The organism is Brucella daejeonensis, assembly GCF_014199265.1.
GTDB lineage: Bacteria > Pseudomonadota > Alphaproteobacteria > Rhizobiales > Rhizobiaceae > Brucella > Brucella daejeonensis.
The window spans coordinates 56,255-286,940 of the sequence record NZ_JACIJG010000001.1 but is presented as its reverse complement, the minus strand read 5'-3'; the positions used below and the strand labels follow the sequence as shown (position 1 = coordinate 286,940).

The following is a 230,686-nucleotide window of genomic DNA, read 5'->3' as shown; positions in this document are numbered from 1 at the left end:
TCGCGCTTCACCTCGCGCTTGATATGGTCCGCGACCCGGCGCGGCAGATGGGCCGGATCGCCGTGCACCAGCAAAATGTTGCCTTCGAGACATTCGGTCGTGCCGCGTCCCGGCTGGTGGACGATCTTGTGGGGAATCCCGCGCAGGGGAATCCTGATGCCTGCCCGCACCCCCGGCTGGTCGGGCAGTCTGGCGATACGGCTTTCGATCCAGCCCGAGTGACGCGTGAGGAAGCTCTGCACCTCGCGCTCGGGCAGTCCCGGCGGTATGGTGATCCGCAATCCCCTGCCGCCTGCTTCGATGCGCAATGTGAGTCGTTTCGCGCGCGGATTCTCGAAAACGCGCAAAGGAAGTTCCCGTCCGGCGATCGCATGAATGCGCTCGCTGCGGACTGTCGTGGTGCCAGCGGATGCCCCTTTACCGCTGATTTGCCGAAGAAAGGAAAAACCCATCCGATAAGAATAAGCGATTCGTTCGAGAGCGCATCCAGAAAAGTGAGAAGGGCTTTTCAGGCAAAACGGACTATATAAGTCTTTGTAAGTTATGGAATTTTGGTGATCTGTAACGAAAACGGCGCGACCGGGGCCGCGCCGTCTCAAGCATTTGCGGGCAATTATGCCGATCAAAGATCGGTGATATCGTCCTTGCCGCCCTTGGTGCGCGTGGCAGGTGTCTTTTTCGCTGCGTTGCGGCGTTCGGCCATGAAGCGGTCGAACTCTTGCTTGTCACGTGCGCGGCGAAGTTCTGCGGCATAGGCCTCGAATTCGGCGCGAGCCTCATCGAGCTTGCGGCGTTCTTCGGCCAGTCGCTCCAGTTCGGCGCGGCGCCAGTCATCGAAGGCCGCATTGCCGGTTGCGTTGAAGCCGAAGCTTTCGCTCTTGTGGCAATTGCGGAACGAACCGAACACGGAATCTCTCTTCTCGTTGACGCCGCGCTTGAAACCTTCGAGGCGGTCTCCCCACAGGATATAGGCCAGCATGGCGAGGCCAAGCGGCCAGAACAGGAAAAAGCCGAGCACCATCAGCGCAATCGTGGCTGGCGTCCATGCCGGGCGGATCAATGCGGTATTGGTCATGGTCTACTCCATCAGAATAGGGCCGACCTCGCTTCTGCCGGATGCAGAGGATTCAATCTGGTGGCTTGATTCGGAATTGGTGAAGCAAAGGCGGCATTTCAAGAATGCAACCGGAGGATTCGGATCGCGCCTGACCTAACCAATGCGATTAATTCGAAATTTTTTTGCGAAAATGTTCGAGAAACGTGACGCAAAGTCCCGCGATCAGCGCCCAGAAGGCCGAGCCGATCCCGAAGAACGCCATGCCGGAGGCCGTCACCGCAAAGGTTATGGTCGCTGCGAGGCGCTCCTGCTCGTCCTTCAGGGCCAGCGCCATGGCGTTGATGAAGGGGCCGGTCAGCGCCAGTCCGGCGACGAGCGCGATCAGCGTTACCGGCAATACGGCGAAGATGGCGACCAGCGATGCGCCGAAGAGCGCGAAGGCCACATAGATCGCGGCATAGACCGGCCCGGTCAGCCAGCGCTTTGCATGGTCCGGGTGCGCGTCGGGATTCGTGCACAGCGCCGCGGAAATCGCGGCGAGGTTGGTGGTGGAAGCGCCGAAGGGCGCGGTCAGCAATGAAAACAGGCCGGTCACGCGCAGGCAGGCGCTGGTCGGCGGCTCATAGCCCGAGGCGCGCAGTACGGCAAAACCCGGCAGGTTCTGCGAGGCCATGGTCACGAGATAAAGCGGTATGGCGAGGCCGACCGTCGCCCCCATGTTGAATTCGGGCCAGACGAGCGTCAAAGTCGAAATTTCCGGCGCGGGCAGGGCAGGCGAACGGCCGGTCAGGAGCGCGAAGACCATGCCGGTCACCAGAACGGCGATGACCGCAAGCGACGGGTTGAACAGGCGGATCAGGAAGAACAGCCCCACCAGCGGCAAGACGAAGACCGGATCGCCGGGCACGGTCCTGGCGGCGGCGATGACGAAACTGAGCAGGACGCCGGCGAGCATACCCGAAGCAACCGAGGCGGGGATGCGGGAAACAAGCACCGACAATTGACGGATCAGCCCGGTGGCGACCAGCGCCACTGCGGTCACGATGAATGCGCCGACCGCTTCCGGCATGGTGAAGCCGGCGCTTGCACCTATCAGCGCCAGTCCCGGCGTGGACCACGCCGCGATGATCGGCATCCTGTAGCGAATGCTGAGCCAGGCGGAGGAGGCCGCGATGGCCAGGCAGATGGCCGTGACCCAGCTTGCGGTTTCCGCCTGCGACGCACCCAGTACCTGTGCGGCGGCAATGATGAGCGCCAATGTGCCGCCGAAGCCGACAATGGCTGCGACCGCCGAAGAAGCGAAGACCGAAAAGCGCATCTTATCCGCCTATGCCGGTTCGCCGACACGTTCCGCGAGGGCGGAGACGGTGCGGATCAGGAGGTCGAGATCCTGCGGCCGCGACAGACGATGGTCGCCGTCACGCACCAGCGTCAGCGTGACGTCATCGACCGGCAGATGTTCCACAAGGCCGAGCGCGTGCCTGTACGGCACGTCAGGGTCCTGCATTCCCTGCAATATATGCACCGGGCAGCCGGTCTCGATAATGCCCTTGAGAACGAGATTCCTGCGCCCGTCTTCGATCAGGGCGCGGGTGTAGACATAGGGATTGGGTGAGTATTCCGAAGGTTCCTCGAAATACCCCTTCTGTTCCAGATCTTGCTTTTGCGCTTCGGTCAGGGACGGCTCGACGAGCGCCGCCGTGAAATCGGGCGCGGGCGCGATCAGCACCATTCCCGCAGGCGGCCTGCCTTCCTTTTTCAGTTCCTGCGCCATGCGCAGCGCGATCCACCCGCCCATGGATGAGCCGACGAGGATTTGCGGTCCCCTGGTATAATGGCGATAGACGGCGAGACTTTCGCCAAGCCAGCGCGAAATGGTGCCCTGATTGAAGTCGCCGCCGGATTCTCCATGGCCGGAATAATCGTGTCGGAGCGCGCTGTGACCGGTTTGTCCGGCCCATTCATCGAGAATGACGGCCTTGGTGCCCAGCATGTCGGATCGGTAGCCGCCCAGCCAGACGACGCCCGGCGATTTGTCGCCGGCCCTGCACCGCACGGCAATTCTCGCTCCGTCCACGTCGATGAATTCCGGCCCCGCAACGCTCATAACAAGTCTCCTCGTTTTCCGAACGTGTTTTGGCATGTTCGCAGGAGAGAGAAAACCCGCCATGTGGAGCGAGGCCCTTGAAATGACGGCAAATGTGACCGATATGCCGCTTGTCTCCCGTGAAATGATAACAAAAAGAAGGTTTATCACGCGGGGGTGATTTTTCCTGTCAAAGATGCTATTGACTTCGCCGCGCGCTTGACGACATTTCCGCGATCAACTGCGGTTTGATCGGAGACATGCCGTCTGGCAGCAGGCATCCTACCGCTTGAGACATAACAATTCAGGAGATAACGACCATTCGCCGACCCTTCAGAGCGACGCCGGTCCAGAAAGACGGACCGCGCTCCAACCGTGATATCCGGGTTCCCCGGGTTCAGCTTATCGATGCAGAAGGCCAGAACCATGGCAGCGTTTCCATTCAGGAAGCACTGGCTATGGCTGAAGAAGCGGGCCTTGATCTGGTTGAGATCGTGCCGAACGCCGAACCGCCGGTTTGCAAGATCGTAGACCTCGGCAAGCTGAAATATCAGAATCAGAAAAAGGCCGCCGAAGCGCGAAAGAAGCAGAAAACGGTTGAAATCAAAGAAATAAAGATGCGACCGAATATCGACACCCATGACTATGAGGTGAAGATGAAGGCTGCGCTGCGTTTCTTTGAGGAAGGCGACAAGGTCAAAGTCACCTTGCGTTTCCGTGGACGCGAAATGGCGCATCAGGAGCTTGGAATGAAGCTTCTGCAGCGCGTCAAGGAAGACACCGTCGAAATCGCCAAGGTCGAATCCGAGCCGAAGCTCGAAGGCCGTCAGATGATGATGGTGTTGGCTCCGCGCTGAGCCTTGCATATTGTCCGGAAAAACCGCCTTCGGGCGGTTTTTCTTTTCGGCAATCGAAAGAGACATTCTCGGGGCCATCATGAAGACAATTGGTGAATTGGGAAAATATCAGCACCGCCGTCGTCTAGCGATTGGCGCAGTCATCGCCCTTCTGGTGGTCGCGCTGCTTTTCGTGCGCTCGGCCTGGCCGGAGCAGACACATGAATATATCGAGGCGATCGGCCTCAGCTTTATTGTCGCTGCGATTCTGGGGCGTCTGTGGTGCACGCTTTATATCGGCGGACGCAAAAGCGCGGAAATCGTGCGCAGCGGTCCTTATTCGGTGACGCGCAACCCGCTTTACGTGTTCAGCACTGTCGGTGCGATGGGAATCGGCGCGCAGACCGGCAGTCTCATCATAACGCTGGGATTCGGGGTTCTGTGCTATCTGGCCTTCTCCATCGTCATTGGCACGGAAGAAAAGTTTCTGGAGCAGAATTTCGGCGAACCCTACCGCGCTTATTGCCGGGATGTTCCCCGCTTCTTTCCAAAGCTTTCCCTTTATCGGGACGACGAGACGGTGATCGTGAAGCCTGACCGGCTTTATAGCACCTTCACGGATGGTCTGGTGTTCTTTGTCGCCTATCCGTTTTTCGAGGTAGTGGAATATCTGCAAGGCATTCATGTCCTGCCGATACTGTTGCGGTTTTATTGATGCTTTGCCGTCGATTCAGCCATTGCCTTTTCAGGGCTTTCAACCTATAAGGCCCTGCCGAACCGCCCGGCAGGGCATGCCGTGGCGGTTTCGTATGCTTTTCAGGCTTGGTCGGCCTGAGAGTGAAAACAAGATTTCGGTCGGTTGCAGGCACGGACGCCTCTCAACACAAGAGGCATGGAGTGCCGCAGGCACGACGGGGATCGTAAACAAGAGGCGTCGAGTACCCTTGGGTACGAGAGGGATGCCAAGAAGGAGTAGCAAAATGCCCAAGATGAAGACCAAATCGGCCGCCAAGAAGCGGTTCAAGATCACCGGCTCCGGCAAAGTCAAGGCTGCGGCTGCCGGTAAGCGTCATGGCATGATCAAGCGTTCGAACAAGTTCATTCGCGATGCACGCGGCACCATGGTTCTCGCCGATGCCGATGCAAAGATCGTGAAGCAGTTCCTGCCGAACGGCCTCTAAGATTAGTCTGAGAAGGAGATCATAACATGGCACGTGTAAAACGCGGCGTTACCGCACACGCAAAGCACAAGAAAGTTCTGGATCAGGCTTCCGGTTTCCGTGGCCGTCGCAAGAACACCATCCGCACCGCCAAGGCGGCTGTCGATCGTTCGAAGCAGTATGCTTACCGCGACCGCAAGAATCGTAAGCGTTCGTTCCGCGCTCTGTGGATCCAGCGCATCAATGCAGCTGTCCGCGAACAGGGTCTGACCTACGGCCGTTTCATCGACGGTCTGGCCAAGGCTGGCATCGAAGTTGACCGCAAGGTTCTCTCCGACATCGCAATCCATGAACCGGAAGCATTCGCTGCGCTGGTTGCATCGGCCAAGAAGGCTCTTGAATATCTCAAGAACACCTCGGTGCCGAACGCTTTTGAAGGCGCTGTTCGCTAAGCCAGCAGCCTTCCCGAAGCATCGTGATAATTTGGGAACCCGCGCTGGCTCGGCTGGCGCGGGTTTTCTCATAAAAATTCTGTCAATGTCATCGGCAAGGCTGGCGCAGGAAAGCAAAACAAGAGGCGTGGAGTGCCGCAGGCACGACAGGGAAATAGACAATGAGCGATCTTGAACAACTCGAACAAACGATCTTAAGCGAAATTGCCGCTGCCGGCGATGAGCAGGCGATTGAAGCGGTGCGCGTCGCTGCCCTTGGCAAGAAGGGGTCCGTTTCCGAGAAGCTGAAATCTCTGGGCGCCATGACGCCGGAAGAACGCCAGCTTCAGGGGCCGGTCATCAACGGCCTGAAGAACCGCGTTGCCGAGGCGCTGACCGAGCGCAAGACAAGCCTGCGCAAAGCTGCCGTCGCTGCCCGTCTGGAGCGCGAAAAGGTCGACGTGACGCTTCCCGTTCGCGAAAGTGCGGCCTCGCGTGGCCGTATCCATCCGATTTCTCAGGTTATCGATGAAATCACGGCGATCTTTGCCGATATGGGTTTCTCGATTGCCGAAGGCCCGGATATCGAAACCGATTATTACAATTTCACGGCGCTGAACTTCCCTGAAGGTCATCCGGCGCGTGAAATGCATGACACCTTCTTCTTCAACCCGGATGAGAAGGGCGAGCGCAAGCTTCTGCGCACACATACTTCACCGGTGCAGGTGCATACCATGGAGAAGTTCGCCGCCATCCGTGACAAGGAAGGCCGCGACGAACCGATCCGCATCGTCATTCCGGGCAAGACCTATCGCATGGATTCCGACGCCACCCATTCGCCGATGTTCCATCAGGTCGAAGGTCTGGTTGTCGATAAGTCGGCTAATGTCGCCAATATGAAATGGGTGCTGGAAGAGTTCTGCAAGGCCTTCTTCGAAGTGCCGTCGGTGACGATGCGCATGCGCCCGAGCTTCTTCCCCTTCACCGAGCCATCCGTCGAAGTGGATATCCAGTGTGACCGCTCCGGCCCGCATGTGAAGTTCGGCGAGGGCAATGACTGGCTGGAAATCCTGGGCTGCGGCATGGTGCATCCGAATGTCCTGCGCGCTTCCGGCTATGACCCGGACGTCTATCAGGGCTTTGCCTGGGGCATGGGTATCGACCGCATCGCCATGCTGAAATATGGCATGCCGGATCTGCGCGCCTTCTTCGACGCCGATGTGCGCTGGCTCAACCATTACGGTTTCCGTCCGCTCGACATTCCGACGCTGTTCGGCGGTCTGAGCGCTTAAAGAGACGGAAAGGAAGATAAAATGAAATTCACGCTTTCCTGGCTCAAGGATCATCTCGATACCGACGCCACGCTGGATGAGATCGTTGAAAAACTGACCGATATCGGTCTGGAAGTGGATGGGGTCGATGACCGCGCTGCTTTCAAGGCATTCAAGATCGCCAAGGTTTTGACCGCCGTGCCGCATCCGGATGCCGATAAACTCCGCGTGCTCTCCGTCGATACGGGTGAAGGCAAGCCGGTGCAGGTTGTTTGCGGCGCACCCAATGCGCGCGCCGGTCTGGTCGGTGTTCTGGGCCGTCCGGGCGATTATGTGCCCGGCCTTGATGTCACGCTGTCGGTCGGCAAGATTCGCGGTGTCGAGAGCTTTGGCATGATGTGCTCGGAGCGCGAGCTGGAACTTTCCGACGAGCACAATGGCATTATCGATCTGCCGGACGATGTGCCGGTCGGCACGAGCTTCGCCGCCTATATGGGGCTGGACGATCCGATCATCGAAATCGGCCTGACGCCGAACCGCGCCGATTGCGCAGGCATTCGCGGCATTGCGCGCGATCTTGCCGCCGCCGGTCTTGGTACGCTCAAAAATACGTTGCCAGACCCCGTCAAGGGCGAAGGCGAAACGCCGGTCAAGGTTATCCTCGATCAGGATGCGGAAAATCCGTTCTGCACCGGCTTTGCGCTGCGCATGGTCAAGGGCGTCAAGAACGGCCCCAGCCCGAAATGGATGCAGCAGCGTCTGAAGGCCATCGGTCTGCGCCCGATCAACGCGTTGGTGGATATCACCAACTACGTGACCTTCGATCAGGGCCGCCCGTTGCATGTTTTCGATGCGGCCAAGGTCAAGGGCAATCTGACGGTACGCGCTGCGAAAGAGGACGAAACCATTCTCGGCCTCGACCAGCGTGAATACAAGTTCAAGCCGGGCATGTATGTGATCGCCGATGAAAACGGCGCGGAATCGATTGCCGGTATCATGGGCGGCGAACATTCCGGCTGCGACGAGAACACGGTCGATGTGCTGATCGAATCGGCACTTTGGGACCCGCGCATGATTGCGCGCACAGGCCGTGAACTCGGCATCGTCACCGATGCGCGCTATCGTTTTGAGCGTGGTGTAGACCCGGAAATGATGATTCCGGGTGCGGAAATCGCAACCAGGCTGGTTCTGGACCTCTGCGGCGGTCAGCCGACGGTTCTGGACGTGGTGGGCTATACGAAGCCGCAGCCACGCGTGATCGATTTCCCGGTTTCGGAAGTCAAGCGCCTCACCGGCATCGAAGTGTCTTACGAGGAATCCTTCGATATTCTGCAGCGACTGGGTTTTGGCGTCGAAGGCGACGGCAAGGTGATCAAGACAACCGTGCCGACATGGCGCGGCGATGTGGAAGGCAAGGCCGATCTTGTTGAAGAGGTCATGCGCATTCACGGCATCAACCAGATCGCGCCGCAGCCATTGCCGAGCCATGGAGCGGTCAATGGCCGCATTCTGACGACGTTGCAGATTCGCACCCGCCATGCGCGACGCACGCTGGCATCGCGCGGCATGATGGAAGCCGTGACCTATTCCTTCATCTCGGAAGCGCAGGCCAAGGCTTTTGGCGGTGGTCAGCCGGAACTGAAACTGGCTAACCCGATTGCAGCCGACATGTCGGATATGCGCCCGTCGCTCCTGCCGGGCCTGCTTGCCGCGGCACAGCGCAATGCGGATCGCGGTTTTGGCGATACGGCGCTGTTCGAGGTGTCGGGCATTTATGAAGGCGACACACCGGACAGGCAACGTCGCGTCGCGGGCGGTATCCGTCGCGGCACGGCAGGCGTTGAAGGTTCGGGCCGTTTCTGGTCGGGCAATGCTGCACCCGTTGGCGTGTTCGACGCCAAGGCCGATGCGCTGGCCGCATTGGAAGCTGCCGGTGCGCCGGTTGACCGCGTCCAGATCGAAGCCGGTGGACCGGAATGGTTGCATCCGGGTCGTTCCGGCACGTTGAAGCTCGGCCCCAAGGTCGTGCTCGGTTATTTCGGCGAGTTCCACCCGGATACGCTGGAAGCACTGGACGTTTCGGGCGCTCTTTGCGGTTTCGAGGTCTATCTGGACGCAATTCCTGAGCCAAAGGCCAAGGCAACGCGCACCAGGCCCGCGCTTTCCCTCTCGCAGTTCCAGAGCCTCAAGCGCGACTACGCCTTTGTGGTGGATGCGAACATCGAGGCCAGCAATCTGGTCAAGGCGGTTTCCTCTGCCGACAAGAAGCTGATTGCGGGCGTTCAGGTGTTCGACATCTTTACAGGCGCTTCGCTTGGCGAAGGCAAGAAGTCGATTGCGGTCGAAGTGCTGCTCCAGCCGCAGGACCGCACGCTGACCGATGAGGATCTGGAAGCCTTGTCGAAGCAGATCGTGGCCAGCGTCGCCAAACAGACCGGCGGCAGCTTGCGCGGCTAAGCTCCAAAACGAAAAGCCCGCCGATCGGCGGGCTTTTCCGTATCTGTCACTCGGCTGCCTGCCGAATTTTTGCGGGCAGGGCCAGCAAGGCCATGTCGATGATCTTTTGCACCGCTGCGCGGGAATTGCCGTCGCGGGCCTCAAAAGAAATGCTCTGCTGGATCACGTGATAAAATTCCGTCATCTGCGCGGTGTCGGCATCGGCAGGCAGATCGCCCGCCGCAGCCGCGCGCTGAAGCCGTGCGGAAAGCCGTTCGTGGTTGGCGCGGCGGATAGCCTGCAGAAATTCCTTCACCGGCACATTTTCCGGTTTGCACTGGATGGAGCTGACGCTGATCATGCAGCCGCCGGCCGGACAGGCAAAGGCACTATCGGCGCTTTTCTCCAGCCATTGGCGCAAGCCGTCCCGAATGGTGGGCGCATTTTCAAGCGCGTCGAAAGGAACGGCACCGATGGTGCGCAGATAATAATCCACCGCTTCGCGAAACGCCTGCTCCTTATTGCCGAAGGCGGCATAGAAGCTGGGCGGCGTAATACCGATGGCAGTCGTGAAATCGTTGATCTGGGCGCATTCATAGCCTTTTGCCCAGAAAACCTTCATCACCGTTTCCAGCGCGGCATCTCGGTCGAAACTGCGCGGGCGTCCGCGTGGAACCATTTTTCTCCCTTTCTATAGTCTTTCTTATATAATTCTCTTGACCGTTCCGGGCAAGATGATAATAAATTATATAGTCTGTGCTACATAATTAGGATTCGTCCCCATGAACGATATGTGCGAATCTGCCCTCGCGGCGGAAGGGGTTGCTGCGTCTGCAAAAAAGGCGCGAGCGATCCCGCTGGTTGTCTATTGCCTCAGTCTTGGTGTTTTCGCGCTCACGACTTCGGAACTGATGATTTCCGGCATGTTACCTTCGCTTCAGCAGGCATTCGACCGCTCCATTGCTGATATCGGCAATCTGATCTCGCTCTATGCCCTCGGCATGATGATCGGCGGACCGCTGGTGACCGTCCTGTTTCTGGCGCTGAAGATCGAAAACAAGCGCGGGTTGCTTCTGCTGCTGATCTTTTATGCGGCGGCGCAAAGCGTGGCGGCATCCACCAGCAATTTCCATGTTCTGCTCGTCGCGCGCGTCCTGACCGGCATGGCGGCGGCAACAAGCTTCGGGCTGATGCTGGCCATAACGGCGCAGCTCGTCGGACCGGAACTGCGCGGCCGCGCTTCGTCGCTGGTTTTCGCGGGTCTCATGCTCTGCACCGTGCTGGGGGTGCCCATCGCAACCGCGATCACCAATGCCTTTGGCTGGCGGGCAAGCTTCTGGGCCATTGTCGTTCTCATCCTGCTTTGCGCTCTGGTGATCGCGGTCAAGATCGAATCTTCGCCCGACGCGCCGCAGGCCGATCTGCGTTCGGAACTGAAGGAAATGCGCAAGCCGAAACTTTGGGCCGCTTATGCCACCAGCGCGCTCGTTATCGGCTCGTCCTTCGCCGTCTACAGCTATCTGTCACCGATCACGACGCAACTGGCGGGCTTTTCGGCGATGCAGGTGCCGTTGCTGCTGGCCGTCTATGGTGGCGCCAACATCATTGGAAACTATGTTGCCGGGCGTTTCGCCGACCGCCACACGATTCCGACAATTGCCGTCGGTATCCTGTTCATGCTGTCGGCCATGCTGATCTTTGCGCTTTTCGCCGAATTGAAACCTGCCGCGATCCTCGCCATCGTGATGATCGGCCTGACAGGCATCGCGCTCAATCCGGCTTTCATTGCGCGGGTGATGCGGATCGCCCATCCCGGCGCGCTGGTAAACGCGATGCACGCATCGGTCATCAATATCGGCCTCGGCCTGGGTCCATGGGTTGGCGGTCAGGCGATAGATGCCGGATATGGCCTTCATGCGCCGCTCTGGGTCGGCTTCGTCATGACGCTTGGCGGGCTTCTGACCCTTGTCCCGCCCGCCCTGCGCCGGATGTAGAAAAAGGGGAGCCGAGCGGCTCCCCTTTTTCATGAGTATCGATCAAAGCCCGGTCAGCGCGAGCTGATGCTCATTATAACGCTTGCCTGCGATCAGGTCGGGCGAGGAGACTTCGTCCAGGCGCGCCAGATCCTCCGGCGTCAGCACGACATCGACGGCTTTCACATTGTCCTCCAGATGGCGGATTTTGCGCACACCGGGGATAGGAACGATGAAGTCGCCCTGGTTCAGCACCCAAGCCAGCGCCAGTTGGGCTGGCGTGACCCGTTTTTCCCCGGCAATCTCGACGATACGGTCCACCTGCCGGTTATTGGCTTCCAGATTGTCCGGCTGGAAGCGCGGCAGCGTCTTGCGGAAATCGTTTTCTGCGAGGTCCTCCTGCGAGCGGACGGTGCCGGTCAGCATTCCGCGTCCGAGCGGACTATAGGGCACGAAACCGATGCCGAGTTCGCGGCAGACCGCCAGGACGCTTTCTTCGGGATCGCGGGCCCATAGAGAATATTCGCTTTGCAGGGCCGCGACGGGATGGACGGCGTGGGCGCGCCGTAGGGTGGAGGCTCCCGCTTCCGAAAGGCCGATGGCGCGTATCTTTCCCTCGTCGATCAGGTCTTTCAATGTGCCGACCACGTCTTCGATGGGAACGGTCGGATCGACGCGGTGCTGGTAGAACAGGTCTATGACATCGATGCCAAGCCGCTTCAGTGAGGCTTCGGCCACGTCGCGGATATGGTCGGGGCGGCTGTCGACGCCAGCCATCTGTCCATCTTCGATCTTGAAGCCGAACTTCGTCGCGATGGTCACGCGGTCGCGAAACGGCTTGAGCGCCTTGCCGACAAGCTTCTCGTTCTCGAACGGGCCATAGACTTCCGCCGTATCGAAGAAGGTGATGCCGAGATCGACGGCGCGGTGCAGTGTGCGGATGGCGTCCTGCTCATCCTGTCCGCCATAGGCATAGGTCATTCCCATACAGCCGAAACCGAGGGTGGAAACGCTCAATTGCTGGCCGAGTTTGCGTTGTTGCATGGTAGTCCCTTTCAAATGGCTGATTGAAAATCTGAACTGGCGGGAAATTTCCGGCACAATGCGGTTTCACGGAGCTAGGATTGATGCCGGGGATCACGACACGGACCATAAAACGCGGTGGTTCGTTCGATAATACCGATTTATTTTCACAGCTTGTTCTGTAATTTATATCAATGAACCGAAGTCAACTGTCCCAGCTTGCCGTTCTCGCCGCCGTTGCTGCCCATGGGAGTTTCCGGGGCGCTGCGCGGGAACTCGCCATTGCGCCTTCCGCCGTCAGCCATGCCGTGGCGGCGCTAGAAGAAGGGCTCGGCGTCCGTCTCCTCGCCCGCACCACGCGCAGCGTCGCGCCGACGGAGGCCGGCCGGCATCTGCTGGAAAGGCTGGCGCCTGCCCTTGAGGAAATCGACGCCGCTCTGGGCGCCGTCATCGATACGCGCGACCGGCCGTCGGGTGTGCTGCGGATCACGGCGCCTTATGTGGCGGCTCAACTGGTCATCGCGCCGCGCCTTGGCGCATTTGCCACGGCCTATCCGGACATCACCCTCGACCTGCGGGTGGAAAATGGCTTTACCGACATTGTAGCGGCGGGGTTCGATGCAGGCGTCCGCCTCGGTGAGAGTCTGGAAGCGGACATGATCGCAGCGCGGCTCACCGGCAATATCCGGGCGGCCATCGTCGCCTCGCCGGATTATTTTGAAACCCGGCCCATCCCGCATGAGCCGCGCGATCTTCTCCGGCACGCCTGTATCCGCCACCGTTTTCCGAGCGGACGCACCTATCGCTGGGAGTTTGAAAAGGCCGGTGAAGTGCAGGAAATCGCCATCGAGGGGCCGCTCATCGTCAATGACGACCGGGTCATACTGGAAGCCGTATCGAACGGGGTCGGGCTTGCCTATCTTTTCGAGGCCTATGTTCGCGATGCTGTGGCGGAGGGACGGCTCGTCCGGGTTCTCGAAGACTGGTGCCAGCCTTTTGCCGGGCTTTATCTTTATTATCCAAGCCGCCGTCAGATGCGCCCGGCGCTGCGCGCTTTCATCGATTTTTATCGCCATCCGCCGGGAGAGGGGCAATGAACGGAACGCCGGATCACCTGCGCCATGCCGGTTTGCCGGAGGGCGAGCAACGGGATATTTTCTCGCGGATCATACTGGAAAACGCGATGCTGGCCGACGCCTTGCACCGGCTGGATGCCCTGGCCGGAGGGAAAAGCGGGTTCTGGCTGGTCTCGGGTGCACTCTATAACAGCGTCTGGAATCGGCTGAGCGGGCGGTCGCAATTGCACGGGATAAAGGACCTCGACGTCGTCTATTTCGATGATGGCGATCTGTCATGGGAGGCGGAAGATACGGTCATCCGGCGGGGACGAGATGTTTTCCGCGACTTTCCGCTCCCGGTGGAAATTCGCAATCAGGCACGGGTGCATCTTTGGTTTGAAAAACGGTTCGGCCAGCCCTATGCGCCGCTTCGCTCCGCGACGGAATCGATCGAGCGCTATTCCACGATTGCCCATTGCGTGGGCGTGAGGCTTGCAGATGGGGACGAGGCGGCGGTCGGCGGACTGGTCATCCACGCCCCTTTCGGCCTCGATGATATTTTTTCGTTTCGCCTTCGCCCCAATCGTGCCATCGATAACCGCGAAACCCATGACACCAAAGCCGCCCGCGCACTGCAATTCTGGCCCGAACTGACTGTCCAGAGCTGGGATTTGCGGAAATGAACTTTTATCTATGAGGGAATAGCATGTTTCGTTGGGGTATTCTTTCGACCGCCAGGATCGGCGTCACCCAGGTGATTCCAGCGCTTTGCGCGTCCGATAACGGTGTCGTCCACGCCATTGCGAGCCGCGATCGATCGCGTGCCCGCGCCGTCGCCGACCGTTTCGGCGCGCCGCTGGCCTTCGGTTCCTATGAGGAACTTCTCGCCAGCGATGAAGTGGATGGCGTTTATATTCCGCTGCCGACTTCGCAGCATATTGAATGGAGCCTCAAGGCGGCTGAAGCAGGCAAGCACGTCTTGTGCGAAAAGCCGATTGCGCTGAAGGCGGATGAAATTGACCGGCTGATCGCGGCGCGTGACAGGCATAAGGTCGCAATCGCCGAAGCTTTCATGGTCTATTACCATCCGCAATGGATCAAGGCAGCCGAACTTCTGGCCGAAGGCGCCATCGGCAGGCTGCGCCATGTGCAGGGCGTGTTTTCCTATTTCAATGTCGATCCGGCCAATATGCGCAACCAGCCGGAACTGGGCGGCGGGGCATTGCCCGATATCGGCGTCTATCCGACGGTGGTGACGCGCATGGTGACGGGCCGCGAGCCTGTTTCGGTTCAGGCTTCGGTTGAATATGATCCGGCTTTCGGCACCGACCGCTATGCCAATGTGTCGGCGCGCTTCGACGGTTTTGACCTGACATTCTATGTCGCGACGCAGCTCGCGGGCCGTCAGATGATGGTTTTCCACGGCGACAAGGGCTTCATCGAAGTTTATGCGCCCTTCAATACCGGCAAATACGGCCATGGCAGGATCGCGCTTTTCGATGCCGGCCACACCCGGGCGAGCGAATGGTCCTTCGGCGATGCCAGTCACTACCAGCTTCAGGCCGAGAACTTCGTGCGCGCCGTGCGCGGCGATGAAAACGCCCGACTCTTCTCGCTTGAAGATTCGAAAGCGAACCAGAAATTCATCGACGCCATCTACCGTGCGGGCAAGAGCGGGGCAAGCGAGGCCGTCTGATGAGCCTGTAAGGACTGCCGGGCAAGGAATCTGTCTTTGTCCGGCTGTTGTGACTTGCAGTGAAAAACCGCCTTTCTTATATACGCCACGCACAGGGCATTGACGATAGGCCAGTAGACGGGTTCGGAATCTGGACATGCACCTTGAAGCAAGCATTGTGAAACCGATAGGAACCGCTCACGGAACGCTCGGTAGAGGTCTTGGCGGTTTGCTGAATGGAGAGAAATATGGCTAAAGTTATTGGTATCGATCTGGGAACGACCAACTCCTGCGTCGCCGTCATGGACGGCAAAAGCGCGAAGGTCATTGAGAATGCCGAGGGCGCGCGCACCACGCCTTCCATTATTGCTTTTTCTGAAGGTGACGAACGTCTCGCTGGCCAGCCTGCGAAGCGTCAGGCCGTCACCAACCCGGAAGGCACGCTTTTCGCAGTGAAGCGCCTGATCGGTCGCCGCTTCGACGACCCGATGGTCGCCAAGGACAAGGACCTCGTTCCTTACAAGATCGTCAAGGGCGACAATGGCGATGCATGGGTTGAAACCCATGGCAAGAAATATTCCCCGTCGCAGGTTTCCGCGATGATCCTTCAGAAGATGAAGGAAACGGCTGAATCCTATCTCGGCGAAACCGTTACGCAGGCCGTCATCACGGTTCCGGCCTACTTCAACGACGCCCAGCGTCAGGCCACCAAGGATGCCGGCAAGATCGCCGGTCTTGAAGTGCTGCGCATCATCAACGAGCCGACCGCTGCCGCGCTCGCTTATGGTCTCGACAAGAGCGAAGGCAAGACCATCGCCGTTTATGACCTTGGCGGCGGCACCTTCGACGTGTCGGTTCTCGAAATCGGCGACGGCGTGTTCGAAGTGAAGTCCACCAATGGCGACACCTTCCTCGGCGGTGAAGATTTCGACATGCGTCTGGTCGAATATCTGGTTGCCGAATTCAAGAAGGAAAGCGGCATCGATCTGAAGAACGACAAGCTCGCTTTGCAGCGCCTCAAGGAAGCTGCCGAAAAGGCCAAGATCGAGCTGTCGTCCTCGCAGCAGACCGAAGTGAACCTGCCGTTCATCACCGCCGATGCGACTGGCCCGAAGCATCTGGCCATCAAGCTGTCGCGCGCCAAGTTCGAAAGCCTGGTCGACGATCTCGTCCAGCGCACCGTCGAGCCGTGCAAGGCCGCTCTCAAGGATGCCGGTCTCAAGGCTGGTGAAATCGACGAAGTGGTTCTGGTCGGCGGCATGACCCGCATGCCGAAGATTCAGGAAGTCGTGAAGGCGTTCTTCGGCAAGGAACCGCACAAGGGCGTCAACCCGGATGAAGTCGTCGCCATGGGCGCGGCCATTCAGGGCGGCGTGTTGCAGGGCGACGTCAAGGACGTGCTGCTGCTCGACGTGACCCCGCTTTCGCTCGGCATCGAGACGCTGGGCGGCGTGTTCACGCGCCTGATCGACCGCAACACCACGATCCCGACCAAGAAGTCGCAGACCTTCTCGACGGCTGAGGACAATCAGTCGGCCGTGACGATCCGCGTCTTCCAGGGCGAGCGCGAAATGGCTGCCGACAACAAGATCCTCGGCCAGTTCGACCTCGTTGGCATTCCGCCCGCACCGCGCGGCGTGCCGCAGATCGAAGTGACCTTCGACATCGACGCCAACGGCATTGTCAACGTCTCGGCCAAGGACAAGGGCACCGGCAAGGAACACCAGATCCGCATTCAGGCATCTGGCGGTCTTTCCGACGCCGACATCGAAAAGATGGTCAAGGACGCCGAGGCCAATGCCGACGCCGACAAGAAGCGCCGTGATGCTGTCGAAGCCAAGAATCAGGCTGAAAGCCTCATTCATTCGAGCGAGAAGTCGCTCGCCGAACATGGTGACAAGGTTTCGGCCGACGACAAGAAGGCTATCGAGGACGCAGTCGCAAGCCTCAAGACCGCACTTGAAGGCGACGACGCGGAAGACATCAAGGCAAAGACGCAGGCTCTTGCCGAAGCTTCCATGAAGCTTGGTCAGGCCATGTATGAGGCCGCTCAAGCCGCCGAAGCGGGTGCTGCCGATGGCAGCGAAGAGGCCACGTCGAAGGACGACGTTGTCGACGCCGATTACGAAGAAATCGACGACGACAAGAAAAAGTCGTAAGCCTTGTCCGTGAAGCGTGGGCCCGGGACGTCTCGTCCCGGGCTTTCGCGAATTTTCGGGACGGTTGCACCGGACGGACAGAAACAGCAGGAACAGTCCAGCAAACATGCCGCTTGATCGCAGGCGTGATATGCGGGAAGCAGGACCGTGGAAACGCTACCGTAAAGACGGATGCGATCCGGCCGTCAGGATAACGAACTGATGAAGATCGACTATTACGAAGCTCTGGGTGTTGAAAGAACGGCAGACGAGAAGACGCTGAAATCGGCGTTTCGCAAGCTCGCCATGGAATACCACCCGGACCGCAACCCGGATAATCCGGAAGCTGAACGCAAGTTCAAGGAAATCGGCGAAGCCTATGAAACGCTGAAAGACCCGCAGAAGCGCGCGGCTTACGACCGCTTCGGCCATGCAGCCTTTGAAAATGGCGGCATGGGCAACGGTTTCGGCGGTGGTGGCTTTGGCGGCGCTGGCGGTTTTGCCGATATTTTCGAAGATATTTTCGGCGAGATGATGGGCGGCGGTCGCCGCCGTTCCAATGGCGGTCGCGAACGCGGCGCCGATCTCCGCTACAATATGGAAGTGACGCTGGAAGAGGCTTATGCAGGCAAGACGGCGCAGATTCGCGTGCCGACTTCCATCACCTGCGATGAGTGTTCCGGTTCCGGCGCCAAGGCCGGTTCACAGCCCGTCACCTGCACCATGTGCTCCGGTTCGGGCCGTGTGCGTGCCGCCCAGGGCTTTTTCTCGGTGGAGCGCACCTGCCCGACCTGTAACGGTCGCGGCCAGATCATCAAGGACCCGTGCGGCAAGTGCCATGGCCAGGGCCGCGTGACGCAGGAACGCGCACTGTCGGTCAACATTCCGGCCGGTATTGAAGACGGTACCCGTATCCGTCTTGCCGGAGAAGGCGAAGCCGGTCTGCGCGGCGGTCCATCGGGCGATCTTTATATCTTCCTTTCGGTCAAGCCGCACGAATTTTTCCAGCGTGACGGGGCCGACCTTTACTGCAAGGTGCCGATCTCGATGACGACGGCGGCTCTTGGCGGCCAGTTCGAGGTTTCGACACTCGACGGCACGCAGACGCGGGTAAAGGTTCCCGAAGGTACGCAGAACGCCAAGCAGTTCCGGCTCAAGGGCAAGGGTATGCCGGTCCTGCGCCAGACTGCTATCGGCGATCTTTATATCCAGATCGATATCGAAACGCCGCAGAACCTGTCCAAGCGCCAGCGGGAACTGCTCGAGGAATTCGAAAAACTTTCATCCCAGGAGAACAGTCCGAAATCGGCAGGGTTCTTTTCAAGGATGAAGGAATTTTTTGAAGGTATCGCTGAGTAATAAAGGGAGTCTTTTGGCTCCCTTTTTTGTTCTTTTCCTTATTCACGCCTTGCTTAGGGAATTCAAAGCGTCATAAACTTGTCAGATAACGACGATGGGAGCAACGCGAATGGCAGGACAGCTCGGCAGGAAACTGGCCGCGAAGTTCGATGAGGAAATCCGTTTTTTCAAAGGATGGATGGACGGACCCAAAGCGGTCGGCGCCATTTTGCCCACGAGTTCCATTACTGCCCGCCGCATGGCAAGTGTCATTGATACCGGTTCCGGCCTTCCGGTTCTGGAGCTTGGGCCGGGCACCGGCGTCATCACCAAGGCGATCCTGAATCAGGGCGTGAAGCCTGCCGACCTTTATTCCATCGAATATTCCCACGATTTCGTGGATCACCTCCGCAAGAATTTTCCGGACGTCAATATCATTCAGGGCGATGCCTTCGATCTCGACAGCGCGCTGGGCGATAAGAAGGACCAGAAATTCGATTGCATCATCTCGGCGGTACCATTGCTGAATTTCCCGATGGATCGGCGGGTTCAACTGATGGAAAGCCTGCTTTCGTATATTCCGCGCGGACGGCCGCTGATGCAGATCACCTACGGGCCTCTGCCGCCCGTTCCCGCCGGACGCGGCAATTATGTCGTCCAGCACTATGATTTTGTGGTGCGCAACGTTCCGCCGGCGCAGCTCTGGGTGTATCGCAGCCCGCTCGTTTAGAGCGGGTCGCCTGAGTATGATTGAATGCGACACGCTTTAGATATGCTCGGATTTCCGGCGTGATTGCTCTTTCGCACGGCGTGTTGTTGTGCGAAGAGAGTAAAAATCATCACGGAGACTTTCATGACAACGACAGATTTGCGCGATGAAGCGTCCGGGCGCCTGATCGTGGGCCTCGACGTGCCGACCGTTGCCGAGGCGGAAAAGGTGGTCGAAGAGCTGGGTGATGCCGTTTCATTCTACAAGATCGGGTATCAGCTCGTATTTGCGGGCGGTCTCGACTTCGCAAAAAGCCTTGTGGCCGCGAAGAAGAAGGTTTTCCTCGACATGAAGCTGCTCGATATCGACAACACCATCGCCAAGGGTGTCGAGAATGTCGCCGGAATGGGCGTTTCCATGCTCACTTTGCACGCATATCCAAAGGCGATGCGGGCTGCGGTCGAGGCGGTGCGTGGATCGGACCTCTGTCTTCTGGGCGTCACCGTTCTGACCTCGATGGACGATGCCGATCTGCGCGAGGCCGGTTATTCCGACGATGCGGAAACGCTGGTGCTCAAAAGGGCGCGGCAGGCGCGCGAGGCCGGCATGGGCGGAATCGTTGCCTCCGCTGTGGAAGCGTCTTCCATTCGCGCAGCCATCGGACAGGACATGGCCATCGTGACGCCCGGCATCCGTCCGGCAGGCGCGGAACGCGGCGACCAGAAGCGGGTGATGACTCCGGCCGACGCGTTGAAGGCCGGAGCGAGCCATCTTGTCGTTGCACGCCCGATCGTCGGCGCTTCCGATCGGAAAGCTGCGGCTCTTGCCATTCTGGAAGAAATGCGCTCGGTTGCGTAAGCTGGATTTATAAGGAGGAGAGAAATGCCGAAAGCCTATTGGATCGCCCGCGTGGATGCTTGGGACACTGAGCGCTACAAGGATTATGTTTCCACGGCCAAGCCCGCATTCGAGCGCTATGGCGCGAAGTTTATCGCCCGCGGCGGCAAGGCTGAAGCAGTCGAAGGTCCGGGCCGTGCGCGCAATGTGATCATCGAATTCGAAACGATGCAACATGCGCTCGATTGCTATAATTCACCGGAATATCAGGCGGCGAAGGCGATCCGCCAGACGGTGGCTGACGGCGAAATCATCATTGTCGAAGGTGTTTGAAAACGGGTCCGCGAGGACCCTTTTCATTATGGAGCATTTCCAGAAAAAGTGGAAACCGACTTTGCGTCCGGAAATGCGTAAGACAAAAACTCAAAGCCGGACAGGCGGATCGTGCCGTCCGGACAGCGTCAGATCGAGAAGCAGAACCTTCCCTGCATGGGGATCGGCGCAACGTGCTTCATCGCTAAGCCCTTCGTGAGCGCTGGTGACGACCATCGCCGCAGCCTCCGGTCCAACGAAGGCCGGACAGGATGGTTGCCTGACCGGCAGCGTAATGGAGCGGATCAGGCGCCCCTGCGGTGAGTAGACGTTAAGCGCGCTGCCGCCCCAGCAGGCATTCCACAACAGGCCGTCCGCGTCCACCACCGATCCGTCCATGCCGCCTTCTTCGGTACGATGGTGAAAGACGCTTTTTTCCGAAACAGGCAGGCCGGTTTCCGGGTCGGTATCGACCCGCCAGACGATATTGCAGTCCGTATCGGCGAAATAGGCGATCTTGCCATCCGGCGAAAAGCAGATGGAATTGGTGATGGTAATGCCGGAGAAGAGTTTCTTCACCTGACCTTCGCGATACCACCAGATAGACCCGGCATCCTTCTCTGCCTTTTTGCCCATGGTGCCGATCCAGAACGAGCCGGAAGGGTGTACGCGGGCATCGTTGGAACGGGTGACTTCATTATCCGCCTCCAGCGGATGATGCAGGGTGAGCCGTCCATTGGCGCGTTCGCGGACGAACAGCCCATGCTCGCTGACGATCAATTGTCGTTCTCTGTCGATGACGGCAAGCGCACTGGCCTTCATGCCAAGTTCGTGCACATGGAGTTCGCCGGTGTCCCAGTTCTTTTCCATGAACTTCCGGCCCAGAATATCGAACCACCAGACGGTTCCGCTCAGCGGGTCGTAGCCGGGGCCTTCCCCCAGCACAGCCACGTGGTCGGCAAACAGGGTAGCTTTAACGTCAGTCACCTTATCCTCCCGAAAGCGATTGCACCGAGCATAGACAACAGGCTAAAGCCGATCCAGTTCAACTTGCGCAAATTCGGACAGTCCTGCGGCATGTGGATGGCGAGAAAGGACTATATTGCCCGTTCATTCCGTTTTAGATTTCCAGCAACTTCGAATCGCGAGGAAATCATGGCTCTCAAAGTCGCGGTCCAGATGGACCATATCAGCACGGTGAACATAACGGGCGATACCACTTTCGCCCTCTCGCTTGAAGCGCAGAAGCGCGGTCATGAGCTTTATCATTATACGCCCGACCGGCTGTCCATGCGTGATGGCGTGGTTTCGGCCCGTCTGGAAAAGATGGAAGTGCGCGACGTCAAGGGCGATCATTATACGCTCGGCGAGGCGATCCGCCGCGACCTGTCGGAAATGGATGTGGTTCTGCTGCGTCAGGATCCGCCTTTCGACATGAACTACATCACAACGACCCATCTCCTTGAGCGGATTCACCCGAAAACGCTGGTGGTCAACGATCCGGCCTGGGTGCGCAACAGCCCCGAAAAGATTTTCGTCACTGAATTTCCTGACCTGATGCCGGAAACGCTCATCACCAAGGACCCGCAGGAAGTCCTCGATTTCCGCCGCGAATTCGGTGACATCATCCTGAAGCCGCTTTACGGCAATGGCGGTGCGGGCGTCTTCCATCTGGCGGACGGCGACCGTAATCTGACCTCGCTGCTGGAAATGTTCAGCCAGCTCTTCAGGGAGCCTTTCATCGCCCAGCGTTATCTGAAGGATGTGCGCGCGGGCGACAAGCGCATCATCCTGATCGACGGCGAGCCGGTCGGCGCGATCAATCGCGTGCCTTCGGAAACCGATGCGCGTTCCAACATGCATGTCGGAGGGCGTGCCGAGCAGAGCAAGCTGACGCCGCGTGAACGCGAGATTTGCGAACGCATCGGCCCCTCGCTGAAAGAACGCGGCTTCATTCTGGTCGGCATCGACGTGATCGGCGATTACATGACCGAGATCAATGTCACTTCGCCGACCGGCATCCGTGAAATCCAGCGCTTCGACGGTACCGATATCGCCGCCCTTTTCTGGGACGCCGTGGAAGCCAAGCGATAATTCGTTCCTGTAACGTTCTTGCAGTTGCGTCTCGCATATGCTTAACTCCGTAAGTTGTGTGTGAGCTTGTGCTCACTTAATAGCTGTAAAGCGTGGCGAGCGGGGGCATATGGTCGCGCGGGTTGGAACGGTCGCATTTCAGGGCATAGAGGCGGTAGCCGTCGACGTCCAGGTCATGGTCGCGCCGGGCAAGATGGGCATGTCCATTGTCGGCTTGCCGGACAAGGCCGTTGCCGAAAGCCGGGAGCGTGTGCAGGCGGCATTGCACGCGTCCGGCCTTTCCATGCCGACCAAGCGTGTAACGGTCAATCTTGCTCCGGCTGATCTGCCGAAGGAGGGGTCGCATTACGATCTCCCCATTGCCCTAGGCCTGATGGCCGCCATCGGCGCCATTCCGGCGGATGCGATCCGGTCCTATCTCGTTTTGGGCGAATTGTCGCTCGATGGTTCGATAACCTCCGTAGCGGGGGTGCTCCCGGCTGCCATTGGCGCGAACCGTGAAGAAAAAGGGCTTATCTGTCCACATGCCTGCGGGCCGGAAGCGGCCTGGGCGGGCGCCGACATAGACATATTGGCGCCGCGCAGCCTGATTGCCCTTGCCAATCATTTTCGCGGAACGCAGGTCCTGACCCGGCCGGAACCGTCCATGCGCGTTACCGGCGAAGCGGAACTGGACATCGCGGATATCAAGGGGCAGGAGACGGCCAAACGTGCGCTCGAAATCGCTGCGGCCGGAAATCACAATCTGCTTTTGGTTGGGCCGCCTGGATCGGGCAAGTCCATGCTGGCGTCACGCTTGTCGTCCATTCTGCCGCGTCTTTCTCCGCGTGAATTGCTCGACGTTTCCATGATTGCCTCGATTGCCGGCGAGCTCTCGGGTGGAAAATTGTCGGATCGCAGGCCGTTTCGCGCCCCGCATCACTCCGCGTCCATGGCGGCAATGGTTGGCGGCGGATTGCGCGCGCGTCCCGGCGAGGTTTCCCTTGCTCATAATGGTGTGCTTTTTCTGGACGAGTTTCCGGAATTTTCGCCGCAAGTGCTGGATTCCTTGCGTCAACCGCTCGAAACCGGCGAATGCCTGATCGCCCGCGTCAATCACCGCACCAGCTATCCGGCGCGTTTCCAGTTGGTCGCTGCCATGAACCCCTGCCGCTGCGGCATGGCGGGCGAGCCGGGGCATGTCTGTGCGCGCGGTCCTCGCTGCCAGACCGACTATCAGGCCCGCATTTCCGGCCCGCTTCTCGACCGTATCGATCTGCGTGTGGACATGCCGGCCGTTTCCGCTTTCGACCTTATCAAGCCGTCCCGATCGGAAACGAGCGAGACGGTTGCCTTGCGCATTGCCCGTGCGCGAGCTATCCAGGCCGCACGCTATGCGGCGCTTGGTTTCGAACCGTCGCTGACCAATGCCTATTGTTCGGCAAAACTGATCGAGGAAGTCGCGGCACCAGATGCGGCTGGCCTGAAGCTTTTGCGCGATGCGAGTGAACAGATGCGTTTTTCCGCCCGCGCCTATCATCGGATATTGAAGGTAGCACGCACGCTGGCCGATCTGGAGGCAAGCGACAAGGTAGGCCGTATTCATCTGGCCAGCGCTATTTCCTATCGCATGGGTGCGGACAGGCTGGTCTCCGCAGCCTGACCGCAGTTGCGATGGTTCATCAGGATTGGAAAGGTTCCTGTTTCAATCATTGGAACCACTTTAGATAGCGATGCGCAAAGCCCCACCATCTATATAATACGTGTCTCCCGAAAGTCGGACCGCCTACATGGGGAAATCAGCCCACTGGACTGATCCCCAGTCCCGCTTAGATGGGGTAAAGACATCCGTTCATATCCCGAAAGTAACCAAGCCGTTCTCATCGATGGCCCAGGCGGGGTTCCAGGCAATTTCCCATGCGTGATCGTCTGGATCGGCGACATAGCCGCGGAAACCGCCATGGATCGGCGCATCCGCCGGGCGCAAAATCCGGCCTCCTGCCTCAACCAGTCGCTCCATCAGCGGCACCACATCCGCTTTCCGTTCCACATTATGCGCAAGCGAAAAAGCGCCCGGCTGCAAAAGACCGGAGCGGTTCATATCGGTTTCAAGCGAGGATTTCAGGAATGTGCCGAGGACGAAGCCGTTCATCTGGTAGAAGATGATTTCCTCGTTCTGGAAAACCGGCGTCCAGCCGAAACCCTCGACATAGAAGCGACGCGAACGTTCCAGATCGCTAATGCCGAGCGTGATGACGGAGATTTGCTGTTTCATGACCAAGACCTCTTGTTCTCCGCTGCACCATTGCACCGGAGTAAAGGCCAAGGGACTCGACGCATTGCCGAAAGGCAGTCGCTGCGAAGGCCAGGACCCGCTTTGAAGCGGGGATCGGGCTAACCGCACCGATCTCTCCTTTTTAGACCGGGAATGAATAGCACATTCCAGACCGGGGTTCAAAAGCTGATTGGAGAAAATCCGGCGTTTGGGCAGCTCCTGTTTCGACGGAAAGGTCGGAAGCGCTAAAACGCCTTGATCCTACTGCACGGAGCCGACCAGAAGATTGTCCGGAGCCTCGATCGTGACCCATCGACCGGTATCATTGGCCGCCTGACGCTTCAGATAGGTGTAATCTGTTTCGTTCCAGCGCATGACTTCATCGGTCAGGTTGTCGAGAACAAAATCGCCGCGGTCGGTGCGAACAGTCAGGACTGCATGGCCTTCGCCATCCGGCTTGCGCACGACAGTGATCAGAAGATCGGTGAGTGGAATACCGGCGCGCTGCAATTCGCGTTGCTTCAAAAGCACGTAATCTTCACAGTCGCCAACCGTGGTCGGGTAGGCCCAATATTCCTCGACGCCGTAGATTTCCATATCGGTCATCGGCTTGATGCTTTCATTGACCAGAAGGTTGATCTGCACAATGTTTTGCCAGTTGGCCTGGTTGAGGTGCAATGCACGTGTGCTGCGGCTGACGGTTCCGCATTCCTTCGGTTCGCGCTTGCAGAATTCATAATGCCCGATCGGCTGCGAGGTCAGCCTGCCAGTCTGCATGAAGTCATCTGAAGCGGCTTCAGCACCGAAGCTTGCCATCAGCAGCGACGCCATGAAGGCGGCGGCTGCCATAATCTTTGTGGTCGAGCGGACAACGCAAAACATACTCAACGCCCTTTGACTCTCACCGTAATCATTTATTAACGAAACGTTAAAATCTGAAACAGTCCGGAGTCAATTCGGTTCGCCGCGCAGCCGCCCGACTTCTTAATTAATGGTTAATGCGTGCGGTGCGGGAATATGCAATTTTAGGTTGATTTCGATCATTGTGAAGCGGTACTTCGGACGACAAGCTACTGCCGTCCGTCGGTATAAGGTGGTCAAGACTTACGGCAGGTTGTCAAAGCGCGATATGGGCAAGATACAAAACCTTGGCCAGACCTGGAGCTTGGGCGGGATGAGTCGCAATTGGCCTTACAGGTTTACAGCCGCGTGAAGCAGACTTTCGTGTGACCGGCGCCGATAAAGCCGAGGCGCCTTGCAGCCCCCTTCGACAGGTCAAGCACACGTCCCTTGATGAATGGGCCGCGGTCATTGATGCGCACAACGAGCGACTTGCCGTTCCGCTGATTGGTGACTTTGACCCTGCTGCCGAGCGGCAGGGTACGGTGCGCTGCGGTCAGTCCAGCGGGATTCATGCGTTCGCCCGAAGCCGTGCGGGAAGTGAGGGCGTACCAGGAGGCACCGCCGCATTGCTGTGCTGAAGCCTCGATTGCGGTGGCCGCGAGAAGGCCGGTTGCCGCAACGGCAAGCATAGCCATACGGGTCTTGAAGTTCATGCCATATCCAATAGTTGTTGACGGGGTGTCCTGCAATGTTCACTGAGAATTACAACCGCGAACTGGAATCTAAATATGGCGATGGCGTGGTCGGAATGAGAATAATATGCGATTGTTGAATTTGACTAGTTTAAGGAAAATCATCCTATACTAATAGTTGTTTACTTTATGGTGAAGGAATGAGGGAGTAATATTTTGAAAAGTTCCATTATGTTTCTGTGGATTCGGTTGCGATTCGTTAGGATTCCGTGAAAGGCTTTTTTCGCCCGGTATTTTTCTCCGTATCGACATGAAAATTGTTTGCGGAGCCGGGAGCGGCTGGTGCTGCCGCTGCAATTTTCATTTGTAGGGCAAGTTTTTACGCATGGTGGCAAAGTTGACAAAATGGGGCCATTTTGCGGCGGATATGCAATCAAAGGGTGTATTTCCCGCTTTCTGCTCCGACGCAAAACTTGTCCGCAGGCCCGATTGGCCGTGCGTTGACATTTCTTTGACTGCGGCAAGCCTCCACGAAAGCCAGAAAACCCTGCTATAAACGTGCGGATCGGACCACGGAAAACCAATGCAGAACCAGCCGGAAACAGACAGGAGCGAGAGCGCCATGCCCGCAATTTCGGTGGGCAGGCGGGCGCTTTACCTGTGTCTTGGTTTTCTTATGCTGGGCCTCGGTATTGTCGGCGCCTTTCTGCCGGTCATGCCGACTACGATCTTCATCATATTTGCGGCATGGTTCTTTGCGCGGTCTTCACCCAGACTGGAGGCACGCCTTCTCTCCGACAGGCGTTTCGGCCCGCTGGTCGTGAAATGGCGCGAGCGGGGCGCCATCCCGCCCAATGCCAAGCTTTATGCCTGTCTTGGCATGGTTGTAGGCTATGGCCTGTTCTGGTGGGGGGCAAACCCCGGCTGGCCGCTGGCGGCTGCGGTGACGCTCTTCATGGTTGGGTCCGCCGTTTATGTACTGTCGCGCCCGAGCGAATGAGGGGCGCCTTGGCATCACGGATTCTCAAGATGAATCCTTCGCCGGTTCGGCGAGCGGCAAAACCCCACAAAATTACTGACGGGCCGCTCTGTTACAGAGCTGTAAAATTACTGTCATATGACTGTAATATAGAGCGCGTAGAGGGCTAGTGACGCCACTTCGTCCTATGTCTTCATACAACAGGAGCCGCAGCTCATGAACAAGATGATTTCCTCAACCGCAGCGCTTGCCATCGCTGCCGTTTTGTCGGTTTCCGCCGCCCAGGCGCGCGATCAGATTCAGGTTGCCGGTTCCTCGACCGTTCTGCCTTATGCAAAGATCGTTGCCGAGACCTTCGGTGAAACCTATCCGAACTTCAAGACGCCAGTCGTCGAATCGGGCGGTTCGGGCGCTGGCATCAAGGAATTCTGCAAGGGCGTCGGTGAAAACACCATCGATATCGCCAACGCATCGCGCGCCATGAAGGGCTCCGAACTGAAGTCCTGCATCGACGCCGGCGTCAAGGACGTTCAGGAAGTGCGCTTCGGCTATGACGGCATCGTCTTCGCCACCGACGCAAAGGGTCCGGACTGGAAGCTGAAGCCGGAAGACGTCTACAAGGCGCTCGCTGCCAAGCTCGTTGTGGACGGCAAGCTCGTCGACAATCCGAACGCCAAGTGGAACCAGGTCAATCCGAACCTGCCGGATTGGGACATTGCTGCCTATATTCCGGGCGAAAAGCACGGCACCCGTGAAGTTTTCGAAGAGAAGGTTCTGGCCGACGGCTGCGAGCATTCGGGCGCCCTCGAAGAACTCAAGAAGACCGGCCTTGACGACAAGGCTGCCGCTTCCGCCTGTATCGCAGTGCGCAAGGACGGCAAGGCCGTCGATATCGACGGTGACTATGCCGAAACCCTCGCTCGCATCGACTCCAACAAGACCGGCGTTGGCGTTTTCGGCCTCTACTTCTTCGAAAACAACGCCGACAAGCTGAAGGTCGCCACAGTCAACGACGTGACGCCGTCGGCTGCGACCGTCGCTTCGGGCGAATATCCGGTTTCGCGTCCGCTGTTCTTCTACGTGAAGAAAGCTCACCTCGGCGTTATTCCGGGTCTGAAGGAATATGTCGAATTCTTCCTCAACGACCAGATGATCGGTCCTGACGGCCCGCTCGCCGAATACGGTCTGGTTCCGGCTCCCGATGCCGAACGTGAAGCACAGCGTGCTGCCTTCACCGAAGGCAAGACGATGGCTGCGAAGTAAATTTTAATCTGTGGAACGCGGGGATGACCAATCTCCGCGTTCTTCTCCTTTCGCGCTGCTGTATTAAGACAGACGTAATCGCGCGGGACGGCCGGGATGAAACTGCATCTTGAAACCGATCCGCATTCATTCGTTACTACAGTACAGCCTATGGCAACCGGGGAAATTGAATGTCGTTCTTTCTGGTTCTCGTCAGCATCGTTGCAATCGGGCTGATCGGATTCTTCATAGGCAGGCAGCGCGCCATTGCATTGGACAAGGCGCAATCTGCTTCCGTGCAAGGCTCACCGACCGAAAAAATGCATTCCCGCCCGCATTATCATGGCTGGTGGGTTTTCCTCGTTTCCGCGTTGCCTGCCATTCTGTTTCTGGCCGTATGGGCCGTTGGGGCTTCGGTTTATCTCGATCACGGCGCGGCTGCTCGCTTGCCCGGTAACGTCGAGGGTGGCTCCTACACCAATCGCAGTCTCCAGCTTGGCATGATTCGCGGCCTTGCCGGTGGGCTTGAGCGCCTGACGCCGACCGAGCTGGAGAACTTCCCGTCGAACTATCAGGATGCCCGCTCGCTTCTGGCAGGCAAGGGGGTGGCCCTTGCGACCGAGGGCCAGGATTACATGGTGCCGATCGCACTGTATCTGAAGAACGGGGCCGATCTGACCCATACGATCGGTTCCGTGGTCGCTCTGGTGATCGCCATTGCAGGCCTGGTCTTCGGTTTGTCGACGATCAGCCGCCGTATGCGCGCGCGCAACAACGTCGAGCGTATCGTTCTTTGGGGTCTGATCGCTGCGTCCGGCATCGCCATTCTGACCACCGTCGGCATCATCTTGTCGATGCTGTTCCAGACCATCAGCTTCTTCCAGTCCGTTTCGCCTTGGGATTTCTTCTTCGGCACCGTCTGGGACCCGCGTTTTGCCGCTGCCGGTTCCGGCGGCGAAACGGGTCAGTTCGGCCTGATCCCGCTTCTGGCAGGCACGCTCTACATCGCCCTCGTGGCCATGCTGTTCGCCGTACCGGTCGGGCTGTTCTCGGCAATCTATATGTCGGAATATGCATCGCCGGGCGTTCGTACCGTCGTCAAGCCGGTTCTGGAGCTGCTCGCCGGCATCCCGAGTATCGTTTACGGCTTCTTCGCCCTTGTGACCGTCGGTCCCTTCCTCCGCGATCTCTCGATGGCGATCGGAGGCGGGCAGGGTTTCATCATGGCGCAAAGCGTGCTGACGGCCGGTCTCGTCATGGGCGTGATGCTGATCCCCTTCGTTTCCTCGCTGTCCGATGATATCATCACTGCCGTTCCGCGCTCGCTGCGCGACGGTTCGCTGGGCCTTGGCGCGACGCGTTCCGAGACGATCAAGCGCGTCGTCCTTCCGGCTGCACTGCCGGGCATCGTCGGCGCGCTTCTCATGACCGCATCGCGTGCCATCGGGGAAACCATGATCGTGGTTCTCGCCGCTGGCGTGGCGGCCCGCATCAACATCAATCCGTTCGAGGCGATGACCACCATCACGGTGAAGATCGTCAACCAGCTCACGGGCGACCTTGAATTCAACTCGCCCCAAACGCTGGTGGCCTTTGCGCTCGGCATCACGCTTTTCGTCCTGACGCTGATCATGAATATCTTTGCGCTGCACATCGTGCGCAAGTACCGGGAGCAGTACGAATAATGACCGATACGACCTTCAACGCCAGCGGGGCGGCCATACAGCCGAAACGCCGCGATATCGGGCTGAAACGCCGCTATGCCGCCGAACGTCGCTTCCGTTATTACGGTATCGCCGCGATTGCCATCGGTGTGTTCTTCCTCTGCGCGCTTCTGTTCGCGGTCTTTTCCAAGGGCTATACCGCCTTCTGGCAGACCACGCTTTATCTGCCGGTCAAGCTTGACCAGCAGGTTATCGATCCGGGCAACAAGCGCGCGACCGACCCCAATGTTTTGATCACGGCCAACTATCCGCTGTTGGTGCGCAATGCGCTTGCCGAAAAGCTCGGTGTCGCAAAGACGGACCGTCCGGCAATGCGCGATCTCGGGCGTTTCTATTCGGACAGCGTGCGGGTCCAGTTGCGTCGGATGATCATGGACGATCCCGCGATCGTCGGGACCACACAGACGGTTCCGGTTCTGACGGGCGCGGATATCGATTCCGCCTTCAAGGGACAGATCGATCTTTCTGTTCCCGAAACAAGCCGCAAGGTTTCCGACCGTCAGGTCGGCTGGATGAAGACGCTCTCTGAAGAAGGCGTCATGAAGGAAGCCTTCAACACTGGCCTGTTCAGCTTCGGCGCATCCAGCCGTCCTGAAACCTCGGGTCTCGGCGTGGCGCTGGCCGGTTCGCTCTATATGATGCTGATCGTTCTCGGCCTGTCCCTGCCGATTGGTGTGGCGGCCTCGATCTATCTGGAGGAGTTCGCCAGGAAAAACCGGTTTACGGACATGATCGAGGTGAACATCAACAACCTCGCGGCCGTTCCCTCCATCGTGTTCGGTCTTCTCGGTCTGGCGGTGTTCATCAACTTCTTCGGCCTGCCGCGTTCGGCTTCACTGGTTGGCGGTCTGGTTCTCACGCTTATGACGCTGCCCACGATCATCATCGCAACGCGAGCAGCCCTTCGCGCCGTGCCGCCGTCGATCCGCGCCGCAGCACTTGGGCTCGGTGCCTCCAAGACGCAGATGGTATTCCACCATGTCCTGCCGCTCGCCGCACCCGGCATCCTGACCGGAACGATCATCGGTCTTGCCCAGGCGCTGGGCGAAACCGCGCCGCTCCTGCTGATCGGCATGGTCGCCTTCGTTGCCGATGTGCCGTCCACGCCGATGGACCCGGCGACGGCGCTGCCGGTACAGATTTATATGTGGGCCAATGAAGCGGAACGCGCCTTTGTGGAACGCACATCCGGCGCTATCATTGTCCTGCTTCTGTTCCTGGCCGTGATGAATATTGCAGCAATTATTCTGCGCCGCCGCTTCGAGCGCCGCTGGTAAAACGGGAGTCGAACGCTATGAATCTGATGACTGAACGATCTCTCGAGAAAGCCGTAGGAGAAAAAATGAACGCCAACGCCAATTCCATAAAGATGCGCGGCGACAAGGTCTGCGTTTTTTATGGCGAGAAGCAGGCCCTGTTCGACGTCGACCTGGACATTCAGGAAAAACAGGTCACGGCGCTGATCGGCCCTTCCGGTTGTGGCAAATCCACCTTCCTGCGTTCGCTCAACCGCATGAACGACACCATCGAGGGCTGCCGCGTGGGCGGCAGGATCACGCTCGACAGTGAAGATATCTACGACCCGAAGATCGATGTCGTTGAACTGCGCGCACGGGTCGGCATGGTGTTCCAGAAGCCGAATCCGTTTCCGAAGTCGATTTATGAAAACGTCGCTTACGGCCCTCGCATTCACGGTCTGGCCCGCACCAGGGCCGATCTTGAGGAAATCGTGGTGACGAGCCTCCAGAAGGCTAGCCTCTTCGAGGAAGTGAAGGACCGTCTGCACGATGCGGGCACGGGTCTTTCCGGTGGTCAGCAGCAGCGCCTTTGCATTGCGCGTGCCATTGCCGTCAGCCCGGAAGTCATCCTGATGGATGAGCCTTGTTCGGCGCTCGATCCGATTGCGACCGCCAAGGTGGAGGAGCTGATCGACGAACTGCGGCAGAACTACACGATCGTGATCGTAACGCACTCCATGCAGCAGGCCGCGCGTGTTTCGCAGCGTACCGCCATGTTCCACCTCGGCAATCTGGTCGAAGTAGGCGAGACGGAAACGATCTTCACCGCTCCGACAGAGAAACGTACGCAGGACTATATCACGGGACGCTTCGGCTGATCCGGTTCAGCGCCCAAACAGATAGACAGTGCGGCTTCCCCGCAATTTATATTACGAGGTCTACTATGCCGTCTCAGCATACCGTTCGCTCCTACGATGAGGAATTGAAGTTTCTCACCCATAAGATCGCCGAAATGGGCGGACATGCGGAACGTATGGTCGAACAATCGGTCGCCGCTATCGTCAATGCGGACAACGCGCTCGCGCAGCGCGTCATCTCCGACGATCTCATTCTCGACGCAAGCGAGCGCGAGATCGACGACAAGGCCGTCATGATCATCGCCAAGCGCCAGCCCATGGCCGTGGACCTGCGCGAGATCATCGGTTCGATCCGCATCTCCGCCGATCTGGAACGCGTGGGCGATCTGGGCAAGAACATTGCCAAGCGCGTTGCCGCGGTTTCGGAATCGCGCCAGCCCGTAAAGCTCTATCGCGGCCTGGAGACGCTGGCGGAACTGGCGCTGACCCAGCTCAAGGAAGTGCTCGACGCCTATGCGTCGCGTTCAGTGCAGCAGATCAATGTCGTCCGCGACCGCGACGACGAGATCGATGCGATGTACACGTCGCTGTTCCGCGAATTGCTGACTTACATGATGGAAGATCCGCGCAATATTTCCGCGTGCACGCATCTTCTGTTCTGCGCCAAGAACATCGAACGTATCGGCGATCATGCAACCAATATTGCAGAGACCGTTTACTACATCGTCACCGGCCTGCAGATGGCGGCCGAGCGACCGAAGGAAGACCTGAGCCATGGCATTATCGTGGATGAGGCGCGCAAACCCTGAACCAGACCGTTTCGACGGCTGAGAAAGAGTGACTGGTGCGGCGGTGCGTGGCCGATTGAGGGGGGATTGTATCCGCTGCTCGCCAAATTTGGATAGGGAAATACTGGATGTCACAGGCACCCAAAATCGCTGTGGTCGAAGACGAGGAAGCGCTCAGCGTCCTGCTTCGCTATAACCTTGAGGCGGAGGGCTATCAGGTCGATACGATGCTGCGCGGCGATGAAGCCGAAGTCGCCTTGCGGGAGAACGTGCCCGACCTGCTTATTCTGGACTGGATGCTTCCGGGCGTATCCGGCATCGAGCTTTGCCGCCGCCTGCGTCAGTGGTCCGAAACCGAGCGCCTTCCCATCATCATGCTGACGGCGCGCGGGGAGGAAAGCGAACGCGTCCGGGGATTGAGTGTCGGTGCGGACGATTATGTGGTGAAGCCCTTCTCGACGCCGGAGCTTCTGGCTCGCGTCAAGGCGATGCTTCGCCGCTCCAATCCGAGCATTCTGTCCCATGTTCTGAAGGTGGGCGATCTGGTCCTCGACCGCCAGCAGCATCGCGTCTATCGCAAGGACAAGGAGGTTCGTCTTGGACCGACGGAATTCCGCCTGCTGGAATATTTCATGATGTCTCCCGGCCGCGTTTTCTCGCGTAGCCAGCTTCTGGACAGTGTCTGGGGACCGGATATTTATGTCGATGACCGCACCGTGGATGTCCATGTCGGGCGACTGCGCAAGGCGATCAATGTCGGTCGTGCGCTCGATCCGATCCGCACTGTTCGCGGCGCCGGTTATTCCTTCGGCTGATTTATTCGCCAGTCGGAAAAAGACGATCGTTTGTCTGCCCGCCGCGGTCTCCGCGGCGGGTTTTTTCGTCGGTGAACGATATCGTGCGTGAGAATCGGTTCGGTGAAGTTTTCCCCTTCAGCCTTCGAAACTGCCGCTGAATGTGCATTCTCACGCGATGTTACGCTCGTGTCTCCAAAGTTGAAATCGAGCAACGGAACCCATGGCCCGGTAGAATTTTTGCAGTTTATTCCGGGAGCGCATACGAAGCGGCCCAGCATTGGCAAGAAAAAGCGAATTAAGGCGATGATGTGATTGGTATTGCGAAATTTTGAATGCTGACAAATCAAGAGCTTACAGGAAATGATGATTATCGTTAAGAAATTGTTAATATATTTAAAGGGTTTGTGTGCAAGATCGCGATTACGATTCGCAGTTGTTTCTGGATTTTTTGACGGACCCTGGCATAGTCGGGATTTGACCCTTCGCCTTTTTTTGGCCTAAAAATTCCAAAACCTTGAATTCGATTGAGCGACAGTAAGACGGTTGATTTGGACTTCGTCCTCTTTGACTTGTACGGCAGCCGGTATTCGCTGGGTGTCCGGCTGTATCAGTTAAGGGTCCTGACATGAGATTGAGCCATTGACGCGCGCCGCTAAGTGGAAATTGCCCGTTCTTGTCGGGCTGGTGGTTGCGCCTTTCGTGGTGACCGGTTGCACGACGACCGGAAGCACGGGCAAAGCCAATGTGGAGAAGACGGCGGCTAGCCACGTCAAGACCCTCAATGGCGTGAAAACCTACACATATACACCGCGCGACAGGGAATGCCTTGAACGCGCGATGTTCTTCGAATCCAACCGTTCGAGTTCCGACGGCCTGGTGGCTGTCGGCACGGTTGTCATGAATCGTCTCGCTTCAGGTCGTTATCCGGATACGATTTGCGGTGTCGTCGGTCAGAAGAACCAGTTTGCGCCGGGCGTTCTCAGCCGGAAAATGAATTCCAGGGCGCTGCCGGACGTGCAGGCGGCGGCCGATGCGGTGCTGAAGGGCAAGCGTCATCCAAAGCTCAGGAACGCCATGTTCTTCCACACGGCGGGCCTGAAATTCCCCTACAGGAATATGCACTATGTGCTCGTTGCCGGCGGCAATTCCTTCTACGAGAAGCGCAATCGCGACGGCTCGTTGCAAAATCCGGTGCCGCAGGAACCGTATAACCTTGCCCTTGCCTATTCGCCGCAGTCCCCTTCCATGCCGCAGGACCCGTCCTATGATGTGACCCTGCCGCAGGTCGGACCCGTTCCGGGAACGGAGCCGACCGTTCAGATGGCGCTGGCCGAAGCCGCGAAAACCGGGAGCCTGCAGCAGAACGACGGTTCCGGTCCGCAGGCGCGCGGCGACCGTCTGGCGCGTCATCGCGATGTTTCCGCCGGTCGTTCGTCGGAACAGCATGTGCAGGTCGCATCCTATCAGCCGAATTTCGATACATCCGCACCGCAGGCCGCGTCGCTCGGCTATGCTCCCGCCAGCCAGAAGCAGGTCGATGCCATCGGCGCGCTTCTTCTGTCGCAGAATCGTCCCGAAGCGCCGCTATAAGCTGCTTGGCGATGATGAAATGAAATTGGAACGCCGGTCCGGTTTAGTCGGACCGGCGTTTTCTTTGCCGGTCATGCGGCGGGAAAGCCCATCGGCGTGGCGTTTGGCAGCGCGTTTCAGGGGCGATAGACCGGCCGATAGATCACCATCGGTCGATCATAAAAATCCATCTGGTTTTGCCACGCCCGGCGGTCGGCTCTACGATCCAGGTCGAGCCGCATGAGGCAGTTGGCGAACGCGTCGGTTCTGGCCTTGAAGCCATAGCTTCGGCAGGTCTGTTCGTCGGCGGCACGACGCTGCTCGGGCGTCATGGTCGTGCAGCCTGCGAAAAAGCCCATAGCGCCAAGCAAGATAAGCATTTTCCTGTTCATCGATATTGCTTTCTTCATGCAGATGACCGCGCAGTTACTATAGCACGATGCGCAGACTCAACAGGTTCGGAAAAAAGATGGTGAAATCGTGCCATCTGGTAAACTGCTGGTGATTCTGTCCCGAAAAGGTTTCCGCCCATGGCCCATGAAAAGCTCCCTCCCGTCATCGACCCGGTAAAACTCGAACGTCTGGCGGAAGTCGCCGTTCGCGTCGGTCTGCAATTGCGGGAAGGGCAGGACCTGGTCATCACCGCGCCGGTCGTGGCTCTGCCGTTGGTTCGCCTTATAGCCAAACATGCCTATAAGGCGGGAGCCGGTCTGGTGACGCCGTTCTTCGCTGATGACGACATCACGCTTGCGCGATACGAAAATGCGCCGGATGCGAGCTTCGACCGCGCGGCGGGCTGGCTCTATGAAGGCATGGCGGAAGCCTATCGCAATGGCGCGGCCCGCCTTGCGATAGCCGGGGACAATCCGATGCTGCTTTCGACGCAGGACGCGGCCAGGGTTTCGCGCGCCAACCGCGCCAATTCAAGGGCCTACCAGCCTGCGCTTGAGAAAATCGCCGGTTTCGACATCAACTGGAACATTGTGTCCTACCCAAATCCGGCCTGGGCGAAGCTCATGTTCCCCAACGAGCCGGACGATATCGCGACCCGCAAGCTTGCCGACGCCATTTTTGCGGCTTCGCGTGTCGATGTCGAAGATCCGGTTGGCGCCTGGGCGGCGCATAATGCTGCGCTTCGCACCCGCACCCGTTTTCTGAACGGCAAGACCTACAGCGCCCTGCACTTCAAGGGGCCGAATACCGACCTGACCGTCGGGCTGGCTGATGGCCATGAGTGGCACGGCGGCGCTTCGACGGCCAAGAACGGCATTACCTGCAATCCGAATATTCCGACGGAGGAAGTGTTCACCACGCCTCATGCGTTGCGTGTCGATGGCTATGTGACGAGCACCAAGCCGCTTTCGCATCAGGGTACGCTGATCGAGAATATCGCGGTGCGTTTTGAAGATGGACGTATTGTCGAGGCAAAGGCAAGTCGCGGCGAGGAAGTGCTTTCCAAGGTACTCGACACGGACGAAGGAGCGCGCAGGCTGGGCGAAGTGGCGCTGGTGCCGCATTCCTCGCCGATCTCGCAGAGCGGTCTGCTGTTCTACAACACGCTGTTCGATGAAAACGCGGCAAGCCATATCGCGCTCGGCCAGTGCTATTCGAAATGCTTCATCGACGGGGCCAGGCTGACGCCGGAACAGATAAAGGCGCAGGGCGGAAATTCGAGCCTCATCCATATCGACTGGATGATCGGGTCGGGTGAGATCGATGTCGATGGCGTCAACGCCGATGGCAGCCGCGAACCGGTGATGCGCGGCGGCGAATGGGCGAACTGATAAGCATGGATAACACCCGATGGATTATCTTCGTCGGGTTTTGCTTGTCGCGGCATGATTTCTGATTTACCCGGTTGCGCATGAAGATACTTGCGCTTGATACCGCCGCTTCCTGGTGCGCCGCCGCCGTTTACGATACCGCTCGCAATGTCGTCATTGCCGATGTGAGCGAGAATATCGGCAAGGGCCATGCCGAAGTGCTGATGGAATATGTCGAGCGGGCCATGAACGAGGCGAAGCTTTCGCTGCGCGACATGGACCGGGTGGCGGTCAATATCGGGCCGGGATCATTTACCGGCGTGCGCATCGGCGTCTCCGCCGCGCGCGGCTTCGCCCTGGCGCTCGGCGTTCCTGTAATCGGGATCACCGCCTTCGAGGCGCTGGCTGCGGAAACGTCTATCGCCTTGCCGGAACGGCCCGTGCTTGTCCTTCTCGACGCCCATCGCGGCGAGATTTACGCGCAAGGGTTCGACGCGCAGGGCCTGCCGCAATCGAAGCCTGCGGTCCTGTCGCGGGAAGAAGCGGAGGCGCTGGTCGCGTCTTTGGCCGAGGGCACTGTTCTTGCGGGTTCCGCTGCCAGTGCTATCAATGAAGCTGCTGGCGGAAAGTTCGCTTTGGGCTCACCGGAGCCGACAGCAAAAGCCGGAACCTATGCGCGTCTGGCGGGAATAGGAGAGCCGGGCGAGGCACCGAAGCCGCTATACATGCGCGGCCCCGACGCCAAGCCACAGCTCGGTTTTGCCCTGCCGCGCAAGCCTGCCGGAGAATAGCGGATGATTGGCTTGGCGTTCGGCCGCTTCGGTCGCAGACAGGTGTCGGTGGAGCCGCTCGGCGTGCAGGATAGCCAGGCGATCCAGCGCATTCACGCCACCGCTTTTCATCATGGCTGGAGTTCCGACGATTTCCGGTCTCTGATCGGGCAGAATACGGTTTTCGGCTTTGTCGCCCGTCCCGAAGGCAAGCCGAATGAAGCTTGCGGTTTCGTGCTGGCGCGGCTGGTGGCGGGCGAGGCGGAAATTCTCACCATCGCCGTCGCCCGCGATGCGCAACGACAGGGCATCGGGCGTATGCTTATGGATGCGGTGTTGCGCCACCTCTATCAGGAGCGGGCCGAGACGCTTTTTCTGGAAGTGGACGAGGCGAATATTGCCGCGCAGACACTTTACCGCCGCCTCGGCTTCCAGAAAGTCGGCGACCGCCCTGCCTATTATGAAACGGCGAACGGGCGTTCGGCGGCCCTGATCCTGCGGCGTGATTTGAAGAGGGCGCAATGATCGGCGCCATCAGAATATTTCTGGTCGTGGCGGCCATGGTCGCGCTCAGCCTGTCGCTGATTCCCGTTCAATATCTGTTTCTGAAACTGAAGAATGGCTGGAAGCGCCGCCTGCCGAACTTCTTCCATCGCGTTGTGGCGCGCTTGTTCGGTTTCCGCATCAGGACCGTTGGCCAGATGCATGAAGGGCGTCCGCTCCTTCTCGTCGCCAATCACACGTCATGGAGCGACATCGTCGTTCTGTCGGCTGTGGGGCAGGTGTCCTTCATTGCCAAGTCTGAAGTGCGCGATTGGCCAGTCTTCGGCATGTTCGCCGTTTTGCAGCGCACCGTTTTCGTGGAGCGCGAGCGGCGCGGCAAGACAGGTGAGCAAACCTCCGAGATCGCAAGGCGTCTCGCCACGGACGACGCGATGGTGCTGTTTCCCGAAGGCACGACTTCGGACGGCAATCGGGTGCTGCCGTTCAAGACCGCGCTTTTCGGCGCGGCCCATGCGGCGATCCGGGAAGCAGGTGTGCCGGAGGTCGCGGTGCAGCCGGTGGCGATTGCCTATACCGGCGTGCATGGCATGGCCATGGGTCGCTATCACCGCCCCATAGCGTCCTGGCCGGGCGATGTCGAACTGATGCCGCATCTGAAGGGAATCCTGCGTGAAGGCGCCGTCGATGTGGAGGTACGCTTCGGTGAGCCGGTCGTGGTTACCGCTGCAACCGACCGCAAGATGCTCGCCCGCACCATGGAAAGCCGGGTGCGTGCGCTTCTGCAAAGCGCGCTTCTCGGGCGGGAGATTCCGGAAGCTTGAACAGCCGGGAATATTGCTGCCTTCCAAAATGGCGGCAAAAGCTGTAGATAGCCCCGCATGAGCGACACGATCCCCGATACCGAACCGCAGGCAGAGCGTCCAAACACCCGTAAGGTTTTCGTCAAAACCTATGGCTGCCAGATGAACGTTTACGACAGCCAGCGCATGGCCGACAGCCTTGCCGCGGAAGGCTATGTCGCGACCGACACGCCGGACGATGCCGATCTGGTTCTGCTCAACACTTGCCATATTCGCGAAAAAGCATCGGAAAAGCTCTATTCCGCGCTGGGTCGCCTGCGCAAGATGAAGCACAAGCGGGCTGAGAACGGCAAGGAACTGACCATCGGGGTTGCGGGCTGCGTCGCACAGGCCGAGGGTCAGGAAATCCTGCGCCGCGCGCCCAATGTCGATCTGGTCATCGGGCCGCAGACCTATCATCGTCTGCCCAATGCGCTGGCGCGGGTGCGCGGTGGCGAGAAGGTCGTTGAAACCGAATATGCTCTTGAAGACAAATTCGAGCATCTGCCGTCGCCGAAGCGCGAAGAAACCCGCAGGCGCGGCGTTTCGGCTTTCCTGACGGTGCAAGAAGGCTGCGACAAGTTCTGCACCTTCTGCGTGGTGCCCTATACGCGCGGTTCGGAAGTCTCGCGCAGCGTGAAGCAGATCGTTGCGGAAGCCGAAAAGCTTGCCGATGGCGGCGTGCGCGAACTGACGCTGCTCGGCCAGAACGTCAATGGCTGGCACGGCGAGGGCGAGGACGGTCGCGAATGGGGGCTGGGCGAGCTTCTGTTCCGCCTTGCGCGCATTCCCGGTATTGCGCGCCTGCGTTACACCACCAGCCATCCGCGCGACATGGATGACAGCCTGATTGCCGCGCATCGCGATCTGCGGCAACTGATGCCCTATCTGCACTTGCCCGTGCAGTCCGGTTCCGACCGGATTCTCAAGGCCATGAACCGCCGCCACAAGGCGGACGAATATCTGCGCCTGATCGAACGTATTCGGGTCGTTCGCCCGGACATGGCGCTGTCTGGCGATTTCATCGTTGGTTTTCCCGGCGAGACCGACCAGGATTTCGAGGATACGATGAAACTGGTCCGTGAGGTCAATTACGCGCAGGCCTATTCGTTCAAATATTCGCCGCGTCCGGGCACGCCGGGCGCCGATCTGCCCGACCATGTGGAGGAAGCCGTAAAGGACGAGCGCCTCCAGCGCCTTCAGGCACTCCTGTCCGAACAGCAATATGCCTTCCAGGATTCCATGATCGGGCGCGAGATGGATGTGCTGCTCGAAAAGCCGGGTCGTGAGGCTGGCCAGATGGTGGGGCGTTCGCCGTGGCTTCTGCCGGTGATCGTCGATGACAATGCGGATCAGGTCGGTGACATCATTTCTGTTAAAATTACATCGACCGGCACCAATAGTCTTGTTGCGCAAAAACTTGGGTGAAGGCATGATGAACGCAGGGCAGATGTTTCGGCGCGTTGATCTTTTGCCGATAATCCTGCCGGTCTTGTGATTGCAATGCGTGAACTCTCAAGGAGATGCGGTTGAGCGCCACGGAAAAGCTGAAACCTGCCAAGCCAACCAATCAAACGCAAAAAAGCCCGACGACCGGGGCCTCGGATATGGCCCATATCGTGCTCACATTCGACAATAATCGCCTTGCCAGCGCGCTTTACGGTCAGTTCGACGAAAATCTCGCCCGCATCGAACAGAAGCTCGGCGTGGATGTCCGCTCCAAGGGCAACCAGCTTTCGATCCGCGGCGAACCGACGGCGACCGAACAGGCGCGGCGCGCCCTCGATCACCTCTATGAAACGCTGCAGAAAGGCCATGAGCTGACGACGTCGGATGTCGACGGAGCGCTGCGCATGGCGATCGCCGCCGACGATCAGCTGACGCTGCCGACCATGGAAAACAAGGGCAAGCTTTCCGCTGCGCAGATTTCGACGCGCAAGAAGACTATTTTCGCCCGCACGCCGACGCAGGACGCCTATATGCGCGCGCTCGACCGCTCCGAACTGGTGTTCGGCGTCGGGCCTGCCGGTACGGGCAAGACCTATCTGGCCGTCGCCCATGCCGCCATGCTTCTCGAACGCGGGCTTGTGGAACGCATCATCCTGTCGCGCCCGGCTGTCGAGGCAGGCGAGCGTCTCGGCTTCCTGCCGGGCGACATGAAGGAAAAGGTCGATCCCTATCTGCGACCGCTTTACGACGCGCTTTATGACATGATGCCGGCGGAAAAGGTCGAGCGCGCCATTACCGCGGGCGTGATCGAGATCGCGCCTCTCGCCTTCATGCGCGGGCGCACGCTGGCCCATTCGGCGGTGATCCTCGATGAAGCGCAGAATACGACGTCGATGCAGATGAAGATGTTTCTGACCCGCCTTGGCGAAGGTTCGCGCATGATCGTCACCGGCGACCCGAGCCAGATCGATCTGCCGCCGGGCCAGAAATCCGGTCTGGTGGAGGCGCTGCGCGTACTGGACGATGTGGAAGGCGTCATCAAGGTGCGCTTCACCGAAAAGGACGTGGTGCGCCATCCGCTGGTGGCAGCTATCGTCACGGCCTATGATCGCGACGGCAAGAAGCACGCGCGTTCGGAATAGGCACGCCTGCGGCCTTGCAATTCTTCGCCGGAGTGACGATCTAAAAAGATGCTGTCTGCCTTTCGGGGCAGGCGGCTTTCGTACAACTGAAAGGACGAAGCGGCTGGCCATTGCGGAGAGCCGCCACAAAACGTGTCAGACAACGCGATCCATATCGATATCATGGTCGAGGCCGGCAACTGGTCCGACGAACCTACGCTTGAAGCGCTTGTCAGAAAGTCGGTCGAGGCTGGATGGGAAGTTCTCGGGCTGAAAAGCGCGGAAAGCGAGCTCAGCGTCGTTTTCACCGACGATGCCTCCATTCAGGTTTTGAACGCGGAATGGCGCGGCAAGGACAAGCCGACCAATGTGCTGTCGTTCCCGGCCTTTCCGGTCAAGGCCGGTTCGCAGCCGGGGCCGATGCTGGGCGACATCGTCATTGCGCGCCAAACCGTCGAGCGTGAGGCCCTCGAAGAGCGAAAGCCGCTCGAAAACCACCTCACTCACCTCGTCGTGCATGGGTTTCTGCACCTTTTGGGTTACGATCATGAGACGGATGAGGAAGCCGAAGTGATGGAAGGCAAGGAGCGCGAAATCCTTCATGCTCTTGCCATCCCGGACCCTTATGCTGTATCCGAATAGAACATTAACAACGATAGACCATGGCTGATCAAACATCGCACCCTCCGTCCGCTGGCGAAAATCGCAGCGAGACACAAGACGCCGAAGGGCAAAGTACGCAGCGGCCCGTAGCGGCCGAGAAGCGTTCCCTTCTGTCGAATATTTTTCCGTTCATGCGCTCGCGCCAGTCGTCTTCCCTGCGCGAGGATCTGGCCGATGCCCTGTCCAGCACGACAAGCGAACAGGATTCAGCATTTTCGCCTGAAGAAAAGGCGATGCTGCACAATATCCTGCGTCTGCGTGAAATGCGCGTCGAAGACGTCATGATTCCCCGCGCCGATGTCGAGGCGGTCGAAATCACCGCGCCGCTATGGGAGGTGCTGGAGCTTTTCGAAAAATCCGGCCATTCGCGTATGCCGGTCTATGCCGAGACGCTGGACGATCCGCGCGGCATGATCCATATCCGCGACGTCCTCAATTACATCACGCGTCAGGCGCGGCAGAAATCGACGCGCCGCACCACGCGCAAGGCCACGGCGGAAGACAATGCCGTCAATACCGCCAAGGCCGCCAAGGCCGCCAAATTCGATATGGGCCGTATCGATCTCACCAAGACGATCGGCGACCTCAATCTCATGCGCAAGGTCCTGTTCGTGCCGCCGTCCATGATGGCGAGCGGCCTGATGGCGCGTATGCAGGCGACCCATATCCAGATGGCGCTGGTCATCGACGAATATGGCGGAACGGACGGCCTGGTCTCGCTGGAAGACATTGTCGAGATGGTCGTCGGCGATATCGAAGACGAGCATGACGACGAAGAAATCATGATCGCCGAGGAAGCCGATGGCGTTTTCGTGGTCGATGCCCGCGCCGATCTGGAGGAACTGGCCGAGAAGATCGGCCCGACATTCGAAGTCGGTGAGCATGGCGAGGACGTCGATACGGTCGGAGGCCTTATCTTCTCCGTCTTGGGACGCATTCCGGTGCGTGGCGAAGTGGTGCAGGCCATACCGGGCTATGAATTCCATGTGCTGGAAGTCGATCCGCGCCGCGTGAAGAAGGTGCGCATCGTGCCGCTTTCCGCTGCCGACCGTCGTCGCCAGCAGCGCGCCGTGGTTTCCACCAAACCCGGCGACAATGCTGACGAGGCTATGGAAGCCGCGGGCAGCTCCAAAGAGGCCTGATGATCGAAAGGCTTGCGGGAAGAATCATTGTTTCGAGCGGCTGGCGTCGTGCGCTGGCCGCTTTTTTGAGCGGCGCCTTCGCCACGCTGACACAGCCGCCTTTCGACATTTTTATCGCCGGTTTCGTTTCCTTTCCTATCCTTGTCTGGCTGATCGACGGTGCAATCCCCAGGGAGGATGCCGGTCCGGTCCGGCGTTTCCTTCCCGCAGCCATGGTCGGCTGGTGGTTCGGCTTCGGCTACTTCGTTTCGGGCCTGTGGTGGATCGGTGCCGCGCTTCTGGTCGATGCGGACCAGTTCGCATGGGCGTTACCGCTGGCAGTTCTGGGATTGCCGGCCTTTCTGGCGCTCTTCTACGCATTGGCGACGATGGTCGCGCGCTTTTTCTGGTCGGACGGACTGGGGCGCATTTTTGCGCTGGCATTTGGTTTTGCGCTGGCCGAATGGCTGCGCCTTTTCCTCTTTACCGGCTTTCCGTGGAACGCCATCGGCTATGCAGTCATGCCGACGCCGCTGCTCATGCAGTCGGTTGCCGTTCTGGGCCTTGTGGGCATGAGCGCATTCGCGGTGTTCGTGTTTTCCGCGCCAGCTTTGCTGACCGGCGGCCGATTGGCAGGAAGCGGTATCGCGTTTGCCGTGCTGCTCGTCGCAGCCCATGTCGGCTTCGGTGCCTGGACGCTTTCGCGCGCTCCAGCGATTGCCGACGAGAAAGGCGCGTTTGCGGTCCGCATCGTGCAGCCTTCCATCCCCCAGACCATGAAATGGGACAATGCCGAGCGCCGGGCGATCTTCGACAAGCTGGTGGCTCTCAGCGAAACGGCTCCGACCGGGGGGAAACCGAAGCCCGACGTGATCGTGTGGCCGGAAACGGCGGTTCCCTACATTCTGACCTCAACGCCCGAGGCAATGTCGCGCATTGGCGGGGCCTTGCAAAACGGGCAGGTGCTGCTCACCGGAGCGGTTCGGGAGGAACTGTCGGCGGACGGGGGCGAGCCGCGCTACTATAATTCCATCTTTACGATCGATGAACGGGGTGAGATCGTCGATACCGCCGACAAGGTGCATCTGGTGCCCTTTGGCGAATATCTTCCATATGAACATCTTCTGCGCGGTCTGGGGCTTCAGGAAGTGGTGGAAATGCCGGGCGGGTTCACCGCTGGCGCGTCGCGCCGCGCATTGAAGGTGAAAGACGGCCGCACCTTTCTGCCGCTCATCTGCTACGAAGCCATTTTCCCTGACGAACTCGGTTACACGGGCGAAAAGGCCGGAGCCATCATCAATGTCACCAATGACGGCTGGTATGGCGATACGCCGGGACCGTATCAGCATTTCCGTCAGGCGCAGGTGCGCGCGGTCGAACAGGGGCTGCCGCTCATTCGTGCAGCCAATAATGGTCTTTCCGGTGTCATTGATGCTTATGGTCGAATCACCGCCGGACTGGCGCTCGATGATGTCGGTGTCATCGACGCTTCCCTACCGTCACCTCGTGCACCATTTTGGGGCATTCCGCCGGGTCGATGGCAAACAGTTGCTGTGCTATTAACCTTACTCGTTATGAGCATGGCTTTCCGGCTGTCAAATGGCAGGCGTTTTCATTGACAGACTAATATAGTTAAGATGTTATGGCCCCTGCGGCGACGGTTTTGCGGAAAACCGTCAGACTACCTCCCAAAACGTAATGTTACCCCCGTTCTGATGAACGGGGCATGAATGAAAGCTCGCAGTTGCGAGGAGTGACAGTTGTATGATTGAGAATAAAAAGAAGCCCAATCCGATTGACGTACATGTCGGCAGCCGCATCCGTCTTCGCCGTAATATGCTGGGCCTCAGTCAGGAAAAACTCGGTGAAAGCCTCGGAATAACATTTCAGCAGATTCAGAAGTACGAGAAAGGCACCAATCGCGTCGGTGCAAGCCGCCTTCAGGCGATCTCGTCCATCCTGAATGTACCGGTTTCCTTCTTTTTTGAAGATGCACCGGGTTCCGGCACCACAACGGCTGGTTTTTCCGAGGATAATGAAGCGACCTATGTGGTCGATTTCCTGAATTCCAATGAAGGCGTGCAGCTTACCCGCGCATTCACGAAAATTTCAGACCCGAAAGTACGCCGCAAGATCATTGATCTCGTGAAATCGCTCGCCGCGGATGCGGACTGAGCGAACGTCCGATCGGGGCGGAAAGCGGGGCCGTGACCTGCCCCGCCGGTTTTTGCGACTTTGAATATCCGGGATGACATGACGGCAGTCGGGGAATGAAATTTTCCGCCCGCGCAGTGTCGCAACAAGAATATGCATTGACGGTTTGTTCCCAACTTCGCTAACACATGAATGTGCCCGGAAACGAAAATGTTCCGGGCGCTACTGTGTTTCCGTGGCGGAGATTTTCTCCGTTGGATTTTCAAGAGGGGTTACCCGTGTCGCGCAGTTCTTATCTCTTCACCAGCGAATCCGTGTCTGAAGGACATCCGGACAAGGTTTGCGATCGTATTTCCGATGAAATCGTCGACATGATCTACAAGGAAGCGCGCCGCACCGGCGTCGATCCGTGGTCGGTTCGTGTTGCCTGTGAAACGCTTGCCACCACCAACCGCGTGGTGATTGCCGGTGAAGTACGTGTGCCGGAAACTTTGCTGAAGAAGAATAAGGACGGTTCCGTCGCGCATGATGCGGCCGGTCATCCGCTTATCAATCCTTCGCGTTTCCGTTCGGCGGCGCGCAAGGCGATCCGCGAAATCGGCTACGAACAGGACGGCTTCCACTGGAAGACGGTGAAGATCGACGTGCTGTTGCATCCCCAATCCGCCGATATCGCGCAGGGCGTGGACAATGCAGCCGACCGTCAGGGTGAAGAAGGTGCTGGCGATCAGGGCATCATGTTCGGCTATGCCTGCCGCGAGACCCCGGACCTGATGCCGGCGCCGATCTATTATTCGCACAAGATTCTCGAAAAGCTGGCCGAAGCCCGCCACAAGGGTGAAGGCGATGCCGGTAAGCTCGGCCCTGACGCCAAAAGCCAGGTGACGGTGCGCTATGAAAACGGCAAGGCTGCGGAAGTCACCCAGATCGTGCTGTCGACGCAGCACATGGATGCAAGTTGGGATTCGAAGAAGGTGCGTTCGGTCGTCGAACCCTATATCCGCGAAGCGCTGGGCGATCTGCCGATTGCCGCCAACTGCAACTGGTACATCAACCCGACCGGCAAGTTCGTCATTGGCGGACCGGATGGCGATGCGGGCCTGACGGGCCGCAAGATCATCGTGGACACCTATGGCGGTGCGGCCCCGCATGGCGGCGGCGCGTTCTCCGGCAAGGACACGACCAAGGTCGACCGTTCGGCAGCCTATGCGGCGCGCTATCTGGCCAAGAATGTGGTTGCCGCCGGTCTTGCCGACCGCTGCACGATCCAGCTTTCCTATGCCATTGGCGTGGCGCAGCCGCTTTCTGTCTATGTCGACCTGCACGGAACCGGCAAGGTCGCAGAATCCGCCGTCGAAGAAGCTTTGCGCCATGTCATGGACCTGTCGCCGACCGGCATCCGCAAGCATCTCGATCTCAACAAGCCGATCTATGCCAAGACCTCGTCCTACGGCCATTTTGGCCGCAAGCCGGGTCGCGACGGTTCCTTCTCCTGGGAGAAGACCGATCTCACCAAGGCATTGAAGGCTGCTCTCGCTGCCTGATTGACAAGAATGAGCGATGAATCCCATCCAGTACGCGCGGCCGGAAATTTTTTCGGCCGCCGTCACGGCAAGCCGCTTCGCCAGCATCAGAACGATCTTTTCGAAGAGCTTCTGCCGCGCCTGAAGCTCGATCTTGGTGCGCCCGCGCCATCGGACCTGCGCGCGCTTTTTGCCGTGCCTGTCGAGGCGGTGCGCATGGAAATCGGTTTTGGCGGCGGCGAGCATCTTTATCACGAAAGCGGGCGCTATCCGCAGACCGGCTTTATCGGCGTCGAACCCTTCGTCAATGGCATGGCCAAGATGCTGGCGGCGCTCGATGAAGAAGCGCGTCCGAACTTGCGTCTCTATGACGAGGATGCGACGGCGGTTCTCGACTGGCTGCCGGAGGCATCGCTGTCCGGCATAGATCTTTTCTATCCCGATCCATGGCACAAGCGCCGCCACTGGAAGCGCCGTTTCGTCAGTGATGCCAATCTCGACCGTTTTGCGCGTGTTTTGAAGCCTGGCGCAAAATTCCGCTTTGCCTCCGATATCGAACATTACGTGAATTGGACCTTGCAGCATTGCCGCCGTCACGATGCATTCGACTGGCAGGCGGAAGGCCCGTCCGACTGGAACGATGCCTATGAAGGCTGGCCGGGCACACGCTATGAAGCCAAGGCGTTTCGCGAAGGCCGCGTAGCTGCCTATCTGACCTTCATCCGGCGCTGATAACGGCCTCGAATTGCACCTTGAAAAAAACAGCTTCCGCTGGTATATAGGTTTCAAATTCTTGGTCGAACGAACAAGAGTGGGTCCGTCCGGTCCCGCTCTTTTTTGTTACCTGGAGCATATTTGAAGAGGTCTATCAGGTTGACGGAACAGGTTCAGGCAAGCGAAACCGACATGCCGGCAGTGGAAGCGCCAGTGGTTGCGGTGGACGAGCGCATCGTCCGCGAGACGGGCATCGATGCGAAAGTGGCGGCTATTGTCGAGCCGATCATCAATACGCTGGGCTTTCGTCTGGTGCGCGTGCGCCTTTCGGGTTTGAACGGCCAGACCTTGCAGGTCATGGCCGAGCGGCCCGACGGCACGATGACCGTTGACGATTGCGAACTGCTCAGCCGCACGATAGCGCCGGTTCTCGATGTCGAAGACCCGATCAGCGGCAAGTATCATCTTGAAATCTCATCGCCGGGCATCGATCGTCCGATGGTGCGCAAGTCGGATTTCGCCGACTGGGCCGGTCATATCGCCCGCGTCGAGACGTCCATCGTGCATGAGGGCCGCAAGAAATTTCGTGGCCGCATCGTGCTGGGCGATGCGGAATCGGTGGTGCTCGAAAGCGATCAGGTCTCCTATGGCAGCGAGCCGGTCGTGCGCATTCCCTTCGATCTGATTTCGGATGCGCGTCTGGTCCTGACCGACGATCTGATCCGCGACGCGCTGCGCAAGGACAAGGCGATCCGCGAAGGCCGCATCCCCGGTGACGATCTGGGCGGCGATGAAGCGGACGAGCAGTCCGGTGAAGCGGCGTCGGGCGAAACCGAAAAGTAACGAACTGAGTTTCAGGCATCCGCGCGAGGAGACGCCGGGTGCGACACCAAGGAGATACCGATGGCAGTCAGTGCTAACAGGCTGGAACTTCTGCAGATCGCCGATGCGGTCGCACGCGAGAAGTCGATTGACCGCGAGATCGTTCTTGCGGCCATGGCCGATGCGATCCAGAAGGCGGCGCGTTCGCGTTACGGTCAGGAAAGCAATATCCGCGCCGACATCAATGCGAAATCCGGCGAGATCAAGCTTCAGCGCCTGCTGGAAGTCGTGGAGACTGTTGAGGATTACGCCACGCAGATTTCGCTGTTCACGGCCCGTGACCGCAATCCGGATGCGCAGATTGGCGACTTCATTGCCGACCAGCTTCCGCCGATGGATTTTGGCCGTATCGCTGCCCAGTCGGCAAAGCAGGTCATCGTGCAGAAGGTGCGTGAAGCCGAGCGCGACCGCCAGTATGACGAATTCAAGGATCGTGTCGGCGAGATCGTCAACGGCACCGTCAAGCGCGTCGAATATGGCAATGTGATCGTCGATCTGGGGCGTGGCGAAGCCATCGTGCGCCGCGACGAACTGATCCCGCGCGAAGCGTTCCGTTATGGCGACCGTATCCGCGCCTATGTCTATGACGTGCGTCGCGAACAGCGCGGCCCGCAGATTTTCCTGTCGCGTACCCATCCGCAGTTCATGGCGAAGCTTTTCACCATGGAAGTGCCGGAAATCTATGACGGCATCATCGAGATCAAGTCGGTTGCCCGCGATCCGGGTTCCCGCGCCAAGATCGCCGTCGTGTCGCGTGATGCGTCCATCGATCCGGTCGGCGCCTGCGTCGGTATGCGCGGCTCCCGCGTTCAGGCCGTTGTCGGCGAATTGCAGGGTGAAAAGATCGATATCATTCCGTGGTCGCCGGATGCGGCTTCCTTCATCGTCAACGCGCTCCAGCCTGCTGAAGTGGCCAAGGTTGTTCTCGATGAAGATGCGGAACGTATTGAAGTTGTCGTCCCGAATGACCAACTATCACTTGCGATCGGTCGTCGCGGCCAGAATGTCCGCCTCGCTTCGCAGCTCACCGGCTGGGACATCGATATTCTGACGGAAGACGAGGAATCCGAACGCCGCCAGAAGGAATTCACCGAGCGTTCGAACCTCTTCATGGAAGCCCTCGACGTCGACGAGATGGTTGGTCAGGTTCTGGCTTCCGAAGGTTTTGCCTCGATTGAGGAACTGGCCTATGTCGAGCCGGGCGAAATCGCATCCATCGATGGTTTCGATGAGGATACGGCTGGCGAAATCCAGGACCGTGCCCGCGAATATCTGGACCGGATCGAAGGCGAACAGGATGCCCGCCGCAAGGAGCTCGGCGTCGAGGACGCGCTTCGCGAACTGCCGGGCATGACGACGGCCATGCTGGTCGCGGTCGGCGAAGACGGCGTGAAGACCATCGAGGATTTTGCCGGTTATGCTGCTGACGATCTCGTCGGCTGGCGTGAACGCAAGGACGGCGATACGACGACCCATAGCGGCATTTTCTCGGCTTTCGACGTTTCGCGCGTCGATGCGGAGCAGATGGTTCTGGCGGCTCGCCTGAAGGCCGGCTGGATCACGGAAGAAGAACTGGCATCGGCTCAGGAAGAAGTGGCCGAGGAAGCCGGCGAGGAAGAAGCCGCTTCGTAAGCCTTGTAAATTGCCGGAGCCGCGCGGTTTTCAGGTCGTGCAGCTCTGGCAATTGAAATGTTGAAATGACCCGTATTACCAGATTTGATTTTTGGTATCGGGTTTCTGGTTGTGAATTTGAGTGCAAGTCCGTATAGGGCGGGGCAGGAATGCGCGTGGAGCCCGAAATGAACGACAGAACCTGTATCGTCACGCGCGAAAGCGGTTCTGCCGATGAAATGATCCGTTTTGTGGCAGGCCCCGACGGTTCCGTCGTGCCGGACCTGAAACGGAATCTGCCGGGCCGGGGATGCTGGGTGAAAGCCGAGCGCCGGCTGGTGGACGAGGCGGTCAAGCGCAAGCTGTTTGCGCGGGCGCTGAAGGAAGGCGTGACGCCGCAGGCGGATCTTGGCGCGCTGGTCGATCAGCTGCTGACGAAATCCGCGCTGGGCAGTCTGGCCTTGGCGCGCAAGGCCGGCGCCGTGGTGTCGGGTTCGACCAAGGTGGATCAGGCGATCCGCACCGGGACGGCCGCCATGGTGCTCCATGCGAGCGAAGCCGCCGCTGACGGTGTGCGCAAGCTCGATCAGGCTCGCCGCGCCGTGGTGCATCTGGATGGCCCGGAAATCCCGTCCTTCACTCTTTTTTCGGGTGAAGAAATGGATTTGGCATTTGGGGGCGGAAATGTGATACATGCAGCCGTGCTTGAAGGAAAGGCGGCAGCCGGGTTCGTAAAGCGGGCGCTTTTGCTGCATCGCTATCGCGGTGAAAGCGCATCGAATCTGGATTAGAGCGTAGTCCCGGAGAGGTTCTGGCAGGCCTCGTAGCGGATTATGCGTTGAAGCGGATGACTCGAGCATTATCCAACATGACCCGGTCGCGTTGGATAATGCTCGAGGAGAGCGGCCGGAGCCGCGAAGGAAACGGAAACGTAATGAGCGATAAAACGAACGACGACAAGACGCTGAGCGTCAACACCAAGAAGACGCTGACCCTGAAACGGCCAGGCGTCGAACAGAGCACCGTGCGCCAGAATTTCAGCCACGGCCGCACGAAGGCTGTCGTCGTTGAAACCAAGAAGCGCAAGTTCTCGCGGCCTGACGAGAAACCGGAAACCGAAGCAGCGGCACCGAAGCCCGCAGCGCCGGCTCCTGCTGCCCCGGCAGCACCTGCCGCGCCGCAGGCAGCGCCCGCGCCCGCTGCGAAGGCTCCGGCAGCACCCGCCGCACCGGTAACCAGGCCGCATGTCGCCCAGCAGCAACGCCCCGTGCAGCAGCGCCCCGGCGGGCAGCAGGCGCAGCGCCCGCGTCCGTCCGATCGCTCCGGCATGGTGCTGAACACGCTGTCGCGCTCCGAGATGGATGCACGCCGCCGTGCGCTCGAAGGCGCGCAGGCGCGTGAAATAGAAGAACGTGCACGCGCGGTTGAAGAAGCCAAGCGCCGCGCCGAGGAAGATGCGCGTCGCGCCAAGGAACGCGAAGAATCCGCCCGCCGTCAGGCGGAAGAAGACGCGCGTCTCAAGGCTGAGGCCGACGCGCGCCGCAAGGCGGAAGAAGAAGCCGCAAAGCGTATGCCGCAGCCCGAAGCTCGCGCCGATGCGCGTCCTGCTCCGCAGGGCGCCCGCCCGCAGCAGGCCGGTCGCCCGCAGGGCGGTCGTCCACAGCAGGGTGGTCCGCGTCCCGCAGCGCCGTCGCTGGCGGATGCCGCTCCGATTCCGGGCAAGCCGTTGCCGCAGAGCCAGCTCCGCAAGCCCGGCCAGCCTAATGATGACGACGACCGTCGTGGCGGCGTACGTCGCGGTACGCCTGCCAAGCCGGAAGTACGTGCGCCGAAGGCCACCAAGGGTGACGACGATCGTCGTCGCGGCAAGTTGACACTGTCGAGCAATCTTGAGGAAGAGGGCGGTCGTTCGCGTTCGCTTTCGGCCATGCGTCGCCGTCAGGAAAAATTCAAACGCTCGCAGATGCAGGAAACGCGCGAAAAGATTTCGCGTGAAGTCGTTATCCCTGAAACCATCACGCTTCAGGAACTGGCGCAGCGCATGACCGAGCGTTCGGTCGACATCATCAAGTACCTGATGAAGCAGGGCCAGATGATGAAGCCGGGCGACGTGATCGACGCCGATACCGCGCAGCTCATCGCCGAGGAATTCGGCCACACCGTCAAGCGCGTTGCTGAATCGGACGTGGAAGAGGGCATCTTCGACGTTGCCGACAATGAGGCTGCGCTGGTTTCGCGTCCGCCGGTCGTGACCATCATGGGCCATGTCGATCACGGCAAGACCTCGCTGCTCGACGCCATCCGCCACGCCAATGTGGTGTCCGGAGAAGCCGGTGGCATCACCCAGCATATCGGCGCTTATCAGGTCGAACAGAAGGGTCAGAAGATCACCTTCATCGATACGCCGGGCCACGCTGCCTTCACGGCAATGCGCGCCCGTGGTGCGCAGGCGACCGACATTGCCATCCTCGTGGTGGCTGCCGATGACAGCGTGATGCCGCAGACGATTGAATCGATCAACCATGCCAAGGCGGCAGGGGTTCCGATCATCGTGGCCATCAACAAGATCGACAAGCCCGCCGCCGATCCGCAGAAGGTTCGCACGGCCCTGTTGCAGCACGAGGTCTTCGTGGAATCGATGGGCGGTGAAGTCCTCGACGTCGAAGTTTCGGCCAAGAACAATATCAATCTCGACAAGCTGCTCGATGCGATCCTGCTTCAGTCCGAAATGCTCGATCTCAGGGCTGACCCGGACCGCACGGCGGAAGGTGTGGTCATCGAAGCGCAGCTCGATCGCGGTCGCGGTTCGGTTGCAACCGTTCTCGTGCAGAAGGGTACGCTCAATCCCGGCGACATTCTGGTTGCGGGTAGCGAATGGGGCCGCGTGCGCGCTCTGGTCAATGACCGTGGCGAGCACGTCAAGGAAGCCGGTCCGGCCATGCCGGTCGAAATCCTCGGCCTTCAGGGCACGCCGCAGGCGGGCGACCGTTTTGCCGTTGTCGCCAATGAAGCCAAGGCGCGTGAAATCGCCGAATATCGTCAGCGTCTGGCCCGCGACAAGGCCGTGGCTCGCCAGTCCGGCGCACGCGGCTCGCTCGAACAGATGATGAATCAGCTGACGGTGTCGGGCACGAAGGAATTCCCGCTCGTCATCAAGGGCGACGTGCAGGGTTCCATCGAAGCGATCACCAATGCGCTCGACAAGCTCGGCACCGACGAAGTGCGTGCGCGTATCGTCCATTCGGGCGCGGGCGGCATCACGGAAAGCGACGTGTCGCTGGCCGAAGCCTCCAATGCCGCGATCATCGGCTTCAACGTTCGCGCCAACAAGCAGGCGCGTGACTCGGCCGAACAGCAGGGCATCGAAATCCGCTACTACAACATCATCTATGATCTCATCGATGACGTGAAGGCGGCCATGTCGGGTCTTCTGTCGCCGGAACGCCGCGAAACCTTCCTCGGCAATGCCGAGATTCTTGAGGTCTTCAACATCACCAAGGTTGGCAAGGTTGCTGGCTGCCGTGTCACTGAAGGCAAGGTCGAGCGCGGTGCGGGCGTGCGCCTCATCCGCGACAACGTGGTTATCCACGAAGGCAAGCTCAAGACGCTCAAGCGCTTCAAGGACGAAGTGGCGGAAGTGCCGAGCGGCCAGGAATGCGGTATGGCCTTCGAGAATTACGACGACATCCGCGCAGGCGACATCATCGAAGCCTTCCGCGTCGAGCATGTTTCGCGCACGCTGTAAGCGTGAGCAGCATGAAAAACATACCCGCCTGCAATGAAGCAGGCGGGTATGAGCGTATCCTGAAAAGCGTGAAACGGTTTTCGGACAGGATGCGCGTTCAAGAGAACTTGTACCCGGTTCCGAGGGTCTGACTCCCGTCTGGATCGTGGTAGACTGTAATTTTCAATTTGGGCTCTATTTCCGGGTGTTGTCAAAACGCCCGGTTCTGGTGTCGCCTATCGGGATATGATCATGGCACGTTCACATGACACGAAAGGCTCAGGCGGCCTTTCCCAACGCCAGCTTCGCGTCGGCGAACAGGTGCGTCACGCTTTGGCGCAGTTGCTCCAGCGCGGCGAAATCCGCGACGATCTGCTGACGCACACCGTCATTTCCGTTTCGGAAGTGCGCATGTCGCCGGATCTGAAGATCGCGACCTGCTTCATCGCTCCGCTTGGCGACACGGATCCGCAAGCCGTGGTCAAGGCCCTGGCGGCAAACGCGAAATTCATTCGCGGTCGCATGGCACCGGTTCTCGGCCAGATGAAATATATGCCGGAGTTCCGTTTCCGCTCCGACACAAGCTTTGACAATTTTTCCAGGATCGACGCTCTCCTGCGTTCGCCGGAAGTGGCGCGCGATCTCGTGCATGATGATGACAAGGACGGTGAGGATGAAACCTCCCGCAATGGAGACGAATAAAGCATGGCAAGACGAGGCAAGAAAAAAGGTCGTCCGGTATCCGGCTGGGTCATTTTCGACAAGCCGAAGGGGATGGGTTCGACCGAAGCGGTCTCGAAGATCAAGTGGCTGTTCAATGCCGAAAAGGCGGGACATGCCGGTACGCTCGATCCGCTGGCTTCCGGCATGTTGCCGATCGCGCTCGGTGAAGCCACCAAGACCGTGCCTTATGTGATGGACGGCACCAAGGTCTACCGTTTCACGGTGACCTGGGGCGAGGAACGTTCCACCGACGATCTGGAAGGCCAGCCGACAAAGACTTCCGACAAGCGCCCGTCGCAGGCCGATGTCGAGGCGCTTTTGCCCAATTATACCGGCGTGATTTCGCAGATTCCGCCGCAGTTTTCGGCGATCAAGATCGACGGCGAGCGCGCCTACGATCTGGCGCGTGAAGGCGAGGTCGTGGAAATCCCGGCGCGTGAAGTCGAGATCGACCGTCTGGAGATCGTGGCTTTCCCGGACGAGAATCGCACGGAATTCGAGGTCGAATGCTCCAAGGGCACCTATGTGCGCTCGCTCGCCCGCGATATGGGGCGCGATCTTGGCTGTTTCGGCCATATTTCGGAACTGCGCCGTATTGAGGTTGCCCCGTTCACCGAGGAAGATTTCGTGACGCTTGCCGAGATGGAAGCCGTGTGGCCGCCGCTTCCGCCCAAGGACGAAGACGGCAATATCGTCGAACCCGCGTCACGCCGCGATTTTTCCGGGCTTGATGCGCTGGTGATCGATACGGGCGCCGCGCTTGATTGCCTGCCACAGGTGCCCTTGAGCGAGGATCAGGCCCAGCGTGTCCGTCTGGGCAATCCGGTGATCCTGCGCGGTCGCGATGCGCCGCTTGAGGCGGATGAGGCTTGTGCGACGTCTCGCGGCAAGCTGCTTGCCATCGGCTATGTCGAGCACGGGCAGTTCAAGCCGAAACGGGTTTTCACGGCGGGTTGAGCGGAGCTGAAACAGGGCCGGATCATTTCGCGCTGGTATTTGGGCCATTTTTGCACTATATGGCCCAGCAGCGATCATGCAGATATGCAGGTTCGATCGTTGAAATGGCCCGCGCTGGACGACATCCCGGCCCGGGCGTCTGGTTTTCCTCTCATCTAGAAAGGGTGTTACGATGTCGATTACTGCTGAGCGCAAGCAAGCACTTATCAAGGAATACGCCACCAAGGAAGGCGACACCGGTTCTCCTGAAGTACAGGTTGCCGTTCTTTCCGAGCGTATCGCCAACCTCACCGAACACTTCAAGGGCCACAAGAATGACAATCATTCGCGTCGCGGCCTTCTGAAGCTGGTTTCGCAGCGTCGTCGTCTGCTTGACTATGTCAAGGGCATCGACCATGCGCGTTACCAGGCGCTGATCAGCCGTCTCGGCCTGCGCCGCTAAGGTTTGATCGGGCGACGCCTCAAAACGTCGCCCGTTTGGTTTTTGAATAGGGCTTTTGCCCTTTGTCTCGTTCCGGCAGGAAAAGCCGGATCGGGTGCCAGGGAGCCGAAGAGGCTCATGATATGGACCCGTCATGGGGCAGGATTGCAGGCAGTTCGTGCCAGGGCATGATCCGGAAAAGTTGCAGACTTTTCGGATAAGATCGTGCCCAGGAAAAGCGAACTTCCCGTTGTCTTGCCCGTGGCCAGTTCGCCAACCAGGATACCGCCCGAGCGCATTTGCGCGGCGGCTCCTTATGAGGACAAGATATGTTCAATACCCACAAAGTGGAAATCGAATGGGGCGGACGTCCGCTCACGCTCGAAACCGGCAAGATCGCGCGTCAGGCTGACGGCGCGGTTCTGGCAACCTATGGCGAAACCATCGTTCTGGCGACTGTCGTTTCTGCCAAGGAACCCAAGCCCGGTCAGGATTTCTTTCCGCTGACCGTCAACTACCAGGAAAAGACCTATGCCGCCGGCAAGATTCCCGGTGGTTACTTCAAGCGTGAAGGCCGTCCGAGCGAAAACGAAACGCTGGTTTCGCGCCTGATCGACCGTCCGATCCGTCCGCTCTTCGTCGATGGCTACAAGAACGACACGCAGGTCGTGATCACTGTCGTCCAGCACGATCTGGAAAACGACCCCGACGTTCTGTCGATGGTTGCCGCTTCCGCAGCGCTTACCATTTCGGGCGTTCCCTTCATGGGGCCGATCGGCGGCGCGCGCGTCGGCTACATCGACGGCGAATATGTGCTGAACCCGAATATCGACGAAATGCCGGAATCGAAGCTCGACCTGGTTGTCGCCGGTACGTCGGAAGCCGTGCTGATGGTTGAATCCGAAGCACAGGAACTGCCGGAAGACGTCATGCTCGGCGCTGTCATGTTCGGCCATAAGGGCTTCCAGCCGGTGATCGACGCGATCATCAAGCTCGCGGAAGTTGCTGCCAAGGAGCCGCGCGACTTCCTGCCGGAAGACCTGTCGGACCTCGAAGCCAAGATGCTGGCCGTTGTCGAAGGCGACCTGCGCGACGCTTACAAGATCACCGAAAAGCAGGCCCGTTATGCCGCCGTTGACGCCGCCAAGGCGAAGGCCAAGGCGCATTTCTTCCCCGAAGGTGTGGAAGAGCCTGAGTTTTCGGGCGAGCAGTTCGGCACCGTCTTCAAGCATCTGCAGGCCAAGATCGTTCGCTGGAACATTCTCGACACCGGCAACCGCATCGACGGTCGCGATCTGAAGACCGTTCGTCCGATCGTTTCGGAAGTCGGCCTTCTGCCGCGCACCCACGGCTCGGCCCTGTTCACCCGCGGTGAAACGCAGGCCATCGTCGTCGCCACGCTCGGCACCGGCGAAGACGAACAGATGATTGACGCGCTGACGGGCACCTACAAGCAGCCCTTCATGCTGCACTACAACTTCCCGCCCTATTCGGTTGGTGAAACGGGCCGCATGGGTTCGCCGGGCCGTCGTGAAATCGGTCACGGCAAGCTGGCATGGCGCGCCATCCATCCGATGCTGCCTGCCGCCGAGCAGTTCCCCTACACGATCCGCGCCGTATCCGAGATCACCGAATCGAACGGTTCGTCCTCGATGGCAACCGTCTGCGGCACTTCGCTGGCGCTGATGGATGCAGGCGTTCCGCTGGCACGTCCCGTTGCCGGTATCGCCATGGGCCTGATCAAGGAAGGCGAGCGTTTCGCCGTTCTGTCCGACATTCTTGGCGACGAGGATCACCTCGGCGACATGGATTTCAAGGTGGCCGGTACGGAAAACGGCATCACCTCGTTGCAGATGGACATCAAGATCGACGGTATCACCGAAGAGATCATGAAGGTCGCTCTGGAGCAGGCCAAGGGCGGACGCATCCATATCCTCGGCGAAATGGCCCAGGCCCTTTCTTCGTCGCGTGACGAGCTGGGCGAATTCGCTCCGCGCATCGAAGTCATGAACATTCCGACCGACAAGATCCGCGACGTGATCGGTTCCGGCGGCAAGGTTATCCGCGAAATCGTGGAAAAGACCGGCGCCAAGATCAACATCGAGGACGATGGCACGGTGAAGATCGCTTCGTCCAACGGCAAGGAAATCGAAGCCGCCAAGAAGTGGATCCATTCCATCGTGGCTGAGCCGGAAGTCGGCGAAATCTACGAAGGCACGGTCGTCAAGACTGCCGACTTCGGCGCTTTCGTGAACTTCTTCGGCCCGCGTGACGGTCTGGTTCACATCTCGCAGCTCGCCGCCGACCGCGTTGCCAAGACCACCGATGTGGTCAAGGAAGGCCAGAAGGTCTGGGTCAAGCTGATGGGCTTCGATGAACGCGGCAAGGTTCGCCTGTCGATGAAAGTCGTCGATCAGGAAACCGGCAAGGAAATCGTTGCCGAAAAGAAGAAGGAAGAAGCTGACGCTGAATAAGCTCGGTTCCTTCGGACTTATGGGAAAGCGCGCCTTCATGGCGCGCTTTTTTGTTGCGCATGGAAGGTTTCGGGACCATGGATGGTGCCCATGATGACACCGGCGCAAAAAACTCTTTTTCTCCCCTTCGATCAGGGCATTCTGGATATGCCCGAAGAAGGACAATCTTTCCTCGCCTGCGGCCTTTCCGCTGACCGGCTTCTGGAGCCGGAATGGAAGCAGGCACTGACCTGCCTGCAACCGTGGCGTCCCGACTGGCTGGCGCTTGAAAAGGAAGGTTTCCGCACCGTGCCGAGATTGGCCGCAGACGGCCGTTTCTCCGGCGGGCTACTGGTGCTCGGAAAACATCGCGGACGCAACGAGGCATGGTTTTCCGAGCTTCTGGCGCGGGTTGAGCCGGGTGGGTGGATCGTCGTGTCGGGCGACAAGAAGCTCGGCGTCGATAGTTTCCGCAAATGGGTCGCCAATATTACCGAAATCAGCGATCGCATGTCGAAGAACCACGCGGTAGCCTTCTGGCTGCAACGCCCCGCCGATCTGGACGATGCCTTCATTGCGGGCTTACGTCCGGGCGAAAGCGCGATTGACGATGTGTTCCGCACCGAGCCCGGCATGTTTTCGCATGGAGCCATCGACAAGGGATCGGCGCTTCTGGCGGAACATATGGAAAAGATCGTGTTCGGTCATGTCGCCGATCTTGGCGCGGGCTGGGGCTATCTGGCGGCGCAATGCCTCAAATATGCCGACCGCATCAAGGCAATCGATCTTTTCGAGGCCGATTACGAAGCGCTGGAAGCCGCGCGCGGCAATCTGGAGCGCCTTGGCGCATCCGTGCCGCTTGGCTTCAACTGGTTCGATGTGACGAGCGAAAAACTGCCGGGCATTTATGACACGGTCATCATGAACCCGCCATTCCATGAGGGCCGCGTGACGGATGTGTCGCTGGGCCAAAGCTTTATCGCGGCTGCCGCTTCACGCCTCAAACCGGGCGGACGGCTGTTGATGGTCGCCAATCGGCAATTGCCTTACGAGACGACGCTGAAAGGTCTGTTCAAGACGGTGACGCCTCTGGCGGAAGCCGACGGTTTCAAGGTTTTCGACGCCAAGAAGTGAAACAAAAAAGCCGCCTCTGAGGGCGGCTTTTTTATATGTCGTTCGGCTTATTCGCCGCGTTCTGCATCCGAGCTTTTCAACTCGTCCAGCGTCGGCATGGAGACGATGTTGTAGCCCGAATCCACATAATGGATTTCGCCGGTCACACCGCTCGACAGATCGGACAGAAGATAGACGGCCGATTTGCCGACATCATCGATATCGACGGTGCGGCGCAGCGGCGAATTGCGGCGCTGATAGCTGAAGATGGCGCGTGCATCGCCAATGCCGGCGCCGGCCAGCGTGCGCACGGGACCAGCCGAGATCGCGTTGACGCGGATGTTCTGCGGGCCGTAATCGGCGGCCAGATAACGCACCATGGCCTCAAGAGCCGCTTTGGCGACGCCCATGACATTGTAGTTCGGAATCGTGCGGGTCGAGCCGCCATAGGTCAGCGTCAGGATCGAGCCGCCGTCCTTCATGAGCTTTTCGGCGCGCTGCGCGACTTCCGTGAAGGAATAGGCGGAGATCACCATGGTGCGGCTGAAATTTTCCCGCGTGGTGACATCGGCGTAACGGCCCTTCAGTTCCGTCTTGTCGGAAAAGCCGATGGCGTGAACGATGAAATCGAGCTTGCCCCACTTTTTCTCGATTTCCGCAAAAACCGCATCGACGGTGGCGATGTCTTCCACATCGCAGGGCAGCACGAAGTCCGAGCCGACCTGTTCGGCGAGCGGCTTCACGCGCTTGCCGAGTGCATCGCCCTGATAGGTGAAGGCCAGTTCCGCGCCCTGCGCTGCAAGTTGTTTTGAAATTCCCCAGGCGAGAGAATGATTATTCGCGACCCCCATGATCAGGCCGCGTTTTCCCTTCATCAAACCTTCCATATGTCCCTCTCCGTCAGCTCTGGTAACGCTGGAACACCAGCGTCGCATTGGTGCCGCCAAACCCGAAGGAATTGGAGAGCACGGTGTTGAGCTGAGCATTGTCGATGCGCTTGCGCACGATTGGCATGTCCGCGAAGGCGGGGTCCAGTTCTTCGATATGCGCGCTTTCGCAGATGAAATTGTTGTGCATCATCAGGAGCGAATAGATCGCCTCCTGTACGCCGGTTGCACCCAGCGAATGGCCGGTCAGCGACTTGGTGGCGGCAATCGGCGGGCAGGCGTCGCCGGATCCGAAAATCTGGCGGATGGCCTCGATTTCCGGCGCATCACCGGCAGGTGTCGATGTAGCGTGCGGGTTGATGTAGTCGATCTTGGTCTTGACGGTCGAAAGCGCCATCTTCATGCAGCGGATCGCGCCTTCGCCGGAAGGAGCAACCATGTCGTAGCCGTCCGAAGTCGCGCCGTAACCGACGATTTCACCATAGATCTTGGCGCCGCGCGCGAGCGCGGTTTCGAGGTCTTCCAGCACCAGAACGCCGGCGCCGCCCGCGATCACAAAGCCGTCGCGGTTCTTGTCATAGGCGCGCGAAGCGGTGGAGGGCGTGTCGTTATATTTGGAGGACATAGCTCCCATGGCGTCGAAGAGCACCGAAAGCGTCCAGTCGAGGTCCTCGCAGCCGCCCGCGAACATGCGGTCCTGCTTGCCGTACTGGATCATCTCGAAGGCATTGCCGATGCAATGGTTCGAGGTCGCGCAGGCCGACGAGATCGAATAGTTGATGCCCTTGATCTTGAAGAAGGTGGCAAGCGTCGCCGAAGCGGTCGAACTCATGGCTTTCGGAACGGCGAAGGGGCCGACGCGCTTGGGGCCTTTCTCACGGGTGATATCGGCGGAATCGGCGATGGTGCGGGTCGAAGGCCCGCCCGATCCCATGATGATGCCGGTGCGGTCGTTGGAGACTTCCTCTTCCGAAAGTCCCGCATCCGCAATCGCCTGGTCCATGGCGACGTGGTTCCACGCCGTCCCGCGACCATGGAAACGCATGGCGCGACGGTCTACCAGCGCTTCAACGTCGATTTTCGGCGCACCGTGCACCTGACAACGGAAACCCAGTTCCGCATACTCCTCGGCGCGGGAAATACCGGATCTGGCCTCGCGCAGCGAAGTCGTGACTTCTTCGGTGTTGTTACCAATCGAGGATACGATCCCCATACCCGTTACGACCACACGCCGCATCGCGTTCTCCTTTACACCTGTGCCGTGAGCGGCGCGCTCATGCTGCAAGCTGCCGCCCGTTCACGGTTACATAGGTGCGATCTTCGCATGTTTTGAGCGCGGCGGCATGAAAACTGTTCATTTTTCCGCAGCCGCGCCCTTCGAAACTGTCAGCTATCCGCTGATAATGGTGGCTTTCCGACTTACTTGGATTCGCTGTCCTTGGACAGGCCGACGCGCAGGTCGGTTGCCCGGTAGATTTCTTCGCCGTCCGCCTTCAGCCAGCCATCCGCCGTACCGAGCACGAGGCGGCCGCGCATGACGCGCTTGAAGTCGATGCCATATTGCAGAAGCTTGGTATGCGGACGCACCATGCCCTTGAACTTCACTTCGCCGGTCGAGAGAGCCATGCCGCGGCCCGGTTCACCGAGCCAGCCGAGGAAAAAGCCCGTCAATTGCCACATGCCGTCGAGACCGAGACAGCCGGGCATGATCGGATTGCCCAGGAAATGGCAGGGAAAATACCAGTCGTCGGGCTTCACGTCATATTCGGCGCGGATATAGCCTTTGTCGAAAGCACCGCCGGTTTCCGAAATCTCGGTAATGCGGTGGACCATCAGCATGGGCGGCAGGGGAAGCTGAGCATTGCCCGGACCGAACATCTCGCCACGCCCGCAGGCCAGGAGTTCTTCATACCCGTAGCTCGATTTCTGTTCTGCCATTTCGCCTCCCTTGAGGTTTATTCTCTATCGACCGGCAACCGGCCCGTTGTAGGTTTCACCGGAACATCCCTACCACAGACTGTTTCCGGCAGTAAAATCATGTAATGGGTTTAGCTGGGGTTTACCCGAAAAAGCGGGCAATTCCCAAGGCTATTGATAGTTATTTCGCAACGGCATATATCAATGTCAGTATGCAATGGGCAACAGCCCGTTTGACGTTTGATGATTTTGCTACGAGCTTGTGACGGAACCAACGGTGAATATGCAGTCTTCACATACCCACTCGACGGTCTCGCTGGAAGAGCAGCTTCGCCATGCGGGCCTGCGCCCCACGCGCCAGCGCGTTGCGCTTGCGAGCCTGATCTTCGCCCAGGGGGATCGCCATCTGTCGGCCGAAGACCTCCACGAAGAAGCTGTCATGGCCAACGTGCCGGTATCGCTCGCCACCGTGTACAACACGCTGCACCAGTTCACGGAAGCCGGAATGCTGCGCATCATCGCGGTTGAAGGCTCCAAGACCTATTTCGACACGAATATTTCGGATCACCAGCATTTCTTCCTCGAAGGGGAAAATGTGGTGTTCGACATTCCGCATGGCGAACATGGCCAGCCGACGGTCGCCAACATGCCGGACGCGCCGGAAGGCATGGAGATCGTCAACGTGGACATCATCGTCCGCTTGCGCCGCAAGGGGCGCTAAAGTCTCCCGAAAGTGTGCCGCCTGAATATGCCTGAATATGATTGAACGCGACACGCTTAGAGCCAATCGGAAAGAAAGCGGCTATGGCCGCTTTTTTTTGTGCCTGTCACAGCACGCGAACGTGGTGAAGCCGAAATTTGTGTCGCTTTGGAACAGGTTGCGAACTGGCTTCCGATTTTGAACTTGTGCCGCAAGGGAAGTGTTTTCTGCATTTCCGGCTGAATAGAGCATTTCGGCCAATAGTGTCCGGCTGTTTTGCGTGAAATAATGTTTAAAACGGATGGATTGGTTCCGGTGATTCCATATCGGCTGGAACAGCTTCGGGGCATCTCGCCAGATTGCCGGGGCAGACTTCAAAGGAGATATCATGCGTAAACTACTTGTCGCCGCGACCATTTTCGCGCTTTGCACCGCCGGCAGCGCCCTTGCGAAAACGGTCCGGGTCGGCGTCACGCCGGGGCCGCACGCCCAGATCATGGAGAAGGTGAAGGAAGTCGCCGCGAAAAATGGTCTTGAGATCGATATTCAGGAATTTTCGGACTATGTCATTCCGAACATGGCGCTTGCCGATGGCGCGCTTGAGGCGAATTCCTTCCAGCACAAGCCCTATCTCGACAATCAGGTCGCAGACCGGAAATTCGATATTATAAGCGTTGCGGAAACGGTCAACTTCCCGATGGGAATCTATTCGAAGAAGCTGAAGGACATTTCCGAGTTGGCCGATGGCACGACCATTGCCATCCCCAACGATCCGACCAATGGCGGACGCGCCCTGCTCGTCCTCGCCGAGAACGGCATTATCAAGGTCGATCCGTCCAAGGGGCTGAAGGTCAGCGCGCTCGACATCGTTGAAAATCCGAAGAACCTCAAATTCGTCGAGCTTGACGCCGCGCAGCTTCCGCGTTCGATGGAAGATGTCGATGCTGCCGTCATCAACACCAACTACGCGATGGAAGCCGGGCTCAATCCGGCAACGGACCCGCTGGCGCGCGAGGGCGAAAAGGCACCCTATATCAATATTCTCGCCGTGCGCACCGCCGACAAGGACGCCGATTGGGTGAAGACGCTGATCTCGTCCTATCACAGCGCCGAAGTGAAGGAATTCATCGATGCCACTTTCAAGGGATCGGTGATCTCCGCCTGGTAAACGGCGCATTCCAATTCGTTAATACGACCCAACATGCAGAAAGCGGGGCAATTTCGCCCCGCTTTCCTCATCGTTTTCATAGTTTCATCGAGATGCAATAAATAAATATCCGGGCCAAAGTCGAGCTTCAGCCATCGGTCAGTCGAAGACCTCGCCGGGATAGACGCCCCACAATTCCGATTGCTTTATCCAGCCGCGTGCGCCGCCCATATCCATCCGGCACCACTGGCCATTGCATTCGCGCACCGTGCCGACGACACCCGGTTCGACTTCGGCGACGAGCCCCGCCGTATCGCTGGCGTCGCTGCGCATATTGATCATTGCGCCCTGATTGTCCTTCAACCACGGAGCGGTGATTGCGGTCCGCTTGCCGGAAAGGAGCGATTGGTAGACCCAGCCTTCCGTGCCGTCCGCATCGCGTATGCGGCGCCAGTTGTCATATTCCTGGATGATCTCGACCGGCAAGCCGGCCTTCATGAACAGCCACGACACCGCATAGTCGCGGCCAGGACCGATGCGCAGATTGACGCGCGCCGGTTTGAGGCTGACGAAACGCGGCACCGGTAGTCCGCTTGCGCCGATCGTGGTCCCCGCGGGAGCGGCGGCCTTCGCGGCATGTCGGCCGGAAGCGCCAAGCGGCGCCAGAAGAAGAAAAAATGCCAGAAAGCCGAAAACGGCGATCAAAAAGCGTTGCGAAAGCACTCTGTACAAACTGCGACCTCTCGCCGTCCTGTCGTTTCGGTACGTTGGCGCCTGCAGCCGCCGGAAGGGCTGTGAAGCGCCGTGGCCGTCCTGAACCTAACTGTCTGATTTAAAATGCACCTTTCGGGAAAACCCATCCGGTCTTTCCACGACGCATTTCAGGGGGCCTGTTTTTCTTTGTCTTTGCCGCCCCGCCTTGATACAGATGGGCTGCCGAAGCAATATCCCATATTGCACCGCCTTGGTTAAGGAGGTCTCAACATGGGCCTCGGTTGGAACGCATCTCGAAAAGCGTGAAACGGTTTTCGGCTAAGATGCGCCTAAAAACACATAGCTGGAGCGCTGCTCACCGCTTGGTTACAATGCGGGCTGCCGGTCCAACGGCTTTGCTCAACGATGGGGTGGAGATGTCGAACAAGAAAAAACCGCTGGTCGTTCTTACGCGAAAATTGCCGGACCCAGTGGAAACCCGGATGCGGGAACTGTTTGATGCACGTCTGAACATAGACGACCACCGTATGAGCCAGCCCGAGATCATCGCCGCGATGAAAGAGGCTGACGTTCTGGTGCCCTGCATCACGGACGTCATCGATGCGGCCGCAATCGAGCAGGCCGGTCCCAACCTGAAGCTCATCGCGAATTTCGGCAACGGTGTGGACAATATCGATGTCGCCGCCGCCGCGAAGAGCGGCATCACCGTCACCAATACGCCGAATGTCCTGACCGAGGACACCGCTGACATGACGCTGGCGCTCCTGCTTTCGGTGCCGAGACGTCTGGTCGAGGGCGCCAATATTCTCAATGCACGCGGCGGGCAATGGCCGGGCTGGTCGCCGACCTGGATGCTGGGCCGCCGCATCTGGGGCAAGCGCCTCGGCATTGTCGGCATGGGGCGCATCGGAACGGCTGTCGCCTGCCGGGCCAAGGCCTTCGGCCTTTCGATCCACTATCACAATCGCAACCGCGTCAACCCGCAGGTCGAGGAAGAACTGGAAGCGACCTATTGGGACAGCCTCGACCAGATGCTTGCCCGCATGGACATCATCTCGGTCAACTGTCCCTCGACGCCCGCAACGTTTCATCTTCTGTCGGCGCGCCGCATCGCGCTGATGCAGCCCACGGCCTATCTGGTCAACACGGCCCGCGGGCAGATCATCGATGAAAACGCGCTGGTCGAGCTGATCGAACAGGGCAAGCTGGCAGGCGCCGGGCTGGACGTGTTCGAGAACGAACCGGCGGTCGATCCGCGTCTTCTTTCGCTGGCTGAAAAGGGCAAGGTCGTCCTGTTGCCGCATATGGGGTCGGCGACGATGGAAGGCCGCATCGACATGGGTGACAAGGTCATCATCAATATCAAGGCTTTTGTCGACGGGCATCGCCCGCCCGACCGGGTGCTGCCGAACCGGGTCTAAAGCATGTCGCGGAAAAGTGAGAACCGGTTTTCCGCTCAAGACATGCGTAAAAACAAAGACTTAAAGCGTATTGCCTGAGTGCGATTGAATGCAACACGCTTTAGGCGTTGATTTTAATCAGGCCACTTTTGAGGTCCATTTTCGATGATCATGGAGCAATGCATTTGCGATCATGATGCATTCATGGCCTGCGTATGAGTGTCGGCAGATCGTAAAGATAGGCAATTCGCTTGATGGCCTCCCGAAGCGGCTCCAGCGTCACCGTCATCGTATGCCCACTGGCATGGATCAGCATGTCGGGCGAGGCGCAGATCGCGACATGCCCCTTCCAGAAGATGAGATCGCCGCGTTTCAGGTTCGAATAACCGGCATCCGGCTCGATGATTTCGCCAAGCGTGTTCTGCTGCATGTCGGAATCGCGCAGCACCTTACGTCCAGCCACCCACATGGCAAGCTGGACCAGCCCGGAGCAGTCGATGCCGAAGCCAGACGTGCCGCCCCACAGATAGGGGGTGTGAAGCAGGGTTTCCGCGACGCTCACATAGTCGGAAGCATGTTCGCCGAGCGGCGAAAGGTGGCTTGCGATCAGTGCCTCCCCATTTTCCAGAAGCGCATATTTCGTGCCGCGCGTCTCTGCCGCGCCGACGACGCGCACACGCGAACCGAGCGACAGCGCCATCGTATGTGGAAAGCGGAGATCGGGGCCGGGATAAATGAAGGTGCGTGGCACGACGATGAGATGCGTCGCCTCGCCCGCCGGGCGTTGCAGCGCGGAAGCGGAGACATAACCCGTGTAGCCGTCGCGCTCGGCCTGAACCCAGGACCAGCCGTCCATTTCCTCGAAAACGCGCACGGGGTCGCCGAAGATGATCTGGGTCTGCGGACCGCTGTCCATGCGCGGTTCGGCGCGCAGATCGAGAACGGACGCTGAAACCCGCATCGGCGTTCCGGCAGTGAAACGCGCCGCTTCCACCTTTCCGCTCAGCCTTTCATCGGCGAGGTCGGGACGATAGGCGTTGAGGCGGCGGTCGAGCATGGTCAAAGTGGTAACTCCCTGGCTTTGGCGATCACCAGATCGCCCAGTCTCTCGACATAAAGCGCACCGGCGACCGTTCTCTTTACTAACACATTTCGCCGGTCTTTTTCATCACGATGCCGGGAGACGAAGTCGAGCGCGCCCATCGTGTCGAGCGCGCGGGTGATCACGGGCTTGGTGACGTTCAGTTTGGCTGCAAGTCCCCGCACGGTATGCGGCGGGGGCTCCAGGTAAATGGTCAGGAGAATGGCTGTCTGTCGCGTGGTGAGATCGGGCATCTCGTCGCGCACCTGCTCCAGCGACAGGGTTCTCAGCAATGTCAGCGCCTGCAACGGCTTCAGATCGATCGGCATCCGGTTCCACCAAAATAAGGATTGTTTCGGAGCCGTTTTATTCAATCCGCTTTCGGCGTTTCAGGCAAGCGGATTCGGGCGGATTCAGCGCGCCGGATAGCGTTTCTTCAAAAGCTGGTAAAGGGCGCGAATGGCCTGCGCTTCCCCGCCGACCGGCGAGGCAGGCTTTTCGGCCGGCACCCAGCCGAAAATGTCGAAATGCGCCCATGCCTTTGCCTTTTCGACGAACTTCTGGAGAAAGAGCGCCGCCGTTACCGATCCGGCAAAACCGTCGGTGGTGACATTGTTGATGTCGGCCACGCGTGAAGAGAGCTTCTGCGCGTAGGGCTTCCAGAGGGGCATACGCCACAGCGGGTCGGCGTTTGCTTCCGCTGCCTGCGAAATAGCGGCGGCAAGCGGGTCGTCATGCGTATAGAAGGGAGGCAGATCGGGGCCGAGCGCCACGCGCGCGGCTCCCGTCAGCGTCGCCATGTCGATGAGCAGTTCCGGCTCTTCCTCGTCGGCCAGCGCCAGCGCGTCTGCAAGGACCAGGCGTCCTTCCGCATCGGTATTGCCGATCTCGACGGTCAGCCCCTTGCGGCTTTTCAGGATATCGCCGGGACGGAAGGCATTTCCGGCAATGGCGTTCTCGACCGCCGGAATGAGAACGCGCAGCCGGACCGGCAGTTTCGCATCCATGATCATGGAGGCGAGGCCCAGCACATTCGCCGCGCCGCCCATATCCTTTTTCATCAGCAGCATACCGCTTGCGGGCTTGATATCGAGGCCGCCCGTGTCGAAGCAGACGCCCTTGCCGACAAGGCTTATCTTCGGATCGTTTTCCTTGCCCCAATTGATGTCGATCAGGCGCGGCGCAATCGCGCCTGCGCGCCCCACGGCATGGATCATGGGGAAATTCTTCTGCAACAGCGCGTCGCCTTCGGTGACGCCGATCACGGCATCGTGGCGCGATGCCAGGTCGCGAGCGGCCTTTTCGAGCGCGTCCGGTCCCATATCGTTGGCGGGCGTATTGATGAGATCGCGGGTGAGCGTCACCGCGGCGGCGATGCGACGGGTTTCCGCTTCATCCACGCCGTCCGGCAGGGCCAGACGCAGAGCCTTGCCATTGGCCTTGCGGTAGCGTGTGAAGGCGTAGCCGCCCATCAGGAACCCCAGGGCGGCAAGTGTGGCATTGCCGGTTGCGCCTTCGATGTGCCAGTCGCCCTCTGGCAGATCGCGGGCAAGCTTGCCCGCGAGAAGCTGTGACTGGGTGCCCGTTTCCTCCTCGCCGGTTCCAAAAAGCGCGCCCGAAACCGTTCCGCCGGAACCCGGGAGAACCAGAATGCGCCCGGCCTCGCCGTCGAACCCGTTGGCTTTCGCCCAGGCGACAGCCTCGGCCGGGAGGCCGCATGTGCTGAGCTTTCCCTTCGGCGTGAACCAGATCGGACGGCTTTGTTCGGATTTTCGGGAGAGAAGTTCGACAGACATGATGCTCTTTCTGACCGGCAGGCTTCCGGCCTTGATTTCGCCGGAGGCTCATAAAACAAGCGGATGGTGCGATTATTGCCGCTCGGAAACAAACTGCAATCGCTTTATGAGACAACCGTCTCCGTTGACGGATTATTGATCGGACGGAGGCTTTCTGCGGGTCAGCGGTTGGCTGTCTGCTCGTATCGTGCCGTCACGTCGCCGAACCGGTCGCCGACGCCTCCGGCCAGAAGGGCGACGCCGCTGATGATCGCGATGGATACGAGCGTCCCGATCAGGGCAAATTCGATGGCGGTCGAACCGGCTCTGTTCTTCATGAAGCGCGTCATCAATGTCGGCATTGGATTTCCTCACGGTCCCGATGGCACCGTTTCTTGCGATGCTCTCAATTCGGATGCGCCTGATTATAGGGGGGAGGGATTGTGGCCCCCTTAACAATCAGGGTTAATGAAGCGTTTCGCGGTTTACCGGACATCTTGGCATCTTGGGCAAAACTGGACATATAAGGACCTATTCCAAACAGCCGACGAGCGGCTCGTGTTCAGGATTTGCTTTCAATGCCCGAATTACCAGAGGTCGAAACGGTTCGCCGCGGTCTGCAGCCCGTCATGGAAGGTGCGACCGTCGAACGGGTCGAACAGCGTCGTCCCGATCTGCGCTTTCCCTTTCCCGACCGTTTTGCGGAGCGTCTCGCCGGGCGGCGCATTTCGGCGCTCGGACGCCGTGCGAAATATCTGACGATTCATCTGGACAACGAATTGACGGTCATCGGCCACCTTGGCATGTCGGGCTCCTTCCGCATCGAAGCGGAAGCGGGCGAGGGCGCGCCGGGCGTCTTCCACCATGAACGTTCCAAGCTCACCGCGCACGATCATGTCGTGTTTCATCTCCAGCGAGCGGACGGATCGCCGGCACGCGTCATCTATAATGATCCGCGCCGCTTCGGCTTCATGCTCTTCGCGGAAGAGGGCGAACTCGACAGCCACCCGCTGCTGGCGGGACTTGGGATCGAGCCGACCGGCAATATGCTTTCCGGTTCCGTCCTGGCGGAACTCTTCGAGGGACGCCGCACGCCGCTCAAGGCAGCGCTGCTCGATCAGCGCCTGATCGCCGGGCTTGGCAATATATATGTATGCGAGGCGCTGTGGCGGGCCGGACTTTCGCCGATGCGCGCCGCCGGTTCGATTGCGACGGACGGCGAGAAGCTGGAGCTTCTGGCCACCGCGATCCGTACGGTGATCGCGGAAGCCATCGCCGCCGGCGGCTCCAGCCTGAAGGACTACATTCAGGCGGATGGCGCGCTCGGTTATTTCCAGCATTCCTTTTCCGCTTATGGGCGCGAGGGCGAGCCATGCCGCAATCCCGCCTGCGGCGGCACGATCGAACGCGTCGTCCAGTCGGGGCGTTCGACTTTTTACTGTGCCTCATGCCAGCGATGAGACCTTGCAAAAGCATGGCTGGCGGTCCAACTTGCCGCTCGGAAAAGTGAAGCGGCTATATCCCGGCCGCCGCATCGTCTGATGAAGGAGGAACGAAATCCATGGCCTATGAAACGATCATCGTCGAAACGCGCGGCGGCGTTGGCCTTGTCCGTCTCAATCGCCCTCAGGCGCTCAATGCCCTGAACCGCAAGGTTCTCGACGAGCTGACGGAAGCCCTTGCCGTATTTGACGCGGACGGCAAGATCGGGGCCGTGGTGCTCACCGGCTCGGAAAAGGCTTTTGCCGCCGGTGCCGACATCAAGGAAATGCAGTCGGTCGATTTCGTCGACGCCTATCTGCAGGACATGTTCGCCGACTGGCAGAAGGTGGATCGCATCCGCAAGCCGATCATCGCCGCCGTGTCCGGCTACGCGCTCGGTGGCGGTTGCGAGCTTGCCATGATGTGCGATTTCATCATTGCGGCGAGCAGCGCGAAGTTCGGCCAGCCGGAAATCACGCTCGGCGTCATGCCGGGCATGGGCGGTTCGCAGCGCCTGACGCGCTATGTCGGCAAGTCGAAGGCCATGGATATGTGCCTGACGGGTCGCATGATGGATGCCGAGGAAGCCGAACGCAGCGGTCTGGTGTCGCGCATCGTGGCGCCGGAAGAGCTTCTGGAAGAAGCCCTCAAGGTGGCCGAGCGCATTGCTTCCTTCTCGCGGCCATCGGTCCTGATGGTCAAGGAGGCGGTCAACCGCTCCTACGAAATGACGCTGGGCGAAGGGCTCCGCTTCGAGCGCCGTGAGTTCCATTCGCTTTTCGCGACCGAGGACCAGAAGGAAGGCATGTCCGCCTTCATCGACAAGCGCACGCCTTCCTTCAAGAATCGCTGAGGCTTTCAGCGCCGGCCGGTTACGGCTTCACCGGTTGGCGAGCGGCCGAAAGCCCCGCCATACCGGGCTGCAAGATGCAATAAATGCCGGAACCGGACCACTGGCAGTACAGAATCCACGTTGACGCCGGGGCAAAGCTGCTCTATAAGCCCGCCACGGATCGGCGGCCCCAGGGATTTCAAGGAATTTTCTCGGCTGCCCTAGAGGTTTTGTGCCGGCGGTTTGCGCCCTGGCTAGCTGACAGAAAAAAGAGAGGCATTTATGGCCAATACTCCTTCGGCCAAGAAGGCAGTGCGCAAGATCGCTGCCCGCACCGAAATCAACAAGTCCCGCCGTTCGCGCGTTCGTACCTTCGTGCGCAAGCTGGAAGAAGCTCTCACGAGCGGCGACAAGCAGGCTGCGGAAGTCGCGTTCAAGGCCGCTGAGCCTGAACTGATGCGCGCTGCCACCAAGGGCGTGATGCACAAGAACACCGCTTCCCGCAAGGTTTCGCGCCTTGCCAAGCGCGTTAAGGCTCTCGGCGCCTGATAGCCGTTCCATTTTTGGATCAGTTTTGAAACCCGGCTCATTGTTAGCCGGGTTTTCTGTTTTTGCGCTTTTCCGAAAGGCCGATTTTCCCGGTTTCATCCCTGAATTGTAAGGATTTTTCAATGCCCTGGAGGGATGTTATGGGAAGATGAAATTCCGGGCCGTTTCGATTTGATTACTCTTTTCAAACGGTTACGGAGCTTTATCCACTGTTATCCACAGGGCGGTTTAGGGACTCGGAAGGGGAATTGAGTCAAGGAATTTTTTTAAATTTATTTTCAAGCAGAACATATCAGGACCACCTAAAAATTGCGGTATGAAAACACATTGAATCCAAAGGTGTTATTTCGTTGGCATCCGATTCCCTGCTTGGCGCAAGGACCCATGCAAGAGGCTTTGGCAGAAAAATGTGGCTTTCCGAGGCTTGCTCTTTGCGGCGAGGCTTCGCTAAAGTCAGGGCATAAGAGGGGTGGGCCACTGGCCCGGAGTTAGCATCAATTGGCGAAACTGTTGACGTGGGTATCACTGCCCGCGAGTGCTATATTCTGGTCGTAAGGTCCGCGGTTCCTCATGGTTGATTGCTTACCATTCATTAACCGGAATGCCGTTTTTGGCATCTCCCCGACAATTGAATGGTTGTGACAGGTTTCGTTCCGGGCAATCAGCCTCCGGTAAAAGTGTTGTGAGTCGTAAAAGGGTCGCCGGGAAGGAGTATCCGGGTGTGGTCCTGACGGGACCGTTTGAGTTTGTGTTCAGCTTCCGCGCCGTGCGCCGGAGCTAGTGTGAGTGAGTACCTATCGGACTGAACGGGTCACGATCCGCGGTTCCGGGCAGGAAAAAATGACAAGCGCCAAAAATGGCGCGTTCGAATGTGAAGGCAGGCGAGACGATGGCAATGATGACCGGCAAATCGACGGCAACGATGGGTGATGATGCGCATGCGAACCGTGTCCACGGGTCTTCTGCTGGCGGCAATGACAAGCGCCCGGTCGAGCTGGATGCCGGTGCGAGGGATGATGTTTTCGAGCGCCTCACGGCAAAGCTGAAGGCGCGCGTTGGAACCGAAATCTATTCGAGCTGGTTCGGCCGGTTGAAGCTCGATGATATTTCCAAGAGCATCGTGCGCCTGTCGGTTCCGACCGCATTTTTGCGTTCCTGGATCAATAATCATTATTCCGAACTCCTGACCGAGCTGTGGCAGGAAGAAAATCCGCAGATTCTCAAGGTCGAGATCGTGGTCCGTGGCGTCAGCCGCGTGGTGCGCAGCGCGGCGCCTGCCGAAAACAGCGAGGCTTCCGAAGCCAAGCCTGCGGTTGCCATGCGCGAAAAGACGGTATTTCCGGTCGGCCAGTCCGTTGGCAGCCAGTCCTTTGGCAATATGGCGGGCGGTGAAAAGCGCGGTTCGGCCGTTGTCGCGGAATCGGCCGCCGCTTCCGGCTCCGTCCTCGGCTCGCCGCTCGATCCGCGCTATACGTTCGACACCTTTGTCGATGGCGCCTCGAACCGGGTCGCTCTTGCGGCAGCCCGCACGATTGCGGAAGCCAGTTCCAGCGCCGTTCGCTTCAATCCGCTTTTCATCCACGCCTCCGTCGGCCTCGGCAAGACGCATCTTCTGCAGGCTATTGCCGCCGCCGCGCTCCAGCGCCAGGAAAAGGCCCGCGTCGTCTATCTGACGGCGGAATATTTCATGTGGCGTTTTGCAACCGCCATTCGCGACAACAATGCGCTGTCGTTCAAGGAACAGCTGCGCGACATCGATCTTCTGGTCATCGACGACATGCAGTTCCTGCAGGGCAAGTCGATCCAGCATGAGTTCTGCCATCTCCTGAACACGCTGCTCGACAGCGCCAAGCAGGTCGTGGTCGCCGCCGACCGCGCGCCGTCGGAACTGGAATCGCTCGACGTTCGTGTCCGCTCGCGCCTTCAGGGTGGCGTTGCGCTCGAAGTGGCCGCTCCCGATTACGATATGCGCGTCGAAATGCTGCGTCGCCGGCTGAGCGTTGCGCAGCATGAGGACCCGAGCCTCGATATTGGTGAAGAGATTCTCTCCCACGTCGCCCGCACGGTCACCGGATCGGGCCGCGAGCTGGAAGGCGCCTTCAACCAGCTTCTGTTCCGCCAGTCCTTCGAGCCGAACATCTCCATCGATCGCGTCGACGAACTGCTCGGCCATCTGACCCGGGTCGGCGAGCCGAAGCGCATCCGCATCGAGGAAATCCAGCGCATCGTGGCGCGCCATTACAACGTTTCGAAGCAGGACCTCCTCTCGAATCGCCGCACGCGCACCATCGTCAAGCCGCGTCAGGTTGCGATGTATCTCGCCAAGATGATGACGCCGCGTTCCCTGCCGGAAATCGGTCGCCGTTTCGGCGGTCGCGATCACACCACGGTTCTCCATGCCGTGCGCAAGATCGAGGATCTGGTCGGCGCCGACACCAAGCTCGCGCAGGAACTGGAACTTTTGAAGCGCCTCATCAACGATCAGGCCGCCTGACCGGCGAAGCTTCCCCGCTATCAACGGCGGTTATCAACAAAAAGCCCTCGCCATGACACCATGCGGCACGGCGCGGGCTTGCTTTTCCCATTAAAAATCTGCCACTTTAGCGGACCTTCCGGCGCCTCCGGCGCCCTATCGACTAGGGCCGTCTGCCCCTCGGATGCAGTCGCCCTGTCCCAGCGAGCGAGTGCGTTTGAACATGCGTGTTACCCTAGAGCGATCGAACCTTCTCAAATCTCTCAACCACGTCCATCGCGTCGTGGAACGCCGCAACACCATACCGATTCTGTCGAACGTGCTTCTCCAGGCCGAAGGCGGAAGCCTGGCGCTCAAGGCGACCGACCTCGACCTCGAAGTCAATGAAGCGACCGCCGCGATGGTGGAGCAGGCAGGTGCCACGACGGTCCCGGCCCATCTCCTTTATGACATCGTGCGCAAGCTGCCGGACGGTGCGGAAATCATGCTGTCCACCAACCCGGACGGCGGCTCCATGTCGGTCATTTCCGGCAAATCCTCGTTCCGTTTGCAATGTCTGCCGCAGTCCGATTTCCCGGAACTGACGGCGGGCAGCTTCACTCATTCCTTCCGCATCGATGCGCAGGCGCTGAAGCGCCTCATCGACCGCACGCAATTTGCGATTTCGACGGAAGAAACCCGCTATTATCTGAACGGTATTTTCTTCCATGCCATCGAAAGCGACGGCGCCCTGAAGCTACGCGCGGTCGCGACCGATGGTCACCGTCTGGCCCGCGCCGAACTGGAAGCGCCGGCGGGCACGGAAGGTATGCCGGGCATCATCATTCCGCGAAAGACGGTCGCCGAATTGCAGAAACTGGTCGATGTGCCGGATGTGGTCGTGACGGTCGAGCTTTCGGACGCCAAGATTCGCTTCACGGTCGGCTCGGTCGTGCTCACGTCCAAGCTGATCGACGGCACTTTCCCGGATTATCAGCGCGTCATCCCGTCTGGCAATGACAAGAAGCTCACCATCGACCGCCAGAGCTTTGCCGCTTCCGTGGATCGCGTCTCGACCATTTCGAGCGAGCGCGGCCGTGCAGTCAAGCTCTCGATTGCCGACGGTCAGCTCATGCTCACCGTCAACAATCCCGATTCGGGCAGCGCAACCGATGAACTGGCGGCGGATTACGATGCCGACCCGCTGGATATCGGTTTCAACTCCAAATATCTGCTCGACATCACCAGCCAGCTTTCAGGCTCCGATGCCGTCTTCATGCTGGCCGATGCCGGTTCGCCGACGCTGGTGCGCGACACGGGCGATGAAGATGTGCTCTACGTCCTCATGCCGATGCGCGTCTAGTGGGGCTGGGATATTTCGGTTCTGACGGCCTGCAAATGGCGCGGTTTTTCGCTTCCGGTGCTCATGTACCCAAAAGTACATTCCGCTCCGGTTCTCAAACCCCACCATTTTCGGCTCGTCATAACCAAAATCTCGACAGCCCCCGGTGTCTCGCTGGAAAAGCCCCGCAAAGAACCCGATTGTGGATATAAAAGACGATATAACAAGCCGCCCCGACCGGGTTTCGGTCCGGCGGCTTAAGCTTGTCAATTTCCGCAATTATGCCGAATTGTCGCTGCCGCTTGGCCCCGGCCACGTGGTGCTGACCGGTGAAAATGGCTCCGGCAAGACCAATCTCATCGAGGCGGTTTCCTTTCTGTCACCGGGGCGCGGGCTTCGTCGCGCAGCCTATGACGATGTGGCGCGCAACGGCGCCGAAGATGGTTTTGTCATCCATGCAACCCTCGATTGCATGATCTATGGTGAGGCCGAGATTGGCACCGGAACCGCAGGCGGCGGCGAAGGCGGGCGCAAGGTGCGTATCAACGCAATCGCAGCATCCGGCGACGAGCTTCTCGATTATGCGCGCATTCTCTGGGTCGTGCCGTCCATGGACGGGCTTTTTACCGGTGGCGCATCCGACCGGCGGCGCTTTCTAGACCGCATGGTTCTGGCCATCGACACTGCGCATGGCAAGCGCGTGCTCGATTATGAAAAAGCCATGCGCAGCCGCAACCGTCTCCTCAATGACGGCAATATGGACGACCGCTGGCTGGATGCCATCGAAAGACAGATGGCGGAATTGGGCACCGCGATCGCGGCGGCGCGCGCCGAAGCCATGCGGTTGATCGCAGCCATGATCGAGCGGCTTCCCACCGAAGGTCCATTTCCGAAAGCCGACTGTTTTCTGGAAGGCGCGCTGGAACAGCGCATCGGTGTGGAGGCGGCACTCGATCTGGAGGAGGATTTCCGCCGTACATTGCGTGACGGCCGTGCGCGTGACCGTTCTGCCGGGCGCACACTGGAAGGTCCGCACCGCACCGATCTCGTCGTGCAGCATAGGCCGAAATCCATGCCCGCAGCACTTTGCTCGACGGGCGAACAGAAGGCGCTTTTGATCGGTCTGGTGCTGGCCCATGCGCGGCTGACCGGCGAACTGTCCGGCATGGCGCCGATCCTGCTTCTGGACGAGATTGCCGCGCATCTCGATACGGGACGCAGAGCCGCGCTCTTCGGCATTCTTGACGATCTGGGCGGGCAGGCTTTCATGACCGGCACGGATCGCGCGCTGTTCGACGCGCTTGGCGGCGATGCGCAGTTTTTCAACGTGTCTGCCGGCCAACTGACACGGATGTGAGGCAAAATATCCGCTGACAGCGCTCTGTGATCGGCCTATGTTCGGCCATCATGAACGCACTATCGAAGCCTTTTTCATCCGAAGAACTTGAGCGCTATGCGCGCCATATCGTGCTGCCGGAAATCGGTGGGCCGGGCCAGCAGAAGCTGAAAGCCGCCCGCGTACTGGTTGTCGGTGCTGGCGGGCTTGGCGCGCCCGTGCTGCAATATCTCGCGGCGGCGGGTATCGGCACACTTGGCATTGTCGATGACGACACGGTTTCGCTGTCGAACCTGCAACGGCAGGTGATCCACGACACGGGAAATGTCGGTCAGGCGAAGGTCGAGAGCGCTCTTGGCGCAGTTGTGCGCATCAATCCGCATGTGAAGGTTGAAGGCCATCAGCTCCGGCTTGATGCGGAGAATGCGGAGGCGCTGATCGCAGGTTTCGACGTGGTGGTGGACGGATCGGATAATTTTGCCACGCGCTATATTGTGGCCGATACGGCGGCAAAGGTGGGCCGTCCGCTTGTCACAGGCGCGATGGGGCGTTTCGACGGCACCGTCACCGTGCTGATGCCCTATGCAACCGGCCCGGATGGCGCGCCGAACCCGTCCTATCGTGATCTGTTCCCGGAAGCACCGCCGCCCGGAACCGTGCCGTCCTGTGCCGAAGCCGGCGTTTTGGGCGTATTGCCGGGCGTGATCGGCAGCTTGCAGGCGATGGAAGTCATCAAACTGGTGGCCGGCATTGGCGAACCGCTGGTGGGACGACTGCTCCTCTATAATGCGCTGAATGTCCGTTTTGAAACCGTCCGCTATAAAGCGCGCAAAAAGGGCTGATCAGGTTGCTGACGCTTGACGATGAAGAACGGTCGATAGCCGCAGGCGATCAGGGGGAGGGCGCGGCGATGGCCATGCGCATTGTCGCTGATACCGCGCATCTGATGGGCGCGACCCGTCTTTTGCCGATTGCTTCCGCCCATATCGATGGCGCGCTCTATCACGGTGACAGCGGTACGCTTTTTGCCGAGAAGCTGGTAGAGGGCGGCGCGAAGGTCAAAATCCGCTCGACGCTCAATGTCGGTTCCATCGATCTTACTGGCTGTTCGCGCAATCATTTGCCGGCTCATGAAGCCGAAATGGCCAAGCGCATGATGCGCGCCTATATCAAGCTCGGCTGCGAGCCGACATGGACCTGCGCGCCCTATCAGGCGGGGCATCGCCCGGAAAAAGGCACGGATGTGGCTTGGGGCGAATCCAATGCTGTCGTGTTTTGCAATTCGGTGCTTGGTGCCCGTACCAACCGCTATGGCGATTTTCTCGATATTGCCTGTGCCATTGCGGGGCGCGCACCTGATTACGGCCTGCACCGCACGGAAAACCGTCGCGCCACAGTGGTGCTCGACATTTCGGCTATCGATCCGGCCTTTTTGCGTACGGAAGTGGCATGGCCCATTTTGGGCAATCTGTTCGGGCGCAGTGTTGGCACGAATATCGGTGTTGTCACGGGCGGTGCTGTGCATCCGAGCGAAGACGATCTGAAGGCCTTTGGTGCAGCCAGCGCTTCGGTCGGTTCGGTCGGGCTGTTCCATATCGCAGGCGTGACGCCGGAGGCCCCTGATCTTGCCACCGCGCTTCAGCATCAAAAGCCGGAAGGCGTGATCCATGTCACACAAGCCATGATCGATGCAACGCGCAAGCGCCTGTCCACGGTCGAGTATGTTGATCATATCGATGCGGTTGCCATCGGCAGCCCGCATCTTTCCGTTGCCGAGTTCGATCGACTGGAACGCGCCATCGCCGGGCGCAGGCTCGCCGTACCGCTCTATGCCTGTACGGGGCGTCATGCATTGGCGGAGCTTGAAAAGGATGGACGCAGGCAGGCATTGGAAAAAGCTGGTGTTGTCATCGTGGCGGATACCTGTGTGGTCGTTACGCCTATTTTGCCAGCTAAGGATAATGCGGTTCTAATGACGAATTCTGGCAAGTTTGCCCATTATGCGCCGGGCAATACAGGTTATGGCGTGCTTTACGGCTCGCTGGAGGAATGCGTGGAAAGCGCCGTCGCGGGCAGTCCTGTTTTTGAGGAGCAAGCGGCATGAGCAGGCTCGAAGCCACGATCCTTGTTGCGGGAAAAGGCGCCGAGGCTGAGGCGCTGGTTTTGTCCGCGCCGATCAGTTTCTGGGGCGGTGTCGATCCGAAAAGCGGACGTATCGCCGATGTGCGCCATCCTGAACACGGGACCAGCATCGCCGGTCGCGTTCTATGTCTGCCGGGGACTATCGGCTCGTCTTCGGCTGCCGCCGTGCTTCTGGAACTGGTTCACGCCGGGCACGCGCCTGCGGCTATCGTTTTGCACGAGCCTGATGCGATCCTGCTTCTCGGCCTGATCGTCGCGCGTGAAATGAGGCTTGATGTGCCGATTGCCGTCGAACTCGACCGCGAGACACAAAAGCAACTCGCCGACCATCGGGTGACGGTCGGCGAGGATGGAGGAATCGAGATCGCTGCCTAATACTGGGTATTGCGGTCGACAACGTGCTCCAGCGTACCGTCGCGTTCAAAGGCTTCAATCTGCCGGATGATCTGCGGCACCAGCGCGGTCGCCGAAGAACTGGCTGCCGCGTGCGGCGTGATCGTCACGCGCGGATGGTCCCAGAAGGGGCTATCGGATGGCAACGGCTCCTGATTGAACACGTCGAGCGTTGCGGCGGAAAGCAGTCCGCGATCCAGTGCTGCCAGAATATCGGCTTCATTCTGCAAGCCGCCGCGTCCGGCATTGATCAGCACCGGCGCGCCAAGCGGGCCGTCGCTTTTCATCTGTGCAAACATTGACATGGAGAGAATGCCCTTCGTGTCGGGCGTCAGTGGCAGCAAGCAGACAAAAATATCGGCGGTTTTCAGGAATGAAGCAAAACCGTCCTTGCCGTGATAGGTTATTCCACCATCGATTTCCTGTGGGCGGCGGCTCCAGCCGGTGACATTGAAGCCGAGGTTTTTGAGCTTTTCCGCCGCATCGCGACCCAATACGCCAAGCCCCATGATGCCGACAGTCACTTCATGGGCGGCGGGCTGGCGGCGATCTTCATGCCAGACATGATTGCGCTGCTGCTTGCGATAGCGATAGCCGAGGCGGTGATGGTCGAGCACCTGCCAGACGACATATTCAGTCATGCGCATGGTCAGGTCGCCGGAGATGATACGCACCAGCGGTACATCGGGGATGCGGTCATCGCGGAAGACATGATCGACGCCCGCGCCAAGCGAGAAAATCACTTTCAGATTGGGCAGATTGGCCAGCGACCCGGGCTTTTGTTTCCACACCAGCGCATATTTGATCGACGGATCGTTTTCAGTGCGGTCCGTTACGATTGCACGGTCGGGCGCGTGCTCCTTGAATGTTTTGAGCCAGATTTCCGGGTCCCAGTCGGTAATCGCCAGAAGGATATTGCCCTTGGTTTCGCTCATTGTTTTACCCCTCCTTCGGTTGCCTCCATATGGAAGGCCGCAGCCATCAGCGCCTTGGTATAGTCGGTCTGCGGATTGGCGAACACATCCATTGCCGCGCCATATTCGACCGCCTTGCCATTGCGCATCACCAGCAGGTCATTGGCCAGCGCCCGCACCACTTTCAGATCGTGACTGATGAAAAGATAGGCGAGATCGTGCTTCTTCTGCAAGGCACGCAAGAGATCGACCACCTGCGCCTGCACGCTCATGTCGAGCGCCGAGGTCGGCTCATCCAACATGACGAATTTGGGATTCAAAACCATGGCGCGCGCAATCGCGATTCGCTGGCGCTGGCCGCCGGAAAATTCATGCGGATAGCGGAAGCGGGTTTCGGGGTCGAGGTTCACTTCCCGTAGAGCCGCCACGACACGTTCGTCGCGCTCATCGGGGATAAGTTTCGGCTCATGCACCAGAAGCCCTTCGGCGATGATGTCGGCAATGGTCATGCGCGGCGAGAGCGAGCCGAACGGGTCCTGAAACACGATCTGCATTTCGCGGCGCAGCGGGCGCATGTCCTTGAAGCTGAATTTTGCAATGTCGCGTCCGTCGAAACTGATCTCGCCCTTGGACGAAATCATGCGCGACAGCGCCAGCCCCAGCGTCGTCTTGCCGGAACCCGATTCGCCTACCACGCCCAATGTCTGTCCGGCGCGCAAATTGATATCGATGCCGTCCACCGCCTTCACATGATCGACGGTCTTGCGCATGAAACCCTTCTTGATCGGGAACCAGACGCGAATGTCCCTGCCTTCCATCACGGTCTTTGCCGCCGGATTGGCTGCGGGCGGTTCGCCCTTCGGTTCGGCGGCAAGCAGGTGTTTGGTGTAATCGTGCTGCGGATTCTCGAAGATTTCCCTTGTCGGGCCGGCTTCGACAATTTTGCCCTTGCTCATCACGCAAACCCGGTCGGCGATCTTGCGCACGATGCCCAGATCATGCGTGATGAACAGCATCGACATGCCTTGTGCGGCTTTCAACTCGGCCAGAAGTTTTAGAATCTGCGCCTGCACGGTCACGTCGAGCGCCGTTGTCGGCTCGTCTGCAATCAGCAGTTTCGGCTTGTTGGCCAGCGCCATGGCGATCATCACGCGCTGGCGCTGCCCACCGGACAATTGATGCGGAAAGGCGGACAGGCGCTTTTCCGGTTCGCGAATGCCGACTTCGTTCAGAAGCTCCAGCGTGCGCGCCCGCGATGCCTGATCGCCCATGCCCTGATGCACGCGCAGGATTTCGCCGACCTGCCGCTCGACGCTATGCAACGGGTTGAGCGATGTCATAGGCTCCTGAAAGATCATCGCGACATCGTTGCCGCGCACACGCCGCAATTCCGGCTCTTGAGCCTGCATCAGATCGCGGCCGTTGAAGTGTATTTCGCCGGAAGGATGGCTCGCTGCCGGATAGGGCAGGAGTTTCAGCACCGAAAGTGCGGAAACGGATTTGCCCGATCCCGATTCGCCGACAAGCGCCACCGTTTCGCCTTCGGCAATGTCGAAGGACACGCGGTCAACGGCAATGCGCTCTTCGCCATTCTGGCGGAAGGCGACCGACAGATCGCGGACGGAAAGCAGAACTTCGTTCCCTGATTTGTTCATCGATCCGTTGTTCATTGAAATGCCTTTCGCGGATCGAAAGCGTCGCGTGTCGCCTCGCCGATGAAGATCAGCAGCGACAGCATCAGCGAGATGACCACAAAGCCGGTCATGCCGAGCCATGGCGCTTGCAGATTGTTTTTGCCCTGCGCCAGCAACTCACCAAGCGAGGCGGAGCCGGGCGGCAGGCCGAAGCCCAAAAAGTCGAGCGAGGTCAGCGTGGTGATCGAGCCATTGAGGATGAAGGGCAGGAAGGTCAGCGTCGCCACCATGGCATTGGGCAGAAGATGCCGCCACATGATGGTGCCGTTTTTCACGCCGAGCGCGCGCGCCGCATTTACATATTCAAAGTTTCTGGCACGCAGGAATTCGGCGCGCACCACGCCCACAAAGGCTACCCATGAGAACAGCAGCATGATGCCGAGCAGCACCCAGAAGCCCGGCGGCAAAATAGCCGCGATAATGAGCAGCAGATAGAGAACGGGGATGGAGGACCAGATTTCGATGAAGCGCTGGAACAGAAGATCGACCCAGCCGCCAAAATAGCCCTGCACCGCGCCTGCGCTCACGCCGATAATGGCGGAGAAGAAAGTCAGAATCAGGCCGAACAGCACCGAAATGCGAAACCCATAAAGGGCGCGAGCAAAGACGTCGCGCGCCTGATCGTCAGTGCCGAGCAGGTTGAAATTGCCGAAGCGGCAATTCGGGTCGTTCACGCCTTGCGGATAGCGTTGGCAGCGTTCTTCCGCCGAATAAAGCCAGAAGGGTTTTGAGGGCGCGGCTTCCGGGATCTCATTGTTCACGGTGTTGTAGGAATAGCGGATCGGTGGCCAGATCGCCCAGCCGTTTTGGGCAATCTCATCCTGTATCACTGGATCGCGATAATCGGTGACGGCATAAAAGCCGCCGAATTTTTCCTCCGGATAATCGACGAAGACCGGGGCCAGCAACTCGCCCTTGTAGGAGACGAGAATGGGTCGGTCATTGGCGATGAATTCGGAACAAAGGGCGGCAATGAGCAGGAACAGAAAGATCCACAGCGACCAGTAACCGCGCTTGTTGGATTTGAAATTCTGCCAGCGGCGGCGGTTGAGCGGCGACAGCCCCCGGCGCTTTTGAGGCCGCTTCACAGGCTTTGCGGTCGGGGAGAGGGCGGTATCGGTCATCACACGTCCCTCCGTTCAAAATCGATGCGCGGATCGATCCATGTATAGATCAGATCGGAGAGAAGCCCGACCAGAAGGCCGATCAGCGAGAAAATGAAAAGATTGGCGAACACGACCGGATAATCACGGTTGATGACCGACTGGTAGCCGAGCAGCCCCAGCCCGTCGAGGGAGAAAATGGTTTCGATCAGAAGCGAACCCGTAAAGAAAGCCGAAATGAAAGCGCCGGGAAAACCGGCGATCACGATGAGCATGGCGTTGCGGAAGACATGGCGATAGAGCACCTGATTCTCGGTCAGGCCCTTGGCGCGCGCGGTGGTTACATATTGCTTGCGGATTTCTTCCAGAAACGAATTCTTGGTCAGAAGCGTCGTGGTGGCGAAGGCCGAAAGCACGAGTGCGGTCACAGGCAGCACCATGTGCCAGAGATAATCGCCGATCTTGCCCCAGAACGACATCTGCGCAAAATCCGGCGAGGTGAGACCGCGCAGCGGGAACCAGTCGAAGAAGGAGCCGCCGGCAAAAAGCACGATCAGCAGGATCGCGAACAGGAAGCTTGGAATGGCATAGCCGACAATGATGACGGCGCTGGTCCATGTATCGAAGCGCGTACCTTCTTTTATCGCCTTGCGGATGCCGAGCGGGATCGAGATCGCATAGGACAGGAAGGTCAGCCACAGGCCGAGCGAAATCGAGACCGGCATTTTTTCCTTGATGAGGTCGATCACGCTGATGTCGCGGAAATAGCTGCGCCCGAAATCGAAGCGCGCATAGTTCCAAAGCATGAGGCCGAAGCGTTCCAGCGGCGGCTTGTCGAAGCCGAACTGCTTTTCAAGATCGGCTATGAATTGCGGGTCCAGCCCCTGCGCGCCGCGATATTTGGAATTGACCGAGCCGCTGTCCATGCCGTTCTGCTGGCCGAAATCGCCGCCACCGCCGGAAAGACGGTCAAGCGCATCGCCGCCCTGGCCGGAAAGCTGCGCGATCACGCGCTCGACCGGACCGCCGGGAGCGAACTGAACGACAGCGAAGGAAATAGCCATGATGCCCAGAATTGTCGGGATCATCAGGAGCAGTCGCCGGAGAATGTAAGCGCCCATCAGCCGCGCTCTCTCTGGAGATCGTTTTTCTCGTTATGGCTTATCAATCGCTTTTGCCTTTTCTTCATCCAACCACCACAGCGTCTCGACCGGAAAACCGTAATCTGGCTTCGGTTCCTTGAAACCGAAGCGGTCCCAATAGGCTACGTTGTGATTCGCTGCTGTCCAATTTGGAATCCAGTCGCGCCGGATACGCAAGTACCGATCCAGCACGCGCATGGCGGCGACCAGTTCCTCACGTGTCGAAACCTTGCCTATATCGGCGATCAGCGCATCGATCAGCGGGTCCTCGGTCCCTGGAAGATTATAGCTGCCCGGTTGTTTGGCCGATTGCGAGCCGAACATGCCGGCAAGCGATTCCTGCGTCGGCGTGGCGCTGAACTGAAGCGCCATTCCCACCATGTCGAACTGGAAGTCCTGCACCCGCGCCTGATACTGGCTCGTATCGACGAGCCGGTGGCTTGCATCGATGCCGATGGCGCGCAGCTTCTGCACGAAGGGATTGTAAACGCGGGAGAAACCTTCCGAATTGCTCAGGATTTCGAGCGTGAATTTTGCCCCGTCACGATCGTGGAACTGACCGTTCCTGCGCTCGAAACCGGCTTCCTGCATCAGCTTGATGGCCTGCGCGAACTGTTTCCGGTCGCGTCCCGTCCCGTCCGAAACGGGCATCAGCGGCGCTTCGCCGAAAACCGCTTCCGGCAGTTTGTCGCGATAGTGCTCCAGAACCTTTATTTCGTCCGGCGTCGGCAAGCCGTTTGCCTGAAAATCCGATCCGTTGAAGCAGGATTGCGAACGGGTATAGACCTTGTAGAACAGGTTCTGGTTGGTCCATTCGAAATCGAAGCAGAGCGAGATTGCTTCCCGCACACGCGGATCGCGAAAACGCTCGCGGCGCTGGTTCAGCGCCCAGGCTTGCATGAGCGCCAGCTTCTCGCGCGGAAAAGTGCGCTTGACGACCTTTTTCTGCCGAATGGCCGGGAAGTCGTATCCGGTCGCCCAGTTCTTGGCGACACTCTCCTCGCGAAAATCGATGCTGCCTTTCTTGAAGGCCTCGAATTGCGGCTGGCGATCGCGAAAGAACTCTATGCGGATGCGGTCGAAATGGTTGGAGCCCTTCTGGACCGGCAGGTCTTTCGCCCAGTAATCCCCGACGCGATCATACTCGACAAACTGCCCTGCGGAAAAATTTCCGACCCTGTAGGGCCCGGAAGCCAGCACCGGCTCCATCGTGGTCGCTTCGAAATCGCGATCCTTGAACCAGGCTTCCGACAGGATTGGCAGGATCACGGCATCGAGAAGCGCTTTCGGTCCGCGCCCGGCGAGAATGTGGATGCGCACCGCGTGTTTGCCGGTCGCTTCCACCTTTTCAACCCCGGCCAGATACTGGCGCAGGATTGGATGCCCCTTCTCCCTGATCGTCCTGTAGGTGAAAGCGACGTCTTTCGCCTCAATGGGGGAACCGTCGTGAAAGCGCGCCTCTTCACGCAGTTCGAAAGTACAACTGCGATGGTCCTTCGAAAAGGTCGCGCTTTTTGCGATCAGTCCGTAGACGGAATCCGGCTCGTCCAGCGCCGGGGCCATCAGCGTATCGAAGGTCAGTTCCATGCGCGGCGGCGCGTCGCCCTTGAAGGTGAAGGTGTTGAGCGTGTTGAAAGTGTCGGTGTTCTGGTTCCAGTACCAGCTCGCCGGTGCAAAGTTGAATGTGCCGCCCTTTGGCGCTTCCGGGCTGGCATAGTCGAAATGGGTGAAATCGGGCCCGTATTTCAATTCTCCGAAAGCCGAAAGGCCATGCAGCGGCTTTTCGGCCGGGATGTCGGCAAAGGCCCTCGGCTGAAACAGCGCCGCCATGGCTGCGCTGCCGGAAAGCCCCAGAAAGGAGCGGCGGTTCAGGCAAAGGATCGTCATTCTCGTTCGGCCCTCATTCGCCGCCGGTTTTGAGTCTGGCTTCCTTCGCAGGGTCTATCCACCAGGAGAACGGGTCAATACCCAAATAATCAGGCTGCTTTTCGGGCATTCCGAACTTGTTCCAATAGGCGATATTGATCTTGTCGTCATACCATTGCGGGATGATGTAATAGTTCCACAGCAGCGCCCGGTCGAGCGCATGGGTGGCGGCGACCAGCTCGTCGCGGTCCCCGGCATAGACCACGCGGTCGATCAGCTTGTCGATGGCCGGGTTCTTGATACCCGCATAATTGCGGCTGCCTTTGAAATCGGCGGCTTTCGAACCCCACATGTCGCGCTGTTCGTTGCCGGGCGAGCCCGACTGTCCGATGACGCTCGTGATGACATCATAGTCGAAGTCATTCACGCGTGCCTGATACTGCGCGGCATCGACGATTCGCACCGTGGCGTTAATTCCGATTTTTCGAAGATTCTGGGCAAACGGGTTGTAGATGCGCTCATCCGTTGGGTCCCGGCCCAGAAATTCGATAGTGAACGGGTTGCCCTTTGCATCGACGAGCTTGTTGCCCTGCAATTTCCATCCGGCTTCGGAGAAAAGCTTCAGCGCGGTACGCAGGTTCTCGCGCGTTGCCTGCGGCGTGTCATAGACCGGCAGTTTGAATTCTTTCGTCAGCGCGTCGGCTGGCAACTGATCCTTGACCGTTTCGAGGATCGCCTGCTCTGCCGGCGTCGGCGGGCCGCTCAGTTCCAGCTCATTGCCGGCGAAATAGCTCTCGATGCGCTTGTACTGATTGAAGAACAGCAGCCGGTTCATCGATTCGAAGTCGAAGGCATAGGTCAGCGCCTCGCGCACCTTCGGGTCCTTGAACTTGTCGCGCCGCGTATTGAGGAAATAGCCCTGCATACGCCCCACTGCATGGTAGGGGAAAGATGCCTTCACCACATCGCCGCGCTTCACGGCGGGGAAGTTGTACTGTTCGGCCCAGCGCTGGGCGCGATTCTCCAGCCGGTAATCGTATTGGCCGCCTTTCTTGAAGGCTTCCCAGGTCGCATCTTCGTTGAAATAATATTCGTAACGCAGATGATCGAAATTGTTGCGCCCGACATTGACGGGCAAATCCTTGCCCCAGTAATCGTCCACACGGGCCCAGATGATGGAACGCCCCGGTGTCGCACTCTCGATCCTGTAGGCGGCGGAGCCGAGCGGGATTTCCAGCGTCGGGCGGCTGATATCCCGCAGCCTGCCTTGCGCATCCTTGCCCGTCCACCAATGTTTCGGCAGCACGGCAAGCTGCCCCAGAATCTGCGGCAGCTCGCGATTGCCCTTCTGCGAGAAGGTGAATTTGACCTCGTGTTCGCCGGTCTTTTCCACCTTTTCCACATCGCCGTAATATTTGTTGTACATGGGCGACTGCTTCTTCAGGGTTTCGAACGACCAGATCACGTCATCGACGGTGATCGGCTGGCCGTCATGCCACCTGGCCGTGGGATTGAGCCTGAATTTCACCCAGGAATAATCCTCGGGATACTGAAGCGCCTCGGCAATGAGCGGATATTGCGTCGATCCCTGATCGAGCGAATCCGTCATCAGCGTATCGTAGAGCAGGCCACCGCCGAAATCGGACAGGCCCGCCGCTGCGACCCCCTGCACCACAAAGGGATTGAGGCTGTCGAAAGTGCCGACCGCCACCTGATTGAGCGTGCCGCCCTTCGGCGCATTCGGGTTCACATAGTCGTAATGCTTGAAGTCTGCCGGATATTTGGGCTCTCCGATGAGACTGGAAGAATATCGCCATTGGGGCTCTGCATTGTCTGCGCGACCGATAGACACCGTAGTCGCGAGCATGGCCACCGCGAACGCACCCGCCCAAAAAGCTCTCATCCAGCCTCTCCGTTCCTGCTTCGGATTCTTGGAGGCAAAGTTTTATGGGTTTTTGCGGAGGAAGAAAGGCATGGGGACAATAAATTTCATCTGGGCAAGAAAAAAGCCCGGCGAACCGGGCTTTTTGAGAATAGCGGCTTCGTCAGCTCAATTGGCGGGCGCTTCCGCCGGCTTGGCATCGCCGCCTTCGGCGGGCGCCGCATCGGCGGTAGGGAGCGGAACCGGATTGTCGGACAATGTGTGCAGATAGGCGATCAGATCGGCGCGCTGATCATCTTTCTTATTGCCGGCATAGCCCATCGCCGTACCCTTGACCAAGCCCTTCGGGGAGGTCAGGAACTTGTTGAGATGCTCAAAATCCCACTTGTTGCCGCCTGAGGCGAATTCCTTCATGGGGGCCGAGTAGCTGAAGCCTTCGTGGGAGGCCACGGGGCGATCGACGATACCCCAGAGATTGGGGCCAATCTTGTTGGCGCCGCCCTTGTCAGCCGTATGACAAGCTGCACAGACCTTGAAGACCTTTTCGCCGCGCGCCGGATCGGCCGACTGCAACAGCGTCGCAATGGAAACTTCTTCCTTCGCCGGTGCTGCTCCTCCTTCGCCAGTCGAGGCTTCCGCAGCTTCGATGGCAAAGCCCGGCTTTTCGGGCACAGGCGAGTGGAACAGCGAATCGGACAGTATCCCTGTCGTCATGACAACGAAAACCGTTGCCAGAAATGCCATGATAAACTTGTTAGTCCGGGTTGAATTCATCGCCGGTCAGCGCTCCCTCTACCAAAACGCTCTCCCAGAGAACGCTCTCCTAGCCGGCATGTAAACCTCTAATCGAGGTCACAATTCTCTCCCCGGCATCGGGCGGAAACTAGGTCTTTTGCCAAGGCGATGCAACACCTATAAGAGGGACGGGACCCGTGACTTTTTGACACTTTTGCTGCATTTCCAGCACAGTCAAACCGCGTTACAAGGCGTCCGTGACCATATCGATCTCAAGAGGCGATCATGCTTCATACCTTAAAGACCCTCACGTTGATTCCCGCCCGGATGGCCTCCACGCGCCTGCCGAACAAGCCGCTCGCCGATATTTGCGGCAAGCCCATGATCGTGCATGTCGCTGATCGCGCGGCCGCTGCAGGGCTTGGCCGCACCGTGGTCGCGACCGATAGCGAGGAGGTTTTCGCAATCGTCACGGCCAGCGGGCACGAGGTCGTCATGACGCGCGGCGATCACGAATCCGGCTCCGACCGCATCCATGAGGCGCTGCTGAAGATTGACCCGGCGGGTGAGATCGACGCCATTGTCAATGTGCAGGGCGACCTGCCGACCATCGATCCCGACATCATCCGCCGCGCGCTTCTGCCGCTGGAGGATGGCCCGGCGGATATTGCGACGCTCGGCGTCGAAATCGAGGAAGAATCGGAAAAGACCAATCCGAGCGTGGTGAAGATCGTGGGGTCACCGCAGGGCGCGAGCACGCGCCTGCGCGCGCTTTATTTCACCCGCGCCACCGCACCCTACGGCGAAGGCCCGCTTTACCATCACATCGGGCTTTACGCCTATCGCCGTGCGGCGCTTGAACGCTTCGTGAAGCTTGGACCGTCGCCGCTCGAAAAGCGCGAGAAGCTCGAACAGTTGCGGGCTCTCGAAGCCGGAATGCGTATCGATGTGGAGCTTGTGAAGACGGTGCCGCTCGGCGTCGACACGCAGGCCGATCTTGACCGCGCCCGGCTTCTTGTCGCAAAGGGTCTATAGCAAGCAGAAAGTCCCCGGCAGGATGGGGCGCGTTTGAGAAAGCATGGACACGATGAAAACCAATCGGATTTCCTTTCAGGGTGAAGCGGGCGCCAATTCCGATACGGCCTGCCGCAACATGTTTCCCGATATGGAGCCTTTGCCGTGCCCGACTTTCGAGGACGCCTTCAATGCGGTTGAAACCGGTGCCGCCGACCTGGCGATGATCCCGATCGAAAACACGCTCGCCGGGCGCGTGGCCGATATTCACTATCTGCTGCCGCTCGCCGACATGCATATCGTGGGCGAATATTTCCTGCCGATCCATTTCCAGCTCATGGTGCTTCCGGGCGTCAAGCGTGAGGAAATCAGGACCGTTCACAGCCACGTCCATGCGCTCGGCCAATGCCGCAATGTCATTCGCCAGAATGGCTGGAAGGGCGTCATCGCCGGCGATACGGCAGGGGCCGCCCGCCTCGTCGCCGACATGAAGGACCGCTCCATGGCAGCGCTTGCGCCGCGTCTCGCCGCCGATCTCTACGGGCTGGAAATCCTGGAAGAAAATGTCGAGGATTCGGAAGACAACGTCACCCGTTTCGTGGTGCTTTCGAAGGAAAAGCAGTGGGCATCGCGGCCCGAAAACGGCGAGCGCATCGTGACCACTTTCGTGTTTCGCGTACGCAACGTCCCGGCAGCGCTCTACAAGGCGCTGGGCGGCTTCGCTACCAACGGCATCAATATGACGAAGCTTGAAAGCTACCAGATCGGCGGGCGTTTCATCGCCACGCAGTTCTATGCCGACATCGAAGGCCACCCGGAAGACCATAATGTGCAGCTTGCGCTGGAGGAACTGCGCTTCTTCACCAAGGAAGTGCGCATTCTGGGCGTCTATAAGGGCAGCGAATCGCGCGACACCCATCTGCTCGCGGCCGAGTAAGGCATTCGGGCCGGGCGGGCCGGGGCGGGATCAGCTTTCCGCCCACGCCCTTATGAGATGGGCCGCGATAGCTCCCGATGGCGGTACGCGCAACCCGTTTTCATGGGTTCCGGCCAGCATGGCGCGCACTTCGACCTTATCAAACCAGCGTCCATCCTCAAGTTCCGAGCGGTCGATGAGGAAATCGTCGCTCAGAACTTCCGCGTGGCAGCCGATCATCAGCGAATAGGGGAAGGGCCAGGGTTGGCTCGCATGATAGGCGACGCGCCCGATGGCAAGGCCCATTTCCTCAAAACTTTCACGGCGCACGGCCGCTTCAATTGTCTCGCCATGTTCGATGAAACCGGCAAGGCTGGAATAGGAACCGGGCGCAAAATGCGGCCCTCTCGCCAATATGCATTTCTCACCACGGACCGGCAGCATGATCGCCACCGGGTCGGTGCGCGGAAAATGCTCCGCACCGCAATTCGGACATTGACGCTTGGCGCCGCCCCCGCGCATTTCGGTTTTGGTGCCGCAGCGTCCGCAGAAACGATGGTTGCCGTGCCATGCGGTGAGGGCTGCGGCCTGCGCCAGCGCGCCGACGAGATCGGTGGATAACAGCCCTTCGGTATAGATGCTGCGATAATCCTGCGCCCGGAGAGGGGCTTCCAGCGCCTCCGGGTCCAGCGGTGTCATCAGGGCGACGATTGGCGCACCGTCCTGAATACCGAGCAGGATCGGTTCGTTCAGATCTGGCGCAAAAGCCTTTGCCTCGTCGAGGCGGAAGAGCGCACGGGGGGATTTTTCCTGCGCATAGTCGAGGAGCATCCTGTTGCCGCCCAGAAGCATGAGCCGCGTTTCGGGAAGCTCCAGCGCGCTGAAGGCGGAATCGTCCCGCCGCTTTTCGGACAGGCGGTCGATACGGTTACCGGCAAAGCCGACATATCGGCTTGGCTCGATTTCCGGCAGGTCATAGAGACGGAAAGCCATGATTATCTCGGATCATTTATGGGACTAAAGCGCCGCGCGAATGTCGGCGATGAATTTGTGGGCGTCGTTTTCGTCATAGGCTTCGCGGGTGCCGTGACCCCAGACGGGACCGGGCCAGCCCGCATCGCCTTCGTTGCGGGCGATCACATGCAGATGCAATTGCCGCACGATGTTGCCCAATGCGCCGGTGTTGATCTTCTCGCACTCGGTTACGGTCTTGAGCGCCTGCGCCACGATGCCCGTCTCGAAGGTCAGCAATGTCTGGTCGAGCGGTGTCAGATCGTGAATTTCGGCGAGGCCGGGTCTGCGCGGTACGAGGATCAGCCAGGGCCAGCGGCGATCGTTCATCAGCCGCAACTCGCAAAGGCCGAGTTCGGCGACGAAAAACGTATCGGCATCGAGCCGTTTGTCGAGTTCAAATCGTTCCATGTGCCGATTCTTATCAGTTTTTTTCGTTGAGCGCTTGCTTTTTGCTCGGTGCCCTCCTTGCATTTTGCTTCACAATTGACGATATGCAGACCGGGAGGTTGGTGGTGGACGAGCCACTCGCCAACCGGGTCAGGTCCGGAAGGAAGCAGCCCTAACGAGCAAGGCACGGGTCGCCGTGCCAGCCTCCCACCCTTTTCTCTATTGTTAGCGGCTGTTGATGGGATGTGTCTCGTGTTGACGCGGCAGTCACGTCCGGTCCAAACTGGCGATGAGAGAAAAAGCGTGAACGAAGAACGGAAGGGCCGCTATGGACACGAAATCCGCCGATGGCGCCTATCGCGTTCTCGCCCGCAAATATCGTCCGCAGAATTTCAATGATCTCATCGGCCAGGAGCCGATGGTTCGCACGCTGAAAAATGCGTTCGAGACGGGTCGCATCGCGCAAGCCTGGATGCTGACCGGTGTGCGCGGCGTGGGCAAGACCACGACGGCGCGCATTCTGGCGCGCGCGCTCAATTACAAGACCGATACGATCGACCAGCCGACCATCGACCTCACCGTGCCGGGCGAGCATTGCCAGGCGATCATGGAAGGCCGTCATGTCGATGTGATCGAGATGGACGCCGCCTCGCATACCGGCATCGACGATATTCGCGAGATCATCGAACAGGTGCGTTATCGCCCGGTTTCGGCGCGTTACAAGGTCTATATCATCGACGAAGTGCACATGCTCTCCAATCAGGCTTTCAACGGCCTTTTGAAGACGCTGGAAGAGCCGCCGCCGCATGTAAAATTCATCTTCGCCACCACTGAAATCCGCAAGGTTCCGATCACGGTTCTGTCGCGTTGCCAGCGTTTCGACCTGCGCCGCATCGAATCGGGTACGCTGGCGCAGCATCTGCGCCGGATCGCGGAAGCCGAACAGATCGATGTGGATGACGCCTCGCTGGCGATGATTGCACGCGCTGGTGAGGGATCGGCGCGTGATTCGCTGTCGATCTTCGATCAGGCCATTGCGCATGGCGCTGGTCATGTGTCGGCGGAAGCCGTGCGCTCCATGCTGGGGCTTGCCGACCGCGCCCGCATCATCGACCTGTTCGAGATGCTGATGCGTGGTGATGTGGCAGGCGCTTTGAGAGAATTTCGCGCCCAATATGATGTTGGGGCCGATCCGTCGGTGGTGCTGACCGATCTTGCTGATTTCAACCATCTGGTAACGCGACTGCGCTTTACGCCGGATGTGGCGGAAGACATGACGCTATCGGAAGACGAGCGCGTGCGCGGACGTGATTTCGCGCAGAAGCTTTCGGTGCGCGTGCTGTCGCGCACATGGCAAATGCTGCTCAAGGGCATTGCGGAAGTGGATACGGCGACGCGGCCTGTGCAGGCGGCGGAAATGCTGCTGATTCGCCTTGCCCATGCGAGCGACCTGCCGACGCTGGACGAAGCGCTGCGCGGACTTGAAAACGGTACCGCCTCCGCCCCGTCGCCGCGCCCGCAGCCTTCGGGACGGCCGAATGGCGGCAGCGCGCCGGAAGCGCGTTTTGCCGCCGATGCGATTGGCGCTTCTTCGACCTCTCCGTCTGCTGGCGGACCGGCTACGGCCATGCGCATTGTTGAAACGCCGCCGGTTCAGGCCCCCGCACCGAAGCCGGCTGAAGCTGCGCCGCAGCCTTCCGTGCCGGTCAACAGCCTGCATGACATTGTTGCGCTGGCTGACAAGCATCGCGACATGCAGTTCAAGATATTGGTCAAGAACTGCGTGCGTCTGGCGGCGGTTGCGCCGGGACGGCTGGAAATCGGCCTGACCGACGATGCGCCGAAATCGCTGCCGAGCGACATTTCGCAACACCTCCTGAACTGGACCGGCATCCGCTGGGTGGTAACGGTTGCGCGCGACGTGACCGGCCAGACCGTCGCCGAGGCGGAAAACGAGCGCCGCGACAATCTGGTGACCGATGCGCGCGCCGATCCCGATGTTGCGGCCATTCTCGCAGCCTTTCCCGGCGCGAAAATAACCGATGTGCGCATTGCCGTGCCGGAACAGAATGACGACGAGGACATCGATCTCGACGCCATGCCGGAAACGCCGGGCGCACCGTCTGAAGACGACTGATTTACGGAATGATGGAGTAATCCCATGCGTGACATGATGGGCATGATGAAACAGGCGAAGGAATTGCAGGCCAAGATGAAGGCCATGCAGGATGAAATCGCCAATATGGAAGCTTCGGCCTCTTCGGGCGGCGGGCTGGTGACGATCACGCTTTCCGGCAAGGGCACCCTGTCGGCGCTGAAGATCGACCCGTCGCTGATGAAGGAGGAAGAGGTGGAAATCCTCGAAGACCTCATCATCGCGGCACATAACGACGCCAAGGCGAAGCTCGAAGCCGCCATGGCCGAAAAGACGCAGTCGCTGACCGCAGGTCTGCCGATCCCTCCAGGATTCAAACTGCCGTTTTAAGTGAGTAGGGGAATAAGGGAGTAGGGGAGTATGTGGTCGGTTGTTTGCCGCCAGTCGCATATTCCCGGCTTCCCGCTCCCTACTCCCTTATTCCCCTATTCCCTTACTCCCTTAAGCAAATGTCCAAACGTATAGCCGGTCCTGAAATCGAACGTCTGATCCAGCTTCTGGCCCGTGTGCCGGGGTTGGGGCCGCGTTCGGCGCGCCGTGCGGCGCTGCATCTCATCAAGAAGAAGGAAGCGCTGCTGGTGCCGCTCGGCGGCGCCATGCAGGAGGCTGCCGAAAAGGTGCGCATCTGCTCGTGCTGCGGCAATGTCGATACATCGGACCCATGCACCATCTGCACCGACGAGCGCCGCGACCCCGCGACCCTGATCGTGGTCGAGGACGTATCCGACCTGTGGGCGCTGGAGCGGGCGGGCACGATGAATGTGCGCTACCATGTTCTGGGCGGGCGTCTGTCGCCGCTCGATGGCATTGGCCCGGACGATCTCAACATCAAGGGGCTGGTGGAGCGCGTTGCGACGGGCGAAATCAGGGAAGTGATTCTTGCGGTCAACGCTACCGTCGAAGGCCAGACGACGGCGCATTACATCACCGATCAATTGTCGAATTTCGAGATTCGCGTCACGCGGCTTGCGCATGGCGTGCCGGTGGGCGGCGAACTCGATTATCTGGACGAAGGCACGCTGGCGGCAGCGCTCAGGGCGCGAACCACACTCTAATTGGGGAGACAGGCGAATGACAGCAATGCGTTGGAAATTCGTTTTTGGACTTCTTGCCGCTCTCGCTGTTTCACCTGTTGCCGCTGCGCCATCGAAGGCTCAGATTGAAAGCCAGTATCGCAACTGGCTGGAAGGCGATCTTTGGCCCGAAGCGAAAGCCGCCGGTGTGTCTCGTGCCGTCTTCGATCAGGCTTTCGCGGGTGTGTCGATCAACTGGAAACTGCCCGCTCTCGTTATTCCCGGCGAAAAGCCCTCCACGCCGAAAGAGCAGAAACAGGCTGAATTCGGTGCGCCATCCAAATATTTCAACGCGAAGACAATGAACACCGTCACCAGCGGCGGGCAGGCGCGTTATGCGCAATATGCCGGGCTGTTGAGGCGTATCGAGCAGAAATACGGTGTTCCGGGACAAGTTCTGTTGGCTGTCTGGGGCCGCGAATCCGGCTTCGGCACGGTCAAGATTCCCTATAATGCCTTTGAGGTGCTTGGCACCAAGGCCTTCATGGCGACCCGCAAGGACATGTTCCGGGCCGAACTGATTGCTGCGCTCGAAATCGCCGCAAAAGGCTATATCGATGAAACCGCCATGAAAAGCTCATGGGCCGGTGCGCTCGGCCAGCCGCAATTCATGCCGAGTTCCTATCTGAAACACGCCGTCGATTTCGACGGCGACGGCAGGCGCGACATCTGGAATTCCGTGCCGGATACGCTTGGCTCCATCGCCAATTACCTGAAATTGCATGGCTGGCAAAAGGGACGCGACTGGGGTTTCGAGGTCAATGTACCGCAGAACGTCTCCTGTTCGCTTGAAGGCCCGGATCAGGGCAAGCCTGTGGCCGAATGGGCGAGGCTCGGCATCACGCGCACCAACGGCAAGGCGTTTCCGGCCAATGAAATGAAAGGCGAGGGCTTTCTGCTCATGCCTGCCGGACGCTATGGCCCGGCCTTCGTCGTGACGCCCAATTTTTACGTGCTCAAAGACTATAATATGAGCGACCTTTATGCGCTGTTTATCGGCCATGTCGGCGATCGCATCGCTTATGGCGCTGGCGATTTTCGCCAGTCATGGGGCAATGTTGGCACCATGTATCGCTCCGATATCGGCGCGATGCAGAAGCGCTTGCAGGCGTATGGCTACGATGTCGGCAAGCCGGACGGATTGCCGGGCTTCAAGACGCGCCGCTCCATCGGCATCTGGCAGGCGAAAAACGGCATGGCGTCGACCTGTTTCCCGCAACCCGATCTGTTGCGTCAGATACGCTGAAGCATATTGGCAAAGCCTTGCAGCGCCTTGGTCCGATAGCGGTCATTGTGCAACAGCATGAGAAACTGGCGTTGCGGCAGGGCGAAATCGGCCTTCACAAGCGTTCCGGCGGCAAGATGCGGCGCGGCCACCAGTTCCGATATGGCGGTGACATAGTCGCCAGAACGCACTGCCGAACAGATTGCCTCGTTGGAAGGCAGTTCCAGCGCTACCTTGAGCCGCGCCGGATCATAGCCTGAGACCCGCATAGCATCCTCGAAAACGCTGCGCGTTCCCGATCCCTGTTCGCGCAGGATCCACTGGCCTTCAAAGAGCCGATCCCATGAAAGGCTTTTGGCGCCGCTCCACGCATGATCCGGGCGCGTCACCAGAATGAGCTGATCGCTTGCCACTCTGGTTGTGGAGAGGGATGCCGCCTGTACCGCGCCTTCCACGAGACCGATATCGGCCTCGCCCTCCTGCGTCGCTTCGGTCACGCTTTCGGTGTTTCCCAGCGTCAGTTGCACGTCGATCATCGGAAAAGCGGCATGGAACCGCGCCAGAAAGGATGGCAGCCAGTAGCTTGCAATGGTCTGGCTGGCGTGGATGGCGAGAATGCCGCGCTTGCCGCCGCCCAGTTCCGACAACATGCGCTCGGCGGCGCGGGCGCGGGCAAGCGCGGCCCGGGCCTCGTCCAGAAACAGGCGTCCGTCGCCGGTCAGCTCGATTCGCCGTCCGATGCGGTTGAAAAGCGTCGCGCCATAGCGTTCTTCCAGCGTGCGAATGGCCGAACTCACCGCCGAAGGGGTGAGATGCAGCGCTTCGGAAGCGCGGGTGAGATGCTCGCGTTCGGCTACTTCGATGAAAATCCTGAGTTGTTCCAGTGTCATGGCGTCAATCGTTCGATTGTATCGAATGATTTATGTCATATAATGAGATGGATTGAACAGACGGATTCGGGCATCTGAAACGAAAATATTTCCTGAGAGTCCAGAATTCCGAAAATGACATACTCAAAAATCCAGAACACCCTCCCGGGACTTGCACTCAGCACCGCCGTCGCAGCGGCGGCGATGGGGCTTGAGCGAATAGAGGAACATTATGCGGGACGGGCCTGGCTCGAAGCGCTGGTGATTGCCATCCTGCTCGGCACGGCTGTGCGGACTTTCCTGCGTCCGGGCGTGCGGTTCAACAAGGGGATAGGCTTTTCGGCCAAGCTTCTTCTGGAAATCGCGGTGGTGCTTCTGGGTGCCTCGATCAGCGCCAGCGCGGTCGTGGCGGCGGGGTCCGGCCTCATTTTCGGCATTGCCGGGGTCGTGGCCGTGGCCATTACGCTGAGCTACGGGATCGGCCGTCTGTTGAAGCTGCCGCACCGGATGGCGGCGCTGGTCGCCTGCGGCAATTCCATCTGCGGCAATTCGGCGATTGCCGCCACCGCGCCGGTCATCGGCGCGGAAAGCGAGGACGTGGCCGCGTCCATCGCATTTACGGCGATCCTCGGCGTGGTCGTGGTGCTGACCCTGCCGCTGCTGGTGCCATTGCTGGGCCTGTCGCATACGCAATACGGCGTTCTGGCGGGATTGACCGTCTATGCCGTACCGCAGGTTTTGGCCGCAACCGCGCCCGTTGCCACCATCAGCGTGCAGCTTGGCACATTGGTCAAGCTGGTGCGCGTGCTGATGCTGGGGCCGGTCATTCTTGCGCTTGCGCTGCTTGCCGGCAACAGGAGCGCCAATGTGAAGCCCGGCTTTTTCCAACTCGTGCCATGGTTCATCCTCGGCTTCCTGGGCATGATGGCGCTGCATTCGCTGCATCTGATACCCGACGCGCTTCTGCCCGGCATCCAGTATGCCTCCACCATCCTGACCATCGTTTCCATGGCGGCGCTGGGGCTTGGGGTCGATGTGCGTTCGGTGGCCGCCGCCGGTGGCCGTGTGACGTTGACGGCCATTCTCTCGCTTCTGGCGCTCGGCCTCATCAGCCTCGGGCTTATCCATGTGCTGAACATTGCCTGATGGCACGACCGAACCCGAAAAAATTGCGATTGTTGCGGGTTTGAGAACATGGTGGGATGCGGCAAGCCAAAATATGAGAGGTTGCCATGGCCCTGTTGCCGCTTACCATGATCCCCGACCCGCTTCTGCGGAAAGTATCCCTGCCCGTCGAAACCATCGATGACGGCATCCGCCAGCTTGCGCGCGATATGCTTGAAACGATGTATGAGGCGTCCGGCGCGGGCCTTGCCGCCGTGCAGGTCGGGCGGCTTCTGCGCATGACCACCGTCGATGTCGAATATCGCAATGGCGAGCGCAAGCCCATCATCGCCATCAATCCCGAAATCATCGCCGCCTCCGGGGAAAGAAGCAGTTACGACGAGGGCTGTCTGTCGGTCGGCGCTTCCTATCGTGGGTCCGTCTCACGTCCCGCGCGGGTCACGATTGCCTATACGGATATTGAGGGAGAAAAGTGCAGGCTCGACGCCGATGGCATTCTGGCTACCTGCTTCCAGCACGAGATCGATCATATGAACGGTGTGCTTTTTCTCGATCACCTGACGCCGGAACAGCGCGAGGACATACTGGAGAAGGTAGAGACGCAGTCACCGCCGGATACCTGAGAGCCTGTGGCGGGAAACATTCAGCCCTGGACAATTGCAATCAAAGAAAAAGCCCGCCGGATGGCGGGCTTTTCCATGTTCGGTCGAAACCGGAAAAGATTAGTTCTTTTCCTGCTTCTTCAGAGCGGCGCCGAGGATGTCGCCGAGCGAAGCGCCCGAGTCGGTCGAACCGTACTGGGCAACAGCTTCCTTTTCTTCGGCGATTTCGAGCGCCTTGATCGAGACCTGAAGCTTGCGGGTCTTCTTGTCGAAGGCGATGACGCGGGCGTCGACCTTCTGACCGACCGTGAAGCGTTCCGGACGCTGCTCTTCGCGATCGCGCGACAGATCCGAGCGACGGATGAAGCTGTCGAGGTCGTGATCGATCAGACGAACTTCCAGGCCGCCATCGGTAACCGCGGTCACTTCGACGGTGACAACGGCGTTCTTGCGCAGTTCGCCGGAAGCGGCTGCTTCGCCAACCTTGTCGCCGGAAAGCTGCTTGATGCCGAGCGAGATGCGTTCCTTGTCGATATCGACATCGAGAACGACAGCCTTGACGACTTCACCCTTGTTGTACTCTTCGATGACCTGTTCGCCCGGACGGTTCCAGTCGAGGTCGGAGAGGTGAACCATGCCGTCAACGTCGCCGTCGAGGCCGATGAACAGGCCGAATTCGGTCTTGTTCTTGACTTCACCTTCAACAACGGTGCCCTGCGGATACTTCTGGGCAAACGTCGTCCACGGATTGTCGAGGGTCTGCTTGAGGCCGAGCGAGATACGGCGCTTGACCGGATCAACTTCGAGCACAACGACTTCGACTTCCTGCGTGGTGGAAAGAATCTTGCCCGGATGGACATTCTTCTTGGTCCACGACATTTCGGAAACGTGGATGAGGCCTTCGATGCCCGGCTCGATTTCGACGAACGCACCGTAATCGGTGATGTTCGTGACGGTGCCGGCGATCTTTTTGCCGATCGGGTACTTCGCGCCGATGCCATCCCACGGATCGCTCTCGAGCTGCTTCATGCCGAGCGAGATACGATGGGTTTCCTGGTTGATGCGGATGATCTGCACCTTGACCGTCTGGCCGATGGAGAGGATTTCCGACGGATGGTTCACGCGACGCCATGCCATGTCGGTGACGTGCAGCAGACCGTCGATGCCGCCGAGGTCGACGAACGCACCGTAATCGGTGATGTTCTTGACGACGCCTTCAACGACCTGACCCTCTTCGAGGTTCTGGACGATTTCCGAACGCTGTTCCGCACGGCTCTCTTCAAGAACGGTACGACGCGAGACAACGATGTTGCCGCGGCGCTTGTCCATCTTGAGGATTTCGAAGGGTTGCGGGACGTGCATGAGCGGGGTGACGTCGCGGATCGGACGGATGTCGACCTGCGAACGCGGCAGGAAGGCAACGGCACCGTCCAGATCGACGGTGAAACCACCCTTGACCTGGTTGAAGATGACGCCGTCGACGCGCTCGCCATTGGCGAACTTCTGTTCCAGCTTGACCCAGCTTTCTTCACGGCGGGCTTTTTCGCGCGACAGGACGGCTTCGCCGAGAGCGTTTTCGATGCGCTCGACATAAACTTCCACTTCATCGCCCGGCTTCAGCGTGCCGTCTTTGCCCTTGGCGCCGAATTCCTTCAGCGGCACGCGGCCTTCGACCTTCAGACCGGCGTCGATGATCGCCATGTCCTTTTCAATGGCCACGATGCGGCCCTTGACGACATAGCCTTCAGCGAGATCGTTCTGGGCAAAGGATTCTGCCAGCAGAGATTCGAAATCTGCGCGGGATGGGTTGAGTTCTGACATGAATGCTCCTGAATGCATCCGGAAAATTCATCGGATGCGGCGCCGGGGGTTAGTGTTGCGTTATGCCCGACCTCGGCCCCGTCTTTGCAGACAACCGGCGCGTGGAACGCGAAGTCAGGCTTTTCAGTATGAGTGCAGCCTATATAGGTCCGAACTCACGATAATCCAGCTTTTCGAGGCATAATGAGGCCCGGAAAGCTTAAAAAGCTGAAGCTTGAAAACTTGCCGGATCATCCCCGATGCTGCGCAAAAGCGTGATCGATCAGCTTTTTTGCCGCTAGAAATGCCGCTTCTATACTCATTTCGCTCGTATCAAGCAAGTGCGCGTCTTGCGCGGGGCGGAGCGGCGAGTCGATACGGTTCGTGTCGCGCGCGTCCCGCTTTTTCAGATCGGCCAGAATTTCGGCGAGATCAGCCTGTTCACCCCGCGCCACGATCTCCTCATGGCGGCGTCCGGCGCGCACTTCCGGCGATGCCGTGACGAAGAGCTTGATCGCCGCATCGGGGCAGACGACCGTGCCGATATCGCGCCCGTCGAGAACGCTTGAGGGAAGCGCATTGGCGAAACTGCGCTGTGCCTCGACAAGCGCGCGCCGCACGGCGGGCATGACGGCAACCTTCGACGCCGCCTCGCCGATATCGTGCGCGGAAAGCACGGCCTTGTCCATGGCGATGAGGTCGAGATGACGGGCGGCATCGGTCGCCAGAGGCTCGTCATCGAGCGGCAGGCCCTTGTCGAGCAAAGCCTTGGCGACGGCGCGATAGGTCAGGCCCGTATCCAGATGCGGCATCCCGTAATGGGTGGCGATGCGCCGGGCAAGGGTTCCCTTGCCCGAGGCGGCCGGTCCGTCGATGGCGACGATGAACGGCCTCATTCTGCTGCGCCCGGTTCGATTTTCGCGCCCAGATCCGGCATCATGGTCATGAATTCGGGGAACGAGGTGGCGATCATGTTGCTGTCGTCGACCGTGACAGGTTTTTCGGAGGCCAGCCCCATGACGAGGAAGCTCATGGCGATGCGGTGATCGAGATGGGTTGCGACCGTGCCGCCGCCCAAGCCCTTGCCGCCCGGACGACCGCGCACCGTCAGCGACATCTCGCCTTCGGTGCAATCGACACCATTGGCTTCGAGACCGCGCGCGACTGCGGCCAGACGATCCGATTCCTTCACGCGCAATTCGTCGAGGCCGTCCATGATCGTCTCGCCTTCGGCAAAGGAAGCGGCGACGGCCAGCACCGGATATTCGTCGATCATCGAGGGCGCGCGGTCCGGCGGAACCGTGACGCCCTTGAGGTCCGACGATCTTACGCGCAGGTCGGCGACATCCTCGCCGCCCGCGAGACGTTCGTTGAGCACTTCGATATCCGCGCCCATTTCCTGCAATGTGAGAATGAGGCCGGTGCGGGTCGGGTTCATCAGGACGTTGCGAATGGTGACGTCCGAACCTTCGACCAGAAGGGCGGCGACGAGCGGGAAAGCGGTCGAGGAGGGGTCGCCCGGCACGTCGATCACCTGACCGGCCAGCTTGCCCTGTCCGGCGATGCGGATATGGCGCACGCCATCCTTGTCGGTTTCAACCGTCAGGTCGGCGCCGAAGCCCTGTAGCATCTTTTCCGTATGGTCGCGCGTCATGACCGGTTCGACGACGGTGGTGACGCCCGGCGTGTTGAGACCGGCGAGCAGCACGGCGGATTTCACCTGCGCGGATGCCATCGGCACGCGATAGGTGATCGGATTGGCTGTCCTGGGGCCGATCAGCGTCAGCGGCATACGGTCGCCATCGGCTGCTTCCACCTGTACGCCCATTTCGCGCAACGGGTTCAGCACGCGGCCCATCGGGCGCTTCGACAGCGAGGCGTCGCCGATAAACGAGGTCTTCATGTCATAGGTGCCGACCAGACCCATGGTAAGGCGGGCGCCGGTTCCCGCATTGCCGAAGTCGAGCGGCGCTTCCGGTTCCAGCAGGCAGCCGTTTCCAACGCCATCGATGATCCAGACGTCGCCATCCTTGCGGATTTTCGCACCCATGGCCTGCATGGCGCGGCCGGTATTGATGACGTCCTCGCCTTCCAGCAGGCCGGTGATGCGGGTTTCACCCGAAGCAAGGCCCCCGAACATGAAGGAACGGTGCGAGATGGACTTGTCGCCCGGAATACGGATTTCGCCGACCAGAGCCTCCGAGCGGCGGGCGGTTGCGGGTTTCGGGGATGCGGAATGGGACATGAATTTTCGCAGTCACATTTTTGGCGCGGCTCGCGCCGGGATTGAGAGATAAGCGGGATTTCCCTAGCATAGTAATATTGTATGGTCATCCGTGAATAAGCGGCGCGGGCGACACGAAGAACCAAGAGTCTGCGTGTGGTGATGCGTTTGGCTTTGACAAACGCGCCAAATTGCGTTTATGCACCGGAACAACACTATAAACGCGCTCACGGATCGCCCTTGCCATATGCCCGATGGAATAGCATGGTGATGGGGTCCGGGCTTACAGACAAGCATTTCGGCGCGGTTTTATGAATTTGTGTCCCCGGTCAATTGACGAGGCTAGACGTGGCAAAAGCTGAACTTGGTACCAAGCGTATCGACCCGGAAACGGGCAAGAAATTTTACGATCTCAATCGCGATCCGATCGTTTCGCCTTATACCGGCATTTCCTATCCCCGTTCCTATTTCGACGCCACGCTGGACAGCCGCGTCGTTGAAGAGGAAACCGAAGAGGAAGAACTGGATACGGCGCTCGAAAAGCCGGAATTCGTCTCGCTCGAAGACGCCGACGAGGAAACCAAGGGCGGTGAAGATCTGCCGGATATCGACGACGATGTGGATATCGGCGACGACGATGAGGACACCTTCCTCGAAGAAGAGGAAGACGATGACGACGATATGTCGGGCATTCTGGGCGGCGGCGTCGGCGGCGACGACGAAGAAAGCTGATCCGTTTCACGGATACCCTCTGACAATTCTCGCATTTCCAGGGCGGCCTTCGGGTCGCCCTGTCGCGTTTTGGGATTGCCGGCAACCGGCTGCAAGCCGGAGCGGAGCGATCTGTGAATTATTTTTGGCAGATGTGAAAAGAGTTGCGATTTAGCTCTTGATCTTCTGGCAAACGCCATTTAATAAGCCGCCACACCGGGCAGAAAGTCCTGCCTGACGCACCTCGCAAGAGGTTCGATGGGGCCATAGCTCAGCTGGGAGAGCGCCTGCATGGCATGCAGGAGGTCAGCGGTTCGATCCCGCTTGGCTCCACCAAATTTCCTTCAAGTTTCATCAAATGAAAATCCGGCGATATTCGCCGGATGATCTGGCGACGCTGTCCATTTGGCGCACAGTTTTGCGGGCGGACATAGCGGGCGTCGGTTCCGCATGAGCCTTTCAGAATCTGACCAGAATCTGAATCGAAAAGCGGCTGGCTGCGCCGAAATTTCCGGCGGGCGGTAAATTTTGTCGATCAGCGTTTCTTCCCGCCGGATTATGCTTTAGAAACCCGTATCGAAGCCGTCGGGAGAGGATCGGCTTCATACCGTTATCGGGAGGAACGATGAGCACCAACGCAGTCTCCACGCAGTTTTCGCACGACCACCCATTGTGGCAGCCCGATGCAAAGCGCATAGCGGCCTGCAATCTGGAGCAGTTTCGTATTCGCGCCGAACAGCGCACGGGGCTGAGCCTGCCGGATTATGCGGCTTTGCACCGCTGGTCGGTCGAGGATCGCGCGGGCTTCTGGACGCTTATCTGGGATTTCTGCGACGTCATCGGCGAGCGCGGCAGCAAGGCGCTGGTCGATGAAGGCCATATGCGTGCGGCGAAATTCTTCCCCGAAGCCAAGCTCAATTTTGCGGAAAACCTGCTGCGCCACAAAGGCCGGGAGGAGGCGATTGTCTTTCGTGGCGAGGACAAGGTCGAACGCCGCCTGACATGGGATGATCTCCACACGCTGGTCTCAAAACTCCAGCAATTCATGCTGGCTGAGGGCGTGGAGCCCGGCGACCGCGTGGCGGGCATGATGCCCAATATGCCGGAAGCGGTGGCGCTGATGCTGGCGGCAAGCTCGATTGGCGCGGTCTGGTCGTCCTGTTCGCCGGATTTCGGCGCGCAGGGCGTGCTCGACCGTTTCGGCCAGATCGAGCCGAAACTGTTCTTCGCCTGCGATGGTTATTGGTACAATGGCAAGCGCATCGCAGTGGCCGACAAGATTGCCGAAGTTGCGGCAAAGCTGCCCGGACTGAAACGCGCGGTGGTCGTGAACTATCTGGGCGAGGCGCAGGCGATAGCGGCAAAGTCCGAAAAGGGCATTGCGCTGGATGCGGCGCTTGCGCCGTTCACGGCAAAGCCGATTACATTTACGCGGCTCGCCTTCGATCATCCGCTCTGCATCCTGTTTTCATCGGGCACGACCGGCATTCCGAAATGCATCGTGCATCGTGCGGGCGGGGTGCTGTTACAGCATCTGAAGGAACATCGCCTTCATGCGGACTTACGCGAGGGCGACCGCTTTTTCTATTTCACCACCTGCGGCTGGATGATGTGGAACTGGCTCGCTTCCGGCATCGCGTCGGGCGCGACGCTGCTGCTCTATGACGGCTCGCCCTTCTATCCCGACGGCAATGTTCTGTTCGATTATGCGGCCTCCGAGCGCATGACCTATTTCGGCACCTCCGCCAAATTCATCGATGCGGTGCTGAAAGCCGGTTTGAAGCCGGGGCAGACGCATGATCTGTCGGCGCTACGCACCATTTCCTCCACCGGTTCACCCCTGTCGCCGGAAGGCTTTGCTTTCGTCTATGAGGCGATCAAACCGGACGTGCATCTGGCCTCTATTTCCGGCGGCACGGATATTGTCTCCTGCTTCGTGCTGGGCGTGCCGACCGAACCGGTCTGGCAGGGCGAGATTCAAGGCGCGGGGCTTGGCATGGCCGTCGATGTCTGGGACGATGACGGCAAGCCGGTGCGCGGACAAAAGGGCGAACTGGTCTGCACGAAGGCATTTCCGTGCATGCCGCTGCAATTCTGGAACGATCCGGAAAACGTAAAATATCAGGCGGCTTATTTCGAGCGTTTCGACAATATCTGGTGCCATGGTGATTTCGCCGAATGGACAGAGCATGACGGCATCGTGATCCATGGCCGTTCCGATGCCACGCTCAATCCGGGCGGGGTGCGGATCGGTACGGCGGAGATCTATAATCAGGTCGAGCAGATGCCGGAAGTGGCCGAGGCGCTATGCATCGGGCAGGATTGGGACAATGACGTGCGCGTGGTGCTGTTCGTGCGGCTGGCGGAAGGTGTTGCGCTCGATGACGATCTGAAAGCGCGCATCAAGACAAAAATCCGTACCGGCGCGACGCCGCGCCATGTGCCCGCAAAAATCGTGGCGGTGAAGGATATTCCGCGCACCAAGTCGGGCAAGATTGTCGAGCTTGCGGTACGTGATATCGTGCATGGACGTGCGGTGAAGAACCGCGAGGCGCTGGCCAACCCGGAAGCGCTGGACCTTTATCGCGATCTTGTCGAACTTCAGGAGAACTGACGTTCAAAACATCGCGAAATAAAATTTCGTCAACCGGTAATAAATAGCCACAGAAAGCCGCGCAACCCCATTGCCTATTTGACCGCCACGGGACACTCTGACCGGATCATAACCATCGCGCAAGCGATGGCTGCCGGCAGAACTTGTGGAGGACGAGTATGTTTGCATCGGGCCAAAATGTGGGGGGCATGAATTTCGGTCTTGGCGAGGAGATCGAAGCCCTGCGCGATACGGTGCGCCGTTTCGCGGAAAGCCGCATTGCGCCGCTGGCCGCGCAAACCGATCGCGATAACGCATTTCCCATGCATTTGTGGCGTGAACTGGGTGAACTTGGCGTGCTGGGCGTCACTGCGCCGGAAGATTTTGGCGGTGCGGGGCTTGGCTATCTGGGGCATTGCGTGGCGATGGAAGAAATCAGCCGCGCTTCTGCCTCCATCGGCCTCAGCTATGGCGCGCATTCCAATCTCTGCGTCAACCAGATCACCCGCAACGGTTCGCCCGCGCAACGCGAAAAATATCTGCCAAAGCTTATTTCCGGCGAGCATGTCGGCGCGCTTGCCATGTCCGAGCCGGGGGCCGGTTCCGACGTCGTGTCGATGAAGCTTCACGCCAAAAAGCAGGGCGACCGCTATATTCTCAACGGTAACAAGATGTGGATCACCAACGGCCCCGATGCCGATGTGCTGGTGGTCTATGCCAAGACCGATCCGGCGGCAGGTCCGCGCGGTATCAGCGCCTTTCTGGTCGAAAAAGGCTTCAAGGGGTTCTCGACTGCGCAAAAACTCGACAAGCTCGGTATGCGCGGCTCCAACACCTGCGAACTGGTGTTCGAGAATTGCGAAGTGCCAGTCGAAAACCTGCTCGGCGAAGAGGGGCGCGGCGTCAATGTGCTGATGTCCGGCCTCGATTACGAGCGTGTGGTGCTGGCCGGTGGACCGCTCGGCATCATGGCGGCGTGTCTTGATGTCGTGATACCCTATGTGCATGAGCGAAAACAGTTCGACCAGCCGATTGGCGAATTCCAGCTCATGCAGGGCAAGCTTGCCGATATGTATGTGCTGTTCAATGCCTCCCGCGCTTATGTTTACGCGGTCGCGGCAAGCTGTGACCGGGGCGAGACGACGCGCAAGGATGCGGCAGGCTGCATTCTCTATGCGGCCGAAAACGCCACGCAAATGGCCTTGCAAGCGATACAGGCGCTGGGCGGCAACGGTTATATCAACGACTACCCGACCGGACGCCTGCTGCGTGATGCCAAGCTTTACGAGATCGGTGCAGGCACGTCGGAAATACGGCGTATGCTGATCGGACGCGAACTCTTTGCGGAGACGCGCTGATGCCGGTTCTGAAATCCGGGATTTCGACGCGCAGCGCCACTTTTGAGGCCAATCGCAAGGCCATGCTGACGGCCATTGACACGGTGGCGGAAGCCTCGCGCATGGCGCTTGACGGTGGCGGCGAAAAGGCGAGAGAACGCCATGTTGCACGCGGAAAACTTCTGCCGCGTGAGCGTGTCGCGCAATTGCTCGATCCGGGTTCGCCCTTTCTGGAAGTCGGGCTGACGGCGGGACATGGGATGTATGGCGGAGCAGCGCCCTCGGCTGGCATTATCACCGGCATCGGGCGCGTGTCGGGTCGTGACTGCATGATCGTCTGCAACGATGCGACGGTGAAGGGCGGCACCTATTATCCGGTCACGGTGAAAAAACATCTGCGCGCGCAGGAGATTGCGGGCGAAAACCGTCTGCCCTGCATTTATCTGGTCGATTCCGGTGGCGCAAACCTGCCCAATCAGGATGAGGTTTTCCCGGATCGCGACCATTTCGGGCGCATCTTTTATAATCAGGCGCAGATGTCGGCGGCGGGCATTCCGCAAGTCGCTGTCGTCATGGGGTCGTGCACGGCGGGCGGCGCTTATGTGCCTGCCATGAGCGACGAAACGGTGATCGTGCGCAATCAGGGCACGATCTTTTTGGCCGGACCTCCACTGGTGAAAGCCGCGACCGGCGAAGTGGTAACGGCGGAAGATCTGGGCGGTGGCGATGTGCATACACGTCTTTCCGGTGTCGCGGATCATCTCGCCAACGACGATGCCCATGCGCTGCAAATTGCCCGCGCCATTGCCGCCAATCTCAACAGCGAAAAGCGTTCCTTCATTGCACGCGGTGACAGTGCTGCGCCGCTTTACGACCCGGAAGAAATCCTGGGCGTTGTCTCGGCGGATACGCGTATTCCCTATGATGTGCGCGAGGTGATTGCACGCCTTGTCGATGGCTCCGATTTCGATGAGTTCAAGGCGCGTTTCGGCACCACGCTGGTTTGCGGTTTTGCCAGCGTCTATGGCATGCCGGTCGGCATCGTGGCCAATAATGGCGTGTTGTTTTCGGAAGCGGCCTTGAAGGGCGCGCATTTCATCGAGCTTTGCTGCCAGAGGAATGTCCCGTTGGTGTTTTTGCAAAACATCACCGGCTTCATGGTGGGGCGCAAATATGAGGCCGAAGGCATCGCCAAGCATGGCGCAAAGCTGGTGACGGCGGTGGCGACCGCCAACGTGCCGAAAATCACCATGCTGATCGGCGCGTCCTATGGCGCGGGCAATTACGGCATGGCGGGTCGCGCCTATTCACCGCGCTTCCTGTGGACATGGCCGAACAGCCGCATTGCCGTGATGGGCGGTGAACAGGCCGCGGGCGTGCTGGCGACCGTCAAACGCGACGGGATCGAACGCACAGGCGGCACATGGTCGGCGGAAGAAGAAGCGGAGTTCAAACGCCCGACGCTTGAAATGTTCGAGCGCCAGAGCCATCCGCTCTATGCCTCGGCGCGGCTTTGGGATGACGGCATTGTCGATCCGCGCAAGAGCCGCGAGGTTTTGGGGCTGTCGTTGTCGGCAACGCTCAACGCGCCGGTCGAGCCGACGCGTTTCGGTCTGTTTAGAATGTGAGGCAAATCAGATGTTCAAAAAGATACTGATTGCCAATCGCGGAGAAATCGCCTGCCGGGTTATCCGGTCGGCGCGTGAATTGGGCATTGCTACCGTCGCGGTCTATTCCGATGCGGACGCTCATGCGCTGCATGTCGAACATGCCGACGAGGCGGTGCGTGTCGGCCCGGCACCATCGGCGCAAAGCTATCTCAATATTGAAGCCATTATTAAGGCGGCTAAGGAGACTGGCGCGGAAGCGATCCATCCGGGCTACGGTTTTCTATCCGAAAATCCGGCTTTTGTGGACGCAATGGAAGCTGCGGGGCTTGTCTTTATCGGCCCCTCAGCCAATGCCATTCGCGCCATGGGGCTGAAGGATGCCGCCAAGGCACTGATGCAGAAAGCAGGCGTGCCTGTCGTGCCAGGTTATCATGGCGATGATCAGGACAGCGCCTTTCTCAAAAGCGAAGCAGACGTAATCGGCTATCCGGTACTGATCAAGGCGCGGGCAGGCGGCGGCGGCAAGGGCATGCGCCGGGTCGATCAGGCGGCTGATTTTGCCGCCGCACTCGACAGTGCGCGGCGCGAGGCGGAGGCCTCATTCGGTGATGGCGCGGTGCTGATCGAAAAATACATGACCAAGCCGCGCCATATCGAGGTGCAGGTCTTTGGCGACAGCCACGGCAATGTCGTGCATCTGTTCGAGCGCGATTGCTCGCTGCAACGCCGCCACCAGAAGGTGATCGAGGAAGCGCCAGCTCCCGGCATGACGCCGGATATGCGCGCTGCCATGGGTGAGGCGGCGGTGAAGGCGGCTGAAGCTATTGGCTATTGCGGCGCGGGCACGGTGGAATTTATCGCCGATGTGTCGGAAGGGCTTCGCGCTGACCGCTTCTTCTTCATGGAAATGAACACGCGATTGCAGGTCGAACATCCGGTGACGGAAGCCATCACCGGGCTTGATCTGGTCGAATGGCAATTGCGCGTGGCGTCGGGCGAGGTTTTGCCGAAGCGTCAGGACGAGTTGGCCATTCATGGCTGGGCGTTCGAGGCGCGGCTATATGCCGAAGATCCGGCGCGGGATTTTCTGCCCGCCACGGGCAGGTTTGCCTTGTTCGCACCACCCGAAAATGCCCGCGTCGATTCCGGAGTGCGCGGCGGCGATACCATCACGCCATTTTACGATCCGATGATTGCCAAGATCATCGCCCATGGCGCAACGCGGGATGAGGCGCTGAACCGGCTCGATGCGGCGCTCGGTGAAACCCGCATTGCCGGGCTGGTTACAAATCGCCAGTTCCTGTCGGCGCTCTGCAATCTCGAAGCTTTCCGCGCTGGCGATGTCGATACCGGCCTGATCGCCCGCGAGACGGTGGCGCTGTTTGAAGGTGAAAAGCCGTCTGATGTGGCTTTTGCACTGGCAGCACTTGGCGCGCTCGATCTTCTGGATGCGCCTGTCAAAGACGACCCATGGACAAGCCTGCGCGGTTTCAGGCTCTGGGGCGAGGCGTCACGTTCGATCCTGCTGGATCATCACGGCGAACACCGAACGGTCAGTTTCGCGACCAAGAGCGACAGGCGCTTCGGCTTCGCCTTTGGCGATCTGGAAATCCGCTCGCATGAAAACGGGCTGGTTCGTTTTGTTGTCGATGGCCATGCGGGACAAGCCTCGGTCAAGCGCATCGGTCACGATGTGACCGTGCAACTTCATGGCCGCGACACCATATTTCACTATGTGCAGTCCGTCGGTGCGGAAGAGGAAGGCGCTAGCCAAAGCCATATTCGTGCCCCCATGCCGGGGCGGGTAGCGCTTGTGTCCATTGTTGAAGGTTCGAGCGTCGCCAAAGGCGATCCGCTGGTGACGATGGAAGCGATGAAGATGGAGCTTTCGCTGACCGCGCCGCGAGACGGTAAGGTCTCGTCCGTGACGGTCGCGGCAGGCGATCAGGTCAGCGAAGGGGTGCTGTTGGTGGCGTTGGAGGAAGAACATGGCTGAACGTGTTGAAATCGTCGAAATGGCAGCGCGTGACGGCCTGCAAAACGAAAAGCGTTTTGTGCCGACCGCCGACAAGATCGCGCTGATCGACCGCCTGTCGGATTGCGGCTATTCTCGTATCGAGGCGACGAGTTTCGTCAGCCCCAGATGGGTGCCGCAACTGGCCGACGCTGCCCAGGTCATGGCCGGTATCCACCGCGCCAACAATGTGCGCTATTCGGTGCTCGTGCCCAATATGAAAGGCTATGAAGCCGCTGTTGCCGCAAATGCCGACGAAGTCGCAATTTTCATTTCGGCTTCCGAAGGCTTTTCCAAGGCCAATATCAATTGCACGATTGCCGAAAGCATCGAGCGGCTTTCGCCGGTGATTGGTGCTGCCATCAATGACGGGCTTGCGGTGCGCGGCTATGTCAGTTGCGTGGTCGAATGCCCCTATGATGGGCCGGTGGCGCCGCAGGCGGTAGCCGATGTGACCGAACAGCTTTTCTCACTCGGTTGTTATGAAGTCAGTCTTGGCGACACGATCGGGCGCGGCACGCCGGAAAAGGTCGCCGCCATGCTGGATGCGGTGCTGGCCATTGCACCGGCGCATAGTCTGGCCGGGCATTATCACGATACCGGCGGACGCGCGCTCGACAATATTCGCGTCAGCCTCGAAAAAGGCCTACGCGTATTCGACGCTTCTGTCGGTGGTCTCGGCGGCTGTCCTTTTGCGCCGGGTGCGAAGGGCAATGTCGATACGGTGCTGGTTGCTGAAATGCTGCGCGATCTTGGCTTTGAGACCGGTCTCGATCTGGAAAAGCTGAAGTCGGCGGCGCTTTTCGCGCAAGCGCTGCGTCAGGATAAAGCTGCATGAGCGCGTTTGAAACTCTTCAGATAGAGATTGATGACCGTGGCGTGGCTACACTTACGCTGAACCGACCCGATCAGCACAATGCCTTGTCTGGCTTGATGATTGATGAACTGACCACGGCAGCGCTGCATCTGGGCGACAATGAAGCCGTCCGCATCGTGGTGCTAACCGGAGCGGGAGCCAGTTTTTGCGCGGGCGGCGATCTTGGCTGGATGCAGGAACAGGTGAAGGCCACGCGGGAACAGCGCATTGAGGAGGCTCGAAAGCTTGCCTTGATGCTGAAGGCGCTGCGCGACCTGCCGAAACCGCTGATCGGGCGCGTCAACGGGCAGGCCTATGGCGGCGGCGTCGGCCTGATCAGCGTCTGCGATGCGGCAATCGGCGTTTCCGATGCGCGTTTCGGGCTGACGGAGACAAAACTCGGCCTCATTCCCGCAACCATCAGTCCTTATGTGGTGGCGCGCATCGGCGAGGCCCATGCGCTGCGCATGTTTACCTCGGCGCGGCTGTTCGACGCCGGAGAGGCGCGGCATATCGGCCTCCTGCACGAAGTGGTCGAGGCGGAAGCGCTCGATGCGGCGGTCGAAGCAGAGATCAAACCCTATTTTTCCACTGCCCCCGCAGCAGTCGCCGCTTCCAAGCGGCTGGTTCATGCGCTGGGCGCACCCATCGACGAGGCGGTGATAGACATGACGCTCACCCGTCTTGCCGATACATGGGAAACGCCGGAGGCCGCGGAGGGAATCGCGGCCTTTTTTACGAAACGGTCACCGACATGGAAGGGAGGGAACCGAACATTTGGGAGGAGCCGATTTTCGTTGTAGTTGCGGGCACTTGGCCCCTTGCAATCGAAAGCCGGAAATGCATTCTTATTACATCATGAAAGCTCGTCCCCGGCCCGGAGCATTTTTCCGAAACCGCGGATGCGATTTTGGATAATATTATGGCATCCGGGATGCCGTCGAGGCGGGCTTTGGATTGACCCTTTGAGATCATGCGATGAACAAAAGGGAGGGCTCGGTCACCTGGCAGCGCGATTGCGCTGGTGCTGGCCGACATGGGTTGTCTCAGGGCCGTCGAAGGACGCTGCCCCACCAAAGGAGAAAAGAATGAACCTGAAACTTCTGTCCAGCGTGGCTTTTGCAGCCACCCTCGGCTTCGTCGGCGCTGCCTACGCGGATATCACCATCGGCGTCGTCGCTCCGCTGACGGGCCCGGTTGCCGCTTTCGGCGATCAGGTGAAGAAGGGCGCGGAAGCCGCCGTTGACGTCATCAACAAGGCTGGCGGCATCAAGGGCGAAAAAGTCGTCCTGAAGTTCGCCGACGATGCCGGAGAACCGAAGCAGGGCGTTTCCGCCGCCAACCAGATCGTCGGCGACGGCATCAAGTTCGTCGTCGGTCCGGTCACGACCGGCGTCGCCATTCCGGTTTCCGACGTGTTCTCGGAAAACGGCGTCCTGATGGTCACCCCGACCGCCACCGGCCCGGACCTGACCGCGCGCAATCTGGAAAACGTGTTCCGCACCTGCGGCCGCGACGACCAGCAGGCCGAAGTCATGGCCGGTTATGTCCTGAAGAATTTCAAGGACAAGAAGGTCGCCGTGATCCACGACAAGGGCGCCTATGGCAAGGGCCTGGCCGACGCGTTCAAGGCTGCGCTCAACAAGGGCGGCGTCACGGAAGTCCATTATGATTCGGTTACGCCGGGCGACAAGGATTTCTCCGCGCTCGTCACCAAGCTGAAGTCTGCCGGTACTGAAGTGGTCTATTTCGGCGGCTACCATGCCGAAGGCGGCCTCCTGTCGCGTCAGTTGCACGATGCCGGTATGCAGGCGCTGGTGCTTGGCGGCGAAGGCCTGTCCAATACCGAATATTGGGCAATCGGCGGCACCAATGCTCAAGGGACGCTCTTCACCAACGCCAAGGATGCCACCAAGAACCCGGCTTCCAAGGATGCCATCGAGGCTCTGAAGGCGAAGAACATTCCGGCTGAAGCCTTCACCATGAACGCCTATGCCGCTGTTGAAGTCATCAAGGCAGGCATCGAACGCGCCGATTCGACCGACGATTCGGCGGCTGTCGCCAAGGCCCTGCATGACGGCAAGCCGATCGAAACGGCTATCGGCACGCTGACCTATGGCGAAAGCGGCGATCTGAGCTCGCCGAGCTTCGACATCTTCAAGTGGGATGACGGCAAGATCGTCGGCCTCGAATAAGAGCGCCGATTGGTTTACTGAAAACGCCGGGGTTCTGCCCCGGCGTTTTTGTTTCCTCCGGTGTTTTTTTCAACGTGATATGAGTCGGCCATGGCATGGATCGAGACTGCGAAAAACTGGGCGCGGCTGATCAAACGGGACGTCGTGGCCCTGTGGCTGGCGGCGCGCGACGGGCGCGTTCCCTGGTATGCGAAGGCGGTGGCGGGCGTCGTCGCGGCCTATGCCCTGTCCCCGATCGACCTCATTCCCGATTTCATTCCGGTTCTGGGCTATCTTGACGATCTCATCATTGTGCCGCTCGGCATTATTCTCGCGGTTCGGCTGATCCCTGCCGATGTTCTGGCCGAATTACGGATCGCGGCGGCCGAACGCGGCACCCGTCCCGTCAGCCGGGCGGGGCTGGTGGCTATCGTCCTGATCTGGATTCTGGCCGCGATGGTCCTGATCTGGTGGAGCCTGCGCCGCTTGCAGACAAGCTGATTTCATTCAGGAGCCGGTATAGCCGAGTTCCGCCTCGATGGCCTCGAAAGTCCTTTCCATCGCGTAGGTCGGACTCAATGGAAAGCCGAAATGGCCGTAGGCGATGGACATCTGCCGTTCGGCCTTGCTTTCGCTGCCTTTGGCGATGGCCGCTACATAGAGTGCTGCCGCCAGCCCGGTGCGGTCGGAACCGGATTTGCAATGGATGAGCACCGGCTTTTCCGCCTTTGCCATCAGGGCGATGAGCTGCCGGGCTTCTTCAGGGCTGAGCTGGCGTCTCGCCGACATTTCGAAATCGGCGTGCCGGATGCCAAGCGTCTCTGCGGCTGCGATCTCTTCATCATACCATTTCTCACCGGGTTCCGGTCCGCGCAGGTTGATGATCGTCCTGATGCCGTAAAGCTTCTGGAGATTGGCGATACGGGCCGGGTCGGGCTGGTTGGAACGATAGACCTGTCCGTCGAGGACCGTATGCACATTGCCCTTATATTGCAGCGTATAGAGGTAGCCGCCCATGAAGCCCGCGCCGATGACGAGGCCGAGCCCGGTCAGCCGGACATAGCTGATGGACCAATTGGTGTATCTTTTAAAGAATGTCATGGCGTATCTTATTGAAGTAAATAATAAAATGAATGTTGGTTTCATTTTCGGCTTGGATTTTGCGGAAACTATACTAGTATTTTGACATATTATTGTTCTTTTCAAGAATTTTTATTATATTTTTTATGAGTAGCTTTTAATTTTTCCCTACGGATTGGGAGCGTTCGGGCGCGGTTGCCTGTGGTTACGAATGGTGGCGGGAAAATTGCGCGACGTTATTCGCGAATTAAGTTTCAGTTAACCATGAGCGACTAGTCTGTAACCATCAATGGTGGGGAAATTAGCGGAGCAGGTCCATGCAGCGCTACAGGTTTGATGACAGAAGAATTCTGATCGAGGCAATCGTTGAGCTTCTCAACAAGGGCGTGGAGCCGGATGAACTCGATCTCGTCCTGAGCCGGATTGGTCCGGTCGATCTCGATCTGATGCGGCAATGTCTGGCCGAGGTCTGGAATTACAATCATCCGGCCCCGGTCGAAACGCCGATGGCGGCCTGAAACAACGGGCGGACTTGCCCGGCATGTCATATTCCTGAAACGCGGAAGGTCTATACCGTCCATGTATCGGGAATTCACTTGGGTCGCGACCACGGATGTACTGGCGCAGCTCGGGTGAAAGCGGAAGGTCGGGTTCTGCCCGGCCTTTTTCGTTTGGACTTTTGTGCGCCTGTTTGCCGGTCGGGCGAAATGCCGTCGATGCCGGTGACAGGCCGGAAACCGCAATCACCCACGAAGGAAGCCCGATGCAGCCCGTGATACGCCATATCGTTCTCATTAAATTCCGGCCCGAACTCGGTCCCGACGAAATCGCCGCCAGGCTCGACGCCGTTGTCGCGCTGAAAGACCGGATCGACGGCATCGTCGCGATCACGACAGGCGCGAACAACAGTCCCGAAAGGCTCGAAAAGGGCTTCCGGCACGGCTTTGTCGTCGATTTTGCCGATAGCGCCGCGCGCGACGCCTATCTTCCGCACCCGGCCCATGTCGACGTGGGCAAAAGCCTTGTCGAAGCGGCTGACGGCGGGCTCGACGGCATTCTGGTGTTCGATTACGAGATATGATCTCGCCCGGTCCCGCCCCGCACTCAACGGCCGGGGTCTTAGAGCATGTCTCCCAAAAGTGGGAACCGGTTTTGGGATTAAGACATGCGTAAAAACAAATAGTTAGAGCGGCTCCAACGATTCAGTCAAAACAGGAACCGCTTTAGAAAAGCAGGCCGCCCACGCCCATCAGCGCAAGATCGTCGGCGGAAAGCGTCATTCCGGCCATCAGGCGGTCGAGTATCCGGTCGAGACTGTTTTCGCGGGCCGAGCGGGCCGATCCGGGGGCGGCGACGATATATTTATCGGCATGTCTGCCGAGAACGAGCAGGTTGCCCGGATCGACAGGCATACCGATACGCAACAGTTCGCCGCCCGCGCGGCGGATCGATTGCGGAACGATATCGCCTTCGTCGGCCACCGCCGATGCGCTGAAAATGACGATCAGGTCGCATTTACCGCTCAGTTCCGCAATGGCGTCCGACAGGGCGGCGGCCTCGTGCGGCACGCGCCTTTCGCATTCTATCGCGCCGCCGTTGCTTGCCGCGCGCCGCGCCATCAGCGCGCCGGTCTTGTCCAGAACCGTGTCGCGGGTCGTCGGCAGGCGGGACTGGATCAGGCCGATCGCGGTCTTGCGGAAGGCCGCCACCTCCAGCAGCGGGGCGGAACCGATCCCGCTTGCCGTTTCCTGCAACAGGGCGCCCGGCACGGCGAAGGGGACGATCTTGACGGTCGCGATCATCTGCCCGGCATCCACGCGGGCATGATTGCGCAGGGTCGCGACGGAAATACGCGCATCCTGCATATTGATCCGATCGATGCGTCCGGCATCGACGCAGAACACGCCGTCGGCGCCGGCAAAGAGATTGACGCGCCCGGTCGTGGCCGTGCCGATCTCGACATTGCGGGCGGCGAGAAGCCGTCCGACCGAAAGCGCCGCCTCATCTTCGCCGATGTCGCCCGGTTCCAGCCGCGCGGCCAGAACGCCGGCGATTCCCGCTTCCCGGAGTGCCGTAATATGATCGGGACCGAGCACCGTCCCCTTGCGCAGGCCGAGCGCTCCCGCGGCGATGGCATGGCCCAATATCGCGCCTTCGGCCTCATTGAGCGGCAATTCGGCAAAAATCATGTCTTCCCCTCTCATCCCGCCAGCGGTGATTGGTATACCCCGCAAATCCACATCACAATCCTGTTCACGCACCGCTTTCCTCCGGCCCTGAGTCTTGTAAAGCCGCCATGGCGGGCGTATGGGAGCCGCCGCATAACGAAGCTCATGGCCCCGTAGCATCCGCGAGTATAGCCGGTTTCGGGCGCGACATTAGAGCGCGTTTCGATCTGATTGAATCAGATCTGCGCTCCAGGGTCTAAACCCAATCAGGATTTGGAGCGTGGTATGGTCGAAAATGGCACAGTTTCAGGAGCGAAACCGAAGGTGGGGTGGTTCCCCATCGAGGTTTCGCGACGCCAAAATGGGTTATTTTCGTCATATCCCTCCGGGACGTGGCGGATTTTGCCCCTGAATACGTCGAAAAGTCCTCGTGGTGGGGGACACCACGTCGGCCTTCCCTCCTGTTCAGGAACAAAATCCGGCTCACGCCACGCCCGAAACCTAATTGGGTTTAGACCCTAATCCCTTTTATTTTAAGCATAATCTTGATCGTGCTCGTTTCACTCCGGTCGGATGATGCTCCAGGTTCCAGCACATTTTTCGCCACAGGCGTGACAAATCGGACAATTCGATATAACTGTACGTTTGGAATTTTCAGAATTTACCGAAAACTAGGAAATGACGAATGCGCCGGAGATGACGCTCCGTGCGCAAGATGGAAAGACAAATGAAACACGGCACCCCCCGGACGATCGTCTCGTTCGCCGTACTGGCCCTGACTGCATTTCTCGCCGGCTGCGAGAACCAGGTTCTGCTCTCCCCCAAGGGAGAGGTCGGCATGGCGGAGCGCGATCTCATCCTTTTTGCGACCGGCATCATGCTGCTCGTCGTGGTTCCCGTCATCTTCATGACGCTGTTCTTCGCCTGGAAGTACCGCGCATCGAACGAAAAGGCGGATTACCAGCCGGACTGGCATCATTCGACCAAAATCGAGCTTGCCGTCTGGCTTATCCCGATGGCGATCATCGTCGTTCTCGGCACGGTCACATGGATCAGCACCCACAGGCTCGATCCCTACCGCCAGCTGGAATCGAACGCGAAGCCCGTCAATGTCGAAGTCGTCGCGCTCGACTGGAAATGGCTTTTCATCTATCCCGATCAGGGCATCGCCACCGTCAACGAGATGGCCATGCCTGTCGATGTGCCGGTCAACTTCAAGCTGACCGCCAGCAACATCATGAATTCCTTCTTCATTCCGGCGCTGGGCAGTCAGGTCTACACCATGCCCAGTATGCAGACCAAGCTGCATCTCGTCGCCAATCATGAAGGTGAATATGACGGCATTTCGGCCAATTACAGCGGTCAGGGCTTCGCCCAGATGCGCTTCAAGGCCCATGCCTACAATCAGGCCGACTTCGACAAGTGGGTTGCCGATGTGAAGGCCCAGGCCGTGGCCAAAGGCGAGGAACTGAACGGCGCGCGTTACGCTTCGCTGGTCCAGCCGAGCGAAAAGCACCCGGTCCAGTTCTTCACCTTCAGCGACAAGTCGTTGTTCCACGACATCGTGAACCGCTGCTGGGACGGCAAGTCCGTCTGCCTCGATGACGAAATGCACCGTCAGCAGATGATCCGGGAAGCACGCGCCGATCTGCGCAAGTCTTCTCCCGTCGATTTCAGCCAGTGGGCGAGCGACATCATCTGCGCCGTTCAGCCACAGCGCCTGTCGCAGCTTGCAAACTGATTTGCCGATGACGCCGCGCGCCCTGCCGGGCTCGCGGTCATCGCATTCAATCCCTTGTTTCACGCGGTTCCGGGATGAAGGCCGTCAGGGCCTTGCCGGAATTGCTACAATCGAAACGTGATAAAAATGTTCGGAAAACTTACGCTCGACGCGATCCCGTATCACGAGCCGATCATCATGGTCACATTGGCCGCGGTGGCGGGCGGGGCGCTCGCCATTCTTGCGGCCATTACCTACTACCGTAAATGGGCCGTGCTCTGGAGCGACTGGCTCACCTCCGTCGATCACAAGCGCATCGGCGTCATGTATATCATTCTGGCGCTGGTGATGCTGTTCCGCGGCTTCTCCGATGCCGTCATGATGCGCGCCCAGCAGGCTCTCGCCTCCGGCGCCAATGAAGGCTTCCTGCCACCACACCATTACGATCAGGTCTTCACCGCCCATGGCGTGATCATGATCTTCTTCGTGGCGATGCCTTTCATCGTCGGCCTGATGAACTTCGCGGTCCCGCTCCAGATCGGCGCGCGCGACGTGGCCTTCCCCTACCTCAACTCGCTCAGCTTCTGGCTCACGGTTGCAGGCGCGATCCTCGTCAACGTCTCGCTCGGCGTCGGCGAATTCGCCAAGACCGGCTGGCTCGCCTATCCGCCGCTGTCGGGCAAGGAATTCAGCCCGGATGTCGGCGTGGATTACTATATCTGGGCCTTGCAGATTTCAGGCATGGGCACGCTGCTTTCAGGCGTCAACCTCGTCACCACCATCATCAAGATGCGCGCGCCCGGCATGGGCATGATGCAGGTGCCGGTCTTCACCTGGACGTCGCTGTGCTCCAACGTGCTGATCATCGCCGCATTCCCGATCCTGACCGTCACGCTGGCGCTTCTGTCGCTCGACCGTTATCTGGATTTCCACTTCTTCACCAATGATGCCGGCGGCAATCCGATGATGTATATCAACCTCATCTGGATCTGGGGCCACCCGGAAGTCTATATCCTGGTCCTGCCCTGCTTCGGCATCTTCTCCGAAATCGTCGCGACCTTCTCCGGCAAGCGCCTGTTCGGCTACACGTCGATGGTCTATGCGACGGTTGCGATCACCATCCTGTCCTTCCTCGTCTGGGTGCACCACTTCTTCACCATGGGCGGCGGCGCCAGCGTCAACGCCTTCTTCGGCGTGGCGACCATGATCATCTCGATCCCGACAGGTGCAAAAGTCTTCAACTGGCTCTTCACCATGTATAAGGGCCGCGTCCGCATGGAAACGCCGATCCTGTGGACCATCGGCTTCATGTGCACCTTCGTCATCGGCGGCATGACCGGCGTTCTTCTCGCCGTTCCGCCCGCGGATTTCGTGCTGCACAATTCGGTGTTCCTGATCGCTCACTTCCATAATGTGATCATTTCGGGCGTCCTGTTCGGCTGCTTCGCCGGTGTCGTCTACTGGTGGCCGAAGGCTTTCGGCTTCAAGCTCAACGAACGTCTGGGCCGCAATGCCTTCTGGTGCTGGCTGGTCGGCTTCATGCTCGCCTTCATGCCGCTCTATGTGCTCGGCCTGATGGGCATGACGCGCCGTCTGAACCACACTGAAAATCCGGCATGGCACATCTATCTGATCGTAGCTGCCGTCGGCGTTGCGGTTATTCTGTGCGGTATCGTGTTCCAGATTCTCCAGATCATGGTCTCGATCCGCGACCGCGAAAAGCTGCGCGATACCAATGGCGACAGCTGGGGCACGGGCCGCACGCTCGAATGGTCGCTGTCTTCGCCGCCCGCCTTCTACAACTTCGCCGAACTTCCGCATGTGCGTGACCACGATGCCTGGTGGGACATGAAGCAGAACGGCTATGTGCGCCGCACCGAAAAATTCGCGCGCATCCATATGCCGAAAAACACCGCAACGGGCTTCCTCATCGGCATGCTGAACATTCCGCTTGGCTTTGCCCTTGTGTGGCACATCTGGTGGCTGGCGATTGCCGCGGCCGCAGGCGTGCTGATCGTTGCCATCGCCCATTCGTTCAACAATGACAGGGACTATTATGTCCCGGCCGAGGAAGTGCAGGACGTCGAAGACCTGCGCACCCGGCAACTGACGGCTCAGGAGGCTTGATTCCCATGAGCGCTCACATTTCCAACGCCGCGCCGTTTCTGGGCGGCAACGCGCAACCCGCGCATGAGGACCATCACGATGCAGGATCGACCACGCTGGTCGGCTTCTGGATCTACCTGATGAGCGACTGCGTCCTGTTTTCGGGACTCTTTGCAACCTACGCCGTTCTGGCGCACCAGTTCGCGGGCGGCCCGACCGGCCGTGAACTGTTCGACCTGAACTTCGTGCTGATCGAAACCATGCTGCTTCTGGTGTCGTCGCTGACCTACGGTCTGGCGACGCTGTCGATGTTCAAGAAGAACCGCACGGGCCTTCTGTTCTGGCTGGGCATTACCTTCCTGCTGGGCGCGGGCTTCCTCGGCATGGAAATCTATGAATTCAGCCACCTGATCCACGAAGAAGCAGGTCCGGGCCGCAGCGCCTTCCTGTCCGCCTTCTTCACGCTGGTCGGAACCCACGGCCTTCACATCACCTCCGGCCTGATCTGGATCGTGGTGCTGACCGCCCAGCTCCTGCGCGACGGCCTGACCGAAAAGAACCAGACGCGCGTGATGTGCCTCAGCCTCTTCTGGCACTTTCTGGACATCATCTGGATCGGCGTCTTTACTCTTGTCTATCTGCTGGGTGTACTGTGATGAGCTCTGCACACGAAATACACGACCATGGCGCAAGCCACGGCAATCTGAAGTCCTATCTTATCGGCTTCGTACTGGCGATCGTCCTGACCGTCGTTCCCTTCATGCTGGCGATGAACGGCTATTTCACGCCGGGAACCACCGCAGCCATCGTGCTCGGCATCGCCGTCGTGCAGATCCTGGTGCATCTGGTCTATTTCCTGCACCTCGATCCGAAGTCGGAAGGCGGCTGGAACATGCTGGCATTCATCTTCACGGTCATCATTCTGGCCATCGTGCTGGCAGGCTCCATCTGGGTCATGCATCACCTCGATAGCAATATGATGCCGATGTATATGACGCCGGACGACGTGCGCAATCTGCCGTGATCCGCTGTTTCTGATCGCCGGTCGGAAACCACGGCGAACGAAGGGCTTGGCGTTCCGGTGAGATACGTTTCAACAGGACCGCTTTTCAGCCCGCGTGAAATACAGACCTGACGGTCCGGTATCGCGGCTTGTTCTCCCTCTCTCCCCCCAAAGCCGCGTGGCGCCCCGGTTCATTCCGGGGCGCTTTTTCGTTTTGGCGACATGCCCTGAAATTCACTTCGATAAAATTAGAGTAAAATTTATGTAAACAGGATTTGAACGTCTGTAATGTCGAATTGAGCTTGTAGTTTACGAATGTAGATAAAGATAATATATGCCATAAATTTACCATTATCGATGGCGTTGTTTGCATTTGTTTCGATATTTTCGTAGTATCATTCATGGATGGTGCCTGTTGTATCTATATATATAGGCAAATATGGAGTAGGTATGATGTATTTATTTAAGGTAATACTTAATAATAAACGTATTCCCGGCGCCGTCCTTGCGGCTGCGGTTCTGGTCACGCCAGCGGTTGCATCCGCGGCTTCCGCCCATGTCTCGGCTTCGGTCAATATCCGCTCGGGGCCGGGGGCTAATTACGCGCGGCTTGCGACGCTTCCGGCGGGAGCGACCGTGAATGCCGGTTCCTGTTCCAGGGGCTGGTGCCGGATTTATAATGGCAGCCGCGTCGGCTTTGTGTCCGCGCGCTATGTCCGTTTCGGCTCCTATAGCGGTCCGGCCTATGACGCACCGTCCACGACGACCGTTGTCGTCGACAATGGTTACGACGGCTGGGCGCCGGGTTTTGGCCTTGGTCTGGGGATGGGCTGGGCCACGGGCGGCTATTGGGGGCACGATTATTGGAGGCACGGTTATTGGGGGCACGATTATTGGAGGCACGGCGGACATAACCATTGGAATCCCCGCTGGGGCGTTGGCCCGAAATGGGGCGGGCGCGGGTGGGGGAACCGCCACAATTGGGGGCCAGGTCCGGTGAGGCCGCATTTCGGCTCCGGTGGGTTCAATCGCCCCGCATTCAATCGGGGCTTTGGCGGTCACCGCTTCGGCAATCTGCGTCCGATGCACGCCGGTCGCTGACCGGCGCCGACAGGCAATACAGGTTTCTATCAGGTCATCCTCCCCTCCTCCCATGACCTGATAGGCGGCTCGCCGACACCCCGCCGGCGAGCCGCCGCTTTTCAAAAACCACAATTATTACCGGCTGTCGCGGCTCTGGTCCGCTCAACCCGTGCTGGCGGGCGCAGGAGTGTGGTAACGTTAATACTCCATTGACTGAAATGGTCCATATCTAGCGTTGTTGCTTGGAGTTCCGTTCTCCCCATGGTAATCCCTGAATCGTCCTGGGCTGGGGGGTGACAAACGGGACGCTGCCAGGCGACCGCTTAGACAGGAACCGGACAGTAGCGCGTATGACTTGGAGTAACAGGACGATACAGGGAAAGAGCATCGCCATGCTTTTGCTGGCGGCGTATTTTTCCTCATTCACGGTGTCGCCTGCACTGGCGTTCGAGATATTCGGAATCCGTCTCTGGGGCGAGGACAAGAAAGAAGATCCCGACATTATCGACCCGAAGACCTATACGGTCGAGGTCGCGGCCACGGGCGACCGCAAGAATGCGGATGGCACGGAAGCCGATCTGAAATCCACCATTGAAGGCGCGTCGGGCCTCGTCGCGGATGCGGAGCGGCCCGCTTCGGGGTCCGCCGGTCTGCTGGCCAAGGCGCGCGGCGATTACCGTCGCATCCTGGCCGCGCTTTATGGCGAAGGCCGCTATGGCGGCACGATTTCCATTACCGTCGATGGTCGTGAGGCGAACGACGTTCCGCCCGATGCGGAAATTCCAAACAATGCAAAGGTTGCGATCACGGTCGATCCGGGGCCGCAATTCCTGTTCTCGCGTACGGCGATTTCCAACATCGCCCCGCCGCCGGTCGACCGGCGTGACAAGGTGGATCTGCCCGAGGATGCGGGGTTCGCGCCGGGACAGGTTGCCCGCTCCGGCACGGTCATCAAGGCCGAGCGTCTGGCCGTCGAGGCATGGCGTCAGCAGGGCTATGCGAAAGCGCGCGCTACCGGCGAGGACATCGTCGCCGATCACGCCGACAATCGGGTTTCCGCCGATATTTCGATCGATCCCGGCCAGAAGGCGCATTACGGCCCGGTCAGCGTGGTCGGCACCGCGCGCATGGACCCGCAATTCGTGGCCTGGATGACCGGCCTGAACGAAGGGCAGGAATACGATCCCGACGATATCGAAAAGGCCAGGAAGCGCCTCGGTCGCATGGAAGTCTTCCGCGCGATGAGCTTCGAGGAAGCCGAAAAGATCGAGCCGGACGGAAGCCTGCCGATGACGCTCAACGTGCAGGAGCGAAAACCCCGCCGCTTCGGCTTCGGTGCGGAATATTCGACCATCGACGGCTTCGGCGTTACCGGCTACTGGATGCACCGCAACCTGTTCGGGCGCGGCGAGCGCCTGCGCTTCGACGCCAAGGTCAGCGGCATTGGCGGCACGCAGGACAATTCCTTCGATCCGCAGAATTACACCTATCTTCTGGGCACGACCTTCACAAAGCCGGGCGTCTACACGCCGGACACGGATTTTGTCGCTTCGCTCGACGCCAGGCGCGAGGTGCTGGACGCCTATACCGAAACATCGGTCAATGCGAAAACCGGCTTCACGCAGATTTTCAGCGACGAACTGTCGGGCGCGCTTTATGCCAAGGCGAGCCATGGCCGTTTCAGCGACGATGTGTTCGGCGACCGCACGTTCACCACGGCGGGGCTTGAGGGCAGCCTGCTCTACGACAGCCGCAACAACAAGCCGGACCCGAGTTCGGGCTTCTATCTGGAAGGCAATATCCAGCCCTTCTACGAGTTCCAGTATGGCAATTTCGCCACCCGCTTCACCGCCGAAGGCCGGACCTATTACGGTTTCGGCGAGAAGGACCGCGTGATACTGGCGGGCCGTCTCAAGGTCGGCTCCATCGTCGGCGCCTCCATCGAGGACCTGCCGCCGAGCCAGCTTTTCCTTGCGGGCGGCGGCGGCTCGGTTCGCGGCTACGGCTATCGCAATATCGGTGTCAGCGCGGGTAATGGCGACATTATCGGCGGGCGTTCCCTCATCGAGGCCAATGGCGAAGTGCGCGCCCGCATCACCGATTCCATCGGCGCGGTCGCTTTTGTCGATGCCGGTTATGTGGGTGAAAAATCCTTCCCCGATTTCTCGGAACAAATGCGTGTCGGCGTCGGTGGCGGTCTGCGCTACCTGACCGGTCTCGGACCGATCCGCCTCGATGTCGCCGTTCCGCTCAACCGCCGCTCGGGCGATCCGAGCTATGGCTTGTACGTAGGTATAGGACAGGCGTTTTGACCAGATTACTCGCAATCGTCGCCTTCGTCGCGTTCGCCGTCACGGCAGTCATTTTCGGCTGGCCGGAACAGCCCGCGCCCCTGCCTGCCCAGGCTCAGCAGGGGCAAGCTCAGCAGGGTCAGGCCCAGCAGGCCGGTTCGCAGGAACAGGCCGCGCCGGAAGAGGAGAAATCCTATTTCCTGTCTTTCGTGGAAAGCCAGCTTTCCGCGCCGAACCGCCGTATCTCCATTTCCGGCATCAGCGGCGTCCTGTCGTCCGAGGCCTCGGTCGGCTCCATCACCATCGCCGACCGCGAGGGCGTCTGGCTGCGCATCGAAAACGCCAGGCTCAACTGGAGCCGCACCGCTCTTCTGATCGGGCGTCTCAGCATCCAGTCGCTTGCAGCCGAACGCATCGACATCATCCGCAAGCCGCTTCCCGATACCAGCCTGCCGTCGCCGGAATCCTCCAGCTTCAGCCTGCCGGAACTGCCGATTTCCGTCACCCTCGACCAGCTCGCCATTGCGCGCCTGCATTTCGGGCCGGATATTTTCGGCCTTGAATCGGAAGTCTCGGCCAATGGCAGCCTGTCGCTTGCCGACGGCTCGCTCGATTCCAGTTTCGACATCAAGCGCCTTGACGGGCCGGGCGGCGATTTCGCTCTCCGCGCGGCCTATGCCAATGCCGACCAGAAGCTCGATCTGGACCTCAAGGTTTCCGAACCGGCAAACGGCATCGTCGCCAATCTTCTCAATATCGAAGGTCATCCGCCGGTAGACCTGACCCTCAAGGGAGCCGGTCCGCTTGACGATCTCAAGGTTGACCTGGCGCTCGATACCAATGGCGCCCGCACGCTGACAGGCACTTTCGCGCTCAACCGGCAGGGGCAGGCGCCCGATGGCGGGCGCGTCTTTTCCGCCCGTTTCAACGGTCCCATCGCGGTTCTGGTGCCGCCGGTCTTTCGCGATTTCTTCGGGGCGGAAACGGTGCTTGCAGCCGATGGTTTCCTCAAGGACGCAGGCGGTTTCCGTCTTGACGATCTGGCGCTCAACAGTGCGGCCCTCAAGCTGAAGGCTTCGGCTGAAACCGGCAATGACCGCTTCCTGAACAGGTTGCGCGTCGATGCTTCCATCGCCGACGAAAGCAAGGGGCGCGTGCTGCTGCCGGTCAAGGGCGCGGAAACCTATATCGACAATGCCCGCTTCGAGATTGCCTATGGCGATCGCCCGACCAATGACTGGACCGGGACGCTGGCCGTCGCCGGGCTTGAGAATGCGACGATTTCCGCCGAGCGCATCGCACTCGACATGGGCGGCGTTGCCGAGAACCTGAACGACGCCGCCAATCGCCACATCACCTTCAAGGTCGATGGCGGTCTTGACGGCATTTCCGCCGAACGCGCCGAAATCGCCGAAGCACTTGGAAGCACGATCACGCTCGCCATCGACGGCGCATGGCGCGCCGGTTCGCCGGTCGAGCTTGCCAAGGCCAATATTGCGGGCAACGGCCTCAGCCTCGACCTCAAGGGCACTATCGACGATCTCGCCTTCAACGGCGATATCGCCGCCAGGGTCGGGAGCCTCGCTCCCTTCGGCGCGCTGGCCGACCGCGATCTGGCGGGCAGCATCGATGTCACCGCCAGGGGCATCGTGCGCCCGATCAGCGGCGCTTTCCAGCTCGACCTCGACGGCACTGCACAGAACATGCGCACGGGCACGCAGGCGGTCGACCGCATTCTCGATGGTGCCGTCAATCTGAGCGGCGCTCTTGGCCGCAGCGCGCAAGGCTTTTCCGCGCGCAACTTCCGCATCGGCAATGAGCTGAGTGAAATTACCGCAAACGGTTCCTTTGCATCCGACAAGGCAAGCTTTGATTTCGGCGTCATGCTGTCCGATCTCAAGCTTCTTTCCGATCAGGCATCAGGCCGGATGACGGTCAAGGGCAGCGCGCGCGGCGATGACAAGCTGATCGCGCTCGCCTTGCGCGCCGACGCCCCGCAGGGCACGCTCGCCGGGCGCAAGCTTTCCGAAGGCGGTCTCGATTTCAATGCCATGCTCGACGGCAACGCGAAAACCGGCGCCGCCCTTTCCGGCAAGCTTGCGGGCAGCGCCTTCCTCAATGGTCAGCGCGTCGATCTGGGAACGCTGATCGACATCGTCAATGACGAAAAGCGCCTGACCGACCTCGTCTTCAATGCCGGTGGCGCGCATCTGACCGGCAATGTCACCCAGACCGCCAAGGGCCTTCTGACGGGCGCGCTGAAACTCGACGCGCCGGATATTTCCACTGCCGCCGCACTGGCTCTTGCCGAAGCGACGGGCGCGGCCAGCGCCGACATCGCGCTCGACGCCAATGACGGACGCCAGAACGCTTCCGTCACGGCGAATGCCAGGGGGATCAAGGTTAATGGCAGCCGCATCGCCTCTGCCGATATCGCTCTGACGGCGAAGGACCTGTTCGGCGTTCCGGTCGTGGACGGCAATGCCGCCGCGCGCGATATTCTGGTCGGTACTTTCGGCATCGACAGTTTCGACGCAAAGGCCAATGCAACCGGCTCGAAGACCGACTTTACCGCCAATACAAAACTGAAGATCGGCACGGTTGCCAGCGCCGCCGGTTCGCTGGAGCCGAAGGATGGCGGTTTCGAACTCGGTCTCGCCTCGGCCAATGTGAAGCAGGGCGCGCTCAGCGCCAATCTGGCTTCGCCCGCCACCATTTCCATGAAGGGCGAGGAAATCTCCTTCGGCGATATCGTTATCAATACCGGCTCCGATGCCAGCGCCGGTCAGGTCAAGGTCAATGGCGTGGTCGATGGCCAACTCGATCTTTCTGTCGCGCTTTCCAACCTGCCGCTGGCGCTTGCCAATACGTTCAAGCCGGAACTTGGGCTGGGCGGCACGGTCAACGGCACGGCCCGCATCACGGGCACGAAAGAAGCGCCCAATGTCGCCTTCGACATGGCCGCACGGGGTGTCACCGCAGCCGAGCTTAAAAAGCAGGGCATTGCGGCGCTTAATGCCGATGCCAGGGGCACCTCGGCCAATGACCGGCTCAATGTCGATGCACGTGTGACCGGTGGCGCCCAAAATGGCAAAGGCATCGATGTCAGCGCCAAAGGCGGCGTGCCGCTAGGCAAGGGTGATCTGGCCATCGACGTCACTCTCGCCAATCTTCCCCTGGCGGCGCTGAACGGCGCGGTCAAGGGACAGGATCTGGCAGGCAATGTCACCGGCACGGCGCGCGTGACCGGCCCGCTCACCAATCCCGCAGCGGCCTTCAACCTGCGCGGCACCGGCCTTGCGGCCAAGCCGCTGCGCGACAACGGTCTCGCGCCGCTGACCTTGCAGGCGGCGGGCAGCTATGCGGCCATGGCCGTCGATCTGTCGTCGCTTTCGGTTGACGGTCCGCGCGGTCTCAATGTCGCCGCCAGCGGCAAGGTGCCATTTTCGGGGCAGGGGCTTGGCGTCAATGTCAATGGCAGCGTTCCGCTGGCGCTGGCCAACCGCTTCCTTGCGGATCGCGGCGCGCAGGCAAACGGCACGCTGACGCTGACGGCAAGCGTTTCCGGCGGGTTCGACCGTCCGCAACTGCGCGGCATGTTCTCGACCAACGGCGCGACCTTCATCGATCCCGACACCAATGTCCGCCTGAACAATATCAATGTCATGGGCAGCATGGACGGCGAGACGATCACGCTGCGTCAGGTCGAAGCCGCGCTCGGCAGTGGCGGGTCGGTTTCCGCCAGCGGCACGATTTCGACCAATGCGGCGGCGAATTTCCCGGCCGATATCGACATCAAGCTCAATCGCGCCCGCTATGCCGACGGCAAGCTTGTGGTGGCGACGGTCAATGGCGGCATTTCGATCAAGGGACCGCTGATGCGCGATCCGCTGATTTCCGGCCGCATCGATGTGGACAAGGCGGAAATATCGGTGCCGGAAAATCTCGGCGGCGGCGCGGCCTATGTGCCGGTCCAGCACAGGAACACGCCGAAAAACGTCCAGGCGACGCTCGACCGCGCCAAGGTCGAAACGCGCAGGAGCAAGGTGCCGACGCCGACCGCACGCCCGACAGTGCCGCGCCTCGACGTGTTCATCAACGCGCCGAACCAGATTTTCGTGCGCGGTCGCGGCCTCGATACGGAACTGGGCGGACGCTTGCGCCTGACGGGGCCTGTGACCGACATCAAGCCGGTCGGCGCCTTCGACATGATCCGTGGCCGCATCGGCATTCTCGGACAGCGCATCACCTTCGATGAAGGCCATGTCACGCTGGTCGGCGATCTCAATCCGCAGCTCAATTTCGTCGCCCGGTCGGAAGGCAATGAAATCACCGCCATCATCACGGTGACGGGCACGGTGGACAATCTCGACATCAAGTTCTCCTCGACCCCGGAACTGCCGCAGGACGAAGTGCTGGCGCAACTGATCTTCAAGCGTTCCATCGGCGAACTTTCCGCGTTCCAGATCGCCCAGCTCGCCGCGGCGGCGGCGGAACTTGCGGGCGGCTCGAACAATTCGTTGATGAACAAGCTGCGCGCCGGAACCGGCCTCGACGACCTCGATGTCGTGACCGACAGCAAGGGCGAGACGGCGGTTCGCGCCGGACGCTATATCCGCGACAACATCTATCTGGGTGTCGAAGCGGGGTCCGGCGGATCGACGAAGGGCACGATCAATCTCGACATCACCCGGAACCTGAAGGCCAAGGGCGCGCTCGGCGCGGAAGGCGATTCGAGCGGCGGCATCTTCTACGAAAAGGACTATTGATCGCGCGAAATTTCTGCGCGGGAAATTTTTTACGAAGAAGCTCGCCGCTTCCCTGTCGATCGTCCCGAAGGCCGGATTTGCAATCCGGCCTTTGCTTCCAAACGCAACCCTGAATATGCCTCTGACACCATTCAGACACAAGCTGGCCGCTAAAAAGACACGATTGCCTCTTGTTTGCCATAATTCACGCGACTTTTAAATCGATTAAATCGCCGCGCGAACCGCAATTTCGGCGTTAAACCTGCATTTTCGTGAACATTTGCGCGAACCGTTTAACCCTTCTTCAACCATAAGAACGCAAATTGCTGTTGAGTATAGCGGTCGCGCTGCGACTGTTTTTCAACCCTTGTTGCATCCCTTGTTTAGGGCCAGTTGTATGTCGAAATCGCGTGATGATCTAAGCCGCCGCCGTTTCCTTTTCGGCACCGGAGCCGTTCTCCTGACCGGGGCCGCCGGTTGCTCGCAAACGATGGATATGTCTGCCTTCCAGATGAATATCGACCCGATGTCGACGGGCGGCATCACGCCGATGCGCCCGCAGATCAGCGTCGACCGCGACATCACCACGCCGGACGTCATGTACGCCGCCGTGCAGGAGGGAAACTATTCCCTGCCGGCGATCCCCTATCAGAAAGTGCCGAAGGAGTTCCGCCGCCAGATCGTGCCGGACCCGACGGGGCAGGCGCCGGGAACGATCGTGGTCAGCCTCAAGGACCATTTCCTCTATTATGTGCTGCCAGGCGGCGAAGCGCTGCGCTACGGCGTCGGCATCGGCAAGGCGGGCTTTGAATGGTCCGGCCGCGCCAATGTCCAGTACAAGAGGCAATGGCCGGTCTGGACGCCGCCGCCGGAAATGATCCAGCGCAAGCCGGAACTGGCAAAATACCGCAACGGTCAGGAACCGGGGCCGCAGAACCCGCTCGGCGCACGCGCGCTCTATATTTTCCAGAACGGGCAGGACACCGGCTACCGCATTCACGGCTCGCCGGAATGGTGGTCCATCGGGCAGTCCATGTCGTCAGGCTGCATCCGCCTGATGAATCAGGACATCATCGACCTCTATAATCGCGTTCAGGGCAAGGCGCCGATCGTCGTCGGATAACCGGAATCCGAACGGTTCGCATGGTGCATTATTCGTAATGCACCAAGGTCGGCATGGCTTCGCCGGGAACGATGAAATGGTGAAGCCCGGCACGGAGACGGGAAGCGGAAGCCAGATGAATACGGCTTTCCGGCGCGATTTCGTTTCGGCTGACCTGGGTGGATACACCCGGCATGACAAACGCTCCTGCGGTCAGCACGAGAGCGGCGGCAATGCCGAGGCGTCGTTCGGTTCTGGCCTGCATTTCTATCTCCTTGCGCCGCGTAACGGCGACTTGAAATCTCGAATCACATTCATTCGCAAAACGCCGGGACTTTTCCGGTCAGTGAAAAGTCGCGCGCCGCGTCATGTTCAAAGCGCTGTCGATGGCATTGTCGATGGCATGGACCGGTATTGGCAGCAAAGTCTGGCCGAAATCGGCCAGTGTCCCGGCAAAATTGCGCGCGGCCTCTGCCACATCGTCGCAGCGCCGCGGGCAGGCGATGGCCGCCAGACAGGTATCGAGCAGCAGCGCATCCTGATTCTGGATGCCGGAAATCAGCCCCAGCGTCAGGCATTCCTCGCGGCAGACATGGTGCGAATCGAACGGAAAGGCGCGCAGCGGACAATTCGCGCAATGGCGCAGGACGCGGATGAAATGCGACAGCTCGCCCACTGCGCGTTTCGCCCCGGAAGATCCGAGCAGTTCCGAATAGAGGCCCCACGTCATTTCCCACGGGATGATCGAACCCGTTTCGAAACCGGCGATCCACCGGCGATAGCCTTCCAGCACCAGCTTTTCCGGCAGGCGATCGAAATAGCCCGCGCTGTTGGCACCGTTGAGCTGGGATAGGCGCATATTCATGACGGCCTCCCGAAGAAGATGTGGAATGAAGACATGCGCGTGGATGCGGGGACAAAGCCCTGCCTGTCTGCCGGGGGACGTTCCGTTTCCCCCAACACATTATGATATCCGGTCGGCAAGAGACCGGGCTGCCGATGCGTCGGGTTAAAGGGCAGACCGTCAACATTTGCGGACCGGCATTCGCCGAGACCAACCATGGGGTCCTCCAATCGAAAGGGTTCAAGGCCCAGACATCAAAGGTCGTACAAGGATTTGCACCACGCATATAAGCTTCTGATTTATCTGGAGTCAACTAGTATACTTTAAAATTGTTTTATATATCAATAATTTAGAATTATTCCATACTATTTAGGTCAAGTTTAATGCATTTGCGGGAGAACGCAACCGCTGCGGGGGGACAGCGGTTGCGGCATACGGGCGCACGACGCGCAGAGGGAGAGGGGCTCGTATATCGCACGCCCGTTGCTGGGGGATCCTGTTCCTGCAGCAGCGTTTTTACAAAGCCGGCAGGCCGGTCAGTGACCGGAATGTTCTCCCGTTTTCCCGTTCTGCGCCGTCACCGGAAAATCCACGGTGACCTTGCCCGCCTTTTCGAATTCGAGCGTCACCTTCGCGGTGTCGCCTTCCTTGTAGGGCTTCTCCGGCTGGATGAACATGAGGTGATAGCCGCCGGATTTCAGCACGACCGTCTTGCCCGCCGGAATGTCGAGGCCGCCTTCGAGTTGGCGCATCTTCATCACGTCGTTCTGCATCGACATTTCATGGATTTCGACGCGCTTCACGCCGTTCGTCGTCACCGCCACCAGCCTGTCGGCATCCTTGCCGCCATTGGCGATGGTGAGGAAGCCGCCCGCTACCTTGGCGCCGGGAACCATGGCGCGCACCGATGGGCCGGTGATGGTCAGTTCGCCAAGCTTCACCGGCATGTTCATCGCGGCATGGTTCATCTGGCCCATCTTGTCGTGGCCTTCATGCTTGTCGTCACGGGCGGCGGTCACATGCACCTGCGGTGCGGGGTGCTGAAGGTCGTGCGGGTTCTGGCCTTCGCCGGGCGTTTCGGTCCAGGCGACCGAAGCGTCGGCGCCGCAGATCTGCGTCACGGGGAAGGAAAGCGTCGTGTCCTTGTCGAATTTCGCAAGCTGGCCGACAACGGTGAACTCATCATAGAAATCGCTCGGCAGGTCGCCGCCGGTGAAGCGGACTTCCTTTACGCCGGAGGTCACGTCCTTGCTGTGAAGCTTGTAGCTTCGGGCATAGTCGCCCTTGACTGTTTCGATCTTCCAGCCGGGCTTCACCTGCGGCTGCGCCGAGAGAAAGCCTTCGGGCAGTTCCACGCGGACCTCGGTCGTGGCCTTGCCGTCGCAGCCATGCGGAACGCGGAAGGTCGCCTTGTAGAAACTGCCTGCCCTGGCTTCGCTCTGGTCGAGCGACGAATGGGCATGGGCCATGCCGGCCGAAGCGAAGACGGCGGCGAGCGAAATCGCGGATGCGAAAAGACGGTAATTCATGTCTGTAATCCTGAATAGTCACGAGAAGACGCGCCGATGAACCAGATGGTGCATTCAGGCGGTGCATTTCTGTCGGTCCGAAGACCGTCGTCTATTCAGGCAAGGGGCGGGGCCTGCGGCGGGGCTGAGGGCGGATAGGCATCGTTCCGCAACACGGGTGCTGGCGGAACCGCCATGTCGGCCATGGCGACATGCGGGACCGGGCCGGTCGAATTCGCTGGCGCCGGACACAGGAAGGCCGATGAAATCCGGCAGGCTTCGCAGCTCGTATCGCGCAGATGCCTGTCGTGATCCTTCTGGCTCGGATCGGAGCCATGATCGCCGATGCAGAGAACGGGATAGGTGCCGTCGGGCAACTGGTATTGTGCAAGCTGATAGCTGTCGGGCGCGTTGAGGTCGACCGGCTTGTGCGCAAAGGCGACGAACATCAGCGCCAATACGCCGAGGATGCGTATCGCCAGAGACATCCGATAGTGGCCGATGCTCGTCTTCAACTCAAAGCTTCTCCATTCAAGCCGAGCCTATCTAGCTTATCGGCGCCGTCTTTGCCACAGGACAAATAGTCCATGGAGCGGGTGGTTGTTGTTAGGGGAATAGGGGAATAGGGGAATAGGGGAATAGGGGAATAGGGTGCGGGCAAGTGGTGGACAAGGCAAGTAAAATATTTGCCTTGATCGAGAATAAGTAATTCTACTCCCTTACTCCCTTACTCCCTTACTCCCTTACTCCCTTACTCCCTTACTCCCTTACTCCCTTACTCCCTTACTCCCTTACTCCCTTACTCCCTTAACATACTGCCCTACACATACCGTCCGCCGCGTTGCAGCACTTCGATCTTGTAGCCGTCCGGGTCTTCCACGAAGAAGAAGCGGGCGAGCTGTACGCCGTTGTTCCTGAAATCGACTAGCTTGCCGACCTTGAAACTCAAGTCCGTGAAGCGGGCATGTTCGGCATCGACATCGTCCACCGCCACGGCAAGATGGCCGTAGCCGTCGCCCAGATCGTAAGGTTCCGTGCGGCCCTTGTTGACGGTCAGCTCCACCTCGAAATCCGCTTCCGCATTGCGCAGGTAAATCAGCGTGAAGGTTTCGAAATCGATGCGCTCGGCAATGTCGAGGCCAAAGGCTTGCCTGTAGAAGGAAACGGACTTTTCCTCGTCGAGGACGCGGATCATCGAGTGAATGGCTTTGGCCATGGCTTGTGCTCCGATGTCTGGAATAAATATTGGGGTACTATTGGCGTTTTGGTGGAAAGCTGATTATGTCAGGACTGGTTATGACGCAACAATGCAGGGGTTGAGGAAATCGAGAAAGGGAAGCGCCATTCCGGTGCGGCTGTCCTTTGCTTCCGTTTCCTGCCCCTTAGGGAAATGAAATGGCAAGTGTTTCGCGCGAACAGGTTCTGGAACGGCTGAAGGCTGTCACCGGACCGGATTTCGAAAGCGATGTCGTGTCGCTGGGATTGGTGTCGGATATTTTCATCGCCGACGGCAAGGTCTTCTTCTCCATCACCGTGCCGGCGGAACGCGCCGATGCGCTGGAGCCGATGCGTCTTGCAGCCGAAAAGGCCGTGAAGGATATTCCGGGCGTTTCGGGCGCGCTGGTCACGCTCACCGCCGAAAAGAAGGGCGGGCGCACAAGCGATGACGCTCCGCCGCCGCCCAAACCGCAATCGCCGCCGCGACCTGTCGCGGTTTCGGGGCAGGGTGGGCATGGTCATGCACCGCAGCCGCGCCCGGCGGCAAAGCCCGGCATTCCGGGCGTGAATGCGATCATCGCGGTCGCGTCAGGCAAGGGCGGCGTCGGCAAATCCACGACCGCCGTCAATCTGGCGCTGGGACTTGCCGCCAACGGGCTGAAGGTCGGCATTCTCGACGCCGACATCTACGGTCCTTCCATGCCGCGTCTGCTTGGCCTGTCCGGTCGCCCGGAGACGATCGAGGGCCGCACGCTGAAGCCGATGGAGAATTACGGCATCAAGGTCATGTCCATGGGCTTCATGGTGGACGAGGAAACGCCGATGATCTGGCGCGGGCCGATGGTCATGTCGGCGCTGACGCAGATGCTGCGCGAAGTGGCGTGGGGCGCGCTTGACGTGCTGGTGGTCGACATGCCGCCCGGCACCGGCGATGCGCAGCTCACCATGGCGCAGCAGGTGCCGCTGGCCGGTGCCGTCATCGTATCGACGCCGCAGGATCTGGCGCTGATCGACGCGCGCAAGGGGCTGAACATGTTCCGCAAGGTGGATGTTCCGCTTCTGGGCATTGTCGAGAACATGAGCTATTTCATCGCGCCGGATACTGGCGCACGCTACGATATTTTCGGCAATGGCGGCGCGCGCAGGGAAGCGGAACGGCTGAACGTGCCTTTCCTCGGCGAGGTGCCGCTGCACATGGATGTGCGCGCCTATTCGGACGCTGGCACGCCGATCACCGTAAAGGACCCGGACAGCGAGCACGCGAAAATCTATCGCGAGATCGCCCGGAAGGTCTGGGAAAATATGAAGGGCGGCAAGAGCGCCCGCGCGGCGCCGGCGATTGTCTTCGATTAAGGGAATAGGGGAGTAAGGCAGTAGGGGAGTAGGTGAAGAAGGCGCTTGAACAGACGTTCCGGCCTGACTAGCCTATTCCCCTATTCCCCTATTCCCCTATTCCCCTATTCCCCTATTCCCCTATTCCCCTAAGTAATGACCGACGGCGTGTCGCGCCCGCTGCGCTTCTTCACTTGCGTGATCTGTTCCGCCGCGTCGATGAATGGGGCCAGCGTTTCCTGCGTGTCGAGATTGTGCCTGGCAATATCCGCTTCATAGCGTTCGACATAGATGCGGATGGTTGCGCCTGACGTGCCGGTGCCGGAAAGGCGTAGCACCACACGCCCGCCTTCCGGGAAATAGATGCGGATGCCCTGATGTTCGCTGACCGAGCCATCGACCGGATCGTGATAGGCGAAATCGTCGGCCTTCTCGATCTTGAGACCGTTGACGGTCGTGCCCGGCAGGCTGGCAAGCTTGCCGCGCAGGTCGGCCACCAGTTTTTTGGCGATGTCGGAATCGACGGCTTCATAATCGTGGCGGGTGTAATAGTTGCGCCCGAAACGCGCCCAGTGATCTTCCACGATGGCCTTTACGCTTTCCTTGCGCACCGCCAGAATATTGAGCCAGAGCAGCACGGCCCACAGGCCGTCCTTCTCGCGCACATGGTCGGAGCCGGTGCCGGAGCTTTCCTCGCCGCAGATCGTCACCTTGCCATTGTCGAGCAGATTGCCGAAGAATTTCCAGCCGGTCGGCGTTTCATACATGCCGATGCCGAGCTTTTCCGCCACGCGGTCGGCTGCGGCACTGGTCGGCATGGAACGCGCAATGCCCTTGATGCCGCCCTTGTAGCCCGGCGCCAGATGCGCATTCGCGGCCAGCATCGCAAGCGAATCGGACGGCGTGACGAAGATGCCGCGCCCGATGATGAGATTGCGGTCGCCGTCACCGTCGGAAGCCGCGCCGAAATCCGGCGCATCGTCCGACATCAACAGGTCGTAGAGACCCTTGGCATAGACCAGATTGGGGTCTGGATGGTGGCCGCCGAAATCCGGCAGGGGCACGAAATTGACGACACTGCCTTCCGCCGCGCCGAGACGCTTCTCGAAGATTTCCCTGGCATAAGGTCCGGTCACGGCGTGCATGGCGTCGAACTTCATGCGGAAACCGCCCTCGATCATGGCGCGGATGGCGTCGAAATCGAACAGGCTTTCCATCAGTTCGGCATAATCGGCGACCGGATCGAAGACGACGATCTCGGTGTCGCCGATCCTGCTCGTGCCGATCCGGTCGATATCGATATCGGCCACATCGGCAATTTTGTACCGGTCGATCGCCCTGGAGCGGGCGAAGATCGCCTCGGTGATCTTTTCCGGCGCCGGTCCGCCATTGCCGATATTGTACTTGATGCCGAAATCTTCCTTCGGTCCGCCGGGATTGTGGCTTGCCGAAAGCACCATGCCGCCGAAGGCCTTGTATTTGCGGATCATGTTGGAGGCGGCGGGGGTCGAAAGAATGCCGCCCTGACCCACCATGATGCGGCCGAACCCGTTGGCGGCTGCGATCTTGATAAGCTTCTGGATCACCTCGCGGTTATAGAAGCGGCCGTCGCCGCCGACCACGAGCGTCCGGCCCGCAAAACCTTCGAGCACGTCGAAGACGGACTGGATGAAGTTTTCCGCATAATTGGGCTGCTGGAAAACCGGCACCTTCTTGCGCAGGCCCGAAGTGCCCGGCTGCTGGTCCTGGTAGGGCGTGGTCGAGATTGTCTTTACGGTCATGTTTTTCCCGGTTGATTCAATCAGTTGGCAGGATACACCTTGTCGGCATTTGCGGTCTTTGCAAGACAAGATAGATCAAACTTGTTGATTGAAAATAACAAAGCGTGTGTTTGTTGCGGGTAAAGGGCGTCAGCCCGCCTCCTTGAACAGGACGCTCTGGTCGAACAGGTAGCGGTTGGAGAGCGGCAGGCTTGCCGCGCCCATCGCCTTGGCATGAACCCCGACCTTGCCCTCGATGATCCTGGGCGCGCGCAGGCCCTGCAAATCGAGGCAAGAAAGCTCCACGCGGGTCGCTTCCACGATGCGGTGGCGCACATTGCCCGGCAGCCAGCCGTCGATGACGGCGGCGGGAAAGTCGATCACGGAGGCCGCCGCCACAGCCGCATGGGCAAGCCCGCGCGCGGCAAGCGCCACCCATTCGTCGAGCGGCGTGCCGAAGTTGCGCCAGTTTTCCGGCGAGAGCCACAGGTCGTCGGAGGGCAGGTTGCGCTCCTGCAAAATGCGTTCGAGAACGAACAGCGAAGCGGTATCGATCAGCTGCAAGGTTTCGCCGCGCTCCCAGGTCCCGCGCATCCGCATCGGCATGGAACCGAGCGCGCCCGCATTGCCGGTGCGTCCGGGATAGAGCGTATTGTTCAGCACCACGCCGCCGCCGATGAACGATCCGATGAAGAAATAGACGAAATCGGTGAATTCGGGTCCCCGGCCAAAGGTCAGTTCCGCGCCGCAAGCCGCCGTTCCGTCATTCTGCACGAAAACCGGAAACGAAAACGCCTTGGCAAAATCACCGACCAGATCGGCGCCGAGCCAGGCATCCAGGTCTTCGGCAGGCGCCCCGACTTCTTCGACCCAGTTCCACAATTCGAAAGGCAATGCGATGCCAAGGCCGGCGATGCGGTCGCGTTTGCCGGGATCGAGCGCTGCGGTGAAGGCGTTGACGCTTTCGATGGCGAAGCGGCGGATGTCAACGGGCACCGGCCAGCGATAGGTGATGTGCCGCCGCTCGCGGATCGCGCCCAGAAAATCCATCAGGATGATTTCCGCGCTGCGCCGCCCGATCTTGAGGCCGAAGGAGAAAACCCCGTCGGCGGCAAGGCGCATCGGCATGGAAGGCTGGCCCACACGGCCGCGCACGCGCTCGCCCTGCGTGATGAGGCCGTCCTTTTCCAGCGCGCGGATGATGACGGAAACGGTCTGCGCCGAAAGCCCGGTCAGGCGCGCAATGTCGGCGCGGGCAAGCTGGCCGTGCCTGCGCACAAGCGCCAGAACCAGCCGCTCGTTATAGGCGCGCACGCCGATCTGGTTGGAACCGCGATTGACATGCGCGCCGGGGCCGGCGGATTGCAGCATGGCGGGGCCCGGAGTGCCGGAAAGCGTGCCGGAAAGCGTGCCAGAAAGCATGTCGGCAGCCCCGCTGTCCGGCTCGCGTTCAACTTTTTGCCTGACCATTGCCTCTCCCAGATTCCCGCCCATGGAATGCAATCTTGCAGCGCAGCCATGGAGCGCGGGATTTCCTAAACCAATCCTCGAAGGAGAAAAAGCCCTTATCGCAAAGGGATATGAAATAAAAACAAATACTTAAGGTAGATCATGCGGCGAAGTGGTAGGCTGTCGCCTGCCTCTTTCGATCCTCTCTCCTCCATCTCCCAGAGTGACACAGCATATTAATAAATCAAGTGGATTTATTAATTGACTCTGTTTTAAAGCCGTGTTTTCCTTTCCGCGTGCCGGGGGAAGAGGAACCGGTTTCACTGGGAGGAATTCATGAAGAAGACAGTCCTGTCGGCGGCTTTTGCCGCCTTTGCGCTTGGTGTCGCCGCGCTTCCGGCCAATGCCGCCGATGTCGGCGCGTGCCTCATCACCAAGACCGACACCAATCCGTTTTTCGTCAAGATGAAGGAAGGCGCCATCGCCAAGGCGAAGGAACTGGGCGTCGATCTCAAGACCTATGCGGGCAAGATCGACGGTGATTCGGAAAGCCAGGTCGCGGCGGTCGAAACCTGCATCGCGGATGGCGCCAAGGGCATCCTGATCACCGCTTCCGACACCAAGGGCATCGTGCCGACGCTGAAGAAGGCGCGCGATGCGGGCCTGCTCATCATCGCGCTCGACACGCCGCTGGAGCCTGCCGACGCGGCTGACGCCACCTTCGCCACCGACAATTTCCTTGCGGGCGAACTGGTCGGCAAATGGGCGGCGGCAACACTTGGCGACAAGGCCAAGGACGCGCATGTGGCCTTTCTCAATCTCACGGCCTCGCAGCCAAGTGTCGACGTGCTGCGCGACCAGGGCTTTTCGGTCGGCTTCGGCATCGATCCGAAGGACAAGACCAAGCTCGGCGACGAGGACGATCCGCGCATTGCGGGCCGCGACCTGACCGACGGCAATGAGGAAGGTGGCCGTCGCGCCATGGAAAACCTTCTTCAGAAGGACCCGAACATCAACGTCATCCACACGATCAACGAGCCTGCCGCCGCCGGTGCCTATGAGGCGCTGAAGGCCGTGGGCCGCGAAAAGGACGTGCTGATCGTCTCCATCGACGGCGGTTGCCCCGGCGTGAAGAATGTCGAGGCGGGCGTGATCGGCGCGACGTCGCAGCAATATCCGCTGCAAATGGCCGCGCTCGGCATCGAGGCGATCAAGAAATTCGCCGATACGGGTGAAAAGCCGAAGCCGACCGAAGGCAAGAATTTTGTCGATACGGGCGTTTCGCTCGTCACCGACAAGCCGGTCGAGGGCGTGCCGTCCATCGACACCAAGACCGCGCTCGACAAGTGCTGGGGTTGATCGGCCATTGAAATTCCGGTTCGGCAGGTCGTCGGACTTGCCGAACCTTTCTGCGGGCAGGAGACAGAGATGAACAAGCCACAGGCGGCTTCCGCTGCGCAAAACCCTTCGATGCAGGAATTCGAGAAGACGCTGGCGCAAAGCGCGGCCGATGTCGCCGCCTTCGATACGGGCGATCATTCGCTGCTTTATCGGATGCGGAGTTTCCTGCACCATAATCCGGCCGCCGTGCCGCTCATCGTGCTGGTGCTGTCGCTCCTCATGTTCGGCATCACGCTCGGCGGCAAGTTCTTTTCCGCCTTCGCGCTGACGCTCATCCTGCAACAGGTCGCCATCACCGGCATCATCGCGACCGCGCAGACGCTGGTCATCCTCACCGCCGGCATCGACCTGTCGGTCGGGGCGATCATGGTGCTGTCCTCGGTGGTGATGGGCCAGTTCACCTTCCGTTACGGCCTGCCCGGCGAGCTTGCCGTTCTGTGCGGCTTCGTCACCGGCGCGCTGTGCGGTTTCATCAACGGTTTTCTGGTCGCCTATGTGCGCCTGCCGCCCTTCATCGTCACGCTCGGCATGTGGCAGGTTATCCTCGCCACCAATTTCCTCTATTCGGCCAATGAGACGATCCGCGCGCAGGAAATCACGGCAGAAGCGCCGATCCTGCAATTCTTCGGCCAAAGCATCCGCATGGGCGGCGCCGTCTTCACCTATGGCGTCATCGTCATGGTGCTTCTGGTGTTCCTGCTCTGGTATGTGCTGAACCACACCGCCTGGGGGCGCCATGTCTACGCCATCGGCGACGACCCGGAAGCGGCGCAGCTTTCCGGCGTCTCGGTCAAGCCGATCCTGATGTCGGTCTATATCCTGGCCGGGATCATCTGCGCGCTTGCCGGCTGGGCGATGATCGGACGCCTCGGTTCGGTGTCGCCGACCGCGGGGCAGTTCGCCAATATCGAGTCCATCACCGCCGTGGTGATCGGCGGCATTTCGCTCTTCGGCGGGCGCGGCTCCATCCTCGGCACCATGTTCGGCGCGCTGATCGTCGGCGTGTTTTCGCTGGGTCTGCGCCTGTGGGGCACCGACCCGCAATGGACCTATCTCCTGATCGGCGTTCTCATCATCGCCGCCGTCGCCATCGACCAGTGGATCAGAAAGGCCGCCGCATGAAAACCTCCGTCACGCCCGTTCTTTCCGCCAGGGCGCTGGTCAAGCGCTATGGCCGCGTCACCGCACTCGACCATGCCGATTTCGACCTCTATCCGGGCGAGGTTCTCGCGGTCATCGGCGACAATGGCGCGGGCAAGTCCTCGCTCATCAAGGCGCTGTCCGGCGCAATCAGGCCGGATGAGGGTGAAATCCTGCTCGACGGCAGGCCGGTCAGCTTCCATTCGCCGATGGAGGCGCGCAAGGCAGGCATCGAGACGGTCTATCAGAACCTTGCCTTGTCGCCCGCGCTTTCCATCGCCGACAATCTGTTCCTGGGCCGCGAGATCCGGCGCAAGGGACCGCTCGGCTCGCTGTTCCGTATGCTGGATCGCAACGCCATGGAAAAGATCGCCCGCGAAAAACTGTCGGAGCTTGGCCTGATGACCATCCAGAATATCGGGCAGGCGGTGGAAACGCTGTCCGGCGGACAGCGTCAGGGCGTTGCGGTGGCGCGCGCCGCCGCCTTCGGTTCCAAGGTCGTCATCATGGACGAACCGACGGCGGCGCTGGGCGTCAAGGAATCGCGCCGGGTGCTGGAACTCATTCAGGATGTGAAGCGGCGCGGTATGCCCATCGTGCTCATCTCGCACAACATGCCGCATGTGTTCGAGGTCGCCGACCGCATCCATATCCACCGGCTCGGACGCCGCCTGACAGTCATCGATCCGAAGGAATATTCCATGTCGGACGCGGTGGCGCTGATGACGGGCGCGATGCGGCCGAAGGAAGCCGCCTGATGAGGTGTGCCTGATCAGATGTGCTTGATCAGATGTACTTGAGCAGGGCCGTTCCGTCTCCGATAAGGTGACGGAACGAATCACGGAAACCGGACATGACGCCCCCCGACATGACGCATATCGAGCGCGAAGCCCTGCCTTCGCAAATTCTTGCGCGGCTGGCAAAAACCGACGGTCGCCTGATCGTGGCCATCGCCGGCCCGCCCGGCGCGGGCAAATCCACCCTGTCGGAATATCTGCGCGCGGCCCTCAACGGGGGCGGCGACACGCCGTCCGTCGTCGTGCCGATGGACGGTTTCCATCTCGACGACGCGATTCTCGACCGGCGCGGGCTTCTGGGCCGCAAAGGCTCGCCGCCGACATTCGACTGCGCCGGTTTCGCGGTGCTGCTGGAGCGTCTGCGGCAGGCCGGAGAAGAGGTCTTCATTCCGGTTTTCGATCGTTCGCTGGAGCTTTCCCGCGCCGCCGCAGCCGTGGTGCGGCCCGAACACCGCATCCTGCTGGTCGAGGGCAATTATCTCCTGCTCGATCGGGAGCCGTGGTCGCGGCTGGCGCCGCTTTTCGACATGACGGTCTATCTGGACGTGCCTTTCGCCGAACTGGAGCGCCGCCTGATCGACCGCTGGCTCGGTTACGGTTTTACGGCGGAGGCGGCGCGCGACCGTGCCCTGTCCAATGATGTTCCCAATGCGCGGCTGGTCGTGTCGCAGTCGCGTCCGGCCGATTTTTCCGTCGTTTATGGCGCGGTATAGCGGGAAATTGCAGGGATAACGCCGCCATGAAGGCTTGCGGAGAAACTCCGGGGCCTTCATGATGACGCCGAGTTTTACAAAATCCTGTATTCCGACCGGAAAATTCTTCATGACGACTTATGTTTTTCCGCCGCGCCCGCAGCCATTTCTGCCCGTGAAGGGAACGGATGCGCGCTTTCCCGTGCATCGCATCTATTGCGTCGGCCAGAACTATGCCGACCACGCCATTGAAATGGGCGGCGATCCGACCCGCAATCCGCCTTTCTTCTTCCAGAAGAACCCGGACTGCCTCGTGATCGAGGGCGGCGATTTTCCCTATCCGCCGAAGACCGACGATGTGCATCACGAAATCGAGCTGGTGGTGGCGCTGAAGGCGGGCGGCAGCGACATTCCGCTCGAAACGGCGCTCGATCACGTCTACGGCTATGCGGTCGGCATCGACATGACGCGCCGCGATTTGCAGGCTGTCGCCAAGAAGGCGGGCCGTCCATGGGAAGTGGCGAAGGCATTCGAACATTCCGCCCCCTGTTCGGCCATCGTACCGGCATCGGAGATCGGCCACCCGCGGGAAGGGACGATTTCGCTCGCCATCAATGGCGAGACGCGCCAGTCCGGCGACCTCAACCAGATGATCTGGAAGGTCCCGGAAACGATTTCCTACCTGTCTTCGCTCTTTGAGCTTCAGCCCGGCGATCTTATCTTTACCGGTACGCCCGCGGGCGTCGGCGCGGTCAGGCGCGGCGATCGTCTGGAGGGCAAGGTGAACGGCGTGGCGGCACTGTCTGTCACCGTCGCGTGAAACATGCGGAGGAGCCCCCGATGAGCATCTATCTGCCCGATGACGTCCACGAAGCCCTGGAGCGCTTCATCACCGAAAAACATCCCGGTCTCAACCAGACCGAAGCGATGACGCTGATCCTGCGCAAGTGGCTGGTGCACGAAAACTATCTGCCGGCGGAGCCCGAACAGGGCACGCCGCCCGAAGAACTGAACGCGACCAATGACGACTGAACAGGGCAGCGATTGACAATGGCCAAGCAGCCGTCGGACGGAACGGGTCGCAGGAACGCGCTCGGGCAACGCCTTTTGATTCTCACGATCCTGGCGATTTTGCTCGTGATCGCGCTTGTCTGGATGAGCATTTATCTCTTCGATCCAAACGGTGGTCTGGACTTCGACGATCTCGACATTTTTGCATTGAATTTCAATGTGGTAGATAGATTTTTGCCGCGCATTCTCTAATCGCGTCAATCTCCTTGTCACTATTTGAAATATTCATTTTGGCGCCGTGCCGACGTTTAGCGCTTCCGTTAGCCGTCTTTTGCATGGTAAACGACTGTCATCGACTGAAAGAATATTGACTGAAACGGGCGTCCTGCGATGCCTGTCAGGCCGAGAGGGTCTAGATGGCATTCGAGGACATCAAGGCGGAAATTGCGCTGCTGTTCCAGCAGATGGTGAACCAGCCGCAGGACGCGCATGAAATCCGTGAAACCATTCGCGAAAAGCTCAATGCGCTGCGCGCAAGCGGCCTGCCTGTGCCGGAAGATCTGGTCGAGCTTGAAAAGCGCATCGAACAAGATTTCGATTCCTGAGAACGGCCCGGCGATGCGTCTCCAGCGTTCATCTCCCGCAGACCTTGCCCGCAAGGGCATTCTGCTTCTGGGTTGCGCCGTGGCGCTCAGCGCCTGCAATACGACCGGTGACGGAAGCCCCGTCAAGACAGCGCTGATCACGCAGGCCGACACCTCCGCCAATGGCGCGGCGGCAAGCGTTGCTCCGGGCGCCGATGCCGCGCAAAGTGGCGGCGAAGCCGTTGCCCTTGCCGATCCGGTCCTGCCGTCTAATGTGCCTGTGCCCGGTATTCGCGGCCAGTCCGAACCGATGATGGCCTATGCCGGCGCGCAAGCCGAAGCGTCTCCTGCTTCGGTCGCCGCCGGCATGGCTTTCGAAACGCCGGCCGACGCGCCGAAAGATCTCGATGCGCTGATCGCCAAATATTCCGTCGCCTATGATGTGCCGGAGCGTCTCGTGCGCCGTGTCGTCCATCGCGAAAGCCGCTTCAACCCGGCGGCGCGCAACGGGCCTTACTGGGGCCTGATGCAGATCAGCCACCCGACCGCGCGCGGCATGGGTTATACGGGCGCGCCGAAGGGGTTGCTCGATGCGGATACCAATCTGAAATATGCCGTCCGCTATCTGTCCGGCGCCTACAAGGTGGCCGATGGCAATGAAAGCCAGGCGGTCCGCTATTATGCGCGCGGTTATTATTACGATGCCAAGCGCAAGGGGCTGTTGCAGGAAACCGGCCTCGACGGCAGCTTCAGGACAGGGCCGACCCGGACGACTGCTTCCGTGCAGTAGAGCATTTCCAGCAAAAGTGCGAAGCGTCTTCGCAGGGAAATCAGTCCACTGGACTGATTTCTAATCCTGCTACGATGCGTAGGATAATGCGTAAAAACAAATAGTTAGAGCGGTTTCAACGATTCAGTCAAAACAGGAGCCGCTCTAACCACCACGAGGACCTTTCGACGTATTCAGGGGCAAAATCCGCCACGTCCCGGAGGGATATGACGAAAATAACCCATTTTGGCGTCGCGAAACCTCGATGGAGGAACACTCCACCTTCGGTTTCGCTCCTGAAACTGTGCCATTTTCGACCATACCACGCTCCAAATCCTGATTGGGTTTAGACCCTAAGCCGCATTGTCATCTTGACGCTGCAAAGCGATGGCAGTTTCCTGTCTGGAACGAGTGACAGGAAGAACGTCATGAATATGCGGTTGCCGCAGCCCATCAAGTGGAAATATGACCGGACCGAATTATGGGCCGATGGCGTCATCCATGTTCTGGGTGTCGCGCTGGCGCTTGCTGGCGCCATTGCCATGCTGCTCTATTTCCTGCCGAACATGCCTGCCGCGACCTCGATTTCCTCGGGCGTCTATCTGGCGAGCCTCCTGACGGCGCTCGGCATTTCCGCCGTCTACAATATCTGGCCGGTCTCGCCGACCAAATGGTTTTTGCGCCGGTTCGATCATTCGGCGATCTATCTCCTGATCGCGGGAACCTACACGCCCTTCGCCATGCATATGGGCGACCGGGCCTTGCCCTTGCTTCTGTTCGTGTGGAGCGTGGCCGTTGTCGGTATCCTGCTGAAACTCTTCCTTCCCGGCCGGTTCGACCGCTTGTCGATCCTGCTTTATCTGGCGCTCGGCTGGAGCGGTGTGATGGTCTATGACACCATGGTCCAGTCGTTGCCGCCCTCGGTTTTCTGGCTGATCGCCGCAGGCGGCCTGGTCTATTCGCTGGGCGTGATCTTCCATGTCTGGGAACGACTGCGCTTTCAGAACGCCATCTGGCATGGCTTTGTCGTCGTTGGCGCGGCGCTGCATTATTGTGCGGTGTTTTTTGTCGCTTGGAACTGACGCAAATCGTGATGCGCCAGATTCAGTTTATGGCGTGCCGAAAATGGTGTTTTGCTAGAACCGGAGCGGAATGTACTTCCAGCATAGTCCCGAAAAGTTGCAGACTTTTCGGATAAGACTATGCGTCAAAGAAAGATACATGAGCACCGGAAGCGCAGGAAAACGCCATTTGCAGGCCGCCAGAAGCTGAATCCTAATGGAAATCGCGTGACTTTGGCATAACACGCACATTGCGCGGATGATGCGCCATCTGCGACGGGGCGATGAGGCGCTGCGGTTCACGCCCGCTTAGATCCATCAGCGCGCCGGAGCGATCTTCCAGTTTCGACGCCACCAGATGCACCACCCCTTCGGGACTGCGCTGGATGCGCCCCTCGATATGGATCAGCCGCGCGCCCATCACCTCGCGGCGGAATGTCTTCATGATTTTCGGCCAGACGACGATATTGGCGATGCCGGTTTCATCCTCGATGGTGAGGAACACCACGCCCTTGGCGCTGCCGGGGCGCTGGCGCACGGTCACGACGCCCGCCACTTTCATGCGGCGTCCATTGGCTCCTTCTTCCTGCACGGCGCGACAGGTTGAAACGCCTTCCGCGGCAAGCCCCTCGCGCAGATATTGCAGCGGGTGGCCCTTTAGCGAAAGCCGCGTCGTCTCGTAATCGGCGATCACATGCTCCGAGGCTGCCATTTCAGGCAGTTGCGTGCGCGGTTCCTGCGCCAGTTCGCTCGTCGCGGCGGCGCGGAAAAGCGGCAGCGTCTCGTCATTGGGCAGACGACGCACGGCCCAGAGCGCGGCGCGGCGGTCGATGTCGAGCGAGCCGAAAGCATCGGCATCGGCCAGGAGCGTGAAAGCGCGCCGGTCGAGCCGCAGGCGGCGATGCATGTCTTCAATGGTGCGATAGGGTTCCTGCCGGTCGGCAATCAGCAGTCGGGCATCCTCCTTGGAGAATCCGTCGATCTGGCGAAAGCCGAGCCGGAGCGCCAGATGAATGTCGGGCGTTTCTTCCAGAATATTATCCCCTAAGGTATTATCCCAATGACTGAAATTCACATCGACAGGCAGCACCGTCACGCCATGCTCGCGCGCGTCGCGCACGATCTGGGCGGGCGCGTAAAAACCCATCGGCTGGGAATTGAGAAGGGCAGCGGCAAAGACTTCCGGGTGGTGGCATTTCAGCCATGCGGAAATATAGACCAGATGCGCGAAGCTCGCCGCATGGCTTTCGGGAAAACCGTATTCGCCAAAGCCCTTGATCTGGTTGAAGCAATTCTCTGCAAAGGTCCGGTCGTAGCCACGATTGACCATGCCTTCGATCATCTTTTCGCCCATGGTGTGGATGGTGCCCATCTTGCGGAATGTCGCCATCGAGCGCCGCAGCTGGTTGGCTTCGTCGGGCGTGAATTTGGCCGCTTCAATGGCGATACGCATCGCCTGTTCCTGAAACAGCGGCACGCCTTTGGTCTTGTCGAGTATCTGCTGCAATTCGTCGGATGGCCCATGCTCCGGCGACGGCGAGGGGAGCGAGATGGGTTCCTGTCCGCTTCTACGTTTGAGATAGGGATGCACCATGTCGCCCTGAATGGGGCCGGGCCGCACGATGGCGACCTCGATGACGAGATCGTAGAACGCGCGTGGCTTCAGGCGCGGCAGCATGTTCATCTGCGCCCGGCTTTCGACCTGAAACACGCCGAGCGAATCGCCCTTGCACAGCATGTCGTAGACGGCTTTGTCCTCGCGCTCGACAGTTGCGAGCGTCAGCTTTTCGCCATCATACTTTTCCGGCTTGTGTTGGTGGATGAGGTCGAAGGCCTTGCGGATGCAGGTGAGCATGCCGAGCGACAGCACGTCCACCTTCATCAGCCCCACTTCGTCGATATCGTCCTTGTCCCATTCGATGAAGGTGCGGTCTTTCATCGCCGCCGGGCCGATGGGTACGGTTTCGTCCAGCCGGTCGCGGGTGAGCACGAAACCGCCGACATGCTGCGACAGGTGACGCGGAAAGCCGATCAGTTCGATGGCGAGTTCCACCGCGCGCCGGATGATGGGGTTATCGGGATCGAGACCCGCCTGCCTGATGTGCTCTTTATTGATGCCACCGCCCGACAGGCCCCAGACCGTATTGGCGAGTGCTGCGGTCACATCCTCGGTCAGGCCCAGCGCCTTGCCGACATCGCGGATGGCGCTGCGGGAGCGGTAGCTGATAACGGTGGCGACGATGGCCGCACGGTCGACGGAATAGCGTTCATAGACATATTGCATCACCTCCTCGCGCCGCTCATGCTCGAAATCGACGTCGATATCCGGCGGTTCCTTGCGTTCTACCGAGAGAAAGCGCTCGAACAGAAGATCGACCTGTGTGGGGTCCACACCGGTCACGCCGAGACAGAAACAGACCACGGAATTGGCCGCCGAACCGCGCCCCTGACACAGAATATCTTTTGAGCGGGCATGGCGCACGATGTCGTGCACGGTCAGGAAATAGGCCGCATATTGCAGCTTTTCGATCAGGGCCAGTTCCTTGTCGATCAGCCCCTTGACCTTTGGTGGAATGCTGTCCGCGCCGTAATGGCGGGCGGCGCCCTCCCAGACGAGATCGTGCAGATGCTGTTGCGGCGTCTTGCCGGGCGGGACCGGCTCGTCGGGATAATCGTAGCTCAGATCGTCGAGCCGAAAGGTGATCGGCGCGATAAAATCGGCAGTGGCGGCAATAGCTTCAGGATAATCGCGGAACAATCGCGTCATTTCATGCGGCGGTTTCAGGTGCCGTTCGGCGTTCTTTTCCAACAGACGTCCGGCATCGAAAACCGTCGTGTGATGGCGGGTTGCGGTCAGCACGTCCTGAAGCGCGCGCCGGTCGGGGTGGTGATAAAGCACGTCATTGGTGGCGATCAGCGGCACATTCGCTTCGGCTGCAAAGCCTGCGACGCGTTCCGCCCGCCGCCCGTCCTGTCCCTGATGCGGCATGGTCAGCGCCAGCCAGACAGAGCCGGGCGCGGCCTGGGCGATCTCGGTCAGGCGTGTTGAAAAGTCGGGTGCATCGTCTTCGGGTGGGAAAACGGCGATCTGGAACTGCCGGGCGCGAAACAGGAGATCGCCCCATTCGAGACTGCATTCGCCCTTGACGCCTGCGCGGCCTTTGCCGGTCGTGAGCAGGCGGCACAATTGCCCATAGGCGGCGCGGTCGCGTGGATAGACGACCATATCCGGCGTGCCGTCGATGAAGGAAAGGCGGGAACCGATGAACAGGCGGAAATCGCATGTCTCGCGAAAATCCTTCCAGGCGGCATGGGCGCGCACCACACCGGCCAACGTGTTGCGGTCGGCAATGCCGATGCCGGAAAGGCCGAGCGCATGGGCTTGCGCCACCAGTTCCTGCGGGTGCGACGCGCCGCTCAGGAAGGAAAAATTGCTGGCAGCGGCGATTTCAAAATAGCGGGTCATCACGCAAACAGCCCATGCAGGAACCAGCGCGGGTGATTGGCGCCGTCATAAAGCCCTTCGCGAAAGATCCAGAAGCGCTGGCCGTTCTCGTCCTCCACCCGGTAATAATCGCGCAATTCCGGCCCGTCCTGACCGATTGCAAGCCACCATTCCGGCTCGATCCGCTCCGGCCCTTCGGCAAGGCGGACACGATGGCGCACGCGCCGCCACAGGAAGAATGAGGGCGGGCTGTCGGGCACTTCCGCCACGCTTTCGATAGGCTGCGGCGGACGGAACAGTTTTATCGGACGTGCGGGCGGATCGTCGGGCAGCGTGGGCGCGCTTTCGTAATCGGAGGCATTCTTCCGCTGCCCATGCAGGGCAGGGCGAAGGCTGAAAGCGCGCTCCGGCATATGCGTGTTGCGCGAAAAGGAAACGAGCACCCGTTCCGCTCCGAGTCGCGCTGAAAGCCGGTCTACAAGCTGGCTGAAACCGGCCTCGTCTTCCTCGTGCTGATCCAGCCCGGTCTGGCGCTGGGCCACCGCGCCGCTGCGTAGTGCTGCAAGCCGGATCATATCGAAGCCGAACCCGGCGTCGAGCGGGTCGGTCAGCGCGCCGAGCCGTTCGCGAGCAAGCCGGAGAAAAACCTTGTCATCGCGCAGGGGCTGGCCGGTCTCGATGCGGATATGGCGCATTTCGCCATCGACGCGGAAGAAGGACGCCTCGACCAGAAGCGCGCCTTTGCCTTCCGTTTCCAGCCTTGCGAACAGTTCCTGCGCCAATTCCTGCAAGATGTGTTCCACCCGTTCCATTGCCGTTACCGGCTCGGACAGGCGGCGTTCGGTCGTGCTGAGCGGCATGATGCGCAAGGGCGAGATCGGCGCGCGTTCGCACCGCGCCAGCCGGTCAAGTTTTGTGGCAAGATCGGTGCCGAAGCGAGCGGTGAGCGCGGCGCGCGGAAGCCCCATCACATCGCCGATGCGTTTCAGCCCGGCGCGCTTGAGGCCTGTTTCGGTCGTCTCCGCTAGTTCAAGGGCGGCGAGCGGCAGGCGCGGCAAAAGCCGGTCGGTCTCGGCCCTGCTGAAGATGCCGCCTTTCGTTCTCCGCGCCAGAAGTCGCGCGGCAAAGCTGTTATCGGCAATCGCCGCACTCACGCCAAGTCCGGCCCGCTCAAGGCGCAGAACTGCATCTGCGCGCATGAGGTCCAGCCCGCCGAAAAGATGCGCGCAGCCCGTTATGTCGAGCATCAGCCCATGCGGCGGGTCGAAGGCGACAAGCGGCGTGTAGCGCTCGCACCAATGGGCAAGGCGCTTGAGCAATGCCGCATCGCTTTCCTGTTTTGTCACGGTCACCTCCAGTCTTTCCACGCGGGCGCGGGCGTCGGTCAGCGCCATGCCGGGAAAAAGGCCGAGCCTTGCCGCCTCGCCATCCACCGCCGTCAGGCGCAGCGCATTGGCCGTGCGTTCGGTGACGACAAGCGGCAGGCGCGGCTTGCCGTCAGGCGGAGCGGCGCGGCGAAGCCGGTCGGTCGGCAGAAAGGGGAACCAGAGTGCGAGGAAGAAGCGTTCCGCCGTCGCGTTTTCTTGCGCCGAATTCGAGGGTTTCATTGTTCCATTCCATGATCCATTGCCCGCATGTGCCGTGGCGGTTGCGCTCCAGAACGGCGGAAAAGGCCGGTTTTCCGGGCGCATTCGCTCCGCTGGAACGGGATGGCGCAGGCGCAACCCGCCAGCGGCTGACGGCGGCGCTCTGCACGCCTGTCCGGTGGCTGCGGAGCAGGATGACCGGCAATTGCGCGGCTTCGCTTGCCAGAAGCAGGCGGCGTGATGCAGTGAGATCGAGACATTTCGGCTGGCCGGTTACCGAGGCGACAATGGCGGACAGGAGATGTGCGGCCTTGCCGCCGCTGCCAGATTCCAGCGCGTCGTTGGCCGCCTTCAGGACATCTTGTGCCGTGGGGCAGCGCACGATCAAAAGCCGGGCCGGATCGATCCCGAAGGCATGAAGCCCCGGCGGGTAAAGTCCGCCATATTCGCTCATTGCGCTTTCCTCCTCGATCCAGATGATCGGCCTTCGGTCCTGCGAGGCCCGCAACGTCAGCGCCAGCGCAAAGCCAGTCGCGGCCATATGCGCGCCGGGATTCTCCGCAAAGACCTCATGCAGCGCATCGCCGGCAAGGCCGTGCGGAAAGGCTGCATCCGCATCGGAAAATCCGAGCGCGAAGCTGCGCGCGCGGCCGAAGCCTGCTTTTGCCCCGTCTGCTAGGCTGCTTTGATCATTGCCTTCGATGGCCGTAACCATGCGCCGCAGCGCCGCGATGTCGATGCCGCTCACGTTTGAACTCACTCATTTGTTCTCTGTATGTTCTAGTATTGAATCGAGTCCGCCGAGAGTCAAGCGGAAGAAGCGATTGCAATCCGGAAATGAAAATTATATATGAAGCGTATATGTTTCGTATATGGTGTATATCATGGGAATCGTGAAGATCGGCGACGAGCTGCATGAGGAACTGCGCAAGGCGAGCGACGTCATGTGCCGTTCGATCAATGCACAGGCCGAATACTGGATGAAGATCGGTATGCTGGCGCAGGCCCATCCCGACATGACCTTCAACGAGATCGTACAGATGCAACTGCGCGCCGCGCAGGTCGAATTGCCCGCCATGCCGGTGCGACCGTCATGACCAAGACACCCGCCGAACTGGAAAAGATGGCGGCTTCGGGCGCATTGCTCGCCTCCGTCTTCACGCTTTTGGACCGTACGCCGCTTGCCGGAATGACCACGATGCAGGTCAACGATCTGGTTGAGGATTTTATCACGCGCGAATTGCAGGCGCGGCCTGCCAGCAAGGGGCAGTATGACTATCCTTATGTGCTGAATTGTTCGCGGAACGAGGTCGTCTGCCATGGAATGCCGTCGCAAGACGACATCATCGGCAATGGCGAGATCATCAATTTCGACATCACGCTGGAGAAGGATGGCTATATTGCCGATTCCAGCAAGACCTACATGATCGGCGAGGTCGCGCCGTTTGCCTCGCGTCTGGTGCGCGTGACCTATGAGGCGCTGTGGAAGGGGATTGCCGCCGTGCGTCCCGGCGCGACGCTGGGCGATATCGGCCATGCCATCGAGCGTCATGCCAAGCGACACGATTATAGCGTGGTGCGCGATTATTGCGGCCATGGCATCGGGCGCGAGATGCATGAGGAGCCGCAGGTTCTGCATTTCGGCAAGCCGGGTACTGGCGTCCGCCTGCGCGAGGGCATGGTTTTCACCATCGAGCCGATGCTCAATCAGGGCACAGCCAAGGTGAAGCAGGAAAAGGACGGCTGGACGGTGGTGACGCGTGACGGAAAACTGTCGGCGCAATTCGAGCATACGGTGGCGGTCACGTCGAACGGCGTGCGTGTGCTGACCTTGCGTCCAGGCGAGGAAAAGATGCTGGCGGGCATCAGACACGCAGCCTGAGCAAAGAAAAACGCCCTCCGATGAGGAGGGCGTTTCACTTTTTGGCTGTTCCGAACCCTTCACCTTCGTGGTTCGAGGCTCATTTCCCCTTCGCCAGGCTCAGGGATCATTCGCACCTCACCATGAGGTGAAGGGCGGCAGCGCTTGCAGTAACCCTCATCCTGAGGTGCGAGCGAAGCGAGCCTCGAAGGACGAGGGTGCTTGACCTTCTCCAGTCAGGCTTATTTGCGGTCGCGCGCGGCCAGCGTGCGCAGGCGCAGCGCGTTGAGCTTGATGAAGCCTGCGGCGTCCTTCTGGTCGTAAGCACCCTGATCGTCCTCGAAGGTGACGAGCTTGTCGGAATAGAGCGACTTCGGCGATTCGCGGCCGGTCACCATCACATTGCCCTTGTAGAGCTTGAGCGTGACTTCGCCTTCGACATGGCGCTGGCTGTGATCGATTGCGGCTTGCAGCATTTCGCGTTCTGGCGAGAACCAGAAGCCGTAATAGATCAGCTCCGCATAACGCGGCATCAATTCGTCCTTGAGGTGCGCGGCACCGCGGTCGAGCGTGATCGATTCGATGGCGCGGTGCGCAGCGAGCAGGATCGTGCCGCCCGGCGTTTCATAGACGCCGCGCGATTTCATGCCCACGAAACGGTTTTCCACGAGGTCGAGACGGCCGATGCCGTTGTCGCGGCCATAGTCGTTGAGCTTGGCAAGCAGGGTCGCAGGCGACAGACGCTCGCCATTGATCGAAACGGCATCGCCCTTTTCAAAACCGATCTTGATGATCGTGGCCTTGTCGGGAGCGGTTTCCGGCGAAATGGTGCGCATATGCACATATTCGGGCGCGGCTTCGGCTGGATCTTCCAGAACCTTGCCCTCGGACGAGGAGTGCAGAAGATTGGCGTCGACGGAGAACGGCGCTTCGCCCTTCTTGTCCTTGGCGACCGGAATCTGGTGTTGTTCGGCGAATTCGAGAAGCTGCGTACGGCTCTTGAACGACCAGTCGCGCCACGGAGCGATGATCTTGATGTCCGGGTTCAACGCATAGGCCGAAAGCTCGAAGCGAACCTGATCGTTGCCCTTGCCGGTCGCGCCGTGGGCGATGGCGTCGGCGCCGGTCTTTTTCGCGATCTCGATCAGATGCTTGGAGATCAGCGGACGGGCAATCGACGTGCCGAGCAGATAGACGCCTTCATAGACGGCATTGGCGCGGAACATCGGGAAGACGAAATCGCGCACGAATTCTTCGCGCACGTCCTCGACGAATATTTCCTTGATGCCCAGCATTTCCGCTTTCTTGCGTGCCGGTTCAAGTTCCTCGCCCTGGCCGAGATCGGCGGTGAAGGTCACGACTTCCGCGCCCAGCTCCGTCTGGAGCCATTTCAGGATGATCGAGGTGTCGAGTCCGCCCGAATAGGCGAGAACGACTTTCTTGACGTCTTTCAGCTTGCTCATAATAAACTTCCGTCTCGTCGGGCGCTCCAGAGCGGCGCCCAAAATTTGTCCGTAGTTCTTTTATCAGTTGCCAAGCGCCACGCAAGCCGAAGGGCTGCGACTTATCGCGAAAACTGATGCGGTATCACGTAGCCTGCGCTTCGCCGACTTCATAAACAACGAGATTGCGGTCGTGGATGCCAAGTGCAGGCCAGGCCGCGCGCCATTCGGCAATATGGGCGGAAGCGAAATGCCGGTCGAGCGAAGCGCGGTCGCGCCAAATTTCCTTCACATGGACAAGCCCCGGTTCGAGAATGTCTTCGGCATAGCCATAGTCCACGCAACCGTCCTCGGCGCGGCTTGCCGCAATCATGCGCTGCATGGCGCTGCGCGCTTTTGCGAGGTTTTCCGGCGGCAGGCGGACGGTCCCGACGATCAGCAGCATTTCTGTCTCCATTCGAGCGTTGGCCAGTTTCAATTGGAAAGATTTTATTCTAGCGTGCGCCATCTCTTGGAGCACATTTCGATGTCTTTTCTGACAAACCTGACCTTCATTCCCGAATGGACGATCTTTGTCCAGTTCGCGATAGCAACCGCGATCCTTTCCATCACGCCCGGCCCCGACATGACGCTGTTCGTGGGGCGCGCGCTTTCCGAAGGAAAGGCTGCGGGCTTTGCCTGCATGGCGGGCGCCAGCACCGGCATCGTCATCCATACCACCATGGTGGCGCTCGGCCTGTCCGCGCTGATTATCGCCTCTCCGACGGCGTTTACCGTGCTGAAGGTCGTAGGCGCGGGTTATCTCGTCTGGCTTGCCGTGCAGGCCATCCGCAAGGGATCGGCTTTTTCGCCGGAAAAGAACGGCGGCAGGAAACACACATTGTTCCAGAACTGGGCGACGGGACTTGGCATCAACCTGCTCAATCCGAAGATCATCCTGTTCAACATGACCTTCCTGCCGCAATTCGTCTCGGCGCACGATCCACATGCCATGGGAAAACTGTTCTTCCTCGGCCTGTCCTTCATCCCGATGGCGCTGCCCTTCACCATTCCGATGGTGGTGGCGGCTGACAAGTTCGCCGGGCTTTTGAAGAAAAACCCGACAGTGACGCGGATCGTGGACTGGCTTTTCGCAGGCGTGTTCTCGGCCTTCGCGCTGAAGATCATCACCGCGCAGGCAAAGTAAAATCAGGCTGCCGGGCGGTTGATAAATCGTCCGGCGTCACGGCCTGCGATGAGCCAGTAAATCAGCATGCCGACGATGCAGGAACAAACCACCACGAGGCAGCGAAACAGGTCTCCGGCGAACGGCAGGTTCTGCGACGCGCCATAGGCGATCAGAAGAATGCCCATGCCAACACCGGCGAGCATATGGAAGAACGCATCGCGCCTGGCTGCAATCTCGCTTAAAACCACGGCAAGCAGCATGGGAAATATCGCAAATTTCCCAACCGCAATCGCCGTGAACGGCGTGGCGAACAGAACGGCGACAATTGTGAACGGGCGGGTAAAATCGGGATTATGCGGTTCCAGCCCGCTCAAGTCCGAAGACAGGTTCAGGGCGACGAAAAATGTGGTCCCGATCCAGAAGGCGATGACAATACCGAACAGGATACGCAACAGCCTGAAAATATAATCCCAGCCATCCGTCATCGTTCGCTCGTCCTTATTCGCCGTGTCCGGCGATCATCATGGCTTCAAGCGCCAGACGCTCGCTTTTGCGCAGGCGTTCGGATTCCGATTTCAACTGGCCGCAGGCCGCGAGAATGTCGCGACCGCGCGGCGTGCGGATCGGCGAGGCATAACCGGCAGCATTGACATAATCGGCAAAGCGTTCGATCTGCTCCCAGTCCGAACACTGGTAATTGGTGCCGGGCCATGGGTTGAACGGAATCAGGTTGATCTTGGCCGGAATGCCCTGCAAGGTTTTGACCAGAAGCTTGGCGTCTTCCAGACTGTCGTTGATGTCCTTCAGCATCACATATTCGAAGGTGATGCGCTTGGCGTTCGACAGGCCGGGATATTCGCGGCAGGCCTTGATAAGCTCAGCCAGCGGATATTTCTTGTTGATCGGCACCAGAATGTCGCGCAGTTCGTCGCGCACGGCATGGAGCGAAATGGCGAGCATGACGCCGATTTCCTCGCCGGTGCGATAGATTTCCGGCACGACGCCCGAGGTCGAAAGCGTGATGCGCCTCTTCGACAGGGAAAGCCCGTCGCCATCGGAGGCGATCAGCAGCGCTTTTTTGACTTCCTCGAAATTATAGAGCGGCTCGCCCATGCCCATCATCACGATATTGGTGATCTTGCGGCCCTCGGTGGGCACCATGGCGCCGTCGGGCGTGTCCTTGTCCGGGAAATCGCCAAGCCGGTCGCGTGCGGTCAGAAGCTGCGCCAGAATTTCTTCCGACGTGAGGTTGCGCACCAGCTTTTGCGTACCGGTATGGCAGAAGGAGCAGGTGAGCGTGCAGCCAACCTGAGAGGAAACGCACAGCGTGCCGCGGCCTTCCTCGGGGATGTAGACGCTTTCGATCTCGACCGGGCGGCCCGCGCCGCGCGGCGGAAAGCGGAACAGCCATTTGCGGGTGCCGTCCTGCGAAATCTGTTCCTCGACCACTTCGGGCCGCGCAATGGTGAACTGCTCGGCCAGAAGGCCACGCAGATCCTTGGAGATGTTGCGCATGTCGGCAAAATCGGAAACGCCGCGCACATAGAGCCAGTGCCAGAGCTGGCTGATGCGCATTTTTACCTGACGTTCCGGCACACCGGCCTTGACCAGCGCTTCGGCCATTTCCTCGCGCGACATGCCGATCAGCGACGGCTTTTGTTCCAGGCTGGCGCGCGCATGGCGGGCAAGCTGGTCGCGCGTGTCGTCAATGGTAAGGTCGAACGAAATGGACATCTGTTTTCAACTACTCAAAGGAAGGGCGACCGCGATAAAGCGCGCCAAAAACCTGTCAATTGTATGGATATACGGGCTGCATAACCCCATTTGGGCGCGCTCATAGCATAGAAAATGGCATTCGTCATGCAAAAGAAAAAGCCGGGCTTTGCGCCCGGCTTTGCAATCCGTCCGATCGGCTGGATTATTTGCACTTCTGGATCGCGGCAAGCGCCGCCGAAATGCCCTTCAGCGAATAGGTGTAACTGGTCTTGGTGCCGCGCTTCGACTGGGCCTGCACCTTCATGTCGGAACCGCCGCGCATGGCCGCGACGAGCTGCGGCTCCTCGGCTGCGTTTTCCATCCAGCCGGATTTGCCGTTGACGAACATGTTGAAGCTGCGGTTGCCGATGGTGACGACGACCTTGGCATTGGTATTGAGGTCGTAGCCTGCCATGAACTGCGGTTCGAACGAAATATTCTGCCCGGGCTTCTGGCTCACGAGGAAGAAATTGTCGCCGTGATCGACATTGGCCGGGGCCTTCTCGGTCGGTACGGAGAGAACGTAACAGACCTTGCCGTTGCCCGACTGGTAGCTATAGGCGCCCCATGCGTCGAACTGCTTTATCTGGCTCGGTGTCTGGGCGAGCGCCGAGCCCGCCATTGCAATCGTGAACACCGAAGCTGCGACGATCGATTTTCCAAGCATTGGTTTTTACCGGTTCTCTTTCGTTTGCTTCAAACTTGAATATCGGGATGCCGCCGCTCATCGCGCCGTCCCGCTCAGTTGCCGATTAAATTGCCTTAATCTGGGTTACCAAACGGTGAAGTTTCGAAAGAAAACTTGAATGAGAAGCTCAGTCGCCCCGCCATCCCTTGGTTTGAGTTGAATTAAAAGAAAGCGGCGTGAGTAAGGCGGTGTGTTAGGGGAATAGGGGAATAGGGGAATAGGGGAATAGGGTGCGGGCAAGTGGTGGACAAGGCAAGTAAAATATTTGCCTTGATCGAGAATAAGTAATTCTACTCCCTTACTCCCTTACTCCCTTACTCCCTTACTCCCTTACTCCCTTACTCCCTTACTCCCTTACTCCCTTACTCCCTTATCCTCCAGCGCCTGTCGCGCGGCGAGCCGGTGCGCGGGCGTGATATGGGTGCGCACCGCGGTGAGCGCGGCCATCAGCACGGCAACGTCGTCGGTGAACCCGATGCCGGCCAGAAGATCGGGAATGGCGTCGAAGGGCAGGACGAAATAGGCAAGTGCGGCCATCAGCGTCATGCGCACGCGCGTCGGCGTCTTCCGGTCGAGCGCGCAGTAATAAGCCGCGATCACCTCGTCCATGAACGGCACCATGCGCCCGGCGCGGCGCGTGGCTTTCCAGAAACCGTTCTTCACCCGCTCGCTGCGCTTCCTGAATTCGCTTTCGCTGCCGGGTTCGAGGATTTCACCGATTCTGACGTCATCCATTCTCGTTCAACTCCTGTCGTCCCGATTTCTCGCCGGTTTCTCGCCGGTTTCTCGAATGCGGGCCCTGACCGGTTAAAAATGGGGAGGTTGCGCCTTTCTTGCAAGTCCGGTTCCATTTCCCATGGCCCTATCCTGCGAGAACCATCAGCTACAACGCTCCCATCAAATCCCCAGAATACGGATTCGACCGGATCGCTTCCGAAGCGGTTCGGGCGCGCGACGGCCCATTGCAGAATGGGCAGTGCTGACTGATTGGAGGTTTTGATGCATTTGACCGGCTATGGGGAGAATTTTATCCGCAGCGACCGTTCAACGCGGCTGTTTCGCGGCAACCAGCTTCTGGCCGCCCGGACCGAAGACGATCATATCTCGGTCGATCTGTTCGACATCGGCTGCTACGACGTGGCGGTCTATCTGAGGTTTCTGTTCGGCGCCGGAATCTCGCTCAACACGCTGCGCGGCACGTCGCGCCAGAACTGGATACCGATCCTGAATTTCAGGGCCGGCGAGCAGTGGAACGGCTATTCGGCGCTGCCTTTCGGCAAAGCGATCGGCTTCTACGACGTGCAGGCCGGGCATATTTTCCATGCCGCTATTTCGCTGGGCGACGTGCATGTCCGGGGCGTGCAGGGCGGCAAGCTTGGCCAGAACTGGCAGGACCGCATCGACCTGACCCGCGTCCTTCCCTATGGGAGCCGCAACCCGGACGGAAGTTTCAATTATGACCGGCGGAAAATATACGTCTATATCTCAAAGCTCTGACATGAGGCCGGGCGATTCATCCCGCGCGCGCCCATCTATCTTCTGTCAGCCGGTTGCGCGCCGGCGTCTTTCGCCTATGTTTGCTGTTCCTGAAACAACCTGCCATTTGCAGACCGGCATGGCGACTTTTGGAGCAGACACTTGGTCCCGATCAGCATTCTTTTCGTCTGTGCAGGAAATATCTGCCGTTCTCCGCTTGCCGAAGGCGTGATGGGTCATGTGCTGGAAAAGCGCGGCGTCCGCCATGTGCTGGTCGATTCTGCGGGGACCAATGGCTACCATACCGGACAGGAACCGGACGGACGCTCCATTCGGGTTGCCGCGCAGAACGGTCTCGATATTTCCGCACAACGCTGCCGCCAGCTTGTCGCGGCCGATTTTACCCGTTTCGATCTGATTCTCGGAATGGATCATGACAATATGCGCATGATCGCCCGGCGCAAACCGGGCAACGCAACCAGCCATATCGGGCTGTTCACGGAAGTGGCCGAGGGGAAGCCGGTTGAAATCCCCGATCCCTTTTTCGGCGACACCGGGGATTTCGAGCTTGTCTACCGGATGGTTCTGGCAGCTTCCAACGCGCTGGCCGACCAGTTCTGGCCGGTGCGGGCAACGGAGACCAGAGGCCAGGCTTCCTCGACGATATAGGGTCCGCCGCCCACCGAATCGCGTGACGACATCAGCACGAACCGCCCCACCTTGAAGGGCAGCGTCGCGAAATTGCCGCGCGAGGAAAGATAGCGCGCCACATCGTCGATGCGGGCGTTTCTCAGCCGCGCCAGCGTCACATGGGGCGTGAACTTGCGCGGGTCGGCGGGAATGTGAAGCCTCTGGCAGATGCGGTCGATTTCCGCCTGCAATGCGTTGAGTTCAGGCGAGGGGGATACACCCGCATAGATACTGTGCGGCTTCTTGGAGCCGAAAGCATTGACACCCGAAAGGTTGAGCGTGAATTCCGGCCGCCGCACGCGATCGAGCGCATTGGCGACCTCGTCGGCCACATGGCCTTCCACATCTCCGATAAAACGCAGGGTTATGTGGTAGTTTTCGACATCGATCCAGCGTGCGCCGGGGAGACCGCCTCGCAACAACGAGAGCGAAAGCGCGGCGTCGCGCGGGATTTCGAGGGCAGTGAAAAGACGCGGCATAAGGCATCCTCCTCGAAGCGTTCCATGCCAGAGCGCCGGGCATCCAAAGGATGCATGAAGGACACTCTAGCCTAGAGAGTCAGTGCATCGCACCTGATCGAAATTGATTCGGTCAAGTTGATGCAACTCCAGCGAATCAAAGTTTGCTACCGGGGGCAAGCTGTTTATGTCCCCCGACAGGCGTCAGCCTCCCGATGTCCCCTTGTTTTGCATGTGTTGCAGGCTTTTTTCGATAGTGGGCATAAATTTTGCCACCATCGCTTCGACGCCTTTTTCATTGGGGTGCATTCCGTCCTCGAGCAGAAGCTCCTTCCTGGTTGCTACGCCGTCGAGGAAAAACGGGTAGAGCGGCACACGGTATTTCTGCGCCAGCCTGGGGTAGATCGGGTTGAACCGGTCGGCATAGTCCTTGCCCATATTGGGCGGGGCCATCATGCCGGCGAGAATGACCGAAATGCCGCGCGCTTTAAGCCGCGCCAGCATCTCGTCGAGGTTCTTTTCGGTGATGTCGGGTTCGATGCCGCGTAGCGCGTCATTGGCGCCCAGTTCGAGGATTACCAGATCGGTGCCGTCCGGGATCGACCAGTCGATACGCGAAAGCCCGCCGGTCGTCGTGTCGCCCGAAACGCCCGCATTCTCGATGGAAACCTCAACGCCCTTGTCGTTGAGCGCCTTTTCAAGCTGCTGCGGAAAGGCGGCATTGGACGGCAGCAGATAGCCCGCCATCAGGCTGTCGCCGAAGCCGACGATCCTGATCTGCGACAGCTGTTCGGTCGGCAGTGCGTCTTCGAGGCCGGTCGGATCCTCCTGCGCGCGCGCTCCCGTGGCGACACTTGCCGCCATAAAAGATGCGATCACCGCAAAAACTGGGAGCCAGACCGGAATTGAGAGTTTGAAACGCATCGTCGAAAACCCATATTTGAGGGGCTGCGGGCAAATGGCCCCGCCGGACTTCTCTTCAATAATTGGCGCAACATAAGTTCAAATTTGTGGCGCGCTTCTGAATTCTAAAGATTCATATAGGATAAAAACCGCGTGACGGAACAGGTTGTTGGCCCGATTATCGAACTTGAAAACGTTCACCTGACGCTTGGCCACGCCGCTTCCTCGGTGCATGTGCTCAAGGGCGTGTCGCTCCATATCGCGCAGGGCCAGTCGGTCGGCGTCGTCGGTCCGTCCGGTTCCGGCAAGTCCACGCTGCTGATGGTTCTGGCCGGTCTGGAGCATGTCGATCACGGAACCGTGAAGATCGCGGGAGAAACGATCAGCCGCATGGGCGAGGATCGGGCCGCAGCTTTCCGGGGCGCCAATATCGGCATCGTGTTCCAGTCCTTCCACCTCATTCCCAATATGACGGCGCTGGAAAATGTCGCCGTGCCGCTTGAGCTTGGCGGACGCAGGGACGCTTTCGAGGTGGCGGAGCGCGAATTGCGCGCGGTGGGCCTGGGCGAGCGCCTTACCCATTATCCGTCCGAGCTTTCCGGCGGCGAACAGCAGCGCGTGGCGATCGCCCGCGCCCTTGCGCCAAGCCCGAAAATCCTGATCGCGGATGAACCGACCGGCAATCTCGACACGGCGACGGGTCGCCAGATCGCCGATCTCCTGTTCGCCAAGCAGCGCGAGAACGGCCTGACCATGGTGCTCGTCACGCATGACCCGGCGCTCGCGGCGCGCTGCGACATCGAAATCCCGGTACGCTCGGGCCGGATCGAGGAGCCTGCGGGCGGCGCCGTCATCCCGGAAAATCTGGCGGCGAAAGCATGAGTTTCACGAAATCCATGGCGCTCGCCCTCCGCTTTGCCCTTCGCGAAATGCGCGGCGGGCTTTCCGGTTTTTATATTTTCCTCGCCTGTATCGCGCTTGGCGTCGCGGCAATCGGCGGCGTCAATTCGGTGGCGCGCTCGGTCAGCACCGGCATCGCGGCGGAAGGCCAGAGCATTCTCGGCGGCGATGTCAGCTTCGCGCTCAACCAGCGCGAGGCAACACGGGAAGAACGCGCCTTCATCGAGAATCGCGGCAGGCTGGCGGAAAGCGCCACCATGCGCTCCATGGCGCGTATACCGGATGGTTCCGACCAGTCGCTGGTCGAGGTGAAGGCGGTCGATGCCGCCTATCCGCTTTACGGTACGGTGAAAGTCTCGCCGCAGCAGTCGCTGGCCGACATGACCGGCGAAAGGGCCGGTGCCTACGGTGCCGCCGTGACGCGGGATTTTCTGGATCGCATGGGCTTGTCGCTCGGCGCAAAAGTGCTGCTCGGGTCTGAAACCTTCGAGTTGCGCGCGCTGATCGAAAGCGAGCCGGACCTGCTGTCGTCCGGGTTCAATTTCGCGCCGCGCTTTCTGGTTTCGCTCGAGGCCTTGCGCGCTTCCGGCCTGATCCAGCCCGGAAGTCTGGTTCATCATATCTACAAGGTCGCTCTTGCCGGTGGAGCGCCGGATTCGGCAATCGCCGACGTCAGGCGGCAGGCTGCCGCCGATTTTCCCGATGCGGGCTGGAACATCCGCTCGCGCAGCAATGCCGCCCCGGCGCTCAGCGCCAATATCGAACGCTTTTCTCAATTCCTGACGCTGGTGGGGCTGACGGCCCTGATCGTCGGCGGCGTCGGTGTCGCCAATGCGGTGCGCGCCTATCTCGACGGCAAGCGCGGGGTGATCGCGACCTTCAAGTCGCTCGGCGCGCCCGCGCGTTTCGCCGTGCTGGTCTATCTGGTGCAGATCATGGTGATCGGCTTCATCGGCATCGTCATCGGTCTGTTTCTGGCGATGATCATTCCTTACGCGGCGGCGCTGGCGCTTGCCAATTATCTGCCGGTTGCCGATGGCGGCTTCTTTCCTGCGGCATTGGCGCTTGCCGCCGTGTTCGGCCTTATCACCACGCTCGCCTTTGCGATCATTCCGCTGGGCCGCGCCCGTGACATCCCGGCAACCGCGCTTTTTCGCGAACAGGGTTTTGAACAGCGCGGCTGGCCGGCCCTGCTTTATCTGGGACTTGCGGTCCTGCTGATTGCGGCGCTTGCCGCGCTGGCGCTCTATGTGGCCTATGACCGGCGCATCGCCGCCATTTTCATCGTTTCGGCCATCGCGGCATTCGGCGTGCTGCGGCTTGTCGCCGACGGCATTCGCTGGCTTGCCCGCCGCGCGCCGCGTGTCCGCTCGACGGCGCTCAGGCTTGCGCTCGGCAATATCCATCGCCCCGGCGCGCTCACGCCCTCGGTGGTGCTGTCGCTCGGCCTCGGCCTCACGCTGATGGTGGCGATTGCGCTGATCGACGGCAATCTGCGCCGTCAGGTGACGGAAAACATTCCGGCGCAGGCGCCGGACTTTTTCTTCGTCGATATCCAGAACCGAGACATCGGCGATTTCACCAGGCTGGTCAGCGGCATCGTCCCCGACGGCAAGCTCACCTCCGGCCCGATGCTGCGCGGACGCATCGTGGCCTTCAACGGCCGCAATGTGCGCGACATGACCATCCCGCCGGAAGCGGCGTGGGTGCTGCGCGGCGATCGCGGCATCACCTTTGCCGACAGCGTGCCGGAAAATTCGACGCTGACGGAAGGCGAATGGTGGCCCGCAGGTTATGGTGGCGAACCGCTGGTGTCCTTTGCCGAACGCGAGGGCAAGGAACTGGGCCTGAAGCTCGGCGATACGGTGACGGTCAATGTGCTCGGCCGCAATATCACCGCGAGGATCGCAAGCTTCCGGCAATTGCAGTGGGAAACGCTGGCGATGAATTTCGTCATGGTGTTTTCGCCCAACACCTTTGCCGGTGCGCCCGCGACATGGCTGGCGACGCTGACCATTCCCGATGCGGAGAAGAACCTCGCTTCCGACGTGTTGCGGCAGGTCACGAAGACATGGCCCGCCGTCACCACGGTCAGTGTGACCGATGCGCTCAATGTGGCGAACGACCTTATCGGACAGCTTGGCGTCGCCATCCGCGCGGCGGCGTCCATCGCGCTTGCCGCTTCGGTTCTGGTGCTGGGCGGGGCGCTTGCGGCGGGCAACCGCGCCCGCGTCCACGATGCGGTGGTGCTGAAGACGCTGGGCGCCACGCGCAGCACGCTGATTACGGCCTATGTGCTTGAATATATGCTGCTTGGCCTTGCCACCGCGATTTTCGCGCTGGTCGCGGGCAGCGTGGCGGGCTGGTATGTCGTGGCGCAGATCATGAAGCTGAAAGCGGGCTTCCTGCCCGATGTGGCGCTGATGACGGTCGGCATCGCGCTGGTGCTGACCGTTGGCTTCGGTCTGGCGGGCACATGGCGCGTTCTGGGCCAGAAGCCCGCTCAGGTGCTCAGGACAATATGAACGATTTGTAATCGTGCGTCATATAAAAGGGGTAAGCCATTGGATCGCTTGAAAAATGGCGGTCCGTTTTCTCGTCCGGGGCATCACGTTTTTTTAAAGGTGGTACTTGTACGAGAGGGCCGAAATCCCCATAATGTCAGGCAGGCATGCTGGAGTCCCGCCAGCGGCGCCTGGCGGCGGTCCGACTTCGGGAACGCCCCGACACCGGACGGGACATGGCAAAAGGATTTGAGTCATGGCTGACTTTCGCAATATTCAGGCGCAGCAGAGGCCGGTAGGCGGCGCTCGCGCCGATGCAGGCATCGATCAGGGCCTGCGCAGCTATATGCTGGGCGTCTACAACATGATGGCTATCGGCCTGGTCGTGACCGGCCTCGCCGCTCTCGCGGTTGCAGCGCTTGCAACGACCACGGACCCGTCCGCGGCGGTGGCCCAGCTTCCCAATGGCAAGATGCTCACCGGCCTTGGCGTCGCGCTCTACACGTCCCCGCTTCGCTGGGTGGTGATGCTCGCGCCGCTGGCGGCAGTGTTCTTCCTCAGCTTCCGCATCGAGCGCATGGCGGTCTCGACCGCTAACGCCGTCTTCTGGGGCTATGCGGCTCTCGTTGGCCTGTCGCTGTCGTCGATCTTCCTCGTCTTCACCGGCCAGAGCGTCGTGCGCACCTTCTTCGTGACGGCGGCCTCCTTCGGCGCGCTGTCGCTCTATGGCTACACGACCAAGCGCGACCTGTCCGCCATGGGCTCGTTCCTGATCATGGGCCTGTTCGGCCTGATCCTGGCATCGGTCGTCAACATCTTCCTCGGCTCGACCGCGCTGCAATTCGCGATCTCCGTGATCGGCGTACTGATCTTCGCGGGCCTTACCGCCTACGACACGCAGTCGATCAAGGAAATGTACTACGAAGGCGATGCTTCGGACACGCAGGGCCGCAAGATCGTGATGGGCGCCCTGCGTCTCTATCTCGACTTCATCAACATGTTCATGTTCCTGCTGCAATTCATGGGCAACCGCGAATAGTCGGCAGATTGGACTTCGACGAAAGGGCAGCGGAAACGCTGCCCTTTTTGCTTTTGTCCGGGCCATTCCTGATGCATGTTGAGGACCTGTCCAACATTCTTCCGCGGTTCCCACATGCCCGTCATTCGTGATTTTTCCCCTGCCGATATCGACACCATAACCGCCATCTATACCGACGCCGTTCTGACCGGCGCGGGTTCCTACGAGATCGAACCGCCGACGCTGGACGCCATGCGGCAGCGCTTTCGCGATTTTGTCGAACAGGGATTTCCGATCCTCGTCGCCGAGGAGGAGGGCAGGGTTCTGGGCTATGCCTATGCGAGCTATTTCCGGGCCAGGCCCGCTTACCGCTGGCTGGCGGAGGATTCGATCTATATCGCGCCCGAGGCCAAGGGAAAGGGCATCGGCAAGCTTTTGCTGCGCGAGCTTATCGAGCGGGTGACGGCGCTGGGCTTCCGTCAATTGCTGGCGGTGATCGGTGACGGCGAACAGAATATCGGTTCGGTCAGGCTGCACGAAAGCCTTGGCTTCGCGCATTGCGGACGCATCGAGGGGTCGGGTTTCAAGCACGGACGCTGGCTCGATACGGTGCTGATGCAGCTCCCGCTCAACGGCGGACGCTCCATGGAGCCGGGTACGCCGCCGCTTACGCTCCCCTCATCCTGAGGAGCCGTTGAAAACGGCGTCTCGAAGGGTCAGCTTTCGACCAGTTTCAGGCTCTTGTCGAACACGCGCAGCACGCGCTCCAGTTCATGGCCGCGCTTCATGATCAGGCCGCTTGCGGCAATCACCGAATAGGCGCCCTGTTTCTGCGCGAGTTTCGGGTTCTTCTCGATGCGGAACAGCGGCACCTCGCTTGCGCGACGGAAAACGGAGAATACGGCGCGGTCGCCAAGATGATCGATGGCATAGTCGCGCCACGCGCCGGAGGCGACCATGCGGCCATAAATATTGAGGATCTTGCCGAGTTCATGCCGGTTGAAGCTGACGGGAGCCGGTTTCGCGCGGTCGAGGGGGATGACCTTTGGCGAAGCGGACGAGGGAGAAGGGGATGGCAAATCTTCATTCGCTGCGCTTGAAGTATCCATGTCCTTCCTTTCGGCTTCGGATCGGAATGCGCGCCGGCGCATTCGGAAAAGTTGCGAAGACCGGTTCCGGGCGTTCGTCCCTGTCGTCAGCACCGTTGTCGACCATGTATCGGCATGGCGAAGCGGCGAACTGAACCGGCACATGACAACAGGGTGATGCTTTTGTGAAACAAATTCAAGAGCAGCCGGGTGAGCGCCTTTCACTTCTGCGCGAAAACCTGGATAACTGCCTCCCAATAAGTTGGATATTAGCAATTCACGAAAAGAGAATGTATGTTCTCAATGGTGATTGCCTGCCACATTTTCGCCTTGTCAGCTTCGCATTCCAGCCTGATTATGGCTTCAGCATCTACATGTTGCCTGAGACGGTTCGGTTCGGGTATGTCCGACCCCAAGCCCCCCGCCCAAAGGACTGCCCGAACCGAACCAACCTCCGCCGGCAGCGCTGGTGATTGAGCAGCGCCCCCCATCCAGACTTCTGCCCAAGCCGTGCTGGAGCGCGTCCCGAAAAGTCAGAGTCCAATCGGTTTTTTCTGTTTGAACATGCCCGCGCCATGCATGGGGCCGAGCGAATTGTCGTCACGCGTTTCCTGAAGCACCACCGCGCAACCCGAAACATCCTTGCGTTTCAGTTCGGAGGCCGGAAGCTCGATCCTGAGCGGCCTGCCGTCCCACATGCCAATCGTATCGATGTCGTTCACCGTGTTGCGATAGGTGACGGCTTTACCGGCATTCTCACCATCGGTGATCGGTATGGTCACGGAATCGCGGAAATAGAACAGGACGACATGCACCGGCGCCTTGGGCTTCTCGCCCGCGCCGATCTCGACCGACAGACGTCCGTCGTCCAGTTGCGTGATGGAAACCGGCACGTTGAGCTTGTTGGCCGCGATCTGCGAGCGGATCGCGGCATCGTCGCGCCCGTTCACTTCCGCCATGCCGTTGATCACTGCCTGCGGCGTATAGATCATCTTGGCCTTGAACGAATTGCGATAGGCGTTCTGCCGGTCGGTATTGTCCTGGGTGGCCAGCGTATCGCGCCACCCCAGATAATCCCAGTAATTGACGTGGAAAGACAGGGCGAGCACGTTGGGATCGTCGGCAAGGCCGGCCAGATTCCTGTCGGCCTTGGGGCAGGACTTGCAGCCCTGGCTGGTATAAAGTTCCAGCACGGTGGTCTTCTGGCCGGTGTCCTGCGCCCTCGCCAGTCCCTGCATGGAGACACAGCCGGTGAAGGCCAGCCCCAGAACAGCGCAGACATTCCGCCAGCCGGGCAAATGCTCGCCTGTAAGCCACGGACCTGTCCCGCAAAATGGGGCCTGCAAAATCACTTCGTTTCATCCCGCAATAATTGTCGCTGACATCTATTATGTATGGAGTTCTATAATCAATGGGAATTCACGTTGCAGTGAGAGCCTGTTCCAAAAGTCGTCCTGTGTGGCTGCAAATGGCAATTTGTCTGCGTTCCGGTGCTCATGTACCCAAAAGTACACTCCGCTCCGGTACTCGAAAATCACCATTTTCGCACACACATGACGCTTTTTTATTCAGGCTCCCATCCTCGTGTCCGATGCAGAACAAAAAAGCCGCCGGATTGCTCCGGCGGCTTTCATTTTGACCTTACGACCGATTAGGCGGCCAGATCGCGCAGAACGGTTTGCAGGATGCCGCCGTTCTTCATGTAGTCGAGCTCGTCCAGCGTATCGATACGGCAGATGAGCGGCACCTTCTTCACCGAACCATCGGCAAAAGTGACCGAAGCTTCGACCTTCTGGCGCGGACGCACATCGGCCAGACCTTCGATGGAGACCACTTCGTCGCCCTTGAGACCCAGCGTCTGCCAGCTCGTGCCTTCCTCGAAGACGAAAGGCACAATGCCCATGCCGACGAGGTTGGAGCGGTGGATACGCTCGAAGGACTGTGCGATCACGGCCTTGACGCCGAGCAGGTTGGTGCCCTTGGCAGCCCAGTCGCGCGACGAACCGTTGCCGTATTCGACGCCCGCGAAGACGACCAGCGGCACGCTTTCGGCCTTGTATTCCATGGCCGCGTCGTAGATCGACATTTCTTCCTTCGACGGATAGTGGATGGTGTAGCCGCCTTCGCGTCCGTTTTCGCCCAGCATGTGGTTGCGGATACGGATGTTTGCGAAAGTGCCGCGCATCATCACTTCATGGTTGCCGCGACGCGTACCGTACTGGTTGAAGTCGGCAATGCCGACGCCATGGTCGATGAGGTACTTGCCAGCCGGCGACTGTGCCTTGATGGAACCGGCGGGCGAGATGTGGTCGGTGGTGATCTTGTCGCCGAAGAGGCCCAGAATGCGGGCACCCTTGACGTCGCCGATCGTGCCGGCCGACTTGCCCATGCCGACGAAGTAAGGCGGGTTCTGCACATAGGTCGAATCGTCGTCCCATGCATAGGTCTGACCGGCGGGAACCTGAACGGCCTGCCAGTTGGCGTCGCCCTTGAACACGTCGGCATATTTTTCCGAGAAAATCTTGCGCGTCACGTTCTTGGCGATGAAGTCCTGGATTTCCTGGGCGGAAGGCCAGATGTCGCGGAGGTACACCGGATTGCCGTTCTGGTCTTCGCCGAGCGGTTCCTTGGTGAGATCCTTGGTGACGGTGCCAGCAAGCGCGTGGGCAACGACCAGCGGCGGCGAGGCAAGATAGTTTGCCTGCACATCCGGCGAAACGCGGCCTTCGAAGTTACGGTTGCCGGACAGAACGGCAGCCGCGATCAGGCCCTTTTCGTTGATCGTCTTGGAAATAGGTGCCGGAAGCGGGCCGGAATTGCCGATGCAGGTCGTGCAGCCGAAGCCGACGAGGTTGAAGCCGAGCGCATCGAGATCCTTCTGGAGGCCAGCGGATTCAAGATAGGCGGCAACAACCTGAGAGCCGGGAGCAAGCGAGGTCTTGACCCATGGCTTGGTCTTCAGGCCCTTGGCAACGGCGTTGCGAGCCAGAAGGCCAGCTGCAATCAGCACGCTCGGGTTCGAGGTGTTGGTGCAGGACGTGATGGCGGCAATCGCCACATCGCCATGGCCCAGATCGTAATCTTCGCCTTCGACGGCGTAGCGTGCGGTCTGGCCGGTGGTCTTCTTGTACTCGTTTTCGAGCGAGGTCGCGAAACCGGATGCGATGTCTTCCAGCGCGATGCGGCCTTCCGGGCGCTTCGGACCGGCCATCGACGGAACGACGTCGCCCATGTCAAGCTCGAGCACATCGGTGAAGACCGGATCGGCGGCGCCCTTGTCACGCCACATGCCCTGCGCGCGGCAGTAAGCTTCGACCAGTTCGAGGCGATGTTCGTCGCGGCCCGTGGTATTCATGTAGTTGAGGGTTTCGCGGTCGACCGGGAAGAAGCCGCAGGTCGCGCCATATTCCGGGCCCATATTGGCGATGGTTGCGCGGTCGGCGAGCGTCATGTTTTCGAGACCTTCGCCGAAGAATTCGACGAACTTGCCGACAACGCCCTTCTTGCGCAGCATCTGCGTGACGGTGAGAACGAGGTCGGTCGCGGTCACGCCTTCCTTGATCTTGCCGGTCAGGCGGAATCCGATGACTTCCGGCAGAAGCATGGAAACCGGCTGGCCGAGCATGGCCGCTTCAGCTTCAATGCCGCCAACGCCCCAGCCCAGAACGCCAAGGCCGTTGACCATGGTGGTGTGGCTGTCGGTGCCGACGCAGGTGTCGGGGTAAGCGACGGTTGCGCCGTCTTCTTCCTTGGTCCAGACGGCCTGCGCCAGATATTCGAGGTTCACCTGATGGCAGATACCGGTGCCGGGCGGAACGACGCGGAAGTTCTTGAATGCCTGCTGGCCCCACTTCAGGAAGCGGTAGCGTTCGCCGTTGCGCTGGTATTCGAGGTCCACATTGGCCTTGAAGGCGCTCGGATTGCCGAATTCGTCAACGATGACCGAGTGGTCGATCACGAGATCGACGGGAACCAGCGGATTGATCTTTTCCGGGTCGCCGCCGAGTGCCTTGAGGCCGTCGCGCATGGCTGCCAGATCGACAACGGCGGGAACGCCGGTGAAGTCCTGCATCAGCACGCGGGCCGGGCGATAGGCGATTTCAGCGCCCGCGCTGCCGCGGTCGTTGAGCCATTTGGCAACGGCTTCGATGTCCGACTTCTTGACGGAGCGGTCGTCCTCGAAGCGGAGCAGGTTTTCCAGAAGAACCTTCATGGAGAATGGAAGCTTGGAAACGCCTTCGAGGCCGTTCTTTTCGGCTTCGGTCAGGCTGTAATAGACATAATCCTTGCCCCCTACGGTGAGGGTTTTGCGGCATTTAAAGCTGTCGATGTGCGACACTGCATCCGTCCTTATGCTGTCGGCCGAAAACCGCGAGACGAACGCCTAAGTGTCTGTTCCAAAAGCCGCTATGCCGGTCTGCAAATGGTAATTTCCTGCGCTCCGGTGCTCATGTACTCAGAAGTACACTCCGCTCCGGTACTCAGATCAATCATCATTTTCGCCGCGGCCTGCCGCTTTTTGATTCAGACACTGAGCTCACGTTTCAAGGACGTGGCTCAAAGGTGCGGGTGCAGTCATTTCCGCTGTCCGTCCCGATGCCTGCATCCCTGAAGGTTACATTCACGGGTAACAGGTTGAGATCGGCCAAAAATGGTTTCCACGCCGACCGCTGGCATGGTAGCTCTCATATAGAGAGTTTTCTAAAACGATTCCAGACAGAATATTGTGAATCGGACTGATTGCGGCGAAATGTTGCGATGCTTTCGCATGGCCCGTTACTGAAGGTTCCGGAGCGGGCCGGGGGAGAAAATATGCGGCTTGAGGCCGAAAATCTGGCGGGTGAACGGGGGGGCGATACGATTTTCGCCGATCTGTCCTTTGGCCTCGGCAGCGGTGAAGCGCTGGTGGTGACGGGGCCGAACGGCTCCGGCAAATCCACCCTGCTTCGAATCATCTGCGGCCTTTTGCAACCGGAAGCGGGCCGGGTCGCGCTGCATGACGGGGACGCTTCGCTGCCGGTCCGCGCAGCCTGCCATTATCTCGGCCATCAAAACGCGATGAAGCCGGTCCTGAGCGTGCGCGAGAATCTCCTGTTCTGGCAGAATTTCAACGGAGCGGCAGCGCTCGATATCGACGAGGCGCTGGAAGCGGTCGATCTGCCGGGCGTGGAGCATCTGCCTTTCGGCTATCTTTCGACCGGGCAGAAGCGCCGTGTTTCCATTGCAAAGCTGTTGGTCAGCCATCGCCCGCTCTGGATCGTGGACGAGCCGACCGCCGGTCTCGACAAGGCTTCCGAAGCCCGTTTCGCAGAACTCATGCGGGGCCATATGCGCGAGGGTGGGCTGATCGTGGCGGCGACGCATATTCCTCTCGGTCTTGAAGGCGTCAAGACGCTGGATATGTCGGCACATGCGCTTGAGGTTGCCTGATGCTGGCGCTGTTCTTACGCGATTTGCGCCTCAGTTTCCGCGCCGGCGGCGGCGCGCTGATCGGCATATTGTTCTTTCTCGCTGTCATTTCCGTAATGCCCTTTGGCGTCGGCCCCGATCTGAAACTTCTGGCGCGGATCGGCCCGGCCATGTTGTGGATCGGCGCATTGCTCGCGACGCTGCTCGGTCTTGACCGGCTGTTTCAGGCCGACCGGGAGGATGGTTCGCTCGATCTCTTGCTGATCGGTGCGGACAGGCACATGCTGGCCTTCACGGTTTTCATCAAATGCGTCGCCCATTGGGTGGCAAGCGTGCTGCCGCTGGTGGTCGCATCGCCGATGCTCGGCCTGTTCATGAATATGGATGCGCAGGCCATTGGCGCGACATCGCTGACGCTGCTGGTCGGTACGCCGGCCATTGCCTTTATCGGCGCGGTCGGGGCGGCTCTGGCCGTTGCCCTGCCGCGCGGCGGATTGCTCGTGTCGGTGATCGTGCTGCCGCTCACCATTCCGGTGCTCATTTTCGGCGTATCGGCTTCGCACGGGGCGACGGCAGACAATGCGCCCTTTCTGGCCCCATTTCTTATTTTGGCGGCATTGACCCTGTTTTTTGCCGTATTGGGACCGTTGGCCGCCAGCGCTGCACTGAAAAGCTCGGCAGATTGACGCATATGATCGCGGTCGATTGCACCGGACATGAGGGATGATACATATAGACCCATGAATAGAGTGACCTCGAAAACAGCAGGCTGGCTCGATCTGGCCAATCCCACGCGCTTCCTTGCGCTTGCGGGCAGGATTCTGCCATGGCTGGCCGGGCTTTCCGTCCTGTTTCTGGTTGCAGGTCTTGTCATGGTTTTTGGGTCGCCGGACGATTACCAGCAGGGGCTGACCGTGCGTATCATGTATATCCATGTGCCTTTCGCATGGCTTTCCATGATGTGCTATTCGATCATGGCGGTTTCGGCGCTGGGCACGCTGGTCTGGCGGCACCCGCTGGCCGATGTCTCGATCCGCGCTGCCGCGCCGCTTGGCGCCGTTTTTACCGCGCTGGCGCTCGCCACCGGCTCGCTCTGGGGCAAGCCGATGTGGGGCACATGGTGGGTGTGGGATGCGCGGCTTACCTCGGTTTTCGTGCTGTTCCTGATGTATCTCGGCATTCTCGCGCTTTCGCGCGCCATGGATGATCCGGCCAGAAGCGCCAAGCCGGTGGCCGTGCTGACGCTGGTCGGTTTCGTCAATATTCCGATCATCAAGTTCTCGGTCGACTGGTGGAACACGCTGCATCAGCCGGCCTCGGTCTTCCGCATGGGCGGGCCGACCATCGACGCTTCCATGCTGCGTCCGCTCTTCGTGATGGCTATCGGCTTCACGCTTCTGTTCTTTACGCTGCATATGATGGCGATGCGCAATGAAATCTGGCGCAGGCGCGTGGCTTCGATGAAAAAGCTCGCCGCGCGCAACGCTGACCGCAACCGCGCCAAGCAGGCGAAGGAGGGCGCTCTATGAGCAACCATCTCGGTTTCGTTCTCGCTTCCTACGGCATCACCATTGCGGTTCTGGCCGTCGCTATCGGCTGGATATTGATCGATCAGCGTATCCAGAAAAGCGAACTGAAGCGGCTTGAGGCACAAGGCGTGCGCCGCCGCTCGGCAAAACCGTCCGGGTCCCTGCAATGAGTGAACATCAGGCCGCGCCAAAGAAACGCGCAACATGGGTCGCATTGCTGCCGCTGGCGATTTTTGTCGCGCTTGCTGCGGTTTTCGCCGTGCAGCTTCTGTCTGGCCGCGACGTTTCCACGATACCTTCGGCGCTGATCGGCAAGCAGGCTCCCGAAACCGTTTTGCCACCCGTTGAAGGGCTGGTGCGCGATGGCGCACCCGTTCCCGGCCTTAACAGCGCTGACTTTAAGGGCAAGCTGACGCTGGTCAATGTCTGGGGATCGTGGTGCGTTCCCTGCCGTCAGGAGCATCCGCTTTTGATGGAAATCGCCAAGGACGAGCGCATTCGCCTGGTCGGTCTCAATTACAAGGACAAGCCGGAAAATGCCCGCCGCTTTCTCGGCGAGCTTGGCAATCCCTTTGCCGCTGTCGGCGCCGACCGAGCCGGACGCTCAGCCATCGAATGGGGCGTCTACGGCGTGCCGGAAACCTTCCTCGTCGATCAGACCGGCAAGATCGTCTACAAGCATGTCGGCCCGTTTACCGCACAATCGGTGCGTGACGATCTGATGCCTGCAGTAGCGAAAGCGCTTCAGAAATAAATCGACCTTAAAATGAAAAAGCCCCGCATGTGCGGGACTTTTGCTTTTCTTCCGAAATCAATCCGGCAGTTTTCTGACCGCGCCCTTGGCGGCGCTGGTCGCCATCGAGGCATAGGCCTTCAGCGCGGTGGAAACCTTGCGCTTGCGTTCCTCGACTGGCTTCCAGCCGGTTGCGTCCTGCTCGGCGCGGCGTTCGGCCAGCGTTGCATCGTCCACGGCGAGGTGGATCTTGCGGTTCGGGATGTCGATGTCGATGATATCGCCTTCGCGCACCAGACCGATCGTGCCGCCTTCGGCTGCTTCCGGCGAGACGTGACCGATGGAAAGGCCGGAAGAACCGCCAGAGAAGCGACCATCGGTGATCAGCGCGCAGGCCTTGCCCAGCCCCTTCGACTTCAGATAGCTGGTCGGATAGAGCATTTCCTGCATGCCGGGGCCGCCGCGCGGGCCTTCATAGCGGATCAGCACGATGTCGCCAGCCTTGATCTTGCCGTTCAAAATGCCGAGCACGGCAGAATCCTGGCTTTCAAAGATGCGCGCCGGGCCGGAGAACTTTAGAATCGAATCGTCCACGCCCGCCGTTTTCACGATGCAGCCGTCTTCGGCCAGATTGCCGTAAAGCACCGCCAGACCACCATCTTGGCTGAATGCGTGTTCCTTCGAGCGGATGACGCCCTTTTCGCGGTCGGTATCGACGCTGTCAAAGCGGCGATCCTGGCTGAAGGCTTCCTGCGTCGGCACGCCGCCGGGGGCAGCGCTGTAGAACTTGTGCACCATGTCGCTGGTCGTGCGTGTCACGTCCCAATGGTCGAGCGCCTTGCCCAGCGTTTCACTGTGAATGGTCGGAATATCGGTGGTCAGCAGGCCTGCTTTGTCCAATTGGCCCAGAATGCCCATGATGCCGCCCGCATGGTGCACATCTTCCATGTGAACCGTGCTCACCGCAGGCGCGACCTTGCACAGCACCGGCACGCGGCGCGACAGGCGGTCGATATCGGCCATGGTGAAATCGATCTCCGCCTCCTGCGCCGCGGCGAGCAGGTGCAGGACCGTATTGGTCGAGCCGCCCATGGCGATGTCGAGTGTCATGGCGTTTTCAAAGGCCGCAAAGGTAGCAATCGAGCGCGGCAGCACGCTTTCATCGTCCTGTTCGTAATAGCGGCGCGCCAGATCGACAGCCAGATGACCGGCTTCGACAAACAGGCGCTTGCGGTCGGCATGCGTTGCAAGCGTCGAGCCATTGCCGGGCAGCGACAGGCCGAGCGCCTCGGTGAGGCAGTTCATCGAATTGGCCGTGAACATGCCCGAGCACGAACCGCAGGTCGGGCAGGCGGAACGCTCGATGGCCTTGACCTGGTCGTCGCTGTAATGATCGTCGGCGGCGGCGACCATCGCATCCACGAGGTCGAGTTTTTTGACCTCATCGTCCCAGACGACCTTGCCCGCTTCCATCGGTCCGCCGGAAACGAAGACGACCGGGATATTCAGGCGCAGCGACGCCATCAACATGCCCGGCGTGATCTTGTCGCAATTGGAAATGCACACCATCGCATCGGCGCAATGGGCATTGACCATATATTCGACCGAGTCGGCGATCAGTTCGCGCGACGGCAGCGAATAGAGCATTCCGTCGTGGCCCATGGCGATGCCGTCATCGACCGCAATCGTGTTGAATTCCTTGGCGACGCCGCCAGCGCGTTCGATCTCGCGCGCGACAAGCTGGCCAAGGTCTTTCAGATGCACATGGCCCGGCACGAACTGCGTGAACGAGTTCACCACGGCGATAATGGGCTTGCCGAAATCCTCATCCTTCATGCCGGTGGCGCGCCATAGGCCGCGCGCGCCAGCCATATTGCGGCCGTGGGTGGTAGTACGCGAACGATAAGGAGGCATTTTCAAACCTTTTAGGAACTATTCTGGTCTCGTGACGGTATGGCAGAACCGCTGTGCCGGGCAAAGCGCAAATTGCCCCATCTTGTCCCATATTACCCCATATAACCGGGGGGGAGCGAGGCCGTTTGCAGGTTGCGGACAACGGAAAAGGTTCCGGCGTGCGACAGCTTTCGCAGGCACAGACAAGCCAACCTAGCATGTCGCCGTTATAATGCAAAAGATTTCGCACTTCAAACGTAATGAAATTGCTTCGCGTCAGGATGAAGCGGCGGCCATGGCGGCGTCGAGCAGGGCGTTCGCCGTTTTCATCCGCTGTTCCGCAGCCGCACGGAATTCCTGCGGCAGGCGATCGGGGTGGTTTTCTGCGGCAAAGCGGCGGCGCAAGCGCTGAATTTCAGCGCGCTTCAGGCCCGGCCTGAGGGCAAGTTCACCGCCAATCGCGTCCGGCGACTGGTTCTGCATCCGCCGGGTTATGGCCTGTCGTTCTGCTTCGGCTTCCGGCAGCGTCGCCCCGGCGGCGGCAGGCTCGACATCGAACAGGGCCTCGAGATTTTCGGTGTGGCGCGGCGCGTCCGGCGCATCGCCGAGACCGGCGGAAAAGACGGCGGAAGCCAGGCCGAATTGCGGGCGGTGGATCTCTTCCGTACGGCCGGCATCGGCTTCGACCTCATTCAGCACGCTGGCAAAATCGGGAAACTTCGGCCGCATCGACTGTCAGCTCATTTGCGGCGAAAGCGCGGAAACGAGCGTACGCGTCAGCACGGATGGCGGGATCGGCTTCAGGAATACCGGCATTCCCGGATAGCGGGCGGCCAGATGGGCGGGCAGTTCGCCGCCGGCATGGATGACCACGAAGACATTGCGGCTCTTCAGCCTGTCCAGCACCGCTTCCACATCGCCATCAGCAAGGTTCACGTCCAGAATGGCGGCGTCGACGTCATTGCAGTTGATGAGATCGATTGCCTGCCGCACGGTGCCGACGGGACCGAGGACGGTCCCGTTCGCGTCCTCAACAGTCGCGGCGACGTCCAGCGCGACGAAAATCTCGTCTTCGACCACCAATACACGCCGCTGTTCAAGATCGTTCATCACTTGTCTCGCTGCCTCCCTTTCGGAGGTAAGCCCCTCACGCAACAAATGCGCGAGTGCAAGCACAGGTTCCCTTTGACGGGATGATAATCCCGTAATGGTGAATCAAGTCTTTACCGGCTCCGATACCGGGCCGATACACAGCAGCGAAACAAGGCTGGTTTCAAAACGCCGTGAAGGTCAGCGTGGTCAGCGAGCGGATGATATTGGGAATGTCGAGCACGTTCTCATTGATGAACTTGCCGATATCCTGATCTTCGGCGATGTAGATCTTGGCCAGAAGGTCGAATTCGCCGCTGGTGGAATAAAGTTCCGAGACGATCTCGCGCTGAAAGAGCGTATCGGCAACCTCATAGGTTTTGCCGGGGGTGCACTGCAGTTGCAGGAATACGGGCTTCATCTCTCTTCCTTTCGCGGCGGGACTGCCATTGGCGTCCATTTTGCAACGGACCGCAACAATTCCGAAAATCGTTTCACATTTTTCGGGATGCGCTCTGACAGGCTAGAAACACGGACGGCCCGATGAAATCAAGTGGGAAAGCGCTGACGCGAAGCGGCACGGACACGCAGGGCGCGAGTGACACGTGGTTGTTTCATAAGCGGAATACACTTTACTCAATTGTAATTTTCTCTAGAGAAGGCGATAAGGTTTCTCCCACAAATTGTGATTTGCACCCGGTTTACATGAAATTCGTACTGCCTGTCGTTTTGCTGCTTTTTTCCTTTGCCTTCTTCGCGGCATGGTTGTCGGATCGCGGCCGCCAGTTCCTGCTGTCCTGCGGTGCATGTTTTCTGCTCATCGGCATCGCATTGCTGATCCAGCTTGGCGATCTGCCATCGGAGGACAGGCTCAATACAGTGCTTTCGGCGGCGTTCTATATCGGCGGCACGCTCGCCGGCGGCCATGGCGTGCTGCTGCGCAGCGATCTGCGCCTTTCCGCCGGGTTTTATATTCTGAGCTTCGCCGTGATCGTCGGCGGCGTCGCATATTTCTGCTATGTCGAGTCCAGGCTTCTGGAGCGGGTCTACGTGCTGAACCTGGGCATGGCGGCGCTGATTCTGTTCTTCGCATGGCGGGTGCGTTCTCTCTTGAAGGGTGCGCTGGTGGACAAGCTGCTTCTGGCCATGCTCGTTCTGGTGGCGCTGCAATTCGTCCCGCGGACGCTTCTGACGGCGCGCTCGCTGCTCGGCGAACTGGGCGCCGACAATTTCGCCATGACGGTTTTCTGGCAATGGACGGTGTTCTCGACCGCGGTGGCGGCCGTCATCACGGGTTTCGTGCTGCTGGCGGCGGCAGGTTACGACCGGATCGACGAACTGGTGCACGAACGCGACAGCGACCCCCTGACCGGGCTTCTCAATCGGCGCGGTCTGGAGGAGCGCTATGGGGCGCTTTCGCAGACGAAAAAGGGACGATCCGGCTGGATCGCGGTCTGCGATATCGATTATTTCAAGGCCCTGAACGATGCCTATGGTCATGCGGCGGGCGACATGGTTCTCAGGGAATTTGCCGGTATCGTCCGCAAAACCATTGGCGAACACCCTTTGATCGCCCGCACCGGCGGCGAGGAATTCGTGATCTTTGTCGAAGACATGCACCCGGACAATGTTTTCCAGCTTCTGGAACGGGTGCGGACGAGCATCGGGACGCATCGCTTTGTGCGCCTGTCGAAGGATGCGAGCGTTACCTGCAGCCTGGGCTGCGCGCGCCTGAACGAAGGCGGCGATCTCTGGCAGGTGGTCGACCGGGCCGACAAGATTCTCTATGCCGCCAAGAAGGAAGGCCGCAACCGCACCTATGTCGAAGGGTTGAACACAACCGGCTCGGATAGTTGATCGGGCAAAATTTGGGGACGGCGCTTTTTAACGCTGGTCTTCGGTCACTTTCCGGTGATGATCGGTACAGCGTGAAAAATCGCGATTAATATCGCGATCCGAAATGCGATTGCCTCAGGGGTGCCCGAAAGTCCAATGAAATTCATATCCGTATCGTTGCTCGCGTCCGCTATTGTCAGCCTTGTCACAATAGTGACGGGGGTCTCTCCGTCTTTTGCGATGAATGCCTCTGAAAAGGCCCAGCTCGAAAGGCTCGACCTCGCAACCCGGCTGGAACAGCGCTGCGACGTGGAAGCCATGGAGCGCATCAGCCGGGAACAGAAGAAATATTCGGTCGACAAGGTTCTGGCCTACGCCTTCTCCGATCCGGTGACCAGAAAGAATTCCATCAAGGCCGACGGCGCGGCATTCCGCAGCCGCGAGCATTGGTACAGGCTTTCCTTCGTCTGCAAGACAGACGAGGAACATATCAATATCGTGTCCTTCCGCTACAATATCGGCGCTGAAGTGCCCCGGAACCAGTGGGACAGGCATTATCTCGTTCCCTGATCCTGCCAGGTACTGAAGGGCAGGCACTGAAGGGCAGGCAAGCGCGAAAAAAACTCGCGACGGCCGATTTCATTGCAACCGAAACAGGTTTCGTCCGTTGTTCGTCTGCCGGTCGTCAGACTGGCGGAGGCCCGGATGAAACTTGCCCCCCGCAACCCCACTCCGGGCCTCACCCGTTTGGGTATATGGCTGAATTTATTGGGGTTGTTTCCGTGGGCTCATTCAATCGGATCGGAACGTGCTTCGGATATTCGGTCCCGGCCTGCTCTGTCGGGCGGGCGGAAAAATCATTTCCGGATTATCGCCTATGGTGAGCAGATTTTTCGAAATCGTTTCGATTGGCGACCGGCTTGTGGCATCCTGACGTCGGCAAGCTCTGATATTGTCATTGGCCAGTGAAACATGGAGGCGGTCATGAAGATATCGAGATTTTCGCTTACCCTCGCGGCTTTCATCGCAGCGGCTTCGCTGGCTGGAACCGTTCAGGCAAGCCATGCGGATCAGACGCTTCTGAATGTATCATACGATCCGACGCGTGAGCTCTACAAGGATTACAACGCGGCTTTCGCTGCACACTGGAAGGCGGAAACGGGCGAAAACGTCACCATCCGCGTCTCTCATGGCGGATCGGGCAAGCAGGCCCGTTCGGTGATCGACGGCATCAGGGCCGATGTGGTCACGCTGGCGCTCGAAAGCGATATCGACGCCATCGCCGGGCTTTCAGGCAAGATCTCCAAGGACTGGCGCAAGCGCCTGCCCAACAATTCCTCGCCCTATACGTCCACCATCGTCTTCCTCGTGCGCAAGGGCAACCCGAAGGGCATCAGGGACTGGGGCGATCTGGTGAAGGACGGCGTGGAGGTCATTACGCCGAACCCGAAGACCTCCGGCGGCGCGCGCTGGAACTATCTCGCCGCATGGGCCTGGGCCTACAGGCAGTATGACGGCGACGAGGGGAAGATAAAGGATTACATCGCCCAACTGTTCCGCCATGTGCCCGTGCTCGACACCGGCGCACGCGGTGCAACCACCACTTTCGTGCAGCGCCAGCTTGGCGACGTGCTTCTGGCGTGGGAAAACGAAGCCTATCTCTCGGTCGCGGAATTCGGCGATGATGCATTCGACATCGTCGTCCCGCCACAATCCATTCTGGCCGAACCGCCGGTCGCCGTGGTGGACAGGAATGCCGGGGAAAACGGCACCACTAGGCTTGCGCAGGCCTATCTGGAATATCTCTATTCGCCGGAGGGGCAGGCGCTTGCCGCCAGGCATTTCTATCGCCCGTCGAAGCCCGAAATCATCCCGGCCGACAAGCAGCGCAAGTTTCCCGACTTGACGCTGGTGACAATCGATGATCCGATTTTCGGCGGATGGGCCAAGGCTCAGCCCTATCATTTCGGTGATGGGGGAACCTTCGACCAGATCTACAAGCCCGGCAAATAAAAGAGGGAATCGGTCAAGCCATGTCTTCGTTCCCTGCACGGGCCAGAGCAGGGGCGCACTTCAGAAAGCCGAGCGTCATTCCCGGTTTCGGGCTGACCTTCGGCTTTAGTGTTGCCTATCTGACCCTTCTCATTCTCATTCCGCTGGCCGCGCTGGTGCTGCGCTCCACCGAGGTGGGTTTTACCGGCTTCTGGCGGCTCGTCACCGACGAGCGCACGCTCAAGGCGCTCGAAACCAGCTTCGGGACCGCCTTTGCCGCCGCGCTCGTCAATGTCGTCTTCGGCGTCATTCTGGCCTGGGTTCTGGTGCGCTATCGTTTTCCGGGCCGTCGGTTTGTCGATGCGATCGTCGATATTCCCTTCGCGCTGCCGACGGCGGTGGCCGGTATCGCGCTTGCCGCGATCTATGCGCCGAATGGCTGGATCGGCAGCCTGCTGCAACCTTTCGGCATCCGAGTCGCCTTTTCGCGCACGGGCATCGTTATTGCCCTGATCTTCGTCGGCCTGCCTTTCGTGGTGCGTACGGTGCAGCCGATCATGGCGGAAATCAGCCGTGAGGTGGAGGAAGTGGCCGCCACGCTCGGCGCATCGCGTTTCCAGACCGTCTGGCGCGTCCTGTTGCCAAGCCTGCAACCTGCCATCCTGACCGGCTTCGCGCTGGCCTTCGCGCGCGGTGTCGGCGAATATGGTTCGGTCATCTTCATTGCGGGCAATACGCCCTATGTCTCGGAAATCGCGCCGCTTCTGATCGTCATCAAGCTGGAGGAATATGATTATGCCGGCGCGACCGCGCTCGCGGTGGTGATGCTGGCCCTTTCTTTTGCGATGTTGTTTTTCATCAATCTCATCCAGGCGTGGACACGGAGGAGATACGGCCATGGCGAATGAAGCCGTGCATTCCGCCTTTCGCGGCAGCCGAAGCGCTGTCACCGAAAGCCCGGCCGTGCGCATCTTGCTGATCGCGCTTGCGCTCGCTTTTCTGGCGCTGTTCCTCATCCTGCCGGTGATCGCGGTTTTCGTGGAAGCCTTCCGCAAGGGGGCGGGCGAATATCTGGCGGCGCTGGTCGAGCCGGATGCCTGGGCCGCGATCAGGCTGACATTGACGGTTGCCGTCGTCGCCGTACCGCTCAATCTCTTTTTCGGTATCGCGGCCGCATGGGCCATCGCCAAATTCGAATTCCGGGGCAAGGCGCTGCTGACGACCCTGATCGATCTGCCTTTTTCCGTGTCGCCGGTGATTTCCGGTCTTGTTTTCGTGCTGCTTTTCTCCAGTCACAGCCTGCTCGGGCCGTGGCTGTCGCGGCACGGGATCGAAATATTGTTCGCCGTGCCGGGCATCGTGCTGGCAACGGTATTCGTGACGTTTCCCTTTGTTGCGCGCGAACTGATCCCGCTGATGCAGGAACAGGGAACGGGCGATGAGGAGGCGGCAATCTCGCTTGGCGCCAATGGCTGGCAGACCTTTCGCTACGTGACGCTGCCCAACATCAAATGGGGGCTTCTCTATGGCGTATTGCTCTGCAATGCGCGCGCCATGGGCGAATTCGGCGCCGTTTCCGTTGTCTCTGGACACATTCGCGGTCTCACCAATACGATGCCGCTGCATGTGGAAATTCTCTATAATGAATATAACTTCGTCGCTGCATTCGCGGTGGCGTCGCTGCTGGCCTTTCTGGCGCTCCTGACACTGGCCCTCAAGGCCGTGCTTGAACTGCGCTATGGCGATGAACTGGCCGGTAGCGGAAATGGACACTGAAAGCCGTAATACCAAAGCTCGATGAATGGAACTCATCGAGCTTTGCTGCGGCAGATGAAAGGAATGGGAATGGAAGTTCGTGTTGCCGGTGTGCGTAAGGAGTTCGCTCGCTTTCCGGCCTTGCATAACGTGTCGCTGGATATACGCTCCGGCGAATTGATCGCATTGCTCGGACCTTCCGGCTCCGGCAAGACCACGCTTTTGCGCCTGATCGCCGGGCTGGAAACCCCGACCGAAGGCACGATTTTCTTCGGTGACGAAGATGCCTCGCAGAAAAGCGTTCAGGAGCGCAATGTCGGCTTCGTGTTCCAGCATTATGCGCTGTTCCGCCATATGACGGTGGCCGACAATATCGGCTTCGGCCTCAAGGTGCGTCCCGGCGCGACACGCCCGCCCGCCGACAAGATTCGCGGCCGCGCTCTGGAACTGCTCGATCTGGTGCAGTTGCAGGGGCTGGAAAAGCGCTATCCGGCCCAGCTTTCGGGTGGCCAGCGCCAGCGTGTCGCGCTTGCCCGCGCCATGGCCATCGAGCCGAAGGTCCTGCTTCTCGACGAGCCTTTCGGCGCGCTCGATGCGCTTGTGCGCAAGGAACTGCGCCGCTGGCTGCGCGAAATCCACGACAAGACCGGTCATACGACGGTATTCGTGACGCACGATCAGGACGAGGCGCTGGAACTGGCCGACCGCGTGGTGGTGATGAGCCAGGGCCGTATCGAGCAGATCGGTACGCCGGACGAGGTCTATGACGACCCGAATTCGCCTTTCGTCTACGGCTTCATCGGCGAATCCAGCACCCTGCCGGTGCGGGTGGAAAATGGCGAGATCTGGCTTGTTGACCGCAAGATCGGCCTGACGGTCGATGATATGGCCGACGGTGACGCGCAGCTTTTCTTCCGCCCGCACGATGTGGAATTGCTCGACGGTTGCGGCGGCTGCATTGCCGGAACCGTGGTGGCAAGCCGCCGCTCCGGCGGCAAGCGGCGTGTCGAACTGGAGGTCGGCGGCGCGCGCACGCGCATCGAGATCGAAATTCCAGCCGAACATCCGGCGGCGGAAAAAAGCCGCATCGCTTTCCGCCCGCGCTACTGGAAGCTCTTTCCGGCTGGCTGACGTCATTGGAGCGAAAAACGATGGGGAGCGAAAAACGATCGGGAGCGAAAGGCGGTGCCGGTCGTTCCCTGGCCGGCACCCAGGGAATTTTCCGCACCGGGCGGGGCTTTGTGCGCCGCGCCGGAATTTTCAGGCACGTTGTGCGCGGTAGTATTATTTATATTTTCAATATGTTAGGCTTGCAAAAAATAGGCCGGTTCATAACGCAACATTAATGGGCGGAAAGAATTGTGCGTTGCGATTTAAACGGTTTGAAGTTCAGCACATTGCGCCGTCGCATTTTAGCCAAATGCGGTCGACATTCATGGAACCGATCATGGATACTGCCGTTTCCTGAGGTGAAATTCAGTATCCACCCGCCGCAGATAACTCATTTCCTTCGGAAAGGCTGTTAAGGCAGATGCCGGAATTGTCTTCTTCGCTCTCCAGTTCAACCTCTACCGAGAATAAGTCGCCCAATCCACCCAAGCGGGAAAGTTCGATGGAACCGAGATCCAGCGGACCCAATGGAGCGGGCCAGGGGACGGGCCAGCTTCCGCCTGAGCAGCCCGCTCCCATCCGCGCCCCTTACCAGACCGAGGAAGAGTTGGGCGCGCTCGCCGCCGCCGTGGCGCGGGGTGAAGACATTCCGCTGCCGGGCTATATTCCCTTCCCCTTCGATCAGCGCCTGTCTGAAAACGGCAAGCTGATCCTGCACGCCTATCGCGCTTCCGACGCCGCGTCACGCGCGGGCGAGACGATCACGCCTGCCGCACAATGGCTGCTCGACAATCACTATCAGATCGACAAGAACGTCCAGCAGGCCCGCCGCGACCTGCCGCGCCGCTTCATCCGGCAACTGCCGCTCTACAAGGCCCCGGCCGAGAATTACGAGGGGATGCCGCGCATTTTCGCGCTGGCCTGGCTCTATGTCGCCCATACCGACAGCAACTTCTCTCTGAAGACGCTCACCGCCATCGTCAAGGGTTTCCAGACCGTCGAGCCGCTCAAGATCGGTGAATTGTGGGCGCTGCCGTCGGCGGTCCGCTATTTCCTGATCGAGAATGCGCGCCGTCTGGCCATGCGCGTCGATCGCGCGCGCATCATGCGCAATCTCGCCAATACCGCTGCCGACCGTATCGTGGTCGCGGCGGACGCGTCCGAACTGGAGACGGTTCTGGCGCAATATGCGGGTGCCGCCCGCGACAGCACGTTCTCCACGCATCTTCTCTATCGCCTGCGTTCGGCCTCCACCGACACCACGGCGGCTGCAAGCTGGCTGGAGCGCATTCTGCACGAGGAGGGCAGCAACCCGGAAGACGCCATCGTCGAGGAACATGCCCGCCAGTCCACCGGCGGCGTGACGATGGGCAATGTCATCCGTTCGCTCAAATCCATCGACGATGTAGACTGGGAAACCTGGTTCGAGACGGTCAACGAGGTCGATGCGATCCTGCGCGACCACAGCGATTTCGAGCTTCTGGATTTCCGCTCCCGCAACGCCTATCGCGTGACCATCGAAAAGCTCGCCCGCTATTCGGACATGAGCGAAATCGACATCACCTGGGCGGCGCTCAATCTTGCGGGCGACGGCAAGCGCGCCGAGGAGGCGGGACATCCCGAAGCCGGAGGCAAGGGGTCGATAGCCTATTATCTTTCGGGCGACGGTCGCAGGGAACTGGAAAAGGTCTGCGGATACAAGGCGCCCTTCGGTGTCAGGGGCTTGCGTTTCTATCGCAGTCTCGGCCTGCTCGGCCTTTTCATTCCGACCGCCATTTTCACGGTCCTCATTCTTCTGCTCGTCAATTACTGCATGATCCGCGCCGGTCTTTCGACCGATCTTCGCACGCTGTTCACGCTTCTGGCGGTCTTCCCGGCGATGGATGCATCCTATTCGCTGTTCAATGCGCTGGTGCCCTGGTTCGTGCAGCCGACGCGCCTGATCGGCTTCGAATACAAGGAAGGACTGCCCGCGGAAGCGCGCACGCTGGTCGCCGTGCCGACCTTCATCACCTCGCGCGATTCCATCGACGAGCAGATTCGCAATCTCGAAGTTCATTACCTCACCAATCCGCGCGGCGAGATTTACTTCGCGCTGGTCAGCGACTGGACCGACGCCAGGCAGGAAATCACGCCTGCGGATATGGAAATCTACGAATATGCGCGTGAGGAGATCGCCAAGCTCAACGAGCATTATACCGGCGAGGACCAGCCGCGTTTCTTCCTTCTGCACCGCCGCCGCCTGTTCAACGAGAAACAGAATTGCTGGATGGGCTGGGAGCGCAAGCGCGGCAAGCTGCACGAACTGAACCTGCTCTTGCGCGGCGATCAGGATACGAGCTTCTTCCCCGCCGACGAGCGCCTGCCGCGGGACGTCAGATATGTGATGACGCTCGACGCCGATACGCGCCTGACGCCGGAGGCGGTCACGCACCTGGCGGGCAAGCTCAGCCATCCGCTCAACCGCCCGGTCATCGACGAAAAGTCCGGCAAGGTCGTGCGCGGCTACGGCATCCTTCAGCCGCGTGTCACCCCGTCGCTCACAACCGGCGACGAGGCTTCGTTCCTGCAACGCGTCTTTTCGGTCAATCGCGGCATCGATCCTTACGTCTTCGCCGTGTCCGATACCTATCAGGACCTGCTCGGTGAAGGCACCTTCACCGGCAAGGGGCTTTACGATATCGACGCCTTCGAAGCGGCGCTGAAGGGCCGTGTGCCGGAAAACACGCTGCTCAGCCACGACCTGCTCGAAGGCGGCTATGCCCGCGCGGCCCTCGTCAGCGATGTCGAGGTGGTCGAGGATTATCCGACCGGCTACAATGTAGACGTGTCGCGCCACCATCGCTGGGCGCGTGGCGACTGGCAGCTCCTGCCATGGCTGTTCTCGGCCAATGCCGGTGTCAGCGCGGTGACGCGCTGGAAGATGGTGGACAATCTGCGCCGGTCGCTCAACCCGATCCTGTGGCTGATCGCGGCCATTGTCGGCTGGTCCGTGCTGCCGCTGGGGCCTGCCGCTGTCTGGCAGGGCTTCCTTCTGCTTTCGATGTTCGTGGCGCCGACCTTCGGCATTGTCACGAACCTCATTCCGGTGAGCATGGACTATTCGCTGAAAGGCCATGCGCAGTCGGTCCTGACCGACGTCGCGCTCGGCACGGCGGATGTGGCGCTGCGCACCACTTTCGTCGCCCATTCGGCATTCCTGATGGCCGACGCCACCGCGCGCACGGTCTACCGCCTGTTCGTCTCGCGCCGCAATCTTCTGGAATGGCGCACGGCGGCGCAGGCCGGGGCCTCGCCCGATACGCTGCTTTATTATTTCCAGCTCATGTGGTCTGCAATCGCCATTGCGGGGCTTGCGATCCTCATTCCGCTCGCTGCCAAAAGCCATGCGGCCATCATTGCGGCCCCCTTTGCGGTGATCTGGTTCGCCTCGCCGCTGATCGCCTGGCTCGTCAGCCGTTCCGCCAAGCCGCAGGACACGCTGGAGGTCCTGTCCTCCGACAAGGCGGATCTGCGCCGCTATGCGCGCCGGACCTGGCGCTATTTCGCCGAATTCTCGAATGAGGAAAACAATCATCTGCCGCCGGACAATTTCCAGGAAGACCCGGCGCCCATCGTCGCGCAGCGCACGTCGCCGACCAATATCGGCGTCTATCTCCTGTCCGTGGTCTCCGCGCGCGACTTCGGCTGGATCGGTTTCGGCGAAACGCTCGACCGCATCGAGGCGACGGTCGGCACGCTCGAAAAGATGGAGAAATATCAGGGCCATCTCTACAACTGGTATGAAACGCATACGCTGACGCCGATGCGCCCGCTCTATGTTTCGGCGGTCGACAGCGGCAATCTGGCGGGCCATCTGGTCACGCTGTCGTCGGCCCTGGAAGAATGGGCGGAAGCGCCGTCTGTCTATACGCAGGGCGATCTCGACGGCATTCTCGACGTCAACGAGATTCTGGAGGAAACGATAGAGACGATCCCGGACGACCGCCGTGTGCTGCGTCCGCTGCGCCGCCGTCTGGAAGAGCGCATCGCCAATTTCCGCCGCGCCGTGCGCTCGATCAAGGATGAGCCGGAAACGGCCTCGTTCCGCACGATCAACCTGTCGCTTTTCGCGACCGACATCGTGCGCCTGATGGACGAACTCGACGGCGAAGTCGGCACGCCCGCCAGCGCCGAGGCCAAGGGATGGGCCGATATCCTCGTCGATACCTGCAAGGCGCATACCGACGATTCCATGGGCGAGCACAATACCGACATCCTGCGCGAACGCCTGCGCGATCTGGCCACGCGGTCGCGTCAGCTTGCCTTCGACATGCAGTTCGACTTCCTTGAGCGAAAGGAACGCCGTCTGCTCTCCATCGGTTTCCGCGTGCAGGAAAACGAACTGGACGAAAGCTGCTACGACCTTCTGGCCTCGGAAGCGCGCCTGGCGAGCCTCTTCGCCATCGCCAAGGGCGATGTGCCGGTGGAACACTGGTTCAAGCTTGGCCGTCTTCTGGTGCCGGTCGGCTGGAAGGGCGCCTTGCTCTCGTGGTCCGGCTCGATGTTCGAATATCTGATGCCGCCGCTGGTCATGTCCGAGCCGCTCGGTTCGCTCCTCGACCAGACCAACAAGCTCGTGGTGCAGCGCCAGATCGACTATGCAACCTCGCGCGGCCTGCCCTGGGGCATTTCGGAAGCGGCGTTCAATGCGCGCGACGCGCATATGAACTACCAGTATTCCAATTTCGGTGTGCCGAACCTCGGTCTCCAGCGCGGGCTGTCGCGCAATGCGGTCATCGCGCCCTATGCGAGCCTGCTTGCCGCGCAGTACCAGCCGGCAGCGGCGGTGGCGAACCTCAAGCGGCTGGAAAAGCTCGGCGCGCTCGGGCGCTATGGCTTCCACGATTCGGTGGATTTCACGCCGTCGCGCATCCGCGAGGGCGAAACCTGCGCGGTGGTGAAGAACTACTATGCGCACCATCATGGCATGGCGATCATTGCGGTCAACAACGTGATCTTCGAAGGTCGGATGCGCGAGCGCTTCCATTCCGATCCGGTGATCGAAGCCGCCGAACTGCTGTTGCAGGAAAAGGCGCCGCGCGAAATTCCGATGATCTACGCCAAGACGGAAAACCCGATGCGCGTGGATTCGGGCGGCTTCGACGACGCGCCGATGCGCATCGTCGACGTTCCGTTCAAGGCGCCGCGCACCACCCATATGATGTCGAACGGCCAATATGCGCTGATGGTCACGGCCAACGGATCGGGCTACAGCCGCTGGCACAACTGGGACATCACCCGCTTCCACGCCGATGCGTCGGAAGACATGCAGGGCACGTTCCTGTTCCTGCGCGACATGGAAAGCGGCTACTGGTGGTCGGCGACCGGCGAACCGGTGCGCAACCCCGAAGAGGAAACCAAGACGGTCTTCACCGAGGACAAGGCGGAATTCTACAAGACCGCCGGAGACATCAAGACGGTCATGGAAGTGATCGTCTCCTCGGAATCCGATGGCGAGGGCCGCAGGCTCGATATCATCAACACGTCTGCCCATGACCGGATGATCGAGGTCACGTCCTATGCGGAACTGGTGCTGAACGATAGTGACAGCGACGCTGCCCATCCGGCCTTCGCCAAGATGTTCGTGGAAACCGAAATCTCCGATAACGGCTCCATCATCTATGCCAGGCGCCGCAAGCGCGCGCCATCCGACCCGGATATCCATGTCGCGCATTTCGTGACCGATCTCTCGGGTTCGGTCCGCGAAACGGAGGTCGAAACCGATCGCGGCACCTTTATCGGCCGCGGGCGTTCCCTGCGCGATGCCGCGGCCTTCGATCCGGGCGTGAAATTCACCGGCAGCCAGGGCTGCGTGCTCGACCCGATCGCTTCGGTGCGAACCCGCGTCCGCGTTCCGGCGCACAAGAAGGTGAGCCTCGTTTTCTGGACCTTCGCGGGCGGCAGCCGCGACGCGGTGGAACACGCCGTGGCGACGCATCGCCATCCCGAAACCTTCGCCCGCGAATATTCGCTCTCATGGACCAGTTCGCAGGTTCAGCTCTACCATATCGGCATCAAGCCGGCGGAAGCCGCCGATTACCAGAAGGTCGCCGCCTATCTGCTCTATCCCGAGCGCACGCTGCGCCAGCCGCCGGAAACCATCGCCAGCGGCCTCGGCAAGCAGTCCGATCTGTGGCCGATGTCGATCTCGGGCGATCATCCGATATTCGCGCTGCGCATCGACAACGAAGCCGATCTCGACGTGTTGCGCGGCGTGCTCCGCGCCCAGGAATACTGGCGTGGCAAGGGCCTCACCGTCGATGTGGTGGCCGTCAACGAGCGCGCCTTCTCCTATGCACAGGACACGCAGCGCGCCATCGACTGGATCGTGGAAGGCTTCCGGGCGCGCGGCGGCGACCAGCCGCATATCTTCGCGGTGCGCCGCGACCAGATGAGCGAGGAAAGCTACAATACGCTGCTCGCCTCGGCGCGCATCGTCATGCATGCGCAGAATGGTTCGCTGGCCGAACAGTTGCGCCGCAGCGAGGAAATCACCGTCGACCTGGCGGCGCGCAGCGATGCCCGTACCGCGACCAACGGACAGGCTGTCGTGCAGGGGCTCGGTGCGGCGGGGCTTGCTCCCGTCGCTATCGAGCGCGGAGCGGAAGAACGCCGGCCAGTCGTCAGGCCCGTGGTCAAACCGGCGCCCACACGTCCGGCGCCGTCCGGCGACGATCTGCGCTTCTGGAACGGCTATGGCGGTTTCGCGGAGGACGGCTCCTATGTCGTGCGCCTCAACAACCGCATGAGCACGCCGCATCCGTGGATCAACGTCATCGCCAACCCGTCCTTCGGTTTCCATGTGTCGGCGGAAGGCTCGGCCTTTACCTGGGCGGGCAACAGCCGCGATTACCAGATCACCCCATGGGCGAACGATCCGGTGACGAACCGGCCGGGCGAGGCGATCTATATCCTCGATCGCGAAACGGGCCGCACCTTTGCGCCCACCGCAGGCGTGCTGCGTGACGAAGCGGTGACCTATGAGGCCCGCCACGGCCATGGCTACAGCTCGTTCACGGCACAGCACGGCGAACTGGCGCTTGACCTCACCCATATTGTGGACGGGGAAAAGCCGGTGCGCCTGTCGCGCCTGACCGTCACCAACAAGGGGCGCTCCAGGCGCAGGCTTCGCGTCTATGGTTATGTCGAATGGGTGCTGGGCAATGCCCGCGCCAGAAACGTGCCTTTCATCGTGCCGTCGCTGGACGAGGCGGAAGGCGCGCTCTTCGCGGCCAACCCCTATCATCCCGATAAATCCGGGCAGGTCGCCTTCTTTGCGGCGTCCGAAAAGCCGCAATCCGTCACGGCGGACCGCAGCGAGTTCATCGGCGCCACCGGTTCGGTGGACAGGCCGGAGGTCGTGCTGGCCGGCAAGGCGCTGTCGGGGACGGTGGAAGCCGGGCGCGATCCGTGTGCGGCCCTTGCATTCGACATCGAAGTAGGGCCGGGCGAAGCGCGCGAACTCGTCTTCCTGCTCGGCAATACCGCCGATCAGGCGCAAGCGAAGGCGCTGATCGCGCAATCCCGAAAGGCGTCCTTCGATAACCGGCTCAAGGCCGCCAAGACCCGGTGGAAAAGCCTCTTCGACCGTGTTCAGGTGAAGACGCCCGATCCCGCTTTCGACCTGATGGTCAATGGGTGGCTGCCCTATCAGGCCATCGCCTGCCGCATCTGGGCGCGTGCTGCCTTCTATCAGGCCAGCGGTGCCTTCGGATTCCGCGACCAGTTGCAGGACACGCTGGCGCTTCTGCTTGTCGATCCAACGCTGGCGCGGGCGCAGATCCTCAACGCGGCCTCGCGCCAGTTCCCGGAGGGCGATGTGCAGCACTGGTGGCTTCCGGCCACGGGTGCGGGCGTGCGCACATTGATCTCGGACGATGTGGTCTGGCTCGGCTATGGCACCTCGCTTTACGTCGAGACGACCGGCGACCGTGCAATCCTCGACGAGAAACTGCCGTTCCTCGAAGGCCGCAAGCTGGAAGAGGGCGAACACGATGCCTTCTACGAGCCGGAAATTTCGGAAGACACGGCAAGCCTTTACGAGCATTGCGCGCTGGCGCTCGATCTTGCGGTGGCGCGCACCGGCAGGCACGGCCTGCCCTTGATCCTCGGCGGCGACTGGAACGACGGCATGAACCTCGTCGGCGTGAAGGGCGAGGGCGAAAGCGTGTGGCTCGGCTGGTTCCTGGCCTATACGCTGCGTCAGTTCATCCCGATTGCCGAAGCGCGCAAGGACGCGAAGCGCGTCGATCTATGGAAAGCGCATCTGGCCCGCCTGACGGAGGCGCTCGACCGCGACGGCTGGGATGGCGAATGGTATCGCCGCGGTTTCTACGACAACGGCGCGCCGCTCGGTTCGAAGGATAGCGACGAATGCCAGATCGACGCCATCGCCCAGTCGTGGAGCGTGCTTTCCGGCGTCGCCAGGCCGGAGCGCGCCGAACAAGCCATGGCATCGCTGGAAAAACGGCTTCTGCACGAAGAGGGCGAATTGCTGCGTCTCTTCACGCCGCCCTTCGACAAGACGGTACAGGAGCCGGGTTACATCAAGGGCTATCCGCCGGGTGTGCGTGAGAATGGCGGTCAGTATACGCATGGCGCAACCTGGGCCATTCTGGCGCTGGCCCGCATGGGCAAGACGGCGGAAGCGTGGAAGCTGTTCTCGCTCATCAGCCCGATCAGTCATGGCCGCAACCCGGACACCTATCGTGTCGAGCCTTATGTGATCGCCGCCGACATCTATTCCGTCGAGCCGCGTCGCGGGCAGGGCGGCTGGACCTGGTATACCGGTTCTGCGGGCTGGTTCTATCGTGTGGCGACCGAGGGCATTTTGGGCGTGACCCGGCGCGGCGACCGCCTGCATCTCGAACCGGCCCTGCCGCCGGAATGGGACGGCTACGAGGCGGAGCTTCGCTTCGGCGAGGCGCTCTACCGCGTGAAGGTCGTGGCGGGCGCCCCCGGTGCTAAAGACAGGGCGATCAGGCTCAATGGTCGCAAGATCGGCAAGCCGGAAGAAGGCGTGCCGATCAAGCCGGACGGCGAACACGAAATTATCGTAGAGCTTCCCAAACAGAAGTGAACCGATTAGAAAGGCGGGTGAAAACCCGCCTTTCTTTTTGCTGCAATTCCACTGAAGCAGCATATGTTCATGCAATGGAGGCCGTCATGGCCAAAACCGATATCGCGCGGCGCGTCTACAATCACGCATGGAAGCTCGATCCGATCGTCCGCAGCCTGCTGGATACGGATTTCTACAAGCTCCTGATGCTGCAGATGATCTGGGGTCTTTATCCCAAGGTGGATGCAACATTCTCGCTGATCAACCGCACGACCTCGGTTCGCCTTGCCGACGAGATCGATGAAGGCGAATTGCGCGCGCAGCTCGATCATGCTCGCACGCTTCGGTTTTCCAAGAAGGAAATGATCTGGCTGGCCGGTAATACCTTCTATGGCCGCAAGCAGATTTTCCAGCCCGAATTCCTCAACTGGTTGCACGATTTCCAGCTCCCGGAATATGAGTTGCGCCGCAAGGACGGCCAGTACGAACTGCATTTCCATGGGCCGTGGACGCACACGACCATGTGGGAAATTCCCGCACTTGCCATCATCAACGAGCTTCGCTCGCGTGCGGCGATGAAGAATCTGGGGCCATTCTCGCTCGATGTGCTCTATGCCCGCGCCAAGGCGAAGATGTGGAGCAAGGTGGAGCGGCTGCGCCAGCTTCCCGACCTGAAGATTTCCGATTTCGGCACCCGCCGCCGCCACTCCTTCCTGTGGCAGCGCTGGTGCGTCGAAGCGCTGAAGGAAGGCATCGGCGATGCCTTCACCGGCACGTCCAATGTGCTTCTGGCCATGGATACGGACGTGGAAGCGCTCGGCACCAATGCGCATGAATTGCCGATGGTTCTGGCCGCGCTTGCCAAAAACGAGGACGAACTGCGCTCCGCCCCCTATCGCGTGTTGCAGGACTGGAACCGTTATTATGGCGGCAATCTTCTGATCGTGCTGCCGGATGCCTTCGGAACGGCGGCATTCCTGCGCAGCGCGCCGGACTGGGTGGCCGACTGGACCGGCTTCCGCCCCGACAGCGCGCCGCCCATCGAGGGCGGGGAGCGCATTGTCGAATGGTGGAAATCGAAGGGCAAGGACCCGCGGGAGAAACTGTTGATTTTCTCCGATGCGCTCGATGTCGATACGATCGAGGAGACCTACCGTCACTTCGAGGGGCGCGTACGCATGAGCTTCGGCTGGGGCACCAACCTCACCAATGATTTTGCGGGTTGCGCACCGAAGGAGATCGAGGGGCTGAATGCCATTTCGCTGGTCTGCAAGGTCACGGATGCCAACGGTCGCCCGGCGGTCAAGCTCTCCGACAATCCGCAGAAGGCGACCGGCGATCCGAAGGAAGTGGCGCGCTATCTGAAGTTCTTCGGCAATGAGGAGCGTGTGGAGCAGCTCGTCAGGGTCTGACGAGCTGTATCCCGGTCATTCCATCAGGCGTGCGGTGCCGGAAACGCGGATCGAGCCGCCGCGTTCCTTGCCGATTTCCGCGCGCAGATGCGAGGGGCTGCCCATGTCCTCGCCCTGGAAAACCTCGATCTGCCCGCCATGCGGCCAGTTGCTGTCGCGCAGATAGGCGGCAAAGGCGGCGGTCGCCGCGCCCGTTGCCGGGTCTTCATAGACACCGCCCGACGCAAAGGGATTGCGGCTGTGAAAGCGCTGCGGCGTTTCCGAATAGATGAGCAGGATTGTCGTCCAGCCCTGACGGTTCATGAGTGTGCGGCCGCGTTGCAGGTCGTAATGCATCGATGCCAGTTTCTCGCGTGAGCGAAGCGGCAGCACGATATGGTCCGCACCGGCATGGATCAGCGCGGGCGCGAGGCCCGGCGCCAGATCGTCCGTCTCGTAACCGAACAGGGCCAGCGCCTGCTCGACTTCCGTTGCCTTGGCGGCGCGCTGGCGCGTCGGCGGCGATTGCAGGCTGGCGGCGAAGAGATTGCCTTCCTTGCGGCCTTCCACGGTGATGTCGCCATTGTTGAGCTTGAGCGAGAAACGTCCGTCCCCCTCGCGCATGGCAAGCGCCGCGCCGAGCGCGATGGTGGCGTGGCCGCAGAACGGCACCTCCATTTCCGGCGCGAAATAGCGCACGCGCCAGCTATCGCCGTCGGGCATGGCGAAGGCAGTTTCCGAAAAGCCGACATCTCTTGCAATTTTCTGCATATCCGCGGGTGAAGGAAGCTGTTCGGCGATCAATACGCCAGCCGGGTTTCCACCCTTGTCACCTTGTGAAAAGGCTGCGATGCGCAACACGTCCAATGGTTTCTCCTCGCCAGTCCGATTCGTGCCCGCCCTCTTCCTATAAAGAGCGTGAAACGTGGCGGGTCAAGCGGTCAGTCGGGTGGCTGAAACTATCAACAGCATAGGCCGTTCCAGTTCTTCCGCCAGTGCTGGCCAGGCCCCAATCTGGTCAGGCGACGGACGCCATTCCTCCAGACTGCCGAGAGAAAATCCGGTATCGATCAGCATGTTGACGGTCGTGCTGAGGCGGCGGTGATGCTTGATCACGCCGTCGGCAAGCCAGTCCGTGCGCCTTTCGCCCTCCACCGCATATTGATCGACGGGCCAGCGCTTGCGGCCGTCCTTTTCCTCGATCCAGCCGGGCTTCGAAGGGGCCATGAAAATCGGATGTTCGATGGTAAAGACGAGATCGCCACCGGGGCGCAGCGCATCGTGGATCGTTTTCAGGAGCCGTCGAAGGTCGCGGATATAGTGGAAGGCCAGCGAGCTATAAACGAGGTCGAAGCTTGCCTGCGGCAGCTCCAGCACCTCCATGTCGGCCTGGACATAGCGGATCGCCTCGTCCTGCGTGTCGCGGCGGGCGCGTTCCAGCATGTTGTGCGACAGGTCGTAGCCGATAACGGAAGTCGCGCCCTGTTCCCGCGCGAAACGCGAGAACCAGCCGAAACCGCAGCCGAGATCGGCAATGTCCTTTGCTGTCAGATCGGGCAGGATCGAACGGATATACGGCCATTCGGGCGCGCCCTCCAGTCCGTGCACCGAGCGCGGCAACTGGCTGTAAGCGGTGAAGAAATCATCGCGATCGTAGATATTCTGAGACATTTTGCCTACCGCTCGGTCAGTGCAAGCTTTGCCCCCAGCGCCACGAAAGCGGCAGCAAAGCTGCGGCGCATCCATGCAAGCACGGCGGGGCGCGAGGTGATGTGATTGCGAACGGCGGCGGCGAAAACGCCATAGATCGCGAAGACCACGAAAGTCATCGCCATGAAGATCAGCGAAAGCTCCACCATGCGCGCGAGCATACCGCTTTGCTCGCTATTCACGAATTGCGGCAGGAAGGCAAAGAAGAATATCGACAGTTTCGGATTGAGCAGGTTGACCAGAATGGCCGACCAGATGACCTCGCGGTCCGAACGCGGTGCGTCGTCGGCCTCGATCTTCAGTGTGCCGTGTTCCTTGAGCGTCCGCCACGCCATGTGGAGCAGATAGGCGACGCCGGCATATTTGATGATGTCGAAGGCGAGCGCACTGGCATGGAGCAGGGCGGCGAGCCCCGTTATCGCGGCCAGCATATGCGGAATGATGCCAAGCGTGCAGCCGATGGCTGCGATCACCGCCGCCCGTGCGCCGCGCGACAGACCGGCGGCGAGCGTCACGACCACGCCCGTGCCGGGCGAAGCGACGATGATGAAACTTGTCAGCAGAAACTCGATGCTCATGACGTTTCCGATCCCTGTTCGCGCCCTGCCGGAAAGACCGAAACGGGCCGGACGCATCATGTCACGGCCTGGCCGTGCGTCAATCCTTCATCTCATGTGCCCATGGCGGGTTTGCGCCTGCGCGCGAGACGGTTACGGCGGCGGCGCGCACGCCAAGCGCGACTGCGGAATGGACCTGATCCTCGGTCAGTTCCGCAAGGGCTTCCTTCTGGAGAAGGCCCTGATTGTGAAGGCTTGCCAGAATCCCGGCATTGACCGTGTCGCCCGCGCCAACCGTGTCCACCACGTCCACCTTCACGCCGGGCACACGCACGGTCATGCGGGCGGTATAGGCATCGGCGCCATGCGCGCCCCTGGTTATGACGATCAGCTTCGGGCCGAGCTTCAGCCATTCGGCGGCAATCTCGTCATGACTGCCTTTTTCCCCGAACCAGATCAGATCCTCATCGGAAAGCTTTACGATATCGGCGAGCGCGATCATGCGTTTCATGCGCGCCAGATGTTTTTCGCGGTCGGTGATGAAGCCCGCACGGATATTCGGGTCGAGGAACATCACCCGCCTGGCGGCTTCACGCGTCATCAGCGCCTCATAGATGCTGCCGCAGGGTTCCGCGATCAGGCTGATGCAGCCGAACAGCATGGCGTCGATACTGTCATCCACGAAAGGCATGTCGCTCTCGGCGAGCATCCGGCCCGCCGTGTTTTCGTCATAGAAGGCATAGCGCGCCTGTCCGTCCACGAGGCGCACGAAAGCGAGCGTCGTCGGTCGGTCGGAGATGGCGGCGAAAGAATAATCGACATTGGAGCGCGCCAGGGCATCGCGCAGCACCTCGCCGAAAAAATCCGACGAGATTCCCGAGAAGAAGCCGGTCGGCGTACCCAGTCGCCCCAGCGCGAGGGCCGTGTTGAAGACGGAGCCGCCCGCGAAAGGCTGGAAGGCGGTTTCGCCGCTCGCGGTCTCGCGTGGCAGCATGTCGATCAGGGCTTCACCGCAACAAAGGATCATCGTTCCAACTATGTTCTTGAACTGGGCTGTTAAATCGATTGAAAAGACTTAAGCACAAAAGCGCGGAACATTTCAATCGCCGTGCTCTGGTTCCATTGTCAGACGTGCTGTCCGCCATTGATGTGGATTTCCGATCCCGTCACATAGGATGAGGCCTCCGAGCACAGGAAATAGATGGTTTCGGCCACTTCCGATGTCTTGCCAAGGCGGCGCATCGGCAATTGTTCCACCAGCTTGTCGGTGCCCGGCGACAGGATCGCCGTGTCGATCTCTCCCGGCGCGATGGCGTTGACGCGGATGCCGTACGGCCCGAAATCCGATGCCATTTCGCGGGTCAGCGCGGCGAGCGCCGCCTTCGACGTGGCATAGGCGGTGCCGGCGAAGGGATGTACGCGGCTGCCCGCGATGGAGGTCACATTGACCACCGAACCCTGTGCCGCTTCCAGTTCCTTGAACAGGCCGCGCGCCAGCATGATCGGCGCCATGAAATTGACCTGAAACACGTCGCGCCACACCGCCATCGGCGTTTCGATGGAGTTCATGCGGCGACCGCCTTCGGCTTTTGGCGAAATGCCCGCATTGTTGACGAGCGCATGAAGCTTGCTGCCGTCGGCTTCGAGCCTGCGGCGGATTTCGGCGATTGCCTTGCCGACATCTTCCTGATCGGCCAGATCGACCTTGATGTGGTCTTCCGGCCCGGCGGGCCATGGACAATTATCGGAAAAGTCCTGTCGCGAACAGGTGATGACGCGCCATCCGGCGCGCGAAAAACGTTTCACAGTCGCGTGGCCGATGCCGCGGCTGGCCCCGGTCAGGACCAGAGTCTTGCGCTCGGTATCCGATTTGACGGTATTGGAACCGGTAACGTCTGCTTTGGTGGGTTGGGACATGGAAACCTCGCTACAGCCTGAAACCTTGAATAGACCAAGCCGCTCAGGATTTCGAGCAGAATTAGCAATGTTGCAGGGAACCTGCTTCACTTGACCGCGAGCGGGATCACCGTGCGTCCAGAAAGGACGCACGGTGATCTATTGCGCGTTGCCCATGATGATATCGAGCAATGTGGTGGATTTGCCGGACTGCGATCCGCCGCCGACCTCACCCGGAGGCACCGGGCGATAATCGTCGGCTGGCGCATTGGCCGGATAGGCGGCGGCGGGCTGTCCGTCCGACGGGCGTCCGGTTTGCTGGATGCGGCCACGTGAGGGTGAATCGGGCGCGGGCGGCCAATAGCCGTCATCGCCATTGCCCGCCACAGGCTGGTTGCCATATCCATCCTGCGGCATCATGCCGGGATCGTAAGGCGCGTTCGGATCGATGCCGTCGCTGCCGCCGGGCAGGACGTTCTGGATGTCGTAATGGCCGGGCAGTTCGGCGACGGGCACGCCCTTATGCGCTTCCTTCATGAAGCTTTTCCAGGCCGCGACCGGCAGGGTTGCGCCGAAGACGCGCTTCATACCCTTGCCGTCGTCATTGCCGAACCATACGCCGGTGGTGAGGTTCGCCGTATAGCCGACAAACCAGGCGTCGCGGAAATTCTGGCTGGTGCCGGTCTTGCCTGCCGCGGGCCAGCCGAAGGCGGCGCGCTTGGCAGTGCCGTCTTCCACGGTGCGGCGCAGCATGGCGTTCATCATACCGACATTGCGCTCGCTGATCACGCGCGGGCCGACGCCGTCTTCCTTCTGATAGAGAACCTTGCCCTCCGAATCCGTCACACTGGTGATGAAATAGACCGGGGCCCGATATCCGCCATTGGCAAAGGGCACATAGGCGTCGGCCAGTTCCAGAAGCGTCACTTCCGAAGTGCCGAGCGCCAGGGAGGCATTCGGTTCCAGCCTGGAAAGGACGCCAAGGCGGTGGGCCGTATCGATGACGGTCTGCGGCCCGACCTCCATGACGAGCTGCGCGGAAACGGAATTGAGCGAATGGGAAAGCGCGGTGGCAAGCGTCACCGGCCCCATATATTTGCCGTTATCGTTGCTGGGCGTCCATTTGCCGATCTTGACGGGCGCGTCGTTTCGCACGGAGTCGGGTGTGCGACCCTGTTCGAGCGCGGAGAGATAGACGAAAGGCTTGAAGGAGGATGCGGGCTGGCGCCGGGCGTCCGTCACCCGGTCGAACTGGCTTGCGGCATAATCGACGCCGCCCACCATGGCCCGGACCGCGCCGGTATTGTCGATGGAAACCAATGCGCCCTGACTGGCATTCATCTTCTTCCCGCTTTGGGAAATCTGGTCCTTGATCGCCTCTTCACCGGCCCGCTGGAGATTGAGATCGATGGTGGTCTGGACGGTGATGTCGTCCTTCGTCTCGCCGATCAGTTCGGGGAGTTCCGCCACGACCTTGTCGGCGACATAGTTCTCCGATCCCTGCCAATAGGACGCCGCCCGCGTGGGCGGCTCGCTTTCGGCAATGGCCGTCTGGCGGTCGTCGATCATGCCTTCCTCGCGCATCGCGCCCAGCACCAGCCTGGCGCGTGCGGCGGCGGCTTCAGGGTCGCGGGCAGGCGACAGGCGCGACGGCGCTTTCAGGAGACCGGCGAGCGTGGCCGCTTCCATCAGATTGACGTCCTTGGCCGACTTGTTGAAATAGCGCCGCGAGGCGGCATCGACGCCGTAGGCGCCGGAACCGAGATAGACCCGGTTCAGATACATCTCCAGAATCTGGTTCTTGGTATATTTATGCTCCAGCCACAGTGCGAGCATGACTTCCTGCACCTTGCGCTCCAGCGTGCGCTCCGGCGAAAGGAACAGGTTCTTGGCAAGCTGCTGCGTGAGTGTGGAACCGCCTTGCACGGCGCGGCCCGAAACGACGTTGGTCACGATGGCGCGCGCAAGCCCGATCGGGTCTATGCCGAAATGCGAATAGAAGCGGCGGTCCTCGATGGCGATCACGGCCTGCGGAATATAGGGTGACATTTCGTGCAGGCCGACGGCCTCGCCGCCCGTCGTACCGCGATTGGCGATGAGATTGCCGTTTACATCGACGATGCGCACATTGGGTGGCCGGTCGGGAATGGCCCAGTCGGTCGTCGGCGGCATTTTAGCGGCAAAATAGACAAGCATAGCCGCAAAGGCGATGCCGCCCCACAGGCCCAGCACCAGGCACCAGTAGATCGAGCGGCGGAGGAAGCCGAAAAAGCCGCGCGGCTTTTTCCTGCCGCGCCGCGCGCTGCGCGGCTCCCTGTCCCCGGACTGTCTGCGTCGGCGCTGTTGCACGCGGGCCATGCGATCCTCCTCGTCGATGCGAAAAACCTCGTCATCCTTTTTCTCTTCGCCACCGAAGGAAGGTTCGATGCGTCGGTCTTTATCGTCACGCGATGCCATGTCTGCCCGGATCCGCCCACCCTGTTGCCGGTCCGAACGTCAGCGGACCGGTCATTTGCGATGATGTTGAGTGCTTTACGGGATTTTGCGCCGCAAAAGCAAATAAGGGGCTAACCCGATGCAGGGTAAATGCGGCAGTTTAAAGGGATATGAATCATCCACGCACAAGAAAGGCCTTGCCGGAGAGGCAAGGCGCCGGTTCGTAGCGGAACCGCCCTGCCATTCGTGCCGCATACAAACGGCACGAAACTTTTCGGGGTCCCGGCGGAAGGGCTGCTAGAATTTGTAGGCGACACCGAGGCGGATATCGTTGGTCTTGAACGAACCGCGAGTGCTGAAATCGTCCACCCCGAAATCCTTGTTGCCGAAATCGGTATAACGATATTCGAAGCGCAGCGTGATATTGTCGGTCGCCGCATAGTCGATACCTGCGCCCGCGGTCCAGCCGGTCAGCGTCTGGCTGTCGCTGTAGCTGGTGCTGCCGCCGATGGTCACCGAATTCTTGACGTGGCCGAACGCTACACCGCCGGCGATGTAAGGCATGAAGCGGTCGATCGCGTAACCGGCGCGTGCGCGCACGGCACCCGACCATTCCAGTTTCGATTCAAGCGAGGTCTGAACGGGAAGGCCACTGCTGAAATAGTCATGCGATTCCTTCAGGTCGTCATAGTCGAAGTTGCCGTCGATACCGAGAATGACGCCATTGCCCATGTCGAAATTGTAGCCGGCATAGACGCCGCCGATGAAGCCGTTCGGCTTGAACTCGGAATAGCTGTCCCCGTCGCCATCCAGCTTGCCGCGGCCCCATCCCCAGCCGATTTGGCCACCGATATAGCCGCCGCCCCACGAAAAGGAGGGCATGGCGATCGGTTCGGGTTCCTGTGAAACGATGGCATCCGCTGCAAAGGCGCCGCTGCTGGCGGCGACTGCTATAAGGGATGCGCCCAGAAATACTTTAAGCTTCATGGAAAACTCCTGTAATATATTCTCAGTGAATATGGCAGGATATATAGTCCTTCTTCACATCTATGTATGTAACAGAAAAGCAACATCGAAAAATTTCTCATTAATGAAAGGCAATTTACTGGTATATTTTTAATATATTCTAATATTATTAAATAAGTATAAGCGCCTGTTGGTAGAAATGTAGGTAATATTATTCAAATTGTCGTGATGTCCTTGAAATAAAAAAGACCCCGCATTGCGGGGTCTCGATCTGTGCTTTCCGGCAGGAATTAGAACTTGTAGGCAACGCCGAGACGAACTTCGTTGGTCCTGAAGTCCTGATTGACGCTAAGGCCGCCGAAGTCGATGTCCTTGTCGCCGTAATCGGTGTAGCGATATTCGAGGCGGACGATCAGGTTGTCGGTCGCGGCATAGTCGACGCCGGCGCCTACGGTCCAACCGGTCAGCGTCTTGCTTTCGGAGAAGCCGACGCCTGCGATGCTGCCGTCATTCTTGATGCTGCCGAAGGCCACGCCACCGGCGAGATAGGGCAGGAAGCGGTCAGCCGCATAGCCCACACGGGCACGAACGGCGCCGGACCAGCGCAGCTTGGTTTCGAAGTCGCCCACGACGACGTCGCCGTCAAACACATCGACGCCCTTGGAGACGTCGTTATAGGTCACGTCACCATCGATACCGAGAACGATATTGTTGCCGAGATCGAAGTTGTAGCCAGCATAAATGCCGCCGAGGAAACCGTCGGGCTTGATATTGCCGTAGCTGTAGAGGTCGCCGTCGAAGTCGGATTCGCCCCAGCCATAGCCGATCTGGCCGCCGATATAGGCGCCGTTCCAGGTGAAGGTCGGCGCGATCACGACCGGAGCCGGTTCCGGTTCGATGACTGCGTCGGCGGCCTGCGCGCCAGTGGCGGCAGCAAGGGCAACAGTCGATGCGAGAAGAAGAGCCTTGAGTTTCATGATAAACCTCCTGAAGGAAAGTATCAGAACCAGTCTTTGTCCCCAATATAAGCGATTGGTGTCAAAAGTCTGTAGCAAACGGGACACATCGGGAGGAATGTCGCCCAACTAATACGCGTCGCGCGAGGAGGCGTGACAGTCCGCAGGCGCGCATTGGAGTGGCGGCGTAGTTATTGAGTATGTAAATCCGCTGCGGTTCGCGCTATAGAGCATTTCCAGCAAAAGTGTGAAGCGGTTTTGCGTTGGATAATGCGTAAAAACAAAGAGATAGAGTGGCTCCACGGTTCGATTCTAACTGGAATTGCTTTAAAATGCCGCTGGGTTTGCGGGGAGGGCGAAAATGCATGGCGTCAAAAGCGCGGGTGACCGGGTCGCCTGGGTCGATATTGCCAAGGGCATCTGCATCATCTTCGTGGTCATGATGCATTCGACGCTCGGGGTCGAGAAGGCCGCCGGCGCGCAAGGCTGGATGCACTATGTCGTTGCTTTCGCCAAACCGTTCCGCATGCCGGATTTCTTCATGATTTCAGGCCTGTTTCTAAGCCTCGTCATAGACAGGCCCTGGCGGCGTTATCTCGACCGCAAGGTCGTGCATTTCCTGTATTTTTACGTTCTCTGGCTGACCATCCAATTCGCGTTCAAGGCGCCGGGCATAGCCGGAGAAGCGGGTATTTCCGGGGTGATCGACGCTTATCTCATGGCTTTCATAGAGCCGTTCGGCACGCTCTGGTTCATCTATATCCTGCCCGTTTTCTTCATCGCGACGCGGTTTCTCAGGCGTGTTCCCGTCTGGCTTGCCTTCATCGCGCTCGCATGTCTGGAAGTTCTGCCGATTCATACCGGCTGGGTCATGGTGGACGAGTTCTGCTCGCGCTTCGTTTATTTCTATGCCGGTTACGCCTTTGCGCCTGCGATATTCCGCATCGCAGACCGGCTGCGCCAGCATCCGCTGGCAGGCATTATCGGACTGCTCGTCTGGGGTTTTATCGAGTACAAGCTCGTTTTCATGCCGGTGCCCGACAGTCTTGCCGCGCTTGTTCCACCCACCGGCGATCTTCTCAATGGGCGCGGCGCGCTCAGCGACATGCCGCTGGTCTCGCTCGTTCTGGGTATCGTCGGCGCATTGGCGATCATTTCCGTCTCGTCGCTCCTGAGCCTCTTGCCTGCCCGGAACCGACTTTACCGGGCTCTGGGCTGGCTCGGCGCGCATTCGATCGTCGTCTATCTCGCCTTCTTCCTGCCGATGGCCATCGCCCGCACGGTGCTGCTGAAACTCGGTATCGGCGATATCGGCACGGTCTCGCTTCTGACGACCGCGAGCGGCGTCGCCGGGCCGGTCATTCTCTATGGTCTCATCCAGTGGACCGGCTACGGCGGGTTTCTGTTCCGCCGTCCGGCCTGGGCCTTTATCGATAGCGAACCGCAAAAGAAAACGGCGGCTGCCGCCGCCGTCTGATCCGATCACGAATGCGCGAAAATATCGCTTTCGGGCCAACCCATGAGGTCGAGTTCCGAGCGCGTGGGCAGGAACCTGAAACAGGCTTCCGCCTGCTTCGTACGTCCGTCGCGATCAAGGCGCTTTTCCAGAACCGCCTTCAGGCGATGCAGGTAGAGCACGTCCGATGCCGCATATTCGAGTTGCGCCTGCGACAGGATTTCCGCTGCCCAGTCGGAAGACTGCTGCTGCTTGGAAATCGACACGTCCAGAAGCTCGTTGCAGATTTCCTTCAGGCCGTGACGGTCCGTATAGGTGCGGGTCAGCTTCGAGGCGATCTTGGTGCAAAAGACGGGCTGCGGCATGGTGCCGAAAGCATGTGCCAGAACGGCCAGGTCGAAACGGCCGAAATGGAAGATCTTGGTGATGGAACGGTCTTTCAGCAACTTGACCAGATTGGGGGCCTTTTTCTGGCCCGCCTCGATCTGGATCACGTCCGCCGTGCCGTCGCCGGGCGAAATCTGCACCACGCAAAGCCTGTCGCGGTGCGGGTTCAGGCCAAGGGTCTCTGTATCGATCGCCACCGCATCGACCTGATAATTGTCGAGGTTCGGCAGATCGTTCTTGTGAAAACGGATTGTCATATTGCGGTTCTTCCTTACTTGGCGGCAATCGCCGCCATGATACGCGCCCATGAGCGCTGGCCCTTATGGAAGGAATTCAGCTCATATTTTTCATTGGGCGAATGAATGCGGTCATCCTCAAGGCCGAAGCCGACGAGCAGCGATTCCATGCCGAGGAAATTGTCGAAGTCGCCGACGATGGGAATCGAGCCGCCCATGGCGATCAGCACGGCCGGTTTCGGCCATTCGTCGGACAATGCATCCTTGGCCTTGGAAACGAGCGGTGAATCATAGGGCAACTGGATGGCAGGCGAGCCGCCATGCGGATGAAATTCGACCGAGCAGTCGGCGGGCAGGCGTTCCTTGACGAAGGTGCGGAAAGCCTCGCGAATCTTTGCCGGGTCCTGCTTGTGCACCAGGCGGAATGAAACCTTGGCCGAAGCCTCGGCCGCGATCACGGTCTTGAAGCCTTCGCCGGTATAGCCGCCAGTGATGCCGTTGACTTCCGCTGTCGGGCGCGCCCAGGTCAGTTCCAGAACGCTGCGGCCTTTTTCGCCGGACGGAATGGACAGGCCGATGGGGCCGAGGAAATTTTCCGCCGTGCGGCCCAGCCCTTCCCACGATTTGAGGATTTGCGTCGGGGTTTCCTCCACGCCTTCGTAGAAACCGGGAACGGTGATGCGCCCGGTCTCGTCGTGCAGGTCGGCCAGAATTTTGGTGAGGATATGGATCGGATTGGCGGCCGCGCCGCCGAAAAAGCCCGAATGCAGGTCGCGGTCGGCTGCCTTGATGACAATTTCCTCACCGACGAGACCGCGCAGGCCGACGCTGATGGCGGGGGTTTCCGGGTCCCACATGGACGTGTCGCAGACGAGCGCCACGTCGGCCTTCAGTTCTTGCCTGTTGGCATCGAGGAACGGCTTGAGCGATGGCGAACCGGATTCTTCCTCGCCTTCGAACAACAGCGTCACCTTGACCGGCAGATTGCCGTTCACCGCCTTATAGGCGCGGCAGGCTTCCACGAAGGTCATGAGCTGGCCCTTGTCGTCGGACGTGCCGCGACCGGTCAGGATTTTGCGCCCGTTTCCGGTATCCTTGATCGCCGGGTCGAAGGGATCGTTCTCCCAAAGGTTCAGCGGATCGACCGGCTGGACGTCGTAGTGACCGTAGAAAAGTACGTGCGGGGCGTCGGGCGTGGCGCCTTCATGATGGGCGACAACCATGGGGTGGCCCGGCGTATCGCGAACGCTTGCATCGAAGCCGATCGACGTCAGGTCTTCGACGAGCCATTCGGCAGCCTTGCGGCAATCGGCCTTGAAGGCGGGGTCGGTGGAAATCGACTTGATCCGCAGCAATTCGAACAAGCGATCGAGGCTCTTGTCGAGATTGGCATCGAGGTGGGTAAGAACTTTGTCGAGCGATTGCGTGGACATGAATGCTTCCTGACGAGTCATAAAACTGGCGGCACACTACAACCACTAACGCCAAGAAGAAACCCAATTTGAATGAGGGGAAATATTGGAGAAAATGAATTGGCCGTTGTGGTGAGGGGGTACCACAACGGCCATATCACTACACTCAAAGCGGCAGCCCGGAGAGGGGAATGAGGCTGCCGCCCAACATCCGGCATCCAACGGGGGACGGGTCAGAAAACCGGCGACCGACGAACTGTCGATGACCTGGATTTGGCCTTTCAACTGTGGCTATTCAAGGGCACGGAAGATTACAAATCTGTAACAAACGTGTTATCGCAATGTGATGGATTTCTTTCACGTGGACGGTCGTTTCTCCTGACAATCGCGTGGTTTCCTTTGCGGTCGCTTTCCTCTAATTCTATCTTATGAAAAAAGGCGATCATCTCTTTCTCGTTGACGGCTCGGGCTATATTTTCCGCGCCTATCATGCCCTGCCGCCCCTGACCCGCAAGACGGACGGTCTGCCGGTCGGTGCAGTCTCCGGCTTCTGCAACATGCTGTGGAAGCTGTTGAAGGATGCCCGCAACACCGATGTCGGCGTGGTGCCGACCCATTTCGCGGTCATATTCGACTATTCGTCGAAGACATTCCGCAACGAGCTTTATCCCGATTACAAGGCCAACCGCACCGCGCCGCCGGAAGATCTCATCCCGCAATTCGGTCTCATCCGTCAGGCGACCCGCGCCTTCAATCTGCCCAGCATCGAAAAGGAAGGCTTCGAGGCCGACGATCTGATAGCCACCTATGCGCGGGTGGCGGAAGAAGCGGGCGGCGACGTCACCATCATCTCCTCCGACAAGGACCTCATGCAGCTCGTCACTCCCAATGTGTCGATGTATGACAGCATGAAGGACAAGCAGATTTCCATTCCCGAGGTGATCGAGAAATGGGGTGTGCCGCCCGAAAAGATGATCGACCTGCAATCGCTGACCGGAGACAGCACGGATAATGTGCCGGGCATTCCCGGCATCGGCCCGAAGACGGCGGCGCAATTGCTGGCGGAATATGGCGATCTCGACACGCTTCTGGCCCGCGCTTCCGAGATCAGGCAGAACAAGCGCCGCGAGAACATCATCGCCTTTGCCGACCAGACAAAGATTGCGCGCGAGCTTGTCACGCTCAAGACCGATGTGCCGCTGGATGTCGATCTGGACGGGCTGGTGCTGGAACCGCAGAACGGGCCGAAGCTGATCGGCTTCCTGAAGGCGATGGAATTCACTTCGCTGACGCGTCGCGTGGCCGAGGCAACCGATACCGACGCCTCTTCTGTCGAACCCTCCCATGTGGAAACCGACTGGGGTGCGGACGCTCATGGTCCCGACCTGGATATCCCGGCCAAAACACAGGATGCGGAAACGCCTGCCGCCGCGGTCCCGGCAGAGGGCTATGCGCCTGCCGCGCTGGCGGAAAAACGGGCGGCGGAAGCGACCGCGCAAAAAATCGATACCAGCGCCTATAGCTGCATTCGCGATATTGCCACGTTGAAACTCTGGCTGGCCGAAGCGGTCGAAACCGGCATCGTCGCGTTTGATACCGAGACGACTTCGCTCGATCCGATGCAGGCGGAACTGGTCGGCTTTTCGCTGGCGCTCGCTCCCGGCAAGGCGGCTTATATTCCGCTTCAGCACAAGTCCGGCGCAGGCGATCTTCTCGGCGGCGGGCTGGTCGATGGGCAGATTCCGCTCGATGAGGCCCTGGACGCGCTGAAAGCCGTGCTGGAGGATGCTTCCGTCCTCAAGATCGCGCAGAACATGAAATATGATTGGCTGGTCATGCGCCGCCACGGCATCGACACCGTCTCCTTCGACGATACGATGCTGATTTCATATGTGCTGGATGCAGGCACCGGCAGCCACGGCATGGACCCGCTGTCGGAACGCTGGCTCGGCCATACGCCCATTCCCTATAAGGATGTGGCGGGCAGCGGCAAGAATGCCATGACCTTCGATATGGTCGATCTCGACCGTGCGACGGCTTACGCGGCGGAAGATGCCGATGTGACCCTGCGCTTGTGGCAGGTGTTGAAACCGCGTTTGGCTGCGGAAGGGCTGATGTCTGTCTATGAGCGTCTGGAACGCCCGCTGGTGGATGTGCTGGCGCGCATGGAGGAGCGCGGCATTTCCGTTGACCGGCAGGTTCTGTCGCGCCTTTCCGGCGATCTGGCGCAGGCGGCAGCCGCCTTTGAGGATGAAATCTACGAACTGGCGGGCGAAAAATTCACCATCGGCTCGCCCAAGCAGCTTGGCGATATTCTGTTTGGCAAAATGGGTCTGCCGGGCGCGTCGAAGACCAAGACCGGACAATGGTCCACCTCCGCGCAGGTGCTGGAAGACCTTGCCGCCGAAGGCCATCCGCTGCCGCGCAAGATCGTGGACTGGCGCCAGCTCACCAAGCTCAAATCGACTTATACCGACGCGCTGCCGGGTTTCATCAATCCGCAGACCAAGCGCGTTCATACGTCTTATGCGATGGCGTCTACCTCGACCGGACGCCTTTCGTCATCCGATCCGAACTTGCAGAACATTCCGGTGCGCACGGCGGAAGGCCGCAAGATCAGGACGGCCTTTATCGCCGAACCCGGCAACAAGCTGGTTTCCGCCGACTACAGCCAGATCGAACTGCGTGTGCTTGCTCATGTGGCCGATATTGCGCAATTGAAACAGGCTTTTGCCGACGGTATCGATATTCACGCCATGACGGCATCGGAAATGTTCGGCGTTCCCGTGGAAGGCATGCCGCCGGAAGTGCGCCGCCGCGCCAAGGCGATCAATTTCGGCATTATCTACGGCATTTCCGCCTTCGGGCTCGCCAACCAGCTATCCATTCCGCGTGAGGAAGCGGGGCAGTATATCCGCACCTATTTCGAGCGGTTTCCCGGTATCAAGGACTATATGGAGGCGACCAAGGCCTACGCCCGTGAACATGGCTATGTCGAAACCATCTTCGGCCGCCGCGCCCATTATCCCGACATCAGGGCGTCGAACCCGCAGGTGCGCGCCTTCAACGAACGTGCCGCCATCAACGCGCCCATTCAGGGGGCTGCCGCCGACATTATCCGCCGCGCCATGATCCGCATGGAGGACGTGCTGGCGGAGGAAAAGCTCGCGGCGCGCATGTTGCTTCAGGTGCATGACGAACTGATCTTCGAAGTGCCTGAAAACGAAGTGGAAAAAACCATTCCGGTGGTGCGGCGCGTCATGGAGAATGCCGCCATGCCCGCCGTTGCGCTTTCCGTGCCGCTGCATGTCGATGCGCGCGCAGCGCATAACTGGGATGAGGCACATTGATGCCCCTTGCGGTTGACCTCACGGTCCTAACCCTATAGGGAAGCACCAATTCTGTTGCTTCGGTGGTCGTCAGGGGAGTCGTGGACAAAAATGGTCCGCGACCAATGGGTATGCGGCTTGAGAAGCTTTTTTCGTGAAAGTGGTTCATGTCTTTGCCCGAAACCATCGCTCCGGCTTTGTCCGGAGCATTAGCCGCTCGCGGTTATAATACGCTCACCGCCGTTCAAGACGCCGTACTGGCTCCTGAAACGCTCGAAGCCGACCTCCTCGTTTCCGCTCAGACTGGATCGGGCAAGACGGTGGCTTTCGGCCTTGCCATGGCCAACACCATTCTGGAAGAGAGCTTGCGTTTCGGCAATGCCGGTGCGCCGCTCGCCATGATCATCGCGCCGACACGCGAACTGGCATTGCAGGTGCGCCGCGAACTGGAATGGCTTTATGCCGATACCGGCGCGCGCATCGCTTCCTGCGTTGGCGGCATGGATATCCGCACCGAGCGCCGGGCGCTGGAACGTGGGAGCCATATCGTGGTCGGCACGCCGGGACGTCTGCGCGATCATATCACCCGCGACGCCCTCGATATGTCGAACTTACGCGCCGTCGTGCTCGATGAAGCCGACGAAATGCTCGACATGGGTTTTCGCGAGGACCTCGAATTCATCCTCGGCGAAGCGCCGGAAGATCGCCGCACGCTGATGTTCTCGGCAACCGTTCCGAAGCCGATTGCGCAGCTTGCCAAGCGCTTCCAGAACGACGCGCTGCGCATCACCGTGCAGAGCGAAACCAGCCAGCACGCCGACATCGACTATGTCGCCATGCCGGTTCCGCCGCACGAGCGCGACCACGCGATCATCAATACGCTGCTCTATTATGACAGCCAGAACTCGATCATCTTCTGCTCGACCCGCGAAGCGGTGAAGCATATGGCAAGCCGGCTTTCCAATCGCGGTTTTGCCGTGGTGGCGCTGTCGGGCGAACTGAGCCAGGCCGAGCGCAACAATGCGCTTCAGGCCATGCGCGACGGTCGCGCCCGCGTCTGTGTTGCAACCGACGTTGCAGCGCGCGGCATCGATCTGCCCAATCTCGATCTCGTCATCCACGCCGACCTGCCCAACAATCCCGAAACGATGCTGCATCGTTCGGGCCGCACGGGCCGCGCCGGTCGCAAGGGCACCTGCGTGCTGGTGGTGCCGTTCTCGCGCCGCCGCACTGCGGAACGCCTCCTGCATATGGCGAAGCTCGATGCCCAGACCATCTCCGCGCCGGGTATCGCTGCCGTTCAGGCCAAGATCAATGAGCGCATTTTGAATGCGGACATTTTCAGCCAGCCGGTTGAAGAAGAATATCAGGAGTTGCTGAAGGCCCTGACGGAGCGTTACACGCCGGAACAGATTGCAGCCGCGTTCCTCAATCGTGAGGTGGCTTCCTATCCGGCGGCTGAAGAAGTTTCCGACGCGCCGGTTCATCCGGTCGGCGGCAGGAAGCCCAGGGATCGTTTTGAGAAGGGTGACCGCTTTGAACGCCGCGAGCGCGGTGAGCCGGGCGAGCGTTTCGACCGCAATGCGCATTTTGACGGCGTCTGGTTCTCGGTTTCGGCAGGCCGCAAGCATCGCGCCGATCCGAAGTGGCTGCTTCCGCTGATCTGCAAGGCTGGCGACGTTTCGAAGCGCGATGTCGGCTCGATCAAGATTTTCGATAACGAAACCCGTTTCGAAATCACGGCCTCGAAGGCTGATGAATTCCGCCGTTCGGTCGAGGAACGCGGCACCGGTGAAAAGGGTCTGGTGATCCGCACTGCGGTTGCAGGTGCAGGCGGCGACGCTGCTCCGCGTGAGGGCCGGGGCAGTTTCAAGCCGCGCGGTGACAGGTTCAAGGAAGGCGGCTACAAGAGCGATGGCTATAAAGGCGACCGCTCGAAAGGCGACAAGTGGGACAAGCCGCGCGATTTCGCGCGCGGAGACGACTTCAAGAAAGACGGTTTCAAGAAGGGCGGTAAAAAGCCTGAAGGTGGCGGCTACGGCAAGAAGCGTCGCGGGGAATAAACAGTCCTTAAACGAAAAAGCCTCGGAAAATCCGAGGCTTTTTTTGGCGGTTCCTGTTTAAATGGAATCGTTGGAAGTACTCTATCTATTTGTTTTTATGCATTTCCAGGCGCAAAACCGGTTTCCACTTTTGCTAAAAATGCTCTCATTGGCGGGCAGAATCCCGAAAAACTGTTCGGTCTTTCGGGGTTACTTTTATCAAACGTCCAGATTGGCGACGCTGAGCGCGTTTTCCTGAATGAACTCGCGGCGCGGTTCCACTTCATCGCCCATCAGGCGCGAGAACAGTGAATCCGCATCGGTCGCGTCGGTCACCTTCACCTGCAACAGCGAGCGCACATTCGGATCGAGCGTGGTTTCCCAAAGCTGTTCGGCGTTCATTTCGCCAAGGCCTTTGTAGCGCTGTAGCGTCAGGCCCTTGCGGCCGGCCGCGAAAACGGCATCAAGCAGTGCCATCGGGCCGGAAAGCGCGTCGGCCCTGTCCTTGCGGCGCAGGACCGGCGGCTCGATGAAGACCTCGGAGAGACGCGAAGCCACGCGGTCGATCTGGCGGGCATCGGCGGAACCGAGAAGCGCCATGTCGAGAACGGCGACGTCCTTCACGCCGCGCACCATTCGTTCGAAACGATAACCGCCATCGTCGGTCACATACGCCGTCCAGCCGCGCTCGGTTTCCTCCGAAATCATGTCGAGGCGCTTGGCGACCGCATCGGCGGAATGCTGCGCCGTCGCATTGTCCTTCGAGGCGTCCGGGTTGAGCAGTCCGGCGATAGCGGCCTGCTCAACCACACGACGGTCATAGCGCGTATGGAGGCCGGAAAGAAGCTGGCGCATGGTGCGCGCATCTTCCACCACCAAACGCAGGTCCTGCCCGGTGCGGACTTCGCCGCCCGCGACCTCCAGAGCGGTTTCCTCCAGACCGGTTTCGATGAGGAAATCCTCGAAGGCCGCTTCGTTCTTGATGTATTGCGAGGACTTGCCGCGCGACACCTTATAAAGCGGCGGCTGGGCGATATAGATATGGCCGCGCTCGATCAGTTCCGGCATCTGGCGGAAGAAAAAGGTCAGCAGAAGCGTGCGGATATGCGCGCCGTCGACATCGGCGTCGGTCATGATGATGATCTTGTGGTAGCGCAGCTTGTCGGCATTGAAGCCATGCGTTTCGTCCTTGCCGATCGAGGTGCCGAGCGCCGTGATCAGCGTCCCCACCTGTTCGGAAGACAACATGCGGTCGAAGCGCACGCGTTCCACATTGAGAATCTTGCCGCGCAGCGGCAGGATGGCCTGATTCTGGCGCGAACGTCCGCTCTTGGCCGAACCGCCTGCCGAGTCACCCTCGACGATGAAGAGTTCGGACTTGGCCGGATCGCGCTCCTGGCAGTCGGCGAGCTTGCCCGGCAGGGACGTCACGGTGAGTGTGCTCTTGCGGGTGATGTCACGCGCCTTGCGGGCCGCTTCGCGGGCCGCTGCGGCCTGGATGACCTTCTCGACCACGGCTTTGCCGCCTGCCGGATGCTCTTCCAGCCAGGTGGACAGCGCTTCGTTGACGAGGCTTTCCACGACCGGGCGGACTTCGGAGGAGACGAGCTTGTCCTTGGTCTGCGACGAGAATTTCGGGTCAGGAACCTTGACCGAAAGAACGGCGGTCAGGCCTTCGCGGCAGTCGTCGCCGGTAAGTGTCACCTTTTCCTTCTTGGTCATGCCGGATGCGTCGGCATAGCCCGTCACCTGACGGGTCAGCGCGCCGCGAAAACCTGCCAGATGCGTACCGCCGTCGCGCTGCGGAATGTTGTTGGTGAAGCACAGCACCTTTTCGTGGTAGGAATCGTTCCACCACATGGCGACTTCCACCGTCATGCCGTCCTTTTCGTTGCGGATATAGATCGGCTCTTCCAGAAGCGATTTCTTGCTCTGGTCGATATATTTCACGAATTCGACAAGGCCGCCGTCATAGTGCAGCTCGTGTTCCTTGACATCCGCATGGCGGTGGTCGGCGAGCTTGATGCGCACACCCGAATTGAGGAAGGCGAGTTCGCGCAAGCGGCGCTCCAGCGTGTCGAAGTCGAATTCGACCATGCTGAACGTTTCCGGCGAGGGCAGGAAGCTGACTTCGGTGCCGGTTTCGTTGCCCGCTTCGCCGGTCGCGACCAGCGGCGCGTCGGCCACGCCATGAGTGAAGCTCATTTCGTGAATCTTGCCCGCGCGGCGGATTTTCAGCTTCAGCCAGATCGACAGCGCGTTCACCACCGACACGCCCACGCCATGCAGGCCGCCGGAAACCTTGTAGGAATTCTGGTCGAATTTGCCACCCGCGTGAAGCTGGGTCATGATGACCTCGGCAGCCGAAACGCCTTCTTCCTTGTGAATGTCGGTCGGAATGCCGCGCCCGTTATCGGTCACGGTGCACGATCCGTCGGGATTGAGCGTCACGGTAACGAGCGTGGCATGTCCGGCCAGCGCTTCGTCGATGGCATTGTCCACGACCTCATAGACCATGTGATGCAGGCCGGAGCCGTCGTCCGTGTCGCCGATATACATGCCTGGGCGCTTGCGAACGGCATCCAGACCTTTCAGGACACGAATGGAGTCCGCGCCATATTCGGCGGGGGCTTCGGAATTCATCTCGGGCATCTCGCTCATGAAAATCTTTCGAAAAACGCGCTGCGGACGCAGCTTCAAAGATATGTCGAATCACGCGACAAACATGGCTTTAATATAGGTGCTAACGGCTATTTTTCCAAATTTCGGCGGTAAATTTGCCGGGGATTCCGGCAGTCTGTCCATATGGGGGCGCTCCCGGTGCGGTGCGGCTTCTGGAACCGCCACAATTGACGACTATATCCGGTTTGACGGGGGTGTCCTGAGCCGGTTTATGTTCGGAGGAACGCTTGATGGAAACCGCGATCACCATGACGGAACGTCCCGCCCCATTCGTGCCGCCCGCGCCGCGCCCGCGCGAAAAGCCGGTCGGACGGTTCGAGATGATGCGCGTGGTCTATCGCAACCCGCTCGAATTGTGGGGCGAGCCTTCCTATAACGAGCGATGGATTTCCGTCAGTTGGTTCGGCATGAAGACAATCATCGCCAACGATCCGGGGCTGATCCGCCATGTGCTGGTCGACAACGCCGCCAATTATCCCATGTCCGCCATACGTCAGCGCGTGTTGCGCCCGCTGCTGCGCGACGGGTTGCTTACCGCCGAGGGTCAGGTCTGGAAACGCTCGCGCAAGGCCATGGCGCCGGTCTTCACGCCACGCCATATCGGCGGCTTTGCCGCGACCATGCGCGACCGTTCCCTCCGCTTTGCCGAACGCTATCGGACGAGCGGCGTCATCACCGATGTCGCCCATGACATGACGCTCCTGACCTATGATATTCTGGCCGAAACGCTGTTTTCCGGCGAGATCGCGGGCGATCCGAACGATTTTGCGCGCCAGATCGACAAGCTGTTCGAGACGATGGGGCGGGTCGATCCGTTCGATCTCCTGGGCCTGCCGGACTGGCTGCCGCGCCTCACGCGGCTGCGCGGCCAGCAGTCGCTTGGGTTCTTCCGCCAACTGGTTTCCGACACGATCGCGTTGCGCAGGGCACGCATGGACGGCGGCGAGGACGTTCCGAACGATTTTCTGACCCTCCTTCTGCGCGCCGAAGGGCCGGAAGGGCTGAGCCGCTCCGAAATCGAGGACAACATCATTACCTTCATCGGGGCGGGGCATGAAACGACGGCGCGCGCGCTTGGCTGGACGCTTTATCTGCTCGCCAAGGCGCCGCTGGAGCGGGAGCGCATCGAGGCTGAAATCGACGACTTCTTCGCCAAAGGCGGGCGCGATCTGCCGCCGCAGGACTGGCTCGCAAGCCTGCCTTGCACACGCGCCGCCTTCGAAGAGGCAATGCGGCTTTATCCGCCCGCACCGTCGATCAACCGCGAGGCGGCGCAAAATGATCGCTTTGGCGATCTCGAAATTCCGAAAGGCGCGACCGTGCTGGTCATGCCGTGGGTGATCCATCGCCACCGGCTCTACTGGGACCAGCCGGACGCTTTCATGCCGGAACGCTTCTGGCCGGAAAACCGCGAGAAACTTGACCGCTTCCAGTATCTGCCGTTCGGCGCGGGACCGCGCGTGTGCATTGGCGCAAGCTTCGCCTTGCAGGAAGCGGTCATTGCACTGGCGACCCTGCTCGACGGTCGTCGCTTCGAGGTTCTCGAAACGACGAAGCCGTGGCCGGTGCAGAAACTCACCACCCAGCCGCAGGGTGGTTTGCCGATGAAGGTGATGAAGCGCTGATTATCACTTCAAACGCTCTGCGTGCCAGCGCAGATGGTCGTCCATGAAGGTCGAGATGAAGAAATAGGAATGGTCGTAGCCTTCGCGCATATTGAGCGTGAGGGGAATGCCAGCCTTCTTGCACGCCTCTTCCAGAAGCCACGGGCGCAGGCCTTCATCGAGAAAGCCGTCTGCCGTGCCCTGATCGACCAGAAATTCTGGAAAGCGATAACCGTCTTCGATCAGCAGCGTGGCATCATAGGCGCGCCATGCCCGCTCTTCCGGTCCCAGATATTTTTCGAGCGCCGGTCGCGACCAGCCTGCCGTCGATGGCTGCACGATGGGAGCGAAAGCCGAGGCGGATTTGAAGCGGTCCGGGTTTTTGAGCGCAATGGTCAGCGCGCCATGCCCGCCCATGGAATGGCCGGTAATTGCCTGACGGCTCATATCGAGCGGAAATTTTTCCGCCACCAGACCGGTCAGTTCCCGCGTGATGTAACTATACATCCGGTAGTTTTCCGCGAACGGAGCCTGTGTGGCATCGACATAAAAGCCTGCTCCCTTGCCGAATTGCCAGTTATCCGCTTCGTCCGGGATATTATCGCCACGCGGGCTTGTATCCGGGCAAATGACGGCAATTCCGAGTTCTGCTGCCATTTGCCGATACTCGCCCTTGTCCATCACGTTCTGATGTGTGCAGGTGAGGCCGGACAGATACCACAAAACCGGCACCGGACCGTGTTCGGCCTGCGGTGGCAGGAAGACGGAGAAGGTCATGTCGCATTGGCAGGTCCCGCTTTTGTGGCGATAGATGCCCTGCGTTCCACCGAAGCTTTTTGCGGTCGAGATCGTTTCCATGGATATTTCTAACTCCCAAGCGCGACCGCCACATTGACCGCGGCGGCGACGAGAACCGTATTGAAGAAGAACGACACGATGCTGTGCACGAGTGTGACCCGGCGCATGGCGGACGTCGTGACGCTGGTGTCGGATGTTTGCGCCGTCATGCCGATGACATAGGCGAAATAGGTGAAGTCCCAGCCGCACGGCTCCTGCGTTCCTGGGAACTCGAAGCCGCCGCGATAGTGGCTGGCATGTTCGGCGTCCGTTCCGGCAGGATCGCCCGGCTGCCAGTAGACATGCGCATAATGCAGCGCCGTCATCATATGGATGGTTGCCCAGCCGAGCGGCACGGCGGCAAGCGTGACGATAAGATCGAGGATGCCGGGCCTCTCTTGCTGGTTAACCAGAATGAACAGCGACGCAACGGCCACGACCACCGTGGCGAACGTCACCAGAAAAATGAACCAGACCGGTTCGTCCGCGCTCGCGGCGTGTTTCTTCAGGAATGATGGGGTCAGGCGCGGTAGCGCCGAACCCGCCAGCAGCAGATAGAGCACGAAAAAGCAGTTTGCCCCGATGACCGGAGCAAGCGGGCTTTTCAGCAGCCATGCGAGGAGGAATGCCGCCGCCCCGCCCGATGCGCCGATATAGAAAGACATATGACGACGCAAAAGAAACACGATCAGCTTCCCAGAGGCTCAAGCCGCATGTCCACATGCGGAATACCATCTTCCACATATTCGTCCGAAATGACCACGAAGCCAAATGAGCGATAGAATTTCTGCAAATGGCTCTGTCCGCCAAGCTCGATCGCGGTGCCGGGAAAGCGTGCCTGCACGAATTTGACCGCTTCCTTCATCAGCCTCTGGCCAAGCCTGTACCCCCGATAGGCCGGAGCCACGACGACACGCCCGATCTTCACCGGACCGGCCTCTTTTTCGGGCGGCAGCACACGAAGCGCCGCCGCCAGTTCGTCTCCATCGAGAATGCGCAGGTGAAACGCGCCGATATCCTTGCCGTCGATCTCGGGATAGGGGCATTTCTGCTCCACCACGAAAACCTCCACGCGCAGCTTCAGCATCGCGTAAAGCGCTCGCGGCGTCAGGTCGTCGATTTCATCCCAATGGGAAACGAGGTCTCTTTCGCTCATCAATAGACGATCACCGAACGGATGGACTTGCCTTCATGCATCAGGTCGAAGGCGGTGTTGATCTCGTCGAGCGGCATGGTGTGGGTGATCAGATCGTCGATATTGATCTTGCCATCCATATACCAGTCCACGATCTTCGGCACGTCGGTGCGGCCGCGTGCGCCGCCGAAGGCCGTGCCTTTCCAGACGCGACCGGTGACGAGCTGGAACGGGCGCGTGGATATTTCCTTGCCGGCTTCCGCCACGCCGATGATGATGGATTCGCCCCAGCCGCGATGGCAGCATTCCAGCGCCTGACGCATGACATCGGTATTGCCAGTGGCATCGAAGGAATAATCAGCACCGCCGTCGGTCAGATCCTGAATGGCCTGCACCACCTTGTCATTGCCGACCTCACGCGGATTGACGAAATCGGTCATGCCGAATTTCTTCGCCATTTCCACCTTGGACGGATTGATGTCCACGCCGATGATCTTGTCTGCGCCGACCATGCGCGCGCCCTGAATGACATTGAGGCCGATACCGCCAAGACCGAACACCACGACATTCGAACCAGGGCGGACTTTTGCCGTGTAGATCACAGCGCCGATGCCGGTGGTGACGCCGCAGCCGATATAGCAGATCTTGTCGAAAGGGGCATCCTCGCGCACTTTCGCGACAGCGATTTCCGGCAGGACGGTGAAATTGGAGAAGGTCGAGCAGCCCATGTAATGAAACACCTCACCGCCATCGCAGGAAAAGCGCGTGGTGCGGTCCGGCATCAGGCCCTGGCCTTGCGTGGCGCGGATCGACGTGCAGAGGTTCGAGCGTTGCGACAGGCAGGTTTTGCACTGGCGGCATTCGGGCGTGTAAAGTGGAATGACGTGATCGCCGGGTTTTACCGAAGTCACGCCCGCGCCCACTTCGCGCACGATACCGGCACCTTCATGGCCGAGGATTGCCGGAAACTTGCCTTCGGAATCAAGGCCCGACAGCGTATAGGCGTCGGTGTGGCAAACGCCGGTCGCCATGATTTCGACCAGCACTTCGCCAGCCCGTGGCCCGCCGATCTCGACGGTTTCGATGGTAAGCGGCTTTTTTGCCTCCCAGGCAACGGCTGCGCGTGACTTCATGGCGATGGTTCCTTTTCCAGCCTGTCTTTACTGAACTTATTTGAGGTAGGTGCGTAAAATACGCATGATTTCGTCGATTTGCGTATCGGGATCGGTTGGCGTTTCCTGAGCAAATGTCTCGCGAAAATGGCTTTCCAGCACTTCCGCCATCAGCCCGTTGGCCGCGCCGCGCAGAGCTGCGATCTGCTGTAAAAGAGCTGCACATTCCGTGCCCGCTTCCACCGCGCGTTCCAGCGCTTCGGCCTGACCGCGAATGCGGCGCAGGCGCGTCAGCGCGCGCTTCTTGTCTTCCGGTGAATGTGGCATGGAACCTCCCGATGGGATCAATCCTATATACTGCCCCTAGTATGTCAATTCTGGACAAAACCGATGCCCTGATGCAAACCGCTCGGGACGCATTTTAAAACTGTGAGACGCCTTGCCGAACGATCTGCCGGTCACCCATATTCTGCCTCAGCTCGATGATGCTTTGAAAACGCATGCGAGCGCGGTTCTTGTTGCGCCACCCGGTGCCGGCAAGACGACGCTGGTGCCAATCCATCTGTTGAATGCGCCGTGGCGCGGGGATGGCATGATCGTGCTTCTGGAGCCGCGCCGTCTGGCGGCGCGCGCGAGTGCGCGGCGCATGGCGCAGCTTTTGGACGAAGAGATTGGCGAAACGGTCGGCTATCGCATGCGGCTTGAGAGCAAAGTCTCGGCGAAGACAAAAATCCTCGTCGTCACTGAAGGCGTTTTTGCGCGCATGATCCTTGACGATCCCGATCTCAAGGGCGTTGCCGCCGTGCTGTTCGATGAATTCCACGAACGTAGTCTCGATGCGGATTTCGGTCTGGCGCTGGCGCTGGACGTGCAGGCAGCATTGCGCGACGATCTCAAAATCCTCGTCATGTCGGCAACGCTGGACGGTGCGCGGGTGGCGCAGCTTCTGGGTGATGCGCCGGTGATCGAGAGCGAGGGCCGGGCCTTTCCGGTTGATATTCGCTATCGCGCGCGCCAAGCCGATGAACGCATTGAAGACGCGATGGTGCGCGCCATCCGTGATGCACTGGCCGACGAGACGGGCAGCATTCTGGCTTTCCTGCCGGGGCAGGGCGAAATTGAGCGGACAGCGCGTCTTCTGGATGATCGTTTGCCGGCAAATATCATGCTGGCACCGCTCTATGGCGCGATGGAAGGCAGCACACAGGATGCGGCAATCAAGCTTGCGCCACAGGGCAAACGCAAGGTGGTGCTGGCGACATCGATTGCCGAAACCTCCATCACGATTGACGGTGTGCGGGTGGTGATTGACTCTGGCCTTGCCCGCCTGCCCAAATATGAACCGGCCACCGGCTTGACCCGCCTTGAGACCGTGCGTGTTTCGCGTGCGGCGGCGGATCAGCGTGCTGGTCGCGCCGGGCGAACGGAGCCGGGCGTTGCCATCCGCCTCTGGCATCAAGGACAAACAGCGGCGCTTGCACCCTTCTCGCCGCCAGAAATTCTGGAAGCCGATCTTTCCGGGTTGGTGCTCGATGCGGCTGCATGGGGCGTGACTGATCCCACGACGCTAAAGTTTCTCGACATGCCGCCGAAACCGGCGCTGAACGAGGCAAAGGCTTTGCTTACGCGGCTTGGCGCATTGGATGCGGGGGGACGTCTGACGCCGGATGGCGAGGCCATGCGCGCGCTCGCCTTGCCAGCACGCCTTGCCCATATGGTCGCGGAAGCGGGCAAGCGCAGCGAGGCGCAAAGGGCAGCCGAACTCAGCCTTCTCCTCACCGAGCGTGGGCTTGGCGGTAACGATACCGATCTCGAAACGCGCATGTCGCGCTTCCGCAATGACCGTTCGGATCGCGCCCACCGGGCGCGGGGACTGGCGAAACGTCTGGCTGCAAACGTGCCGAACAAGGGCGAAGCTGCCGGTTCCAGTGTTGGCCGTATGCTGATCGATGCCTATCCCGACCGGATCGCAAAAGCCCGTGGCCAGACGGGGCAGTTTCTGCTTGCCAATGGGCGCGGCGGTGAGGTGGATAGCGCAATCAGCCTCAGCCGTGCGCCGTGGCTGGTGGTGGCCGATATGTCGGGCAAGGCGGGGCGCACCCGTATTCTGGCCGCAGCCGAACTCACCGAAACGGAAATCCGCACGGCTCTTGGTGGCAAAATAGAAAGCGGAAAACAGGTCGTTTACGACCCGGAGAAGAACGCGCTTCGCGCGCGTGAAGGGTCACGTATTGGAGCCATCGCACTTTCGGAAAAGCCGCTTGCCGCGCCTTCGGGTGCCGCGGCCGATGAAGGCGTGATTGCTGCCACGCGCGAGCATGGGCTTTCCATTCTGCCATGGGGTAAGGAAGCCGATATTTTGCGCCGCCGCCTCGGCTGGCTCCATCGCGGGCTTGGCGAACCGTGGCCGTCGATGGAGGATAACAATCTTCTGGAGAAACTTGATGACTGGCTGCTGCCGTTTCTAACCGGTGAGGCGCAGCTCGACCGCATTCCGGGTCATGTCCTGAAAAACGGCCTGATGAGCCTCGTGCCTTTCGATTTGCAACGCAGCGTCGATCAGCTTGCGCCGACGCATTTTGAAGTGCCGACCGGTTCGCATATTCCGATCCGCTACGATGCCGACGAGCCGGTGATCGCCGTGCGCGTGCAGGAACTTTTTGGGTTAAGCACGCATCCATCGATTGCGAACGGCAAGGTGCCGCTGCTTTTGGAGCTTCTGTCTCCGGCGCATCGCCCGATCCAGATCACCCGCGATCTTCCCGGTTTCTGGAAAGGCTCCTGGGCCGACGTGCGCTCCGATATGCGTGGACGCTATCCCAAGCACGTCTGGCCGGAAGATCCGGCAAATGCTGAAGCAACACGCCGGGCCAAGCCACGAGGGACCTGAGATATTTCGGCTCTGACGGCCTGCAAATGGCACCCTTCTGCGCTTCCGGTGCTCATGTACCCAAAAGTACATTCCGCTCCGGTTCTCAAAGCGCACCATTTTCGGCACGTCATAACCAAAATCTCAACAGGTCCCACCACGGCACCTGCGACCGGATAACGCAGTTCTGCTTGCATTTTCGTCCGGCCTTGTTTCATAAGGAGCAAGACAGGGGAGGAACATGCAGGCAGAATTCGAAAATCGCGCTTCCAACCTTTCGCGGCGTCCGCGCCTTACGACACTGGTGCGGGTACGCTGGCTCGCCATAGCCGGGCAGACGGCAGCGGTGATGTTCGTCGCGCTCTATCTGCAATTTCCCTTTGCCGTCGGCATCTGCCTTGCGCTGATTGCCTGTTCGGCCTGGCTCAACCTCTATCTGGCGTTCCGTTTCCCCACCAATCACCGGCTTAATCCGGCGGCGGCGAGCCTGGTTCTCGCCTTCGATATATTGCAACTGGCCGGACTGCTCTATCTGACCGGCGGGCTGCAAAACCCCTTCATCGTCCTGATGATCGTCCCGGTCATCATTTCGGCGACATCGCTCTCCGCCCGGCACACGCTTGTGCTCGCGCTGCTCGTCGTCGCTTGTACCACCGTGCTTGCCTTTCAATACGATCCGCTGCCCTGGTATCCCGGCGAAAGGCTGAACCTGCCTTTCCTGTTCGTGATCGGCATCTGGTGCGCCATCATCTCGGCGCTCGGCTTTACGGGCGTCTATGCCTATCGCATTGCGGAGGAAGCGCGCCAGCTTGGTGACGCCCTGACGGCGGCCGAATTGATTCTCCAGCGTGAACAGCATCTATCGGCGCTCGACGGGCTTGCCGCCGCCGCCGCGCATGAACTGGGCACGCCGCTTGCCACAATCGCGCTCGTGGTCAAGGAAATGCAGCGTACACACGTCAAGGATGCCGGTCTGGCGGACGATATCGCGTTGCTTCGCTCGCAGACGCAGCGCTGCCGTGAAATCCTGCAACGGCTGACGAGCCTGTCATCCGAAAACGAAGAGCATATGTCGCGCCTGCCGCTTTCTTCCCTCATCGAAGAGGTGATCGCGCCGCACCGCAATTTCGGCATCGCCATCGATGTGCAGAAGATGGAAGGGCCGAAGCCGGAACCGGTCACCCGTCGCAATCCGGGCCTGCTCTACGGGCTTGGCAATCTGGTGGAAAATGCTGTCGATTTCGCGCGCGGCAATGTCAGTGTTACGTGGGGCTGGACCGAGGGCAATGTAAGCGTGACCATTCAGGACGACGGCGACGGGTTCAAGCCGGAAGTTCTCGACCGCATCGGCGAGCCCTATATGACAAGCCGCGACAACACCCGCAATGGTGGCGGACTGGGGCTGGGGCTTTTCATTGCAAAGACCCTTCTGGAGCGATCCGGCGCACAGATCGCCTTCCGCAATCGCAACAATCCGGGGCAGGGGGCGGAAGTGAAGGTCGTCTGGCCGCGCACGGTCTTCACCAAGGAATGATACCAGATCCAGAAAGTCGATTGGTCCGGGATAAGCGAGGCGACGGCCGGAACTTTCCGTCGCTGGAATTGATTTATTGTTTCAATGGCTATTTGACTTTTTGACGCAGGGGCATCAATAAGGAAACAAAAAGACAGGCAGGAAAAAAACCGATGGACGATTTGAGGCAGGAAGACCCCGAAGCCATAGGCAATGATCCGACCCTCCTTCTGGTCGATGACGACAAACCTTTTTTGCAGCGCCTTGCCCGCGCCATGGAAAGCCGGGGTTTTCAGGTGACAACCGCGGAATCGGTTGAGGAAGGCATCGCCGCAGCCAAGGCTGCCGCGCCCGCTTATGCGGTGGTGGATATGCGGTTGGGTGACGGAAACGGTCTCGATATTATCGAGGCCATTCGTTCGCGCCGCCCGGATACACGCGCCATCGTCCTCACCGGCTACGGCAATATCGCAACCGCCGTGAATGCCGTGAAGCTTGGCGCGATCGATTATCTGTCGAAGCCCGCCGACGCGGACGAAGTTTTTGCCGCGCTTACCCGTCGCCCGGGCGAAAAGGTTGCCCCGCCGGAAAATCCGATGTCCGCCGACCGGGTTCGCTGGGAGCATATCCAGCGCGTTTACGAAATGTGCGAGCGTAATGTTTCGGAGACGGCCCGCCGCCTCAACATGCATCGCCGCACCTTGCAGCGAATCCTTGCCAAGCGCGCTCCGCGCTGATTTCAGTCGATCTCGGCGCCCGGCCCGGCGTCAGGCATATCGAGGCCGGCAAGCTCCGCCATGGTGAGGCGCGCGGCGCCGGCGCGCGCAAAGCGCAGCATCAGCGCCTTGCGCGTGGCTCCGGCAAGCTTGTGCTCCGGCGCATCGCGCAGGATCTCCGCGCCATAGCCATCCGACAGGATGAAGCCGCATTCCTCCGGGAAAATCTCGCGCGGGACTGCCGGGTGCGTCGCAAAGAACAGCCTGTCGCAATAGGAACGATATTCCGGCCATTTGTGATCCGCCTTCCAGTCCTCGATCGAGGATTTTATCTCGACGATCCAGATTTCGCCCTTGCGGCTGACCGCGATCAGGTCGGCGCGCCTGCCGGAAGCGAGCGACAGTTCCGGCAATGTGGCAAGCCCCATTTCCAGAAAAAGACGCTGCACGCCGCGTCGTACGAGCATGGCATTCTCCGACTGCCTGCCGTCGGAAAGCGGATGGGTCTGGTTGGGAATCACTATTGGCATGAGCGCATCTTGTGCCCGGTTTTCCAGCGAAACAACCGGAGACCGGCCTGAATCGGCGAGAAACAAGTATGTACTGGCGGGCAAATAAGGCAAAATATGGCAAAAAAGCGCCCGTTTGAGGAATTTTCAATTTACGGTTAACGCATGGTTAACAATACTGCTGCATCTTCAGCGCGAACAAGCGATTCGCTTTTATCGACGGCCCATCGTGGTCCCATTGACGAGATGAACCAATCTGGGGGGGAATGCATGAATTCTCGCGTTCTGAAACTGACGACGGCTCTTTTTCTGGCGGGTGCCCTTGCGGGCTGCTCGACTATGGGCGGCACCTTCTACACCGCTTCCTATTCTTCCGTTACCGATGCGGGCTATGTCGTGCCGGCCATTCCGAGCGCAAAGATACCGGGGCAATATCGCAGGCAGATCGTAAAGTACCAGACCGACGAGAAGCCCGGCACGATTGTCGTCGATACGCGGAACAAGTTCCTTTATTTCATCATGCCGGACGGCAAGGCGATGCGTTATGGCATCGGTGTCGGGCGCGAGGGATTTGGCTGGTCGGGCAACGCCCGTGTCGCCATGAAGCGTGAATGGCCGACCTGGACGCCGCCCTCGGCCATGATCAAGCGTCAGCCGGAATTGGCGAAATACCGCAACGGGATGGACCCGGGCCTGAAAAACCCGCTCGGCGCGCGCGCGCTCTATCTGTTCAACAGGGGCGGCGATACGGGTTATCGCCTGCATGGAACGCCGGAATGGTGGTCTATCGGCAAGGCCATGTCTTCCGGCTGCATCCGCCTGATGAACCAGGACATCATGGATCTTTACAACCGCACCGAAAAAGGTGCGAAGGTCATCGTGAAACAGTAAATCCGGGCGATGACGGGTAAGAAAAAGGCCGCTCAAAGCGGCCTTTTTAGCATTACGAAGAATGCAACTGTAATGTTGGTAACAATGGCCAGTCGGATCAGATTTGCTCGACCTGCTGCACTTCCGGCACGAAATGACGCAACAGGTTCTGGATGCCGTGCTTCAGCGTTGCCGTCGAAGACGGGCAGCCGGAGCAGGCGCCCTTCATGTGCAGGAAAACGGTGCCGTTTTCGAAACCGCGGAACGTGATGTCGCCGCCGTCCTGCGCAACGGCCGGGCGGACGCGGGTCTCGATCAGTTCCTTGATGGTTTCGACGATCTCCGTGTCGGCCGCATCGAAGAATTCCTCGTCGCCGTGGGCCGCGCCTGCATCGCCATTGGCATTGCCCGCCATGGCGGGCGTGCCCGACATGAAATGTTCCATGATCGTGCCGAGAATGGCGGGCTTCAGATGCTGCCATTCGCCGTCTTCCTTGGTGACGGTGATGAAATCATAGCCGAAGAAAACGCCGGTTACGCCCGGAACCGCGAAAAGCTTGGCGGCGAGCGGCGACGTGTTTCCGGCGGTTGCGACATCGCGGAAGTCGGCTGTGCCTTCCGGCATCACGACCTTGCCGGGGAGAAACTTCAGGGTCGCCGGATTGGGCGTGGTTTCAGTCTGGATGAACATGCCAGTTGTCCCGCTTTCAAATTCTGGAACGATTTTCGTAAGCGCATATGCGCACGGCCACAAGTACCGTAGCGCTCGGATGCTTATCGGTTACCATCAATATAGGGTGATCAGGTCACCGCATCAATGTCGTCGTCACTCATGCCCGCCGGAATAACCGTGACGGGAATCGGAAACTGGCTGCGGCTTGCCAGCGACTGCACAAGCGGGCCGGGCCCTTCCTTGCCGGAGCCTGCGGCCAGGACGAGGATGGCAATATCCTGATCTTCCTCGATCAGCGAAAGCAGTTGGTCGGCGGTTTCGCCTTCGCGGATGCTGATTTCCGGCTCGATTCCCTGCTCCGCGCGCACGATGGCGGCAAATTTTTCGAGCGCGGCCCGGGCACGATCCTGCGCTTCCGTGCGCATGATCTCCCCGACACCCAGAATCTGCTGGAAGTCGGAATCGTCGATCACGAAAAGAAAAATGACCGAGCCGCCGGTGTTTTTCGCGCGGCGCGCGGCATAGGCGACAGCACGCCCGCATTCGGGCGTTTCGTCGACGACGGCAAGAAACTTGCGGCGATGACCGGCTTCCCGGCTAAGTCGTTTTGATACCATGGCCGCAATTTGCCATCGGGACCGGCCGTCCGCAAGCTGACATTTTGTGTCCGGCTCACGATTTTCAAAAAGGAGCGGGCGACCGCGAAAATTGCAGCCGCCCGCATGAGAGGAAGAACGAAAATCAGTTCTGGAGCCAGCCGACGATATCGCGCACCTGGCGCATCGTCTGCTCTGCGATCACGCCTGCCTGTTCGCCGCCATCGCGCAATACGCCGTCAATATAGGCCGGATCGGCGACCAGACGGCGCATTTCATGCGTAATCGGCGACAGGCGTGCAACAGCGAGATCGGCCAGCGAAGCCTTGAATTCGGAGAACTGGCGCCCGCCGAACTCGGCCACGATGTCTTCTCTGGATTTCGATGCAAGCGCTGCATAGATGCCGACCAGATTGTCGGCTTCCGGGCGGCCTTCCAGTCCGCCGGTTTCCGAAGGCAGGCCGTCGGAATCCGTCTTGGCCTTGCGAATCTTCTTGTTGATCGTCTCCTCGTCGTCGATCAGGTTGATGCGCGACAGGTCCGACGGGTCGGATTTCGACATCTTCTTTGTGCCGTCGCGAAGCGACATGATGCGCATGGCGGGACCGGAAATCATCGGTTCGGTGAGCGGGAAGAAACCCGACACCTGCTCGTCCCCGACCTTCATGTCCACGCCGATTCCGAGCGAAGCGATGCGGTCGGAATAGTCGTTGTTGAATTTCTGCGCGATGTCGCGGGTCAGTTCCAGATGCTGCTTCTGGTCCTCGCCGACCGGTACGGCGGTGGCGCGATAAAGCAGGATGTCGGCAGCCATCAGGCTCGGATAGGCGAATAGGCCGAGCGAGGCGTTTTCACGGTCCTTGCCCGCCTTGTCCTTGAACTGGGTCATGCGGCTCATCCAGCCGATGCGTGCGACACAGTTGAACACCCAGGCGAGCTCGGCGTGCTGCATGACGCGGCTCTGGTTGAAAACGATGCTCTTCTTCGGGTCGATTCCGGCGGCGAGGAAAGCCGCCGTGACCTCGCGGGTCGACTGCTGCAATTCGACCGGATCGGGCGAAACCGTCAGGGCGTGCATGTCGACGACGCAATAGATGCAATCTTCGGTCTGCTGGATCTCGACCCACCGCTTGATTGCACCCAGATAGTTGCCGAGGTGAAGATTTCCGGTCGGCTGGACACCGGAGAAGACAAGCGGTTTGAACGTGCTCATGACTCTATCCTGAAAAAGTTAGCCCCGCCGGTGGAGAGCGGGGATTTTTTGAACGCTGGTCTTTTCGCAGAGACGCATCCGCCTTTCAAGCGCGAATTAGAACGCGTTTCGATCTGATTGAATCAGATCGGTGCTCTAACGCTTTCCATTTCAAGCATAATCTTATCGATCCTCGTTTCACT

The 230,686-nt window shown here is 59.9% G+C and carries 206 protein-coding genes, 1 tRNA gene and 1 other RNA gene (1 of these 208 only partly in view); 129 read left to right on the top strand and 79 right to left on the bottom strand.

Annotated elements, in window-relative coordinates:
• The 4 genes from FHS76_RS01335 to FHS76_RS01320 all read right to left on the bottom strand — a co-directional run.
• On the bottom strand, positions 1–452 hold the 5' portion of the coding sequence (locus FHS76_RS01335; RefSeq protein ID WP_183646922.1) for a M48 family metallopeptidase. 310 nt of this gene lie to the left of the window's left edge; 452 of the gene's 762 nt are visible here — the first part of the coding sequence; the start codon lies at positions 450–452; the stop codon falls past the left edge of the window.
• A 170-nt stretch (positions 453–622) separates the two neighbouring features.
• Positions 623–1,075, bottom strand: a complete 453-nt coding sequence (locus tag FHS76_RS01330; RefSeq protein WP_183646919.1) for a DUF2852 domain-containing protein — start codon at positions 1,073–1,075, stop codon at positions 623–625.
• 148 nt (positions 1,076–1,223) lie between these two features.
• Positions 1,224–2,375 (bottom strand): benzoate/H(+) symporter BenE family transporter, encoded by a 1,152-nt coding sequence (locus FHS76_RS01325; RefSeq protein ID WP_183646917.1) that lies wholly within the window; start codon positions 2,373–2,375, stop codon positions 1,224–1,226.
• A 9-nt stretch (positions 2,376–2,384) separates the two neighbouring features.
• On the bottom strand, positions 2,385–3,164 hold the full coding sequence (locus FHS76_RS01320; RefSeq protein ID WP_183646914.1) for an alpha/beta hydrolase: 780 nt from the start codon (positions 3,162–3,164) through the stop codon (positions 2,385–2,387).
• 299 nt (positions 3,165–3,463) lie between these two features.
• On the opposite strand from FHS76_RS01320, the gene infC reads away from it, so the two are divergent.
• The 6 genes from infC to pheT all read left to right on the top strand — a co-directional run bounded on the left by infC (position 3,464) and on the right by pheT (position 9,298).
• The gene (infC, locus tag FHS76_RS01315) at positions 3,464–4,000 is read left to right on the top strand and encodes a translation initiation factor IF-3 (protein ID WP_183647468.1); all 537 of its coding nucleotides are present in this window, start codon (positions 3,464–3,466) and stop codon (positions 3,998–4,000) included.
• 79 nt (positions 4,001–4,079) lie between these two features.
• Positions 4,080–4,694: a methyltransferase family protein gene (locus tag FHS76_RS01310; RefSeq protein WP_183646912.1), complete on the top strand. Its 615-nt coding sequence runs from the start codon at positions 4,080–4,082 to the stop codon at positions 4,692–4,694.
• A 265-nt stretch (positions 4,695–4,959) separates the two neighbouring features.
• Positions 4,960–5,160 (top strand): 50S ribosomal protein L35, encoded by a 201-nt coding sequence (gene rpmI, locus FHS76_RS01305; protein WP_183646910.1) that lies wholly within the window; start codon positions 4,960–4,962, stop codon positions 5,158–5,160.
• A 26-nt stretch (positions 5,161–5,186) separates the two neighbouring features.
• Positions 5,187–5,591, top strand: coding sequence for a 50S ribosomal protein L20 (gene rplT, locus FHS76_RS01300; RefSeq protein WP_183646908.1), 405 nt, complete (start codon positions 5,187–5,189; stop codon positions 5,589–5,591).
• A gap of 161 nt (positions 5,592–5,752) precedes the next feature.
• Positions 5,753–6,862, top strand: a complete 1,110-nt coding sequence (gene pheS, locus FHS76_RS01295; protein WP_183646906.1) for a phenylalanine--tRNA ligase subunit alpha — start codon at positions 5,753–5,755, stop codon at positions 6,860–6,862.
• 21 nt (positions 6,863–6,883) lie between these two features.
• Positions 6,884–9,298: a phenylalanine--tRNA ligase subunit beta gene (gene pheT, locus FHS76_RS01290; protein ID WP_183646904.1), complete on the top strand. Its 2,415-nt coding sequence runs from the start codon at positions 6,884–6,886 to the stop codon at positions 9,296–9,298.
• Positions 9,299–9,344: 46 nt separating this feature from the next.
• On the opposite strand, the gene FHS76_RS01285 is transcribed toward pheT, so the two are convergent.
• Positions 9,345–9,956, bottom strand: coding sequence for a TetR/AcrR family transcriptional regulator (locus tag FHS76_RS01285; RefSeq protein ID WP_183646901.1), 612 nt, complete (start codon positions 9,954–9,956; stop codon positions 9,345–9,347).
• A gap of 103 nt (positions 9,957–10,059) precedes the next feature.
• Here FHS76_RS01285 and FHS76_RS01280 point away from each other — a divergent pair, with 103 nt between their 5' ends.
• Positions 10,060–11,271, top strand: coding sequence for an MFS transporter (locus FHS76_RS01280; RefSeq protein WP_183646898.1), 1,212 nt, complete (start codon positions 10,060–10,062; stop codon positions 11,269–11,271).
• A gap of 42 nt (positions 11,272–11,313) precedes the next feature.
• Here the strand turns inward: FHS76_RS01280 and FHS76_RS01275 are convergent, their stop codons facing one another.
• Complete coding sequence (locus FHS76_RS01275; RefSeq protein WP_183646896.1) at positions 11,314–12,294, bottom strand: aldo/keto reductase; 981 nt, start codon at positions 12,292–12,294, stop codon at positions 11,314–11,316.
• Between the two features lie 173 nt (positions 12,295–12,467).
• On the opposite strand from FHS76_RS01275, the gene FHS76_RS01270 reads away from it, so the two are divergent.
• From FHS76_RS01270 to FHS76_RS01235, 8 genes are all read left to right on the top strand, one after another.
• Entirely contained in the window at positions 12,468–13,370 is a 903-nt protein-coding gene (locus FHS76_RS01270; RefSeq protein WP_183646894.1) for a LysR family transcriptional regulator, read from the top strand.
• A complete protein-coding gene (locus FHS76_RS01265; RefSeq protein WP_183646892.1) occupies positions 13,367–14,014 on the top strand; it encodes a nucleotidyltransferase family protein in 648 nt (215 codons plus the stop codon). Before FHS76_RS01270 ends, FHS76_RS01265 begins: the two co-directional genes overlap by 4 nt.
• Positions 14,015–14,037: 23 nt before the next feature.
• Entirely contained in the window at positions 14,038–15,027 is a 990-nt protein-coding gene (locus tag FHS76_RS01260) for a Gfo/Idh/MocA family protein (RefSeq protein WP_183646890.1), read from the top strand.
• Positions 15,028–15,254: 227 nt separating this feature from the next.
• Entirely contained in the window at positions 15,255–17,165 is a 1,911-nt protein-coding gene (gene dnaK, locus FHS76_RS01255) for a molecular chaperone DnaK (protein WP_183646888.1), read from the top strand.
• Between the two features lie 201 nt (positions 17,166–17,366).
• Complete coding sequence (gene dnaJ, locus FHS76_RS01250) at positions 17,367–18,503, top strand: molecular chaperone DnaJ (protein WP_183646886.1); 1,137 nt, start codon at positions 17,367–17,369, stop codon at positions 18,501–18,503.
• Between the two features lie 109 nt (positions 18,504–18,612).
• Positions 18,613–19,212 (top strand): phospholipid N-methyltransferase PmtA, encoded by a 600-nt coding sequence (gene pmtA / locus FHS76_RS01245; protein WP_183646884.1) that lies wholly within the window; start codon positions 18,613–18,615, stop codon positions 19,210–19,212.
• A gap of 123 nt (positions 19,213–19,335) precedes the next feature.
• On the top strand, positions 19,336–20,049 hold the full coding sequence (gene pyrF, locus FHS76_RS01240; protein ID WP_183646882.1) for an orotidine-5'-phosphate decarboxylase: 714 nt from the start codon (positions 19,336–19,338) through the stop codon (positions 20,047–20,049).
• A 24-nt stretch (positions 20,050–20,073) separates the two neighbouring features.
• Positions 20,074–20,361: a DUF1330 domain-containing protein gene (locus FHS76_RS01235; RefSeq protein WP_183646879.1), complete on the top strand. Its 288-nt coding sequence runs from the start codon at positions 20,074–20,076 to the stop codon at positions 20,359–20,361.
• A 90-nt stretch (positions 20,362–20,451) separates the two neighbouring features.
• On the opposite strand, the gene FHS76_RS01230 is transcribed toward FHS76_RS01235, so the two are convergent.
• Positions 20,452–21,327 carry an SMP-30/gluconolactonase/LRE family protein gene (locus FHS76_RS01230; RefSeq protein ID WP_183646877.1) on the bottom strand — a complete coding sequence of 292 codons (876 nt, stop codon included), beginning with the start codon at positions 21,325–21,327 and terminating at the stop codon, positions 20,452–20,454.
• A gap of 168 nt (positions 21,328–21,495) precedes the next feature.
• On the opposite strand from FHS76_RS01230, the gene gshB reads away from it, so the two are divergent.
• Both gshB and FHS76_RS01220 read left to right on the top strand, forming a co-directional pair.
• Complete coding sequence (gshB, locus tag FHS76_RS01225) at positions 21,496–22,434, top strand: glutathione synthase (RefSeq protein WP_183646875.1); 939 nt, start codon at positions 21,496–21,498, stop codon at positions 22,432–22,434.
• Between the two features lie 109 nt (positions 22,435–22,543).
• The gene (locus FHS76_RS01220) at positions 22,544–24,076 is read left to right on the top strand and encodes a YifB family Mg chelatase-like AAA ATPase (protein ID WP_183646872.1); all 1,533 of its coding nucleotides are present in this window, start codon (positions 22,544–22,546) and stop codon (positions 24,074–24,076) included.
• 189 nt (positions 24,077–24,265) lie between these two features.
• On the opposite strand, the gene FHS76_RS01215 is transcribed toward FHS76_RS01220, so the two are convergent.
• The 3 genes from FHS76_RS01215 to FHS76_RS01205 form a co-directional block, all read right to left on the bottom strand.
• Positions 24,266–24,688 carry a VOC family protein gene (locus tag FHS76_RS01215; RefSeq protein ID WP_183646868.1) on the bottom strand — a complete coding sequence of 141 codons (423 nt, stop codon included), beginning with the start codon at positions 24,686–24,688 and terminating at the stop codon, positions 24,266–24,268.
• 261 nt (positions 24,689–24,949) lie between these two features.
• Positions 24,950–25,570 (bottom strand): transglutaminase-like cysteine peptidase, encoded by a 621-nt coding sequence (locus FHS76_RS01210; RefSeq protein WP_183646865.1) that lies wholly within the window; start codon positions 25,568–25,570, stop codon positions 24,950–24,952.
• A 317-nt stretch (positions 25,571–25,887) separates the two neighbouring features.
• Positions 25,888–26,244: a septal ring lytic transglycosylase RlpA family protein gene (locus tag FHS76_RS01205; protein WP_183646862.1), complete on the bottom strand. Its 357-nt coding sequence runs from the start codon at positions 26,242–26,244 to the stop codon at positions 25,888–25,890.
• Positions 26,245–26,806: 562 nt separating this feature from the next.
• Between FHS76_RS01205 and FHS76_RS01200 the strand changes: the two genes are divergently transcribed.
• The 8 genes from FHS76_RS01200 to FHS76_RS01165 all read left to right on the top strand — a co-directional run bounded on the left by FHS76_RS01200 (position 26,807) and on the right by FHS76_RS01165 (position 35,438).
• Complete coding sequence (locus FHS76_RS01200) at positions 26,807–27,223, top strand: YbaN family protein (RefSeq protein WP_183646859.1); 417 nt, start codon at positions 26,807–26,809, stop codon at positions 27,221–27,223.
• A 195-nt stretch (positions 27,224–27,418) separates the two neighbouring features.
• Entirely contained in the window at positions 27,419–28,465 is a 1,047-nt protein-coding gene (locus FHS76_RS01195; protein WP_183646856.1) for a PstS family phosphate ABC transporter substrate-binding protein, read from the top strand.
• 170 nt (positions 28,466–28,635) lie between these two features.
• Positions 28,636–30,129 carry a phosphate ABC transporter permease subunit PstC gene (pstC, locus tag FHS76_RS01190; RefSeq protein ID WP_183646853.1) on the top strand — a complete coding sequence of 498 codons (1,494 nt, stop codon included), beginning with the start codon at positions 28,636–28,638 and terminating at the stop codon, positions 30,127–30,129.
• Complete coding sequence (gene pstA, locus FHS76_RS01185) at positions 30,129–31,445, top strand: phosphate ABC transporter permease PstA (protein ID WP_183646850.1); 1,317 nt, start codon at positions 30,129–30,131, stop codon at positions 31,443–31,445. The genes pstC and pstA overlap by 1 nt, the downstream gene beginning before the upstream one ends.
• A gap of 65 nt (positions 31,446–31,510) precedes the next feature.
• The gene (pstB, locus tag FHS76_RS01180) at positions 31,511–32,284 is read left to right on the top strand and encodes a phosphate ABC transporter ATP-binding protein PstB (RefSeq protein WP_235992526.1); all 774 of its coding nucleotides are present in this window, start codon (positions 31,511–31,513) and stop codon (positions 32,282–32,284) included.
• Positions 32,285–32,349: 65 nt separating this feature from the next.
• Positions 32,350–33,072: a phosphate signaling complex protein PhoU gene (gene phoU, locus FHS76_RS01175; RefSeq protein ID WP_183646845.1), complete on the top strand. Its 723-nt coding sequence runs from the start codon at positions 32,350–32,352 to the stop codon at positions 33,070–33,072.
• A gap of 107 nt (positions 33,073–33,179) precedes the next feature.
• Entirely contained in the window at positions 33,180–33,866 is a 687-nt protein-coding gene (gene phoB, locus FHS76_RS01170; RefSeq protein ID WP_183646842.1) for a phosphate regulon transcriptional regulator PhoB, read from the top strand.
• A 621-nt stretch (positions 33,867–34,487) separates the two neighbouring features.
• On the top strand, positions 34,488–35,438 hold the full coding sequence (locus tag FHS76_RS01165) for a cell wall hydrolase (protein WP_183646840.1): 951 nt from the start codon (positions 34,488–34,490) through the stop codon (positions 35,436–35,438).
• Between the two features lie 116 nt (positions 35,439–35,554).
• Here the strand turns inward: FHS76_RS01165 and FHS76_RS01160 are convergent, their stop codons facing one another.
• Complete coding sequence (locus tag FHS76_RS01160; protein ID WP_183647465.1) at positions 35,555–35,815, bottom strand: hypothetical protein; 261 nt, start codon at positions 35,813–35,815, stop codon at positions 35,555–35,557.
• Between the two features lie 132 nt (positions 35,816–35,947).
• Here FHS76_RS01160 and FHS76_RS01155 point away from each other — a divergent pair, with 132 nt between their 5' ends.
• The 21 genes from FHS76_RS01155 (at position 35,948) to FHS76_RS01055 (ending at position 59,943) form a co-directional block, all read left to right on the top strand.
• A complete protein-coding gene (locus FHS76_RS01155) occupies positions 35,948–37,201 on the top strand; it encodes an aminopeptidase (protein WP_183646837.1) in 1,254 nt (417 codons plus the stop codon).
• 80 nt (positions 37,202–37,281) lie between these two features.
• On the top strand, positions 37,282–37,971 hold the full coding sequence (gene tsaB / locus FHS76_RS01150; RefSeq protein WP_183646834.1) for a tRNA (adenosine(37)-N6)-threonylcarbamoyltransferase complex dimerization subunit type 1 TsaB: 690 nt from the start codon (positions 37,282–37,284) through the stop codon (positions 37,969–37,971).
• 3 nt (positions 37,972–37,974) lie between these two features.
• A complete protein-coding gene (rimI, locus tag FHS76_RS01145) occupies positions 37,975–38,475 on the top strand; it encodes a ribosomal protein S18-alanine N-acetyltransferase (RefSeq protein ID WP_183646832.1) in 501 nt (166 codons plus the stop codon).
• Positions 38,472–39,275, top strand: coding sequence for a lysophospholipid acyltransferase family protein (locus tag FHS76_RS01140; protein WP_183646830.1), 804 nt, complete (start codon positions 38,472–38,474; stop codon positions 39,273–39,275). The genes rimI and FHS76_RS01140 overlap by 4 nt, the downstream gene beginning before the upstream one ends.
• A 57-nt stretch (positions 39,276–39,332) precedes the next feature.
• Positions 39,333–40,721, top strand: coding sequence for a tRNA (N6-isopentenyl adenosine(37)-C2)-methylthiotransferase MiaB (gene miaB, locus FHS76_RS01135; protein ID WP_183646827.1), 1,389 nt, complete (start codon positions 39,333–39,335; stop codon positions 40,719–40,721).
• 101 nt (positions 40,722–40,822) lie between these two features.
• Positions 40,823–41,884, top strand: coding sequence for a PhoH family protein (locus tag FHS76_RS01130; protein ID WP_183646824.1), 1,062 nt, complete (start codon positions 40,823–40,825; stop codon positions 41,882–41,884).
• Positions 41,885–42,016: 132 nt separating this feature from the next.
• Positions 42,017–42,505 (top strand): rRNA maturation RNase YbeY, encoded by a 489-nt coding sequence (gene ybeY, locus FHS76_RS01125; RefSeq protein WP_183646821.1) that lies wholly within the window; start codon positions 42,017–42,019, stop codon positions 42,503–42,505.
• A gap of 20 nt (positions 42,506–42,525) precedes the next feature.
• Complete coding sequence (locus FHS76_RS01120) at positions 42,526–43,668, top strand: hemolysin family protein (protein ID WP_183646818.1); 1,143 nt, start codon at positions 42,526–42,528, stop codon at positions 43,666–43,668.
• Positions 43,668–45,266: an apolipoprotein N-acyltransferase gene (gene lnt, locus FHS76_RS01115; protein WP_183646814.1), complete on the top strand. Its 1,599-nt coding sequence runs from the start codon at positions 43,668–43,670 to the stop codon at positions 45,264–45,266. Before FHS76_RS01120 ends, lnt begins: the two co-directional genes overlap by 1 nt.
• 145 nt (positions 45,267–45,411) lie before the next feature.
• A complete protein-coding gene (locus FHS76_RS01110) occupies positions 45,412–45,822 on the top strand; it encodes a helix-turn-helix domain-containing protein (protein ID WP_183646811.1) in 411 nt (136 codons plus the stop codon).
• 257 nt (positions 45,823–46,079) lie between these two features.
• Entirely contained in the window at positions 46,080–47,345 is a 1,266-nt protein-coding gene (gene metK, locus FHS76_RS01105; RefSeq protein WP_183646809.1) for a methionine adenosyltransferase, read from the top strand.
• 9 nt (positions 47,346–47,354) lie between these two features.
• Positions 47,355–48,056 (top strand): tRNA (guanine(46)-N(7))-methyltransferase TrmB, encoded by a 702-nt coding sequence (trmB, locus tag FHS76_RS01100; protein WP_183646807.1) that lies wholly within the window; start codon positions 47,355–47,357, stop codon positions 48,054–48,056.
• Between the two features lie 141 nt (positions 48,057–48,197).
• Positions 48,198–48,881, top strand: coding sequence for a ribosome maturation factor RimP (rimP, locus tag FHS76_RS01095; protein WP_183646805.1), 684 nt, complete (start codon positions 48,198–48,200; stop codon positions 48,879–48,881).
• A 60-nt stretch (positions 48,882–48,941) separates the two neighbouring features.
• Positions 48,942–50,552 (top strand): transcription termination factor NusA, encoded by a 1,611-nt coding sequence (gene nusA / locus FHS76_RS01090; RefSeq protein WP_183646803.1) that lies wholly within the window; start codon positions 48,942–48,944, stop codon positions 50,550–50,552.
• 149 nt (positions 50,553–50,701) lie between these two features.
• Positions 50,702–51,322, top strand: coding sequence for an RNA-binding protein (locus FHS76_RS01085; RefSeq protein WP_328700428.1), 621 nt, complete (start codon positions 50,702–50,704; stop codon positions 51,320–51,322).
• Positions 51,323–51,465: 143 nt separating this feature from the next.
• Positions 51,466–54,276 carry a translation initiation factor IF-2 gene (gene infB, locus FHS76_RS01080; RefSeq protein ID WP_183646799.1) on the top strand — a complete coding sequence of 937 codons (2,811 nt, stop codon included), beginning with the start codon at positions 51,466–51,468 and terminating at the stop codon, positions 54,274–54,276.
• Positions 54,277–54,507: 231 nt separating this feature from the next.
• Positions 54,508–54,957: a 30S ribosome-binding factor RbfA gene (rbfA, locus tag FHS76_RS01075; RefSeq protein WP_183646796.1), complete on the top strand. Its 450-nt coding sequence runs from the start codon at positions 54,508–54,510 to the stop codon at positions 54,955–54,957.
• 3 nt (positions 54,958–54,960) lie between these two features.
• Positions 54,961–55,935: a tRNA pseudouridine(55) synthase TruB gene (gene truB / locus FHS76_RS01070; protein WP_183646793.1), complete on the top strand. Its 975-nt coding sequence runs from the start codon at positions 54,961–54,963 to the stop codon at positions 55,933–55,935.
• A 172-nt stretch (positions 55,936–56,107) separates the two neighbouring features.
• Complete coding sequence (gene rpsO, locus FHS76_RS01065; protein WP_183646790.1) at positions 56,108–56,377, top strand: 30S ribosomal protein S15; 270 nt, start codon at positions 56,108–56,110, stop codon at positions 56,375–56,377.
• Positions 56,378–56,685: 308 nt separating this feature from the next.
• Positions 56,686–58,830, top strand: coding sequence for a polyribonucleotide nucleotidyltransferase (pnp, locus tag FHS76_RS01060; RefSeq protein WP_183646787.1), 2,145 nt, complete (start codon positions 56,686–56,688; stop codon positions 58,828–58,830).
• A gap of 90 nt (positions 58,831–58,920) precedes the next feature.
• Positions 58,921–59,943, top strand: a complete 1,023-nt coding sequence (locus FHS76_RS01055; protein WP_183646784.1) for a class I SAM-dependent methyltransferase — start codon at positions 58,921–58,923, stop codon at positions 59,941–59,943.
• Between the two features lie 47 nt (positions 59,944–59,990).
• Here the strand turns inward: FHS76_RS01055 and fabI are convergent, their stop codons facing one another.
• From fabI to fabA, 3 genes are all read right to left on the bottom strand, one after another.
• Entirely contained in the window at positions 59,991–60,809 is an 819-nt protein-coding gene (fabI, locus tag FHS76_RS01050) for an enoyl-ACP reductase FabI (RefSeq protein ID WP_183646781.1), read from the bottom strand.
• Positions 60,810–60,822: 13 nt separating this feature from the next.
• Entirely contained in the window at positions 60,823–62,046 is a 1,224-nt protein-coding gene (fabB, locus tag FHS76_RS01045) for a beta-ketoacyl-ACP synthase I (RefSeq protein ID WP_183646778.1), read from the bottom strand.
• Positions 62,047–62,228: 182 nt separating this feature from the next.
• On the bottom strand, positions 62,229–62,747 hold the full coding sequence (gene fabA, locus FHS76_RS01040; RefSeq protein WP_183646775.1) for a 3-hydroxyacyl-[acyl-carrier-protein] dehydratase FabA: 519 nt from the start codon (positions 62,745–62,747) through the stop codon (positions 62,229–62,231).
• Positions 62,748–63,009: 262 nt separating this feature from the next.
• Between fabA and irrA the strand changes: the two genes are divergently transcribed.
• Together irrA and FHS76_RS01030 are read left to right on the top strand one after the other, a co-directional pair.
• Positions 63,010–63,447 (top strand): iron response transcriptional regulator IrrA, encoded by a 438-nt coding sequence (gene irrA / locus FHS76_RS01035; protein WP_183646772.1) that lies wholly within the window; start codon positions 63,010–63,012, stop codon positions 63,445–63,447.
• Positions 63,448–63,814: 367 nt separating this feature from the next.
• Positions 63,815–64,594: a MetQ/NlpA family ABC transporter substrate-binding protein gene (locus tag FHS76_RS01030; RefSeq protein WP_183646769.1), complete on the top strand. Its 780-nt coding sequence runs from the start codon at positions 63,815–63,817 to the stop codon at positions 64,592–64,594.
• 138 nt (positions 64,595–64,732) lie between these two features.
• Here FHS76_RS01030 and FHS76_RS01025 read toward each other — a convergent pair whose 3' ends face one another.
• Complete coding sequence (locus FHS76_RS01025; RefSeq protein WP_183646766.1) at positions 64,733–65,305, bottom strand: SH3 domain-containing protein; 573 nt, start codon at positions 65,303–65,305, stop codon at positions 64,733–64,735.
• 398 nt (positions 65,306–65,703) lie between these two features.
• Here FHS76_RS01025 and FHS76_RS01020 point away from each other — a divergent pair, with 398 nt between their 5' ends.
• Positions 65,704–66,708: a 2-hydroxyacid dehydrogenase gene (locus tag FHS76_RS01020; RefSeq protein WP_183646763.1), complete on the top strand. Its 1,005-nt coding sequence runs from the start codon at positions 65,704–65,706 to the stop codon at positions 66,706–66,708.
• Positions 66,709–66,889: 181 nt separating this feature from the next.
• Here FHS76_RS01020 and FHS76_RS01015 read toward each other — a convergent pair whose 3' ends face one another.
• The 4 genes from FHS76_RS01015 to FHS76_RS01000 all read right to left on the bottom strand — a co-directional run bounded on the left by FHS76_RS01015 (position 66,890) and on the right by FHS76_RS01000 (position 69,905).
• A complete protein-coding gene (locus tag FHS76_RS01015) occupies positions 66,890–67,744 on the bottom strand; it encodes a C40 family peptidase (protein WP_183646760.1) in 855 nt (284 codons plus the stop codon).
• Positions 67,745–67,746: 2 nt separating this feature from the next.
• Positions 67,747–68,097 (bottom strand): MarR family transcriptional regulator, encoded by a 351-nt coding sequence (locus FHS76_RS01010; RefSeq protein WP_183646757.1) that lies wholly within the window; start codon positions 68,095–68,097, stop codon positions 67,747–67,749.
• Positions 68,098–68,181: 84 nt separating this feature from the next.
• The gene (locus FHS76_RS01005; protein WP_183646754.1) at positions 68,182–69,564 is read right to left on the bottom strand and encodes a leucyl aminopeptidase family protein; all 1,383 of its coding nucleotides are present in this window, start codon (positions 69,562–69,564) and stop codon (positions 68,182–68,184) included.
• Positions 69,565–69,725: 161 nt separating this feature from the next.
• The gene (locus FHS76_RS01000) at positions 69,726–69,905 is read right to left on the bottom strand and encodes a Flp family type IVb pilin (protein WP_183646751.1); all 180 of its coding nucleotides are present in this window, start codon (positions 69,903–69,905) and stop codon (positions 69,726–69,728) included.
• A gap of 216 nt (positions 69,906–70,121) precedes the next feature.
• On the opposite strand from FHS76_RS01000, the gene mutM reads away from it, so the two are divergent.
• The 9 genes from mutM to FHS76_RS00955 all read left to right on the top strand — a co-directional run bounded on the left by mutM (position 70,122) and on the right by FHS76_RS00955 (position 80,053).
• Positions 70,122–71,003: a bifunctional DNA-formamidopyrimidine glycosylase/DNA-(apurinic or apyrimidinic site) lyase gene (mutM, locus tag FHS76_RS00995; RefSeq protein ID WP_183646748.1), complete on the top strand. Its 882-nt coding sequence runs from the start codon at positions 70,122–70,124 to the stop codon at positions 71,001–71,003.
• A 101-nt stretch (positions 71,004–71,104) separates the two neighbouring features.
• Positions 71,105–71,878 (top strand): enoyl-CoA hydratase, encoded by a 774-nt coding sequence (locus FHS76_RS00990; protein WP_183646745.1) that lies wholly within the window; start codon positions 71,105–71,107, stop codon positions 71,876–71,878.
• 261 nt (positions 71,879–72,139) lie between these two features.
• Positions 72,140–72,406, top strand: coding sequence for a 30S ribosomal protein S20 (gene rpsT / locus FHS76_RS00985; protein WP_183646742.1), 267 nt, complete (start codon positions 72,140–72,142; stop codon positions 72,404–72,406).
• Positions 72,407–73,301: 895 nt separating this feature from the next.
• Positions 73,302–74,900 (top strand): chromosomal replication initiator protein DnaA, encoded by a 1,599-nt coding sequence (gene dnaA, locus FHS76_RS00980; RefSeq protein ID WP_374828576.1) that lies wholly within the window; start codon positions 73,302–73,304, stop codon positions 74,898–74,900.
• A 202-nt stretch (positions 74,901–75,102) separates the two neighbouring features.
• Positions 75,103–76,221 (top strand): DNA polymerase III subunit beta, encoded by a 1,119-nt coding sequence (gene dnaN, locus FHS76_RS00975; protein WP_183646736.1) that lies wholly within the window; start codon positions 75,103–75,105, stop codon positions 76,219–76,221.
• A gap of 181 nt (positions 76,222–76,402) precedes the next feature.
• On the top strand, positions 76,403–77,557 hold the full coding sequence (recF, locus tag FHS76_RS00970; RefSeq protein WP_183646733.1) for a DNA replication/repair protein RecF: 1,155 nt from the start codon (positions 76,403–76,405) through the stop codon (positions 77,555–77,557).
• A 50-nt stretch (positions 77,558–77,607) separates the two neighbouring features.
• The gene (locus tag FHS76_RS00965) at positions 77,608–78,378 is read left to right on the top strand and encodes a molybdopterin-synthase adenylyltransferase MoeB (RefSeq protein ID WP_183646730.1); all 771 of its coding nucleotides are present in this window, start codon (positions 77,608–77,610) and stop codon (positions 78,376–78,378) included.
• 5 nt (positions 78,379–78,383) lie between these two features.
• Entirely contained in the window at positions 78,384–79,640 is a 1,257-nt protein-coding gene (locus FHS76_RS00960) for an aconitase X (RefSeq protein WP_210305965.1), read from the top strand.
• A complete protein-coding gene (locus FHS76_RS00955) occupies positions 79,637–80,053 on the top strand; it encodes an aconitase X swivel domain-containing protein (protein ID WP_183646727.1) in 417 nt (138 codons plus the stop codon). Before FHS76_RS00960 ends, FHS76_RS00955 begins: the two co-directional genes overlap by 4 nt.
• On the opposite strand, the gene FHS76_RS00950 is transcribed toward FHS76_RS00955, so the two are convergent.
• The 7 genes from FHS76_RS00950 to FHS76_RS00920 all read right to left on the bottom strand — a co-directional run bounded on the left by FHS76_RS00950 (position 80,050) and on the right by FHS76_RS00920 (position 89,446).
• Positions 80,050–81,006, bottom strand: coding sequence for a 2-hydroxyacid dehydrogenase (locus FHS76_RS00950; RefSeq protein ID WP_183646724.1), 957 nt, complete (start codon positions 81,004–81,006; stop codon positions 80,050–80,052). The two genes, FHS76_RS00955 and FHS76_RS00950, sit on opposite strands and share 4 nt — an antisense overlap.
• Positions 81,003–82,655, bottom strand: coding sequence for an ABC transporter ATP-binding protein (locus FHS76_RS00945; protein WP_183646721.1), 1,653 nt, complete (start codon positions 82,653–82,655; stop codon positions 81,003–81,005). Before FHS76_RS00945 ends, FHS76_RS00950 begins: the two co-directional genes overlap by 4 nt.
• On the bottom strand, positions 82,652–83,803 hold the full coding sequence (locus FHS76_RS00940) for an ABC transporter permease (protein WP_183646718.1): 1,152 nt from the start codon (positions 83,801–83,803) through the stop codon (positions 82,652–82,654). Before FHS76_RS00940 ends, FHS76_RS00945 begins: the two co-directional genes overlap by 4 nt.
• The gene (locus FHS76_RS00935) at positions 83,803–84,903 is read right to left on the bottom strand and encodes a microcin C ABC transporter permease YejB (protein WP_183646715.1); all 1,101 of its coding nucleotides are present in this window, start codon (positions 84,901–84,903) and stop codon (positions 83,803–83,805) included. Before FHS76_RS00935 ends, FHS76_RS00940 begins: the two co-directional genes overlap by 1 nt.
• 33 nt (positions 84,904–84,936) lie before the next feature.
• The gene (locus FHS76_RS00930; RefSeq protein ID WP_183646712.1) at positions 84,937–86,811 is read right to left on the bottom strand and encodes an extracellular solute-binding protein; all 1,875 of its coding nucleotides are present in this window, start codon (positions 86,809–86,811) and stop codon (positions 84,937–84,939) included.
• 13 nt (positions 86,812–86,824) lie between these two features.
• Positions 86,825–88,693 (bottom strand): extracellular solute-binding protein, encoded by a 1,869-nt coding sequence (locus FHS76_RS00925; RefSeq protein ID WP_183646709.1) that lies wholly within the window; start codon positions 88,691–88,693, stop codon positions 86,825–86,827.
• 147 nt (positions 88,694–88,840) lie between these two features.
• On the bottom strand, positions 88,841–89,446 hold the full coding sequence (locus FHS76_RS00920; RefSeq protein ID WP_183646706.1) for a c-type cytochrome: 606 nt from the start codon (positions 89,444–89,446) through the stop codon (positions 88,841–88,843).
• Between the two features lie 246 nt (positions 89,447–89,692).
• Between FHS76_RS00920 and FHS76_RS00915 the strand changes: the two genes are divergently transcribed.
• Complete coding sequence (locus tag FHS76_RS00915) at positions 89,693–90,442, top strand: 3-deoxy-manno-octulosonate cytidylyltransferase (RefSeq protein ID WP_183646703.1); 750 nt, start codon at positions 89,693–89,695, stop codon at positions 90,440–90,442.
• A 52-nt stretch (positions 90,443–90,494) separates the two neighbouring features.
• Complete coding sequence (locus FHS76_RS00910) at positions 90,495–91,358, top strand: prephenate dehydratase (RefSeq protein WP_183647460.1); 864 nt, start codon at positions 90,495–90,497, stop codon at positions 91,356–91,358.
• A 30-nt stretch (positions 91,359–91,388) separates the two neighbouring features.
• Here FHS76_RS00910 and nudC read toward each other — a convergent pair whose 3' ends face one another.
• Positions 91,389–92,330 carry an NAD(+) diphosphatase gene (gene nudC / locus FHS76_RS00905; protein WP_183646701.1) on the bottom strand — a complete coding sequence of 314 codons (942 nt, stop codon included), beginning with the start codon at positions 92,328–92,330 and terminating at the stop codon, positions 91,389–91,391.
• Positions 92,331–92,354: 24 nt separating this feature from the next.
• On the bottom strand, positions 92,355–92,759 hold the full coding sequence (locus FHS76_RS00900) for an HIT domain-containing protein (RefSeq protein WP_183646699.1): 405 nt from the start codon (positions 92,757–92,759) through the stop codon (positions 92,355–92,357).
• 93 nt (positions 92,760–92,852) lie between these two features.
• Here FHS76_RS00900 and ffs point away from each other — a divergent pair.
• The 5 genes from ffs (at position 92,853) to FHS76_RS00875 (ending at position 97,212) form a co-directional block, all read left to right on the top strand.
• An RNA gene (ffs, locus tag FHS76_RS00895) (signal recognition particle sRNA small type) lies at positions 92,853–92,949 on the top strand.
• A gap of 117 nt (positions 92,950–93,066) precedes the next feature.
• Positions 93,067–94,875, top strand: coding sequence for a DNA polymerase III subunit gamma/tau (locus FHS76_RS00890; protein ID WP_183646698.1), 1,809 nt, complete (start codon positions 93,067–93,069; stop codon positions 94,873–94,875).
• A gap of 24 nt (positions 94,876–94,899) precedes the next feature.
• Positions 94,900–95,223 carry a YbaB/EbfC family nucleoid-associated protein gene (locus tag FHS76_RS00885; protein WP_183646696.1) on the top strand — a complete coding sequence of 108 codons (324 nt, stop codon included), beginning with the start codon at positions 94,900–94,902 and terminating at the stop codon, positions 95,221–95,223.
• 119 nt (positions 95,224–95,342) lie between these two features.
• On the top strand, positions 95,343–95,948 hold the full coding sequence (gene recR / locus FHS76_RS00880) for a recombination mediator RecR (RefSeq protein WP_183646694.1): 606 nt from the start codon (positions 95,343–95,345) through the stop codon (positions 95,946–95,948).
• Between the two features lie 16 nt (positions 95,949–95,964).
• Positions 95,965–97,212 carry a lytic murein transglycosylase gene (locus FHS76_RS00875; protein WP_183646692.1) on the top strand — a complete coding sequence of 416 codons (1,248 nt, stop codon included), beginning with the start codon at positions 95,965–95,967 and terminating at the stop codon, positions 97,210–97,212.
• Here FHS76_RS00875 and FHS76_RS00870 read toward each other — a convergent pair.
• A complete protein-coding gene (locus tag FHS76_RS00870; RefSeq protein WP_183646690.1) occupies positions 97,200–98,081 on the bottom strand; it encodes a LysR family transcriptional regulator in 882 nt (293 codons plus the stop codon). The two genes, FHS76_RS00875 and FHS76_RS00870, sit on opposite strands and share 13 nt — an antisense overlap.
• A gap of 114 nt (positions 98,082–98,195) precedes the next feature.
• Here FHS76_RS00870 and FHS76_RS00865 point away from each other — a divergent pair, with 114 nt between their 5' ends.
• Both FHS76_RS00865 and def read left to right on the top strand, forming a co-directional pair.
• A complete protein-coding gene (locus FHS76_RS00865) occupies positions 98,196–99,206 on the top strand; it encodes a YeiH family protein (RefSeq protein WP_183646688.1) in 1,011 nt (336 codons plus the stop codon).
• 86 nt (positions 99,207–99,292) lie between these two features.
• Positions 99,293–99,808, top strand: coding sequence for a peptide deformylase (gene def / locus FHS76_RS00860; RefSeq protein ID WP_183646685.1), 516 nt, complete (start codon positions 99,293–99,295; stop codon positions 99,806–99,808).
• Positions 99,809–99,907: 99 nt separating this feature from the next.
• Here the strand turns inward: def and rpsA are convergent, their stop codons facing one another.
• The 3 genes from rpsA to aroA form a co-directional block, all read right to left on the bottom strand.
• Positions 99,908–101,608, bottom strand: coding sequence for a 30S ribosomal protein S1 (gene rpsA / locus FHS76_RS00855; RefSeq protein ID WP_183646682.1), 1,701 nt, complete (start codon positions 101,606–101,608; stop codon positions 99,908–99,910).
• 230 nt (positions 101,609–101,838) lie between these two features.
• Positions 101,839–102,483 carry a (d)CMP kinase gene (cmk, locus tag FHS76_RS00850; RefSeq protein ID WP_183646679.1) on the bottom strand — a complete coding sequence of 215 codons (645 nt, stop codon included), beginning with the start codon at positions 102,481–102,483 and terminating at the stop codon, positions 101,839–101,841.
• Positions 102,480–103,832 carry a 3-phosphoshikimate 1-carboxyvinyltransferase gene (aroA, locus tag FHS76_RS00845; RefSeq protein WP_183646676.1) on the bottom strand — a complete coding sequence of 451 codons (1,353 nt, stop codon included), beginning with the start codon at positions 103,830–103,832 and terminating at the stop codon, positions 102,480–102,482. Before aroA ends, cmk begins: the two co-directional genes overlap by 4 nt.
• A 327-nt stretch (positions 103,833–104,159) precedes the next feature.
• Here aroA and FHS76_RS00840 point away from each other — a divergent pair, with 327 nt between their 5' ends.
• The 10 genes from FHS76_RS00840 to FHS76_RS00795 all read left to right on the top strand — a co-directional run bounded on the left by FHS76_RS00840 (position 104,160) and on the right by FHS76_RS00795 (position 115,607).
• Complete coding sequence (locus FHS76_RS00840) at positions 104,160–104,543, top strand: TIGR02300 family protein (protein WP_183646673.1); 384 nt, start codon at positions 104,160–104,162, stop codon at positions 104,541–104,543.
• Between the two features lie 239 nt (positions 104,544–104,782).
• A tRNA-Ala gene (locus FHS76_RS00835) sits at positions 104,783–104,858 on the top strand.
• Between the two features lie 289 nt (positions 104,859–105,147).
• A complete protein-coding gene (locus FHS76_RS00830) occupies positions 105,148–107,136 on the top strand; it encodes an acetoacetate--CoA ligase (protein WP_183646671.1) in 1,989 nt (662 codons plus the stop codon).
• A 158-nt stretch (positions 107,137–107,294) separates the two neighbouring features.
• A complete protein-coding gene (locus FHS76_RS00825; protein WP_183646668.1) occupies positions 107,295–108,473 on the top strand; it encodes an isovaleryl-CoA dehydrogenase in 1,179 nt (392 codons plus the stop codon).
• The gene (locus FHS76_RS00820; protein ID WP_183646664.1) at positions 108,473–110,080 is read left to right on the top strand and encodes a carboxyl transferase domain-containing protein; all 1,608 of its coding nucleotides are present in this window, start codon (positions 108,473–108,475) and stop codon (positions 110,078–110,080) included. Before FHS76_RS00825 ends, FHS76_RS00820 begins: the two co-directional genes overlap by 1 nt.
• Before the next feature lie 10 nt (positions 110,081–110,090).
• Positions 110,091–112,058, top strand: a complete 1,968-nt coding sequence (locus FHS76_RS00815; protein WP_183646661.1) for an acetyl/propionyl/methylcrotonyl-CoA carboxylase subunit alpha — start codon at positions 110,091–110,093, stop codon at positions 112,056–112,058.
• Entirely contained in the window at positions 112,051–112,914 is an 864-nt protein-coding gene (locus FHS76_RS00810) for a hydroxymethylglutaryl-CoA lyase (RefSeq protein WP_183646658.1), read from the top strand. Before FHS76_RS00815 ends, FHS76_RS00810 begins: the two co-directional genes overlap by 8 nt.
• The gene (locus FHS76_RS00805) at positions 112,911–113,735 is read left to right on the top strand and encodes a crotonase/enoyl-CoA hydratase family protein (protein ID WP_183646655.1); all 825 of its coding nucleotides are present in this window, start codon (positions 112,911–112,913) and stop codon (positions 113,733–113,735) included. Before FHS76_RS00810 ends, FHS76_RS00805 begins: the two co-directional genes overlap by 4 nt.
• A gap of 285 nt (positions 113,736–114,020) precedes the next feature.
• Positions 114,021–115,127, top strand: coding sequence for a branched-chain amino acid ABC transporter substrate-binding protein (locus FHS76_RS00800; protein ID WP_183646652.1), 1,107 nt, complete (start codon positions 114,021–114,023; stop codon positions 115,125–115,127).
• A gap of 90 nt (positions 115,128–115,217) precedes the next feature.
• A complete protein-coding gene (locus FHS76_RS00795; RefSeq protein ID WP_183646650.1) occupies positions 115,218–115,607 on the top strand; it encodes a YkvA family protein in 390 nt (129 codons plus the stop codon).
• Positions 115,608–115,613: 6 nt separating this feature from the next.
• On the opposite strand, the gene FHS76_RS00790 is transcribed toward FHS76_RS00795, so the two are convergent.
• Positions 115,614–116,207: a tyrosine-protein phosphatase gene (locus FHS76_RS00790; RefSeq protein WP_183646647.1), complete on the bottom strand. Its 594-nt coding sequence runs from the start codon at positions 116,205–116,207 to the stop codon at positions 115,614–115,616.
• A gap of 296 nt (positions 116,208–116,503) precedes the next feature.
• Between FHS76_RS00790 and FHS76_RS00785 the strand changes: the two genes are divergently transcribed.
• On the top strand, positions 116,504–116,704 hold the full coding sequence (locus FHS76_RS00785; RefSeq protein WP_183646643.1) for a hypothetical protein: 201 nt from the start codon (positions 116,504–116,506) through the stop codon (positions 116,702–116,704).
• Positions 116,705–116,949: 245 nt separating this feature from the next.
• Positions 116,950–117,267: a Dabb family protein gene (locus FHS76_RS00780; RefSeq protein ID WP_210305963.1), complete on the top strand. Its 318-nt coding sequence runs from the start codon at positions 116,950–116,952 to the stop codon at positions 117,265–117,267.
• 142 nt (positions 117,268–117,409) lie between these two features.
• On the opposite strand, the gene FHS76_RS00775 is transcribed toward FHS76_RS00780, so the two are convergent.
• Complete coding sequence (locus tag FHS76_RS00775) at positions 117,410–118,375, bottom strand: molybdopterin-binding protein (RefSeq protein WP_183646639.1); 966 nt, start codon at positions 118,373–118,375, stop codon at positions 117,410–117,412.
• A gap of 706 nt (positions 118,376–119,081) precedes the next feature.
• Here FHS76_RS00775 and cyoA point away from each other — a divergent pair.
• The 8 genes from cyoA (at position 119,082) to FHS76_RS00735 (ending at position 132,428) form a co-directional block, all read left to right on the top strand.
• Positions 119,082–120,095, top strand: a complete 1,014-nt coding sequence (cyoA, locus tag FHS76_RS00770) for a ubiquinol oxidase subunit II (RefSeq protein ID WP_183646636.1) — start codon at positions 119,082–119,084, stop codon at positions 120,093–120,095.
• A gap of 126 nt (positions 120,096–120,221) precedes the next feature.
• Entirely contained in the window at positions 120,222–122,201 is a 1,980-nt protein-coding gene (gene cyoB, locus FHS76_RS00765) for a cytochrome o ubiquinol oxidase subunit I (protein ID WP_183646633.1), read from the top strand.
• Positions 122,202–122,206: 5 nt separating this feature from the next.
• Positions 122,207–122,836 carry a cytochrome o ubiquinol oxidase subunit III gene (gene cyoC, locus FHS76_RS00760; protein WP_183646630.1) on the top strand — a complete coding sequence of 210 codons (630 nt, stop codon included), beginning with the start codon at positions 122,207–122,209 and terminating at the stop codon, positions 122,834–122,836.
• Entirely contained in the window at positions 122,836–123,204 is a 369-nt protein-coding gene (locus FHS76_RS00755) for a cytochrome o ubiquinol oxidase subunit IV (RefSeq protein WP_183646628.1), read from the top strand. The genes cyoC and FHS76_RS00755 overlap by 1 nt, the downstream gene beginning before the upstream one ends.
• Before the next feature lie 432 nt (positions 123,205–123,636).
• A complete protein-coding gene (locus tag FHS76_RS00750; protein ID WP_183647454.1) occupies positions 123,637–124,284 on the top strand; it encodes an SH3 domain-containing protein in 648 nt (215 codons plus the stop codon).
• A 332-nt stretch (positions 124,285–124,616) separates the two neighbouring features.
• Positions 124,617–126,578 carry an autotransporter assembly complex protein TamA gene (locus FHS76_RS00745; protein ID WP_445433049.1) on the top strand — a complete coding sequence of 654 codons (1,962 nt, stop codon included), beginning with the start codon at positions 124,617–124,619 and terminating at the stop codon, positions 126,576–126,578.
• On the top strand, positions 126,575–131,326 hold the full coding sequence (locus FHS76_RS00740; protein WP_183646625.1) for a translocation/assembly module TamB domain-containing protein: 4,752 nt from the start codon (positions 126,575–126,577) through the stop codon (positions 131,324–131,326). Before FHS76_RS00745 ends, FHS76_RS00740 begins: the two co-directional genes overlap by 4 nt.
• A 376-nt stretch (positions 131,327–131,702) precedes the next feature.
• Positions 131,703–132,428, top strand: coding sequence for a L,D-transpeptidase (locus FHS76_RS00735; protein ID WP_183646622.1), 726 nt, complete (start codon positions 131,703–131,705; stop codon positions 132,426–132,428).
• Between the two features lie 28 nt (positions 132,429–132,456).
• Here the strand turns inward: FHS76_RS00735 and FHS76_RS00730 are convergent, their stop codons facing one another.
• The 5 genes from FHS76_RS00730 to FHS76_RS00710 form a co-directional block, all read right to left on the bottom strand.
• Positions 132,457–132,672 carry a hypothetical protein gene (locus FHS76_RS00730; RefSeq protein WP_183646619.1) on the bottom strand — a complete coding sequence of 72 codons (216 nt, stop codon included), beginning with the start codon at positions 132,670–132,672 and terminating at the stop codon, positions 132,457–132,459.
• Between the two features lie 78 nt (positions 132,673–132,750).
• Complete coding sequence (locus FHS76_RS00725; RefSeq protein ID WP_183646616.1) at positions 132,751–133,272, bottom strand: hypothetical protein; 522 nt, start codon at positions 133,270–133,272, stop codon at positions 132,751–132,753.
• A gap of 515 nt (positions 133,273–133,787) precedes the next feature.
• Positions 133,788–134,780 (bottom strand): DUF1775 domain-containing protein, encoded by a 993-nt coding sequence (locus tag FHS76_RS00720; protein WP_183646613.1) that lies wholly within the window; start codon positions 134,778–134,780, stop codon positions 133,788–133,790.
• Positions 134,781–134,875: 95 nt separating this feature from the next.
• Positions 134,876–135,274, bottom strand: a complete 399-nt coding sequence (locus tag FHS76_RS00715) for a hypothetical protein (protein ID WP_374828574.1) — start codon at positions 135,272–135,274, stop codon at positions 134,876–134,878.
• 305 nt (positions 135,275–135,579) lie between these two features.
• Positions 135,580–135,975, bottom strand: coding sequence for a VOC family protein (locus tag FHS76_RS00710; RefSeq protein WP_183646610.1), 396 nt, complete (start codon positions 135,973–135,975; stop codon positions 135,580–135,582).
• Between the two features lie 179 nt (positions 135,976–136,154).
• On the opposite strand from FHS76_RS00710, the gene FHS76_RS00705 reads away from it, so the two are divergent.
• Positions 136,155–137,330, top strand: coding sequence for an Mrp/NBP35 family ATP-binding protein (locus FHS76_RS00705; protein WP_183646607.1), 1,176 nt, complete (start codon positions 136,155–136,157; stop codon positions 137,328–137,330).
• A gap of 128 nt (positions 137,331–137,458) precedes the next feature.
• Here FHS76_RS00705 and FHS76_RS00700 read toward each other — a convergent pair whose 3' ends face one another.
• Together FHS76_RS00700 and FHS76_RS00695 are read right to left on the bottom strand one after the other, a co-directional pair.
• Complete coding sequence (locus FHS76_RS00700) at positions 137,459–139,090, bottom strand: alpha-D-glucose phosphate-specific phosphoglucomutase (protein WP_183646604.1); 1,632 nt, start codon at positions 139,088–139,090, stop codon at positions 137,459–137,461.
• A 129-nt stretch (positions 139,091–139,219) separates the two neighbouring features.
• Positions 139,220–140,539 carry an ROK family transcriptional regulator gene (locus tag FHS76_RS00695; RefSeq protein ID WP_183646602.1) on the bottom strand — a complete coding sequence of 440 codons (1,320 nt, stop codon included), beginning with the start codon at positions 140,537–140,539 and terminating at the stop codon, positions 139,220–139,222.
• Positions 140,540–140,854: 315 nt separating this feature from the next.
• Between FHS76_RS00695 and FHS76_RS00690 the strand changes: the two genes are divergently transcribed.
• The 10 genes from FHS76_RS00690 to trhA all read left to right on the top strand — a co-directional run bounded on the left by FHS76_RS00690 (position 140,855) and on the right by trhA (position 147,994).
• Positions 140,855–141,877 carry a sugar ABC transporter substrate-binding protein gene (locus FHS76_RS00690; RefSeq protein ID WP_183646599.1) on the top strand — a complete coding sequence of 341 codons (1,023 nt, stop codon included), beginning with the start codon at positions 140,855–140,857 and terminating at the stop codon, positions 141,875–141,877.
• 69 nt (positions 141,878–141,946) lie between these two features.
• A complete protein-coding gene (locus tag FHS76_RS00685) occupies positions 141,947–143,041 on the top strand; it encodes an ABC transporter permease (protein WP_183646596.1) in 1,095 nt (364 codons plus the stop codon).
• The gene (locus FHS76_RS00680) at positions 143,038–143,817 is read left to right on the top strand and encodes an ATP-binding cassette domain-containing protein (RefSeq protein WP_183646593.1); all 780 of its coding nucleotides are present in this window, start codon (positions 143,038–143,040) and stop codon (positions 143,815–143,817) included. The genes FHS76_RS00685 and FHS76_RS00680 overlap by 4 nt, the downstream gene beginning before the upstream one ends.
• A gap of 95 nt (positions 143,818–143,912) precedes the next feature.
• Positions 143,913–144,569, top strand: coding sequence for a nucleoside/nucleotide kinase family protein (locus FHS76_RS00675; RefSeq protein ID WP_183646590.1), 657 nt, complete (start codon positions 143,913–143,915; stop codon positions 144,567–144,569).
• 109 nt (positions 144,570–144,678) lie between these two features.
• Positions 144,679–145,368 (top strand): fumarylacetoacetate hydrolase family protein, encoded by a 690-nt coding sequence (locus tag FHS76_RS00670; protein ID WP_183646587.1) that lies wholly within the window; start codon positions 144,679–144,681, stop codon positions 145,366–145,368.
• A gap of 20 nt (positions 145,369–145,388) precedes the next feature.
• Positions 145,389–145,580 (top strand): ribbon-helix-helix domain-containing protein, encoded by a 192-nt coding sequence (locus FHS76_RS00665; protein WP_183646584.1) that lies wholly within the window; start codon positions 145,389–145,391, stop codon positions 145,578–145,580.
• An 18-nt stretch (positions 145,581–145,598) separates the two neighbouring features.
• Entirely contained in the window at positions 145,599–145,811 is a 213-nt protein-coding gene (locus FHS76_RS00660; RefSeq protein WP_183646581.1) for a hypothetical protein, read from the top strand.
• A 164-nt stretch (positions 145,812–145,975) separates the two neighbouring features.
• The gene (locus tag FHS76_RS00655) at positions 145,976–146,164 is read left to right on the top strand and encodes a hypothetical protein (protein WP_183646578.1); all 189 of its coding nucleotides are present in this window, start codon (positions 145,976–145,978) and stop codon (positions 146,162–146,164) included.
• A 13-nt stretch (positions 146,165–146,177) separates the two neighbouring features.
• Entirely contained in the window at positions 146,178–146,933 is a 756-nt protein-coding gene (locus FHS76_RS00650) for a lytic transglycosylase domain-containing protein (protein ID WP_183646575.1), read from the top strand.
• 407 nt (positions 146,934–147,340) lie between these two features.
• Positions 147,341–147,994 carry a PAQR family membrane homeostasis protein TrhA gene (trhA, locus tag FHS76_RS00645; RefSeq protein ID WP_183646572.1) on the top strand — a complete coding sequence of 218 codons (654 nt, stop codon included), beginning with the start codon at positions 147,341–147,343 and terminating at the stop codon, positions 147,992–147,994.
• 193 nt (positions 147,995–148,187) lie between these two features.
• Here the strand turns inward: trhA and FHS76_RS00640 are convergent, their stop codons facing one another.
• Genes FHS76_RS00640 through FHS76_RS00630 form a run of 3 tightly spaced genes read right to left on the bottom strand, consistent with a single transcriptional unit; the run spans position 148,188 to position 153,752 of the window.
• Complete coding sequence (locus tag FHS76_RS00640; protein WP_183646569.1) at positions 148,188–151,439, bottom strand: error-prone DNA polymerase; 3,252 nt, start codon at positions 151,437–151,439, stop codon at positions 148,188–148,190.
• A complete protein-coding gene (locus FHS76_RS00635) occupies positions 151,439–153,025 on the bottom strand; it encodes a Y-family DNA polymerase (protein WP_235992524.1) in 1,587 nt (528 codons plus the stop codon). The genes FHS76_RS00640 and FHS76_RS00635 overlap by 1 nt, the downstream gene beginning before the upstream one ends.
• Positions 152,916–153,752, bottom strand: a complete 837-nt coding sequence (locus FHS76_RS00630; protein WP_183646566.1) for an ImuA family protein — start codon at positions 153,750–153,752, stop codon at positions 152,916–152,918. Before FHS76_RS00630 ends, FHS76_RS00635 begins: the two co-directional genes overlap by 110 nt.
• Positions 153,753–153,888: 136 nt before the next feature.
• Between FHS76_RS00630 and FHS76_RS00625 the strand changes: the two genes are divergently transcribed.
• Positions 153,889–154,101 (top strand): ParD-like family protein, encoded by a 213-nt coding sequence (locus FHS76_RS00625; protein ID WP_183646565.1) that lies wholly within the window; start codon positions 153,889–153,891, stop codon positions 154,099–154,101.
• Positions 154,098–154,886, top strand: a complete 789-nt coding sequence (gene map, locus FHS76_RS00620; RefSeq protein ID WP_183646563.1) for a type I methionyl aminopeptidase — start codon at positions 154,098–154,100, stop codon at positions 154,884–154,886. The genes FHS76_RS00625 and map overlap by 4 nt, the downstream gene beginning before the upstream one ends.
• Positions 154,887–155,107: 221 nt before the next feature.
• On the opposite strand, the gene FHS76_RS00615 is transcribed toward map, so the two are convergent.
• Entirely contained in the window at positions 155,108–156,328 is a 1,221-nt protein-coding gene (locus FHS76_RS00615; RefSeq protein WP_183646561.1) for an argininosuccinate synthase, read from the bottom strand.
• 124 nt (positions 156,329–156,452) lie between these two features.
• A complete protein-coding gene (locus tag FHS76_RS00610; RefSeq protein WP_183646560.1) occupies positions 156,453–156,752 on the bottom strand; it encodes a putative quinol monooxygenase in 300 nt (99 codons plus the stop codon).
• Positions 156,753–156,833: 81 nt separating this feature from the next.
• Here FHS76_RS00610 and FHS76_RS00605 point away from each other — a divergent pair, with 81 nt between their 5' ends.
• Entirely contained in the window at positions 156,834–157,493 is a 660-nt protein-coding gene (locus FHS76_RS00605) for a LysE family translocator (RefSeq protein WP_183646558.1), read from the top strand.
• A gap of 2 nt (positions 157,494–157,495) precedes the next feature.
• Here FHS76_RS00605 and FHS76_RS00600 read toward each other — a convergent pair whose 3' ends face one another.
• The 4 genes from FHS76_RS00600 to FHS76_RS00585 form a co-directional block, all read right to left on the bottom strand.
• Complete coding sequence (locus tag FHS76_RS00600; protein ID WP_183646556.1) at positions 157,496–157,960, bottom strand: hypothetical protein; 465 nt, start codon at positions 157,958–157,960, stop codon at positions 157,496–157,498.
• A gap of 13 nt (positions 157,961–157,973) precedes the next feature.
• The gene (gene rlmN / locus FHS76_RS00595) at positions 157,974–159,209 is read right to left on the bottom strand and encodes a 23S rRNA (adenine(2503)-C(2))-methyltransferase RlmN (protein WP_183646553.1); all 1,236 of its coding nucleotides are present in this window, start codon (positions 159,207–159,209) and stop codon (positions 157,974–157,976) included.
• 184 nt (positions 159,210–159,393) lie between these two features.
• Positions 159,394–159,897, bottom strand: coding sequence for an invasion associated locus B family protein (locus tag FHS76_RS00590; protein WP_183646550.1), 504 nt, complete (start codon positions 159,895–159,897; stop codon positions 159,394–159,396).
• A 375-nt stretch (positions 159,898–160,272) separates the two neighbouring features.
• Positions 160,273–160,653: a YkvA family protein gene (locus FHS76_RS00585; protein ID WP_183646547.1), complete on the bottom strand. Its 381-nt coding sequence runs from the start codon at positions 160,651–160,653 to the stop codon at positions 160,273–160,275.
• Between the two features lie 264 nt (positions 160,654–160,917).
• Between FHS76_RS00585 and FHS76_RS00580 the strand changes: the two genes are divergently transcribed.
• Together FHS76_RS00580 and FHS76_RS00575 are read left to right on the top strand one after the other, a co-directional pair.
• Entirely contained in the window at positions 160,918–161,415 is a 498-nt protein-coding gene (locus FHS76_RS00580; RefSeq protein ID WP_235992523.1) for a hypothetical protein, read from the top strand.
• A 141-nt stretch (positions 161,416–161,556) separates the two neighbouring features.
• Positions 161,557–162,063 carry a low molecular weight protein-tyrosine-phosphatase gene (locus FHS76_RS00575; protein ID WP_235992522.1) on the top strand — a complete coding sequence of 169 codons (507 nt, stop codon included), beginning with the start codon at positions 161,557–161,559 and terminating at the stop codon, positions 162,061–162,063.
• On the opposite strand, the gene thpR is transcribed toward FHS76_RS00575, so the two are convergent.
• Positions 161,967–162,563, bottom strand: coding sequence for an RNA 2',3'-cyclic phosphodiesterase (gene thpR, locus FHS76_RS00570; protein ID WP_183646540.1), 597 nt, complete (start codon positions 162,561–162,563; stop codon positions 161,967–161,969). The genes FHS76_RS00575 and thpR overlap by 97 nt on opposite strands.
• A gap of 183 nt (positions 162,564–162,746) precedes the next feature.
• A complete protein-coding gene (locus FHS76_RS00565) occupies positions 162,747–163,466 on the bottom strand; it encodes an arylesterase (protein ID WP_183646538.1) in 720 nt (239 codons plus the stop codon).
• Between the two features lie 132 nt (positions 163,467–163,598).
• On the opposite strand from FHS76_RS00565, the gene FHS76_RS00560 reads away from it, so the two are divergent.
• The 4 genes from FHS76_RS00560 to FHS76_RS00545 all read left to right on the top strand — a co-directional run bounded on the left by FHS76_RS00560 (position 163,599) and on the right by FHS76_RS00545 (position 168,554).
• Positions 163,599–164,327, top strand: a complete 729-nt coding sequence (locus tag FHS76_RS00560; RefSeq protein ID WP_183646536.1) for an ABC transporter ATP-binding protein — start codon at positions 163,599–163,601, stop codon at positions 164,325–164,327.
• Positions 164,324–166,870 carry an ABC transporter permease gene (locus FHS76_RS00555; RefSeq protein WP_183646533.1) on the top strand — a complete coding sequence of 849 codons (2,547 nt, stop codon included), beginning with the start codon at positions 164,324–164,326 and terminating at the stop codon, positions 166,868–166,870. The genes FHS76_RS00560 and FHS76_RS00555 overlap by 4 nt, the downstream gene beginning before the upstream one ends.
• A gap of 235 nt (positions 166,871–167,105) precedes the next feature.
• Positions 167,106–167,888 carry a Bax inhibitor-1/YccA family protein gene (locus FHS76_RS00550; protein ID WP_183646529.1) on the top strand — a complete coding sequence of 261 codons (783 nt, stop codon included), beginning with the start codon at positions 167,106–167,108 and terminating at the stop codon, positions 167,886–167,888.
• A gap of 114 nt (positions 167,889–168,002) precedes the next feature.
• Positions 168,003–168,554 carry a GNAT family N-acetyltransferase gene (locus FHS76_RS00545; RefSeq protein ID WP_183646526.1) on the top strand — a complete coding sequence of 184 codons (552 nt, stop codon included), beginning with the start codon at positions 168,003–168,005 and terminating at the stop codon, positions 168,552–168,554.
• Between the two features lie 29 nt (positions 168,555–168,583).
• On the opposite strand, the gene FHS76_RS00540 is transcribed toward FHS76_RS00545, so the two are convergent.
• From FHS76_RS00540 to acnA, 3 genes are all read right to left on the bottom strand, one after another.
• Positions 168,584–168,976 carry a DUF2794 domain-containing protein gene (locus tag FHS76_RS00540; RefSeq protein WP_183646523.1) on the bottom strand — a complete coding sequence of 131 codons (393 nt, stop codon included), beginning with the start codon at positions 168,974–168,976 and terminating at the stop codon, positions 168,584–168,586.
• A gap of 512 nt (positions 168,977–169,488) precedes the next feature.
• On the bottom strand, positions 169,489–170,223 hold the full coding sequence (locus tag FHS76_RS00535) for a DUF1223 domain-containing protein (protein WP_183647440.1): 735 nt from the start codon (positions 170,221–170,223) through the stop codon (positions 169,489–169,491).
• A 383-nt stretch (positions 170,224–170,606) separates the two neighbouring features.
• A complete protein-coding gene (gene acnA, locus FHS76_RS00530) occupies positions 170,607–173,294 on the bottom strand; it encodes an aconitate hydratase AcnA (RefSeq protein WP_183646521.1) in 2,688 nt (895 codons plus the stop codon).
• A gap of 473 nt (positions 173,295–173,767) precedes the next feature.
• Here acnA and ccmA point away from each other — a divergent pair, with 473 nt between their 5' ends.
• The 5 genes from ccmA to FHS76_RS00505 are packed head-to-tail and all read left to right on the top strand — an operon-like array spanning position 173,768 to position 176,647.
• Entirely contained in the window at positions 173,768–174,385 is a 618-nt protein-coding gene (gene ccmA / locus FHS76_RS00525; RefSeq protein WP_183646516.1) for a heme ABC exporter ATP-binding protein CcmA, read from the top strand.
• Positions 174,385–175,050, top strand: a complete 666-nt coding sequence (ccmB, locus tag FHS76_RS00520; protein ID WP_183646513.1) for a heme exporter protein CcmB — start codon at positions 174,385–174,387, stop codon at positions 175,048–175,050. The genes ccmA and ccmB overlap by 1 nt, the downstream gene beginning before the upstream one ends.
• A gap of 54 nt (positions 175,051–175,104) precedes the next feature.
• Positions 175,105–175,893, top strand: coding sequence for a heme ABC transporter permease (locus FHS76_RS00515; RefSeq protein WP_183646510.1), 789 nt, complete (start codon positions 175,105–175,107; stop codon positions 175,891–175,893).
• A complete protein-coding gene (gene ccmD, locus FHS76_RS00510) occupies positions 175,890–176,063 on the top strand; it encodes a heme exporter protein CcmD (RefSeq protein ID WP_183646507.1) in 174 nt (57 codons plus the stop codon). The genes FHS76_RS00515 and ccmD overlap by 4 nt, the downstream gene beginning before the upstream one ends.
• Complete coding sequence (locus FHS76_RS00505) at positions 176,060–176,647, top strand: DsbE family thiol:disulfide interchange protein (RefSeq protein ID WP_183646504.1); 588 nt, start codon at positions 176,060–176,062, stop codon at positions 176,645–176,647. The genes ccmD and FHS76_RS00505 overlap by 4 nt, the downstream gene beginning before the upstream one ends.
• 57 nt (positions 176,648–176,704) lie before the next feature.
• On the opposite strand, the gene ilvD is transcribed toward FHS76_RS00505, so the two are convergent.
• The 4 genes from ilvD to FHS76_RS00485 form a co-directional block, all read right to left on the bottom strand.
• Positions 176,705–178,540, bottom strand: a complete 1,836-nt coding sequence (gene ilvD, locus FHS76_RS00500; protein ID WP_183646501.1) for a dihydroxy-acid dehydratase — start codon at positions 178,538–178,540, stop codon at positions 176,705–176,707.
• Between the two features lie 255 nt (positions 178,541–178,795).
• The gene (locus FHS76_RS00495; protein WP_183646498.1) at positions 178,796–179,248 is read right to left on the bottom strand and encodes a molecular chaperone DnaJ; all 453 of its coding nucleotides are present in this window, start codon (positions 179,246–179,248) and stop codon (positions 178,796–178,798) included.
• Between the two features lie 6 nt (positions 179,249–179,254).
• Positions 179,255–179,629 carry a response regulator gene (locus FHS76_RS00490; RefSeq protein WP_183646495.1) on the bottom strand — a complete coding sequence of 125 codons (375 nt, stop codon included), beginning with the start codon at positions 179,627–179,629 and terminating at the stop codon, positions 179,255–179,257.
• Between the two features lie 163 nt (positions 179,630–179,792).
• Positions 179,793–180,029 carry an Lrp/AsnC ligand binding domain-containing protein gene (locus tag FHS76_RS00485; protein WP_183646492.1) on the bottom strand — a complete coding sequence of 79 codons (237 nt, stop codon included), beginning with the start codon at positions 180,027–180,029 and terminating at the stop codon, positions 179,793–179,795.
• 284 nt (positions 180,030–180,313) lie between these two features.
• Between FHS76_RS00485 and FHS76_RS00480 the strand changes: the two genes are divergently transcribed.
• From FHS76_RS00480 to pncB, 9 genes are all read left to right on the top strand, one after another.
• A complete protein-coding gene (locus FHS76_RS00480) occupies positions 180,314–181,465 on the top strand; it encodes a GGDEF domain-containing protein (RefSeq protein ID WP_183646489.1) in 1,152 nt (383 codons plus the stop codon).
• Between the two features lie 219 nt (positions 181,466–181,684).
• Positions 181,685–182,014 (top strand): DUF930 domain-containing protein, encoded by a 330-nt coding sequence (locus tag FHS76_RS00475; protein ID WP_235992531.1) that lies wholly within the window; start codon positions 181,685–181,687, stop codon positions 182,012–182,014.
• 135 nt (positions 182,015–182,149) lie between these two features.
• Positions 182,150–182,413, top strand: coding sequence for a hypothetical protein (locus tag FHS76_RS00470; RefSeq protein ID WP_183646483.1), 264 nt, complete (start codon positions 182,150–182,152; stop codon positions 182,411–182,413).
• A gap of 15 nt (positions 182,414–182,428) precedes the next feature.
• Positions 182,429–183,457 (top strand): sulfate ABC transporter substrate-binding protein, encoded by a 1,029-nt coding sequence (locus FHS76_RS00465; protein WP_183646480.1) that lies wholly within the window; start codon positions 182,429–182,431, stop codon positions 183,455–183,457.
• Between the two features lie 20 nt (positions 183,458–183,477).
• Positions 183,478–184,344: a sulfate ABC transporter permease subunit CysT gene (gene cysT / locus FHS76_RS00460; protein WP_183646477.1), complete on the top strand. Its 867-nt coding sequence runs from the start codon at positions 183,478–183,480 to the stop codon at positions 184,342–184,344.
• A complete protein-coding gene (gene cysW / locus FHS76_RS00455; protein WP_183646474.1) occupies positions 184,334–185,212 on the top strand; it encodes a sulfate ABC transporter permease subunit CysW in 879 nt (292 codons plus the stop codon). The genes cysT and cysW overlap by 11 nt, the downstream gene beginning before the upstream one ends.
• 69 nt (positions 185,213–185,281) lie before the next feature.
• A complete protein-coding gene (locus tag FHS76_RS00450) occupies positions 185,282–186,322 on the top strand; it encodes a sulfate/molybdate ABC transporter ATP-binding protein (RefSeq protein WP_183646471.1) in 1,041 nt (346 codons plus the stop codon).
• A 481-nt stretch (positions 186,323–186,803) separates the two neighbouring features.
• Positions 186,804–195,422, top strand: coding sequence for a GH36-type glycosyl hydrolase domain-containing protein (locus FHS76_RS00445; protein WP_183646468.1), 8,619 nt, complete (start codon positions 186,804–186,806; stop codon positions 195,420–195,422).
• A gap of 86 nt (positions 195,423–195,508) precedes the next feature.
• Positions 195,509–196,813 (top strand): nicotinate phosphoribosyltransferase, encoded by a 1,305-nt coding sequence (gene pncB / locus FHS76_RS00440; protein ID WP_183646464.1) that lies wholly within the window; start codon positions 195,509–195,511, stop codon positions 196,811–196,813.
• 15 nt (positions 196,814–196,828) lie between these two features.
• Here pncB and FHS76_RS00435 read toward each other — a convergent pair whose 3' ends face one another.
• From FHS76_RS00435 to FHS76_RS00400, 8 genes are all read right to left on the bottom strand, one after another.
• Positions 196,829–197,659 (bottom strand): PhzF family phenazine biosynthesis protein, encoded by an 831-nt coding sequence (locus FHS76_RS00435; protein ID WP_183646460.1) that lies wholly within the window; start codon positions 197,657–197,659, stop codon positions 196,829–196,831.
• A gap of 66 nt (positions 197,660–197,725) precedes the next feature.
• A complete protein-coding gene (locus tag FHS76_RS00430) occupies positions 197,726–198,463 on the bottom strand; it encodes a class I SAM-dependent methyltransferase (protein WP_183646457.1) in 738 nt (245 codons plus the stop codon).
• A gap of 5 nt (positions 198,464–198,468) precedes the next feature.
• On the bottom strand, positions 198,469–199,080 hold the full coding sequence (locus FHS76_RS00425; protein WP_183646454.1) for a LysE family translocator: 612 nt from the start codon (positions 199,078–199,080) through the stop codon (positions 198,469–198,471).
• A 79-nt stretch (positions 199,081–199,159) separates the two neighbouring features.
• The gene (locus FHS76_RS00420; protein ID WP_183646451.1) at positions 199,160–200,086 is read right to left on the bottom strand and encodes a carbohydrate kinase family protein; all 927 of its coding nucleotides are present in this window, start codon (positions 200,084–200,086) and stop codon (positions 199,160–199,162) included.
• A 98-nt stretch (positions 200,087–200,184) separates the two neighbouring features.
• Complete coding sequence (locus tag FHS76_RS00415) at positions 200,185–200,976, bottom strand: SDR family NAD(P)-dependent oxidoreductase (RefSeq protein ID WP_183646448.1); 792 nt, start codon at positions 200,974–200,976, stop codon at positions 200,185–200,187.
• A 138-nt stretch (positions 200,977–201,114) separates the two neighbouring features.
• Positions 201,115–203,412, bottom strand: coding sequence for a transglycosylase domain-containing protein (locus tag FHS76_RS00410; protein ID WP_183646445.1), 2,298 nt, complete (start codon positions 203,410–203,412; stop codon positions 201,115–201,117).
• A 276-nt stretch (positions 203,413–203,688) separates the two neighbouring features.
• Positions 203,689–204,378 (bottom strand): outer membrane protein, encoded by a 690-nt coding sequence (locus FHS76_RS00405; RefSeq protein WP_183646442.1) that lies wholly within the window; start codon positions 204,376–204,378, stop codon positions 203,689–203,691.
• Positions 204,379–204,647: 269 nt separating this feature from the next.
• Positions 204,648–205,334: an outer membrane protein gene (locus FHS76_RS00400; RefSeq protein WP_183646439.1), complete on the bottom strand. Its 687-nt coding sequence runs from the start codon at positions 205,332–205,334 to the stop codon at positions 204,648–204,650.
• A gap of 340 nt (positions 205,335–205,674) precedes the next feature.
• On the opposite strand from FHS76_RS00400, the gene FHS76_RS00395 reads away from it, so the two are divergent.
• A complete protein-coding gene (locus FHS76_RS00395) occupies positions 205,675–206,790 on the top strand; it encodes an acyltransferase family protein (protein WP_183646436.1) in 1,116 nt (371 codons plus the stop codon).
• A 5-nt stretch (positions 206,791–206,795) separates the two neighbouring features.
• Here FHS76_RS00395 and FHS76_RS00390 read toward each other — a convergent pair whose 3' ends face one another.
• Both FHS76_RS00390 and FHS76_RS00385 read right to left on the bottom strand, forming a co-directional pair.
• Complete coding sequence (locus FHS76_RS00390; RefSeq protein WP_183646433.1) at positions 206,796–207,413, bottom strand: ribonuclease D; 618 nt, start codon at positions 207,411–207,413, stop codon at positions 206,796–206,798.
• 14 nt (positions 207,414–207,427) lie between these two features.
• Positions 207,428–208,825 (bottom strand): dipeptidase, encoded by a 1,398-nt coding sequence (locus FHS76_RS00385; RefSeq protein ID WP_183646429.1) that lies wholly within the window; start codon positions 208,823–208,825, stop codon positions 207,428–207,430.
• Positions 208,826–209,232: 407 nt separating this feature from the next.
• Between FHS76_RS00385 and polA the strand changes: the two genes are divergently transcribed.
• Positions 209,233–212,154 (top strand): DNA polymerase I, encoded by a 2,922-nt coding sequence (gene polA, locus FHS76_RS00380; protein ID WP_183646427.1) that lies wholly within the window; start codon positions 209,233–209,235, stop codon positions 212,152–212,154.
• Between the two features lie 146 nt (positions 212,155–212,300).
• Positions 212,301–214,196 (top strand): DEAD/DEAH box helicase, encoded by a 1,896-nt coding sequence (locus tag FHS76_RS00375; RefSeq protein WP_183646424.1) that lies wholly within the window; start codon positions 212,301–212,303, stop codon positions 214,194–214,196.
• A gap of 198 nt (positions 214,197–214,394) precedes the next feature.
• On the opposite strand, the gene gyrB is transcribed toward FHS76_RS00375, so the two are convergent.
• Positions 214,395–216,836: a DNA topoisomerase (ATP-hydrolyzing) subunit B gene (gene gyrB, locus FHS76_RS00370; protein ID WP_183646421.1), complete on the bottom strand. Its 2,442-nt coding sequence runs from the start codon at positions 216,834–216,836 to the stop codon at positions 214,395–214,397.
• A gap of 251 nt (positions 216,837–217,087) precedes the next feature.
• On the opposite strand from gyrB, the gene FHS76_RS00365 reads away from it, so the two are divergent.
• Complete coding sequence (locus tag FHS76_RS00365; RefSeq protein ID WP_183646418.1) at positions 217,088–218,482, top strand: cytochrome P450; 1,395 nt, start codon at positions 217,088–217,090, stop codon at positions 218,480–218,482.
• Positions 218,483–218,485: 3 nt separating this feature from the next.
• Here FHS76_RS00365 and fghA read toward each other — a convergent pair whose 3' ends face one another.
• Genes fghA through FHS76_RS00340 form a run of 5 tightly spaced genes read right to left on the bottom strand, consistent with a single transcriptional unit; the run spans position 218,486 to position 221,872 of the window.
• The gene (gene fghA, locus FHS76_RS00360; RefSeq protein ID WP_183646415.1) at positions 218,486–219,319 is read right to left on the bottom strand and encodes an S-formylglutathione hydrolase; all 834 of its coding nucleotides are present in this window, start codon (positions 219,317–219,319) and stop codon (positions 218,486–218,488) included.
• Between the two features lie 8 nt (positions 219,320–219,327).
• Positions 219,328–219,984, bottom strand: a complete 657-nt coding sequence (locus FHS76_RS00355; RefSeq protein ID WP_183646412.1) for a DUF1345 domain-containing protein — start codon at positions 219,982–219,984, stop codon at positions 219,328–219,330.
• A gap of 2 nt (positions 219,985–219,986) precedes the next feature.
• Positions 219,987–220,454, bottom strand: coding sequence for a GNAT family N-acetyltransferase (locus FHS76_RS00350; RefSeq protein WP_183646408.1), 468 nt, complete (start codon positions 220,452–220,454; stop codon positions 219,987–219,989).
• Complete coding sequence (locus tag FHS76_RS00345) at positions 220,454–221,566, bottom strand: S-(hydroxymethyl)glutathione dehydrogenase/class III alcohol dehydrogenase (RefSeq protein WP_183646405.1); 1,113 nt, start codon at positions 221,564–221,566, stop codon at positions 220,454–220,456. Before FHS76_RS00345 ends, FHS76_RS00350 begins: the two co-directional genes overlap by 1 nt.
• A 36-nt stretch (positions 221,567–221,602) precedes the next feature.
• A complete protein-coding gene (locus FHS76_RS00340) occupies positions 221,603–221,872 on the bottom strand; it encodes a metal/formaldehyde-sensitive transcriptional repressor (protein ID WP_183646401.1) in 270 nt (89 codons plus the stop codon).
• Positions 221,873–221,984: 112 nt separating this feature from the next.
• On the opposite strand from FHS76_RS00340, the gene hrpB reads away from it, so the two are divergent.
• The 3 genes from hrpB (at position 221,985) to regA (ending at position 226,664) form a co-directional block, all read left to right on the top strand.
• Entirely contained in the window at positions 221,985–224,435 is a 2,451-nt protein-coding gene (hrpB, locus tag FHS76_RS00335) for an ATP-dependent helicase HrpB (RefSeq protein WP_183646399.1), read from the top strand.
• A gap of 220 nt (positions 224,436–224,655) precedes the next feature.
• The gene (locus tag FHS76_RS00330; RefSeq protein ID WP_183646397.1) at positions 224,656–225,948 is read left to right on the top strand and encodes an ActS/PrrB/RegB family redox-sensitive histidine kinase; all 1,293 of its coding nucleotides are present in this window, start codon (positions 224,656–224,658) and stop codon (positions 225,946–225,948) included.
• A gap of 152 nt (positions 225,949–226,100) precedes the next feature.
• Positions 226,101–226,664, top strand: coding sequence for a global response regulator transcription factor RegA (gene regA / locus FHS76_RS00325; RefSeq protein ID WP_183646392.1), 564 nt, complete (start codon positions 226,101–226,103; stop codon positions 226,662–226,664).
• Positions 226,665–226,666: 2 nt separating this feature from the next.
• On the opposite strand, the gene FHS76_RS00320 is transcribed toward regA, so the two are convergent.
• Positions 226,667–227,173, bottom strand: a complete 507-nt coding sequence (locus FHS76_RS00320; protein WP_183646389.1) for an MmcB family DNA repair protein — start codon at positions 227,171–227,173, stop codon at positions 226,667–226,669.
• 249 nt (positions 227,174–227,422) lie between these two features.
• Between FHS76_RS00320 and FHS76_RS00315 the strand changes: the two genes are divergently transcribed.
• On the top strand, positions 227,423–228,043 hold the full coding sequence (locus FHS76_RS00315) for a L,D-transpeptidase (RefSeq protein WP_183646386.1): 621 nt from the start codon (positions 227,423–227,425) through the stop codon (positions 228,041–228,043).
• A 97-nt stretch (positions 228,044–228,140) separates the two neighbouring features.
• On the opposite strand, the gene FHS76_RS00310 is transcribed toward FHS76_RS00315, so the two are convergent.
• The 3 genes from FHS76_RS00310 to trpS all read right to left on the bottom strand — a co-directional run bounded on the left by FHS76_RS00310 (position 228,141) and on the right by trpS (position 230,504).
• Entirely contained in the window at positions 228,141–228,713 is a 573-nt protein-coding gene (locus tag FHS76_RS00310; protein ID WP_183646383.1) for a NifU family protein, read from the bottom strand.
• Positions 228,714–228,823: 110 nt separating this feature from the next.
• Positions 228,824–229,312: a universal stress protein gene (locus tag FHS76_RS00305; protein WP_183646380.1), complete on the bottom strand. Its 489-nt coding sequence runs from the start codon at positions 229,310–229,312 to the stop codon at positions 228,824–228,826.
• A gap of 124 nt (positions 229,313–229,436) precedes the next feature.
• Entirely contained in the window at positions 229,437–230,504 is a 1,068-nt protein-coding gene (gene trpS / locus FHS76_RS00300; RefSeq protein WP_183646377.1) for a tryptophan--tRNA ligase, read from the bottom strand.
• Positions 230,505–230,686 lie beyond the last annotated feature (182 nt).

Excerpts from the sequence above, each read along its gene's own strand:
- FHS76_RS01330 (WP_183646919.1), bottom strand. The coding sequence starts at position 1,075 with ATGACCAATACCGCATTGATCCGCCCGGCATGGACGCCAGCCACGATT.
- FHS76_RS01325 (WP_183646917.1), bottom strand. The coding sequence starts at position 2,375 with ATGCGCTTTTCGGTCTTCGCTTCTTCGGCGGTCGCAGCCATTGTCGGC.
- FHS76_RS01320 (WP_183646914.1), bottom strand. The coding sequence starts at position 3,164 with ATGAGCGTTGCGGGGCCGGAATTCATCGACGTGGACGGAGCGAGAATT.
- FHS76_RS01310 (WP_183646912.1), top strand. The coding sequence starts at position 4,080 with ATGAAGACAATTGGTGAATTGGGAAAATATCAGCACCGCCGTCGTCTA.
- rpmI (WP_183646910.1), top strand. The coding sequence starts at position 4,960 with ATGCCCAAGATGAAGACCAAATCGGCCGCCAAGAAGCGGTTCAAGATC.
- rplT (WP_183646908.1), top strand. The coding sequence starts at position 5,187 with ATGGCACGTGTAAAACGCGGCGTTACCGCACACGCAAAGCACAAGAAA.
- pheS (WP_183646906.1), top strand. The coding sequence starts at position 5,753 with ATGAGCGATCTTGAACAACTCGAACAAACGATCTTAAGCGAAATTGCC.
- pheT (WP_183646904.1), top strand. The coding sequence starts at position 6,884 with ATGAAATTCACGCTTTCCTGGCTCAAGGATCATCTCGATACCGACGCC.
- FHS76_RS01285 (WP_183646901.1), bottom strand. The coding sequence starts at position 9,956 with ATGGTTCCACGCGGACGCCCGCGCAGTTTCGACCGAGATGCCGCGCTG.
- FHS76_RS01280 (WP_183646898.1), top strand. The coding sequence starts at position 10,060 with ATGAACGATATGTGCGAATCTGCCCTCGCGGCGGAAGGGGTTGCTGCG.
- FHS76_RS01275 (WP_183646896.1), bottom strand. The coding sequence starts at position 12,294 with ATGCAACAACGCAAACTCGGCCAGCAATTGAGCGTTTCCACCCTCGGT.
- FHS76_RS01270 (WP_183646894.1), top strand. The coding sequence starts at position 12,468 with ATGAACCGAAGTCAACTGTCCCAGCTTGCCGTTCTCGCCGCCGTTGCT.
- FHS76_RS01265 (WP_183646892.1), top strand. The coding sequence starts at position 13,367 with ATGAACGGAACGCCGGATCACCTGCGCCATGCCGGTTTGCCGGAGGGC.
- FHS76_RS01260 (WP_183646890.1), top strand. The coding sequence starts at position 14,038 with ATGTTTCGTTGGGGTATTCTTTCGACCGCCAGGATCGGCGTCACCCAG.
- dnaK (WP_183646888.1), top strand. The coding sequence starts at position 15,255 with ATGGCTAAAGTTATTGGTATCGATCTGGGAACGACCAACTCCTGCGTC.
- dnaJ (WP_183646886.1), top strand. The coding sequence starts at position 17,367 with ATGAAGATCGACTATTACGAAGCTCTGGGTGTTGAAAGAACGGCAGAC.
- pmtA (WP_183646884.1), top strand. The coding sequence starts at position 18,613 with ATGGCAGGACAGCTCGGCAGGAAACTGGCCGCGAAGTTCGATGAGGAA.
- pyrF (WP_183646882.1), top strand. The coding sequence starts at position 19,336 with ATGACAACGACAGATTTGCGCGATGAAGCGTCCGGGCGCCTGATCGTG.
- FHS76_RS01235 (WP_183646879.1), top strand. The coding sequence starts at position 20,074 with ATGCCGAAAGCCTATTGGATCGCCCGCGTGGATGCTTGGGACACTGAG.
- gshB (WP_183646875.1), top strand. The coding sequence starts at position 21,496 with ATGGCTCTCAAAGTCGCGGTCCAGATGGACCATATCAGCACGGTGAAC.
- FHS76_RS01220 (WP_183646872.1), top strand. The coding sequence starts at position 22,544 with ATGGTCGCGCGGGTTGGAACGGTCGCATTTCAGGGCATAGAGGCGGTA.
- FHS76_RS01215 (WP_183646868.1), bottom strand. The coding sequence starts at position 24,688 with ATGAAACAGCAAATCTCCGTCATCACGCTCGGCATTAGCGATCTGGAA.
- FHS76_RS01210 (WP_183646865.1), bottom strand. The coding sequence starts at position 25,570 with ATGTTTTGCGTTGTCCGCTCGACCACAAAGATTATGGCAGCCGCCGCC.
- FHS76_RS01205 (WP_183646862.1), bottom strand. The coding sequence starts at position 26,244 with ATGAACTTCAAGACCCGTATGGCTATGCTTGCCGTTGCGGCAACCGGC.
- FHS76_RS01200 (WP_183646859.1), top strand. The coding sequence starts at position 26,807 with ATGCAGAACCAGCCGGAAACAGACAGGAGCGAGAGCGCCATGCCCGCA.
- FHS76_RS01195 (WP_183646856.1), top strand. The coding sequence starts at position 27,419 with ATGAACAAGATGATTTCCTCAACCGCAGCGCTTGCCATCGCTGCCGTT.
- pstC (WP_183646853.1), top strand. The coding sequence starts at position 28,636 with ATGTCGTTCTTTCTGGTTCTCGTCAGCATCGTTGCAATCGGGCTGATC.
- pstA (WP_183646850.1), top strand. The coding sequence starts at position 30,129 with ATGACCGATACGACCTTCAACGCCAGCGGGGCGGCCATACAGCCGAAA.
- pstB (WP_235992526.1), top strand. The coding sequence starts at position 31,511 with ATGAACGCCAACGCCAATTCCATAAAGATGCGCGGCGACAAGGTCTGC.
- phoU (WP_183646845.1), top strand. The coding sequence starts at position 32,350 with ATGCCGTCTCAGCATACCGTTCGCTCCTACGATGAGGAATTGAAGTTT.
- phoB (WP_183646842.1), top strand. The coding sequence starts at position 33,180 with ATGTCACAGGCACCCAAAATCGCTGTGGTCGAAGACGAGGAAGCGCTC.
- FHS76_RS01155 (WP_183646837.1), top strand. The coding sequence starts at position 35,948 with ATGGCCCATGAAAAGCTCCCTCCCGTCATCGACCCGGTAAAACTCGAA.
- tsaB (WP_183646834.1), top strand. The coding sequence starts at position 37,282 with ATGAAGATACTTGCGCTTGATACCGCCGCTTCCTGGTGCGCCGCCGCC.
- rimI (WP_183646832.1), top strand. The coding sequence starts at position 37,975 with ATGATTGGCTTGGCGTTCGGCCGCTTCGGTCGCAGACAGGTGTCGGTG.
- FHS76_RS01140 (WP_183646830.1), top strand. The coding sequence starts at position 38,472 with ATGATCGGCGCCATCAGAATATTTCTGGTCGTGGCGGCCATGGTCGCG.
- miaB (WP_183646827.1), top strand. The coding sequence starts at position 39,333 with ATGAGCGACACGATCCCCGATACCGAACCGCAGGCAGAGCGTCCAAAC.
- FHS76_RS01120 (WP_183646818.1), top strand. The coding sequence starts at position 42,526 with ATGGCTGATCAAACATCGCACCCTCCGTCCGCTGGCGAAAATCGCAGC.
- lnt (WP_183646814.1), top strand. The coding sequence starts at position 43,668 with ATGATCGAAAGGCTTGCGGGAAGAATCATTGTTTCGAGCGGCTGGCGT.
- FHS76_RS01110 (WP_183646811.1), top strand. The coding sequence starts at position 45,412 with ATGATTGAGAATAAAAAGAAGCCCAATCCGATTGACGTACATGTCGGC.
- trmB (WP_183646807.1), top strand. The coding sequence starts at position 47,355 with ATGAGCGATGAATCCCATCCAGTACGCGCGGCCGGAAATTTTTTCGGC.
- nusA (WP_183646803.1), top strand. The coding sequence starts at position 48,942 with ATGGCAGTCAGTGCTAACAGGCTGGAACTTCTGCAGATCGCCGATGCG.
- FHS76_RS01085 (WP_328700428.1), top strand. The coding sequence starts at position 50,702 with ATGCGCGTGGAGCCCGAAATGAACGACAGAACCTGTATCGTCACGCGC.
- infB (WP_183646799.1), top strand. The coding sequence starts at position 51,466 with ATGAGCGATAAAACGAACGACGACAAGACGCTGAGCGTCAACACCAAG.
- rbfA (WP_183646796.1), top strand. The coding sequence starts at position 54,508 with ATGGCACGTTCACATGACACGAAAGGCTCAGGCGGCCTTTCCCAACGC.
- truB (WP_183646793.1), top strand. The coding sequence starts at position 54,961 with ATGGCAAGACGAGGCAAGAAAAAAGGTCGTCCGGTATCCGGCTGGGTC.
- rpsO (WP_183646790.1), top strand. The coding sequence starts at position 56,108 with ATGTCGATTACTGCTGAGCGCAAGCAAGCACTTATCAAGGAATACGCC.
- pnp (WP_183646787.1), top strand. The coding sequence starts at position 56,686 with ATGTTCAATACCCACAAAGTGGAAATCGAATGGGGCGGACGTCCGCTC.
- FHS76_RS01055 (WP_183646784.1), top strand. The coding sequence starts at position 58,921 with ATGATGACACCGGCGCAAAAAACTCTTTTTCTCCCCTTCGATCAGGGC.
- fabI (WP_183646781.1), bottom strand. The coding sequence starts at position 60,809 with ATGGAAGGTTTGATGAAGGGAAAACGCGGCCTGATCATGGGGGTCGCG.
- fabB (WP_183646778.1), bottom strand. The coding sequence starts at position 62,046 with ATGCGGCGTGTGGTCGTAACGGGTATGGGGATCGTATCCTCGATTGGT.
- fabA (WP_183646775.1), bottom strand. The coding sequence starts at position 62,747 with ATGGCAGAACAGAAATCGAGCTACGGGTATGAAGAACTCCTGGCCTGC.
- irrA (WP_183646772.1), top strand. The coding sequence starts at position 63,010 with ATGCAGTCTTCACATACCCACTCGACGGTCTCGCTGGAAGAGCAGCTT.
- FHS76_RS01030 (WP_183646769.1), top strand. The coding sequence starts at position 63,815 with ATGCGTAAACTACTTGTCGCCGCGACCATTTTCGCGCTTTGCACCGCC.
- FHS76_RS01020 (WP_183646763.1), top strand. The coding sequence starts at position 65,704 with ATGTCGAACAAGAAAAAACCGCTGGTCGTTCTTACGCGAAAATTGCCG.
- FHS76_RS01015 (WP_183646760.1), bottom strand. The coding sequence starts at position 67,744 with ATGCTCGACCGCCGCCTCAACGCCTATCGTCCCGACCTCGCCGATGAA.
- FHS76_RS01010 (WP_183646757.1), bottom strand. The coding sequence starts at position 68,097 with ATGCCGATCGATCTGAAGCCGTTGCAGGCGCTGACATTGCTGAGAACC.
- FHS76_RS01005 (WP_183646754.1), bottom strand. The coding sequence starts at position 69,564 with ATGTCTGTCGAACTTCTCTCCCGAAAATCCGAACAAAGCCGTCCGATC.
- FHS76_RS01000 (WP_183646751.1), bottom strand. The coding sequence starts at position 69,905 with ATGCCGACATTGATGACGCGCTTCATGAAGAACAGAGCCGGTTCGACC.
- mutM (WP_183646748.1), top strand. The coding sequence starts at position 70,122 with ATGCCCGAATTACCAGAGGTCGAAACGGTTCGCCGCGGTCTGCAGCCC.
- FHS76_RS00990 (WP_183646745.1), top strand. The coding sequence starts at position 71,105 with ATGGCCTATGAAACGATCATCGTCGAAACGCGCGGCGGCGTTGGCCTT.
- rpsT (WP_183646742.1), top strand. The coding sequence starts at position 72,140 with ATGGCCAATACTCCTTCGGCCAAGAAGGCAGTGCGCAAGATCGCTGCC.
- dnaA (WP_374828576.1), top strand. The coding sequence starts at position 73,302 with ATGATGACCGGCAAATCGACGGCAACGATGGGTGATGATGCGCATGCG.
- dnaN (WP_183646736.1), top strand. The coding sequence starts at position 75,103 with ATGCGTGTTACCCTAGAGCGATCGAACCTTCTCAAATCTCTCAACCAC.
- FHS76_RS00965 (WP_183646730.1), top strand. The coding sequence starts at position 77,608 with ATGAACGCACTATCGAAGCCTTTTTCATCCGAAGAACTTGAGCGCTAT.
- FHS76_RS00955 (WP_183646727.1), top strand. The coding sequence starts at position 79,637 with ATGAGCAGGCTCGAAGCCACGATCCTTGTTGCGGGAAAAGGCGCCGAG.
- FHS76_RS00950 (WP_183646724.1), bottom strand. The coding sequence starts at position 81,006 with ATGAGCGAAACCAAGGGCAATATCCTTCTGGCGATTACCGACTGGGAC.
- FHS76_RS00945 (WP_183646721.1), bottom strand. The coding sequence starts at position 82,655 with ATGAACAACGGATCGATGAACAAATCAGGGAACGAAGTTCTGCTTTCC.
- FHS76_RS00940 (WP_183646718.1), bottom strand. The coding sequence starts at position 83,803 with ATGACCGATACCGCCCTCTCCCCGACCGCAAAGCCTGTGAAGCGGCCT.
- FHS76_RS00935 (WP_183646715.1), bottom strand. The coding sequence starts at position 84,903 with ATGGGCGCTTACATTCTCCGGCGACTGCTCCTGATGATCCCGACAATT.
- FHS76_RS00930 (WP_183646712.1), bottom strand. The coding sequence starts at position 86,811 with ATGACGATCCTTTGCCTGAACCGCCGCTCCTTTCTGGGGCTTTCCGGC.
- FHS76_RS00925 (WP_183646709.1), bottom strand. The coding sequence starts at position 88,693 with ATGAGAGCTTTTTGGGCGGGTGCGTTCGCGGTGGCCATGCTCGCGACT.
- FHS76_RS00920 (WP_183646706.1), bottom strand. The coding sequence starts at position 89,446 with ATGAATTCAACCCGGACTAACAAGTTTATCATGGCATTTCTGGCAACG.
- FHS76_RS00915 (WP_183646703.1), top strand. The coding sequence starts at position 89,693 with ATGCTTCATACCTTAAAGACCCTCACGTTGATTCCCGCCCGGATGGCC.
- FHS76_RS00910 (WP_183647460.1), top strand. The coding sequence starts at position 90,495 with ATGAAAACCAATCGGATTTCCTTTCAGGGTGAAGCGGGCGCCAATTCC.
- nudC (WP_183646701.1), bottom strand. The coding sequence starts at position 92,330 with ATGGCTTTCCGTCTCTATGACCTGCCGGAAATCGAGCCAAGCCGATAT.
- FHS76_RS00900 (WP_183646699.1), bottom strand. The coding sequence starts at position 92,759 with ATGGAACGATTTGAACTCGACAAACGGCTCGATGCCGATACGTTTTTC.
- FHS76_RS00890 (WP_183646698.1), top strand. The coding sequence starts at position 93,067 with ATGGACACGAAATCCGCCGATGGCGCCTATCGCGTTCTCGCCCGCAAA.
- FHS76_RS00885 (WP_183646696.1), top strand. The coding sequence starts at position 94,900 with ATGCGTGACATGATGGGCATGATGAAACAGGCGAAGGAATTGCAGGCC.
- recR (WP_183646694.1), top strand. The coding sequence starts at position 95,343 with ATGTCCAAACGTATAGCCGGTCCTGAAATCGAACGTCTGATCCAGCTT.
- FHS76_RS00875 (WP_183646692.1), top strand. The coding sequence starts at position 95,965 with ATGACAGCAATGCGTTGGAAATTCGTTTTTGGACTTCTTGCCGCTCTC.
- FHS76_RS00870 (WP_183646690.1), bottom strand. The coding sequence starts at position 98,081 with ATGACACTGGAACAACTCAGGATTTTCATCGAAGTAGCCGAACGCGAG.
- FHS76_RS00865 (WP_183646688.1), top strand. The coding sequence starts at position 98,196 with ATGACATACTCAAAAATCCAGAACACCCTCCCGGGACTTGCACTCAGC.
- def (WP_183646685.1), top strand. The coding sequence starts at position 99,293 with ATGGCCCTGTTGCCGCTTACCATGATCCCCGACCCGCTTCTGCGGAAA.
- rpsA (WP_183646682.1), bottom strand. The coding sequence starts at position 101,608 with ATGTCAGAACTCAACCCATCCCGCGCAGATTTCGAATCTCTGCTGGCA.
- cmk (WP_183646679.1), bottom strand. The coding sequence starts at position 102,483 with ATGAGGCCGTTCATCGTCGCCATCGACGGACCGGCCGCCTCGGGCAAG.
- aroA (WP_183646676.1), bottom strand. The coding sequence starts at position 103,832 with ATGTCCCATTCCGCATCCCCGAAACCCGCAACCGCCCGCCGCTCGGAG.
- FHS76_RS00830 (WP_183646671.1), top strand. The coding sequence starts at position 105,148 with ATGAGCACCAACGCAGTCTCCACGCAGTTTTCGCACGACCACCCATTG.
- FHS76_RS00825 (WP_183646668.1), top strand. The coding sequence starts at position 107,295 with ATGTTTGCATCGGGCCAAAATGTGGGGGGCATGAATTTCGGTCTTGGC.
- FHS76_RS00820 (WP_183646664.1), top strand. The coding sequence starts at position 108,473 with ATGCCGGTTCTGAAATCCGGGATTTCGACGCGCAGCGCCACTTTTGAG.
- FHS76_RS00815 (WP_183646661.1), top strand. The coding sequence starts at position 110,091 with ATGTTCAAAAAGATACTGATTGCCAATCGCGGAGAAATCGCCTGCCGG.
- FHS76_RS00810 (WP_183646658.1), top strand. The coding sequence starts at position 112,051 with ATGGCTGAACGTGTTGAAATCGTCGAAATGGCAGCGCGTGACGGCCTG.
- FHS76_RS00805 (WP_183646655.1), top strand. The coding sequence starts at position 112,911 with ATGAGCGCGTTTGAAACTCTTCAGATAGAGATTGATGACCGTGGCGTG.
- FHS76_RS00800 (WP_183646652.1), top strand. The coding sequence starts at position 114,021 with ATGAACCTGAAACTTCTGTCCAGCGTGGCTTTTGCAGCCACCCTCGGC.
- FHS76_RS00795 (WP_183646650.1), top strand. The coding sequence starts at position 115,218 with ATGGCATGGATCGAGACTGCGAAAAACTGGGCGCGGCTGATCAAACGG.
- FHS76_RS00790 (WP_183646647.1), bottom strand. The coding sequence starts at position 116,207 with ATGACATTCTTTAAAAGATACACCAATTGGTCCATCAGCTATGTCCGG.
- FHS76_RS00785 (WP_183646643.1), top strand. The coding sequence starts at position 116,504 with ATGCAGCGCTACAGGTTTGATGACAGAAGAATTCTGATCGAGGCAATC.
- FHS76_RS00780 (WP_210305963.1), top strand. The coding sequence starts at position 116,950 with ATGCAGCCCGTGATACGCCATATCGTTCTCATTAAATTCCGGCCCGAA.
- FHS76_RS00775 (WP_183646639.1), bottom strand. The coding sequence starts at position 118,375 with ATGATTTTTGCCGAATTGCCGCTCAATGAGGCCGAAGGCGCGATATTG.
- cyoA (WP_183646636.1), top strand. The coding sequence starts at position 119,082 with ATGAAACACGGCACCCCCCGGACGATCGTCTCGTTCGCCGTACTGGCC.
- cyoB (WP_183646633.1), top strand. The coding sequence starts at position 120,222 with ATGTTCGGAAAACTTACGCTCGACGCGATCCCGTATCACGAGCCGATC.
- cyoC (WP_183646630.1), top strand. The coding sequence starts at position 122,207 with ATGAGCGCTCACATTTCCAACGCCGCGCCGTTTCTGGGCGGCAACGCG.
- FHS76_RS00755 (WP_183646628.1), top strand. The coding sequence starts at position 122,836 with ATGAGCTCTGCACACGAAATACACGACCATGGCGCAAGCCACGGCAAT.
- FHS76_RS00750 (WP_183647454.1), top strand. The coding sequence starts at position 123,637 with ATGTATTTATTTAAGGTAATACTTAATAATAAACGTATTCCCGGCGCC.
- FHS76_RS00745 (WP_445433049.1), top strand. The coding sequence starts at position 124,617 with ATGACTTGGAGTAACAGGACGATACAGGGAAAGAGCATCGCCATGCTT.
- FHS76_RS00735 (WP_183646622.1), top strand. The coding sequence starts at position 131,703 with ATGTCGAAATCGCGTGATGATCTAAGCCGCCGCCGTTTCCTTTTCGGC.
- FHS76_RS00730 (WP_183646619.1), bottom strand. The coding sequence starts at position 132,672 with ATGCAGGCCAGAACCGAACGACGCCTCGGCATTGCCGCCGCTCTCGTG.
- FHS76_RS00725 (WP_183646616.1), bottom strand. The coding sequence starts at position 133,272 with ATGAATATGCGCCTATCCCAGCTCAACGGTGCCAACAGCGCGGGCTAT.
- FHS76_RS00720 (WP_183646613.1), bottom strand. The coding sequence starts at position 134,780 with ATGAATTACCGTCTTTTCGCATCCGCGATTTCGCTCGCCGCCGTCTTC.
- FHS76_RS00710 (WP_183646610.1), bottom strand. The coding sequence starts at position 135,975 with ATGGCCAAAGCCATTCACTCGATGATCCGCGTCCTCGACGAGGAAAAG.
- FHS76_RS00705 (WP_183646607.1), top strand. The coding sequence starts at position 136,155 with ATGGCAAGTGTTTCGCGCGAACAGGTTCTGGAACGGCTGAAGGCTGTC.
- FHS76_RS00700 (WP_183646604.1), bottom strand. The coding sequence starts at position 139,090 with ATGACCGTAAAGACAATCTCGACCACGCCCTACCAGGACCAGCAGCCG.
- FHS76_RS00695 (WP_183646602.1), bottom strand. The coding sequence starts at position 140,539 with ATGGTCAGGCAAAAAGTTGAACGCGAGCCGGACAGCGGGGCTGCCGAC.
- FHS76_RS00690 (WP_183646599.1), top strand. The coding sequence starts at position 140,855 with ATGAAGAAGACAGTCCTGTCGGCGGCTTTTGCCGCCTTTGCGCTTGGT.
- FHS76_RS00685 (WP_183646596.1), top strand. The coding sequence starts at position 141,947 with ATGAACAAGCCACAGGCGGCTTCCGCTGCGCAAAACCCTTCGATGCAG.
- FHS76_RS00680 (WP_183646593.1), top strand. The coding sequence starts at position 143,038 with ATGAAAACCTCCGTCACGCCCGTTCTTTCCGCCAGGGCGCTGGTCAAG.
- FHS76_RS00675 (WP_183646590.1), top strand. The coding sequence starts at position 143,913 with ATGACGCCCCCCGACATGACGCATATCGAGCGCGAAGCCCTGCCTTCG.
- FHS76_RS00670 (WP_183646587.1), top strand. The coding sequence starts at position 144,679 with ATGACGACTTATGTTTTTCCGCCGCGCCCGCAGCCATTTCTGCCCGTG.
- FHS76_RS00665 (WP_183646584.1), top strand. The coding sequence starts at position 145,389 with ATGAGCATCTATCTGCCCGATGACGTCCACGAAGCCCTGGAGCGCTTC.
- FHS76_RS00660 (WP_183646581.1), top strand. The coding sequence starts at position 145,599 with ATGGCCAAGCAGCCGTCGGACGGAACGGGTCGCAGGAACGCGCTCGGG.
- FHS76_RS00655 (WP_183646578.1), top strand. The coding sequence starts at position 145,976 with ATGGCATTCGAGGACATCAAGGCGGAAATTGCGCTGCTGTTCCAGCAG.
- FHS76_RS00650 (WP_183646575.1), top strand. The coding sequence starts at position 146,178 with ATGCGTCTCCAGCGTTCATCTCCCGCAGACCTTGCCCGCAAGGGCATT.
- trhA (WP_183646572.1), top strand. The coding sequence starts at position 147,341 with ATGAATATGCGGTTGCCGCAGCCCATCAAGTGGAAATATGACCGGACC.
- FHS76_RS00640 (WP_183646569.1), bottom strand. The coding sequence starts at position 151,439 with ATGACCCGCTATTTTGAAATCGCCGCTGCCAGCAATTTTTCCTTCCTG.
- FHS76_RS00635 (WP_235992524.1), bottom strand. The coding sequence starts at position 153,025 with ATGAAACCCTCGAATTCGGCGCAAGAAAACGCGACGGCGGAACGCTTC.
- FHS76_RS00625 (WP_183646565.1), top strand. The coding sequence starts at position 153,889 with ATGGGAATCGTGAAGATCGGCGACGAGCTGCATGAGGAACTGCGCAAG.
- map (WP_183646563.1), top strand. The coding sequence starts at position 154,098 with ATGACCAAGACACCCGCCGAACTGGAAAAGATGGCGGCTTCGGGCGCA.
- FHS76_RS00615 (WP_183646561.1), bottom strand. The coding sequence starts at position 156,328 with ATGAGCAAGCTGAAAGACGTCAAGAAAGTCGTTCTCGCCTATTCGGGC.
- FHS76_RS00610 (WP_183646560.1), bottom strand. The coding sequence starts at position 156,752 with ATGCTGCTGATCGTCGGGACCGTCCGCCTGCCGCCGGAAAACCTCGCA.
- FHS76_RS00605 (WP_183646558.1), top strand. The coding sequence starts at position 156,834 with ATGTCTTTTCTGACAAACCTGACCTTCATTCCCGAATGGACGATCTTT.
- FHS76_RS00600 (WP_183646556.1), bottom strand. The coding sequence starts at position 157,960 with ATGACGGATGGCTGGGATTATATTTTCAGGCTGTTGCGTATCCTGTTC.
- rlmN (WP_183646553.1), bottom strand. The coding sequence starts at position 159,209 with ATGTCCATTTCGTTCGACCTTACCATTGACGACACGCGCGACCAGCTT.
- FHS76_RS00590 (WP_183646550.1), bottom strand. The coding sequence starts at position 159,897 with ATGCTTGGAAAATCGATCGTCGCAGCTTCGGTGTTCACGATTGCAATG.
- FHS76_RS00585 (WP_183646547.1), bottom strand. The coding sequence starts at position 160,653 with ATGGATGACGTCAGAATCGGTGAAATCCTCGAACCCGGCAGCGAAAGC.
- FHS76_RS00580 (WP_235992523.1), top strand. The coding sequence starts at position 160,918 with ATGCATTTGACCGGCTATGGGGAGAATTTTATCCGCAGCGACCGTTCA.
- thpR (WP_183646540.1), bottom strand. The coding sequence starts at position 162,563 with ATGCCGCGTCTTTTCACTGCCCTCGAAATCCCGCGCGACGCCGCGCTT.
- FHS76_RS00565 (WP_183646538.1), bottom strand. The coding sequence starts at position 163,466 with ATGCGTTTCAAACTCTCAATTCCGGTCTGGCTCCCAGTTTTTGCGGTG.
- FHS76_RS00555 (WP_183646533.1), top strand. The coding sequence starts at position 164,324 with ATGAGTTTCACGAAATCCATGGCGCTCGCCCTCCGCTTTGCCCTTCGC.
- FHS76_RS00550 (WP_183646529.1), top strand. The coding sequence starts at position 167,106 with ATGGCTGACTTTCGCAATATTCAGGCGCAGCAGAGGCCGGTAGGCGGC.
- FHS76_RS00545 (WP_183646526.1), top strand. The coding sequence starts at position 168,003 with ATGCCCGTCATTCGTGATTTTTCCCCTGCCGATATCGACACCATAACC.
- FHS76_RS00540 (WP_183646523.1), bottom strand. The coding sequence starts at position 168,976 with ATGGATACTTCAAGCGCAGCGAATGAAGATTTGCCATCCCCTTCTCCC.
- ccmA (WP_183646516.1), top strand. The coding sequence starts at position 173,768 with ATGCGGCTTGAGGCCGAAAATCTGGCGGGTGAACGGGGGGGCGATACG.
- ccmB (WP_183646513.1), top strand. The coding sequence starts at position 174,385 with ATGCTGGCGCTGTTCTTACGCGATTTGCGCCTCAGTTTCCGCGCCGGC.
- FHS76_RS00515 (WP_183646510.1), top strand. The coding sequence starts at position 175,105 with ATGAATAGAGTGACCTCGAAAACAGCAGGCTGGCTCGATCTGGCCAAT.
- ccmD (WP_183646507.1), top strand. The coding sequence starts at position 175,890 with ATGAGCAACCATCTCGGTTTCGTTCTCGCTTCCTACGGCATCACCATT.
- FHS76_RS00505 (WP_183646504.1), top strand. The coding sequence starts at position 176,060 with ATGAGTGAACATCAGGCCGCGCCAAAGAAACGCGCAACATGGGTCGCA.
- ilvD (WP_183646501.1), bottom strand. The coding sequence starts at position 178,540 with ATGCCTCCTTATCGTTCGCGTACTACCACCCACGGCCGCAATATGGCT.
- FHS76_RS00495 (WP_183646498.1), bottom strand. The coding sequence starts at position 179,248 with ATGCGGCCGAAGTTTCCCGATTTTGCCAGCGTGCTGAATGAGGTCGAA.
- FHS76_RS00490 (WP_183646495.1), bottom strand. The coding sequence starts at position 179,629 with ATGAACGATCTTGAACAGCGGCGTGTATTGGTGGTCGAAGACGAGATT.
- FHS76_RS00485 (WP_183646492.1), bottom strand. The coding sequence starts at position 180,029 with ATGAAGCCCGTATTCCTGCAACTGCAGTGCACCCCCGGCAAAACCTAT.
- FHS76_RS00480 (WP_183646489.1), top strand. The coding sequence starts at position 180,314 with ATGAAATTCGTACTGCCTGTCGTTTTGCTGCTTTTTTCCTTTGCCTTC.
- FHS76_RS00475 (WP_235992531.1), top strand. The coding sequence starts at position 181,685 with ATGAATGCCTCTGAAAAGGCCCAGCTCGAAAGGCTCGACCTCGCAACC.
- FHS76_RS00470 (WP_183646483.1), top strand. The coding sequence starts at position 182,150 with ATGAAACTTGCCCCCCGCAACCCCACTCCGGGCCTCACCCGTTTGGGT.
- FHS76_RS00465 (WP_183646480.1), top strand. The coding sequence starts at position 182,429 with ATGAAGATATCGAGATTTTCGCTTACCCTCGCGGCTTTCATCGCAGCG.
- cysT (WP_183646477.1), top strand. The coding sequence starts at position 183,478 with ATGTCTTCGTTCCCTGCACGGGCCAGAGCAGGGGCGCACTTCAGAAAG.
- cysW (WP_183646474.1), top strand. The coding sequence starts at position 184,334 with ATGGCGAATGAAGCCGTGCATTCCGCCTTTCGCGGCAGCCGAAGCGCT.
- FHS76_RS00450 (WP_183646471.1), top strand. The coding sequence starts at position 185,282 with ATGGAAGTTCGTGTTGCCGGTGTGCGTAAGGAGTTCGCTCGCTTTCCG.
- FHS76_RS00445 (WP_183646468.1), top strand. The coding sequence starts at position 186,804 with ATGGAACCGAGATCCAGCGGACCCAATGGAGCGGGCCAGGGGACGGGC.
- pncB (WP_183646464.1), top strand. The coding sequence starts at position 195,509 with ATGGCCAAAACCGATATCGCGCGGCGCGTCTACAATCACGCATGGAAG.
- FHS76_RS00430 (WP_183646457.1), bottom strand. The coding sequence starts at position 198,463 with ATGTCTCAGAATATCTACGATCGCGATGATTTCTTCACCGCTTACAGC.
- FHS76_RS00425 (WP_183646454.1), bottom strand. The coding sequence starts at position 199,080 with ATGAGCATCGAGTTTCTGCTGACAAGTTTCATCATCGTCGCTTCGCCC.
- FHS76_RS00420 (WP_183646451.1), bottom strand. The coding sequence starts at position 200,086 with ATGATCCTTTGTTGCGGTGAAGCCCTGATCGACATGCTGCCACGCGAG.
- FHS76_RS00415 (WP_183646448.1), bottom strand. The coding sequence starts at position 200,976 with ATGTCCCAACCCACCAAAGCAGACGTTACCGGTTCCAATACCGTCAAA.
- FHS76_RS00410 (WP_183646445.1), bottom strand. The coding sequence starts at position 203,412 with ATGGCATCGCGTGACGATAAAGACCGACGCATCGAACCTTCCTTCGGT.
- FHS76_RS00405 (WP_183646442.1), bottom strand. The coding sequence starts at position 204,378 with ATGAAGCTTAAAGTATTTCTGGGCGCATCCCTTATAGCAGTCGCCGCC.
- FHS76_RS00400 (WP_183646439.1), bottom strand. The coding sequence starts at position 205,334 with ATGAAACTCAAGGCTCTTCTTCTCGCATCGACTGTTGCCCTTGCTGCC.
- FHS76_RS00395 (WP_183646436.1), top strand. The coding sequence starts at position 205,675 with ATGCATGGCGTCAAAAGCGCGGGTGACCGGGTCGCCTGGGTCGATATT.
- FHS76_RS00390 (WP_183646433.1), bottom strand. The coding sequence starts at position 207,413 with ATGACAATCCGTTTTCACAAGAACGATCTGCCGAACCTCGACAATTAT.
- FHS76_RS00385 (WP_183646429.1), bottom strand. The coding sequence starts at position 208,825 with ATGTCCACGCAATCGCTCGACAAAGTTCTTACCCACCTCGATGCCAAT.
- polA (WP_183646427.1), top strand. The coding sequence starts at position 209,233 with ATGAAAAAAGGCGATCATCTCTTTCTCGTTGACGGCTCGGGCTATATT.
- FHS76_RS00375 (WP_183646424.1), top strand. The coding sequence starts at position 212,301 with ATGTCTTTGCCCGAAACCATCGCTCCGGCTTTGTCCGGAGCATTAGCC.
- gyrB (WP_183646421.1), bottom strand. The coding sequence starts at position 216,836 with ATGAGCGAGATGCCCGAGATGAATTCCGAAGCCCCCGCCGAATATGGC.
- FHS76_RS00365 (WP_183646418.1), top strand. The coding sequence starts at position 217,088 with ATGGAAACCGCGATCACCATGACGGAACGTCCCGCCCCATTCGTGCCG.
- fghA (WP_183646415.1), bottom strand. The coding sequence starts at position 219,319 with ATGGAAACGATCTCGACCGCAAAAAGCTTCGGTGGAACGCAGGGCATC.
- FHS76_RS00350 (WP_183646408.1), bottom strand. The coding sequence starts at position 220,454 with ATGAGCGAAAGAGACCTCGTTTCCCATTGGGATGAAATCGACGACCTG.
- FHS76_RS00345 (WP_183646405.1), bottom strand. The coding sequence starts at position 221,566 with ATGAAGTCACGCGCAGCCGTTGCCTGGGAGGCAAAAAAGCCGCTTACC.
- FHS76_RS00340 (WP_183646401.1), bottom strand. The coding sequence starts at position 221,872 with ATGCCACATTCACCGGAAGACAAGAAGCGCGCGCTGACGCGCCTGCGC.
- FHS76_RS00330 (WP_183646397.1), top strand. The coding sequence starts at position 224,656 with ATGCAGGCAGAATTCGAAAATCGCGCTTCCAACCTTTCGCGGCGTCCG.
- regA (WP_183646392.1), top strand. The coding sequence starts at position 226,101 with ATGGACGATTTGAGGCAGGAAGACCCCGAAGCCATAGGCAATGATCCG.
- FHS76_RS00320 (WP_183646389.1), bottom strand. The coding sequence starts at position 227,173 with ATGCCAATAGTGATTCCCAACCAGACCCATCCGCTTTCCGACGGCAGG.
- FHS76_RS00315 (WP_183646386.1), top strand. The coding sequence starts at position 227,423 with ATGAATTCTCGCGTTCTGAAACTGACGACGGCTCTTTTTCTGGCGGGT.
- FHS76_RS00310 (WP_183646383.1), bottom strand. The coding sequence starts at position 228,713 with ATGTTCATCCAGACTGAAACCACGCCCAATCCGGCGACCCTGAAGTTT.
- FHS76_RS00305 (WP_183646380.1), bottom strand. The coding sequence starts at position 229,312 with ATGGTATCAAAACGACTTAGCCGGGAAGCCGGTCATCGCCGCAAGTTT.
- trpS (WP_183646377.1), bottom strand. The coding sequence starts at position 230,504 with ATGAGCACGTTCAAACCGCTTGTCTTCTCCGGTGTCCAGCCGACCGGA.